Here is a 209604-nt window from a genome sequence, read left to right as displayed (position 1 = left end):
CTGGCGAACCTTCATCGACTGGCATATGCAATACGAAATCGATCAAGCTCACCCAAATCGAAACCTGATTCAGCACTACACTCCACCAAAGCTCGCATGTTGACCGGCGCAACGCCGGTTACACCCAATTTTGAAGGGATGCGTCTGATTAAGGACTGGTATGACGCCGGCCTGACTGGCGAGGTCAAAGAGGTCCATGCCTGGACATTCCGGTTTACACGATGGGTCTCGGTTATCCATCGGCGGTCTACATGCATGACTCCTTGGACTTTCGCAGCGAATTTGACGAGAAGAAGCCGAGTAGCGACGCCGCAATTTATATCTATGAATTTCCCGCCAGCGACAACAGACCTGCACTGAAGATCTATTGGTATGAAGGAGGCCGGATGCCAAAACTTCCCGAAGGTGTTCTTTCTGACTCTGCGGGAATGAAGTCGGAATTGGCCAAAGGCGGTTGCATGATGGTCGGAGACAAGAACACGATGGTTTCGCCAGGCATGAGACCCAATAACCCGAGGCTTGTTGACCATTGGGAGGAGATTAGCTGCAGTCCATTGGAACCAACGACGCCAAGGGCCGTTGGGAATCCTGTGCAGGAGATTATGGCTGCAATCCGTGGAGACATCCCGAAGTGTGGCTCCAATTTCGATTGCGCAGCACCTTTGACTGAGATGGTCTTGCTGGGAACGATTGCCATCCGCTCCGGAAAAAGGGTAATCTATGATCCTGCCTCGATGACTTTCTCGGTCAGTTCTCTTAACGCTTATGTCAAAGAGCCTGTTCGAAAAGGTTGGGAGTATGGCGAGGAGCTTGCCTAGAAATTCAAAGAAACTCCGAGAAGCACAATCAAAGCGGCAACGGTTACGTGCTTCCGCTGCCGTACTTGCCAAAAGTGTAATGCGCACCGCATGACCCGGAACTCCGAAAGGTCCCTCATGATATCCAGATCAATACTCTTTTCCGTTTACTGTTTTGCTTTCGCTTGCCCTGCCTTGATCAGCCAGGCGGTCGAACCTTCAAAATCCGCTCTTCCCGCGCCGTTTGAGCAGAACGACCTACTCTGGGAGTTAACGTTGGCATCCCGCCAGTACACTACCCCTGTCCTAGATAATGGCCAGCTCTTTCTCGGCATGAACGATTATTTCCTTGAGCACCCTGCACAAAAAACGACCGGCGGCGGTCTTTTGCAATGTCGGAATCCGGAAACAGGGGCTCTCGATTGGCAGATGGTGATTCCGCGGTTTGAAGAAGGTGATATTGCCCCGTCGCATTTCAATCGCTGGACTTGCGGCCTTTGTTCGCGTCCGGCACTCGACGAAAGCCGGCTCTACATTGTCAGCCCCCGCGGAGACATCTTATGCCTCGATCGCAAAGGACAGGCCGACGGAAACGACGGCCCGTTCAAAGAAGAAGCCGCCTACATGGAGCTTCCGGACGAAACAAAGATCCAAACCACCGACGGAGATATTATCTGGGCCCACAATATGCTCGAAGAGAACAAGGTCGTTCCGCACGATGTCTGCGGAAGCTCCCCGCTGCTCGTCGGCAACTACCTCTATGCCTGCACTTCCAACGGACAGGACAACAAGCACCAATTCATCGTGAATCCGAAAGCTCCGGCCCTGATCGTACTCAATAAAGATACCGGCCAGCTTGCTGCGGTTGAAAACGAGGGGATCAGCAGTCGAACGTTCCACTGCAATTGGTCTTCTCCGGTCGCAGCCGAAGTGAATGGAGAAACACTGGTGCTGTTCGGCGGCGGAGACGGGATCCTTTATGCCTTCGAACCGGTCACCGCAACAACGGGCCAGCCGCAGACCTTGAAAAAACGCTGGCAGTATGACTGCTGTCCCGAACGGTACCGCATCAAAGACGGCCAGTTGCAAACCTATTCCAATCACTCCAAACGCAGCCAGGAAGGGCCCAGCGAAATCATCGCCATTCCTACCGTCGTGGACGGACGCGTCTACGTTCCGATCGGGCAAAGTCCCAACCACGGCCCCGGACAGGGCATGCTATCCTGTGTTGATGTAGCCACCGGGAAAATGATCTGGGAATCCGATAAAGTTGCTCGCACCACGGCACAGCCCTGCGTGAAGGACGGGCTCGTCTATATCAGCGACTATTCCGGAAACCTCAGTTGCCTTGACGCCGACAGCGGTGAACTGTACTGGCAGCACGACATGGAATCCGGTGCCTGGTGCGCCTCCCCCGTCGTGATTGGGGAAAACGTCTACATCAGCACCGAAAAGCGAGTGATGTGGATTCTCAAGACGGGAACAAAGAAAGAAGTGCTGCATCGCGCACGCTTTCGATTATCCCCCATCACTCCAATGGCGCAGGATGGGACCATCTACATCCCCACGCAGAGACACCTGTTCGCACTGAAAGCCTCTTTTTGACCAGGAGTATTGTAATGCCCTTGATCAATCATAGGGTAAATCGGGAGGGTACTCCTCGATCTGGCAGGGCCGCTGCCAAACCCAAGCACTTATCGGGACGAATCGAATTTGAATGGCATCCCATCCTGCCATCGCCTTTAGGCGAGTGTTAGCCGTTGCGACTGCCTCGCTCGTTGCGTGGGCCACGGAATCGGATCACAATACAATTGCCGCTGACAGCCTCAATCATACGATTTAAGAGAAAACACAATGCAAAACCAAGCGAAAAGTCGACGTCATTTCCTGAAGACTTCACTTGCCGGGTCGGCCGCGGCTAGCGTTCCCTATTTCTTTTCGCGCACGCGGACGCTCGCCCAGGAAACGAAGTCGAAGAACGATCGCATGACCGTTGGCGTGATCGGTGCCGGTGGGATCGCTGGCTTGGCCCGGCACCCAAGGTGGACTATCGCTACATGAGCGGCGGCAAGAACGGAAAGTCGAACTGCCACTATGAATTCCGGTGGTGGTACGAGTACAGCGGCGGCAAACTGACCGACTGGGGGGCACACCATGTTGACATTTGCAACTGGGCATTAAAGCTAAACGGGCAAGCCGAAGGCCCCACGTCGATCGGTGGGTCCGCGAGCCATCCGGTCGAATTCAAAGGTGGTTTTCCAGTTCAAACCGATCGCTACAACACAGCGACTGAGTTTCAGTTCAAGGTCGAGTATCCGAGCGGTGCGGAGATGATCATAAGGAACGATACGGATAATGGCGTGCTGATCACCGGCGAAAAAGGACGCATCTTCGTGAATCGAAAGAAGGTCGTGGGCAAGCCGGTTGAGGATCTTCAGCATGATCCCTTGCCCGAGGACGCGATGGCCAAGGTCTACAAGGGACTTCCGTTGGAAACTGGCAGCAGTCGCACTGCCCACTGGGGCAACTTTCTTCATTGCGTTCGCGAACAAGAAACGCCGATTTCCGACGTCCACACTCACATGGAGATGTTGAACGTTTGCCACCTGGCCGGCATCTCGGCGCGATTGGGCCGTGACCTGAAATGGGACGATGTACAGCAACAAATCCTTGGGGATGACGAAGCCAACAGCTTCCTGAAGCGTTCGTACCGCAGCGGCTACGAGATTGAGATGTGAGCCTTGCTGGTCTGTCACACCTTGATGTGTGGCTTCGCGCGAATTTGTGGAGCGGACTTCCCGTCCGTTATTTGCTGACCGAAATGATGGACGGGAAGTCCGTCATACCCCGAGGCTGGACTGCAAAAAAAGGGCATTGCGTTTTGTGCAAGTGATGCGCTCAAGGCGTTCGATTCCAAGACTTAGGGTCGCTGCACCGCCTCGCGCCCCTTTTCTCGCGCTTCGCGATCGTTTTCAACCTTCCTTCGCGGTGTCGCAAATCAATAAGCCCATGTCGCATTTTGCCCTCGATTCGACGTCAAATACTGTTAGACTTCGAGGGGAAGTAGACGCAAATGCGTTGGTCTAAAGGATGCATCCCCGTGCCAGTCCATGACCTGGCCCACACCCAACGTTGAACTCAAACGACAATCCAATGAACCAAGACGAAACCCGCTCCGAACTGCTTTCCCTTTCCCATTTCCTTGGCGAAGAGCATCGGCATCTTGCCATTCTTGGGGAAGGCAACACGTCGGCGAAGATCGACGACAAGACGTTCCTGGTCAAAGCCAGCGGAAGTTGCCTTCAAACGCTCGGCGAAGACGATGTCGTCGCGTGCCGGTTCGACAAACTGCTTCCGATGCTCGACCAAGACGACCTCAGCGATCAAGACATCGAAGATCACCTACTCGGTTGCCGGGTTGATTCCGCTTCAAAGAAACCGTCGGTAGAAACTCTCTTCCACGCATATTTCTTGACGTTGCCGGAGATCAACTTCGTCGGTCACACGCACAGCATTCCCGTCAATCAAGTTTTGTGTTCACCGCTAGCCGAGAAGTTTGCGACCCAAAAACTCTTTCCGGATGAAATCGTATGCTGCGGTGCTGAGTCGGTGTTGGTTCCCTACACCGATCCTGGCCTGAAACTGTCGCAAACGATTCGTGACAAGACGAAAGCGTTCATCGAAAAGAGGGGCGCGCCGCCGCGAGTCATCTTGCTAGCCAATCACGGCATCATCACGCTGGGCAAGACGCCTGGTGCCGTCAAAGTCGCAATGCTGATGGCACACAAGTCGGCGGAAATTTTTGTCGGTGCCGCAGCCATGGGAGGTCCCGTCTTCATGTCAGCGGAAGATGTTGACCGCATTGCCAATCGTATCGACGAACACTATCGACAGCGCGCCTTGAAACTCTAAAGACTCATTACGACGTCGCTTGTCCTCACCATGGAAAATGCCACTCCGTTGACCAATTTGAACCGCGAGGAATCGTAGCCAGCGACTTGTCCCGGCGACTCCTCCGCGTGCCATGAGTGGTGCTAGCCTACGAAAAAACAAGGGACGCTACTTAAGGTAACACCATGAAACCGTTGTCGATTCTCTTCTACCTGTGTCTCGCGACGACTGCATTCGCGAGGGGCGCGGACCGCCCCAATATTCTGTTCATTATCGCGGACGATCAGTCGCCCTTCGATCTGAAGGTCTATGATCCGAAATCGGCCTTGGATACCCCGACCCTTGATCGACTGGCTGCCGCGGGGATGGTGTTCGATGGTGCCTATCAGATGGGGGCTTGGTGTGGCGGTGTCTGCACTCCATCTCGTCACATGATTATGTCGGGACGCACGCTCTGGCACATTCCAGACAAAACGAAACCCGGACGAAATCCGTTGTCGGCGGATCCAAAGTTCGTCCCGACAGAGCTAGCCAGCCATACGATGGCCGCAGTCTTCAACGAAGCGGGCTACGACACGATGCGAACTTGCAAGCGTGGCAACAGCTACGCGGCAGCAAACCGTCAATTTACGACCGTGCGTGACGCGACCAAACGCGGTGAAACCGACGAAACCGGTAGTGCCTGGCACGCTGCACAAGTCCTCGAGTATTTGCAGCAACGCGAGGCGTCCGATGACCGTGATCCGTTCTTGATCTACTTCGGATTCTCGCACCCGCACGACACCCGGATGGGAAAACCGGAACTGTTGGCCAAGTACGGTGCAGTCAACCACGGAGACAAGAACCGGCTGCCGCCTGCGAACGCAAAGCAGCCGCCTTTGCCAGTCAATTACTTACCCGCTCACCCGTTCGACAATACAGACATGAACGTCCGAGACGAGGTGAACGTCAGCGGGGTCTGGAAGAACCGGGATGAGCGCACGATCCGCAACGAATTGGGACGTGAGTACGCATGTAGCGAGAACATCGACATCCAAATCAGCAAGGTGTTAGAAAAACTCGAAGCGATGGGTGAGTTGGACAACACCTACATTATCTACACCGCCGATCACGGCATGGCGATTGGTCGTCACGGTCTGCAGGGAAAACAGAATCTCTACCAGCATACGTGGCGAGTTCCGTTCATAGCCAAAGGCCCTGGCATCAAGCCCGGGTCGCGAGTTGACGGTAATATCTATCTGCTGGATGTGTTGGCCACACTCTGCGCTCTCGCGGGAGTCGAACGACCGGAAACGTGCGAAGGCAACAGCTTCAAGCCTGTCCTGATGGGAGAGAAGAACGTTGTCCGCAATGTCCTTTATGGCGGCTACTGCGGTGGAAAAAAGCCAGGGATGCGATGTGTGAAGCAAGGCGACTGGAAGCTGATTCGATACGAATCGGCTGACGAAGGAGTGAGTCAGACGCAGCTGTTTAACCTTGCCGAAAACCCGAACGAGTTATTGATCCAGCATCACGACCCAAAGGTCACCGCGATGACGGGAACGAACCCCGGTCCGCACCAAGTTAACTTGGCCGACGATCCGAAACACGCTCGTAAGCTCGAAGAGATGGAGCAGCAACTGCTGACTCAGATGCGACTCCATGACGATCCTTATCGGTTCACTGGCCAACCCATGGACGCTCCCGAGCCAGAGGAGTGACGATCTGCATCGTGGTGCCAAAATCGATTCAGACGAAGTGGCCTGACAGGGCGAAAATCGATTTCCTAAGCATCGTGCGAGAGAAAACGGTTGGATGTCCAAGGGTGAGCGGCAAGGCGTTAGCCGCCGGTGTGGCGATAGAAAAGAAGAAGCGGATCCAGGAACTTGAATCTTCGTGACCCGATCTTGTTCCGTCACTCCGCCTTTGGAAACACGCGGCCGAAAACGAAACAACACACCGATTCCCTATGATCAAACCCTTTGCGACGGATACTCTATGAGCAAAATACCTCTCGTGATTTTCATCGCGACAATCGTTTCGTCAACTTCAATCATCGTCACCTGTTCGGCAGATGATCGTCCTCGCAAGCCCAACATCGTGCTGCTATTGACGGATGACCTTGGTTGGCAGGATGTGAAGTGCTACGACATCGACGAACCGTCGCCGATGGAAACACCGAACATCGACGCCCTAGCGAAGAAGGGTGTCATGTTTTGGCAAGGCTATTCGCCGACGCCAGTTTGTGCCTCATCGCGGTGTGCCATCATGAGTGGCATCCACGCGGCGCGGGCTCAAAAAACAAGTGTCCGTGGCGGTACACCACCGGTTCCGCTGAATCAGGCGTCCCGGGTGATTGCTCCCTGGCAGCGTTTTGGTCTTCCACCCGATGAACTGACGCTGCCGAAACTGCTGCAGCAGAATGGTTATGTGACCGGTCACTCGGGTAAATGGCATATGTCCAAAGGAGGCGAACGAGCAGATGCCAACCGCGTGCCCTTTGGCTTTGACTACACCCGATGTGACCGGGGATCGCGTCATGCGATGTCCGACCGCTTGAGCGGATTTGCGACGGATGCTGCTGACGATCCCTACCGACTCGACGCCAAGGGGTATCCTTATCACCAGACCAACGAAGACGCGCTGACGTTTTTGAAGCAGAACAAAGACAAACCTTTCTTCCTCTACTATGCTACCTGGTTGGTGCATGCGCCAATCCATACACGATCCGAAGCACACCTGCAGAAGTACGTGAACTTGCTGGGAACCGATCCGACCAACACACCCAAAAAGGAAACACCGGGTCAGCTGAATCCCTTCTATGCCGCAATGGTCCAGGAATTGGATTACTACGTCGGTCAAGTATTCGATTACCTGGATCAAACCGAAGACCCACGCTGGCCAGGGCACAATCTGAGCGAAAACACCTACCTGATTTTCTCATCCGATAACGGTGGGATGGAAGGATCACCGGCTGAACGTTTCACCGACAATCGGCCACTGCTTCGTGGCAAGATTTCGGCGATGGAAGGAGGCACGCGAGTGCCGCTCATTATCACTGGCCCCGGTATTCCTGCGGGTGTCCAGACCGATGTGATGGCAAACGGCCTCGATTTCTATCCCACCATTTTGTCCATGGTAGGCGTCGAAAAGCCAAGCCACAAACGTTTTGACGGCTGCGATCTGACTCCCCTGTTGCTGAGCGACCCAACCGATCCTTCACGGGTGACCGAGGCAGACGGCTCGGTACGCGACACCATGGTCTGGCACTTCCCCGTTGGCGTAGCCCTCGAGAGCACGATCCGCAGCGGCGACTACAAGCTGGTCCGCAACTACGACCATGTCAACAATCCGGAGACCCCTGAACTCGAACTGTATCGCCTTTACGAGACGGTCGACGGGGTTTCGAAGCGGGCCGATATCGAAGAGTCCAAGAACCTCGCGGAATCGATGCCGGAAAAAACGCAGCAGTTGGCTCAGAAGTTGACTGATATTCTCGATGGGATGAACACGACCTACCCCTACTACAATCCGGATTGTTCCGGACCGTTGCCTCACCAGCAAAACGTCCCGACCGTGCTGTCACTGACCCGCAGCGGCAAGACAGCGGAGTTGACCTACAAAGAGAATGGGGCGAAGGTTGTCCGCGCCGACCTGATCTATACGACCCATGGCGGCGACCGCGACGAAGAGTGGCTTCGCACTTTGGCGAGTGTGAGTTCGCAGGGCACCGTCACCGCGACATTGCCGGAAGGGACGACTCATTACTTCATCAATCTGATCGATGAAAACAACTTTCTGGTCAGCTATCCGAAAGTAGCTGGCGACAAACCATCCTACGCAGCCGATGCGATGGAGTCGGGGGCGATAGGCACAAGTGTGCAGTCGACGGAAACAAACGAACCACGCTCGGCCGCGGAATCCGAAAAGTTCAGTCAGGTCGACACCAACGCCGATGGAAAAATCAGTATCGAGGAGTACCTGGCACCCTTCTACACGGGGTTTGAACGTAAGGACAGAAACAGCGACGGCGTGCTAACGCCCGATGAGCATGCGCACGCCTCATTCGAAGGGGCTGACAAAGACAAGAATGGGCATCTCACCCGCGAGGAGTACCTGGCGATCCATCGTCGGCACTTCGCAAACTTCGATAAAAACGGAGATGGCTACATCACGCCAGACGAAAGGGTGTCGGCAAAAAGACGCTAGTGGACCGTCAGCATTAAATGAGGCTCTTCCACGGAATTGGTGGGTGATCCTATCCAGGCTGGCGGTTTTCTTAGGCATGGCATGGCAGGGCAGAAAGAATGTCCAGCGAGGATGATACACATTGGATGTCTCTCCTCCGATAGAATCGGCATGAAGATGGCAGACCGCTACCCACCAATTCCGTGGGGGAGGCAACAAAGGGGGACTCGTACTAGGATGGGAAACTCGACGATCGAGCACGAGCACGAGCACGAACGACAAGGCCGCGACTTGCGATCGGTGAAAGTCATCGTGGCGGCGTTCCGTTAGGTCCGAACCGTTCTGCAATGAAACCGCATCAAACCTGCATGACGAACAAATGAAATGATCACTCTAAAAGTCACTGTGCAATTTATGACCTACGGATTTGTCCTGCTGGCCTTCGCTGGTTCCGTGTCTGCGGAATCACTTAGCGGTTCACGCCCGAATGTTATCCTCGTGATGACGGACGATCAGGGGTACGGCGATCTGGGCTGTCATGGAAATCCGATACTGAAGACGCCCAATCTTGATCAGCTCAGTCGAGAAGCGATCCGCTTCACCGATTTCCATGTCAGCCCGTTCTGCACGCCGACGCGTGCGGCACTCATGACCGGCAACCACCCGGGATACTCGGGCGCCTACCGCACCAGTTCGGGACGCACGATGCTGCACCGGGACGAAAAGACCCTTGCAAATCTTTTCGGCGACAACGGATACGCCACCGGCATGGTTGGTAAGTGGCACCTCGGTGACAACGCCCCGCACCGACCCCAGGACCGAGGTTTTCAGGATGTCGTTTGGCATCGTTGCGGTGGAATTGGTCAAGCTTCTGACCACTGGGGGAACGACTACTTCGATGACACTTACGAACGGAATGGAAAGTTTGAGAAGTTCGAGGGCTATTGCACGGATGTCTGGTTTCGGGAGGGGATCCGTTTTGTGGAACAGAACCAAGACAAGCCGTTCTTTCTCTACCTGGCGCTCAACGCGCCGCATGGCCCGTACCGTGTGCCGGAACAATGGGCAAAGCCCTATCTGGGAAACAAAGCGGTAGCGAACCCAAACTTCTACGGCATGATCGCGAACATCGATCACAACTTGGGGATTTTGCGACGACGAATCAGCGAACTTGGGCTGGCCGAGAATACGATCCTGATTTTCATGACGGACAATGGGACGGCCGCAGGCGGGAAATTCCAGGGCTTGGATTCGAAACCACTCGTCGGCTTTAACGCCGGCATGCGAGGCAAGAAGTCGTCGGTCTTTGATGGCGGCCATCGCGTGCCGTTCTTCATGTATTGGCCGCAGGGTGGCTTAAGGGGTGGCAAAGAGATCGAGACACTCGCAGCCCACATCGACGTGCTGCCAACCCTGGCGGATCTCTGCGATATTCCGGTCCCAGAAGCTTACCAACCGGACGGCGTCTCTTTGAAACCGCTGCTGCAACCCTCGGGCCAGCCGTGGATGCGGGATCATCACGTGTTGCAGTTTCATGGCGGTGCGGGGGCCAAAACGCTGCCTTCCAAACCGTTCGCGTATTCGGTCGTCATGACGCAGCGCTGGCGACTGGTGAATTCCGATGGGGAAGGGTTGTATGATATCCAGGCTGATCCCGCCCAAAGCAACGACGTCGCGAAAGAGCATCCTGAGGTCATGACCAAGTTGCGTGCTCATTATGCCCCGTTTTGGGAAAAGGTATCGCCTCGGTTGACTGCGGTTCGGATCGATGTTGGAAGTCCCGCAGAGAATCCGACCGTCCTCTGTTCGCAGGATTGGTACCTGCCCAGCGGAAACCCTCCGTGGAATTTCCAGGCGATCAGCAAGCTGCCGCGAGTCACAGGCCCGTGGATGCTCGAAGTCAAACAGGCGGGCCGTTACCGGCTCACGCTTCGACAATATCCCAAACAAGCCAACCAACCTGTGATCGCCGTCAATGCGAAAATCGAAGTCGCCGGACAGACGCAAACGTTGCCGGTGGAACCTAACAGCAAAGGCGTCGTTTTTGAAGTCGATCTTCCCGCCGGTCCTACGGAATTGGTGACCTGGCTCTATGACAAGCATGGAAAAGCGGGTGGAGCCTATTTCACGGAAGTCGAGGCGATTCATTGATGCGAAGGGGTGCTGCGGATCGACCAGCTCGTCAACTTTCATGAAGTCAACATCGTGGACGGCATTCATCGCATCATGAATGGCTAACCCGGGTTATTCATCAGTCCAAACATATTCCCCGTAACCCTTTGTATACAATCAGCTTACATCGATTGAGTAAAAAACAGACTGCGCATGTTGGAGTCGTAGGCTTTAGCCGATTGCGCAAGGATCCTCGGGGATGATGGAGTGGAGTGTGGGAAGAACTTCCAGGCCAGAGATTCCAGGCAGATTCAGGTCGAGCAGAATCAAATCGGGCATGTCGCTCTGCTTACTTTGCCGCAGGACGGCCAGTGCGCGCTCCGAGGAACCAACCTGGGCGATCAGTTCAAGATCACGTTCATCCTCGAGGGCGAGCTGGATGACTTCGCGGTATTCAGGGTGGTCTTCCACCAGCATCACTTGGATGGTTGCTTGCATGGATTTGCCTATTTTTGACGCCACGCTTTTCGTATTCGCAATTGGAGCTTGACACAGGCCCCACCCCGTTCGGGATGCGTAACGGTGACCTGGGCTCCGATCAATCTCGCCCGACGCATCAGTGACGGAGGAACACCGTCGCCGGGTGAATCGACTAAGCCGTGCCCGTTATCGCAGACGATCAGAGTGAGATCATTTGGTTTGGCTTCCAGGTGTGCGGAGAACTGTGTCGCCTCGCTGTGGCGGCTAATGTTGACCAAGCATTCCTTATAGAACAGGAACAGGTCGGCCCGCGTTCGAGGTTTCAGCCGTCGCAACGATTCTTCGTTTCCTCGAAAACGCAACTCGCCTTCCTGGTCGGCCATGATTCGCTGAGTGGTTCGTTGCATGTCCGCCAGCAACTCCGTGTAGAGCCCCTTGGCATCCAGCGTGTTGGTGCAGAACTGGACCGCAGTGCCGGATCGCTCCGTCATCACGCGGATCCTCTGAAGCAGCCGTTTGAGCTTTTCTGGGGAATCCACGGCGTCTTGCGCGAGATCCCCCAGCAGACCAATCACATGCAAGTTCGCTCCCAGTTCATCGTGAAGGTCCGCGGCAAAACGTTCCTTTATTTTCGCCAACTGACGGCTGCGGATGATGAAGTCGATAAAAATCGTCAGGCCGATCCCGACGATGGCCAACGCGGCCAACCAGGTCATGCGCGTTAGGTGCGACGCTTGGCGCGAATAGTGACGATTCAATTCCGCAATGACGAGGGGGCGATCGGTCTCCAACTTATGACGCGCTGCCAAGTCATTGATCCAATCGCGCGTTGGCAAAATCGCACCATGGAAATTTCGACCATCGGTGATTGCCGATAACGGTCGATTGGGATTGTCATCCATCTCGCCTTGCTTTCGAAATGCGATGCTCTTTTCCCCTTCTTTGGCGTCCATCAGATAGGGAACGAATCCATCGACAAGAAATCTTTTGTGCCGCGTTTCACCTTCGAAACGCATGCCGGATGAAGCGACGACGTTCTGATTCAGCGCAACATTCTCCTGACCGCTGAAAACCAGCACCTCCGACAATTGAAGCACATACTGATCATCCCAAAGGCGTGGTGACAATCGAAGGGCTTCAACCCGCACCCAGGAAGCAACGATGGATGGGCAAGGCACGACAAGCGGTGCGATACGCGGCAGCAAACCATCCTTCTCGGTGTAACGGGCAACGACCGTTCCGGTGGAATCTCCTTTGCTGCCAACAACGATTCGGAACTCCAAGGGAAAGCCATCGGCTCGGAGTCCGGCTCTCGTATCACGCCAAATCGTTGGCACCAGTACGATCTGGTCGATTGGAGACGCACCGTCCAGCTCGATCTGAAACCACTCGGACCTCCACGCCTCGGGACCGACTGCGGTTCGACTGCCGACCGCGCCAACCCCACTGCGCAAACTGATCGGGCACAAACGCTGAAGCTGCTCGTCAATCTCTGCCAGGCGATACTCCAATTGCGACCGGGTCAGTCCGCCGAGACGCGATATCCCTTCGTCCAACTGTATCGACTTGGTTTGAATCGGCCCTGTCGCAATCGGACCTGTCTGGTCCACTTCCGCCTGTGCATTGAGCCCACCTGGGTAACAGGGAATCACAAACAAGAAGAGACACATTCGTCGCATGCAGGATCGGACCATCACGCGATTGTACCCGTAAAGAATCCAGCCGTGTCATCTAAACGGAGGACAGACTGCGCATGGAGCAGGTATTAGACTCACCTTCCAAGCTTCTAAGGTGCCGCATCCTTGCGTTCCGGTTCTTCACCACGTCTCAGAGGGGACGGGACCAAGCACGGAGGGGACGGGCGGTCGTCCAGCAGGTGGAAAAAACGGATCGACAACAAACGAAAGACAGCGACAGAGTTTTGGCGATTTCCTTGTATGTCGCAAATCGTTAGCCTCATGTCGCATTTCATCCTCGACAAGCCAGGATGGACAGCCAAAGCTTAGAGATGACTTTTTCATCGTTCGGGTCCCCACGCTCTCCGATGAGTCCGGTGGTTGCCCGGCATGGCGGAAGACACGGCAAGACGAAAACGTAATACAGCGGTTGACCACCCACGTATTCGGTTCGTTAATTAACTTTTTACTTCTTTCTTTTCTCTTCTCGGAGGCATTTTTATGAGCCACCCAAAGCTTCGTCGCGGGTTCACCTTGGTTGAACTTCTCGTCGTGATCGCAATCATCGGGGTCCTGGTCGGTCTCTTGCTACCAGCAGTCCAAGCCGCCCGCGAAGCGGCTCGGCGAATGAGTTGTAGCAACAATGTCAAGCAGCTCGGGCTTGCGATTCACAACTACCACTCGGCCTTCTCGCAGGTGCCGACTCATGGGACCGGAACTCAGCCAGGAACTCCCGACCAGTATTACCGTCCATCGGCACTGGGAAATCGTTATCGCTTGAGCACGCTCGTGCCAATTATGCCTTTTATCGAGCAGCAAGCACTTTGGGAGACGATTTCCAACCCAAATACGCAGCGAACCGATGGCGCCCTGCAGGATCCCCCGTGGCCATCGATGGGCCCAACCCCGGATGACATTCAATACATCCCATGGACGACCGAGGTCGCTGCCCTTCGCTGCCCAAGTGATCCCGGGTTTGGGCTTCCTGCACTGGGCCGAACCAACTACGCGGCTTGCGTCGGAGATTCCTCATGGCGAGTCTATCTTGGGCCCTGGAATAACCAGCGAACCGCGAAGACAACTGCCGCCGCAAATCACGCAAATGCAGCGCACCGTGGCTTCTACAAACCGATTGATATGACACGATTCCGCGATTGCGTCGACGGATTGTCCAACACGATTGCGATGGGCGAAATCGCAACCGATCTTGGAGATAACGACAATCGAACCATCACCACGGAATCGGCCGTCAACCAAAGTGCTCCCGGCGCCGGGCTGACGGGTATTCGCAACAACCCATCCGCCTGCAAACCCTTGATTGATTCCGAGAGACCACGGTATTGGGATCCTCAATACTTTATGGTCTCGCGCAAACTCTTCGGTCGTGGTTATCGCTGGGCGGACCATGGACCTTTATTCTCGGGTTGCATGACGATCTTAGCTCCGAACAGTGAGGTTTGCGGACCCTACAACACCCTTGGCACCACGCTGATTGCGACCATGTCCAGTCGCCATCAAGGCGGATGCCATGTTTTGATGGGGGATGGAGCTGTCAAGTTCATCACCGATTCCATCGAGGCGGGGAATTCGACGGCGGCCTCGATATGGCTAAACAACGTCCCTGGGTCGGAGAGCCCTTACGGGCTTTGGGGAGCGTTGGGTACACGAGCCAGCAAGGAAACGCTGGAAGGCGACTTCTAATCAATTCGATTGACCGATTGATCCCCACCAAGCGGATGGGCTGTACCCAGACGCGCTCGTTTTTCGATCACTCTTTTGACAAAACCTCTACGAATCGAGACACCCCGATGAAAGTAATGACCTTCTTGTCGTTTGTTTTTTTAGTCGCACTTGTTGCCGGTTGTGGCAGCGAGGCAAATCGAACCGTGACCGACGGAGTGGATCAGCAAGCGATTGCGGATTACGAGGCCGAGCTTGCCAAAGTGACCTCCCAGGAGATTGTCGAGGAATAGTCGAGTCTTGAATCCGACTCTGGCCAAAAGAAGCGACCCAAACTCGCGACAGCGTTGTCTACGTTGTTCGCGAGTTTGTTCGTGCAGCTCGTGATCTGTAAACTACGACAAATCGCCCACACAGTGCGTTGTCCAGCTAATCTCTTCGTGCGGGCGGGTGATGCGAAAAGAGCAACTTCAAAACTCCGCTTCGGGTTCGCCAACTTCATCTCTTTTTTGGCTGGACGTACTCGTCGAGATCGTGTCATCGTGAAGACCTGCGAAGGAGTGTAGAATGACTCCGTCAACGGCAAGCCCCAGATGATGCGGCGACAATGCCGTTGGAGCACATTTTGTCAAAGCAAAGGAAACCACGATGAACTGCGACGAGAAGCTTCTCCTTGGCATCGCCCTACTCTCCGTCTGCCTTAGCGTTCCAGAGCTTAAGGCTGCTGATAGGCCAAATATCGTGGTTGTCTTGTGTGATGACCTGGGGTACGGGGATCTTGAATGCTATGGCCATCCTCAGATCAAGACGCCGCACCTCAACCAGTTGGCGAAGGAAGGCATACGCTTCACCAACTTCTACTCTGCTGCACCGGTTTGTTCCCCCTCACGCGTCGGATTGTTGACGGGACGTAGTCCTAATCGGGCCGGTGTCTATGACTTCATTCCCGGAGGGCGCAACATTTACATGCGATCCTCGGAGGTCACCCTCCCTCAGCTGTTGAAGCAGGCGGGGTATGCAACCTGTATGTCGGGTAAATGGCACTGCAACGGAAAGTTCAATTCATCTGAACAACCTCAGCCGGACAGCGCAGGTTTCGATCATTGGTTTGGTACCCAGAATAATGCCAGTCCCTCTCACGAGAATCCAAACAACTTTGCCCGCAACGGAGAGGCTGTCGGCCCGCTCACGGGATTCAGCTGTCAGTTGGTCGTGGATGAGGCTGTCAATTGGCTCAAGGGTCAGCAGGAGAAGGCCCCCCAGCAACCGTTTTTTATGTATGTGGCCTTTCATGAACCTCACGAACCCGTTGCCTCGCCGAACGATCTGGTGGAGCACTACAGCCCAATGGCCAAGAATGAGGATGAGGCCCAGTACTTTGCGAACGTTGCCAATGTCGATGTGGCTGTCGGCCGGTTAATGGCTGCATTGCAGGACTTGAATGTCGACTCGAATACCTTCGTTGTCTTTACCGCCGACAACGGTCCCGAGACACTGAAGCGATACTCCCGAGCACGGCGTTCCTTCGGTAGAGCGACGCCCTTGCGTGGCATGAAGCTGTGGACCACGGATGCAGGTTTTCGGGTGGCTGGTATCATGCGTTGGCCAGAGCGGATCGAGGCCGATCAGGTTGTGAACCATCCGGTTTCTTCGCTGGACTTTTTGCCCACTTTTTGCCAGCTAGCCGGGGCCACGCCACCGGCCGATTTGGTGTTGGACGGAACCAGTTTTCTGCCGGCACTCGAAAACAATGCCCCGTTGCGTCCGAAGCCGTTGCTTTGGATCTATTACAATGCCCTCAACGAGCGCCGGGTGGCGATGCGAGATGGTGATTGGAAAGTTTTGGCCAAGCTCAACATCGGTAAGTTCGTCAATGTGTCTACCGACAACGAAGCGGAGGTCAAGGCGGCGGAGTTGTCTGATTTTCAAATCTTCAGGATCACGGACGATATTGGTGAGAGCAAGGATTTATCCTCATCGATGCCGGAGAAGCTGGCGGAACTCACGCAACGGATGAAGGTGCATTACCGAGAGTTGCTTAGCGGTTCGCATATCTGGGATGGAGATTAGCGGGATGGAAATTGGCCCCAGCTGTCGCATCCCATCGGATCCAGATGGCGAGTTTGACGGGAGCGAGTGAGATTCTCGCATGACCAAGGGTTTGGAGCTCGACGAGCGATGAAAACCACTAACACCATGAAAGCGGAAGTGAAACCATGCAAACGAATCGCATCATGATTGCGATGCTATCTGCAATCGCCTTGTTTAGCTCCAAGCAGGGGAAGACGCAGGAACCGATTCGCATCGAATCACTTCTGCACGAAATGGTCGATCGCGATTCGGTGGCGAGGTATCCGACCTCCGATTTTCGCCTCAAGCAGGACAGCAGCTACAACCGTGAATCGAAAATTCCAGAACCGGCAAGTGCGAATCCCCAAGGCTGGTTCGCCAATGGGGACTTCAACACGGAAAAGCGACAGAGCAACCTGATTCGGATCGAGGACAACGATGGCCGCAAAGAGTGGGTCTTGATGGAGGATACGGGGCCAGGAACGATTGTGCGGTCGTGGATGCCGTGGCGAGGTCAGGCGAACCCCAAAACAACGACGATCATTCGGTTCTACTTGGACGGAGCCAGCGAACCGGTCATCGAAGGGAACCAGTTTGATCTGTTTCAGGGCAAGGGCATGATTCCCTTTCCGCTGGCTCACCCTTCGTTGCGTTCCGCTGTTTCGTTCTTCCCGATCCCGTATGCAAAGAGCTGCAAAGTCACGGTCTCCGAAGCCCCATTCTTCTTCCAATTCACCTATCGCAAGTATCCTCAGGGGACTCCCGTCGAGACCTTTACGATGCAGGCATTCGAGGCGGCCGCGCCGTTGATCAAGGCGACCTGCCAGGAGCTGTTGCATCCGAAAACGGATGAATCAGGCCAATCCGTTTCGTTCAACGGAACGCTCGCACCGGGTGCGGAACGAACCCTTTCTCTGCCCGAGGGAGCTGCGGCCGTTCGCGCATTGTCAGTCAAGCTTGGCAGCTATGAAGTTCCTGCGACAACTCGCTCGGTTGTGTTGAAGATGAACTTTGATGGGAAGGATACCGTTTGGTGTCCTGTGGGCGATTTCTTCGGATGTGGTATCGGATTGCATCCCTTTGAAGGATGGTATCGTCGCGTCGCGGAGGACGGAACGATGTCATCCCGCTGGACCATGCCGTACCAGCGGTCGGGTCGCATTTCGATCGTCAACCTGGGTGATCAACCGGTGGAGGTGCAGCTCCACGCCAACGTCGGCAATTGGAACTGGGACAAGTCGTCCATGTATTTTCATGCCGGGTGGCGCGGCCAATATCCCGTTCCAACGCGTCCATTTTCCGATTGGAACTACATCACGACCCAAGGAAAAGGCGTTTACGTTGGCGACACGCTAACCGTTATGAATCCCGTCGAATTATGGTGGGGCGAAGGTGACGAGAAGATCTTTGTCGACGGTGAGAAGTTCCCATCGATTTTTGGAACCGGCACCGAAGACTATTACGCCTATTCATGGGGTGGACGGAGTACCGACTTCTACGAGCACCCCTTCCATAGCCAGGTGCGATCGCATCGCTACAACAAACTGAATCGCAATCAATCTGACGAACGCAACACGCAGGGCTACAGCACGGAGGGGCGTACCCGAGCGCTCGACACCATGCCTTTCGGCCGTTCCTTGCAATTGGATATGGAAGTCTGGTCCGTCACCGATTGCGACATGGGCTACGGCGTGGGTGTCTATTGGTATGGCTTCGAGGAGACCACATCGAACCGAAAGCCCGACGCCACCGAGGCGCTCAACGTGCCCCCGCTGCCAGAGATGTCAAAAAACACGGTGCCGGCAGCTACGAAAAAGCTTGGCTCTCTGACGCCGACCAAAACGGGTAACCAGCTCTTCCCGAACGCAACCGAGGTGGAGCAATCGGAGATCGCCGCCAAGTCAGAAGGGTTGGCCGCTGCAGCCCAGGATCTGACCAAAATCAAGGGGACTTGGAGCAATTCCAGTCAGTTGTTAGTGCGGGGCCGACAGGCCGGAGACTTTGTCGAACTGCGAATTCCAGCTCAAGGGACGGTTGCCCAGAAGTTGATCCTTCACGCCACGAGGAGTCATGACTTTGGAATCGTTCGTTTCACGGTCAATGAACAGCCGGCGGGCGAGGAGGTGGATTTGTACGCGGCGAAACCCATCCCATCGGGGCCGATCAAGCTGGGCGAGTTCGCCCCGGTCGACAATGCCTATCTGCTCCGTGCGGAAGTCGTTGGTAGGAATCCGAAAAGCAAAGGTTCCTTTTTCGGTCTCGATTGCGTCGTTCTCTTCTTCGCCGTCGGCTCAACACAAATCATCATGATGGAAAACCAATGAACCATGTCATGCGATTCCTGATCATCCTCTTCTGCTCGCAAGGGGTCCAGGCGGCCGAAACGAACAAGCAACCGGCTAGAAAAGCCGCGCCGAACACGAGCTTTGAATACCGCTTTTCCGATGACCTGAAACAGACCGCCGATTCGGAAGCGAGACTGGAAAAATGGTTCTACGATGCCAAGTTCGGCGCGTTCATTCACTTCGGCGTCTACTCGACGTTGGAAGGCGAATACCAGGGTCGCGGGACGGAACACCGCTATTCCGAATGGATTCAGATTTCCGGACAGATTCCGGCCGAGGAATACCATCAGGTGGCCGCAAAGTTTAATCCATCGGAGTTCGACGCGGATCAGTGGGCAAAGGTCTTCAAGGATTCTGGCATCCGCTATGTCGTCATCACGTCGAAGCATCACGTCGAAGCATCACGACGGCTTCGCGTTGTTTGATTCCATGGTCAGCGACTACAACATCGTCGACTACACCCCGTTCAAACGGGACATCATCAAGGAGTTGAGCGAAGCGTGCCACCGACAGGGTTTGAGGTTCGGCGTCTACTACTCGCAGGCACAGGACTGGGACGAACCGGATGCGCCCCTGATTGTTCCAAGCAAGGAAAAGTTTCGATGGGATGTTCATCTTCCTGTGTGTCGCGTGCATGTGTGTACGCGGATGATCTCGGGGCGCAGTATCGTTTATAAAAGTGGCTCTCCCACGGAATTTGGTGGGTAGCTGTTTCCATCTTCATGCCGATCCCCGGGTTTTTTAAGGCATTTCAGGGCAGACAGAGTATGTTCCGCGTCATTCTATCTCGATGTTCAAATAGAAACCCCGGAAAAACACGCCCGTTCGACCCTTTCCCAGCGAGAAACTCTTCCCGCCCTGCCCCAGTTATCCCTCGGCAGGTTGCTCCGCAGCAGAGCCTGCCTCGATTCGGCCGGTAGGAACCGGCCCTACATCCTACATCCCATGTCAATTTTTGAAATGCTCTAAAAAGTGGAGTCCATTCATTGAAACACTCGGCCCATCCTCAAATCAAAGAAACCTTCATGCTTGCCATAAAGCGAACCGTGGTTGCTCTGTTGCTTGCGATCCTCTCTCCGCTTTGCGTCGGGGCTGCGGACAGGCCGAACATCATCTTTATCTTTGCGGATGACTGGGGATATGGAGATCTGAGTAGCCATGGCAGCACGTTTTGCCAAACCCCACATCTAGACCAGATGGCAAAAGAGGGAATCGACTTTGCGAACTTCACAGTCAACAGTCCGGTTTGTTCCCCGAGTCGGGTTGCCGTGATGACAGGACAATTTCCAGCACGGCAAAGCATCCACCAACACTTCGCTGGGGTGACCTCGAATCGGAAACGCGGCATGCCCGATTGGCTTGATCCGCTGGGACCGTCGCTTCCGCGGATGATGCAAGATGCAGGTTACAAAACGGGACACTTTGGAAAGTGGCATCTGGGCGGCGGAGCGGGTATGCCGACGGAAGATCAATACGGCTACGATGCTTACGCTACGTTCAATGGCTCCAAGACCAACGATATCAAGAAAGATGGTTTAGCTTCGGTCGATCATGCAGTCGCTTTCATCAAGCAGAACAAGGACCAGCCCTTCTTTGTCAATTTGTGGCTCCATGAGGTGCATCTCGCGCACTACCCTTTGGAAAAATACCTGAAGCAGTTCCATGACCTCGATGAACAACAAAGGGTCTATGCATCCGTGATCGCGGAAGGCGATGAAGGGGTCGGCCGCGTGTTGGCGCTGTTGAAGGAATTGGCCATCGATGAAAAGACGCTCGTTGTTTTCTCCACGGACAACGGTCCGGAAGTCACTCGCGGTGAAGAGGCAAAAATACACCACAAGGGCGACCCCGGCTTGGGCGGCTACTATTCGGTGGGAGAGACGGGTGGATTGAAGGGACGAAAACGCTCTCTCTTTGCGGGCGGGATCCGAGTGCCATTGATCGTACGTTGGCCGGGAGTCGTGCCAGCTGGTCAAACGGACAAGACATCCGTGCTGACTGCGGTGGATCTGCTTCCCACCTTCCTGGAAATCGCGGATGGAGAGCTGCCCGATGGGTTTGTTCCCGATGGAGAAAACGTGTTCTCCGCTTTCCAAGGCGAACCGCTGCAACGCAGCAAGCCAATCTTTTGGGAATGGAAGGGCGGTGCAACGCAGGATGAAAACTGGCCGTCCCTGGGTGTCCGCGATGGCCGCTGGAAACTGATCCTGAACAAGGAGCTTGGCAAGAGGGAGTTGTACGATATGGAAAAGGATTGGGCCGAAAAGGTGGATGTCTCCCAACAGAATCCCGAGATCGTCCAAAAATTGGTCCAGCAGCTCGACGTCTGGAAGAAGTCGCTCCCTCAGGCACCTGACCCACGTTGTTGCGTGAATCCGAAACAGACAGATCTCAAGAAATTCAAAAAGTAGTAAAACAGATGCGTGACAGGAAAAATTGTTTGACCATTGCGTTGGTACTAAGTCTCGGCAGCCTAACTGCACAGCGCAATTTAATGAGCGGCAAGGCGCTAGCCGCCGGTAATGACCAGGAAATAACGGCAGCTAGCGTCTTGCCGTTCAGTCCGAGATTGATTCGGCAAATGACGGCAAATCGCCCACAAAGTGGCGCTGTCCAGCTATGCAGCGTCTTTGCAGAGCCGGCACGTCCGGCGGCCGACTTCTATGTATCGCCCGATGGCTCCGACAATTGGTCGGGGACCTTGGCCGATCCCAGTCGGGGAGAAAACGATGGCCCGTTCGCCACGCTGGCCCGAGCTCGCGATGCGGTTCGGCAATTGAAAAAGAGCAAATCGACGGACATCGTTGTTTGTCTTCGTGAAGGAACGTATGTGTTGAGCGAAACCGTCGTGTTTGGCTTGGAGGATTCCGGGCAAGACGGGGCAACGATCACCTATGCGGCCTATCCTGGTGAGACACCTGCATTGAGTTCCGGCAGCCAGATCAAGGAGTGGCAGCAAGTCAAGGGAACGCTTCCAGGCTTGCCACAGACGGCACAAGGCAAAGTCTTCGAAGCCAGTATTGCCAGTAGCTTTAAGTCTCTCTTTGATGAACAGGGGATGCTACCACGAGCTCGCTCAGCTGGCTTCATTCCGCTGCAAGGCGGCAGTCGTAATGAACTCCATTTTCCAAAGGGAAAACTGAGCAATTTTTCGAATCTGAAAGATGTTGAGATCGTCGTGCGTCCGCATCACGCCTGGATTGTGAATGTTCTGCCCTTGAAGTCGGTCGATGAAAAAAGGCAGATCGCACAAACGACCATCGACGCGACCTATGCGATGAACAAGCTCCACTTTCTGCCAGAAACCGAATCCTGTTGGGTGGAGAACGCTTTGCAAGAACTCGATCAGCCAGGCGAGTGGGTGCTCGATACCAAGGTGGGAAAACTCTATTTGTGGCCGCGGAACGAGGGGGACGTCTTTGCACCGAAGCTACAGGAATTGATCCGAGTGGAAGGGGCGGTCGACAAAGCAGGTCCGAAAGACGTGCCGGTGCGCAATCTGCATTTTGAAGGTCTCACGTTCCTACATGGCGATCGCTATACCTTGACCGAGGATGACGCGGGGCTGCAACACGATTGGGAGATGCACGATAAGGGAACCGCCATGCTGCGCTTGCGTGGAACGGAGAATTGCGTCATCGAGAGATGCCATTTTGCTCACAGTGGCGGCGGTGCGATCCGGGTGGATCTGCACGGGATGAACAACAAAATTTCAAACAACCATATCGAGCACCTTGGAGGTTCTGGCATATTGCTCTGTGGCTATGGACCTGGCACAAAAGACGTGAATTCAAGCAACCTGATCTTCAATAACCACATTCACCATACAGGCAGAATCTATTCGCACTCGCCCGGCATCATGGTCTGGCAGAGCGGAGAAAACCGCGTGGCAAACAATCTGATTCACCACACGCCCTACACAGGAGTGATCCTTTCCGGTTGCATGACCGACTTTTTCGCGAGATCGGGGCGGGAACTCACACGGACCATCCGGTGGCATGAAATCGGTGGCGCAAGTTCGAGGAAAACACTCGATGAAGTGCGTCCTTTCCTACACACACATGACAATCGGATTGAGTACAACGAGATCCATCACGTCATGGAAGAACTGGGCGACGGCAATGCAATCTACATCCGTGGAGCGGGCGCGGGGAATGTCCTCCGCCGCAACTACGTCCATCATCTGGTTGCACCCATGATCATGCAGTGTGCAATCCGAACCGATGGCGGGCAACGGGACACGCTGATCGCCGAAAACTTGATCTACAAATGCACTTCGCAAGGCATCATGCTCAAGCTGAATACTCGCGTTGAAAATAATATAGTTGCAGACATCATTGCGCCGCCCCGCGGTTACTATCTGGCCGTTCGAGAAGGCCCGCTGACGGGGGCAAGTATCAAGCGGAACATCTTCTATTCCTCCAATCCAGAAAGCACCTTCATCGATGAACTGCCGCCAGGCAGAGGAGGACAAAACGAGGATCGAAGAGGCCGGACGCTGGCTCGTTCCAAGCAAGCCAACACCGACTACAATATCTATTATTGCACGGCGGATCCTACGTTGGGCAAAGCGATGTTGGAGAAGCAACAAAGCGACGACGTGGATGCTCATAGCCAAGCAGTCGACCCACTTTTTGTGGATCCCGAGAACGGGGATTTCCGGTTGAAGCCGAATTCTCCCGCTTTGAAGATGGGCATCGTCCCCATCGACCTCTCAGAAATAGGACTGCGAAATTGAGGATCGGATGTGCAGCATGCTGTTGAGTCGGTTGAGCGTCGGCTTGCTGGATCGTGATGCGAAAGGGACCCAATCGTGAAGGGATCAAGAATGCAGATCAAAGCAATGTTGCTGTTGACATTTTGCGTTTTAGGCAACCGCGATTCCGCTGCGGCTAGCCCATGGGATATCGAACGCTTGTTTCAGGTACCCCAATGGGAAAAGACCGACGTTGCGGCCAAGGACGGGATGACGGGGCTGCTGTTTGATGCGATCCCTGTTCGTGGTAAGCGGGTGCAGGCCTTTGCCTACTACGGTGCTCCGGAGGGACCGACTCCTGAGGGTGGTTGGCCGGCGGTGGTGTGTGTGCATGGCGGCGGAGGTACTGCGTTTGACACGTGGGTTCAAAAGTGGAATGACCATGGATATGCAGCAATCAGCATGGATTTGGAAGGCCATTACCCAAAGGGCACACCGACGCGCATGGAGAACCCGGGTTTAAAACGTTTAGGCATTTTTCAGAACTATCAGGATCCGATTGAGGAGCAGTGGTATTACCATGCGGTGGCGCAGGTGATCTTGGCTCACTCGCTGATCCGTTCCTTCCCCGAAGTGAATTCAGAAAAAATTGGCATCACTGGGATCAGTTGGGGAGGTACCCTCACCAGCACCGTGATGGGCGTGGACCCTCGTTTTAAGTTTGCCATTCCGGTCTATGGTTGTGGTTACTTGCCCGATTCCGACGGAAACCAAGGGCTTGCCATCACACCCGGGGCCTACAGCGATTTTGTGAATCAGTATTACGATGGATCGGCATATTTCGAGAATGTGACGATTCCAAGCCTGTGGGTGAATGGTACCAATGACACGCACTTTCCCATGCCAGCGACGCAGCAATCCGCGCAAGCCGTCCAAGGACCCGCGACGCTGCGATTTGAACTAAGAATGAAGCATGGACACGGCCCGGGATGGAACCCGAAAGAGATCTATGCTTTTGCCGACAGCATTGTGAAAGACGGTCTTCCGCTGGCCAAGCTTTCACGACCGGAAATTGTAGGGGATCAAGTCACGGTGTCGTTCTCGTGCGCCTCGAAAGTCACCCAATCGGAGCTTTTGTACACACGGGATGATGGGGCTTGGCCGGAGCGAAAATGGGAAACCCTGCCGGTAGAGCATTCTGGCTCTACGATGGATGCGACGGTCCCGCAGGGTGCGTCGATTGTGTTTTTCAATCTCACCGATGAACGCGGTCTGATGGTCAGTTCCGAATTCGTTCCGGTTCCCTAGACGGACAGCGCCACTTTATGAGCGGCAAATTACGGTAAATCGCCCACAAAGTGGCGCTGTCCAGCTAGATGGGCTGAATGAAAACAAGACTTTTTCCAAAATTCGAGTTAGATGTCCGACTCAAATCCGCAAGTAGTTCCGTAGCGGAAGGTCTTTGGAGCGACGACAGATGCGAGAATTGAGGAATTCATGACCCACGAACCCAATCAAATCGATAGGGAAGCGGACACGCGACGGTGCCCTCAGTGCGGATCATCCGTGCCTGTCGAAACGCTGGGTGGACTGTGTCCGCGTTGCATGATGTTTCAGGCGGCCGGGGAGACGGAAGATGGCGAAACATCGACACCAGGGCAAACGCCACCGAACATTGAGGATGTCCGTTCAGCCTTTCCGCAACTCGAGGTGATCGAGCTTATCGGGCAGGGTGGTATGGGGGCCGTCTACAAAGCGAGACAGAAGTCGCTCAATCGCTTGATCGCCATCAAACTGCTGACCCGCCAATCGGATGGAACGAACGACTTCGAGGCACGCTTCACTCGCGAAGCCCGGGCATTGGCGGAACTGAATCATCCGAACATTGTGACGATTCACGATTTTGGTCAGGCCGGTGGCTATTACTTCCTGATGATGGAATATGTGGATGGCGTGAACTTGCGGCAAGCGATGGCCGCAGGCAGATTGGCACCCGAGCAAGCGTTATCGATTGTCCCACCGGTTTGCGAAGCATTAACGTTTGCTCATCGCCGAGGAATCGTACACCGCGACATCAAGCCGGAAAACTTGTTGTTGGACCGTGCGGGCAACGTAAAAATAGCCGATTTCGGTATCGCACGGATCGTTCGCTTGTCGGCAGATGAGTCGACGTCAAGTGTTAATGCCAATTCGGATCTCGCGACGCAGGACATGCAGCTCACCGGCGCTGGGGTCTTAGGAACTCCCAACTACATGGCTCCTGAGCAAACGCAAAATCCCGCCGCAGTTGATCAACGTGCGGATGTTTATTCGCTAGGCGTTGTTTTGTATGAGATGCTGACTGGCGAAGTGCCTCGCGGCCGGTTTGACGTTCCCTCTCGCAAAGTTGCGGTCGATGTTCGGCTGGATGAAATCGTACTGCGAGCCCTCGATCGCGACCCCGAATTACGATGGCCAACCACGGCGGCCCTCAAATCTCAATTGGAATCACTTTCACTGGACCAACCGGAAAGCGATTCGATGGCGGATCCCTTTCAAAGCAGTCCGTTTGTCAGGGGCCTGACTTTCGCCGCAACCAGCATCGTGCTGTTCCTGTTGGCTGCTGTTTTTCTGATCCTTTTCTGTTCGCTACTCGGGATCAACGAGCGGTACATGGCCGCAGCGATGCTGCTGTTTGGTCCTCTCTCGCTGATCGCGAGCTACTTCATCTTGCGATGGAATGATTCCCTCGCAGCACGTCAACGAAGGTCAACAGCAGAGCGGCAACCGCGGCCGCTACTCTGGCTGGCGTGGCTGAGCGCGCTGCTTGCATTGCCGGTTGGGCTGTTCGGGATATTCTTTTTCCAAGCATTTCTTGATGACCCGCAATGGAATCCAATTCTCGCAGAAGCAATCATCGTCATTCTGTCTTGGTTCGGTACGATCACGCTGCCTGTCTCTTCGTGGTGGCTGTTCCGCAATGGCGGCCCTTTCTTCGATGGCCATTTGTCTTCGAGAAAAGCGTCGAGCCACCGTCAAGGCATGACCGCTGCCGGGACCGTCTGCCTGCTTTTTGCGATCGCATTGCCAATCGCCGGATTCCGCATGCATGACACCGAGCAAACACGACAACTCATCGAACAAAGCCAGGCGTTCTATCACCTGAACCAACAGCTCCATGCTTTAGAATCCGTGAAGAATCGCTTAAAGGAAACACAGGACGCGGCGATGAGTGATGGCAAATCGGAACCTTCCGAGATGCACAAGAGGGTCGCCGCCAAAACTCGTGAAGAATTGGCGCGAGCTAATGCACAAATAGCATTGCTGCGACAGGAACTTGAGCTTCAGACAGAGCAACCCCTATTGGGTATGCGGGACACCGCGATCACACTCTCCCTGGTTGGCGTCCTGCTGGGAATCTGCGGTGTCGTGGTATTGATCGCCGTTTATGTGACTCGGTGGAAGTGGAAAGTGATTCTCGTTACGCTTGGCGTCTTAGGTGTCCTTGCAATTGGGGGCACCGCAATCCGCTCGCTTACTATTGCCCGGCTAGTTGTCCTTGACGGCGCTGCTTCGGAACCGACGGAATTTCTTCCATTGAAGTAGGATCGTGGCCAACCATGACGCAATCGGCTCGCTTCGACGACGCTCGGCAACAGCGGTTCACGACGACCCAGTGGACGTTGGTGGTTGCAGCTCGCGGGGATTCCGCTGAAGCACGCAAAGCACTTGGCATGCTCTGCACGGCCTATTACCGACCAGTGGAAGCCTTCATACAAAAGTCTTGTCGTTCGCCGCAGGACGCTCATGACTTGACCCAGGATTTCTTTGCTCGGGTTCTCGATGGCAAGGGCTTTGAGCGAGCGGAGCCGAGTCGAGGAAGGTTTCGGTCTTACATGCTCGGGTGTGTTAAGCATTTTCTCTCCGACGCAAATGACCAACGCATGGCGGCGAAGCGTGGTGCGGGTAAGAAGCCTCTCTCGATTCACGCGCCGGGCTCCGCGGATCGTGAGTCCTGTGATATGCCGCTGATTGACTCCGCGGGTTTCCCACCTGATGCTTTCTTTGATCGTCATTGGGCCGTGGAGTTGCTTGAACGTGTGCTGGCGGCACTCTCCCTGCAGCATGAACAGGCAGGCAAACTCGAAGAGTTTGAGCGTCTCAAGCCGTGTTTGACGGGTGATGCCGCAATGCCGACATCCGCCGAACTTGCGAAGCAACTTAACCTCTCGCCGGAGGCCGCTGCGATGGCGGTGCACCGTTTGCGGAAACGGTTCCGTGCTGCGGTCAAAGCAGAAATCTCGGAAACGGTCGGGAGTGAAGAGGAGGTCCGATCAGAATTGGATTACTTGATCCAAGCGCTGTCACTTGCAGGGGAAGCCGATAGCACGCCCGAGTTGGAGTGAACTTGCAGCGATCACTTCGCCGGATATCCTGGATCCCTTCTCCCCTGATTTTCGGAGGTCGTCCGGTTTTTAAGTTGTGACGAACACAGTGTTTCGGTATCCAACCACCCCTGCCCGCGCAGCGCTCGTTGTACCCCACATCCTAATCCGGTGAAATTTTTTTGGCTCCTGGTCCGAATGTGTTCCATGCGTTGGACAGGTCGTGGCAGCGTTGCATTCCGATCCACAAGGTCCTTGTCGGTATCGATCGGTAAGGTGGTCACCAGCATCCAGCAAATCGGATCCTCCCCTTCGGGTACATTGACCTCTTCGCACAGCACCACGTTGACGCGGACGCTCGGGGGAAGATCCTTCGAGCCAACGAGTACTTTCCTTCTCGGAGATGGGGGGGCTGCGTCGCTTGTCCGATTTTTGCGAAGGTGTAAGCTTGCTGAGGCTCTTGCGCACATAGGTTTTTCGGCTCATCCGGCGGAAGGGTGCGCAGGAGGTTTTCGAGGCATCTCTCCGGTGTCCCATCATTGCTGGCAGGAGCTATTTTCACTTGTTATCGTGCAGTTGCCGGTAGAAACGGAGTCGAGCTCTGCAGAGGTGCAACTTGACAAGGGATATCCCGGTCGACGGTGCGCCAAGGGTGCTACCGGTTCCCTGCGGACGACCGACCGTCGGGGACTCTTTTCTAAGAGATCATTGGACACCGGAGCCATACCTCCAAAAAACCTTGAGTCTGGGTTCCGCGCGCTTCGGTCGGATGAGCCGGTTTTTTAACCGAGGAGTCCGAGAGCCACCGCACCCATGAACCGCACCTCCGTGCAACAGGCTTTCCCATGTTCGCAGCACCAGCGCGGACCGTAAGGCAACAATCATTCGCAGCGGTTTGTCGAAAGACCAGAGCGAAATCTCGTCACCTACCCCGCAGATGTATTAGACACCACCCGAGATGCGCGGTACAACGAGCCGCGCAGCGGGAGGGGTCGAGCGCAGCGAGGGGGAGGGCCGGTACAGAAACCGTGCTGGAATTTCAGGTTGTCATCGCAGCCTGTCTTCCCTCTCCCTCGCTTAGGCTCGACCTCTCCCAAAGGAGAGGTAACCATACCGTAACTCCTCGATAAAGAACGGCTTAAAAACGGCACGACCTCTATGACACCGGGTGAACGAAACTGAGATGGAGCGCGGCATGGCGACAGCAGAGTTGCAGGTTTTCTTCCTTTGTGAGCTTGCCAAAAAACGGATGCTTTTCCAGCGGCCCCTTACTTTGGTAGTAGTCCACGGATTCCTTGAAGGCTTGCATCGCTGTCGGAACGTCGATCTCCTTGTCCGGCCAAAAAAACGCTTCTCCGCTCGCTGGTAGCTTAATCCCAGGTTTCAGCGGTTTCGTACCAATCACCATCCGTCTCATTAACGGCATCATCAACCGCATGAAGAAGGGAGGTGCCGGAGCAGCGAGACGACCCGTTGATACGTCGTGACTCAACGCCAAGTGATTCAGAATCTGCCCGAAGGAATGATTCCCAGACGTGCGAACTTCTCCTGAGGCGAGTCGTTCTACTTCCGTAACAACCTCATCAAGCTTCTGGAAGGTCAATTCACGTCGTTGCGGATTTTCTGGCATGGAATCACGTACCCAGGAAAAGCGGAAAAGAGTGGTAGCGATTGTAGCGTACCAAAATGAAATCGGCCAGCAGCGAACGATTTCCCAGGGCAAATCACTTTTGTTCGCTGCGTGATTTGGTCGTGGCAGTGGCTTCCAACCGCAGTCAGGAATGACTTGCTTCGGCTGGAAGCCTCAGCTGTTGGAAAGCTACGCAAATTCAAAATGGAATTGCCCAGCGATTTTCGGCAGCAGTTGCCATTTCGAGTCGATCTGGGTTGGGTTCAGCGCGTCGGCGTGGAGGCTTTAAAAAGCACGGTGGGCTCCGCGCCAGCGTCCAACGTGTAACTCAGAGTCTGGGGGGCGAGAAGAATCTCGCCCGCTTTGAGCTGCAACGATTGGTCACCGCTGAGTGCCGACAAGGATCCTTTCATGACGATCAGGATCTCAGGGCCGTTTCGAACACCGCTGTGATAGGCTTGATGCCCCGCGAGTTCAATTCGGCTAAGCTCAAACTCCTCGGCGGGAGTCGGAAAAGTGGTTTCGAGGTCGGATACCGATTGGCCTCGTAGCTTCTCTGCAGATCCGTCGTTGAAACAGAGGACACTCATCAACTCTGCGACGTCGACGTGCTTGGGAGTGAGGCCGCCACGCATCACATTGTCCGAATTCGCCATCAGTTCGACGTTCACCCCCTCAAGATACGCGTGCAGTGTGCCGGCGGGTTGGTAGGTGGCTTCACCGGGTTTCAATCGCACAAGGTTGAGCAGGTAGATCGAAAAGATACCGCGATCACGGTGACCATCGGGTAACGGAAACTCCCGTGCCGCCCGCGCTGCCCAAAAGTTCGGATCGTCCTTGTCCGAGACGTGATCCAAACGCTGCAGCAGCGGGTCCAGGATCCGATCCACTTCGCTTTGCGGCATCGTCATGGTTTGTTCGTAAAGTGTCCGAAGCAGCGCAGCGCGTGCCTCCGGGTCGTCGCCCGCCGCGACAAGCTGTTCCCGAAAATCTGGCATCAAGACTTGTAACTCGGGTACCGAGTCGAGCGTGTCGGCGATTTCCTCAAGCGGACGAAATCCGTGCAACATCCAGAAATCGGTCAGCGCAACGTGCACTTCTGGCTTGTGGTTGCGGTCCTTGTAGTTTCGATTCGGGCTGGTGATTGACACGCCCGCTAATTCTTCTTTCTCGAATCCTTCGGCTGCCTGCGATAGAGAGGGATGAGCCTGGATCGAGAGCATCTTTCGAGCGTCGAGCACTTTGAACAGATAGGGCAACCGGTTCGCGAATCGCTCCGCCACACGTTCGCCCAACACCTGACGGGGCGAACGAGCAATCAACTCAGGCAGTGGGAGGGTCGCGTCGTCGATTTGGACAACCGAAGGACCATTGGCATGGCTTCCCATCCACAACTCGGCGCAGGGTTTGGCCGATAGCTCGGGTTGGCCCAGCAGATGGGGGATAAAATCGAAGCCACCCCAGTCGTAGTGTTGGACGACGCCACGTATTTTGAGCAGTCCGAGAGGTTTCATTGGTTGTCGCAAGATTTTGGGTTGAGAAGCCCAGCGTTGAAGGCCAGGGTGATCGCCGCGATCGCCCCAAGTGAATTGACTTCGCCGGCGTGAATCGAGGCTTGCAGTTCATCCGGTGCAAGCCACACCAATTCCATCTCTTCGAGATCGCCTGAGGCAGGCTCTGCCACCGGATGGGCATCTTCGGCCATGAAGAAGTGCCCGCGGCAGACGCCCTGATTTGCATCGGTAACGTAACTGCCCAGGCTATGCCAGCGGGCGGCAGTATAACCCGTTTCCTCAAGGAGTTCGCGTTGGACCGCCGTCAACGGAGATTCACCCTTGTCCAGATGCCCTCCCGGTGGATGCAGACCGATCGCGCCGATGCCGTGTTTGTACGACCGAAGCAGCAGGATCCGACCGTCGCGACAGCGAGGTACGACGAGGGCATAGTCGGGCTTCTCAATGCGATGAAAATTCTCGACCACGTGTCCATCGGGCAGACGAACACGATCGACGCTGAGGGCGAGAAACGGCGGCGCGCTGTAGACTTCGCGGCGTTCCAGAACTTCCCATTCCGCTAACTTAGAGCCACTGGGGTCCATATTTCTCGCCAACGAGTTGATGGAGTTGCTTGATCTCTTCGGCTTGGTCGGCGCGACACACCAGCGTCGCATCCGGCGTATGAATGATGATCAAATCCTCACATCCAATCGTCGTGATCAAGTGCTCCGGATCGCTCGATGCCACCAACGTACGTCGGGTATCAAGCAGCATGCTGCGTCCGGAACCCAGCGAATTGCCGTCGCCGTCATTTTCGCAGGTTTCGGCGAACATCGGCCAGGATCCGACATCCAACCACTGGAGCGGCATGGGGACCGCCGCGACGCGCACTCGAAGGTCACGTGAGGCCGGTTCCATGACCGCAAAATCGACACTGATCTTTTTCAAGGTCGGAAACACCTTTGCCAGCACCGAGTCCCGCTGGGGTGTTGTCCATGCGGCTCCGATTTGATCAATGCCTTTAGAGATCTCCGGTTCGTAGCGGCGAACGCACTCGAGCAGTGTCGAAGCTTTCCAAACGAACATCCCGCTGTTCCACAGATAACGCTGCGGCCCCGCAGCAAAGTACTCGCCCGCCGTCTCTTGATCTGGCTTTTCGCGGAACTCCTTGACAACCCTCGCCGAATCATCAATCACATCGCCAAGTTCAAGGTACCCGTAACCCGTAGCCGCGACCGTGGGTGCGATTCCAAAGGTAACCAGGGTATCGGCGTCCTGCTCGGCGAGCCGGAAACCGTGATCGACAATTTTCAGGAACTCGTCGATGGGTTCGATAATGTGGTCGGCCGTAAAGACCGCGATCACCGCGTCGGGGTCTTGCGCAGCGATCGCCGCCGCGCTGAAAGCGACCGCGTTGAGCGTGTCCCGTCCAATCGGTTCGCCGAGAAACTGCTCGCCAGAGAAACCGACGAGCGAATCCGCGATCACCTCGGCATGGCCTTGGCCCGCACAAACATAGCGGTTTGATGCGGGAACGAGTCCTTCGAGGCGGTCAAAGGCGAGTTGAAGCAAGCTTTTTCCGCCGATAAACGGAATCAGCTGCTTCGGCAAGTTGGCTCGGCTCATCGGCCAAAGTCGAGTGCCGGAACCACCAGCAATGATGAGTGCATGTCTCATAGCAATGAATCTAAAACCCTCGTAAATCGGTACTGGATCGCGGGGTCAGCCCCGGCTTTGGCGTACGCTCGAGCACAACATACTCGATGCCGTGCTGCTTGCAAAACTCGCGTTTCTCCGGTTTGTCACCGTCTTGGTTCACCGCATATTGGTCCGGTTTGATGGTCTCGATCTCCGGCTCGGCATCCATCCACCCCGTTCCGGATGAAACCAACGCCTGCGTGACGTAGCGAAGAGAACCGGCAAGGTAACGGCGTTCATCCTCTTTGAACATCGGATGCCCGTCGCCCTTCAGCAGCCGGATATTCTCATCGTGCCCGACCACCACGTAGAGGTCGCCCAACTCAGAAACCTCTTCGAAAAATCGAACGTGCCCGGTGTGAAACCAATCGTAGCACCCGGTGACGACAACCTTCTTTTTCCCAGAGGCAGGAAGCGGCGCCGGCACTGGATAGCCAGCGGTCTGCTCTGCGGTCAGAAGAGAGTATTCAATGCCATGGGCGGCGCAGTAGGTTTGCTTCTCGGCTGAGGCACCTTGCTCATCGACACACCACACATCCGGGCGGAACCCTTGAATGTCGGGCAGCGAATCCGGGTCAAGTGCCGCTTCGGAAAAGTGCACCTTCGTGACGTACCGAACCGCCTGCAAGAAGTACTCTCGCTCGGCGAGCGGAAATTTCGGTTCCGCTCCCGTGATGCTGCGGACGGCTTCATCCGACCATAGCAGCACATGCAGCTCTCCGAGTTGAGACGCTTCCTCCAGGAAACGCATATCGCGAGAGCTGAGGTTGTCGAAACTCGACGAAACAATGACGCTTTTCATGAATTCGCAATCCGGACGTTGACGTGAAAGGCACCGGGAACCGGTACTTCGGAAACGACGATAAGATAGCCACCGCCACAACCGGAATACATGGCTCCCGAGTATTCCTGCTGATAAGCTTGCAAGAGCGACATCAGATCTACTCTCAGCAGCGGATGTCGGACGACGTGAGGCAACAGAGTCGCCCAGCATTGCATGGTCAGATTGAGCGACGCACCGAGTGCCTTCGCGTCCATTCGCACGATCGCGTCATAACAATCCTGACCCGATTGGCCCAGCTTTCCGGCCCACTCCGCGTCGAGATGTTTTTCGCCCAACGGGTTGTAGCCATCCGGCCGAGGCTCCACGGGGATCACATGCAAAACCTTCTCGAGCCAACGAGCGACGTCAGCTCGGTTGCACGATTCAACATGGCAGGGGAACACGCCGCCTTGGACTTGAAAGTCATAATCCAAGCGATTCACACCAGGGTAGATCAGTCCGATCATGTCCTGCGAACCACTCGGTTCTGACTTGCCTTCGTTCTCGACCTCGTAGAGTTCACGCACCAGATCCTCGAGCGGAAGATCCGGCAGCTGTCCGTCCCAGATCTTCATCGCGATCGCCCGCGTACCGCTGGCGATACCAGAGCGATCCATCGGCCGAAAATCGGGTTCAATTTGCACCACGACCATCGAGCCGGGCGGGTTCGGGTTGTGCTCAGAAACAAACGGTTGGTCAATCCAACCGCCCGCCAATTGCAGACGGTTGGGTATCGAGCCTAACAGCTTGCCAACCGCGGAGGAGGTGTGCGTGTTCATCAGCCAATCCCTACGCGTTTGCCAGCTTTGCGTGCGTCGTATTGAGTCTTGATCCACTCGTAAGTGGCGGCAAGCCCGCTGTCGAGCGACGTGTTTGGCTCCCAACCGAGAACCTTCTGAATGAAGGTGTTGTCCGAGTTGCGACCGGCCACACCTTGGGGCGCATCCATGTCGTAACTTCGCTCCATCTTCACTCCCGCAATTTTTTCGACCATATCGACCAGCTTATTGATGGAAACCATTTCGCTGGAACCGAGGTTGATCGGGGTGGCGATCAGGTCGTCACAGTGGGTGATCATGTCAATCCCCTTCACACAATCATCGATATACATGAAGCTCCGGGTCTGCTCGCCGCTGCCCCAAATGTTGATGCTAAGGTCGCCCTTGTCGATCCCTTCGATCACCTTGCGACACATCGCTGCGGGCGCCTTTTCACGGCCACCGTCCCAGGTGCCATGAGGGCCATAGACGTTGTGGAAGCGTGCGATCGCGGTTTTCATTCCCCGCTCGTGCCAGTACTCTTCACAGAACTGCTCCGAAATCAACTTCTCCCAACCGTAACCACGTTCGGACATCGCAGGGTACGCGTCCGACTCTTTGAGAGCGCGAACATTCGGATCCTCCTGAAGCGTTGTGTTGTAAGCACACGCCGAACTGGAAAAGAAGTAACGGCGAGCACCGGCATTGTAGGCGGCCTCGACCATATGGGTATTGATCAGAATCGAACGAAGGCACTCGACGCGGAAGCGTTCGATGAATCCCATCCCGCCCATGTCTGCGGCAAGGTTGTAGACCTCTACGGCACCTTCGCAGACGCGACGGCAATTCGTTTCATTGCTCACGTCCAAGCACAAGTTCTCAACGCCAGGAACGTGAAGGTACCATTCGTAGAGCGGCTTCTTATCAACCGCTCGGATGTTTGTGAACCCTTTGTTTTTGAAGTACAGCGCGAGATTGCCACCAATGAAGCCGCCGGCACCCGTGATGACGATCAAGTCCTCCGGTTTCATTGGGGCGTCTTTTTCCACGACTCGTTTGGTTTCGGTGTTCATGAAACGGTTTTCCTTTAGGTTGGGTTTGAGAAGCGGACAGATTGGGTTTCTGTCTTGTCCGACGATGTCAAACTATATTCAATCCAAACTGGCAGGGAATGGCTATACTTAGCTATTGCATGGATATTATTGACCTGATCAGGAATTTGTTCGATGAAACCAAAAACACGCTCTGAGCGAGGGGATTCCCCGGCTCCTGACTTCTTCTCGTCCGACGTGGCCGGAGCGAGACGGTTTTATCTTGATCTGTCCCCATCCGAGGACCGACCACTGGTCGTCGTCTGTGGTGGCTACGAGCACTGCACTCCCAGCTACGCCATTTGTCGCGATACCTTCCCCTTTTTTTCCATCGAGTATGTGACGCGAGGACGCGGCAACGTGATGCTTGACGATCGTTGCGACGCGTTGCAGCCCGGACGATTGTTTTCCTATGGGCCCAACGTTTCCCAGCGGATCAATGGGGACCCCGCCCAGCCAATGGTCAAGTATTTTGTCGACTTTTCGGGCACCCACGCGCTGGCACTGCTGCAATCATGCGGGCTAAAGCCCGGTCGGATTTCGGAGGTTTTTCCTCCCAACGCGCTCCAACCGCTGTTTGACGAGTTGATCGAAGCCGGATCGCAAGCCCATCGCGGCAGTGAGGAGCTCTGCGCCAAATTGCTAGAGTGCCTTGTGCTGCGAATCACCACATCCCGCGCGCCGATCAAGGGATCCGAAACGCTCGCTTTCGAAACCTTTCAGCGATGTCGGCAACATATCCAAGAGCACTGCCTACGCCTGCAGTCGCTCGACCAGATCGCCAGCGAGTGTGACATCAGCAACGCCTACCTGTGCCGCCTGTTTCGTCGATTTGACAACAGTTCCCCCTACCAATACATGCTCCGGCTCAAGATGAACGATGCAGCGGAGCGACTGCAACAACCTGGCGCACTGGTTAAGCAGGTGGCAAAGGACTGCGGCTTTATTGACCCCTTTCATTTTTCTCGAGTGTTTCGATCCGTTTTCGGAATCTCACCCGTTGCTTTTCGCAGACTGAGGTGACCCCGTTCCTGGAACGGACCTTAGTCGTCGAAGGCGGCCACCGCCTTACCCAAGGTCACTGCCTCACCCAAACAGGTGGTGCAGTTCATAAGAGCTCAAGAAATTGGCGTTTACGAACTCTACCCTCCCTCTGTGGCCTTGGTATCTTCAAATCCCACACTGGCTCCGTTCTCCACCGATTTGCAGGTCGTCCGGTTTTTAAGTTGTTGATTGAAAAAGACTTACAAGATTTACCTCTTCGCACAGCACCACGTTGACGCGGACGCTCGGGGGAAGATCCTTCGAGCCAACGAATACTTTCCTTCTCGGAGATGGGGGGACTGCGTCGCCTGTCCGATTTTTGCGAAGGTGTAAGCTTGCTGAGGCTCTTGCGCACATAGGTTTTTTGGCTCATCCGGCGGAAGCGTGCGCAGGAGGTTTTCGAGGCATCTCTCCGGTGTCCCATCATTGCTGGCAGGAGCTATTTTCACTTGTTATCGCGCAGTTGCCGGTAGAAACGGAGTCGAGCTCTGCAGAGGTGCAACTTGACAAGGGATATCCCGGTCGACGGTACGCCAAGGGTGCTACCGGTTCCCGGCGGACGACCGACCGTCGGGGACTCTTTTCTAAGAGATCATTGGACACCGGAGCCATACCTCCAAAAAACCTTGAGTCTGGGTTCCGCGCGCTTCGGTCGAATGAGCCGGTTTTTTGACCGAGGAGTCCGAGAGCCACCGCACCCATGAACCGCACCTCCGTGCAACAGGCTTTCCCATGTTCGCAGCACCAGCGCGAACCGCAAGGCAACAATCATTCGCAGCGGTTTGTCGAAAGTCCAGAGCGAAATCTCGTCACCTACCCCCCCAGATGCATTAGACACCACCCGAGATGCGCGGTACAACGAGCGCTGCGCGGGCAGGGGTGGTTGGATACCGAAACACTGTGTTCGTCACAACTTAAAAACCGGACGACCTCGAAATCGGGGGAGAAGGGCTGGGGATGAGGGGGCTCCGCAGTGCGATCGAACCAAAGAGTCGGTTTGTCTTCTCGAAAGAGGTGGCCATAGCGAATTTGGCGATCGACTGCTCCAAGCCAGACGATATGGCGGGAGTCGGCGATCGCGGGACGGTCGCAGCGAAATCGATTTCGTTTTACAATGAAATTGAAGCGGCATCTCGTCAGATTACACAAAACCAAGGACGGTCCGAGGTGTTAAAAATGATAGGTCCCGAACACCTTTGTCGAACAGCAACTCCATGACCACCGTCGAGTACCTGACCACGGAATGTCCCAATGGCCACCGAGTGCGTGGTGACCTGGGATGGCTCAATCGCGAAGTGCGTTGCCCTCATTGCCAAACGCAATTCGTTTTTTCCCGCCCCATTGATGGCGCGGCGAAGGTCCTTGCTGTGGCACATCAGGAAGAAGAAGAGCGAGACCCATTGAGTGATACCGGCGTGATGAAAATTTTGGACGAGTTTCAAATCCCAGAACGTCCGAAGGCTTCTGGAATTCGACGCTGTGCCGATTGTGGAGCGATTTTTCCCACCGATGTTGAAACTTGCTACAACTGTAACACTCCGCTTGGTGCGATTGAGACACCATCGAAAGGGGGTGATGCCGATCGCGAGTTGTCCGCTGCGGAAACCATTGACTTTCGAGCCGTCAACGGGTTTCCTCTCGAAAACGCTACGTTGCGGGAACTGATGCGGCCCAGAAAGGAAATGATTGCGTTGGACGTCAACGACTCGAGGGCCAAGATGCTCGACCGAGTCCATGCCTCCGGACATGCGAATTATGTTGTATGTGATCGGTCGCTGGATGCCTTCGTTGGCATCGTGTCTGCCGAGTCACTTATTTTTTCGCATGACGACAACTTCGAAATTCGTGCGTTGACAACTCCCGTTCGAACGGTCCCCGATACCATGTTGGCGAGTGAGTTGGCTGATGTCTTCCGTTACGGAGGCGACGCGATCGTGCTGGTGGAAGACGAGCATGACACTATCGTCGGGATGCTGACTCGGAAAGAGTTTTCGCTCAAGCTGCTTGCCTCGATACGTTAACGCCAACATGAATCCTAAGAATCTCGTTCTTTTGCTCCTCTTCGGGTTCGCACTGCCGACGAACGCCCATAATGTAAACGCCGAAGACGAGACGGTCGTTGCCGGCAACGTGAAGATGGAGCAGAGCACCGATCAAGCACACGTTGTGTCCCCGGTGAACAACCCGCCGCTGCCCGAGGATGGATACGATTCTCTTTTTGATGGCAAGACGTTCGTCGGGTGGGAGCATCACGGCAATTGGGTGATCGAGGAGGGGGCCTTTTATCGCCAGACGGCGGGCGGTTCGCTGACTTACACCGCCGCGCCGGTACCCGAGGATTTTGAACTGCGATTTGAATGGAAGGTCTCGAAGGGTTGCAACTCCGGAGTCTATTACCGACCCGGTCAAGTCGAGTATCAGGTACTCGATAACGTGGGCAGCCCGTACGGCGAGAACGCTCGCCAGTCCGCGGCATCGCTCTTTTTCTGTATGGCACCGAGCCAGGACGTGACCCGCCCGGTGGGGTATTGGAACACGGGACGCGTGATCTGCCAGGGCACCGTGATCGAACACTGGCTAAATGGCCATCGCGTTCTCTCGTTCGATTACAGCGAGCCAAAATGGTCCGAATACGTCAAACTGCTCGCGATTCGGGGCGGCGACCTAACCGGCCGCGGAGGCCTTCTTTGGCTTCAGGATCATGGACAGGATGTGTGGTTCCGCAACCTACGCTGGCGTGAGATCCCTAGCAACGAAACCATCACCCCCGATCCCCATTTCCAACCGCTGAGTGTTACCGGTTCCGCTTTGGCGAAAGAGCAATCGCGAGTGAAGAAAATGTTGGAGGCGAATGCAAAGAAGTGACGCAACATCGGATCAAGGGATGACAGAGACCCCTAAGTCAATGAGACGACATCTGGGTTGACGTTGAAAGGGGGGTTTTGGGAATGTCGAGGTTGTTTGATCAGACCAACCGGCATCCTCATTTCACAGCAAAGACATGTTCAAGAAACGGCACCCTAAAGCGGGCTCGCGACCAGGAACACTGGTGATTAGCCCGAATGCCAGCCCAGTGGAAATGCGTGTCACCCATTTGAGCGGCCAAGATCGATCCTCTTTCGTCTGCCCGACCGTCGAGGAGCTTCCAAAGCTCGGCAAAACCGGTTCCCTACTTTGGGTCGACGTCCATGGGCTCGGTGATGGCAGCGTACTGCAAAAACTCGCAAAGCGATTTCGCATTTCGCCTCTAGCAATGGAGGATCTTGTCAATGTTCCACAGCGTCCCAAATCGGAAGTCTTCAAACATCAACATCTCGTTCTTTCTTCCCTCGACGACTTTTCAATTGAGTAACGAAGCATCGTTCGCGGCATCGTCTTAGCATGTCTCTTCAAGATCTTTTCCCGTCGAGGCTGATCGCGTTTTCCCACTTCGCGAAGCATTCATCCGATCGCCTTCTGCCATCGTCACCAGGCACAGCCTGAAAGAAGCCTGGCAAGAACGCAGCCTTATCTTCGCGAGCCAGTTCTCGAATCGCCGAAAGAACTTGCTTTGCTGTCGTCCTAGCGACGTCTCGTTTTCTTGCTTTCTTTTTGGCCACGCTAAGGCTCGATGACGGGCTTGCTTGTGATGCGATAACGCATGAAGTAAGTTGTATCGCGGTTGACGAGAGGACGAAAGACACCGGTGGCGGTCGAAATTTCATGACGTGTGCTGCTCGTGGATCGAATTGGTACAATACGAGTGATAGCCCCCTACCTTCTTGTCAATAAGCAGCTCATGCTCTGGCCCCTTGTCTTACCGTTTAAGATTACGTTTTGGTTGCTCACCGGCTTTGTTGCGATCGCTACGCTAGCAGCGTATGTTTTCAAGAGGAATCTTGGTAAGACTTTCTTGATCTCAAGTGTCTTGGCGTGCCTCGCCTTTATTCCAGTTTGTTCGGGGATCATGTCGTTCATGGACGCTACGCGTTTTGGCGTGTTTTACTATGACGACTTTGCCGAAGTGAAGGATCTCCGGGTTGAGCGGTACTTGCCTCCCGCGGCGCGAGTTATCACGCTCGACAAGTTCGCTATGGGGCACCGAGCGAAATACACGATATCCGAAACCGAGCTGAGAGATTATCTCGATCAATTGTGGCTGGAGACAGATGGGCGCTCTGCTATCCCTCGTGAAGAGCTGGAGGATGGTGACGCTGCGACCTACGATGAGTTCGATTATCGGTTCGAAGGGCTGGATTGGCCGCCGCTTGAAAGAGCTTTCGAGTTCCACAGCCCAGTGCAACGCGACGGCGGCGGAGCGAATTACTTTTTTGACCCAACATCAAACACCGTCTATCAACAAGCCGGGTACTGGTAAGGATCAAACTCGGCCAAGTCCATGAAACGTTGGATATCCAATTCGTTCTGTGAACGTCATCACCATGACTGCGAATCCATACGCTCCACCAATAGCGGTGAAATCGAACAGGCAGACTAACGCGGCAACCTCGCGACTTCGCCGTGGACCTACGCTCTACATTGCCGGAGCTGGGCTTCTCGGTGGATTTGGGTCGATCCCTTTCCTTGCACTTCACAATCCGTTTGGCCTGGCCGCTTCTTACGCCATCAATATGTTTTTGAGTTAACGCATGTCCGACAATTTTTCCGAGAGGCCCGCCGCACCCGCTTCGAAATCAACGGTGGAAATTACCGTTCGCGTTGTTGTGTTGGGTTTGATCCTATCCGTGGTGATGGGAGCCGCCAATGTTTATGTTGGGCTCAAAGCCGGGATGACCGTTTCGGCGTCGATTCCCGCCGCGGTCATGGCGATGCTGCTGTTTCGATTGTTCTTCAAGAACTCAACGATCCTTGAAGCGAACCAGGTTCAAACGTGCGCTTCGGCCGGCGAGTCCTTGGCGGCTGGGATTATCTTCACGATGCCGGCCATGATTCTGATCGGGTATTGGACCGAATTCGATTATTGGACCGTAACGCTCGTCGCCTTCACCGGTGGCTTGTTGGGAATCCTGTTTATGATTCCCATGCGGAAGGTATTTGTGGTCGACAACGAAGAACTGAAATATCCCGAGGGGGTTGCCTGTGCCAAGGTGCTCCACGCCGGAGAAGTGGGCGAAGAGGACGGAGCCGGAAAAGGTCTGATTGTCGGTGGCGTGCTGGGTGGCGTGGTAAAGGTTGTGGGCGGATTTATGGGGCTGATGAGTGGCAGCTTGGAAACGGCGGGCATTGCCAATTCCAGAATCTTCTATTTCGGCGGTGACCTTTCGCCGATGTTGATCGCCGTGGGATACATCGTCCGGCTGAACGTGGCGATCTTGATATTTATCGGTGGCGCGATGGCTTGGTTAATCGGCATACCGCTGCTCGGCGGTGGGTTGGCCGGCGACGGCGCCGACAGCGCCGTCGATCAAGCGTATGGCATCTGGAATAGTCAGCTGCGCTATGTTGGCGTGGGGGCCATGGTGGTTGGCGGTTTCAACGCGTTGATCGCTGTGCGACACGGGTTGGTGGCTGCCATTGCACACCTGTGGCACGGCATGACGGGCGATCAAGATGTCATGCAGGAGGACACCGATCGCGACATCCCTTCGTGGGCTATTCTGATGCTAGGTTTGCTATGCGTCCTGTCGCTTTCGATGATGAACTACTGGTTCACTGGCAACGCGGGGATCACGCTTTTATCGACCATCGTCATGTTAGTCATGGGGTTCTTTTTCACTGCGGTTGCCAGTTACATTGTTGGGTTGGTCGGCAATTCGAACAGCCCTGTTTCTGGCATGACGATCACGGCGGTGCTAGTCGCTGGTGCATTGTTGTATTTAGCGAACTACACAGGCATGGACGGCATGGTCGCGACCCTTGGCATTGCAGCGATCGTGTGCTGTGTAGCCTGCACCAGTGGCGACGTTTGCAATGATCTGAAAACCGGTTCCCTCGTTGGTGCTTCCCCTTTTAGGCAGCAGTTGATGCAGATCGCCGGAGTGTCCGTAGCGGCATTGGTTATGGCACCGGTTTTGACGTTGCTTCATGAACATGGCGGTGGAATCGGAAGCAAGGAGCTCGCGGCTCCCCAAGCCGGCTTGTTCGCGAGCCTAGCCAAAGGTTTTGCAGGCGAGGGCGAACTGCCGTGGAGGAGGATTGGAATCGGTGTCGGATTGGGATTCGCAATCCTATTGATCGATGAAGCCTTGAAACGCAGTGGAGCGAAATTTCGGGCTCACTTGATGCCGATCGCGGTCGGTATGTATTTGCCATTCGGATTGGCGACACCCATTTTGATCGGTGGCTTGACCGCCTATTTCTATTCCAAGGACAAACCGGATAAAGAGCAGGATGCGGTGCTGCATCGCGGCGTCTTGTTTTCATCTGGTGTCATTGCTGGCGAGGCACTCACCGCGGTCGGCATCGCGGGGTTGGCAGCGATCGGAATTCAATCGCTCAAGCTCGGAGTTCCACCTGGAATGGTGACAGGGATCTCTTGCTTGGCAGCGGTATTGATCGTGATCGTTTTCGTTGTTATGTCAAAACCGCTCCCGCAAAACAAAAAATAGAACACGGCGGTATTCCGCTGAGTAACAACACCTTGAACGGCCGATGCGTTCCATGGACCATCGCTATCCAAGATAGGCTCGGGCATCATCCCGTCTTGCTACCCCACATCCTGGTGTGGATGAAGGGCGAGTGGGCGGGGAATTCTAGGGTCGGCTCTTAGTCACGCTGGCGATCTTGTCCTGCATTGACTGTTCTCGGTCCGTGCGAGTTCCAACTTTGATCGTGGTGGTAATTCGTGGCGCTCCGATTGCATGAACACGTTGATGGCACCTTTTTATCGCAGCAAACACATCATCCCAGTCACCCTCGATGTTTGTGCCGTAAGCGTGGAGCTGATGCTCCAATCCAGCTTCCTGCAACACTTTCTGGCACTCAGCGACGTACTTGCTTACGGATACACCAACACCTATCGGGACAACACACAAATCTACAATCACTTTCATCTCCGATAAGCCTCTCGTTTTCCGACTGGGTAAACATTTCTAGAATCAAGTATAGACTTGTGCGCAGAGAAAGGCAGCAGCGTTTGTTCGGAGAAGTCCACGAGGGGCCATCAATTTCAAACTTCGATTTCTGTTGCGATATCGTAAAGCCAAGGTCGCGGATGCAACCAGCGATGCGGGTTCATCGTTTCCGTTCTGGATCCTGGTCGCTTCTGGCTATCTTGAAGCAGGCCGGCCCAGGCGGCATCACGGACGGCAGTCGCTGGAGGACCGAGTTGGCAGTCAACGGTCGTCGTTGCCAAACCGTTGCCGTTTTTGCTGCACAATCGATAGCATTGATGTGGCGTTTCTGGTTTCTCAATCAATAAGGGGTGGGAAAAACCGCTTGATAGCAACCTTCGGAATTGTCGTCCCGTTTTCGTTGCACGGTGAGCGAATCGATGTGAATTCACTCCGTACTCGTATCGAACTGAACTCCGTTCCGCTACAGTTGGGCGTCTCATTGCAATTTAGTGGCCGAGGAAAAAATGGCAAAAGTCGATCAAACAGTCCCGCAGAAAGATGAACCCGTGACGGAATCAGACCATACGGAAACAATCAAATCGCAGATTCTGGAGAAAACTGGCAGGCCACCCCGTCTGCATCGAGTGGAGGTGTGTCAGCACCACAACGGCAACTATCGGGTCAACATCTGGGAGAAGTTGGAGCCGACGGGGGACTCCGCTTACTCAACAGCGGTCCACATTGGGGCGTCCTATTATTTGAAGGTATCGGATTCCGGTGAGATCATTCGCAGCAACCCGCCTCTGACCAAACTCCGTTTCTTGGCGTGAGCGTGCCCACTCATGCCCAGGCAACCGGCATGAATTCAGAGAGTTTTTTCCATTCCGTTGCTCGCACCAATGGCCGACACCGGAGCTGTTCGCAATCAAAATCCGCTCAAAAGGATTGTGGTTGATCCCTTCCTTCGTCTCTGAAGTTCTTTGAGGCTTACTCGTTCTCGGCAGCGAGGACCGCGAGCATATTTTTCACGACGCGCGACAAACCGTGCGTTTGAGCACACGACTCCATTTCATCGACCGATACGAAATTATCGGCTAAGCTTAGCACACCGTTGTCCAGCAGGAACTTTGCCACAATTCTCACACTGCTCAGGTCGAGATATCTTCATGACTACCATTCCCAAGAAAAACAACTCGGTTTCACGGCGTCAATTTGGAAAAGCCGCTGGCGCCTCGTTTGGTGCGGCTGCCGGTTTCTACTTTATTCCTAGTCACGCGTGGGGCCGACTGCAGCGTCCGACACTGGCTGGCATCGGTGCTGGTGGAAAAGGACGCACAGACGTTGAACAATGCGGGAAGGCCGGTTTTGAGGTGGTCGCTCTGGTGGATGTTGTCGACGCAAGAAAGCTAAAGAACGCAGCAGGAAGGCTTGAGAAAATTATCCAAGGTCAGACGGCATACCCCGACGCCGCGTTCTACACCGATTATCGCGAGATGCTCTCCGAAATGGGAGACAAAGTTGACGCGGTGACAGTTTCGACGCCCGATCACCATCATTTCCACGCATCAATCCTGGCAATGCAGGCTGGCAAGCACGTCTATTGTCAGAAGCCGCTTACGCATGGCATCTGGGAAGCCCGCACGATGACCTCCGTTGCCAGGCAGACTGGCGTTAAGACGCAAATGGGCAACCAGGCACACGCAAACGATCATATGCGTCGCTGCGTTGAACTGGTTCGAGCGGGAATCATTGGCAAAGTCAAATCGATTCATGCCTGGACCAATCGCCCCATTTGGCCTCAAGGATTCGCGTCACCTCCGCCACGCCAACCTGTCCCCGAAGGCATCGATTGGAATCAGTGGGTTGGTCCTGCTCCATGGGTCGATTACAACGAATGGATTGCACCGTTTGCGTGGCGTGGTTGGTGGAACTACGGCACCGGTGCCCTCGGCGATATGGCATGCCACATCATGGACCTCGGCTACTGGTCGATGCAGCCCGGATCGCCCCAAAGCGTTATCGCCGAACAAGTGGGTGCGACAGAGTTGTCGCCTCCGATCAATTCCAAGATTACCTGGAAGTTTGGACCGAATGATCTGACCGGTTCCGAAGGCTTTAAGTTTCATTGGTACGATGGCTACATCGACGCAACCTTTGTTCGAGACAATTGGCAATTGAAGAAGCATGGCGACGCCTATAACCATCCAGGCGAGGACGTTCTGGATGGAGAGGATTTCAAAGAATATGGCAGTGTCGTGATCGGCGAAAAAGGCAAACTGTTCTTCAATCGAGCGCGGAAATGGGTCTTGAAGCCGTCCACATTGGCCGACGACTTTGAAATGCCCGAACCTTCGATACCGCGTGCTCGCGAACAGAATAACTACATGGAGTGGTTCGATGCGATCGAGGGCAAGGTCCAGCGAGGGCAATCTGATTTCGATTTGGCGGGTCCAATGACCGAAACCATCCTGCTGGGCGTACTCGCTCAGCGGATGCCCGCACAGCATCTGCAGTGGAATGCGGAAAAGCTCGAGATTGTTGGACAACCCGAGCTTGGGAAATTCATCCGGCGTCCTTACCGCCAGGGCTGGGATTTGGAAGTGTAACCAACGTCTCCACGCAGACCAGCCCAAAGTGAAATCGAAGGCCACCAGGCATCAACGCCATCGGCGACGGCAGTTGCATCCTGGTGTTATTGGCTCTTCAATCATGACGCAAGACACAGTCAAAATTCGCATTGCCACGGAGCAAGATAGCGATGCGATTCTTGCCGTCCACATGGATGCCTTTGGCGTGGGCGAAGGTGAAGTGATCGTCAAACTTGTCGATGAAATGCTCGATGACGCATATGTCGTGAGTACGCCCTTGCTGCACTCTTGAAACCAGCATTCGCGTGCGTTCGAAGGCGATAGGCTGGGTGCGAAAATTTGCCGATCCTATAGAATACGCTCGCGATCTCTGGCAAAACCAGTGAGATACGCTCAAATTTAGTCGCTATCAGTCCGTTTCTGGAATGGGAACAATTAACAATGAAAACCACGTGTTGCTACATCGCACTCCTCATCGGGCTTTGCTCGGTCTTCACGATCACCGTCCGTGCTGCGGAAGCCCCACCCAACGTGCTCTTCATTGCCATCGATGACCTCAACGACTGGCCGAAATTTATGGGCCGATATCCGGATGCGATCACGCCCAACATGGACCGATTGGCGGCGCGGGGACAGGTTTTTACGAATGCGCATTGCAGCTACCCGCTCTGCGGACCGTCGCGCGCCAGTCTCTTTACCGGCCTTAGCATTGGCAGTCTTGGGGGATACAAGGGACAGAAGGCTTTCGAAGACCAAAAGGTCGCCAAGCTGGCCGAGAGCAAGGGCACCTGGCTGCTGCATAGCTACTTTCGCGACCACGACTACAAGACAATGGCAGTCGGTAAACTGCTTCACGAACATGTTCCGAAAGGAAGTGTGGCGATGTCGGGTGGGCGCGGAGGCTGGAACAAGCTTCCGGGAGGCACTAAGTTGAACTGGCCAAGCAAGAAGACGCTCACGGATTGGGGGGCCTACCCGGGGAACGACGAGGAGATGAGTGATCATCAAGCTGCTAGCTGGGCGGTAGAGCGCCTTGAGAGAAAGCGTAAGGAACCGTTCATGCTGATGGTTGGGTTCCTTCGTCCCCATGTTCCCTGGCATGTGCCTCAGAAGTGGCTCGATCTGTATCCTGACCCGAGCAAGCTCACTCGCCCACCCTTCAAGCCCGACGATCTTAAGGACGTGTCGGACGCGGCACGTGACCTCCTCAATGACGGGTATCCGCGCACTGAATGGGCAATGGAGGAAGAGCAGTGGCAGGACATGATTCACAGCTACCTGGCCTGCATTTCGTTCGTCGATGCGCAGGTGGGACGCGTGCTCGATGCGCTGGATGCCAGCCCTTACGCCGACAATACACTGGTGATTTTATGGTCCGACCACGGTTACCACATGGGTGAAAAGAACACCTTCCAAAAACACACGGTCTGGGAACGCTCTTCGCGGACGCCCATGATCATCGCTGGCCCCGGCGTCACGGCGGGACAGCGTTGTGACCGCGTCGTCAGTCTGCTCGACATCTACCCCACGCTGGTCGATCTGTGCTCGCTCCCCGCCAATCCTAAGTGCGAAGGACGAAGCCTGCGGCCACTGATTAAGAACCCATCGGAAGCCTGGCCTTACCCGGCGCTGATCAATTGCAGGGAAGGCCACTACGCGGTGCAAACCGAATCTCATCGCTACATCCGCTACGAGGATGGCAGCGAGGAACTCTACGACCATGGCCAAGATCCAAATGAGTGGAGCAACCTCGTCGCTGATCCTGCGCATGCGGATCGGCGAGCTGCGATGGCGAAGCAATTGAAGGAGCTCCTGCTTCCAAAGTGATGAATGCCACGCTCAGCCATCGCCCAGACCGGGGCGCCCGAGAACTGAAGGCCAAACTGAAACGGATTGCAGCCATGTTGACTCGGATGGCGTTGAAATTTGACGCAATCGCCGAGTCATCGGTAGACGATGCCTTGGCGATCGATTACGTGCACCAGCACCGCGATGCTGCCATGTCACCTTCGCAGTTCAATATCGGCGACATTCTCAAACGGATGCTGGCTTTCGCGGTAGCCTGTGCCGTTGATTAACGAATAATGTATGTGGAGCGCGACTGTGGCAGTAGTTGTCGAATCTAAACGCTTGCGTCTTCTCTTTGCGGTGATCATTGGCCTAGTCCTCATCGCTCCGGCTGTCGACGTTCGAGCGGCAATCGGACAAGAACCCAATTCCGCGAAACAGCATTACGTTCCCTTTGCAATACTTCGATACGAGCGTGCAGAACTCTGTTCTACTGAATCAGAATTGCTACCGACTGGATTTGTGCTCACGCCCATACCTGCCGAGGAGGCAAACAAGGCGAAAATGGTTGTCTCCGCGGCATTCGAAATCGGCACCCCATTATTGCGAAACCTACGACTCGTACTGTCGCATGATGCTGGGTCTAAGACGCCGTCCTGGCGCACGATTCCCAGAGCCAGTGTTTCATCACAGACATTGCTTACGGGGATCCCCTTTGATACGTCGCTCTCGGCCCCACTGAAATGGCGTCCAACGGTCGATCCCGTCAGGGCAAAGCATACTTTTCGAGATCTGATGCGGATGCACGACGAGCTGCAGGAAATCTTGGACGCGGAGAAGTAATGCAGATTCTTGTGTATGCAATTTTCGCATGCATCTTCTTGGTTGGGTGCACTCGCTCGTCTCCAAGCATCTATACCGTCCAGGAAACAGATTGCGAGTTGGGCAACATCATGTACATGGACGGTGAAGATGGTATGTACGATGTTTGGTACACTGGATTGAAATTGAACAACGGGCGTTCAACCATCTTCATTGCACTGGATGGTTCAGAGCCCGACTACGACGAGCTCACTGCCATTAAAGTTGGTCCACCTTGTACGATCGTGCAATAGCGTGTGGCTGAAGACTCGCCAGTCAGTGACCAAGCCAGCTTGTTAGAACTCGAGAGCTGACTCAGCTTTGGTTTTCTGTCGAGGCTCCCGTGCCAGCCGGACTCAAGAAGTGGCCACCCGAACTGATCGGACTTGCTGAGTTTTACGAAACCTCTCGTGACCAGAACGGAGCATACCAAGCCACATGCATGGGTAGCCAGATCATGCAACTTCAGACAGCGGTTTCACTTGGTGGTTGTTCCGATACAATGGCAGCACCGCAGCGAGCCTCCTGTTGATGAAGTTTGTGAATATGGATGAAATCGTCTATTACGACCGATACCGCGACGAAGCGTGCGTTGAAAAAATCTACGGCGACAAAGCCCTGCGTTGGACCTATGGTACGCTGGGCGGGCGAATCTCTCTGAGCGTCCTGGTGAAGCGAGCTTTGTTTTCGCATTGGTATGGATGGAAGATGGATCGTCCTAGCACACGAAAGAAGATCGCGCCTTTTATAAAGAACTATGAGCTCGATGCGTCTGAGTTCGTGCGTGACGTCGATGACTTCGCGAACTTCAACGAGTTCTTTTTTCGGGAGCTCAAACCTGAAGCGAGGCCGATTGATCCGGACGCTTCATCGATCGTGTTCCCCGCAGACGGTCGCCATTTGTGCGTGCCAGACCTCTCGCGGTGCGAAGGACTGTTCGTCAAAGGCGAAATGTTCGACCTGGCCACGTTACTGGATGATAAGCATCTGGCTGACCAATACGCTCAGGGGAGTCTACTTCTTTCGCGATTGTGTCCCGTCGACTACCACCGCTTTCACTTTCCGATTGCGGGTGTGCCAAGCGCGACAAGACTAGTCAATGGCCCCCTGTATTCTGTGAACCCGATCGCGCTCTGTCAGAACATTCATATTCTGACGACAAACAAGCGGTGCCTGACCAAGCTGGAAACGGAATCGTTTGGACAAGTCCTTGTCATGGAAATCGGAGCGACTTGCGTGGGAGGGATTTGTCAAACGTACTCCGAAGGAGCGAAGGTCGCAAAGGGAAACGAGAAAGGTTACTTTCGTTTTGGAGGTTCGTCCACGATCACGATTTTTGAACCTGGCCGTATTCAGTTTGATCAAGACCTTGTCGACAACTCACAACAGAACCGAGAACTGTACGCCAGAGTCGGCGACCACATGGGAACGTCGGTTTAGCCGGGTAAAGCAATACGAGATCAAGAATTCCAGCACGAGTCTCCTGACGGTTGGTAGCACATCCAGTCGACTTTGAAGGCTTTGAGGAGGTGGTCGGCTGGTTCGGGGTGTCGACCGAGGGGGGGTACGTTTGACTGGAATCGACAACAAGATTGATCTTTTTACACAGCAAAGATCACGAATACTATCTTATGCCAAATCCATCCGAGAAATCTCTTACCATTCTCCGTCTGTTCGCCGAACGTTTTCCGAATATCGATTCTGCGATGGCGGAAATTGCGAGGCTCTCGGCCATCCGCACCTTGCCCAAGGGCACGATTCATGTCATCAGCGATATTCATGGCGAAGACCAAAAGCTGCGACATGTGATCAACAATGCTTCCGGATCTTTGCGGCCTTTGGTCGAGAAGTTGTTCGGAGATCACATGGATGCGGACGAGTTTCGCGACTTTCTTACGCTGATTTTTTTATCCCCCTGTCGCCTGGCTCAGAGCACACCTCGGGCATCCGGCACTTATCTGCAACGTGCTGCGCGTGTCCCTGCGTTACCGTCGGATTACGCAGATCGACGAAGGCTACAGCATTCCACTGACCTCGCTTGAACATCTGGCACAAACCGTTTATGGCGATGACCCCGCCGAGCATTTCATGCCCCCGAGAACCGGGGTGCGTCCGATGCAATTGGTTGCACGGATGCAGAAAGCTGCAGCCGTCATGCAGTTCAAACTCGAAGGTCAAATGCTCCAGCGCCGTCCGGAATGGGATATGGATCACCGGCGTTTGTTGCACCTCATCGACTACGACGATGGGTCGATCGAACTCGATGGTGTGCAGTATCCCCTTCGCGACACGCGTTTCCCCACCATCGATCCGGACAAACCCTATCAGCTTTCCCCCGAAGAGGAATTGTTCCTCAAAGGACTTCGGCACTCGTTCGTCAGTAGTCAGAAGCTGGGCGAGCAGATGCGATGGCTTGTCAGTCATGGCGCGATGTACTTTATGACCTGGAGAATTGATCATGGCAATGCTTTCCTTGCGAATGCGAGATGACCTAAAAGCAAAGGCGCAAGAGTTGGCCAGCAAACAGGGCGTTTCGTTAAACAGTTACATCAACGCAACGCTTGCAGCCACGATCGCTCAGACCGAGACGCTCGCGATGATGGGCGACCGGCTAAGCAATGTCGATCGGGAACAGTTGCATGCACGAGTGATGAAGTTCATGTCCAAGACCCAAGCCGGAACCAAGCCGACTCCAGCCGAGATTGAGCGAGCAGTCTCGGGCCAGTAAATGGCTTGAAGTAGTCGGTGCCCGCTCACCACGCGATCCTCCGACTTCATAGCCCGGAAATCGCAGTCCGCTTTCTTCTCCCTTCACTCTTCAAACTTCATTCCGCCTTGTCAGCCGCCTATCCTTCTATATTGAACGATCCGATTTCCGAATCGTCGCTGAGAATTTTCGTTGGGTGAATGGATGATGCGTAAACGAATGGTGTATTTCACGAGTATCGCGGTATTGGTCGCGATTGGGGTGTTTGTGTTCAATAAGTCCACTCGAGCCGGCTATGAATCAGCCGAATACAAGGTCATCGAATCCGACGGCAACTTTGAAGTCCGCGAGTACCCCGACCTGATGCTGGTCGCCACGTCCACCCAGATTGACGCCCAAGGTCGCGACGGAAGTTTCATGAAACTGTTCCGCTACATCAGCGGTGCGAACGAGTCCGAGCAGAAGATCTCGATGACGACGCCAGTGTTCATGGAAAACGACAAAGCGGATTCGGAAGTTCAGATGGGATTCGTGATGCCAAAGGAAGTCGCAGTCGAAGGCGTGCCATCGCCCACTGGTCCCGATGTCGACGTCCGCAAACGAGCTGGCGGACGCTTCGCAGTCCTCCGATTCTCCGGCCGGATTAACAAAAAGCTCGCCAAAGAATCCGAAACGAAGCTCCGAGCTTGGATGGAATCGAAAGGCCTTGCTGCCGACGAGTCGCCTGAAAGTAGCGGCGTCGAATCTGCTTCCTACGATCCACCATTCACACCTGGCCCACTGCGGCGGAACGAAATCCTGATCCGGTTGAAGTAGTTCATGAGCAACCAATTTTTATCCACGGACCATAAGGTCGAGGTCTTCTACGACGGCGAGTGCCCATTGTGCCTGCGTGAAATCAAGCTGCTGAAATGGCTCGATCGCAAGAACCGCATCCAGTTCACCGACATCGCCGCTAAAGATTTCAGCGCCGCAGACTACGGAAAAACCCCCGACCAGTTCATGGATGAAATCCACGGTCGCCTTCCTGACGGCCAATGGATCATTGGCGTCGAAGTCTTCCGCCAGCTCTACGCCGCCGTCGGCCTCGGGCTGCTCGTCTGGCCAACCCGCCTCCCCGGCATCTCGAGTGCCCTCAATTTCGGCTACCAAGCCTTCGCCAAGAACCGCCTCCGGTTAACCGGTCGCTGCACCACCGAAACCTGCGAAGTGAACTAACTTTTCGCATCGCGTCGAATTGGTTTTCCGCGGACGTGTAGTAGGCGTTGCCAAACGTTCCGGTCGCCGCCATTTGGGCGAGCGCGTGCTTCGCTGACATCCGATGACCGTTCGGCTTTACGCGTCAATCAAAGCGTGGGAGCAATCCTTGTCGTGGTTACATTGGCTTGATTGGAAAATCAATGGAATTGAACCGGCATCCTGTTACGTCAGCTTGGACTTCGAGCCTGGCGAGTTCGATTTTGAAGTCCAGATCCAGAAACCGGTTGACCCAGTAAAGCCGCGGAAATCATCTTTGAAACTGGCGGCTTTGGAGGTCACCGTCGAATCATCGGCAAGTGCTTGCGTTTCTTTACGTCCGGAACGAATCAGCCAACCGGTGTAGGTCACAAACGCCAGCAGCATGCACACCGTTTCACCTCGTCCGATCGAACCGTCCCAGGCCGCGAGCCATACAAAGACCGAAACTCCGATCATGATCGGCACGTCCAAACGAATCAGTTGCGACGAGACCGACAGGGGAGCGATCACCGCCGAGATGCCCAGAATCAGCAGCACGTTCAAGATGTTGCTGCCGACTACGTTCCCGAGCGCGATTGCGGAGTCACCCTTGAGACCGGAGATTGTAGAAACCGCCAGTTCAGGGGCACTGGTTCCGAACGCGACCACGGTTAAGCCGACGACCAAAGGCGATATCCTTGCGACCTCTGCCAGCGTTACAGCTCCCCTCACCAAAAACTCAGCGCCTATGACCAGCACGACCAAGCCAAGCACAAGGAAAAGATAGACCATGGAGCGTTAGCGTTAACTTCAGTAAAAGCGGTGAACAGTTTCAATTGAGTGCATTGTAGAGTGCGTTTGAATCTGGGATAGTCAGGCAGCCAAAATAGACGAGTCCGCTATCGTCGAGAATCGTAAACACTAGGACACACCCCCACCGCCTGATTGAAGCAAATAGCGATGCCGCCCGGAGCCGAAAAAAAGGCCAGCGAATCGGCATGCGTAGCTTCTGTCAAAGACGGCAGTTGCATCCTCGTATTATTGGCTCTTTAATGATGACGCAAGAGACAGTCGAGATTCGCGTCGCCACGGAGAAGGACCGAGATGCGATCCTTGCGGTACACATGAACGCCTTTGGCAAGGACGAAGGTCCGGTGATCGTCAAGCTGGTCGATGAGATGCTCGATGACGCTTCCGGCGAGCCGGTGCTATCGCTCGTCGCTGAGACTGATGCCGGATTGGTTGGCCACCTTCTATTTACATCCGTGAGAGTTGAACCGGAGTTGTTAGCGGAGCGGCGCGAGCCGCCCGGTATGTCACCGGAGGGCTCGCGCCCTGCCGCTAAGAAAGTCAGTGCAAGGATTCTCGCACCGCTGGCCGTTGTTCAAGATCGACAATGCCAGGGAATTGGCGGACGTTTGATTCAAGCGGGGTTGAGCCAGTTGGCCGACTCTAGCGTGAACCTCGTCTTCGTCCTCGGCTATCCCGATTACTATTCACGATTCGGGTTCAAGCCAGCCGGTGTTCAGGGTTTGCAAGCAACCTACCCGATCCCACCTCAAAACGCAGATGCGTGGATGGTGGCGGAACTGACGCCCGGAACGATTGAAAACTGCGAGGGAACCGTCCGATGCTCAGGAGCCTTAGACCATCCGAAGTACTGGATCGAGTGAAGCCCGCGTCAAACTTTTTTCTGCAAGCCTTGACTAACTGACATAAAGCTGTAAGATACAGCTAACAGGCTCGTGTAGTTGCTGCTATGCCTTTTAGCGGAAGGGCGTGAGCCCAATACCGCTAAATCGAGATGTGTTTTCGTTAGCGGAGCGGCGCAAGCAGGCTGGTTTTTTAAGGAATTGGCGAGGCCTCGACACCGGACGGCTCGCGCCGTTCCGCTAAGAACGCGAGCCTGATGAACAAACGTGCAATCTCAACTCCCATCAACTGAGTGATATGGCTCCATCTGAAACACGCAGCGTTCGACTTCCACGCCTCGCCTTCGTCGTACGGATACTCTTCGCAATCTTTCTGTTCGGCACCGGGATCATGACGATGGGGTTCGCCACGCGCGGCTATCCTGTGGGTCAGACACCGGATGAAGTTGGTCAATTCATGATTGCGCTCGCGAAGACGGGCTACCTGATTTTCTGGGTGGGATTGTTCAAGACGGTCGCTGGTGGGCTGATGTTCTTTCCTCGGACCGCGCCGTTCGCGATCCTGATGGCGTTGCCCTATGCGTTCAATATCCTGCTGTACGTGATCTTCTTTGCCCATCAATACCTCGTCGTCGGGATTCCCGATTTCGCAGCCTGTGCTCTGCTGATTTACTGCTATTTCGATTGGTATCGCCCAATCTTTGCCGGGCCTACGCCCGTCTCGACTCCGGATTCGCATGGAGGCGAAAATGCACTTTGACTCTGAGTCTTCGCCAGGATTCGCAATCGGCCGCGTCGCTTACCTGATTCGTGCGGGAATGGCCGCGGTGCTGAAGAGTGCCGGTTGGCCGTTCTCGCCGGAGGAAACCCAAACGTTGATAACTCTGTCAGACGCTGGTGAACCGCTTAGCATGAACGAGTTGGCGTCGTTGATGATTCGTGATCCGACGACCGTGAAACGCCAGTTGGATCGACTCGTCGAGCAGAAGTTTGTTGAGCGGAGCGTATCGAGCGAAGACGCTCGCATCGTGATGGTTGGATTGACTCGTCGCGGCGAGCAGAAACTTCAAACCGTCCTCCCACTGTTAGACGACTTGCGAAAAACGACCATAACGGGCATCTCGAAGTCAGAACTGGAAGCGACGCAAAACGTTCTGCGGAAGATGCAGAGGAACCTAACCAAGGAACTAACCAAATAACTTGTAGCGGTAGGGCGCAAGCCCTCCAGTATCGTAGCACCGGACGGCTTGCGCCGTTCCGCTAAAACTTTCTCGAAGGAGTAGTCTCATGAAAAAACTTTTAACTACGCTTTGCCTCTTGGTACTCGGTGCGAGTTCAATCCAAGCCCAGGGAGCGAATGACGCAACGCAGCGGCTAAGAAACCAAAACGCACAATTCACCGAGCAGATCGTCAAGGTTGCTGACCATGTCTACGTCGCGGTTGGCTACAGCGTATCGAACGTCTCGATGATCATTGGCGATGACGGTGTCGTCATCGTTGACACAGGAATGATGGGTGAGGCAGCTAATAGAATTGCAAAGGAATTTCGCGCAATCACCGACAAGCCGGTCAAGGCCATTATCTACACGCACTCGCACAGGGACCACACTGGCGGAGCGCCGGCGTTTCTCGGCGACGAACGGCCACAGATTTGGGCACACATCAACTTTGGCAGTGAAGCCCGACCATGGAAGGCTGGTGGTCTGACGTACCAGAACGTGCGAGGTGCAAGGCAAGCCGGATTCACGCTGCCGCCTGAGCAGAGAATCAACAACGGCGTCGCGCCGGTTCGCTATCCGAAACGGGGCGGTGAAGTTTTCTCGTCCCGCGCGGGAACGAATCCGACCCATTTTCTTGAAAACGACCGACAGACGATCAACATTGCGGGCTTGGAACTTGAACTCGTTGCAGCGCCCGGTGAAACGAACGATGGACTCTTCGTTTGGGATCCGGCAGGCAGAGTTCTGTTCGCCGGCGACAACTTCTACCGATCGTTTCCAAACCTGTATGCCATTCGTGGGACTCCGAATCGCAGCGTTCGTCTGTGGGCCGAGAGTCTCGGAAAGCTTGCCGCCTATGACGCGGAGGCGCTCGTTGGCGGACACACGAATCCGATCAAAGGCGCGGCCGAAGTCAAGCAAGTGCTGACCGACTACCACTCCGCCGTTCAGTTCATTCACGACAAGACGGTCGAAGGAATGAACAAGGGACTCATGCCCGATGAACTCGTCGAGTACGTGCAACTTCCCGAAGACCTCGCCAGCAAGGATTACTTGCAACCGTTCTACGGACATCCGGAGTGGGGAGTGCGCAGCGTCTTCAACGGCTACCTCGGCTGGTTCGACGGCAATCCTTCCAATTTGTTCCGTCTCTCACCGAAGGCTGAAGCTCTGCGTGTTGCGAAGCTGGCCGGAGGAACCGACAAGCTATTGCAATCCGCCCGCGATGCGCTGGCCGCAGACGACAATCAATGGGCAGCACAGCTCGCCGATCACCTGCTTGCCATCAACGCCGACGACAAAGACGCGAAACAAGTCAAAGCGAACGCATTGACCAAGCTCGCCAGCGACATGGTCAACGCAACCGCGCGCAATTATTACCTCACCGTCGCCCGCGAGCTAAGGGAGTGATGTTAGCGGCAGCAAACATCCACTGTTTTAACCCGATTTAGAGGAGATCAAGATATGAAAGTAACTTCAGGGATATTTATCCCACTGGTAGTTGCGGTGCTGGCAGCCGGAGTTGCGAACGGACAAACGCAGGTCGAACCGAAGATCGCATTGAAGATGCTCAATGCGCAACAGCAACAATTCGAGCAGGGGATCGTCAAAGTCGCCGACAACGTCTTCACGGCCGTTGGATTTCACGGAGCCAACACGTCGATGATCGTCGGCACCGACGGTGTGATTATCGTTGACACGCTCATGGGACCGACCAGTGCTGCGAATGCGTTTGAAGCTTTTCGGAAGTACAGCGACAAACCGGTCAAGGCGATCATCTACACCCACAGCCACGGCGACCACATCGGTGGAGCCAGTGCCTTTGTGGGCGGTGAGCGACCAGACATCTACGCCACAGAAAGTTTCGGATCCGCTGAAGGCGTCAACAAGGCGGTGGATCCAGTCAAGATGAAACGCAATGTGCGTCAGTTCGGACGGAAACTGTCGCCGTCAGAAAGCACCAACCGCGGCGTTGCGCCGGCGAATACCTACGATCGCGATCGCGGCAAAGGGCACCTTCCCCCTACCGTGACGGTTCCGCGCAGCGGTCTGAAAACGACGATCGTGGGTGTCGACATCGAGTTTCATATCGGCCCGGGGGAAACCGACGATGCCATGTTCATCTGGCTCCCCAAGCAGAAGGTGTTGCTGGCGGGCGACAACTTCTACAGTTCGTTCCCCAACCTGTATGCGATTCGGGGCACGGCGTATCGCGATGTGCTGAGCTGGTCAGAAAGCGTTGCGAAGATGGCAGAGTTTAGGCCACACGTTTTGGTTCCAGGGCATACGATGCCCATCCGGGGAGAAGCGTCCGCCACCGCCGCGTTGAAAGATTACAGCGAAGCGATTCGCAGCGTGTATGACCAAACGGTTCGCGGCATCAACGCTGGCAAGAGTCCCGACCAGCTCGCGCATGAAGTCAAACTTCCCGATCATCTGAAAGAGAAACCGTACTTGATCCAGTTCTATGGCGCGGTGCCGCATGCGGTAAGAGCAATCTATGCCGGCTTGTTGGGCTGGTACGACGGCAATCCGACGACGTTGAATCCCCTCGAGCCAAAACTCAAGGCGCAAAAAATGGCCGACTTGGCCGGCGGCACAGAGAAACTCACCGAGCAAATGGAATCCGCTCTGGCGAAGCAAGACTACCAGTGGGCGTTGGAGCTCGCAGACCACGTGAAATGGTTGGATGATGGCGACTTGAAACTGGCCCGCAAGGTGAAGATTACGGCTCTGCGACGTTTGGCGGCACGCGAGTTCAATGCTCCGAATCGCAACTACTACCTCAGCTACGCCAATGAGCTTGAATCAGGTCAGTTGAGTGAAGTGTGGTTCTAGAGTTTGACCGTAGCGGAACGCGCGAAGCGTTGCGGTAGTAACACGTATCGGTGGCATCCTGCCGCCTTTTGATCAAGCATTTCACTCAGCGGTGGCTGGAAGCCCCCGATACTATTGAACGCCTATGAACGAAGAGAAAATACCCTTTCGTGGTTTCGATGAGCGAGGCGAAGTCCGCGTGTACTATCACGGAGTTCTTCCCCATTGGCGTCAAGAGAATTGCACCTACTTTGTGACATACCGACTTGCTGACGCGCTCCCAGTCGGTGTCATTCGCGAGTTTGAATACGAACGTGACCAGTGGTTGCTTCATCGAGGAATCGACCCGAAGCCGCTAAGCGCGGAGGGATTCGACTGGAAGAACACCGTTGGGCAATTGCCGAAGAACGATCAGCGTCTTTATGAACGGACCATGGCGACGAAGCTCAACAAGTATCTCGACGCGGGACACGGAAGCTGCGTGTTAAAGCGTCCTGATCTCGCAGAAATCGTCGCGAACTCGCTGACGCATTTTCACGGTGATCGCGTGCTAACCGGTAATTTCGTCGTGATGCCGAATCATGTTCATGTGCTAATGCGACCGATCAATGGCTTCGAGTTGGAAGACATCTTGCAGGCTGTGAAGAGTTTCACTGCGAACGCGATCAATCGAAAGTTGGGGGTGGAGGGACCATTTTGGATGCGAGAGAGTTATGACCACATCGTGCGAGACCCCGAACAATTGGAAGCGTTCCAGAACTACATTCGCGCAAATCCGGAGAAGGCGAAGTTGACGTCGCACGAATACATATTGCAAGACGCCACTTACCGTCTCGAATAGTATCGGTGGCATCCTGCCGCCGCGAGTGCTGGCCGGTGGCATCCTGCCGCCGTCCCCTGTATCGGTGGCAGGATGCCACCGATACGTGTTGCTACCTAATTATTGGAGAGTTGCCTTGGTGAAAAACAGTCGAGCCAGATTCTTTGAGTTCCTAAAGCGATGGGGTAGTCGACTATTGTTCGTTCCGCCGTTGCTGGTGGGCGTGGTGGTCGCTGTATGGATCGTAGGAAATCGCCCACAGCCGGAGCTTGAGGTCGCCGACGAAGCATCGCGGATGCTGCGTGTCATCGAGGTTCCCGTTGTCGATGTGCTGCCGAAATTGGTTGGTTACGGAACGGCCACACCCGGACAAACGTGGCAGGCCGTCGCGCAGGTCGATGGTCGAATTGTCGAGGTTCATCCGGAACTTGAATCGGGTTCGTTCGTTAGCAAAGACCAAGTGCTACTGAAGATCGATCCGACGGAATACCAGTATGCAGTCGCTCAATTGGAGGCGGAGATCGGGCAGGCAAAGGCCCTCATCGAGGAACTAACGCGGACCGAAGAAAACCTGCAGGCGTCCTTAAAGATTGAGCGAGATGCGCTAAATGTGACTCAGCGAGAGATGAAACGCATTGAACAACTTGTTGCACGAAACGCCACGGCGCAATCCGAAGTCGACGCTCAACAGCGATCCGTCTTGACGCAGCAGCAGCGACTTCAGGAGCAAAGGAGCGCGTTGAACCTTCTGCCGGCTCGAAAGCAAAGCCAGCAAGCCAATCTCGAACTCAAACAGGCCCAATTGGCTCAGGCGCAATTGGACCTGAAGCACACGGAAATTCGTGCGCCGTTCGATTGCCGGTTGGGCACGGTTACGCTGGATGTCGACCAGTACGTCGCAGCGGGACAGTCGCTGTTTGAAGCTTACAGCAATGACCTCGTCGAAGTGGAAGCCCAAGCACCGATGCGCGAAGTGCGGCGGCTGATTCACAATCCGAACGGCGCGGCTGCGTTTGAGGAAATCTCGATGCAGCGGGTGCGCGATATCTTCAACGTGCAAGCGATCGTCGAGATGGCTTCGGGGGATTTACCGGCTCGTTGGTCGGCGAGATTCATGCGAGTGCGCGAGTCGCTCGATCCACAAACTCGTAGTTTAAGCTTGGTCGTGGGCGTCGACGATCCCTATCAGCAAGTGGTTCCCGGCGCGCGTCCGCCATTGCTGCAAGGCACGTACTGCCGCGTGACGTTGATCGGGCAACCTCGGCGTGACCAGGTGATCGTTCCGCGACATGCGCTTCACGTCGGACACGTTTATGTGCTCGACGGCGAGCAGCGTCTGCGACGGCAGGCAGTGGAGGTCGTGTTCCAGCAGGATGAATTCGCCGTCATTGGTAGCGGGCTTGTCGGCGGAGAAACGCTGGTTGTCTCCGATCCCACGCCGGCCATCGAAGGCATGCTAGTCGAACCGCTCAAGGATAACCCACTGCGTGAGCGACTGATTGCTGACGCCCGTGGCGTAGATGCTGGTTCGTCGCCGCCATCGCAATCGCTAGAAAAGCAGCCCGCGGAAGTTGGGGGCCAGCGATGATTGATCGATTCGCGCGGCATCCGACACTGGCCAACCTGTTGATGCTGCTATTTATCGTTGCAGGCCTGTTTGCACTGCCGAAGCTGGAACGGGAAACGTTTCCGGAGTTTTCAGCGACGGAAATCCAAATCCGCATCCTCTATCTCGGTGCGACGGCCGAGGAAGTCGAAGAGACTGTCTGCAGGCGAGTCGAAGACGCAGTCGACGGTGTGGAAAACGTCAAAGAAGTACGCTCCGAGGCGCAGGAGGGCGTTGCAGTGATCACCGTCGAAATGCGTGACGGCGCCGATATCTCTTTGTTCCAGGACGACATCGAGTCGGAGGTCGAAGCGATCACCGAGTTTCCCGACAATGTCGAAGATCCCGTGATCACGCAGATCGGACGAACCGAAGCCGTCATGGTTTTGCTCGTCTCCGGCCCGTTGCCGACGGGAGATCTGAAGATCTACTGCGAGGACTTGAAGGATCGTCTGCAACAGGTGCCTCAAGTCTCGCTGGTCGAACTGGAAGGGTTTTCCGACCGTCAGCTTCGCGTTGAACTGTCTGATGAAGCGCTGCGGCGTTACGGACTGACTGCCGCCGATGTCGCCCGTATCATTGCACGGCAGGGGATCGATCTGCCAGCCGGCTCGCTGGAAACGCGCGAGAACGAAGTGCTGCTGCGCTTCGTCGAACAACGTCGCACACCGGAGGAGCTGGAGGATCTGATCATCAAGGGCACCAGGGGTGGAGCAGAGATTCGTCTGCGCGATCTCGGCCAGGTTGTCGACGTGTTCGAGGATGAAGAGGTCAAGAGCCTGCTGGGAAATGAACGGGCTGGGGTGCTGCGGATTAAAAAGACGAAAGCGCAGGACGCCATCCGAGTGACCACCGCGGTGCACGAGTTTCTTGAGCTCGAGCGTCAGCGTCAGCCGCTCTTGAGCCTGGTTGTGGTCAACGACATGTCGACCTTGATCCGCGATCGATTGCAATTGGTCCTCAAGAATGCCGTGCAAGGTGTCATCTTGGTGTTCTGTACATTGTGGCTGTTCTTTAACCTGCGAATGTCGTTCTGGGTTGTCATGAGCTTGCCGGTGTCCTTCCTCGGCGCGCTGTTTCTGATGCCGATGCTAGGTTTGACGATCAACATGATCACCTTGGTGGCTATGCTGTTGGCAACAGGCATTCTGATGGACGATGGGATCGTTATCTCGGAGAACATCGCCCGTCATCTGAGCCTCGGCAAGTCGGCCATGCAAGCTGCGATTGACGGCGTTAAGGAAGTCTCGGGCGGCGTGGTTTCCTCGTTCCTGACGACGATCTGTGTCCTGGGGCCCTTGGCGTCACTGTCAGGATTCATCGGCAAGGTGCTGGAAGTCATTCCGATGGTTTTGATCCTGGTGCTGGCCGTTAGCCTGATTGAAGCGTTCATCATCCTGCCGGCTCACCTTGGTCACTCGCTCGCACACACGGGCCTGGATCGTCCCGGCCGACTCCGCGGCGGAATCGATCGCGTTCTCGACTGGCTGCGCGAATCGGTCACCGGCACGTGCGTCGATGCCGCAATCCGCTGGCGTTACCTGTTTCTGGGCAGCCTTGCCGCCCTGTTTGTGGTTTCGCTGGCACTGGTTGTCAGCGGTATTGTCCCATTTCAAGGCTTTCCCACTACAGAAGGCGAGATCGTTGAAGCACGAATCCTGCTGCCGCAGGGCACACCGGTGGACCGCACCGAACAGATTGTGCAGCGAATTTCGGCCGGTCTGGAAGAAGTCAATCGACGCTTTACGCCCGACCAGCCAGAGGGCAGGGAATTGGTCGAAACCGTGCAGGTCCAGTTTGGAACCAACGCGGATGCGTTTGAGTCCGGTTCGCATGTGGCGACCGTGACGGCGGACCTGTTAAGTCCCGAGAATCGTGCAACTCGGATCGATGCCGTCGTTCAGGCATGGCGGGAGGCGGTCGGACGACTCCCTGACGTGATTAGCGTGACGTACGGCGAAGCGAGCTTTGGTCCTGCCGGACGTCCGATTGAAATTCGATTTCAGAGTGACGATATCAGCGCTGCCAAGCAGGCAGCACAGCAGGCGCTCACGTTTTTCGATCAGTACAAGGGCGTGTACAACCTGACGGATGACCTGCGGCCTGGAAAACAAGAATACCGCATTCGCCTCGATGAGGGCGCGGTCGGGCTTGGTCTGGACGCGACGACGATCGCCGATCAGGTGCGCGCCGCGTTCCAGGGCACCATCGCGGACGAGATTCAAGTTGGTTCCGAAGCATACGAAATCGTCGCTCGTTTGAAATCGGCGGATCGCGACTCTCTGGCGGACTTCAGTGATTTCCACGTTGTTTTGGCTGGTGGCAGTCGTGTGCCGCTTTCAGCCGTTGCCAAAGTTGAAGTCGCCACGGGATGGTCGCGAATTGCCCGCCTCGACGGTCGACGCACGGTGACCTTGATCGGCGAAGTCGACACGCGCGTCGCGAATACGGCTAGTCTGATGGGCCTGTTTCGACGAGAGGCCGTCGGGGAAATTCAAAAACAACATCCGAACGTTGACATTCAGATCGAAGGTGAGTCTCAGGAATCCGCCGAAACCGGAAACTCGATGATGCAGGCATTCGTGTTGGGGCTGATCGGCGTGTTCGTCATCCTCAGCTACCAGTTTGAGAGTTGGACCGAGCCGCTGATTGTCATGGCGGCCATTCCGTTGGCTTTGATCGGCGTCATTTGGGGTCACCTGATCACGGGCAACTCGCTTTCGATTCCCAGTGTCCTTGGATTCGTCTCCTTGGCCGGCGTGGTCGTGAACGATTCGATTCTGTTGGTGCTGTTTTTGAAGCAGGAGCGTACCACTGGAACCAACGTTGTGGACTCCGCGCGTCGCGCCAGTCGGCTGCGTTTCCGGGCCATCCTGCTCACCTCGGCTACCACCATCGCCGGCTTAACACCGTTGCTATTTGAAACCAGCCGCCAGGCTCAGGTCCTCATTCCCCTCGCCGTCAGCGTTTGCTTCGGTCTGCTCAGCTCGACCGTGCTCGTGCTAGTCGCGATCCCCGCCGCCTACGTCGTCCTTGCCGATTTCGGGTTGATAGCCAAGACAAAACAGAGAACAGAGAATCAAATGTAGAACATATGTCCCAAATGTTCATCCGTGTGGGCCGGCTTCGCCGGCGAAACAATTGGGACAATTGTTCTACACTGGCCGGCTTCGCCGCCTGGAAAGTGCGAAAGCCGAACTAAGATTGCGACCTAAACTCCCTGACCTGTATTCTGAGCTTCATGATGCCTGTTGATCTTGAACCAACGACTGATCTCGACCCAAACAATCCAACTCAAGCGTTGGCCGAGACCAACGTCCTTGCGAATCCGATGGACCAATCGCGTATCCGAGTCGATTCGCAAAGTCGTTCCGGCGATCGGGTGGCCGACCTCTTCGATGAATCCACGCGGCTGCTGCTGCGCGAACGCCTGATGATCGCGATGGTGATCATCGCCACGATGATGCTTGTCGCGCAAGTCATGAATTTCATTATGGGAACGGTGTCCGTCGCGTCGCTAACATCTCGAATGACTGCTGCTGCAGCCCTGTTTGGCTCCGCGACGTTACTTTGGCGGCGACCGGGCATCACGCTCTCGCATCTCCGAAGGATCGAGATCGTTGTTATTGTCGTTCCGCTGGTCGAAGTGATGATGATGCAGTATTTGGAAACGACCCGATTGATTGAAATCGGTAAACCATACCGTTTTCCCGCTCTGGTGGCGGGCAGCGGGAGTGTCGTCGGATTGTTCATCGCAACGTACGCCATGTTCATTCCCTCGAACTGGCGTCGCACCGCTATCGTGGGATTCACGTATGCAATCGTTGCCACGGCCATGAGCGCCGTTCAACTTGCGACCACCAACGGTCTTGAGGGGATAGAACCACCTCGCTTTACCACGACATTTGTTTTGTTTGCAACCGCCGTCATTGCGACTTTTGCCGCACACTTTGTTCGTTCGATCCGCCATGACGTGGAGTCCGCACGCCAATACGGCCAGTATCATCTGACCACCGAGATCGGACGCGGCGGAATGGGGGTTGTCTACCGATCCGATTGGAATCGGCAGCCAACTAAGCCTGATTCTAGCAATTGGGGCCGAGTTCGGGTGTTCGCTGTTGATCATTGTCGGGTTTGCGACGCGGCTCTCAGCGATTCCACTGGCTTTCACGATGATCGTCGCCTTGTTCATCGTTCACGGCGGCGATCCGTGGCAAAAGAAGGAGCTTGCTGCCTGCTATCTCGCGGTTTATGCAACACTCATGCTAACAGGAGCAGGACGATTCTCGGTGGATCAGTGCGTGTGGGGCAAGAAAACCGAGGCAACCGCCAACTCGTCAGAAAAGGAAAACGAATCATGACATTCAACACCCTGCTCGTCGAGAAAACTGGCGAAGCCAGAGTTTCCGCTGCCGTGCAGAGGGTGACGGAAGGCCGTTTGCCGACCGGTAACGTCACTGCTCGCCGCCACCACAGCGATGGCTTAGTAGGACAGCACCACTTAAGTATCGGTGGCATCCTGCCGCCGGAATCAGGACCGTTAAACAACATGTCGGCGGCAGGATGCCACCGTTACGAGCTAAGTGGCGCTGTTCTATTAGGACGCAGGTGCAGCGTTTCGCTTGCTTTGAAAAGATGGTCATTCACGACTTTCGGAGACATTTTCCAAACAACTCATCAACCTCAGCGGAGGCAGATTGCATGTTCAAAGGCGTCTTAATCGTGAAAGACTACGCGGGCTTCCGCGTTTCAGTGACAGACATCGACGAGGGGCAATTGCCCCAGGGGGATGTGACCGTGCGAGTGAGCCATTCGACGCTCAACTACAAGGACGCATTGGCCATCACGAACAAGGGGCCGGTGGTGCGCAAGTTTCCGATGGTGCCCGGCGTTGACCTGGTCGGCGCAGTGGAGCACTCGACACATCCCGATTACAAAGCAGGCGACCCCGTGATTCTCAATGGATGGGGAGTCGGAGAATCGCATTGGGGCGGACTTGCCCAGAAGGCACGCCTGAATGGAAACTGGCTGGTCCCTCTGCCGGAGCAGTTCACACCGCAGCAGGCGATGGCTATTGGAACCGCAGGCTACACCGCGATGCTCTGCGTACTGGCGCTGGAGCGGCACGGCCTCACACCCGCCGACGGAGAAATTCTGGTGACCGGCGCGGCAGGCGGTGTGGGCAGCGTAGCGACGGCCGTCCTGACCCGGCTTGGTTTCACCGTCGTCGCCGTGAGCGGCAGAGCATCGGAAGCCGACTATCTTAAGAGTTTGGGTGCGGTGGAGGTCCTGGATCGTGCCGTATTTGAGAAGCACGGCAAGCCCTTGGGCAAAGAACGCTGGGCTGGTGCGGTGGATGTTGTCGGCAGCCGCACACTGGCGAATGTCTGCGCGTCGATTAAATACCGAGGGGTCGTCACAGCCTGCGGATTGGCGGGTGGCATGGATTTCCCGGCCACCGTCGCGCCATTCATATTGCGAGGCGTTACTCTGGCAGGCATTGACAGCGTGATGTGTCCCCGACCTGAACGACTCGAAGCATGGCGTCGCCTGGGCAAGGATCTCGATGCGTCGAAGCTCGCCACGATCAGCAGGGAGGTAGGCTTGGCAGAGGTGCTACCACTCTCATCGAAACTACTCGGCGGCCAAGTAAGAGGACGAATAGTCGTCGATGTGAACCGTTGACTTGCAAGGCAGCAAATCGGAATAGAGGAGAAGCCGAACAATCGCATGGAGAGCAACGGCTTCCCCGCTCCGAATTCAAATGATTTTCCGTCATTCCAACACCTGTCCCGAATCGAGCGAGCGCGCCCGGCCAGCATGAGTCACGAATGGTATCGGCCAGAAGTCCATCTGTTACTCCCCCATGAGGCATCTCAGGGCCGACGGGTCCGGGGTTGATGCCATCGTTTCGACAACGCTTTTTGCGCCGGCACACATCGGCGACAAGGTGTACTACCAGCATTTTGCGCCGGCCGAAGGCCGCCATGCCTCGAAAAACCAGATCGGCAGCAAACCCGCCATCGACGGCGCGCTGATTGACGCCCTGAAAGCCAAAGCTGCCGGCTACACCCTCCTGCTGGGCTCGCATGGCATCGGAAAAGCGGGTATTGAAGACCTGGAATTCCAGATCAACTATCTGGAAACCCTGCGGCAGATTGCGGCGAAGGCAAACACCGCGGACGAACTCGTTGCTGAAATGAAAGCCGCATACCCGGACTGCAGCGGCGAAGAGGATCTCCAGGGCATCGCGGCCAAGCTCTACCCGGCGGTTTCCGCGGACAGGAGCGAGGCCAACAAAAAGGCAGCGCTGGTTTTTTTTCCAGCTCGTGATGGGCGACCGCGACTACGAAGCCGCCGGGAAATATGCCGGAAAATATATCCAGCACGATCCACGTATTGGCGATGGATTTGACGCGCTGGTTGAATCGCTCGAAACCAATCCGATTTGGAGAGATCATCCGAAATCAAAAGTCGCTTTCAAACTGGTGGCCGCGGACGGCGACCTCGTTTATCTGCAAACCCACAGAGAGATCAAGGCGGCGGACGACGGCTCGCCCGCCCGCCGGATCGTTGTTCACGTTTTCCGTTTCAATGACGCTGGAAAGATCGACGAGCACTGGACCATCGTCCAGTCCGTAAAACTGAAGGACAGCGTAAGCAAACATCCGCTATTTTAAACCAATTGGCGAAGGAAATAGACAAGATGAAAACCATCCTGCGAGTTTTAGCCGTGAAGTGGTAACGGAGGGGCTGACATATTTTTGTAGAACAGTTGTCCTCAACTGTTCACGCTGGCTACGCCAGCATGATGGGTAAACAATTGGGACAATTGTTCTACATCTTCGCATTCGCGGAGTCCAACTCCGTGCTACAACCCTTTGATGGAGAGTTGACTTGGTGAAAAACGGTCGAGCGAGATTCATTGAGTTCCTAAAGCGATGGGGGAGCCTGTCGCAGTTCCGGCGTTGGCCGTGCGTTTTACTCTCACATTCAGTTTTGGGCGAAGAATGCCGATCTGCTATCGATCGCGGCCGAGATGGATGTCGATCCGCCGAATACCGACTCATTGAACTTTCATCAAATGGCAGGATTCGTGCAAATCGGAACACGGACGCTAGACAGCGGTAAACTCGTATCGATGCAGATACGGTGCCTTTAACGACCTTTATACGTTAGAAAGACGAATGACATTCAAAGCTCTTGTTGTTGAACAATCCGGTGAAGCCGAAGTCTCCGCTGCCGTGCAGCATTTGACCGAAGACCGGTTGCCTGAAGGTAGCGTCGCGATCGCCGTCGAATATACCACCGTCAACTACAGATATTGAATGGCAAAATCCGGGGTCGCATCGTCGTCGATGTGAATCATTAGACCGCAGCACAACAAAGGAATTTCCGATGACCCGATTCACTCTTTCGCTGATCGTTTCACTGCTCGTCGCCACCACAACGATGGCTCAGGATGCGGACAACGCGACCGGGCGGCCCAACAGGCAAGCAGATGCACGTCCTCGACAGCGGCAGCAATCTACAACAATCGCATCAATCGGTGATGCGGTGATGAAAAAAATTGATCTGGCTTTGCCTGACGAGCTGTACCTAGGCTACCTGTTTTGGCACCAGGCGGATGAACTCGCCACCGATGTTGTTAATTACGCAATGCTTCTCGATGCTGAGGGAAAGGTAGTTCATCGCTGGGATACCGATCTAACGGGAGGGGGACATACCTCGTACTTACTGGAATCCGGTGGCCTGCTGCGCATGGGCATTAGGGATCGAAAATATGTTGCGGGGCAGCCAGTGGCCGTCACCGACACGCTTCAGATCACAGACACAACTGGACAAGCAGTCTGGGAGTTGAGTGCAAAGAACATTCATTTTAACGGGAACAAAATCACCTTTCACCACGATATGTTGCCCATGCCCAACGGCAATATTCTGGTTTTAATTTACGAAGAAATCAGCCCGAAAGAAGCGGCGGCGGCTGGTTGGTCGGCCGGCAAAGGGAAAACGGTTTGGTCCGATGGAGTGTTGGAGATCAAACCCAACCTGGAAAAGGATTCCCATGAAATCGTCTGGTATTGGCGTTTTATTGACCACATGATTCAGGATCAAGATGCCAAAGCGGCCAACTACGGTGTCATCGCCGATCATCCGGAAAAGATCGATGGCCACTTCCCCAGAAGCTATGCGCCAATGAATGCTGTGCGGCAGCATTTGAATGCGCTCGACTATCACCCGGGCATGGATCAGATCGTTGTCAGCTCCTTTATCTACAGCGAAATCTGGTTGATCGACCACAGCACGACCACCGAACAAGCCGCGAGCTCCACAGGCGGTCGAAGGGGCAAGGGAGGAGACCTGCTGTTCCGATACGGCAATCCCGCTGCCTACGCGAGGGGCACGGAGAAAGAACGGCTCTTCCAAAATCAACACGACGCCAACTGGGTTGACGAAGGTCTTCCTGGAGCCGGCAATCTCTTGGTGTTCAATAACAATACAGGCACGAGCAGCATAGCCAGAGTCGGCACTGGTGGAGCGGCTGCCGCGCTCGCCCAGGAACAGTTAAAGGGAATTAGCAACGTCCATGAAATTAGTCCCACTGTTGATAACGGGCGTTACGTCATCGAGAAAGCTGGAGCGTTTGAGGCGAAGCAAATTTGGTTCTGGGAACACAAAGACTTTTTCGCTCCCTTTCAAGGTGGAGCTCGCCGCTTGCCCAATGGGAACACACTTCTAACCGATACGGTGGGCAGACGGGTCTGGGAAGTTGCGTCTGATGGGGATGTCATCGTTCGCTACAAAGGTCCTGCTCCTGCCTTCAAAGCGTTCAAGTACTCCGCCGAGCAAGTAGCGAATTTGTTTGAGTAAGGAACGGTATCACTATTAGTGGCGCAGTCGGTAGTGGACGAGGCAACTCGTCCCGTGCTGAAGGACTCGTTGCCTCGTCCACTACGAAGTGTGCTGATCAAGAAAGGAAACCCTATGCCCCCTATCACGAAAAAGAAATTTGGCCCGAAGGGATGGACGCCAGAGCGTCTGGGTTCGCTCGACGGCAAGACCTATGTCGTTACTGGTGCCAACGCAGGTGCAGGATTTGAAGCGGCACGCGTGTTCCTCTCCAAGGGCGCATCAGTGGTGATGATGAACCGCAGCGCCGACAAGTCAGCCGCCGCCATCACGACCTTGAAACAAGAATTTGGCAGTGATGCCGACGTGACTTTCGTGCCAATGGACCTGGCGGTGCTTGATTCCGTGCGGGAAGCGGCAGCGAAGATATTGGAGATCGTTCCCCGCATCGACGCGCTCATCTGCAACGCAGCCATCGCCCAAGTAGCCAAACAAGAGATCACCGTCGACGGTTTCGAGAGCCAGCTTGGTGTAAACCACTTCGGTCACTTCCTGCTGTGCGGCTTGCTCTTCGCTTCAGTCGAGCAGTCGGCGGGACGGATCGTGGTCGTCGGCAGCAACGCCTACAAAATGGGACTGAAAAGAATTCAGTTTGAGGATCTGAACTTCGACAAGAACTACACCGCCTGGAATTCCTACGCCCAAAGCAAACTGGCACAGATGATGTTCGCCTATGAATTACAGCGCCGGGTCGAAGCTGCGGGTAAGAACGTGACTGTCCAGGTCTGCCATCCCGGCGCGTCACGAACCAATTTGTTGAAGGACACAGCGAGTACATTCAACAAGATTCTCTGGTCCATCCTTTCTCGCATCATCGCACAGTCCGCCGAAAAGGGATCGTGGCCCGAAGTGATGTGCGCGACCGAAGCGAATGTGGAGTCCGGAAAACTTTATGGCCCCACAAAACGTTCACAAACGGCCGGTCCCATCGACGAATGCCCGTTGAATGAGTGTGCCCTGGATCGGGAAGCCGCTGCCAAACTCTGGGCTCTGTCTGAGCAGAAAACGTCCCTAAGCTGGTCGCCGTAGTGGCAAGCCCCTTTTTGTAGATGGGGATGAAATGCTCGCTGCAGAGTAAAACCAAGTGATATCTAACTTCCCCTGATTTCACTCGGAGCAACGAGCAATGTCGAAAATAACCTATCACGTCGGACTGGACTATCACCAACACAGCATCCAGGTGTGTGTCATGGACAAACAAGGCAACATTATTCAAAACGCCACACGACCTAACGATTGGCGGGCGGTCGCCGAGGTCGTTCCTGAAGGCGGCACGGTTTTCGCCGCCATCGAGGCCTGCTGTGGCGCCGCCGACTTCGCCGAAGAACTCATCAACCATACCGGCTGGTCAGTCAACTTGGCACACCCCGGCTACGTCGCCCGCATCAAGCAAAGCCCCGACAAAACCGACTGGGCCGACGCCAAACTGCTCGCTGACTTGCAGCGCGTCGGTTACCTGCCCAAGGTTTGGTTGGCACCGGAGAACATCCGTGAACTCAGACGTCTGGTGCGTTACCGGCAACAACAAGTCAATCATCGTCGAAACGTCAAACTTCGTGTTCGAGCACTCTTGCGTGATCAGCGTGCCAAGTCTCCCGCCGGATTTACTGCCAAGATTCATAGTCACGGTTCCCTTCGTGCCGTAGTCATCAAAGGTCAAGCCAGCTACCTATCACATGAGGATTCCGAAGGCAAAGTGATGTCACCCGGCAGCTACTTCCATTCGCAGGGTGAAAGTACGCACCACGTTTCGACCGATGGCAATTCTGACTGCATCATCTACGTGCGCAGCGAAGGCAAGTTCGACGTGATTCCATAGCGGAAGGGCGAGAGCCCTCTGGTTCGCACCGTAAGGTTTGTGCCGCTCCGCTAACCAGGCTTGCTCGATGCTTTGCTGAATCGCTTGACGACTTTCGCGTCGACATCATCGAGGCTCTGGTACGTCAGGTGCCGGCGGAATTTCCCGCTTCCCTCAAGTAACTCTTCGGGATCGTCGAGCAAAGTACCTTGGGCGAACGACAACTGCACGTGTGCTTTGTACGGGAACACGCCGCAGAACTGGCCTTCTTTCTCGTCGGGCCTCAACGTGTATAGCGTCCCGCCGTACTTCGCGACCTTTGTCGATTTCGGTACCGCCACCATCACAAGCGAATCGAGCAATTCAATGAGTTTCTGTTTTTCTGCGTCAGTCATGATGTATCTCGTTACGCAAGCTTTGCACCGTTGGAAGCATGACTTGGGCCAGTCTACTTGCGGACGGGTTCGGCCTGTTCTGGTGGCGTCAAAGCTTCGGCGCGTGTTGAGCCAAATTGTTCGCCTGGCCCTGCCAGCTTGTCCGCAGTTGTCCATCCGCTGCGAAGATTAAGGTCGCGTTGCGGGAAGGCGATCTCGATGCCAGCCTCCGCGAACCGCTTGTCAATCTCGGTGTGCAGTTCGGCAATCGCTTTTAGACGATCGTCAACATTGGGAAGATAGGCCCGCAACGTGAGCGTCAGCGAGCTGTCAGCAAACGCCTCGAAAGTCGTCCTCGGTGGTGGGTCGTCAATGACTTGTAAGTTATCCGCCGCCACATCGAACAGGATCTGTCGGGCTGCTTCGCTGTCACTTCCGTAGGCCACGCCCACCGGAATGATGACGCGATTCACTGAGGCGCTGAGCGTCCAGTTCAGGATGGTACCGGTAATCAGGTTCTTGTTTGGCACTACAAGATCTGTTTCAATCGTTGGCAAGTTTTTCTAATAACCTAAAGGGCAGGAAGAGTCGCATGGGGTAGCCAGGGAGTTCGGAGAAATCGAAGTGCTGGTAGAACTCTTTTGAAGGGGCGTCGACGCAGTCGAGTATGACGGCGATGAACGCGAAGGTTTCGGCTGCGTCGTAGCAATCCTTTAACGCAGTCGCGAGTAAACGCTTTCCGATGCCTCGGCCTTGAAACGATTGGTCGATGCCGAGCCACGCTAATACTGCGACGGGTAACTGCCGATTGGGAAGCGACTTGGCAACTTCGACGGGTAGGTCCGAGAAGTCGACTTGAGATGTTGCCAGCGTGTAGAAGCCAACGATGTGACTTTCGGAGTCGAGCAAAACCTTGGTCGAACTAAGATGCTTTTTTTGACTCTGAAACGCCGTTTTCTTCAGCCACGCATCGACTTCTTCCTGGCCGGATTGGAACCGTGTCCGGTTGTGCGACTTAGCCAGTAGCTCGACTCGCCAGCCGTCAGGATAGCGCACGCCGCTCACGCATCGCCCCGCATGATCGACCCGAGTCCTTTTTGCGCCTTGGTCAACTTGGGTGGCTTGGCGAGCGCATTCCAAAACTCCAGTTGTTCCGTTGGCGTCATCGCAATCGTGTGTGACTGGGCCGCTGCCAATTCACGTTCGGCCTGACCCATGACAACACTGCGAACGTAATCACTCACACTCACCCGTCGCAGTTCGGCGGCAGCACTGAGCAATGCCTTCGATTCTTCATCGAGCCGCACCATCAATGAACTATTCTTTTGCATCGCGTGCTAAACTCTTTCACTCATTCGTCGACATGTTTCACCGGCACTCATTGTACTGCACAACGCTATACACGGCAAGTTCTTGTGGATAGTCCTCTTAACACGACAAACGAGAACCATTTAAGCTCCGACGCCGGACCGGAGATGGCCCGAGCGGCGGCAGTCTATGTTCGTCAATCTCGAACCAGGGGACTCACTTATAGTTCCTGTCAAAACCAAGCCGAATTGTGCCAATCGCTTGCTTTGCAGAGGGGATCGGCTGGCAGAACCACGCCGCGAACACCAATTGTTCGCGGGATAACGCGGGCCAGCCCGATTGGACTCAGTCAAATAGGACGCAGGTTTTCCTGGTGCTTGTCACAATGACAGCAAGTCTTGTCGGCTGCGGTGATCGAGCAGCGACGCCGGTCGCAACTGAACCTGATCTATCGACGAAGATCGAGCCGGGCAAATATTCACTCAAGTCAGAACAAAGACCCAGTCGGATCACGAACCGTTTCGGCAGGCTGCCTTTGGGGATGGAACCTATCGGACTATTGATTGGTACTTCAACAGTGGTTACCCCGGTGAGTGGAGGGACGTTTTTTATTACGCCGAAGCGTTGTCCAAATTTGACGCTCAATTTGACGATCGTCTACCAACCTTGCAAGAACTAACTTTTGCCTGTAAGGATGGCTATGATCAAACGTGCCCTGACTTTGTCAGAAGCTATCTACTGGTTTGAGGTTTGGTTCTGGGACGGCGTTAAACGTGGGCTCTGACCGCTCGATTTAATTTAGTGGTACCGTCCCGTTGCAGCACCAATTTTTCGCCTTTGCGTTGCATGGTCGACTGAACTGACTTTGACGTTTGGCCTACCAGTCGGATCGGATCGCTATCCGCATTTCTTTGTTCTTGAAAGCGACGGCACATTCCTACAGTCGCAAGGCACTGGCGAATTGGAAAAAGGCAAAGGCTACAACGAAGCGAACTTCATCGGTTTTCTCAATGCGTGGACGTCGGAGAAATAGGAAATAATCCGCGTGAAGATACTTCTTTCGCACGTCATACCTTCGATTTCTGGCGTTGGACCAGATGCTTTGACTTGCACCGGGGAAACAACTCCGCATTTCGTGTTCTAACACCACTGATGTATTAAAGAAGGACAAGCGTGCCCAACAAACAACCAACAAACACGCCACCCGCGTCGCCTGCTCCGCCGGCAATACCGAATCCTGCATTCCGCCTCCCCTCCAAAAGGAACCAAACTCACCCAGCCGAACTGAACGACTCCTCTCAGGGTTACTTATGCAAACGGCGCGAGTGGATTCCCAAAAAATGGCGTCAGAGGCCCGATCGCCGGCCAATTTGTTTACCCGACAGCGTCCTGCAGTTCTCGATCACCTGGCGTAATTGGTAGTGGACGAGGCTACAAGTCCCGTCGATGACTGACCCAGAGATCTACACCCTCAGTCCGTCGGGAGCATCACCCACAGTTCCGGTCGACCAACGTTGCAGTGCACCGCTCGCACTAGCATCCCCATGCAGGCCCAGGAGACGAACAACGTCATACGAGCCGCATGCCAAGCGATGGGAAACGTGCTTGCGGATTCGCGCTGCCCGTTGTCGTCATGCTCAACCACGATGACCGGGCGTAGCTTCCATCCCCATTGCGAAGCCTGATCGAGCGCGGCACCAATAACGGCCTTCGCCTCAGCCTGCTCATCGACTCTATCGGGCAACGATGCCGTGAGCCGAGCGATCCGGAGTTGAAACGCGACCTGGACGACACCAAACCACTTTGAAGTCCGACATCGCAATGTCGATGTCGAGCCGCGAGAGTTGGCGGGCGGCGACTTGCTTCAATTTGTCCGTCGCGACGACAACGTCGGCTTCCGCCTTCTCAATCCGGGCTTTCAAGTCCTCGACTCGGATATCGTTCAGGTTCTCGAACACTTCGTGCTTCAGTATTCGTTGAACCTCCTCCGTGTCCCGGTTGATTTGAGCTTTTAACTGAGCCAGGAGCGTTTCAACTTCAGCCTGCTCCTTATCAAGCAACGTCTTAGAGCCTTGGAACACGGCGTCACGCAAGCCCTCGTCATCAACAATGACTCGGAGTTCATCGACGACCGCGGCCTCGATCATCGCGGCTGAAACCGACCCCATCTCGCAGGCATCGGCCCCACTCTTAGCATCGCGTGAACAACAAGTGACGACTTTGGTAGTGGACGAGGCCACGAGTCCCGTGTTGCAGGACTCGTGGCCTCGTCCACTACGTTCGTTATTGATCCCGCGATGCTTAACCGTCGTTTGGCAAGCGTAATACCGATACACGCTCGACTTTCTCTTTGTCGTACGGTGAACCATTCGGCAGTCGCAGTACGGACAAACAAGAATCCCCTTCAACAGTGCCGAGTACTTGTTGACCAGTCGCTGTGCTCTCCCCTTCCGGTGCGCCTTCAGCATCTTGCCGACCGCGTCAAAGGTTTCTTGGTCGATGATTGCGTCGTGCTCACCTTCGTAGATGTGCTCCTTGTAGGCGATTTTTTCCCACATACAAGGGGCGGGTGAGCAGTGAGTGAACTGCCGGCTTGTCGAAAACTCGTCCGCCACGCGTCCGCCCGGTACGAGTACGCCAGATCTTGTTCGGCCAGCCGAATTCTTGGAGGCGTTTCACCACCGGCAGTAGCGAACCGAACAAAACGGTCCCGCCCTCAGGGTTATGTAGGAGAGAACTCGATAGGGTTAACCAGAAACTGCGAAGCAACCCGCCACCGGTGGGCTCTTTTGGAGGATGATTAAGAGCACAATGAAAACCGTAGTTCAAATCGCATCCGGGACAATGTTGGCGACAACCATTGGATTGTTGGCCATGCTATTGGTCGGGCTGATGTCATGGCCACTGGCGAGAGGCGTGAGCGGAATCGCGATCGGCTTGATCGCATCGACCATGTTTGCATTGCTGTTGCGTAAGAAGCTTGGCCAGCCGATTTCGATCGTCGCCAGCGGAATCGGAGCGATCGTCGCGTGCTTCTTCGCGATTTCAACCGCAGAGATCCTTCCGCCAGGAAGCTTGCAGTGGTTTTTCCAAGGCGGCCTCTACGGCGCTGCCTTCGGTGTCCCCGTTGCCACGATACTGTCGCCGCTGGCATTGATCGAACGTCGCCGCGTCAATGACGATTCAGTTTCAAACTGAAGTGTGAACGTTCACTGGAGAAGGCGACTGCATACCAATGGTCGCTTCGTCGCTCGTTCGAGTGTCTGACAGTGCGATGGCTAGGCTTGCGGTCCCGGTGGCTGAACCACGTTGAGCATTACGAACTTCTCCAATGGCGATTGATCTCGGAGAAAATGGAGTCTGCACTTTGATCGACGCAGTTAAGTTCGACGACAAGCAGCTTCGACCAGTGGTAGCGTCCGCCTGGTCGCGAGTGGCGATTCCATTCTCTTAGCAGCTTGGATGTCGCTCGCTTATGGATCAAAAGACGGTTTCCTGACCTGCGTACGTGCGAGACATCACACCACCTGAATGACCTGCGAAGCCACGCGTGGTAGCCTTGAACGCCTTCATCAGTGATCACAATTGCCGTGGGATCGAGAGCCAGCCTGATTGTATTGAGCAACGCCTCTACCAGACACATGCCGAGCAACGCGAGAAAAATGTAACTCATGACACTTCTCTCCCATGGTCCTGGAGTGGTAGCTCCCTTTCCAAGTGGAAAGTTGAACCAAACTGCATCGGTTTGAATGGCGATCAACGGGATTCCGAATAGCAGCAGCAGGGGCGCATGCGTGCGAAACAGCACCCATCCGCTCGATACAACCGAGGCGACGAATGGACGTTCTTTGGCATGGCGATCGAAAGGATCGGTAGCAGGAAGATGTAATTCTTCTTGAGACATGGCGAATGGTTTCTCAGGACGATGGTGTTTAAATCTCGGCTTGAATGCGTTGCAGCCGATCGCGGATTTGGGTCTTGGTCCGGTTGATCTGCTGCTGGCTTGAATGGGGAAAGAACGGTAAATCATCGAGGGAGACTCCCATCCTTGCCAGAGTCAATCGCCACGCTTGCACATCATTGAAACCAGACGTGATCGGTGACGGACGCTGCAAAACCAGAGTGCTGATCCTCGTGGCATCCTGCTTTGCGGCCGGCCCGAGTGACGCGTAAGCGTCTCGAATTCCTTCAACCATCGCACGTCGTTGGCTCCAGTTGTCTTTGGTCGAAACGTGATCGAGTGCGTCGCGCAGAATGGGCATTGCTCGCTCAGCACCGAGGTCAGCAAGCCTTGAAAGAAAATGCCCAGCCTGTTCGTAGAGTTCGGGCCGAGTCCAAATGGCGAGGTGAGCTGGATCGGGTTTGACGAACGTGCCCGGTGGCATCAAAGATAGGGCTTTCGCTAACTGCGATCGTTCCTTTTCGGTCGCATCATCGAACCCAATCCGTCGTGCGTAGGCGGTTCTGAGTTCGATCGGCGTTTCGCCCTTAGAAAAAACGTTCTCGATCGGACCGGCAATGTCTTTGACTCGCTGGTCACCGACAACGCGGGCGATCAATTGATGGTCGTCGAGGCCTGCGTCGAAGAAAAAGAGCGAAAGCCAGCGTCTCGCTAATTCCAGCCTAGCTGGACTCGCGTCGGGATCGTCGATCGCGCGTTTGACTTCCAAACGCAATCGTTCGCGGGTGTCATCAAGCTCCGCAAGAAGCGGCACCTCGATGGCTTCCAACAACGTCGGCTCCAAATCAATCCGTTGGTCCGACGACTTCCAATCACTTCCGCCAATCCCAAAGGATGCACCCGAGATTGTTCCGACAGCCATCTGAAGATCAAAGTCGAAGTAGAAGACGTTGCCAGGAACAAAGTGTCGAACTTCACTCCTGCGAAATTGAACGTCATTGCCGGTGCGGGAAATCTCCACTCGTTCGACTCGTGGAATTTCTTTATTGTGGGTCGAAACCAAACGCACGACCCAATCCGCTTCTTCGGCGGGTGTTGGCTCAACCTCAACAATTCGTTCCACACCGGCAAGACGTAGCGCCCAATCGGCTTCGAGCGATTTCTCAACCTGCCGCAACTCGTTGCCTTTCACTCGCCGCATGAGTCCCGGATGTTTGCGAATCAATTGACCAGGGTTGGACGGGAACACGCCTGGTTTTGCATTTTCACCAGTGCGGACCAAAGCGAACGCCGCAACCGAAGGATCGCGTTTGCGGCCAGCTGGGCCGGTGCTTTCAACAGTGACACTTTCGACGCCCGGTAAATCTAGAAGCATTGTGCATAAGTAGTCACATTCGGGAGACCGGTAGAGTTCGCCGTTCTCGACGTACACGTTTCCGGTCAAGATGATCGGTTTACCAGGGAGAATGTCGGGTGAGACTTCCGCGTGAAACTCCGATATCGCTGACGAGCGAATGGGTTGCATGACCAACCAGCCCAGTCCGAGCGCAAGTAAGGTCGCGATCGGAAACGCGGCCCAACCGATCTTGGTTGGTAATATTCGCTGAATACCGAGCGTCGTCGCAAGATAGACAAACACGGTGGGAGCAACGAGAAGAACCAAGCCCGGAACGATGAGTGCAACGAAGCCAAGCACGACCAGCATCGGGCAACAGAGCGCCATCGCGGCGGTGACGCCTGTGAGGGTTAAAACAATGTTGCCAAATTTACGCATAATGGATTCGATACCGTGACGATCGGCGCACACCTTCCGCGGCAACGACCGCAGGTCGATGAAGTCTAGGTCACGATCTGAACCCGCTAAAACCCATTGTTGACGGTGACTTGATCGAGCGTCAGTTGCCCAGGCTTCGGCCAAGCTTCTTTAGTGCCTTTGCCGATCGCAACCATTGGTCCCATGACGTGGTCGTCGGGGAGGTTGATCAGCTTGGCGACGGCTTCGATGTCGAATCCGATCATGGGGCATGACTGGTAGCCCATGCCTTGCGCGGCGAGCATCATGGTTTGCATGGCGATGCCAATTGAGCGTTGGGCTTCGTCGCGTTGCAGCCACTCGCGGCCTTCGTGGAATGGCCCCATCCAGCCCACCAACATTTCAGCGACTTCCTTCGGCGCATTCGCAAGCGTCAAAGCAGACAAGCATCTGCTCGATGAAGGAGACGGTTACCACGGCAAAAGCAAAACGTTTGATCGCACTCACGCAAGGCAATGTGGCTCTTGAATCTCAAGCTGTCTCGCGGGGTGCGGCTCTAGTTATCGTCAAAAGTTGCAAACAACACTTTCGGTTGTGAGTAACCTTCGATTGGCTTTCAGCTACTCTTCTTCTGCGTCGCGTGCGCGTACTCGAATCGAGGCTACTCTTGCACTCTTGAAGTCAAAATAGAAAGCTGGATTTCGGTACATCGCGGCTTGATTATCGAGCTTTGTGGTCGGCTCGCCGTATGCCCCGATGACTTCGTCCCAGGAGCTGCCGATGCCGATCCCCTCCTGTGTTGCCCCCAAGAACTTCCGGGCTCTTGGCCCCATGGCATTGGTGTCGAAGCAATGGATAGACGTCAAACCATCCTTCGACGAAACCCTCAGTCGAAAACCACGCGAGTCGTACTGCAATTCGTCGATCGTGTACTTGGGATCCGCTGGTTCCCATCGAACGTTGCCACCCGGCCTCAGATCCGGGACAAAATTTGGGTCGTTGCCGTTAATAGCCAACTTCGTCCCTTCTCGCGTCACGATTTTGTCTGGTTCTCCGAACATGGCGATGACTTCTGGCTTTGACGCGCCGAATTTTGCCGGGCCAAGACCACTTTCATCAGAAATTGCATACGCTTTGGTGCTTGTGTCTGGCGGCAAGGCATCGGTAGCTTCCACCACGTATCCTGCAGGGGCGGAGATTGCGAACAATGAAGCATCGATCGTCTCGTCGAACGAGAATTGATCGATCACTTCGATGACTGAGTTGAGATTCGCGTCTTTCCCGCGGTCGACCGAAATGCGGATAGGAAGATGGGTTTCGGCGTCGACAATGACGTTTGCAGTCGCGCCGTCGAAAGACGTTGAGAACTCAAGTACTTTTTGGCCGTCAAGCACCTTTTCCGCAACTTCCATTTCGGCTTGGGCCTCGAGTTGGAGTAGTTGACCATACGCGCCCAAGACTCGCCGCGAGACTGACGGGAGATCGTAAATGGGGTAGATTTCTGCTCTTTTCTGCGAATGAAACAGGTCCATGACCTTCGACGCTTCGTTGTTCAGCACGTGGACATCGTCGGCTCCCTCTGCCCTTACATAATCGGGAGAGACAAACGAAATGTCGTACGAAGCCGTCTTCGCGTTGTTAGCAAAGGTCTCTAATCGAAAGGTCACTGAGTTCAATTTGCGGATCGCATCTTGAACTTGGGCGAACGCCTGATTTCCAGGACCGTTCCACGGAATCCAAAAGCCGCCGACCGCCAGCGCAAACGTCGCGGCAACCGCTGCAAGCTGGAACCGACGGCTCGTTGTTTTAGCAAAGACCGGAGAGGAACGCGGAACCTTCTCTTCCGACGTTGGCCAAACAATGTCTGGATCCGGGAAGGCGGGTGTTTGTTGCTCCCGCAGCGCGAGACAAACTCGATCCAACGTTTCGTCGGGGTGGGAACCCATGACTGATCTTGACATTGCGTTTTCCTTTTCCAAAACTTGAATCGAAGTTAGTTACGAATGGAGGATGGCTTGATGTCATCGAGCGAGAGCCGAAGTTTCTCCCGGGCTCGAAAAACAAGCACGCCAACGTGCGACTTATCTGTTTGCAAATGTGCGGCGGCCTCGATGTAGCTCTGCTGCTCGATGCAACAAAGCCAAAACGCTTGGGCTTGGTTGGCAGGCATCTTTGAGAGTTCAATGCGAACGCGATCCATCAACTCTTCCAGCTCGAGCGCATCACCGGCCTCGTTTTGTTCCGCCGCTCTCTCTTGCGGTTCGTCAAAAATCCGTCCATCACCTTCGCGTTTGTTTGCTCGCAACAAGTCAAGCGATCGCCGGACGGCAAGCCATTTGAGCAGTCCAGGCAAATTGTGAATCTGGCTATTTTGGTCTTTTTGAAAAGCTTCGATCATCACGTCTTGAAAGCAATCCAAAGCATCAGCGTGCTGCGACACAATTCGGCTGATGGTGGCCCAGACCATCGGTCCAAACTCCGTTTTCGCCTGCTCCCAATCGCGCATCGCTTCTTACTCCCACAAGCCAAGTCATTCCAAGAACTACAATAATGGCGCCGGCAAGCAGACAGAAATTACAGGTTTAAAAGAAGATTGCGGATGTTTCTTCCATGCGGCACGTCTCCGCGAATGCCGTCGTAATGCCCCGCTAGGTCTGACAGGCGATTTCTGAACCAACTAGTCTCTTGATTTCACTGCCACACATCTAGCATCTACAGTGTCTTGCTCCGGTCATCACCGATGTCAGGCTGCAGCAATCGACTGACTTTCTGTCACAGAATTCGTCGATGCTGAACTGCAAGATTGGTCGCTTTGGTGTACTTTCGCAAGAAAGTTTACCTGTCAGTCGCTTCCTGGAATTCTGGTTTGCGAGGGCGATATGAAATTGGCACGGACCATTCGCTGTCATGAGGCAGAGGAGATGGAAAACCATCGGATCCATTCCATATCAACGTCAACTGCATGAGCGTCTTGTCGCCCGAGAGCTTGATGGCGGGGCGAGATCCCAAAACCACGCCGATCACCAATACGGTGTCGCCTCCGGATTTGCGAAAGACAACGAAGAATTCTTTCTGATCCTCAGCCCTTGCGATCCCATATCGTCTCGGTTGAACTGTACCGGTCACAACCGGCGTCAGTTCGGAATCGGCATAGTGGTCCGAGTAGAACTTCACGATTTCATTTGCCTTCGCGTCGACTGGTAGTGATGTCCAGAGCAACTTGTCTACAGAAAAATGGATGTCAGCCCCTGGGCTTGACGTCAATAGTTCTTGATCGATGTGGGGAACTGAATCGGCGACGGGTGTCCACGTCCCTGCCAACTTTAGGAACCGCAAATCCTCGTTCAAATTGCGAATCGAAACCACAGCCAGCAATATCTTCGTAGGATCATCCGAGTAAGCGAGGACGCTTGATGGTGAATCAAGAAGCTCCCGAATTCTGCGCGATTCAATACTGCCCGCCGGACTCTGAAAGAGGGCAATCGTGACCCTATCGTGCGCTTCGAGGAAATCCAGGTCTTCATCGCTGATACGAAACTCCATTCCTTCCCGACTCAGCGTTTCAGTTTCGACAAAGTCGATCGCCACATTCACGTTCAGCACCGTTGCAGGGCTTTTCTCGCCCTTTCCGTCAGAAATTGACAGCCTCAGGTTAAACGGACCAGACACCGGAGCCACGAACCGTACGACCTTGGCGTCCAGACGATGCTCCTTTCCGTCGCCGGATCGTTTGGCGGGTGCCACAGGGCGGTCGATGTAATGGATGTTGAACGCCCGATCGCACGAAATTCCAACCTGACAGTTCGCGTCGTCACTCTCGCTCGTACCATTTCCCGCTGACGATAAACGCTTCGCAACAAACTTCAAATACTCTTCTATCCTTGAAATTGCAGCGCGAAGGCGAGATGCCTCCGATCGATTGTCTTTGGCTTGTTGATACTCCTGATCTGCAAGAGCGAGTTGTAATTGTAAATCAGCAATTCTCGTCGCCAAAACTTTGGCCTTTTCATCGATTCCTGCGCTCGCGGTACCAACCTTTTCATCGGAGAGCGACACGTCCGAACCGATGATCGCTCGAATCCTAGGACTCAACGTGCGTTCGAGTCGCACCCGTTCCTCATTATAGAAGGCCGACTCGTTCTGATTGATCGACGGAGATTCGAGCTTCTCCAAGACTTCGGCAAGACGCTGACTCGGTTCCGAACTCTGCAGCATCTTCAGCCGCATTTTTTGGACCGTGAACTTGTTCAATTCGACTTCGAGCTTGACGATCTCAGTCGGAACGGTGTCGCGAAACGCTTGATTTTGACGCTCGTCAAAATCTGATTTCTCTAGTCGCCCCATCCGTTCTCGCGCCTGCAGTAAATGCTTTGCCAAGACCGTCCGTGTTTGGGAGAGCTTCTCACGCATCTCGGGGTCAAGAGTGGTCTCTGGACCGGGAATGAGCTCGAAGTAGGTGCGAGCCTTGGACCCACTCTCTTGATTCGCTGTGACGGAGTAGACAACCAAGTTCGACGCAAGTCTTGCAGAGTCTTCTCGCAAGAACTTCGCCACATCCTCGACATCATTGATTTGGCGTGTCTCACTGCCCGTTCTTTCGCCTGGGTTCTCTAGGTTGACCAAAAGAAACTTCAATTGCACAAGGTGACGTAACTCGTTCACCGGCTCTTCTTCACCTTCAATCTTGCTTCGGCGATAGAACACGATTCGACCGTCAGCGTCACGAGCCAGCTCCAGTCCGAAATAGCGTTTGAATCTTTCTAATTCTGGATGCTTTTCGGTCTGCTGGTCGATCAGGTTTTGCGGTGTGTTCGCGGGTGGCTCGACTTGTGATGGGCTGGTGATCGCTGGCTTCAATAAAGACTCGTCGATGCGGAACAACAACGCATCGACACGACGTTCAATGATGGACTTGGCAGAGTCCTCGCGACGGTCGAGTCGCTTACGTGTCGCTGTCAAGCGTTCTTCTGCATCAGCGAGTTGCTTGCGCTGGAGCGAGAGTCGCAGTTCAAAGGCTTTCGCTACGAGTCTTTCGAGCTGCTCTCGCTGCTCCTTGCCCACGCCAATGTCAGCTCTTTCTGGATCAAGCCCACCGCGAACCTCGACAGCAAACTCCGCGGCCTGGTTTTCCGCACTGATGTAGCCTCGCTTCAATTGCTCGATTACAGACACCGACTCTTGGATGCGTTTATCAAAGGCACCCGGCGGTTCTTCCCACAATTCCGTTTCCCCTCGCCCGTCGTCAACCAGTCTCCGGTTCTCGTCGTACCGAAGCCCCAACATTTCAAGCGCACGGGTCGCATCGCGTTGGTCTGAGACGTCACGATCATCAGGGGTGTGATCCGGGTCACTGAACCTCTGAAGCAACTCAATCACCTTCGGTAAGTGACGTCCCGATTTTTCCAAGCTTGCACGGCTATAGCGCACCACCAATACCGTCTCCGCGGAAAATCCCATTTTCCTATAAACGCTTGCTCCAGATCGAAGGATCGCGATTGCCAGGCGTTTTCGTTGGCCCTCCTCGTAATCGTCCGCCAAAGGCAACCGCCAGTTGAGTCTCGTTTCAGGCTGCTCGACGATCAGTGTTCCGACGCCCGTCAGCTCCGCAGAAATATCGCTGACTCTGCCGGCCACGTACTCATAAGTGTACGCTGGCGGCAGTGCCCGCTTTCCGGCACTGTCATTTGGGGTGTCCAAGTGTTTCGCAGCTTTGTCATTGTTCGGAATTTGGGGCTCTGCCGCCGCCCCCGCATGACTTGCGATGACGAGAATGATGCAAGCAATTGTTCGATTCATCTTTGGGCCTTCGATTCGTTGGTGGGTGGCAGCAGGGGCAGGTCGGCGAACGGGCGACGTGATTCAGTTTCCAGCATCATCGCGTCACGGTGGAGAAGTTCGGCGTCAAGTAGCGCTTCGTCGTTCCAGTCTGTCGCGTCGATCGAATCCGCGGCTTTCGATTGGTCTGTCGGAACTGCCTGACGGGTTTCCGCGGCATGACTGCGATGCTCAATCCCGTCGCCAATGGATTCGTCGACGTGGATCTTCCGAGGCACGTGAAAGGTCGGTGCTCTAGAAACGGCAAGCCAACCGCAGGCGATGATGAGCAGTGATGATGTGAGGGAGATCCAAACGAGCTTCGTTCGTGTCGGCCAACTCGCTGTTTCGTTTTCTCGCAGCTCTTGGGGAAGCTTTGACTGCGTAGGCTGTTCCACGTGTGCGATGCACTGAGTCAGCAAGGACTCCAATTGCTTCGCATCGCAAATTCGTTCATCGGCGTTCTTGCAATGCAACCTCTCGACAAGGCGACAGAGCCAACTCGGGACGTTGGGGTTGATATCGAGAATCGACCGAGGTTGGTCTTGCACGATCCGATGCAGTACTCCGTAGCTCGTTTCTGCTCGAAAAGGAGATCTGCCCGTGCACATGGCATAGATCACGCTACCGAGCGAAAACAGATCGCTTCGCGCACCGATGGACTCACCTTTTGCTTGCTCAGGAGACATGTATTGCGGCGTTCCTGCGATGACCCCGCTGCGGGTCATCGTGGCATCATCAACAGCTCGAGCAAGTCCAAAGTCAGTAATCGCCACGCGTTCGACGCCATCCTCGAGCAGAATATTCGCTGGCTTGATGTCACGATGCACGAGGCCCTGTTCATGCGCCGCTGACAATCCTGATGCGATCTGCGATGCGATGCGAAGAATGTCAATCACGGGCAATGGACCTTCTCGGTCGATGCGCTTCTGAAGCGACTCGCCGCGGACGTATGGCATTACCAGATACGGAAGCGATTCATCGTTCGAAACCCCATGAATCGCAACGACGTTCGGATGAAGCACGGCCGCGGCAGCCTTGGCCTCGCGGGCGAAACGTCGACGAGCTGAACCGCTGCTTGCCAAGTGGGGTGCCAAGACCTTGATTGCGATAATGCGATCCAGTGAACAATCCAGTGCCTTCAAGACGACACCCATTCCGCCGCTTCCGATCACGCCAGATACCTCATATCCACCCAATCGCCCAAGCATGTTGGGGTCGTCTGTTGGCGTTAAAGCTCTGAGCACATTCTCTATGCTATGCGAAGAACTTCGAGAACCGCATTTTCGATCTCCAATCGAGTTTCGGTAAGGATCAAATCCCAGAAATTGAGTTGCTTCACTCCAAGATTCTGGCTCAGCGGCACATTCCTTCAAGCGACCACGGCAAGTAGCACATTGTTCGAGGTGGTTTTCCCACGCAGACTCCTCTTCGGAGCTAAGCTTGCCCTCAAGCAACTCCAGGTTGCGGTCGGTCATCCCGCATGCGGATGGCGTCGCTTTCATGATTGATTCTCCAGGATTCTTACGATTTGACGCAATCGAAACATCACACGATTTCGAGCCGAGTAGATTGCACCGCGTGATTTCCCAAGGTGTTTAGCAACGTCATCCACCGGCAATCCCTGGACGACCGACATGTCGAATGCTTCCCAGGTTTCAGTCTCGACTTCGACCTTCACACGATCTGCTGCGGCCAAATAAAGCTCGCGCCGATATTCCAAATCGATTAGCTCTTCAGTGACCTGGTCGCTGTAGGCACAATCGTCTAGCTCGATTTGGGCCGATGATCCGCCGGTTGCTCGATCCCGTGGCTGTCTTGTCAATGAATTCACGATGGCATTCTTGATGACACGGTTCAGCCAATGACGGAACCGTGTTCCTGCTTCGGACTTCTCCCACCGCCCAATTGCCGAGACGACTGAGACGAGTACCTGCTGGGCCAAGTCGTGTGCGTCGGCGTCTTGCAGGCCCCGTCGCATGGCGATTCGGAAGATCACCGGACGATATAGCTGCGCAAATTGCTGCCACGCCTCCCGGTTGGCCGGGTCCTTCACCTGCACTAACAGGCTTTCTCGAGTTTCAGGGAATTCATGCACAACGAGGGTCTCCTACCAGTTAAACACGGCTCAACTCGCGATCTTTTGCGGAATTCAAAACATTTTCTGCGATTACCTCAGCATAAATGAAACCTCACCTTCTGTGGCACTCGCAGCCATCCGGGTGATCAAGCCAGCTCACTCGGCGCTCTCTGAAGACCACAGATCAGCTTGACGTCGCAAGATTGCCTACATATCGTATTGCGATATATCGCAACTTGCAAATAAGCAATTTCGAGCGAGTACATGAAATGCGAACCGTTGATTTTCACATCCTGTTGAGTCTCCTGGATCACCAGCGGCACGGTTACGGAATCATCAAAGAGGTTGAGGCGATGACCAGCGGCGACGTCCGAATGGGACCAGGCACTCTGTATGGTTCCATCAAGCGGTTGATCAATCTTGGACTGATCATCGAATCCAAGAAACGACCGTCGGCAAAAGACGATGACGAACGTCGCCGATGTTACTATCGAGTGACCGCTGCTGGAATCAAAGCGACACGTGCGGAATGCGAACGTCTGCAATCTCTCTTGGAAATCGCTCGTGTCAAAAAGGGGCCAGAGTTCACAAGCATGGTGGGGGTTGGTTAGATGAAAGAGGTACCGCAACTGCATCAGAGAACCGCAAAACTCTGTTATCAGTATGTTCTCTGGCTCTACCCTGCTTCGTTTCGTCGGCAGTTTGCAACTCAAATGTCGGAGACCTTTGCTGAACTGGTACAAGATGACTTCGCGGTAGGTGCTTGGCATGGGATTGCGTCGTCATGCAGAATGATCGGCCACGAACTTCTTGTTTGCGTGCCGTCGCAACACTTGCGTTGTATTTGCGAAGTGGTGCGAGCCGGCCAATTGCGGCGATATTGGAGAAGCGTCGTCATTGGATCCATTGTCGTGGGCGTGGTACTAACGCCAGCGGACCTGGTAAGCACCCTGTTGGTTGCGGCGGTCTTGGTAATTGTTTTTTGGATACTAGCGTCCGTCTTCCGAGATGACCGATCCGCCACAACTGTAGAGGTAGAGTTATGAATCGATTATCAAAGACAGTACTTGCGTCGATTGTCGTTCCATACCTCATGATTCATTCGTCGATCGCGATTGGACAAGTACCATCGATCAGCCCACCGACCGACAACACAGCGGACAAAGGTGGAACCAAGGTCTTTCCGGTGCGAATTGAAAACGGCGATATGGCTAAGCCCATCGAAATCAGTCAATGGTCCGATGGCGACCGACATTCGCTCAACGATCTCAAGGGAAAAACAGTCGTGCTCCATTTCTGGGGCACGTGGTGCGGTCCCTGCATCGCGACGATTCCGGTTTGGAAGCGGCTTGAGGAGAAGTATTCCAGGGAGGAAGTCGTCTTTATTGGAATTCACACGGCGGGTACTGGGATGGACGATGTGCGAGCGTTTATGAAGAAGCACAACTGGGAGCACCTGACCGGGATCGATGAAGGTGTCGCGATCGCGGATAGCGTCACCTTTCGACGCTACGGCATTTCTGCGGTCAATCAAATTGTTGTCGTAAACGCAGAAGGAGCTGTGACCTACAACGGAGGCAAGCCGACACAATCGGCTGGGCCAGTCGAGATTGCACGACAATTGGGCGTCAAAGGTCCGGGGGAGGAATCCACTGAACAAGAGGCCCAAGACGGTGGAATCGCGATCATGACGCACATGTATGACAAGGAAATCGAAGCCGCACTGCGATCCGCAAAGATTGGAAACTGATTGCGCGGTTTTGTTTTCGATTCACAAAATCGTTTCGATTCGATTCCGCTAATCAATTGTGATCACTTGATTTCGGCCATGGCGAGGGCGGTTTTCCAACTCCCAAATGTTCGGCGGATCGCCATCGCTTTGTCTCGATTTTCGAGACACACTTCGGTGTAGATCAATGACCTCACCGGCGGCTTGGCGGTTGCGGAGCCACAGGATCATCGTCTCGCGGTCGAAATTGTCCGGCCGACGGCGGGAGACGTTGGCAAGGTTGATGCCGGCGGCGGTCAGGGCGGCTCGCCAGCTGCCGTAGTGACGGAGCGCGGCTTCGTAGAGCGGGCGATCGCGGGATCGGGTGACCATCAACATCGGCAGGTCGCGAACGTCGGGGTGATCGCTGCTGAGAGATTTGCCCGCATCGTGTCTTTGCCGGATCATGTGGAGAATCTCTTTTTTGGTATAGAAGCGACTCTCCGGTTCCAGGTCCGCGGCGATGACGGCTTCGTTCCACGTTCCAAAGTGCGTTCGCGCCGCATGGAAATCGCTCCCGAGACGCCATGAGGCAGCAGCAGCCACCACGGAATGATGTTTCGATTCCAAGCGTTGACGATTACGTCGACGTCTTGATCGAGGAGGTCGCCCTTCACTATTTCGATTTTGCCCAAGAGTGAGTTACCTCGGAAAATTGATGACGCCGCCCGCCGCAAATCACCAGTCACGAAAACGAGTGGAGGTTTGGGGAAGCCAGGAAAATGGTTCTTGTCGCAGTTCTCCGTCTAGGAGTACGCGGAAAACGTTGACCACTTTTTTCCGATAGCACTCTGGGACTTCATAACCTTGAGGTCAAATAGTACAGAGACAAGAGAGACCTTTGGCCGAGATCGGCCCAGAGACCGTTTCGCCGGCGGCCGGATAGTACTTTTCCAGAGACACTCGGAGAGATCTCTGCAGATCGGTCGTTGACGTAAGTCCTTACCAGACAAGCGGTAAAACACGAAAAAAGCCGGCGTCAGTCCATGGGACCGACGTCGGCTTGTTCGATAACCCGACGGTCGGAGTAAACCGAAGGGTCTCATTCAAGTTGAGCAAACCACACCTCCCTCAAACCAACTCTTTCCCACTCTACTGAGGGGTGCGCGATTGTGCGAGTATAGGCGGGGCCAGTATCGGGACGTTTTTGTTCCCTCTTGAGTAGTATCGCGTTTTTGTCGTCTTTTGCAGGGTCTATCGTCGCTGCCAAGCAAATAGTCAGTTGACTTTTGTAGCACGTATGCAACAATTCAAGCGTGGCCGATGAGCTGCGGTTTTCTGCCCGATTTGCAAATCAGCCCCTCCATATAACCCGGACGTGTCGCCATGCCCCTTCCCGAAATAGTTGCCCGCATCCAAGAACGAAAACGAGAGCTCGATATCTCTGTTTCGGATCTTGCGCGCCGCAGCGGCGTTTCGCGGGCCACGGTCATTCGGATTCTCGGCGGTGAGGACCACGAATTCTCGTTCGCAAATTTGCAGGCCATTCTGCTCGCCTTGGGTATCTCACTCGATCTAACAGAGATTCCCGCCGAGCAATTCCGAGATCAGATTGCCACTGCAAAAGCCAAACGTTTGATTGCACTTACGCAGGGCAATGTGGCTCTCGAGTCTCAAGCTGTCTCTCGGGCGTCCACTCAATCGCATCTCGAAGAAGCGAAAACTCGTATTGCATCGTCCAGTCGAAAACTGTGGGCCTCATGAACATGGGTCGTGGCACGGGCACGGGGCTTGGTTCTAGCGGGAAAGATGACGATACGCCGTTTGATGGATCGGGCCTCAAGCTCAAGACGATCAAGACCCGGCGCGAGCTCAACGAGGTCGAGTTTGCTTCGATCCTTCACGTGACAGAGAAATACCTGCTCTCGAAACCATCCCGGAAGATCGCTCCGTTCAATTTCGATTGGCTTCTCGGACTCCACCGTGAAATGCTTGGTTCGATCTGGAGCTGGGCAGGAGAGATCCGATCGACTGAAAAGAACATCGGAGTGAACCCCAACATCATCGCTGCGGAACTCGGGGTGATTGCGATGGAGGCCGACAAGCGACATAACGAAACGGGCGCACTTGTGATCGCAACCGCTGCTGAGTTTCATCACCGCGCGGTTTGGGTTCATCCCTTTGAAGATGGGAATGGTCGATGGGCTCGACTAATGGCGAATGTGTGGCTTATGCAACATGACCAGCCAGCAACACTCTGGCCCGCCAATGATTTGCGAAACACAGAGAGTCCGATTCGCGATGAATACATTGCAGCCATCAAAGCAGCTGACTCGCTAAACTATGGACCGCTGATTGACCTGCACCAGAGGTTTAGCGAGTGACACCACAACCCTAAGGAGCCAAAGAATAACGATGCCCAGTTTCACTCCCACTCAAGGTCGCTACCTATCGTTCATACTGGCCTACACCGAGGGATTCGATCTGCCGCCCGCCGAATCAGAAATCGCGGGCGCGTTGAAAGTCTCACCACCATCAGTCAACCAAATGATGAAAATGCTGGAGAAGAAAGGCCTAATCCAGCGGCAAGCTGGTGTTGCGCGTTCGATCGAGATCCTGATCGATCGGAGTGAGATTCCCAAGTGGACGGGAAAGCGAATAACGCGCACCGTCACTGGTTGGGTTTCAACGAATACTCCCATGAAAAAAACGGAGCTTGTCCAGCAATCGAGATCAGGTCAAACGGTCTATCAGTTCAAGATATCTCTCCGCGGTATCAAGCCGCCAATCTGGAGACGCATTGAAACCCTAGACGTCACACTCGCCAAGTTTCATGAAGCCATCCAAACTGCGATGGGCTGGACCAATTCTCATCTACACGCATTCGAGGTTGGCCGAGTCCGCTACACCGATCCGAGAATGCTGGACGATGTGTTTCCCGACCCATCCGAGAAGTCGTACGGAAAGATGAAGATCAGTGACCTAATCAAGAAACACGGGCCGAAGCTGAGACTCATCTATTTGTACGATTTCGGCGACGGATGGGAGCACAGTGTATTGCTCGAGAAAACGACAACTCGCCAACCGGCAATACCCTATCCACGCTGCCTTTCCGGAAAACGAAATTGTCCACCCGAGGATGTTGGTGGGATCTACGGTTACGAACACTTCCTCGACGCGATTGGTAATCCCGAACACGAGGAGCACGACGACTTCATGGAATGGGCTGGCGAATTCGACGCCGAGGCGTTCGATCTCGATGAGACCAACGAAGCGATGCGTGTTGGGCTCCCATCGTGGTGACACCAACTTTCAACTCGAAGCATCCACACTCGATCAATCAATGTCTCTGCGACCCTCGGCTTAAGTGGTCACGCCGTCTCTGCGACTTTCGTTTGACACGATAGAAGACGGGCTTTGTGAAGCAAATCAAATAACCCAGCCCAGCCGCCGGTTTGAGAAGGGGGCAACTAGTCCGAAAAAACAGTCTCTAAGCCATTACCCGGGTTAAGTAGCGACTATGCAAAAACGCCGTTTTTTACCGTTCCAAATGCGTCTGGAACGGCTTTTGCTTGACGCCAAAGTTCGTGAGATTGGCGGAATGAGCAACCCGGACTTGGATCCAACCGCTCTGGAGATCCGGTCGATGTTCGCGGTATTGCTGTAAGTGATTGCCAGGAAACATGTTACGGCAGGGCCAGTTTCGAGAGGGTGCTCTGAAATCAAATAAGCCAGCCTTCGCCGGGGCGTTGGACCTGGGAAAGTGAGCTGTGTTCGGGTTATGAAGTAGAGATACTCGGCCCACCAACGCCGATCGTGCGAACCCGACTGAATGAACGCCGGTCAATTCGGTTGCGACTGGTGTGTAGGTAGGGAAGTGGCGACGCCCATTGAATTCGCTACGCTATTCGAATTGGAGAATTAATCATGGCAACACTCTCGTTGCGCATGCGTGATGACCTGAAGGCAAAGGCTCAGCAACTTGCCAGCCAACAGGGCGTATCGCTCAATAGCTATATTAACGCAACGCTCGCGGCGACTGTCGCACAGGCCGAAACTCTTGCGATGATGGGAGACCGATTGAGCAACGTCGATCGCGAAAAACTTCACGCGCGGGTTATGAATTTCATGTCCAAAACTCAAACCGGACCGGAACCAAGTCCGGAGGAGATCGAGCGAGCGATTGGAAAACGATAACGCAATGCAATCCATCACTTCCGAGCAGCTTGCAATCTTGCTTCACAAATCTCAGACGGAGACACGCCAAGACCAAAAGCTCTACCTGGAGAGCTTAGGAGGCAACGGTTCCGCGCGAGAACTGGATCTTACGCTCTCGGTTGCTCGCCATGACTCATCAGCCTTGGCTGAAAGCGAACGCTTGACCCAACGATGGAATGCTGAGCGTTTTCCAGACACACTCGCGGTAGATCGGAGTGTCTCTCAAGCAGTGAACTTCTTTCTGGCCTCGCTGATTTCGGGAGATTTTGGTCCAGATGACAGTCGCGACGGACGCAGTTCAGCTTTTCTGAAAGATCCCAACATCGTAGCCAGAACCACCGGGATTTTCATTGAGCGACTCCGAACAAACCATCAAGGCGAAGTCATGAATCACGATGAAGCCGAGGCCCATGCGATCGATTACCTTCGAGATTATCTCTGGTAATTGACATCGTACCGACTGCCAACGGCGACAAACCTTTCTATGGATAATGTTCTTCGCAGCCGCGTTCTTCTCCATCGATGGAAGCTTGCCGTAGCTCGAGCTCATGAAGAGCTTCATAGTCGCCAGCGATGTAGGCGAGGAGCGGATCGGTGTACGGGTGCCATTGCTGATCGGCATCGGCTTCCTGCTTCTGCTTTCGTTCATTTCGCCTTCGCGATTGCTCGGCCTCCGTTCGCTCACGCTGAGATAGATAGGCTGGATCAAGCTTAATGCCCAGCATTTTTAATTCGGCCGCGGCACACCGCCAATCAACAGCGAAATGCACGCAGTAACCTCGAAGAATATTTTTGCCAGAATAGCTTGCCATCCAAGTCTTCGCCGAAGCAAGACGAGCAGGTCGCTGCATCCGTTTTACTTTTGGCCGCAATGGCTTCTTTTTCCTTCCCACGGCCCTATTCCTTCCACCCACCGAAGGCGGCGAAGCAACTGTTTTTGTGCAGCAGTTCGACGTGGGCGAATCCAACGCGGCGAAGCAGGTCGATCTGATACGTCACCGGTCGTGGCGAATCTTCGCGGTCGATGTATTCAAAGACTTTTTGGCGGTACTCGACGCCGCCGAGTCCCTCGAGGTAATCGCCGTAGCGCGACCACATCAATTCGTGGACGGGCGCGGTTTCTTGAACGACCAGATCGGTGATCCAGAACGATCCGCCGGGACGCAACACCGAGATGATCTTTTCAAAGGCGGCTCGCCAATCCTCGTCGTCACGCAAGTGATGCAGCACGGCGGCGGCGAGCACGACGTCGTAGCTTTCCTTTGGTAGCTCGGCATCGCGGAGATCCGAACGCCAAGTCGTGACCGCCTCGATACCGGCCTCGTTCACCCGCTGCTTGGCCCGCGCGAGCATCGTGGCGCTTAGGTCGAGCAAGTCGCTGGCAAACAGTTTTCCGTAGACTTGCCGAAGCTTCAACGTGTTGTTGCCGGCTCCACAACCAATGTCCAACACCCGCTCGATGTTCGGTGTCAGCCGCACCGCAGCCTCGGTGATCAATTGCATTGAAAGGGGAGCGTCGATCGTTGCGGACTGGCCGGTTTCCAAGTTGCTGAAACGCTCGACGTCGCCATCGAAACGCGCGGTAATAACGTCCGTGCTCGACTTCGCTGAAAAGTCTTTCACCTTGTACCTGAGTTCCGCGGATCGCTCGCGGCGTAACGTTAGCTCATCGGATTCTAATCGTCCGAGCTGACGAAGCTGCTCCATTTCTTCTTCCGTGCAAGGACGGTCGAAGCTTTCTTCAGGCTTGAAATCGCCACGTTCCAGCCGTGCAATTTCTTCCGCGTCGGTGATCTCCGTGTCCTCATGGAAATTCAGAAAATGATTGCGACTCATCTCCAGCGGCGTTCGATACTCTGAATTCCCTGGCGGAATGGTCCCACAACCGATCTGCTTGCGACGAGGGTCGCAGTCGTGGGGGCTAAAGTGATACGACCCGTCCGGCCGGAAGCACCAATGATCACCCTGGTGGCCAACGACACCTTGGCAGCGATCATTACAGAGAATCTCCTCCTGGCATTGGACGCCCCACACCCGCTTCAGCCACCTCCCCTTACCGTCGGAATAAAGCGTCACCTCTGGTTGTGAAGCATCATAGGTATCATCGTCCATCATTCAGCTCCTGCTGGTTGCCAATACAAACCGTTGCCAATACGAACCCGATCCTACAACAATGGTTCGCCAGGCTCGACCGGCCTAGCGGTTCGTCGTTTTGGTAGAAAGCCTGCTGCACCACGATCATTGTGAGGAAAACCAAATGGCATGGCGACCCGAGCGACTTTTTCAAACCGACGGACTTGGCCACTTAATGGATCGCTCGGCAATGCGGCCGTGGTTGAGAAAAAGACAAGTTTATCGAGGCCGCCATTTCCGCAGTCGCAATCATCGTCACCTATAACGTTCGCGATTTCGCACATAGGGATCTCGTCAAGCATGGATGGGACGTGATGACGCCGCTTGAATTCACAACACTTTACGACTTGGAGAATTGATGATGGCAACGCTTTCCTTGCGAATGCGAGATGACCTGAAAGCAAAGGCCCAAGAGTTGGCCAGCAAACAGGGCGTTTCGTTAAACAGCTACATCAACGCAACGCTTGCAGCCACGATCGCTCAGAGCGAGACGCTCGCGATGATGGGCGACCGGCTAGCCAATGTCGATCGTGAACAGTTGCATGCACGAGTGCTGAAGTTCATGTCCAAGACTCAAAGCGGAATCGAGCCGACTCCAGCCGAGATCGAGCGAGCCATCTCGGGGCAGTAACGAAGTATTCTATCTGATCAATCAGAATGCTCCGACACCCCAAATCTCCGCCCGGTCCTAAGACCGAGTGCAGGCCCAACAAAGAACCACGCCAGTTCGTTCATCCAGGTGTCAGAAAAGCGCAGTTCACCAGGACTACGCACTAATCAATCTTGCGATAGCTCCAGCCGTATGGAAGCGGATCGCCTCCATTGACGCTCAGCTTAGATTTGTAACGCACCTTCTCTCCGTCCAGCGAAAAGACACCATGAAAACTGATCTTGTCTCCGTTCCCGGTGGTGCTGGTTCCATCGACGGTTGTGCCGTCAGGGGTTACCGAGATCTCGTTGACACTACCATCTGATTGGAATTGCCACCATCTTCCTTGTTGGCCCTCTGGGTTCGCCACAAATATCACCACAGTTCCAAATGCTGCCTGATCTTCGTTGATCGTGGCCCCTGTCAGAATCAAACACTTCCCAGCGAGAATCCATTTAACGACTGTGTTTCCGTGAAAAGTCTTTTTGGTAGGTAAGACTCCTTCGATAAATCGCTTTCCAACAAGATGTGCAGCAATGGAGCATGATCCGGGAATTTCTGCCGGTGGATCAGCTTCAATCCAAGAAGTGTCTGCTTCCTCTTTCGAACGTTTCCAGGTTTCTTTCTCCGCGGGTTTCCCATTCAGTAACTTGTCATTTTCGGCAGGTTCAACGGTCAACTCGTCTTCGTTGTGCCAAACAACTTTGGCTGCCCCGTTCGAATCCAGAACATCGCCTGCATTGGATCGAAAGTTCTTCAAGCTGTCTTCGGTTTCATTAACCCTGTCAACGTCGTACGAGACGACGAACACCTCTCCCTGATCGGAAAAACTCCACCCTGTTTGACGCTGGGATACAGGATCGACACCAACAATCGTCAACGAATTGGGTCCTCCTTCTGTCCATTCATGTCGCAACAGAAATTTGTGGCCAACTGCCCAGCAGTAGGTGTGAACCTGAGCGGGACCGTTCTCAGTTTGCAGGTGCCATGACCCGCCAACGACACGGTTTCCATAAAGCCGAAGTTGATGGTAGGGATCCAACTGTTCTGAGTTCGCGTTCGCAGTGAAAAGAGACAAGGCGAATGCGGCCAATAGAGATACTCGAATCATTGATTGCTCCAATCAGAAAAGTGTTGTGTTGCACCCAAAACTGGCCTGAGCAGCGAAAACCATTCGCCTCAGGTCAAACGAATTAAGACGCGAGCAGAAAGTGGCCTCCACGAAACAAGGAACCGTCTCCAACGACACCGACGGCATTGTTTTTCCATTGCCGGCGCCAGTTGAAGGTCGATTCTCTATGTCTGGTGCGAGACAACAAGTCCGATCCCATCAAGAATTTCCGCTTTTCACAAAGACAATCGTGGCCCGCTCTGGAAGGGGGATGCATGGCACCTTATTATATCGCGACGCCCGTTAAGAAAGTGGCTCGAACCAAATGAGAACCCTGGGTGTGACATCATGCCACGCCGCTTCGAGCCCCTGGATTACGCGTCGCGAGCCAACCATTTCGCTGGAGAACAAATATGACGAGAATCCATATGGCGACGTTTCATCACATTAAAGTAGTCCTTGCTATTCTTCTGTTTAGTTTGGCAACTTCGCCTATTGCGGTCGGTCAATCAAACAATGGAACGACCGTAAATCGTGAAAATTGGGAGTCCAACCAAAAGAAACTGCGGTGGGCAATGCGGCACATGCGGGAACTTTTTCCGACGCAAGCTGTAAGGCCGGGCGATGCGAAGGTTTGGACGCTTCCCGAATCGCTGATCGACGAGTCGTCGTTTCAGTTTCATACCAAAGCAAACGAGGCGATGAGCCTCGGGCAGTCACTTCAGCATCTCGAGGCTGACGCATTCATTGTGTTGCACGATGGCAAAATCGTCGTTGAGCGGTACTTTGAAGGAATGCGGTCGGACACACCGCACTTCCTAGCCTCGATCAATAAGTCGATCGTCGCATCCGTAGTTTCGAGTCTCATTGATGAAGGAACGCTTAAGGAGAATGCACAAATTGACAGTGATGGTTACGTACCCGAGCTTGCGTTATCAGCCTATGCCGGTGCAACCGTTCGACAAATACTCGACATGCTCAGCGCAGTTGATTACACCTATGTTGATGACGACGCTGTTGGTCGTGAAGCCTCTCTGGCGGCGCATTCAAGGTCGATTCAACCAGATGCGAAACACCTTGGTGGCCCCATTGGCGTGCGAGAATTTCTGCTAACCCTAAAACCTTGGCAGGGCCATAAGCATGGTGGCGATATGCTCTACAAGGAAAGCGATCCTGCTGTCTTGGTTTGGGCAGCAGAGAAGGTCACTGGAAAGCGTTTCGCTGAAATTGCCAGCGAACGCATGTGGCAAAAGATTGGTGCAGAACACCCGATGGAGGTTGTGTGCGATCCTAGAGGTCGTTGGACCTATCACATATCAGTCACCGCTCGCGATTTAGCAAGGTGGGGACAGATGTTGCTCAATGACGGCAAAGCCCGTGAAGAGCAAGTGGTCCCCAAACGATTCATTGAAGACATTCGCCACAGCGGCAATGTGCAGCAACTTCAGGAATCTCCATTGACTGGCGAGCTTTTCCCAGAGGGTGTTGGGTACCGCAGCTTCTTTTATCGCGACACAAAAGGCAAAGACGCGATTGCCGCTGTGGGCGCTTACGGACAGATGGTGTACGTCAGTCCGGAAGCCAAGACCGTGATCGTTTTGTTCTCCTCGACCAAATCCTGGCTTGAGCGAGAGAATGCCGGGATGAGCTTCGAAAAGATCTTCGAACAAGACGTTGAGATGGAGAAATTCCGCTGGAACTTGTGCCGGGCACTTTGTGAGTTCTTCGCTGCAGCCAAGTAGCGTAAAAAATAGCATGTGTTCGGCTGGATGTATCTGCCGAGCGAGCTAGGCATTTTGCAGATGAGTCACTGACAGTTTGACCAGTTTTTTTGCCGGACTACGACAATTCCGATCATATTACTACACTTTACGGTCCAATGACAGGCAACACCGTTGCAACGGAAGAAGGCAATCGCAGAGTCGCTCAATAATCAAAGTGAAAGACTCTGCCATTTGTTGTTCCAACGACGATTCTATCTTGGCCATCCATGAATCTCACGCGTCGCACGGGATGTTCGATTCGGAAAGTACCGATTTCTTGCCCATTTTCATGATCAATAAACGTGATTTCACCACTGGGAGAAGCTGCGACTAGGCATTCGTCACCTGGTGATATATCCAACGACATTGCTGTCACGCTTGGCGCCACGACATCAGAAATACTCTCGTTAGCTCCATCCCTCCAGATCTTGATCTTGTTGAGATCAAGATATGCGATGAATTTCCCATCGGATGAAAAACAAGCATCAAGCGTTGCCCTGTTTCCAAAGGAAAAATCCAGGGCTGTTTCCTTTGCCCCATCAAGATTCCATAACGTGGCATCTAGTTTCTTGCTCTCCAAATCGCTCCAGACGCACCCTCCGACGAAAAGACGTTCTCCTTCTGGAGAAAAGACGCAACATTGAGAAACACTCGGGGATATGGAGCGAGTTTTATCCGTTTTCAGATTCCAAAGAAACGTATTGCCCATTGTCGACACTAAGAGCTCGTCCTTCGATCGACAAGAAAATTCCAACGTCCAGCAAAACCCATCGATCGCACGCTCTTCGACAAGCACGTTCTCATGAATATCCCACACCTGAACGCAATCACTGGAGGGATTTGCATCGCCGTCAAGCTGTTCGTTACGACACCCCATTGCAACTCTTCTTCCATCATCACTAAGTGAAATGGCAGTGATGTGATTGATCGTTCCCGTAGGTGAAACGAACCAGGTTTTCCCGGAAACAACATCAAAAATCTGGACGCTTTGGTGGCTTACAGGGAAAGCAACAAGGGAGTTTGCAGTGTCCAGCGGCGCATACCACCACCCATCTGAATCGAGCGATTGAGAGATCTTTTTTCCAAGATCAAAAACATTAATTGCTGACCAGTCAACACACCTTAATTGCCCATCAACAAGCTGGAAGCTCGCGGGAGCATCGCGGAAGTCTCCGCAGCTAAACTTTGCAACTAGTTCAAAGGTTTTTCCATCGAAAACTTTCAATGGAGATCCATCCCCATGCGAAATAGCTAAGTACTTGCCTTCATCGATGTATGTACCACCTCCTGATCGCTGCCAATTGACTCGTTGACGTCGAACAGGTGCATCTTTTTCGATGTCCCAAATCTCAGTTCCTGAATTACCACAAATGAGGAGACTGTTGTCACAGGGAGAAGCACACAGGTTCCTGATTCTACCGTTTTGTGGAATCGTACAAGTCTTGGAAAAATCATCTGTTCTGAAGACGTGTACATCACCAAAATCCTCCCAGGCGAATGCAGCCAAGTATTTTTTGTCTCTTGTAAAACAAACACCTCCATATCTCTGTACTTCCACCCCTGCATTGGTCGACGCTTTCACAGCCATTTCCGTGTCGGCAGAAACCATTACCAAATCTCCATCGCCTTCAAGTACAGCGATTTGTCTTTGCAATAGGTCAATATCCGCAGACTTGATCGGTGATGGGGAGGAAAGAGTGCCCACATGTTTCGTTGTGATCTGCCCTCCCTCTCGCAAAATGTCGAAGAGGTGCAACTCACCGGTATCGTCTGACAAAGTGCAGGGAAGCAACATTTTGGAACCATCACTTGAAATCTTTATTTGATTGACTTCTTTAACCGTAGCCGATTCCCGCTTAGTAAAATCGGCTAGATCAATGGTTTTCTCCACAGAGCCCATAGATAGGCCAACCACATCACCTTCATTCCAAAACACCTCAAATTCACCGAGTGGGTCAAACGAAAAGGCATTCATCTTGCCTTCGTGCAAAAGCTCGCGGTCTCCAAGCTGTTCCTGGCAACGTTTAGTTAGAAAACGCCAAGCGATTGACCTCGAATCGCCAATTGGTGGTTGAAACGTGTCTAACAGTGTTTGTGCTTTTGTCGCATTTCCGCTGTTAAAAGCATCGAATGCCAGGGCAATTGTTCGTGTGTTCCCGAGATCTCGTAATGATTCATTCGCTTGTCTAGCGTCTTCTTTTAGCTTCTCCGCTCTTTGCTTAGCAATAATTGCAATTTGTTTCTCGCTATTTGCATGCAGCAATGCGGCGCCTATTGCCGCGATACCCATGATAAGTAGTCCGAATACGGCCATTCCCGTAAGCACCGGGACTCGGTGACGTTGTATGGTTTTCCTGAGCAGATAAGTGGTTGACGGCGGACACGCACTGACGGGTTCATTGCCGAGAAATCGTTCGATATCCTGCGCCAACTCTCGGGCACTGTCGTAGCGCCGGTTTCGTTCTTTCTCCAAAGATTTCATCACGATCCAATCCAATTCACCGCTTACCAATTTGTTGAGCGAGATTGGATCTGCTGCACGTGCTGCTGCTATCTTTACAGTTTGTTCGCCTAGCGTGCTCAGCCTACGGGATGGCTTGGGAGGCTCTTCCTCGCAAATCAGTCGTTGAAGCTCGGCGTAGGCCGTTTGCCGTAGGCGAGCTGGATCGAGTGGGGTTGTTCCCGTCAGCAGTTCGTAAAGCAGAACACCTAGTGAATAGATGTCGCTACGCGTATCAATATCAAGTCCGCTCATCTCGGCCTGTTCAGGGCTCATGTACTGAACCGTACCGACCATTTGGCCATAGGCGGTGAAGAGCGTTTTCTGTGTCAGCGGCTGCGAAATCGCTTTTGACACGCCAAAATCGATTACTTTCGGCACCGGTTGACCGTCGTGCAGCGTCACCAACACATTCGATGGCTTGATGTCCCGATGAATAACGCCTTTCTGATGAGCGTGTTGGATGGCGTTGCATATGGATTGAAAGAGCTTCAACCGAACTTGCGTCGAAAGCTTGTTCTCATCGCAGAACGTGGTCAGGGGCACACCTTTGACCAATTCCATCACGAAGTAAGGGTGCCCCGATTCGGTTTCGCCACCGTCATGGACCTTGGCGATATTGGGATGGTCCATCATCGCTAAGGCCTGACTCTCGGCTTCGAAGCGGGCGACGACTTCCTTGGTATCCATCCCCGGTTTAATGATCTTGAGGGCAACCTTCCGTCGGACCGGTCGCATTTGCTCCGCCATATAGACAACGCCGAACCCACCTTCACCGATTTGCTGAAGGATTTTGAACGGGCCGATCATCTGGCCTATGTGTGAGTCCGCTGGCGGATCGAGTTTCGTATCAGGTAGTTCGAAAAGACTGTCCTTGTCGCGATGCGCATTCAGCAACGCTTCAACCTGACGGAAAAGTTCTGGATTCTCCCGACAAGCTCCCTTGAGGAACGCATCCCATTCTTCCGGAGGATGATTTTCGATGGCTTCGAGAAACAGTTGTTTGGCTTGTTCGGTCGATTCCGTCATGGTCCTCTCTCCGCGAAATTGGGCGTTCGATTAACAATGCGAGATTATGGAGCCGTTTGTCTCAAAATTCCGAAAAAACTCGTCGTCTAAGATCCTTCTTCAGCGATCTTGGTTTTCAGCCAAGCCCGAGCGAACGACCATTGTCGGTATGCAGTTGCCCGAGACATTCCCATCAATTGGGCGGCTTCGTTGACGGAAAAACCGGCAAAGACACATAGCTTCACCAACTCTGCCGCCTCCTCGTCCTGTACTGAAAGCAGATCGAGTGCGTCATTGAGTGCTACAATCTCGTCGGGTTTGTCTCTTGCCAGCAGGTGATGATCCGCAAATTCAATCCGTTCTAACTTCCCCCCATGCTTTTCCGCTTTTCGGCGTCTCGCTCGCTCCACCAGAATCCGGCGCATGGACTCGGCGGCAGCCGAGAAGAAATGTCCGCGGCCATCCCACTGCTGAGCTGACGTTTGATCAACCATTCGAAGGTACGCCTCGTGCACCAGCGCCGTAGCTTGCAGTGTTTGCCCGGGCTGTTCGTTCGCCAGCTTAGCGGCAGCCAGTTTACGGAGTTCGCCATAAACCAGCGGCAACAACTGCTCAGCCGCGAGGGGATCACCTTGTTCAATCGCGGAGAGTATCTGCGTAACTTCGGTCATGACCGGAACCTTCATCGATGCGTGCGAGGACAATGATTGTACACATATCGTTATCTGGGTGCTCCATCGCCAGCGCTACACCGGGAAACGTTGTGGCGATTTCTCGCTGTGTAGCTAACTCACCGGCCGTTTGTCGATACCCGCTGCTATGAGCGAGTTTTTCCAGCTCTTGAACGTCCGTTTGACGGCCAACGCGATGTCTCGGTTTTCTAAGCACACATTCGAGAATGTCATGCGCTGCCCAGCCGCATGTCGCACCTGGATCCAGTGCAAAATTTTGTTGCGATCCATGTGCGGTGGACGCCGACCGAAGCACACTGTGAACTTCCTCCCCAACCCTCAAGTTTTCACATCTCACGTCCGCCGAAGGTGGTTTGAGTCAGCTAATTGCCATTGGAATCCTCATTCACTTGGTTTGTACCGCGAGGATTATTACAGTAAAATTGGCCGCTTATGGTCCCTTTGCCAGCGGCGAATCGTGTAGCCACGCGTCCTCCAACGTGATTCGCCGCGTTTGAAACTCGAGATTTCTTCACAGGATGTGCCGAGAATGAGTAAACGCCGTCGTCACGTTTTTGTATTGTGTGCCCTAAGCATTATTCTGGGGAGCGGAACGAACGCGCGGGTGCTGGCTGCTGACAGGCCAAACACGGTGAACAGCGATGCGCATGCTACGGGTATCATCCCGTCACCGGAACCTGATTGGCCGTCTTTTCGTGGACGCTACCGTGACGGCATTACGGACGAAACTGGCTTGCTTGAGAAATGGCCTGGGGGCGGTCCAAGACTCGTTTGGAGTGTTGACAACCTCGGACATGGTTGGTCATCGCCGATTATTGTTGGTCCACGAATCTACGTTACAGGCGACGTTGACGATAAGTTGGTCGTGTATGCACTCGATCGTGAGGGCAACCTGCAATGGGAGACGACCAACGGCGATTCTTGGGACGGGCCCTATCCCGGATCGCGGGCATCATGCACCTACTCCGATGGCAAACTCTATCTGCTGAACGCTCACGGTCGACTTGCTTGCCTTGACGCTTCGTCTGGCAAGGAGTTATGGGCTGAGCAAATGCTCCAGCGTTTTGGAGCAGCGAATATCCGCTGGGCTTTGAGCGAAAGTGTTGTCGTCGACGGCGACAACGTCATCGTGACCGTCGGCGGTCCACGGACATTGGTTGTAGCTTTAAACAAACACACGGGTGATGTTACCTGGCAGAGCAAACCGATTGGCGACGAAGCGACCTCTTATTGTTCGCCGCTGTTTTTCACCTGGCGCGGTAAGCGTCTCATCGCCGGTTGCTCTGCTGCGCACGCCTTTGGCGTTGATGTGGACTCCGGACAGATCGTGTGGACTGTCCCCATGCCCAATCCGTATGGGGTCAACACAGCGACGCCGGTTTACCACGATGATCGGATTTACTGTGTTAATGCCCGTGCCGATGACGGACGGCAATTCGATTTGACGCAACGGAGCGCCGATGGAACTCCCTCGCTGACGTGGTCAGTTCCACTCGACACGGTTACTGGATGCAACGTTCTTGTCGACGGGGTGCTCTACGGTGCTGGCTACGCCAAACACAAATGGCTCTTTGCAGTCGACTGGGAATCGGGCAAGGTGCTACATGAACGAAAGGATGTGATCACCAGTGCGTCGGTCTACGCTGAAGGCAAGCTGTTTACATGGGAAATCGATGGCACAGTGACTCTGCTAAAACTAACGCCTGATGGCCCCGAGATCACGGGACGAGTGAAGCTTGTTGAGAAACGGGTTATGGATGCGTGGACTCATCCGGTCCTGCTGGACGGTCACCTGTACCTGCGATATCACGATCAGTTGTGGTGCTATGACGTGCGAGCCCATTGCGACTCTTAAGAAATCGCGACGCTTGATTGCGAGTGGTTGCTGGCCCATGAGTGGTCTCCGCCTGAAAGAAAGTTAACGAATCAACGACAGGTGGTTATGACAATGTGACTTCGTATTCTACCACTCAGCAGGATACGAAACAAATACTGAATCCGTCGGGTCAAAATACTCAGCCGAACACGATACACCATCGAAAGCATGCTTTCAAATTATTCATCGACACCTCTCAGCCGGGCTGGATGCTTTGTCGGCGTCAGCCAACTAAGCAACTGGACTGATCAATAAAATTGGTTTGGAAACTGCTGCGCTCTCAGGTGTTTTCATCGCAGTATTGCAATGCTTTTCTTCAAAAATGTGTCGATCTCGACCGAGAACTGGAATCAAGACGCGATCCGAACTCGTGTTTCATCGGCCAAAGTGCTCATTTCAGTTTTTGAGCACTCGGGCCGAACGCATGGAACTTGGTGATTTGTCAACGCGACACCCGGTCAGAAACACAAAACGGAATGTAAAGTGTTAGACTTGGGCTGCAAACGTGGGCGATCAGCCATGGCCGATTAAACGGCAAGAGAGAGAGTTCGGGGAGACCATTGAACGAGAACGAATCGTGAGAAACCACAGACCGAAAGTCATGAACGATAACGACAAGCAAACAGACAGACGCAATTTTATTCAACAGTCCTTTCTCGGTACGGCGGGAGCGGGACTTGCGATCACTTCGACAACCGATGTTATGATTGCCGCCGAACCCGGCGTGACTGATGTTAATGTTACGAATGAAGTGGACGTGTTGGTGGTCGGCGGCGGCACTGCGGGAACGGTGGCGGCGATTCAGTCGGGGCGGGCCGGCGCGAAAACGATGCTCCTGGAACGCAACCACCAACTTGGTGGTACCACGACGACCGGTGGTGTCGCTTTCCCGGGCCTTTTTGATGCCTGGGGCAAGCAGATCATTGCGGGAATTGGCTGGGAGTTAGTCAAGGATAGCGTTGAACTCGACGGCGGGACGTTTCCCAACTTTGCGAAGGTCCCGGAGCGTCACTGGCATAATCAGATACACGTCAATCAGTTCCTCTACGCCATACTTGCGGAGGAGAAGTGCGAGCAGGCAGGCGTCCGGATTGCGTATCACGAGTTTCCGCTGGCGATTGGAAAGACAGCCGCTGGCTGGCTAGTCGACTGCGTGGGATTCGGCACCCGGCGACGGGTGCTCTGCAAGCAGCTCATTGACTGCACCGGTGGAGCAGAGGTGGTCGGTATGCTCAAGTTGCCACGGCTTCGTGAAGAGGAAACCCAGCCGGGCTCTATGCTGTTGCAACTGGGAGAGGCTAACAATCCCGGACGCGATCGGCTGGATGCGATCTACATTCATGGCGCCGATTCGTCGAACTCCCGCACAGTTACGGAAGCCTGTCTGACCGGTCGGAAGGCCGTCCTTGCAAAGGTCCGCAATGATAAGAAACGACTGATGCATCTGCAGCCGGAACCTGGCTTTCGCGAGAGTTACCGCATCGAAGGCGAGACCGTGATCACTGTGAACGACTACACATCTGGGCGGCTTTTTGAGGATGCCGTTTCTAACGCCTTCTATCCAGTCGACCTTCATTCTAAAAGCGGTGTTCAACCTAAACCGCTCAAACCCAGCACCGTGCCCACGATCCCGTTACGCGCGCTGGTCCCGAAAGGTAGCCGCAACATCATCGTTGCAGGACGTTGTGTTAGCAGTGATCGACTGGCCAATTCCGGACTCAGGGTGCAGGCTTCTTGCATGGGCATGGGGCAGGCTGCTGGCGTGGCCGCCTCGCTTGCTGCAAAGAGCGGAACGACGCCTCTGGAAGTACCGATCGCCGAAATTCACAAGCTGCTTCGCGAACACAGTGCCATCGTTCCGAGTCAGGCGTAGACGGCATCCACGGACTCCAATCGCTTGCAACTAGCGATCTCGATATTTGGGTGCAATCTGACTCCGCATTTGCAACCTAAGTACGCTTTTGCCGCTGTAATTCTCTGAAGCCTTCCATTCAAAAAACTCTGCCGCGCATTAGACACTGCGAAAACCGGTCATTCAAGCTATCGAGATCGTTGTATCTCGGCCGAACTAACGTCTGCAATTGGGGCGGCAGTCTTTCCGAAACCGTTCTTCGAATGCAAATACGTCAGTCACTCTACGTTGGCCGCTACGATTGCTGCTTTCCAACTTCCAAAGGTGCGTTTGATCGCCAACGCGACGTCCCGATTTTCTAAGCAAACACTCGAGAATGTCATGCTCTGCCCAGCCGCATGACGCTCTTTGATCCAGTGCAAAATTTTGTTGCGATCCATGTGCGGCGGACGGCGGCGGGAGACGTTCGTTAGGTTGATGCCGGATGCCGTGAGAGCCTTTCGCCAGGTGCCGTGGTAGCGGAGGGCCGCTTCATAGAGCGCGCGGTCCCGACTTCGGTTCACCATGGCCCCGAGGTCGTAGCCTGTCGTACACAGTCGGCGGAGTTGTTGTTCTACACGGGCTTGCGTGAGGTCGCGACGTGGGCCAACGTGGTGTATGCTGACGCCGGCGTAGGTGAGTGCCGTTGTCCACGCACCGAACTCGTCACACGCAGCGGCGTGGAGCAGTTCATCGTCGCGGAGGACGTCGTCTTCGAGCAAACTCTCTCTGGCGAGGTCACGCTTGACGATGTTGCGGATGATGGTTTCGCGGATCATCGCGGCTTCCTCGACTTTCCGGACTTGGACTGCACGCCGGCGGCAATTTTGGCTCGTGACCACGAACCAAAGTGGCGACGCGCTGCTTGTACGAGGTTGACGTTGGTCGGATGGCTGCTGTTGAGCGAGTGACCGACCGAGTGTCGTTGTTTGATGTCCGCAATGACTTCTTGCCGTGTCCAAACACGATTTTCGATTTCAAAGCCGGCTGTCTCAACGGCGTTTCGCCATCTACCAAAATGATGCTTGGCGGCGTTGACAAGTCCAGTGTTATCCATCCAGATATCTTTGAACGATTTACCGTCAGCTCGCCACTTCCTGATCGCCCGAATCACACCGCTCGCCGTCCATTGTTTCGGCGGTTTGTAAACCTCGATGCAATCAGCAAACCCCGCTGCCGCAACTGCCTTGTCCCAACTTCCAAACCAACGCTTTGCGGCTCTCGCAAGACGATCGTCGCCGAAGCCAGCGTCTCGAATTGAACTCCCTATAGCGTAGTGTGATTGAATCGTCCTGATAATTCGTTTCTCGGTCCAACGTCGTCGTGGCGGCTCAATGCCGGCGGCTTGCATCGCTTTTTCGAGCGAACCAAATCGTCTTTCCGCGGGGCCGACCACGCAGGGATCCAGCTGACGAATGTTCCCACCCGGATACGTTTCAACAAGCTCTTTCAGTCGCTCAATCACACGGCATTTATCCCATCGTTGTCGCGATTGCATCTCAATTCCAGCCGCCTGCATCGCGCGGGGCCAATTTCCGAAATGCTTTCTCGCGGCACGAAATAGCGACGGGTCTTCCTCGTAAGTCTTGAACAAACGATGCCCTTCCGCACGCCGCACCCGGATCGCTTCAATCACTTGGGGACGAGTCCATGATTTACGCAGCTCACTCGCTAACCCGAGTGACTCGACCGCGCGTCGCCAACCACCAAAGTGTTTCCTTGCCGAACGACGCAGCTTTTCGTCGCCATGCGAACTAAACGTGATCGGCTTCTCTCGCTCATACAGCTCAATGATTCTCAGTTGCACTTCATCGGCTGTATAGAATTTACGTATGGGTTTCGGGAAACCAGCCGCTTCACGGGCCGCCGTCCACCTTCCAAACCAGTGTTTGCCGGCCTCGTACAGAGCGCGATCGTCACGATTGGTTCGCAACAAACACTGGCCACGGCGATGACGATCACGAATCGCGTGGACAACCGCTTGCTTCGACCATTGACGCCGGTAAATGCTTCCGGTGTCCGAACCCATTGCTCCGGCGGGTTTGGATGCTTTGGCGTTTTCAGTTTTCCGGAGGTTTGGTTGTAAACCATCGTGCCGGCGTACTTCTCTTTTCGCAGTCGAGCGATCACGCTCCCAGCTCCCCATCGCCCGCCGCTCGGCGAAGGAATCCCGTCGTTGTTGAGTCCCTCGGCAATCTTGTATTCCGAGTGCCCCCTATCGACGAATTCGTCAAAGATCCGGCGAATCACCGCGACCTCTTCCGGCGTTCCTTCGACCAACGTCACCCGTTGGTTTTGGATGCCCTTGTGTTGACCAGCCTCCAGCACATGCAGCGGTTCGCGCTTCTCATCGAGCAATAGCCGCGACAAACCGTATGGCGGCGGACCGCCGGCAAGGTAACCTTGCTCGGCTATTTTTACGCAGCCGCGCCAAACCTTGTCACTCAATTCGCGACTGTACTGAGCAGCGCGGAACCGCTCGAACTGGACGTAAACCGGATAGAGCGGATCGTTCTCTTTCGGCTTGCCAATCGTCGTGTAGATAACCTGCTTACCGTTCTTCTTGCAGATCGCCGAGAACTGGGCTGACAAGTCAATGTCTTGAAAACGCCCCCAACGACTAACGTCTAAACACAGGACATATTCAAAGTCATCGCGTTTAGCGATCCACTCCTCCATCATCTCCGTGAACGCCGGTCGTCCTTCGGAGTTCAGCCCCGATCGTCCCGCGTCACAGAACTCACGGATGATTTCGACGCCATGTTCTAGCGCCCACGCTCGAACCTGATCCTGTTGAATCGGTATCGAGTTTTCCTGTCGGTCTTGTGCCGAGTGCCGGTAATACGCCACCGCTCGAACGAGCGCAGGCGCATCCGGATCGGGCACACCGATTTCCCACCAGTTATCCAAAATGAATGCTCCAACTGTAAAAGTCTCTGCCGTAACCGCGAATCCAACGTTCGTGGTACCAACAAGACAGTTACGAGAAGCACCCCACATACCTCAAGCGGCTAAGTCTCACCTGTCGCCCAGATTTCGGAGACTTTGTCACACGTTGCGGAAGACCGCCCCAACATCAGCGTTCAGGTCTTCACGTCGTACTGATCCGGAACACGAAAGATCCGCCAGTAAGGATGCACGGCTTTGGTTGGCTGTTTGTCGGGTGACTCAAGCGGCAGCCCATCGCGGCACCAACCCAGAATACTGTCACGATAGTTCGTCGCATCGACGCCGGCGGCAACAAGTTTCCGAGCATACAGATAACTGCGTCCGCCTACCGTGCAGTACGTGACAACATGCCGACCCGCTAGCGATTCCGCCTCTTTCTCGTATTCCTGTTGCGTGATGGCACCGGGAATTCGAGACACCGCCACCTCTGAATCGCTGCGAACATCAACCAGCACCGGAGGCGTGCGATCAGAATTCATCGCAGAATGAAGATCCGACGTCGTGATCGTCCTAACCTCTGGCCTCCCAAGACATCGGTGAACCACCTCAATCGCCCCAAAACCAGCGTTACAAAGCCCGATGATCAATTTGCCAAGTGACATCACGATTCAGGTCGCTATCCACGACCACCTTCGCAACAAGTCTCGAAAATTCGGTGACACATCGAACACTGCAACTTGCCACGGATGTCGATGAGTTTCCCTCCGCAGACAGGGCACGCGGGATCGAATGTCGCTGGTGGATCTTGGTTTGGCAGACACTGTCCGGAATCGTTCTGCATGTTGCGTATTCTCCCGTTGGCTAAATAGTTAATCGTGTTGTCCCAGAGCGCCAGGCTTCCGAAAAGACGTCGCGAAATGGCCCCAAGCATCTTCGTTCGTCGGACCAATCGGTAACAGCAAAGATGACACGAGTAAAGGATCCAGCAAAGTTATTTGCAAGTGCATTTCGAAAGTCTTTGGCCGTCTGTAGTGCGTCATTGCCAAAGGCACCGCATCCCCACGCTCCAAGCACGAGCGTTTCGTAGCCATACGCCTGAGCGATCGCAAGGACACGATGAATTCGCAACCGCAGCAGTGTCGCCGACTCCATTTGGCCAATCCCCGGCGCATACGGCGCTGCACAGGTAAGAAAGCTGAGCAGCCATGGCTCAACCAGCTCCACCCCCGCATCATCACGAAACACCGGTACGTTGGGAGAGAGGATCGCCCAGTCGCTTGAAGCAGCCGGATCATTGTCGCGGTGAAAGTCGTACATCGGATCATCACGCAACGTTGCGAACAAAGCACTACTTCGACACAACGCCTCTTCTTGAGCGGTCGCGCCCCATAGAAAACCACCGCCAGGCTGCACTCCGTTTGCGAAATTGAGAGCCAAGGGGCGGTGTCCTTCTGCAACCAGAGCATGGGCTGCGGCGAGAGTCGTTTCGTTGGCGACCGTCACCAAAGTCTCAGCGTGCCTGTCGTCTTGAGACCGCTGGGTCGCATCTGGCAGACTGGCATCGGGTGGAATGGACACCTTCGCCGCTTCGGCCGCCTTGATTTCCGCAGACCAATCGACCATCCAGTCATCGGCCAGATATTCGCCATGGTCAATTGCCTCAAGTGCAGATCGCCCAAGCGACTCCGCGATCTCATAACGTATTTCAAGAACACGTCGATGACGCTGAGCCAATTCAGGAGAATCAACACATTCTGTGAAACGCAACTTAGTCATGGCAGAATCTCTCCGGCAGGCGTTTTTTCGTTCGCACTATCATCACCCATCACGTCTCCTCACCATTGCCTCGATCGCCCGGATTCCATTTTCCATCTTCGTCCTTGCTGACACATTGGCCGAATGCACCATCATCGTCGGCGGAACAAAGCCGTGCAACGCGACCTGTTCTTCGATCCAAAGGACGACATCGTATCCCGTGCCACGCTTATCATCCCCGAGGTCGTGATCCAGGCTGATGTCGGTGACCGCCCCGGTTTTCAATAACTCGATTGCCTCATCCGGCCAATAAACACGGACCCAGCCATCGGGTGTTTGACGTTCGTCATCAAGATAGACTTTCATTACCCGCATCCTTAGGCAATTGTGCTTAATGCCATCTTGCCACTCCAATTCATCACCTGATCCGCCAACAGCCCGGATGCTTCGCATCGACGAGACAGATCCGAATTGACTGTTCTTGCATTCCCCTTCGCCAATTCCTTGCCCAGCAATCATATAGGCCAAATCCTAACGCATCCAGCGACGCAACGCCTCATCAAGAAAGCATCGGTTCCAATGGACCTGGGGCGAAATGTTCGATAAATTGAAGAGAGCATTCAATTGTCGCACATCGGTGGTGCCATTTCTTCGGCGACCAATTTGAAAAAACATGGCGGATTCTCCCTTTCTTGATATCGATGCGAAAAACTGGATTGCATCCAATTCCGAATCGTTCGCCTTCTTTGATCGATTTCCAGTGTCCGCAGGCCACACGCTGATTGTCACACGGCGAGTGGTTCCAACTTGGTTCGATGCGACTGCATCGGAGCAAGCGTCGATGATAGAACTTGTTAGCACCGTCAAAGAAATCCTTGATCAATCACTCCAGCTTAAGCCAGACGGCTATAACGTCGGCTTTAACTCAGGAGATGCCGCAGGGCAAACGGTTCCCCACGTACACGTGCATGTGATTCCTCGATACACAGGCGATGTTGAAGATCCAACGGGCGGTGTCCGTTTTGTAATACCGAGCAAAGCAAACTACTTAATGGATTCTCACTATCCTACTCCGTCAACGAAACCGCTAGCTGGCCCATTTCTAACGACCGGACACCCCCACTCTTCTTTATGGGACCAGTTGTCGTGGCGAATCGCAGGTGCAAAGACGATTGACGTTTTGGTGTCGTTCGTCCAATCTTCAGGGCTGGATGTAATACAACAGCGATTGTTCGACGCCATTCGCAACGATGCTCGTGCCCGGATACTGGTTAGCGATTACCTCTACATTTCAGACCCTCGCGCAATTCGTCGACTGTTGGCTTGGTGTGAGCTGGCGACGGAAGAGTTTGGCTCCGAACGGTTATTGGTTCGATTGATCGAAACGGCAAAGCTACCATCGAAGCCAGCATCGTTTCATCCGAAAGCGTGGCGGATTGCAGAGGACCAACGCGACTTTATTTCCGTCGGTAGTAGCAATCTCTCAAAACCAGCTTTGCAAACGGGCATTGAATGGAACCTGCTTTCGGAAGTGGGCGTTGCGGATACGTCTCACTCCCAAGTTGCCACTGAGTTCGAATCTCTTTGGAAGGTCGGAACGCCTTTGACGGTTGATGTGGTCAATCAGTATGCCGATCGAGCGGCAGAGTATCGTGAGGCGAATTTCGAGCCTGAATCGATCGATGAACAGGAAACTCCATCGCCGCGACCTTGGCAGATCGACGCACTCGCCTCATTAAAGCGTATTCGAGAAGCTGGACACTCGCGAGCATTGGTAGCCGTGGCCACCGGGATGGGCAAGACTTGGCTCGCGGCATTCGACGCCTGCCAGTTCGGCGAAACGATCAAACGACGCCCACGTGTTCTCGTCATTGCCCACCGCGCGCACATTCTTTCGCAAGCCGAATCCGCTATCTCACGGATGCTTGACGACCGTTTCGCTCCTGGTTCTACGGCGTGGTACATCGGCAACCGAAGCGAGTTGGTGGGCGACCTGGTGATTGCTTCGATACAGAAGCTGTCACGCCCTGAAGGGCTGCGGCGTCTAACGGCAGATCATTTCGATTATGTCGTCATGGACGAAGTGCATCACGCGGAAGCACCAAGTTACCGCCGTGTCTTAGCCAAGCTCCAATGCGACTTCACTCTTGGCTTGACGGCCACGCCCGAACGGACCGATGGAGTCGATGTTGCGACGATCTTTGATGACAACTTGGCTCATCAAGCAACCATCGGCGACGGCATCGCGGAAGAGTCGCTTGTTCCGTTCCACTATGTCGGCATCAAAGACACCGTTGACTTTCGACAGATCCCTTGGCGAAACGGACGGTTCGACATTGCCGAACTGGAAGACCGTGTTGCTCGCAGCGAGCGAATGGATTGTCTTTGGTCCGCAATGGAACAACACCCGGCTGACCGAACACTCCTGTTTTGCTGCTCACGACGACATGCGGTCTTTGCCAGAGATTGGCTTCGATCGCGAGGACTCTCTTCCGCAGCGGTCTTCTCAGGCGAAGGAAGCGACAGCTATGGCGATTCGCTTCAACGATTGCGCAGTGGAGAGTTGCAAACGCTTTGCGTCGTCGACATGTTTAACGAGGGCCTCGACATTCCCGCCGTCGATCGCATCGTGATGCTACGGCCGACAGAATCCAAGATCATTTTCCTTCAACAACTTGGTCGCGGTTTGCGTGCGTCGGAAGGGAAGACGCGACTACTCGTCATTGACTTTGTCGGCAACCACCGTGTGTTTGCACAAAGAATCATTCACCTACTTTCGCTTCGCGGACCAATCGATCAGTGGAAGACATTGAAACGCTGGCTCGACGGTAAGCCAGTTGAGCTTCCCGACGGGTGCTTGCTCGATGTCGAACTCGATGCGAAGGACATGCTGAAGCAGTTTTTACCGCAAGGCCGAGCTGCTGGCATCGAAGGCTATCGAGCGATCCGCGATGATCTTGGACGACGCCCTACTGCACTCGAAGTGTTCAGTAAGGGCTTCCTTCCGAAAGCGATCTCGGCCGGTGCCGGCGGTTGGTTCACGTTCACACACAAGGAGGGTGATCTGACGCAGCCGGAAGCCAACGTTGCGGAGAAGTATGGCGAATGGCTCAAAACGGTTGAAACAACCAGCCTCAATAAGTCTTACAAAATGGTCGTTCTGCGAGTACTGCTAGACAACGAAGGGCTCTTCTCGAGCGTTGACCTTTACGACTTTTCGAAGCAGTGCCGACGATTCATGCTAAATCATGAAGTATTGTGTCGCGATCTTGTGGGCGAAAACCATGCGGTTGATCACAAAGACGCCAGCGACCAAGAGTGGGCCGATTGGTGGATCAGGTGGCCAATCAGCCGATGGTTGGCCACCCAAAACGGAAAAGTGTGGTTCAAACGAGAAGGCGATCAGTTTCATTGTAGAATTGATTGTTCTAACCATTTGAAGTCGACACTCGAAGCAATGACGGCGGAGCTAGTCGATTGGCGATTGGCTGCCTATTCCAAGAATCGACGGCTTGTTGAACCTGAGCAAAGCCAAAACAGTTTTGACGGAAAGGTCTCACACTCAAGCGGCAAACCAATTCTATTCATTCCTGAAAAAGCCAGGATGCCCGGTCGCCCAGTTGGCCCAACCAGAGTGCGATTGCCTGGCGGCGACGAGTGGGAATTCAAGTTTATGAGAGTTGCGTGCAATGTTGCGAAACCGAAATGCGAGAAAAAGAATCAACTTGGCAAGCTATTGAAGGATTGGTTCGGCCCAAATGCTGGTTTGCCCGGGACCGACTTCCATGTTCGTTTCGAATCGCAAGATGGCGTTTGGCAAGTTTCGCCCATAGGAATCGAAACCGACCGTACGACAGCGCCAAAACCCGAAGCGACGGAACTTGAGATTACCGAAGATAGTGAGCTCATCATTGAAATCAGCGTACCAAAGTCGGCTCAATATTCAACGCACGTCCCGGTCTACGAGCTAACGGCAGCCGCCGGCGATTGGGGGCCGCAAAGCATTCCTGAGGATATCGGATGGATCTCCGTGTCTAATCAACGGTTGTCCGAAGGCATGTTCGCAGCGCAGGTTGTAGGACATTCAATGGAACCCAAGATCCCATCCGGGTCCTATTGTCTCTTCCGACCCTGCCCCGCTGGAACGCGAGAAGGCCGCATGTTGCTGGTCCAAGCCAACACGCTAGCCGACCCTGAAGACGGAGGACGGTACACCGTCAAGCGGTATCACTCCACCAAACAAGTCACCGAAGAGGGCTGGCGACAGAATACGATCGAGCTACAACCACTCAACAGCGATTATCAGCCAATTCAAATCACGGAAGAAAACGCCGATGAAGTCCGAATCATCGGTGAATTCGTCTGTTTGGTTGCAAACCACGATCATAGTTAGGATCTCCTCATGCGAGACTCTCTCCGCCCAAACTCTCGCGAGACGCACGAGCTGTAGGTGATTTTTTCCAAAACAACTTGCGTCAAATCGCGTCCTTCACGCTCTCCATTTGAGTCCAAAACACCAGTGTCTGCCCCTGTTTAGCAGGCACTGACTGTTAAGCAGCAGCATTTTTGCTATGAGTACAAAATCGGGCATAGCCCGATAGCTAACGCTTCCGTCTGTCTATGCCGGCTCGCATGTTAGACCGCTATCTGTCGGGCCATCGTGCGAAGCAAACGCGTTGGAACTGGATATTCGAGTTCCCAGATAATGCTGATGGGGCGACTACCTGTGTGACTCAAGTAACGGCACGGTCCAAGGAAGTGGTATGGCGACGAAAGCCCAGACGGCAGATTCTTCGACTCGCGTACGAATAGCAACGGCGTGTAGCCCTTTTCACGGTGACGGATGTAGCGTTGGCCAGTCGGTGATTGCTCGGACGTATTGCTCTGTGACTGCCAATGAAATTGATTGTGCGAGATCAGATAGTCTTCATACATCGTCGTTGGCGAATACTCATCCTCGGTTTTCTGCAGCGTCACAAAGAAGACATCGTGTTGACGATCCTTCAGATGCAACACACCCTCACGCTGACTTGGCCGGTCATTGAAATTCCAGTGCCCGAGCGCCACCAAGATTTCGTCCCGCGTGTAGGCAGCGTGAATGGCCAAAGGCTCGAACGCCGTTGCGCTTCGATTTGCAATCAATGGTGAGTGCTTCAATCGGTATTCCAACACGCACCGCAGGTCATCGACAACGACCGAATTGTCTCGCAGTCTTTTGTCCGCCTCGGCGAGTGACATTCCCGCATGCTGCGTCCCCCACATAGGCACTGCTGAAGCCGGTCTTGCGGTGGAACAGATAGGCTTTTGCGTGCAGCCGGGTTCGTTTCGTGTCGTAGCTGACTCGCACCTCCGTCCTTGGAAGCTCACTCAGTGCTGCAACCGCTTTCGGATCCGTTGCCCCCATGTAGCTGGTGGTGATCACACGGACAGCCAGTTCGTCATTGCGTTCGACGAGTTCGCGAAGATTTGGTTCATTTCTGACACTCACAACGAGCATCTTGGATTGCAGGTTCCTGAAGTGGACTTGGTGATTCATTGCGGGGACGAGTCAACGCATGGCAATGCCTGGATGAATGAACCCGAGGCGAGACGGTTCTTTGATTGGTACTCGGCGTTAGGCATCGCAACCAAGGTGTTTGTGCCGGGGAATCACTCGACCGCCGTGGAACAGGGACTGATCCGCGCTGAGGAGTATCCCGGTGTTCGGTTCCTGGTCCATGAGTCAATGCAGTGGAACGGGCTGAAGTTGTTCGGTTCGCCCTACACGCCTCGCTTTCACGATTGGGCGTACATGAAGAAGCGAGGGCAACTTGATCTCGCTTGGCAATCAGTTCCCGACGATGTGGACATCCTGATCACGCACGGTCCTCCAAAGGGCGTCTTGGATATCACGCACGACATCGAGTCGAAGGAACTCGTTCAGGTCGGCTGCTGCCCTACGCAGACACGTTGAAGCACGGATCAAGCCGAAGATACATGCCTTCGGTCATTTGCACGACGAGAAAGGTGTCAGCAACTACGGGATGTTCACTCGCGGTGCAACGCAGTACATCAACTGTTCATGCTGCAATCTCGCAGCGAAGTTGAAGAACAATGGATTTGTCGTTGAGGTTTGAAATGAGCAAGCAGATGAATTACGTAATCGAGCCTGAGCTTCCGCCAACGGAGTTTATTGACGTCCTTCGCCGGTCGACGTTGGCGGAGCGACGGCCGGTGGATGATTCGGCGCGGATTGCGAAGATGCTGGCGGGGGCGGACTTGGTCGTGACAGCGCGGGATGCTGACGGAACGCTGGTCGGCGTGTCGCGAGCGATCACGGACTTTGCTTATTGCACCTATCTGTCGGACCTGGCCGTTGATGTGGCTCACCAGGGGCACGGGATTGGACGCAAGCTCATTCATGTGACGCATGAGCATGCAGGGCTGGAGACTCGGCTGATCTTGTTAGCGGCTCCCGCAGCGGCGAGCTACTATCCGCACATCGAGATGGAGCAACACGATTCGTGTTGGATGATTCCTCCGCAGTAGTTTGTCGGGCGAGATTTTTTAGACGGATCGGCTTTGCGTCTACTTTTCCATATCGCTCAGTTGCAGATTCAACGCGCCGATCGACATGCGAATCTCAATCAGTGAAATGGTCAACGATCCGACCATCAGAACGAGACTGATCGCGAACACGACTTTACCAAAGAAAGCCATTCCTGCAAACAGCAACCCCATGCACACCGTGCATGACAGCAGGCTAGCGACACCAAGAGTCTGCATGTCGCGAATCAAGTTCACCCGCCGTCGTAGGTTTGCGATTTGTGCGGCAGCCACTGGATCTGGTGTCTTCTGGTACTCTCGGTGCAACGTGCGGATAACGGTTGCCAAGGCGAGAAACCGGTTGGTGTAGGCAAGCAAGAGCAATGATATTGTTGAGAAAAGCAACGCGGGAGTGGTGAGGTCGATGTTCATGTTTTACCTTTCCAGGACGATTATACGTATCCAATAGGAAATAGCGATATCTGACGCTGATCCGGCCCAAATTAACGAACGCCCGCGAAGGATTGGTCCTCCGCGGGCGTTTCGCGATGAGGGATCTTTGGCAAGATCCACTACGTTACAGTTCGACTGCCTCCACTTCGCGGACGAAGCGGGATGCGTCAATGAAGTTTGAAGGGTGACGGGCGAAGTGCGAAAACATGCTATTGCGGTGACGTCCACTACCCGTCAGTCTGGTTCAGTGGGATTGGATGTCGATTCCGGCAATCATTCTTCGTCTGATCCAGCGGCATTGCGCACAAGTTCACGAAACGTGGGTCGGAGCGATTTGTGTAAGAAGCGAGCGAACGATCCATCGAGGTGGCGGATTGCGATCAGTTCCACCACGTCGGCGAAGTCCTTGTGAGTGCGACGCAGATTGCTCATGCCGCAGGCGATCTTCATTTCGATTAGTCGAGAGAGCCGAACGACGGATAACCCTTCGATCTGCTCGACGTTCAGATCGCCAATCGGCTCTGATACCGCGACTTCGCTTCCCTTGCCAGCTTTGTGACCAGCAATCAGAAACTGAATGGCGATGCCGTTTTGGGTGCGGAACTCAGCTTTCTCTGAATCCCAAACAAATCCAGCCTCCGTCAAGACGTGTCGGACCGAATCGCTGTCTTCGGATCGAATGACTATATCCAAGTCCGTCGTATTTCGTTGGTATCCGTGAAGGCAAACAGCGACGCCTCCGCAAACGGAATAGGCGATTCCCGCATTAGTGAGCAATTCATGGCAGCGCGCAGCAACATCCCAAAGTGATTCGTTGCCGAGCATCGTGTAGACCTTTTGAGCAGTATTCATCATTTGCCTCGCCCCCGATTATACCTGCACGGCGCAGAAGCGAAATAGAGATCAAACAAGGGCGGGTGTAGAGCAGAAATAGAAAACGCCCGCGGGGGATTGTTCCTCCGCGGGCGTTTCGTTGTGGGTTAGGCTTCTAGCCTGACGAATTTGACAAGCAGGATGCTTATCCCACGTTACAGTTCGACGGACTCCACTTCGCGGACGAAGCGGGATGCTTCGTTTTCTAGGAACGATGAGACTACGTTGAACACGGCGTCACTGAAGCCGCCGATGTTCAAGATGTCGTCTCGCTCCGGTGCCTGACTCGATCCGTATGGCTGGATGTCGATGCAAACTAGCTTTGGATCGGCGATGCCGTGTCCACGCTGCGTCTTCTTAAACTTCTCCCACTGGGTCATCACGCCGGTTGAGCCGTTTTGGCCGTAGCCGTATCGGCGTCCCGAGGTGATCCAGCTTTCGTTGTCGCTGACCAGCACGATGCCGGCGAAGGCTTGCTTCGCGTAGCGTGTGTTGGCTTCGACAAATGGCAAAGAGCAATCCGTTCCTCCGCCTCCGTACTTCGACAAGCGTGCTGACAGTGACAAGATCGAATCGCTTGGATCGACCTTGACCTTGTAGGCTTGCGTATCGAACGGGATCACGACGCTGTCTGGGTTGCGACGCAGGATCGCTGCTGCGAACAGTGCCGCAACATCGACGCATCGCATCTTCGACGTTCCGCCGCGGCCTCGGTTTCCCGTGACTGGGCAGCCCATCGAACCAGACGTGTCGAGTCCGATGATGACTGGTCCAGGCAGCGTTGGTACGTTCCCGCATGCGATCTCCGCCGCGTCATGCAACGCCGTCTTGATCTTGCTTGGAACCTCGTCCGATGCGTTCATGTATGCCGCCAGAAACTGGTACGGGAACTGACGGCTGCGAGCGATCGCGTCGCGGTCAGCCAGTTGGCCGGCCACATAGTCGATCATCGCGTTGTCGGTTCCTGCGAATCCAAGGATACTGAGTGCTCCGGTCGCCTTGGGCTTCTTGAACACGTCGTGACGCAATAGCGTGTTGAGGTTCATTCGCAGTGCTTGCGGTCCCATTTGTCGGGCAATCGCCTTCCAAACGAGCGGTCCCTTGGCTGCGTCGGCTAGCAAGTCCCATCGAACTTTACTGAGAGAGTCGCCGGCGATCAGCGTTTGGGCTTCAGCCGTGTCGGCTGCTCGGTAGGCAACGAGTGACTGCACCGTCGATGGCAGGTGGTCAGCCGTAGCTGATGCCCACCTCTCGACTGGCTTGTCGGTCAACCATCCGAACAGTGCTCGACGTGCGTCATCCTTCGGCGTCGGACGTGCCATTCGCAAGATGTCTCGCAGGCTCGGATCGTTTCCGATCGAAGCTGAGAGCAACTTGCCAACAGACGCGTCGTTGAGCCAACGTTGGAACGCACGCTGCAGCGAAGACGACAGGCCCTTGCGACCGAATTGTCCTGAACGAGTCATTTGGAAAACGGTGCGCAGTACGCGGCCGTTGTCCGCGACTCGATCGAAGACTTGGTGCATGAGCTTGGTGTCTCGCGTTGACAGCACGACGAGCAATGCCGCTGGCATGTCCTTCATGTAAGCACGCTCACGTGAGTAGACGGCAAGCTTGGCCAGGAACTCGTTGTCGTCGATCTCGTCGATCAGCTTTCGCATCGCGTCGAGTTGGTTTTGCGCGGACGCGAAGTAGACGTTGCCGAACGTGCCGGTCGCCGCCATTTGGGCGAGCTCGTGCTTCGCTGACATCTTGTACGCTGGGCCGCCTGCTTCGTTGACGACAGTCGCTCGTGGCAGGACGCTGGTGATGCTTTGGAATAGAGACTTGTTGGCCATGACGAAGTTTGAAGAGTGAGGGGTGAAGTGTGAAAGGAAAGGGTGTTACGATGTAAGGCCCTGACACTCGCGTTTGATTTGTTGTTTATGAAGACAGACTTGCCCGAACGAACGTTCGCGTTTGCAAAGCGAATTGTGAAACTCTGCCAGACTCTGGAAGAGCATAGTGGTGTTGCGGAAACACTGAGCCGCCAATTGATTCGTTCTGGAACTTCGATCGGTGCGAACGTTGAAGAGGGGCAAGCAAGCCAAAGCCGCAAAGACTTCCGCTTGAAGTACAACATCGCCTGCAAGGAAGCACGCGAAACGCTGTACTGGCTTCGGCTGCTAGCAGAAACTGAAATCGTTCCACAGGATCGACTCCAGCCGATGATGGATGAATGCAACGAACTAGTCGCAATCCTGACGTCCATCGTCAAGAAACTCCGCGACTAACTTTCACCATTCACTCTTCACCCTTCAAATTTCATTCGCAACCGCGTGGAAACGCCCCGAACGAAGTGGGGCCGCCAGCGCAACACGATGGATTTGTGTTGTTAAATCGAAAAGCACTCGGCGAAGTGTTGGCCAGAGAACCCGTCCGTCTATTTACAAGCGGACGGGGCGGGACTTGAACCCGCTAGACCTTGCGGTCATTTGCCATGTACTCCGAACCGGCAGCCGAGTGTGTTTCGATGTTCTGTGTTGTTTGATGAAGTAGTGATGCAAAGAAACGCGATCGACGAAGTTGTGACCAGAGGGTTTTACGGTGCTCTACCACTGAGCTACGGCGCTGCTTTCTTGCGAATGGCAGTTGCGCCGGTGGGGCTCGAACCCACGACACCCGGCTCCTGAAGCATGTACTCCGAATCGGCAGTCGATCATGTGCGCTTTCTATTTCGTTTTCTTCTTGGTGGTCTTTCCCAATTGTTTCCAAAGGGAACGGCCGTTGGCTCGGTCCAGCCGGACGAGTTGTTGCTGTCGTGTGTCGAAAGCGATCAGGTTTCCCTTGGGTCGCTTCGCGTAAACGAAAGGCAAGCAAACGGCGACGACTCTGTGCGGTTCGCCGGCTGCGCGTGGCAAGTAGCGAAGTCGAACGAGTTCGTCGATGGGTTGCGAGATTCCCGAGCGGTCCCATAAGTAGGACGGAAGCTCGGTGATCTCGCTGAGGATGGTGACATAGTCACCTTTGGCGATGTCTTCGCCAGCGATCCTGGCCGCGACGGTCGTCACGGTTTTGGATCGGCTTTCGGTTGTGGTTTTCATGTTTCCGTAATCGTTGAAAGACTGAATTGTGCATGTGTGTTCTCTGTTGAACCGCGAGCTTGGATTTACTCGCGGCCGGTCGTAATGGCGAAACAGGAATGTAAAACACGCATAGTTCGATCTCTCGAGACGATTGGGAAAACGCGACTAACGAAGTGGTTGCTCAGAGAAAATGTTCTGCCAATTAAACTACGAGCGAGCCGATGCTTGCTCGGTGGGAATCGAACCCACACCTTTCGATTAAGAGTCGATGTACTCCGATGCGGCAGTTAGTCGTGTACGGGTGCTAAGTTGAAGGGGGCGACGAAGTTTGTGGCCAGAGGTTTTTTCCTGAGCTATCGGCATTCCTTGCAGATACCGAGCGGGGCTTGAACCCGCGACCTCGTCGCTCTCGCGACGCGCTCTAACCTATGTACTCCGAACCGGCAGTCGCCTTGTTCTGTGGTTGTTGTGTAAAAACGATTGACGAAGTTTGTTAATCAGACAATTCGATGCTCTACCAACTGAGCTACGAAGCGAACACAAGGTTCACTTCGGTGGGACTCGAACCCACGACAGTCGAGGTGATGTAGTCCAATCAGGCAGTCAGTCGTGTTTTGTAAATGGCGACGAGGTAATGACTCAGATCACTAACGCATAGGAATCGAACCTACCGATCGTGTTGCCACGATCCCCAGACTCACTGGACGCAATCATTGGTGGATGGATTCCAAGCCGGCAGTCGCCATGTTTTGTAAAAGTCCAACGAAGTTGTTGTTGAGAGGGTAAGAACGTCCGTTTCAGCGGTTGCTGATCGTTGACTGGCCCCTTCGTCTACAAGAGACTCCGGCGCCATTCACTAGCCGGTCGCCCGACATCGCTACCTTAGGCTCCTCATGTATTCCCAGCAGGCAGTTGAACTTTGTGTTGTGATCGGCCAGCGAAGGTTTTAAATCAGACGGTTCTTTAGCAAAGATGTATTCCGATTCGTCAGTTGGTCGATCAAGAAACGCTGGTGGGAGTCGAACCCACTTAAACCGGGTTGCAGCCGGCCGCCTAGCCATCTGGCTCCAGCGTTTTGTTGCTCGCGGGGTTGCCGCGAGCGTGTTTCATTCAGTCGTCGTCTCTAAAAGTAGTCGTCGCGATTGACGCCATCACAGACGCCCCGATCGTAGGCAACAACTTTTGAACCGCTGACCGCTGCCGCATGGGCACAGGTCGTTTCGGCCGAGTTTCTCCTCGAGCTGCTTGCCTTGGATGATTCGGACTCCGCGTTTGACTTTCGTTTCCGACGGGTAGCCCTTACGACGTTTGCTCATCGGCTCGAAAGCAGAGGGCGTTGTCGTCGTCATACTGATGTTCGTATCGCATCGTTCTGCTCCGGTTTGAGTGTGAAAACGTTTAACTGTGCAAAGACCAATCGGCGAAGGTACAACTCAGATGGTTCACATTTTCAAGATGTAATCCGAGTCTGCAGTCGATCAGTCAGTGCTCTCGCCAGGAATCGAACCTGGTCTACGACCTTCGCAAAGTCGCGTGCTATTCCGGCACACTCCGAGAACATTTTGAGTAACCCGCCCAGGAATCGAACCTGGTCCGACAGTTTCGAAGACTGTCATGCTATCCAGCACACCCGCGAGTCATTTGATTGCTTTGTTCGTTCATAGTCACAAGAGCCGACGACTGGGTTCGCACCAGCATGAGCCGCTTTACAAGAGCGGTGCCTTTCTGCATCGAGCCACGTCGGCTTGGGAAATGGCCCCGCACCGAAGTGCGGGACCGAAATTCAGTCGATAAATGCAACATGTCGCATTGCGATCGACTCGTTTTCAGTGTTCATCAAGACTTGGTGCCAACCGTTCAAGATGATCGTCTTGTGATCCGGATGGCGCACTCGTCCGCGAACAAACACGCTGGGGTTTCGACGTTGAGCGACCCAGTGCAGATGACGAAGTTCAGGCTTGCGACTTATCAATCGCATTCGCTGTCCCTCGGTCAACCCGTTCGGGTGCTGGTTACTGATGTAAACCAGTTGTCCGCCCTGTCGAACCACTTCTTCGCAGACGTGCGGCTTTCCACCACCACGTGCGATCGGTTCGTTCCGCAGAACTAGACGCTCATCGACCAACGCGGGGTTTTCGACCGGGACGAAGAACCACTCTCCCTGACGGATGAACGCTTCATTGCGTCGACGATTCCGCTTTCGCGGCTTCACTCCAAGACGGTTCTCAAGTGCTCGCACCGCAACCGGCTTGAGCGCGTCGAAAGCTGTCTTCACAGATGAAACGGCTGCCCGTTCAGGAACAGCAGCAACGAACCAATGTCGCTCGTGGTGTCCGCACAAAAACTTGTGCTTTCCGTCGTCTTGTCGCGACATCAGCAGCAGGTGCCGCATTGAAGGCTGAACGTCGATCACCTGCGTTTCGGCCAACTGTGGTGGCTGAATCGAGATGTCGAAGAACTCGCCCTCGGCGTCGTTGCCGATGTCGATCGAAACTTTTTCACGGAGAGCCGTTCCCCAGCGTCGAACGATCGGCGGATGAACGTTTGCTCGAGCACCAATCCGCGTGAATTGACGCTCAATCTGACGCATGCTCATGACATTGCCTTTCAAAAGTGTCAAACAAGCGAATGGATGCCGGCAGCCAACGTGACTGCGAATATCGGCAGTAGCCCGACCAGGAATCGAACCCGGAACTTCTGGTTAGAAGCCAGAGATGATGTCCGTTTCACCATCGAGCCATTTTAAACAAGCGGAAGGCGAGGGAGTCGAACCCTCATCACCCGAAGGTGGCACGCGTTAGCAGTGCGGCCCGGCAAACCGTATCCGGCTGCCTTCCGTAAATCATCTCGAGTGGACCGGAAGGGAATCGAACCCTTCTCACCGATCTTGCAAGGATCAGTCGCCCCCTTGGAACATGCCAGCCCATGAATGAAGTGTGAAGTTAGAAGAGTGAAGTGTGAAATGGGTTCGCGTCTTTTCAAACTTCACCCTTCACTCTTCAAACTTCCTCAAGTGATCACGGATGGAATCGAACCATCGGTCTCCTGCTTGTCACGCAGGCGTCTTAGCCGCTGGACCACGCGATCGTGTTGTGAGTAGTCGAGACAGGAGTCGAACCTGCAAAATCACAAGCCTCTCATGCTTGCCGCTTTGCCCGTTTGCGTACTCGACCGGTTTTGAAAGTAGCGGATCCGGGGGTCGCACCCGGCGGTCCTGGCTTATGAGGCCTGGCTGAGCTCTGGCCCATCCGCATTGTTCTCGCATCGAAAGTAGCGGGTTCGGGGGTCGCACCCGACAGTCCAGGCTTATGAGGCCCGGATGAGCCTGGCTCACCCGCATCGTTGTTACACTACTGAAAGTGATAGTAGCCAAGGCGAGAGTTGAACTCGCACGCCGCTGTGGGCACGACATTCTGAGTGTCGCGTGTCTACCGGTTCCACCACTTGGCTGTTTGAATCGAAGTACTGCGGGAGGGAGTCGAACCCTCAGACACGAACGTTTGAAATTCGCCGCTTTGCCGGTTTGCGTACCACAGCATGTTGAATCAGTACTGAGGGCGGGAGTCGAACCCGCAAGCACTTGTTCCTAAGACAAGCGGCTCGCAGTTGGCCTACCTCAGCGTTAGGAAAAGTGGAGCACCGGGGAATCGAACCCCGATTTTCTGCGTGCAAAACAGACGTCTTCCCGTTGGACGAGCGCCCCATGTTGTTCTTCGTTTCAGTGCCCAGAGCAGGAGTCGAACCTGCAAACACTCGGGTTTAAGTCGAGCCGCTCGGCCGGTTGGCGTATCTAGGCATTGTTGCTTGGTGCCTTCCGGAAGGACGCGACCGACCGCGCCCTTCCCTTGGCTGCCAACGTGTTATGCATGAAGTCGCGGAGCACTGTCGCCCGTTGACTTGCGATGGTTTTTGATCGCTTTGTGCGAGTCAGGGATCTGGTCGCCTTCGACAATCGAATCGCCAACACACTCGACCACCCAGCCGTCGACCCAACCAACGTTGTCGTCTTTGAGCCTCAGCACCCGGCCGACCTTCGCAAACTCTTGCGGAATGTACGATGTCGTTCGCACTGATCCGCCGGCGATGTTGCGTCTCATCGCACATTGCACGTACTTCACATTTCTGGACATCGTCGTTCTCCTTGGTAAGTTGCGGGCCAGTGTCACCGAGACACCGGCAGTAGTCCCGGATGGAATCGAACCATCGTTTCCTGCGTGTAAAACAGGTGTCGTCGCCGTTGGACCACAGGACCGAAGAGCACGTCCCCAAGGATTTGAACCCTGACTAACTGGTTTGGAATCAGCAGTGCTACCGTTACACCAGAGACGTGTGACAATCTAAAGTGGGAACGCAAGGAATCGCACCTCTCGCCGACTACCACACAATTAAAGGCAGAAGGGTTACAACCTCCCGTGTGGAAACGCTCCCAAGATTTCAACAAAAAAGCGGAGGCCGTGGGACTCGAACCCACAACGGTGATTAGCCGCAGCTGTTTTCAAGACAGTGTCCTCATCCGGCCGGGTGACTTCCGTAATGCGTCATTGAACGCAGTGACGTGAGCGGGAATCGAACCCGCGGACTCCTGGATGAGAACCAGACGATTCTGCCATCAGAATCTACCACGCCGTTTTTGTTGGCCAGCTTCGTCGCCAACCGAGTACCGCATAGGAGTTTCGATCTCCTTCCTGCTGTTAGAAAGACAGCCGACCTAGCCAGTAGTCGAATGCGGCGTTGTTGAAAGCGATGGCAACGGGAGTCGAACCCGCAGCAACTTGATAGACAATCAAGCTTCCTTCCCAGAGGAACTTGCCACCGAAAATGTTTGCACGAGGGTGACCAACCGGAATTGAACCGGCGACAAACTCATTCACAGTGAGTCTCTGGAAACCAACACCAGATCTGGCCACAGTCGGGTATCAGTGAGTCGCACACTGTCCATGCGTGGCCCCAAACCACACCGCTTACTCCAAGCTATACCAGAAAACATCAACAGCACCGGAGACTGGAATCGAACCAATGAACTCCTCGTTCAGAGCGAGGTGCAGCGACCAACAACTGCTACTCCGGCGTAACTAAAACTTGCAAAGCACTCCGTCCGGGAATTGAACCCGACCTGCGAGCTTCAAAGGCTCACGTCGCGACTACGCGCCGGAGAGAGTTTTTCAAACAATTCAAAAGAGTGTCCTGCGGGAGTCGAACCCACCTAGCCGGATTGGAAGTCCGGAACCTTTGCCGCTCGGCCAAGGACACTGAATATGCGGAAGTTTGAAGGGCGAGGTGTGAAACGAAGCGAGCTATCTCACACTTCTCGCTTCACCCTTCAAACTTCGCGAAGCTCCGGCGGATGGACTCGAACCATCACTCGTCTCCTTAACAGGGAGCCGCCTTACCATTGGGCCACACCGGATTGTGCAAAGCGCCCAGTGGGAGTCGAACCCACACTTCCGCCATGGCAAGGCAGCAGGCTACCGCTACATCATGGGCGCAAAAAATGCATCACTACCAAATTGTCAAAGATCAATACGCCGAAGCGTTCAAGAGCACCGAGCCGGAATCGAACCCGCATCACCTCGTTACGACGGAGGAGTCTTGCCGTTAGACCATCAGTGCTTGTTTCAAACTGTTTCAAGTGGGATCGGTGAGAATCGAACTCACATCGCTCGGATTAAGAGTCCGATGCATTACCTTGTCTGCCACAATCCCATGTGTCGTCGTTGTTTCGTTTCAGTCGGCGTGGCGGGAATTGAACCCGCGACCGTCGCCTTATAAGGACGCCGCTCTCACCCCTGAGCTACACGCCGATGCGTAGCCAATGGGGCCGAAGGGAGTTGAACCCTCACCGAACGCCCTTAACAGACGTCACAGCAAAGTCCGTCATGCTGCCAGTTACACCACAGCCCCGATGTTCAGTCGCGGCTATGCGTTTCAAAAATGTCTGCATGATTCGTTTACCTGATGCTTGTGACCTGAAACCTGTTACCTACTTCAAGTGGTAGCCCCGAGGATCGAACTCAGCGCGACCCGCGTATCAGGCGGATTTGGGCGACCAGCCCTCGACTACCATGTTGTCGTTTCAAAAAGTCGGACACCTCGGAGTCGAACCGCCCGTGGCGGAGCCACCCATGAATGAAAACAGTCTCCTGGTCCCAAACCAGGCGTGCTTCCATCTGCACCTGTATCCGATGTTGTTTTGCTTCCATCGCCGCAGCAGTTGCCGTCGGCGCATATCTTCCTTGTCAGTGGGCCGGGAGGCGCTCGAATCCTCGTCTGCGGTTCTTCAGACCGCCGCTAGACCGTCTCAGCTACCAGCCCAAATTGGGTTCGTTGTTGGGTTTGCCCGTTCGATGCGGACACGAAAAAAGGCTCGATGCCTGTGTGACACCGAGCCTTCATGAAGAAGTCGTTCGCTTATGAAAGCGAGTGTCACATCAGACGTGGATACGCCGGGGCATTATCTGTATTCAACGGTTGCCCGCCGAAGAGACTGCCTTCGTGTATCTGTTCGAGTCGACTGGATTGAATATTCGTTAACATCAGAAAGCTCGTTACTCGCTTGTCTATGAATGTGACTTGTGTGTTCGGAGAGATAGACTCTCTCGCGGCCAGATGGTTCGCCAAAAATGTCAGCTTGTGCGAAAAACATTCTTGGCCGATGCTGCCTCACACGAACATGAAACACCGCTCAGACTCGAAAGTACTCATAGGACGCGAAAAAAGATCAATCGCGGGGTGCAAGGAAACGCAAGTGATGTGCGGCATGGGCAGAATGAATTTGCTCAATTCGCTCACGTGGCAGTCGCCCAAACGCTGGATGCGGAGCATGGTCACCAACGTGAGCGTAGAACCGAGACACGCTCGCAGCAAAAGCTTCAACCTCACGAGCGTCATCCAGATCGGCCGGCGGAACGAACATCGACGCTGTGCGAATTCCACGAGGTGAATCGCCGCTGAGAACTTTCGGCAAAAGGATCCGTCGCATCACAGGACGCAAGAACGCGAAGAACGACATCCACTTCGGATAGCCATCAACACTCGGATCTTGCACCAGTACCAGATGGCGGCAGATTTGCCCCAGCGTCCAACTGCCATTCCGCTTGTATCCGCTCTGCAGTAGCGATCGTGCCTCTCGGGCCGCCGCGTTCAGATCGTCGAAGTGTAGTTCCCGCAGTTGTTCCATGCGGTTAGTTTAACGCGATAGCACATTGTTGAAACCGTAGTGCAAGCTTTGTCGATGCAGAGCCAACCCTCGTTACGAAACTCGCTATGAACTCAATCGAAAACTTTCTAGCCGCAAAAACTTATGCAGTCGCCGGTGCATCCAACCGTCAGCACAAATACGGCAACAAAGTCTTCCGTGCACTGCTCGCCGCCAGCCGCGAGACCTACCCGCTCAATCCTGCTCAAGACGAAATCGAAGGCCACCAAGCGTACCCGTCGATCGCCGACCTACCGCTCGTTCCCGAAGCGCTCTCCATCATCACGCCGCCAGAGGTCACTCGCAAAGTCGTGGCCGATGCGATCGCGGCCGGAGTGAAACACATCTGGATGCAGCCCGGAGCCGAAGACGAGCAAGCCAGCGAAACCGCACGCGATGCCGGCATCACCGTCATCGACGACGGCAGTTGTATCCTTGTTTTATTGGCTCTTCAATGATGTCGCAACAGACAGTCAAGATTCGCGGCGCCACGGAGAAGGACCGAGATGCGATTCTCGAAGTCCACATGAATGCCTTTGGCAAGGACGAAGGTCCGGTGATCGTCAAGCTAGTCGATGAGATGCTTGATGATGCTTCTGGCAAACCATTGCTTTCACTCGTTGCTGACACAGATGACGGGTTGATTGGCCACCTACTTTTCACGTCCGTGAGAATCGAGCCGGACGATAGCACGGTCAGTGCACGGATTCTCGCGCCGCTGGCCGTTGTTCATGATCGACAGCGTCAGGGAATTGGGGGGCGGATGATTCAAGCGGGCTTACTTCAGTTGACCGACTCTGGTGTCGACCTCGTCTTTGTCCTCGGCTATCCCGACTACTACTCTCGCTTCGGGTTCAAGCCCGCGGGTGTTCAAGGTCTCCAAGCAACCTACCCAATCCCACCGCAGAACGCAGACGCTTGGATGGTGGCGGAACTGACGCCCGGAACGATTGAGAATTGCAAGGGAACCGTTCGCTGCTCAAAAGCCTTAGACCATCCAAAGTATTGGATCGAGTGAACTGCGAGAAAAGAGTGTATCCCGCAAATGCCGAGACGGGCTACTCGACCTTGATCCAGTCGATCAGGATCTCGAACGGCCCTGGCTTCTTGTCACCGAGCAAGATACCAACGGACTGAACTTGGCTGGGCGTCAGCTTCGCGTTGGGGATCGGTCGGCCGAACGAATGAGCGACGAACTTGTCGACGGAAAGCTTGACTTCGGTCCATTGGCCGGCTTTCGTATCGAACTCCATCTGGTACGAGAACGCGGTGCGTCGATCGGGTGTGTAAAGGTTGAACGTGTAACGTCGTCCATCGCCTTTGACTCGCAATACGATTGTCTCGCCGGGATCGAGGCCGAGTGAGCCGCTGAGCCGCGACCGCACCGAGGCAAACCCGCCGTTGTTCTCGAGCGAAAGGTTGCCGGCGAACCGCATCACACTGGTTTCACCTTTCAATTCGCCGTCAGCGTCCAAGCTCACGATCGACGCTTGGCTACTCGATCGACCGCCCATGACGCCGTCGTTGACGATCTGCCACATGGCCGCGTCACTGGACTGAGCGAACTCGAACAGGCTGGTCATGGTTTGTGCAGGAATCGAGGTGGATAGCGTTACGACGATGACGATGAAGCTACAGAGGCGGACGATTGGGTTCATGGTTTTGGCTCGGTTTGCGAGGACGGAGGTTCGAAGGAACTGTAGTCGGATAGCAATCGCGGATACCAATCGTTCGCAGATCGCCAGTCCGATCATTGCTGCTGCGATTGTTCTTGCTGTTTCCATTCGTCTGTCAAGTAGACCAGCGTCTCGGTGATCTTGACGTCAAAGTTTTAGGGATAGTCACTCATGCTAAATTCGCTAATACCATCTTCAAGTAAGTTGTGGTGATAGTGTAACCTTCTTAATCTTCCACATTCAGCCCCTCGTTGTTTCCAGTCGTTTCAGAAGCCCAGCTCAGTTCACTATGGCAAAGAAGAAGACTAAAACGGTAGGCAAGCTTGCTGCGGTCGATTCGCCAGATGGAAAACCGGTTATTGCGTTTTCAACGCCCGGGATGTTCGATCGGTGGCTCAGCAAGCATCACACTGAGCACGGAGGCCTGTGGATCCAGTTCTGTAAGAAGGACAGCGACCACAAGAGTATCACCTATGCACAGGCACTCGATATCGCGCTGTGTCACGGTTGGATCGACGGCCCAGTCCGGAAAGGCAACGCAGCCTCGTGGATTCATAAGTTCACTCCGCGTGGCAAGCGGAGCGTTTGGTCCCAGGTCAACAAAGCTCACATCGAGCGACTCACGCGTGAAGGTCGCATGAAGCCCGCTGGTCACGCTGCCGTCGAACTTGCCAAGGCCGATGGACGCTGGGAAGCTGCTTATGCGTCGAGTTCAACGTTTGAAGAGTCCCCCGAGTTTCTTGCTGCCCTAAAGAAGTCGAAGCAGGCCAGCAAGTTTTACGCCACGCTCACGAAGGCGAAGCGTTTCGCATTTTACTGCCGACTTCACAACGCGAAGAAGCCCGAGACGAAGGCAAGGAAGATCGTCGAGTTTGTTGAAATGCTGGAACGAGGCGAAATGCTTCACTGATCGTTTGCCGTCCGGAAGATACTCGGCTGTCGTGAACCAAGATGGGTTACGATTACTCCCTTTACTGGTAACATTTGAAACGGTCCGATCGGCGAATCCACAATGAGTACCGAATGAGTTCCACAACAGGCATTCCGATCTGGCAAGTCGACGCGTTTGCCGACCGGCCTTTTGGGGGCAATCCCGCGGCCGTGTGCATTCTCGAACGCTATCCAGGCGACCAGTGGATGCAGAGGGTTGCTTCCGAGATAAACCTATCCGAAACCGCGTTCGTGGTTCCAACGGATGAGGCGAACAACTTGCACTTGCGTTGGTTCACTCCGGCAACCGAAGTTGACCTATGCGGTCACGCGACGCTCGCTGCCGCACATACTCTGATCGAGCAGAAACGTGTCGACACCAGCTTGCCGATTCGGTTTCAAACTCGCAGCGGAGAGTTGCGATGCACACGGTCCGGATCGCGGATCACGCTCGACTTCCCCGCGACGCCGGCGAGAAACGATGTGGAAGCTTCGACTGCAACGACGCTGCTCGCCGCACTTGGTATTGCCGAAGGTACTGTACTACAGTCCAGACTGGACCTTCTCGTTGTGGTGGACGAAGGCCAGATCGTCCAGTCGCTGCGACCGGATTTCAACGCACTCGAGCGAGTCGAAAAGCGAGGCGTGATGGTGACGGCTCCCGGCCAGACCGCGGATGTCGACTTCATCTCGCGCTACTTCGCACCACGCTGCGGCATCAACGAGGACCCTGTCACTGGATCGGCGCACTGTTGCCTTGCTCCGTACTGGTCGGAGGAACTCGGCAAGACATCGCTCGTCGGCTATCAGGCATCTGCACGAGGCGGAGCGGTTCGCTGCGAAGTCGCTGGCGACCGCGTTTTGCTGACGGGCACCGCAGTCACTGTCCTGGAAGGTCGCTTGTTGGTCGATCCCGAATGAACCCGGCATTTCAACTTCGTGAATTCGTGTTGGCTGATGGTGATTCTTGTCGCCAACTGTTTTGTGATACCGTGCGACGAGTCAATTGCCGTGATTACTCTCCGATGCAAATTGAGGCGTGGGCCGGAGCGGAACTGGATCCCGAACCTTGGATTCGACGCTTCGACGACAACTGTGCATATGTTATCGAGCACAATCGAGCGATAGTCGGATTCGCTGACATGACGCCCGACGGTTACCTCGACCGTTTGTTCGTATCCGCCGATCACGAGCGGCAAGGTATCGCGACGATCTTGATGAACGCGATCGAATTAGCCGCAAAGACTAACGGCTTACCTCGCATCCACACTCAAGCAAGCATCACAGCAAAGCCGTTCTTCCTGGCGCGAGGTTTCGTGGTCGTGAATGAACAAACGATCGAGTGTCGCGGCGTTCGGATGAACAACTATGTGCTGACAAAAGATTTCACGAAGCAAACATGATTCCGTCTGCGAACGCACCAGCGAAACATGCCCCGATAACCCGAAAAATCGGAATCTTTTGCCTCATGAAACTGGACCGACGGAGCCGATACTGAGGGGGCTTTTCTGGCTGGCGTCGTAACGGAGCTTCGTAGTGAGAATCGAAAGTCAACAAACCGAAGTGATGACGCATTATCAAACTCGGGTGGTCAATGACAGGAACATGCAAAGCGTGTTCAGTGAAGTTCTTCGTGAAGCTGGGCGGCAGGGTTACGCATCCGCTGGAGTGGTTGAATCGGCCGAGCCACTGCAACAGCGAATCCAGGACACGTGGGACCAGTGGTATCGGACGGAGAGAATCGGCGGCCAGTATGCCAGTGCTGAAGCTCCCACGGATCTCGGTGGAGCATTCGGCAGTGTTTTAATGAAAGCGTACGAGCAAGGTGCCTACGTTGCTCCCAAGCCGTTTTTGAGAGGTCTGAGCGAGGCCGAGCTAAAGAGCGTCCAGAACGCACACTGGCTGGCTGAGCCGATCAACGTCGATTCGTTGACAGAAGAAGGTGCGCTCAACCTGTTGATTCCGCGAGCTGCGCAAGTCGATTTGAACGGCGATGGTTTCACGCGTTCAGGAGCGGCCTATGGAATGAAATTTCCTGACAGTACGACTTCACGTGAAGTGACATACGACTTCACGTGAAGTGACAATGGCCTGGGATGCAGCGACGGCAGACGTGCCTGAAAAGGATCGAATCACGTACGAACTTCAAATGATGGTCCCGGTGTTGCTTGCCAACGCGGTAAACGCTCCTGATGGATCATTCTCGCACTTCCGCTCGTTCGATGACCCCAGTTGGGTAAATCCACTCACAGCGGACGGATACTCCTTTGTGAAGGAAACTCAAGATCGAATCGCTAGCCTTGATTACTTCAAGAACCAGATGGACCCGGTACGCTATTTAGCAGATCGCAGCTTTTGGAGTTCGTTCCAAGACAATCTCCGCGAAGCTGGTGTTGCCTAAACATCCACGTCGCCCTCCCAAAAGTAGAAATCATGCGACCTCACGAACGAGCCATCGTTGGATCAGCGTGCATGAACGGGATCTTATGGTCGGGGCACAAACCGCATTGGAGGATTTCTTCGGTGGCGAAGAAGTGCCGGAGTTCGGCGTCGGTTGCGGTGGGCGGGATTGCTTTGTAGTCGCGGAAGAGTTGCCAGGCGGGAATGTCTTGGAGTTTAAGTTTGCGTTCCAACTGGCTAAAGTACGCTAGGGCCGGGCATTTCCAAATCATGGTTTTGTGCAATTGCGAGCAACGCTTCTGGATGCAGGCTTTCCAGCCGTCGCGCGGGTTTGAGAGGATCGGCAGTGCCTTGCCGTCGGCCATGTTGTACTGGCGTCGCCAACCGGAATGGGATTGGCGAATCCCGATTCGTAAACTTGGATGATCGCGTCGCCATTTTGCGATTGTTTCTTGAACCGCTGCAAACTTCTCCAGGTAGGCCGGTGACGTGCCATGCTGCGAGATCTCCAGCTTGTAGCCTTGATTGATCAGCACTTTTGGTAGTCCTGGATGCCGATGGAGGAAGAACCCGTTGGAAACGAGCAACCTGTGCGAGCGCCGAAACTTCCAGCGTCCCATGACGAGGATTCGGCATAGGTTCGGATTCAACGTTGGCTCGCCACCAAGAATCGTGAACCGCTTTGGCTGAATGCGTTTGCACCAAGCATCGAAATTCTCTCGGGCTTCTTCGACGGTCACAATGCCGCCACGAAGGAAGTTTGAATAGTGCGAACACTGTTGGCACGAGAGATTACAACCATGGACGACATGAAATTCAAGGGATCGACAATGGATCATGTTGCGTCCTTTCGTTCGTCGAGCATCCGCCTCTTGGCGTCATACACAACAACTCCGTCGGGTGGGCCTTCCCACTTGAAACCACGTAGCTTGTGCCGTTTGAGTGCGATCTGCCGAAAATGGCTGCGGCGTCGCATTGGATCGTAGTTTTTGTTGCTGACGTGCAGATGATCGATGCCGTGGTCTTTTGCCAACGCGACTTGCGTGCCCGAGTACATGGCTCGCAAGAAGAAGTCCCAGTGTTCACACGTTTTCAAAGCACTGGCCCAGCGGATCCTGCGACAAATGTCGGTTTTCGCGAGGAACGCGTTGATGACAATGTCGCACCAGTAACAGCCCCATGCTCCATTGCCCGCACGCCACTGGGGTGGTGTTGGGACGCGGCGGCCATCGATCGCTGCGAACCGTTGAGGCGTAGGAAATGGCCAAGGCTGGGGCAGTTGCCTCATCCATTCTCGCAAACGATCTTCCCGGCGATCGAGGTTGATGAGAAAACATCGATCGACGATTGCCGGTGGAGACAGGTGACTTGTGGTGATGCTTGATTCGACTTCCGTGATCACGTTTGTTTGCTCCTCATTTCCAACTTGCCTCGGATCGTCGTGATCTCGGCTCCTTGTTCATCTTTCAATTGCACTGACCAGTCGTACTGGCCCGAACGCATGCCATCGGTTTCGACGCGAGGCAGATCAAAAGCAAGAACCCAATGATCTGCTTCTTCGCTCACGGTTCCTTCCACCAAGAAGGAATCCCCCAAGGATTGGTGTCTTGCACCGAATTGGCATGAGGCATCGGCGACGTCAACATTCGGTGGTGGAGTGACACTCCAGCGAAAATGGCGAGCGTGACGTGAGAGATAGTCGTCGCCAATGATGACAGGGCTCGAGATTTCACCGTCACCGACCACTGGCTGCGAGGTAACAACTCGGCCAACCAGTTTCGCGTCGATGCTGCCAATGGCCTCGAGGACGGACGAGTCATCATAGATGGGCGTTAGCCAGGTGATGTCGCCATGGGCGATGATGTCGTTGCGGGCCGCCGTAACGTCCAGGACACTCGCGGTTTCTTCACTGACCAATGACACCGCCACGGCGACATCCGTGTCTGCGACGTTGGGGCTCTTGATTTGGACCGAAACCTCTTCGCCTGCCAGGACGACGAACGATTGGGTTTGCAGGAGGGCACGCGGTTCGCTACCGAGTTCTTGCAGATCCGGGCCACCCAACCATGCATTGTCGTCAATGAAAACAGTGACTTCAAAATCACCACCGTTGCCATCGAGATCCTTGACGCCGTCCCCGAGGCGGATCGAGACGGAGCAGACTCGAGTCTCCGGAACAACGTGCGTCAAGACGGTTGCACCGGCTGCAAGGTCGAGGCTCGTGGATTCGCTATCGAGAATTTCAAACGCCATGGTTTAGCTCCAGGTGTGTCGTTTGGCTCTGGCCAGGTCGCGCCCTGTGAGAGGCAGTTTTGTGGTGAATAGATGAACACCGCCCAGATACACGCGACCTCCGCAAGCGAACTCTTGCCACTACCGCGTGCCATTGCCAACGAGAACAACCCGCCGCGAACGACGGCTTCTTCGATGCGTTCGATTAGCGGTCGGACGGTATCTACGGTCTGCCGACCGCTTTAACGAGGCGTCGCGTGACTTTACCGGAGCGTGCAAATCGCTCCGTAAGCAACTTGGAGCCGAACAGCGGTTCGTCGCTCAAGTTGATTTCAAAAGGTCGACGGCGGGTACGCTCGCGGTTACACACACGCCCTCTCCCAGTGGCGTGAAGTGCTCGATCTTCTCAATGTGCTTCGTTCCCGCGGCATGGTGATCGTCTTGATCGCCCATTCCAAAGTCGAGCGATTCGAGGATCCGGAAAGCTCGCCCTATGACCGATACTCACCGCGGCTTCACAAGCACGCTGCAGCCCTCGTCAAGGAATGGTGCGACGCAGTGCTGTTCGCGACTCGCAAGATGCGAACGCAAAGCGAAGACGGTGGCTTCAACCGCAAACGAACCATCGCTCACGCCATCGGCAAAGACGGCGGCGAACGCGTCATCCGTGCTTACGGTTCGCCGACCTGTGTTGCGAAGAACCGCTACGGCATCGCTGAAGAACTGCCACTTGCGTGGTCGGCGTTCATCAACGCCATGTCAAACAACTGAACTTTCCAACTCCTTTCTATCCCGTTTCAAACCCAAGGAAAACGCAATGGCTGCACTCAATTTTGACGCCAACCAAGTCGAGCCCACCAACTCACTCGAACCGATTCCAGCTGGTAAGTACGTTGCCGTGATCACGGACAGCGAAATGAAGCCCACTAAGGCTGGCACCGGACAAGAAACGGAACTGCGGTACGAACAGCACGAACAGTTTCGGCAGGCTGCCTTTGGGGATGGAACCTATGGGACTATTGATTGGTACTTCAACAGTGGTTACCCCGGTGAGTGGAGGGACGTTTTTTATTACGCCGAAGCTTTGTCCAAATTTGACGCTCAATTTGACTATCGTCTACCAACCTTGCAAGAACTAACTTTTGCCTGTAAGGATGGCTATGATCAAACGTGCCCTGACTTTGTCAGAAGCTATGGACCGGCAAACACAGATGGCGACGCACCCAATAAGTTTGGCGTATTTGGCTTGAACAACGGTAATGTCGAGTGTTGCGATATCCCAGGCCTTTTCTTCGGCCGTCACGGTCGTCCAACGAGTACTCCGCCTCCACCCGACTGCCGTTGCGATTGGTGGACGAAAGGCAACGCGGATGCCGACGATGGCTTGAACGAACTCATCACCGCACGCTTCGTTCTGGTTATGGAAGACTGACGGATGGGGCAAGATGGTCCGCAAAAGACACGATTCACAACCCGAAGATGTGATCCAATGCCTGTTCTGCGAATTCAACTTGCACCAACAAAATCTCAGCGGAATGCGTGGCTGTTTGCGGCGGCTTCATGCGGCTTTCTCGTTTGTCTGCTGTACATGCTGCAGGTTTTGGGAACGCGAGGGCCGGTTCGGGACGACCTCTTCGTAGCGTGGCTTGCTTTACTCCCGACTGGATTGGTCAGCTCGATGGTATCGTTAAGGATCTCGAAGCAGTTTGTGGTCGCTCGCATCGCTTGCGGCATTTCAGTCGCTGTGTATGTCTTCCTGATGGCAAGTGCTGCATTTATGCACTGGCTGTTGAATCTGTCAGGAATCCAAAACCCTGGGCCTGGGTAGCTTACAAATTCATGTCTGACACAAAACGCGATATCGGGTTTGCCGTCTCTGTCCTTGGATTTGGGATCACGCTGTTGCTTGCGTTGTTCTATGTCGCTCGACCGGGTCCTGGGGCCGACCCAACTTTGGACGGTACAGAGCAGTTTGCGGAAGAAATTGGTCACGGGTTTCAAAGCATCTTGATCATCTCCTGCGGAGTCCTGGTGATGCTCGTACTGGGGGCGATTGGCCGATTTCTAGGAAGTCGTGCAGGAAAGGCGATGTTCGCGATGGGTGCCGTTACGGCACTGTGGTTTGTAACCGTGGTCGCGTACAGAGTCTTGTCGCATTGAGGTTGCTCGGGCTACCCACCGGATCGAATGGTTGTCAACTATGAATCGCAAATTCATCGGAGTTCTGGCTGGATTTTCTATCCATCATCTTGCAGGTGCGTCTGCATTCTTTTTAGCGACCGCTGCATTCGGTAATACAATGCCATTCGTTTATTGCTTGCTTTTTGCGTTGCCATTGACTCCCTCAGGCATCTATATCTGTTCAAATCAAATGAACCGTCGCTATCGACTGGCTCCCGAACCCGTATTTCGCACATTCATCCACACGGTTCCGGCATCGGTCTCTGTCACGATTGTCGTTTGCTGCCCCTTGTTTTTCATTATGGGGCTTTACGCGTTTGTTTTGCTTGTTCCATTGACGTTTGCGGCATTCGTTGCAGGAACCGTTCATTTGGCATACACAGAAGTCGTGCGAGACCAGTTTCCGCCGACGGGTGGCCAGCGGTCAGACACCCCCTGAACTATTTTTAAAACTCCCACATCGGATCCTCGTCCGGTTGGTAGCAGAGCCAGTTGCCTTTGAATGCGTGGTTAAGATGCTTGGCCAATGCCGGGTGGGATTTGGCGATGCGGCGAATCGCTCGTTGCATCTCTTGCCGAATGTTCTTGCGTGATTTGCTCTCGTCCGTGGTGACGCGAGACTTTCCGTGCAGGCCCGTCGCTCGCCGGATCCCCGCGATGATCTGCTGTTTCTCCGCATTTAACTTGTCCAGCACACCAACATCGTTGTTCTTTTCCGCTATGGCGATATCTTCGTCCAGTTCCGCGATTCGCTGCTGATACGCGCGACGTGCCTCTTCGTCAAGCATCTCGCCCGTGGGACTATTCGAGGAACGAGTGGTGGTGCCAGTACGGGCGGCTTCAAGCTCCACCGCGTTGACTTGCACAAACGGCTGCGCCAACAATTGTGAGAGATACCACAGGCCCACCGTTTCGCTGAGTGTAATCTCTTGTTTGGCATAACGAATCGACCGTGAATCGCCTGACAATCGAAACGTGTTGGCTTGTGACGCGTCCAAGCATCCGAGGCGGTGACGCAGTTCCTCCATCGCTACGGGATTTGCTGTGATTCTACCATCATGGTGATGAAATAATTCATCGGCTGCAAAGATCGTCACGCCCGTCTGTTCTTCAATCAAATCGACGTTCGTATCGGTACCGAACAACATTGGCACCAACAGAACCACGGGCGTCGATCCACGTATCGACATCGCCGCATCCAGCAACGATGCTCGGCAAGACCGAATGCAAAGATACAACCGCGCAGCGGCAAATCGACTCCGAAGCCGACCGAGACGATAGACCGGCGAACTGACCTCGTGTTGTGCAAAATCGATTCGTCCGCCGAGTTGTTCCAACAGCAGAGTCGCTATCGTGCGAAGATTCAATCGATAAACGATCAAGTCCTGGCGATCAACCTCCGCCGTCTCACCATGCTGTCGGTTGACACAGACGAAACGACCGTCGGCGTGCTTGACGATGTCACACAGCGTCACCCCGTCGCTGGCAAACATCCATGTCGCCAGTTCGGGCGTCGCGATTAGAAATCCGTGGCTTAATTCCCAATCTTCACGCAGTTCTTGTCGCCAAATTTGCTGCGTGGCCTGCAGCGTTGGGATTCGATAAAGCGTTTTCCAAAGTCTTGTTGGGCGCATGAGTTTCCTGCATCGCTAGCTTGATACCAATGGCTGTCATCCAGTCTTCGATCGGACGGCAATCACGATCACGGTTGAACGTAGCGATGTTGCCTGAATAGACCGTTACCGCGACTTCCGAATCATCGAGCATAAGGAATCGGAATGTTGCCGAAACAATGCGAGCGTTCGGTTGCAAACATCGATCTCGAACTTTCAACGCTTCGAATAGCTTTGCCGACTTGTGCTCTGTGATCAATGTTGGCTCGCCTTGCTCGAGCAATGCGATCTTGATCAACGTAATTCGCTCGATCCCATCCACGCCCAGCGGCGATTGAATATCTTCGCCCAGCTCATCGATTCGCTCAAGCGAAAAGTGTTGTGACGAAGGAAAACAGTCTTCGTCGTCGAAAAACAGTCTACCGAAAGTTTTGCAGTAAAAAACTTGCTCCCCCTTGAGCGACGCATGAATCCGCAACTCCGGTATTTTACGGTTGTAGATGACAAGGTCGTAGCCAGCCGGTTGCCACGTTGCAAAAACCCAGTTTCCGCGTTGCAGCACTTCTCCGCGATGCATTGGATCGCCGCGGAGAATCAAAAAAGCAAGGTCGTCTCCGAATTCATAAACCGAAACTCGCGACACGGCAACACGACGCCGAGCAAGATTGAATTCATCAATTTTGGATTGAAGTGTTACAATAAGCTTGTCAGTGATTTTTCGTGGTCGCGACGGCACGATATCGCGGTGTCGATAGTAGTTGAACGACCGAGGTTTCTTGACGATCTGTTCGACATAAGCATCCTTCAACAGACTCGGGCGGATCAACCAAAGATGCAGTGCCAGATCTGCCGGAGTGAATTTCTCGTCTTCTGGCAATTGGATGCGAGCCTTCGACGCAGCCAACAACAACGCCTCCATCCCTTTGCTACAGGCCATCTCGTCGATATGAAATAACGCCTCGGTCAATTCCGTTGGCGTATCGGCATTGGGGGAGTTGAAAACACGAATCAGCTCATGGAACTGCTCCTGTGTAAACGCACCTTCACCTGCGGGGATCGCGAACCCACGTCGCTTGAAATAATCAACGAAATGACGCAAAAACTGATTCAGTCGTTGTGGGTGGATTGAACTAAGCGTGTACGGTTTGGTGACATGGGTTAGCTTAAGTGTGGGCATAACGTACTCTGTGAAAATAGATCATGGATGGACTCGTCCGTGGGCAAAGTTCGGCCGGCTCTGTGGTGCAAGCAAAATCCGTTGGTGATCTATTAATAAAGAGTGCGTGTGACACGTCTGGTCACAGGTGAAGAAAAAAGACAAAAACAACTCGACGACAATCGGTCAGACTTGATCGGACAAATCGCCAAATCCTGCCTGTTTCCAGCGTTTCCGTTGCTCATCCCAGTTCACGAGAGCCGTGATCGGCCGGAGACGTTTTTCCGAAATTTTGGGTTTTCCCCGATGGATACGTGGCAGGAACAACAACGATTCTTGGATGTCGGGGGCTAGTAGAACAAGGCTGAGAATCTGGGAGATCCGAGGCTGAGAGACGTTGCCAATGTCGGCCAAGTGTGCCAAATCGCGAACCTTGCCGGTCCGCAACAGCTCGTCAAAGCGGATTGCTAACGCCATCAGTCGAGTGATCCGCGGCAGCCGACCTGGCATCTCCGCGTCGTCACACACGACTCGTTTGCGGCGCCTCGTCGTGCCGCTTAGGTCGACTTTCGTTTTCACCGTAATCATTCAGTCTCCTCCTCTCCGTTTTGGATCAACGCCGTGATCGCTGTGGGGTGATACGAAATTGCCAGTGTTCCGTCGGACCGATCGTATTGCACGCGCGAAACCAACAGCTCCAGCAATTGAACCCGTTCCCTCGCTTTAAGCATCTTCCACAACCGATCGAAGTCGCCCAGGGCTTCATCGACATCGCTGCGTCCGAAACTTTGTTGCCCCGCGATCGCCAGTGCATCGGTTACCTCTTCGATCTGCGTCCGAGTTCTTTCGATACGCGTTTGCAAGTCATGTCGCCGCGCGTCGTTCAGCTCGCCGGCTACGCCCTCGGTCGCCATGCGGTTGAGTTCGGCTTTATCGCGTGACCGTTGATTGGTCAGTTGCCGAAGTTGCAAATCCAACCTCTCCTGTCGCTGTTGCACCAACGTTTCGGACTGCTTGTAAACTTCTCGCTTCAATCCGTCGTCATCCACGATGCAGCGCAGTGCTTCGACGACCGCCGCCTCAATCGCCGGTGCGGGGATGGAGCCAGTACCGCATTGATCGTGGCCTCGCTTGATGGCCGTTTGACAAACGTAGTAACGATACAACCTGGCCTTCTTCTTTGTCGGACTGTGCGCCATCGCGTATCCGCACGACGGACAATACAGCAAACCTTTCAGCAACGCGTTGTGTCGATTAATCAAACGCTTGCCGCTGCCCTGACCGTGTTCTTTGAGCATCTTTTGCACGGCATCAAAGACATCGGGCTGGATGATCGGTTCGTGAACTCCGTCGTAGACATTCTCTTTGTGCCGGATCTTGCCGACGTACAGGACGTTGGTCAAAAGCGAATGAATCGAACACTTGTCGAACGGCCGACCGCCCTTTTGGCGTCCCTTTCGCGTCAGCCATGTCTTGTTCGCCCATCCGAGCTCTTCGAGCTTCTGAACCACCGGCAACAACGAACGCAGCTTCAAGTAGTAGTCAAAGATCTCGCGAACCTTCGCGGCTTCGTCCGCATTGATGACCAGTTTCGGACTCGTCTCGGACCGATCAACGTCGTACCCGAGAACCGGTTGTCCGCCACACCACAGCCCCTTTTGTCGCTGAGCGGCGATCTTGTCGCGGATTCGTTCGCCGATGATGTCGCGTTCAAATTGCGCGAATGAAAGCAGGATATTCAGCGTCAATCGGCCCATCGAGTGAGTGGTGTTGAACTGTTGTGTCACCGAAACGAACGACACGCCGTTGGCATCAAACGTTTCCATCGCTCTGGCAAAGTCCAGCAACGATCGGCTGAGCCGGTCAACTTTGTAAACGACAACACAGTCGATCTCACCGGCCTCGATGTCATTCATCAATTGCTTGAACGCCGGCCGATCCAGGTTGCCGCCTGTGAAACCACCATCGTCGTACAGTTTGGGCAAGCACACCCAGCCTTCCGATTTCTGGCTGGCGATGAACGCTTCGGCGGCACCGCGCTGTGAATCGAGCGAGTTCAATTGCAAGTCCAATCGCTCGTCGGTCGACTTGCGAGTGTAGATCGCACAGCGAATGCTGGGCTGGCTCGCTTCGGTTTTCTTGCTACTCATTTAGCCTGCCCCAGCTTGAAGAAGTAAAACCCGCTACAGTGGGTTCCGGTGATCGCTCGAGCCACCGCGGTCAGCGACTTGTAATGCTCGCCGTCGTATTCAAACCCTTCGGTCAACACGAGCACGTGCAGCGTCTGGCCCTTGTACTGTCGCTCGATCAGATTTCCTGGTGACGGCAGTCGCGAATCCCATTTCTCGGGAACCTTCGACTCGTCTTTCTTCGATTTGCGTGACTTCGGCGGTGTCAATCGAATCAACGATTCGCCCGCCACGACGGTGGCTCGCAAGATTGCCTGTTCGCTCAATCCGCCTTCGTCGTCGGCTTGCAGCTTCCACGCGATGCGGCGATGAACGTACCGCCGATTTCGAGAGCGACATTTTTCGCCAAATAGCTTTTCGTACTTCGCCGCGAGTTGCCCGATCGTCAAGTCGGACAGCTTCGCTACTTTCAATTTCGTTTCAGGACTCATTGGCAGCCTCCGTCTTGTCGTTCTTCACTGCGTCCGCTGCCGATTTCTGGCTGGCGGTCTTTTCCGCATGCCGCCGGATCGCTTCGGCGATCAGCTCCGCGATTTGCTGTCGTTGTTCTTCGCACAACGCCTGTGTCTCCCGTCTCGTGTCGAGAACCGGTCTCGACCGAGCCCCCAAGTTTCTCTTGAGACCTAGCCCGATCGTTTCGACCAGACACAGAGAGCGAGGAAACCGGACGAGACTCAAGCCGCTGGGGTAGAGAGTCGGAGATAATTTCCGAATTTTTCGCGTTGGCGTCCCGTTCTCGCTGCCACCGCAGAACCGCACGCCCCAACAAACGTGCCACCCTTTTCACCTGATCCGCCGGCAATACCGAATCCTGCATCGCGCCTCCCCTCCAAAAGAAACCAAACTCACCGAGCCGAACTCAACGACTCCTCTCAGGGTTACTTATGCAAACGGCGCGACTGGATTCCCAGAAAATGGCGTCCGAGACCCGATCTCTAAAAAGTCTCTGCGGCGGTGGGATTCAAATAAGCCGAAGGTCGGAGAGACTAGAGAGTGCCGAGAGTTCCGGTCCCGAGGGGTCCAACGGTCGCCCCACCTCCCCCGATGGAGACTCTCCAAACCGAGAGCCAGAGAACCCGGCGAGACACCGCCAAGCAGCGTTTGACACGGCAAAACAGGGCGAAAATATCGAAAAAAAGCCGGCGATCGTTCAAAGAACAATCGCCGGCCAATGTGTTTACCCGACAGTCAACCGAAGTTTGTCGAGAAATCTAGAGTTGCGGGAGCCGGATTCGAACCGACGACCTCGAGGTTATGAGGCTAGACCGAAAATCGCCTAAAACACCGTGTTTACCGAAGATTCTAGATGGTACATCCCTGTTTGTGAATCGTCAAGCTCTCGCGGATTTTCTCGTGTTTTTGCAACTCTTGCAAAAACGCTGTGCGCAAACAGGGAAGTCGCACGGACGTGCGGACAACGAGTTGCAGCGGACAATGGCATTTCGTGAATCCTTCATTGACGCTGAGGTCGATGCAACATCAGCAGCTCGGAGAATTCGCCAAAGCGCCGCCTTATTTCGACGGGACGCCCCCCAAGAAAAGTTGATCTCAAACGTGACATTACTTGAGGGACGTGGTAAGGAATCGGTGTCAAGCAAGAAAGTTGTTCCTTGTCCAAGCCAAATACCGGAAGTTGAGAATGCCATCTCTCGCGTCGACCGGACTCCAGTTCGGTCGACTAGAGAGGCTGGCGGTCTACGAGGTTTTTCAAGTTAAGTCGAATCGTTACGAGAGTCCAAGCCGGCTCGGTCGTTCCATCGGGTATCGCTGAATGCGGTAGTCGGTGGTTCGACCGCGTTGGTTGAACAAAGATTCTTGGCTCCTATCTGGAGAGACTTAGTGATGGCTACTTTGACAAAAGCAAATGAAGAACTGTTTCGACGCACGCCCGATGAGTGTTACGAGTCGTTCGATACCTTGTACGCCGAGTGTTCGCGATCGCGTGAACAATCAGCGGACTTGTGGGAACGGCCGCAAGACATTTCGCTCACGCACGATCTGACGCTCTGCAATGGCGAAGGCTCGGAATACCGGCTGAACGATTGGTCGTTCTCGCAGCTCTGCCGCACGGCGGGCATCAGCAAGGATACGATCAACCGTCTGTCGCGGAAAACGGCCAGCAAGGTGTTCGAGGAAACACTGCCGCAGGCCGACAAGCCGATGCAATTCTTGACGACGAAAAAGCAGATTCGTAGCGTTCATGGTGTCGCTTACACGCGGCTGTGGAATGTCGAACTGCTGGATGTGGTCAACGAGTACGCTTCGTACTTCACGCCACCGCAAAAGGCGATGGATGATGTCAGCACCGGCTTGTATTGCGGCGAGCAGGATATGTTTGCATTCCTGATCGACCCGACTGGCTGGGCAGAGATCAATGGTGAAGCGTTCGCGCCGGGATTCTTCATCTGGAACAGCGAGGTCGGACGCCGTAGTGTCGGTATTCAAACCTTTTGGTTTCAGCGAGTTTGCCAAAACCACATCGTTTGGGATGCGACTGAAGTGATGGAGTTCACTCGCAAACACACCGCCAACGTGCGGGATTCTTTGTCTGAAATCCGCATCATGCTCGATAACTTGGTTACCGTTCGCGATCAACGCAAAGGCTCGTTCGCTGCGATGATCAAGAAGGCTATGACGGAGCGCATGGGCAGCGACGCGGATGAAGTCACCAAAGTCTTGACGGCGGAGAAGATTCCACGGCATCTGATCAAAGATGCGATGGAAATCGCGCGGGCTCAGGGCGGGTTCACTATATTTTCGATAGTCGACGCGCTCACCAAACTGTCACAACGGGTGAACTACGCAGGCGACCGGGCGGCACTCGATGCCAAGATCGGTAGCTTGCTGTCACTGGCGGTTTGAACGATGCCAATATCAAGAAAACACTTCGAGTGTGATGGCTGCGGTGCCTGTTGCCGCAGCAAGTTGGTCGATGTCTACGAGATCGACACACTCAGAAACCCACGGATCGCGGAGCAGATGTATCCGCTGTGCGAACCTGGTCTTGATGGCGAAGTTGGCTACCTAAATTGCATCAGCAACGGCAGGTGTGTGTTTCTTCGCGATGACAATCGGTGCGGTATCTATACGACACGGCCATCGGTCTGCGTGCTCTATCAAGCAGGCAGCGACGATTGTCAACAATGCCGGCTTGAAGCTGGCGTTCCTTTGCTGGAGCCGACACGGCACGCGCAAGTGTGACGCATCGAGTCTCTGTTCTTTGTCCCGTAACGAAAGGAGGAAGCTGCGGCTTCATCATGGATTCACAAACCCTTTGGAGTGGCATGCTGGAAGCATGGTCCCACGAGCATTTCCAGATGGCGGACAGTCTCGCTAGCGAACTGGTCGAAAAGCTTATGAAACAGCATGACGTTCCCAAGACGCTGCCAGAGCTTCCGGTTGGCGATGCTTTGCATCACATGGTTGCTGAGTTCGTCTGTCGCAAGATTCTACTCGCCGTTGGCGCTGTCGCCACGACCGAGGAAGCATCGGAGGAAGACTGATGGACCCACAAGTGACCTGGGATTCGTTGCTCAAAGAGTGGGCTGATCGAAGTTGGCTGGATGTCGTTGAACTTGCCGAAGCATTGCTTCAGTGGCTAGATCGAGACGGCTTTCCACCCAAGACTTCGGACACGCCCGAACTCGGAAGCGAATGGCACGCAGCAGTAGCGAGGGCAGCGGCAACGTACGCCCTGAAGCGTGCCGAAGCAGTTCTGGACGATCCCGATGGCATCCCGGCGCGAGTTGCGTTCACTTTGACTTGTGCTCACTGCAACGTCGAGGGACCGAACACGTTCTACGAGGCGAAGCAAAAAGGCTGGACTCGAATTCACTATATGCCCGACCAGACTTCCGAGAATTTTCTCGGCATTTGCTTCACCTGCAACCGACGTCAGAAATGATAACGAAGAGGACCAGCCGTTCTAACGTCCGTTCGTTTTTAACGGTGAACCTTGGCAGATCGTTCCTCTCAGGTGGCCCCGGTTTGAAGATTTTTAACCTTGGTTTTCAAGACCGCTGGCCACCACCAAATTCAGAGCATGTTCTTTGCCACCGAGAAAAACGAAGATGATACCCCGCACGATCCCAACCGGCGTCCGCCATCACTTGCAAGCGGTGCAGCAATGACACGGTTTTCCTTGCGTTCTCGAACACTCGCACGAGCCTGACTGCCTCCGCAAGCTGCGCGGACACGACGGTTTGACCTGATTTGGCAACAACTTATGACAACCTTGTTTTCGCCTGTCGCCGATGCAACTGCGTTATCTGTTTGCGGAGTGTCGTCCAGGTTCTGTATCTCACCGGGGTGTATCCGTAGTTTCACCTCGAATTCCATCGGAATGGATTCTGGCTTATTGGTAGCCTGTCGATTTGGCTCAGGTTGGGTACAATCACCGTATTCGGGGTCGAAAACGGCCCTCATGCTCCCCATTTTCCATCTGCCGAGTGCCATGCTGTCCGACGAAGATAAAAAGAAAATGACGAATCGCCTCCGCCGGGTCGTCGGCCAAGTGGAGGCTGTGGGGCGGATGATCGAAGCTGATAATGAATGTGTCGATATTCTAATGCAGCTTTCTGCGGCAACGGGGGCATTGGGGAAAATCGGCGAAATAGTGCTGGAAGATCATTTGAAGGCGAGTATCACCAAAACTCTTAATAATCGAGATCCGGCTGATCGCCAGGCGGAAATTGAAGAGCTGATCGCACTTTTGCGTAAGTATGCAGACGTGTAGCTCGGAATTCCTTCCAAGTCTTTGTGAAGAAAGAACTCTGCCGGATCATCTAACCCAATGCCTCTTGCCGTTGGGTTTTGCAAAATGATGGGTACAGAATGATCCGACGCTCGAATCGTTTTCTTGTTTCGAGTCGTGCAATGAGGTTTATCATTGTGTACTCATCGTTCTGTGATTTCTTTCCCTCCGCGACCTCGCACGGCATTGTTACATGTATCGACGACTCGTCCGTTTTTGGCGACGACTTCCGCTAAATCGCCAACTGCTGATTTCGGTCAACTCGTTCTTGCTGGTGATCGTTGGGCTCTACCTGTTCTTGAATTATCAGACGCGGATCTCGCGTGAGATGGCACAAAAGCGAGTATCACTCAGCGAAGAAGCGAAGACGCTGTACGAATCGATTCAGATCGTTGCTGGAAAACCAGAGAATCGCAGCGAACTTCAAGCCGATACAATTCAACGGCTGATTGACAGTGTCTGTGCTCGTATGAATATGGATGAATCGCCTGGTCACCATATCGCGGCCATATGGCAGGGCAAGGCATTCCAGGCGATTTCTCATGGTCATGCGTCGCCTGAAATGCTGTCTGCGATGAAATTTGCGTCCGGTCAGGGCGGTGAAGGTGTGCCTATGGCCGACGAGCTTGTCGTTGGTAGTTTTGGTGGGCCGGATTCAAGCGTGTATGTTTCGGAACAGCGTTCAAGTGTCATCCAAGCTGCACGTGAGACATTGGCGATGCAGTCGTTGGCTGTGCTTGCAGCGGTCGTATTTGCAGCCTTTATCGTCAACCTCGTGCTTCGCAAAGTTGTTTCAAAGCCCGTGAATCGATTGGTCGCAGCACTCAGGCTTGTCGCTGGTGGCAATTTGAGTGTGATCGCGGAAGGGAAGAGTTGCCGTGAACTGAACTATTTGGCAGACCAGATCAATTCGATGACTCGATCGCTGGACAAAGTCGAGCAAGATCGCCGAGTTCACATGGAAACGGCTCGCAAAATTCAAGAACATTTGTTGCCCAGGCACAACGGTTTGAACGGCTTGCAGGTCGCTGAGTTGTTTGAGCCAGCGGAAGCGATTGGCGGTGACTACTATGATGTCGTCCCACTTTCTGAACACCAATACTTACTTTGCTTGGCGGACGTCACTGGTCACGGTGTCCCAGCGGCAATGGCGGCTTCGGTCGTGAAAGCGTTGGTGCTCGAAGCGATTCAGTTCTCCAAAAGCCCTGCCGAGATTCTGACGCGGATCAACCGCCGCTACAACGAGATCATCATGCCAGGTTACATGACGACGATGGTTGTGATCGTTGTCGATACTAGGCAATCGACCGTGAGCTATGCCAATGCTGGGCACGAGCCGCCATTCCTGCAACCACCAAGCGGAGAAATTCGCCGTTTGCTCGAATCTGATTTAGTGCTCGGCGTCGAGAATGACGTGGTCTACGAGGAACAGGTTTTAGACGTGACACCAGGAACAAAGATTGTCGTCGTGTCTGACGGAGTGACAGAGATGTTCGACCCTGATGAGAACCAATTTGGTACCGAGCAAGTTGTAAGGGTGATCGAGAAGACAAGCGGAGAATCTGTCGACCGAGTGATTGCAGCGTTCGCCGAAAGTTTTCAGGAGTTTCGGCAGGGACGCGCACCGTTTGACGATACGACGCTCTTGGTCGCTGAGATTTCTTAGAGCGTGAGTTAACAAAGTGTTGGGTATAGAATGATTCCAACGCGGCATATTTTCAACATATAGGGAACTACGCCGCGATCAGTTTTGGTCGATCACCTTCGTAACGCCCAAGGTAAATGCCCCACGCTGATAAATGACGTGGATAGTACGCGACGCAGAACTTCCCAACACCGAAGAGCATCGATCGCCCTATGGTACGGAATCCCATTCGACGCACACTCCTCAAAGCTCGATGATTCGATGCTTCGGTCGTCATGACGAGTCGTAGGATGCGGCTCCCTGACATCCGACTCGAGATCCCTGACATCATTGCCCCGTAAAGCCGTTTGCCTCGGTACGGTGGCGACACATAAGCATTGAAGATGTACGCTGTGTGCGACGGCAACTTGAATGGCAACTGAGTGTTTGGATTTTCATCGTGATTAAACTCAGCCGGTACGTTGCCGGTTGCCAACCACGAGAAGGCGACGACCTGTTTGTTTTCGAGCACAACATAGCAATGGGCAATACTCTTCTGAATCAAGTCTATTAGATTGTCATCCAATAGTTCAGGGTTCTCCTGAATTATGGACGGCAAACGCGATGGCGTCACTTCTTCAAAGGTAAGCCCTTCAGATAGGGGAGTGACTTCTAGTTTGTCCAATTCGACCGCAAGAAAATGGCAGATATTGGCCGTCGCAATACGACGCATCGCGCGATAGGGTAGATAGCACATTTGCAACAAGGTATTCATCGATAAGCCCGCATGGAATGTTTGAGTAGCGATGAGTTCTTGTCGCCACCTGCAATTCTCTGTTTCAAGATGGTAACTGGAAGCACCAATGCGTTAGAAAAGATCTAGTGGCACGAACTTCCGCCACCACTTCGGCTGCTACCGCCACCACCGCATCCTCCACCGCCACATCCTCCACCGGACGAGCCGCCAGAGTCCGAATAACTCGCCGGCGACGGTTCGGAATAGACTTGCCGTGAAGGCGAGGGACTTCCATAGTCCTCTTCGAGCGTTGTTTCTCTGTTGTATTGAATGTTTTCCAGCTCTTGATTAACAAAACGATCGGCCGAGGCAATCGGCTCATTCTTTGCTCGCCACGGTAACCCAGCACATCCAACACTCGACATGAGCACGGCTGAAACGGCAGTGAAGATCGCAATTCGATTGGTTGTAGGTTTCATTTTGACTTCCTTGTCGGTTGGCGTTGAACGGAATTCATACCGTCGGCTAAGTGGTTATGTTTCTTTTCAACCGGGGACTTGCGTCCCCATTCGGGACAGTGATTATCGGAATGAATTCCGATCTACGGTTAATGGCACGACTGGCCTGAGCTACTTCCGCCTCCGCCACTTGATCGGCTTGCCGTTTTCGGGGCAGAGTAGGTTATCGGTGGGGGCGGTTCATTTTGAATCCTTTCTTGGTAAACCGACGCATATTGATCGACGTATTGCTGAGCACTCATCACTTCCGTGTCTTTCCTCCACCAAGGCAATTGGTTGCAGCCGACACTGGTGCAGAGCATCATGACTCCGGCGACGATTATGGCGATTCGATTGTATTTAGCTTTCACTGTGACATCCTTGTCAGTTGGCATAGAACGGAATCGACTCCGTAGTCTCATCTGAGATGGGTCGGAACAGGTTCGGATCTACTCGGTTGCAAAATGCCGGAATCAAATCCGACGTACAAAAAAAGGCAGGGGCGGCGTGATGCTTCGTCAGAGCCGAGGCACTGATTTGGCGAGGACACCGCCCCCGCGTAGGCACTGATTTGGGAGTTGGGAGTTGGTCTCTTTCACTCCTTCACTCCCAACTTACTTCATCACTGGCGATTGAACTCCTTGCTGGGCGAGAATCGCCAGATACTTTCCTGGCTCAGCTGCAATTTTCTTTGCACATCCAGGGCAGCAAATGTAGATTGCTTGACCATTTGCATTGACCTTGTAAGGGCCGCCCATTGCGTCGAGCGGTTCGTCCATCACGGGACAACGCTTCTGTGCTGCGATGTAAGGTGCGTCTTCAACACTCACCTTAAAAATACCAGGACGTACTTGCTCCGAATTCGCTGATACACTGGTTGGTTCACCCTTTCCTCCGCTGCCCTCGCCATAAACAAGTGCTAAATACTTGGCTGGTTCCGCTTGAACTTTCTTAACGCAGCCCTTACAGCATAAGAAAATCGGCTTGTCACCAACCATCACTTTCACGGGATCACCCATACTGCCGAGTGGTTCGTCCATCACAGGACACTTCGCTTGCTTCGCGATCAATGCTGCATCCGCCTGAGTCGATGTGGTCACCGTAATCTCTGGCCGTCCGCTCGCGTACTTCGCTGGATTGGATTTCACCGCGGCTACGCAACCGGCACAGCAAACGAAAACCTGTTGACCATTCACGTCCACTGCAACGGGATCCCCCATACTACCGAGCGGTTTCCCGCTAACTGGACAAATTTTTTGGCGAGAGATTGCAGCGGTAGCAAGCTGTAGCTCGTTTGCTGGAACCATCGCAATCTCTTGGAATTTCACACCTTGCCCACCGACTGCGGGAATACCTACCAATTGAACGTCGATTTCAATTTGGCGACCTGCGATCACGGAAAGGTTTACTGGAGCAACCAATGCACCTTTGCCGTCAGGCAGTAGATCGTAGCGATACCGTTTCGCATTGCCTTCGACACGAACCGATGCAGCACCACGGCCTTGGTCAACTGAAATGGTCTTGCCTGCTCGATCGTAGAAAAACAATGCAATACCGCCTGTCGCGACAACCGTTTCCAGTTGTACTCCTTCAGCTTGCCGTAGCGATCCTCCGTGTGGGCCACTCAGTGGCTGCGCTCTTTCGACCGCAGTAACTTGACCGGGCATCGTGTGCGAGTGGCCCTGAGCTTCATGCGAAGTCTGTGCAAATGCAAGCGTGGGAAAGATGATCGCGATCAAAGCGGCAATGGTAAATTTGGTTTTCATACTCGTTTCCTTAAAGTTGTAGCAGCGAAATTCATTTCGCCGTTCAGTAGAGGAGGCTAGCACTCTTCGCCCCTCGCGGGACTTCCATGTCGATGTCGGAATGAGTTCCGACCTACAGTTTGTTAGATGCTTTGGAAATTGGTTTCTTCACGGTAAATCAAAAAAGATTAGGCTGCGGTCATCACTTCCTCCTTTTCGCTGGTCGGCACGGCTTCGGTTCCTTCCCACAATGGATCGCTCATTCCAAACCGCATCTTCAATTCCAGATACGCAGAATAGAGCGTAGGAACGATAAACGACGTTAACGGCTCGACCAACATGCCGCCAAAGACCGGTATCGCCATCGCACGAGCCACATCGGCCCCTCGTCCTGTCGCGATCAACACAGGGATCAGTGCGGCCAGTGTTGTGACGGTTGTCATCATGCACGGGCGAATTCGTTTCAGTCCTGCTTCGTAAACCGTGTCGCGGATATCTTGGCCGCTATTGATTTTTCGCTTTTGCAAGAGCTGGTGAATGTAGGTCGCCATCACGACGCCATCGTCCACCGCCAAACCAAACAATGCAATGAAACCAACCCAAACGGCGGTGTTCAATTCGACGCCCATCCAAGCAACCAGGGTCATACCGCCGGCAAACGCTACGGGAATGCCTGAGAACACCGCGATTGCGATCGGTAAATTGCGGAACTCCATGTAGATCAAGAACAAGTTGATCAGAATCACGAACGGAATAATCCACAACAAGCGAAGATTCGCTTCAATCTGATTGCGAAAGCTTCCTACAGCTTCAAGCGAATAGCCTGGCGGTAGATTCAGGTGCAGTGGATTCGATGGCGGAAGAATTTGAGCCTGTCGTAGCTGTTCTTCAATCTTCGCGACCGACTCCAGGTCTCCCGCTGCACCATTAGTCGCAAAAGCAACATGAGCAACCAGTCGAGCGTTCTCACTATTGATCGCCCCTGGCCCCCATGTCGTTTCCAACGTCGCGAGTTCCTCAAGTGGCACAACAGCTCCGCTATGCGTCACGACCGGCAACCGGCTCAATTGGTCGATTCGTTCTCGCAAATCGCGATTGTAGCGAAGACGTACAGGGTATCGCTCACGACCTTCGACCGTCTTAATCAAATTCATGCCACCGAGTGCCGTTTCAATCACTTGGTTCACCATCGAAGCACTCATTCCGTAACGCGATGCTGCTTCACGATTGACGGTGAATTCGATATACGGTTTTCCGAGTACGATGTCCGGATTGACGGTGCCAGCGTTGATAAAGGGCGACTGCTTTAACTGCTTTGCCACGTCGACAGCGGCGTCAGCGAGCGTCTGCAAATCATCGCCATAGACACGAATCGCCATGGGAGCCTTAATGCCACTTTGCAGCATCACGACCCGGCCTTCGATCGGTTGCAGCGGCGATGCTGGCGTGACTCCCGGCAAGGTCGCGACACGGTTGATTTCATCCCAAACATCGCGTGGCGTGACTCCTTCTCGCCACTCGCTTTCGGGCTTGAGCATGATATATGTCTCGACCATCGCCGCCGGTGCCGGATCGAGTGCAGACTCAACTCGCCCGATCTTGCCCAGCACATCCTTGACTTCAGGGATTTGGCCAATCAAAACATCCTGGGTTTGCAGAACCTGCATCGCTTGTGAAAAGCTGGCGGCAGGATAAAACGTCGGCATATAGAACCAACTGCCTTCGTCCAGCGCGATCCAGTCATCACTTTGCAGTCCCGTGAAAACATGTTTCGCGTCGATGTAGCCAGGGAACTCGTTTAAGTCAGCACCGAAAAAGTTAGCTACTTTTTCAACGGGTTTCAGAACCGTTGGCATACCAAAATAGGCTCCGACGCCGAGTACCAACAACATTGCTGGAAAAGACAAAGCAAATGCTTTGTTGTTGAGTGCATGACGTAAACGTGCAGCGTAGATCCAGCGAACGAATCGGCTCGAAGGTATTTCCTCAATCGGTCGAATGCGTTCCTGCAGCAATTGCCATCCAGTGATAAATCCTCCGATGGCAGCGGTTGCAGTAATGATCCACTGTGACACGGAGAACATTTCGGCAAATCGGTCAGCCCAAAGATAATGAGCGGTTGCACCAAACAAAGCAGCCACTGCGATACCGCCCATCAAAGCGGTTCGTTTGCGATAGTTAGCACTTCGCAGCATCAGCCGGCTTAGAGCGGGAACGATTGTCACCGCAGTGATCATCGCCGCTGCAATTGCGAACGTCTTGGTGTACGCCAAAGGTGAAAACAGGCGATAATCGCGGCCCGTCAGGAAAAACACCGGCAGGAAGCTAACAATGGTCGTCGCAACTGCCGTCACGACTGCCGGAGCAACTTCGATCGTTGCTTCGTAAACGACTTCGGTCCGATTCCTGTTCTCGATCCTCTGTGTGTTACGCCCCGCTCCCACCTCATCTTCTTCCTCTTTCTCCCAATCAGCCAAATGCTGATAGATGTTCTCCGAAACAATAATTCCCATGTCGACCATCGTTCCAATCGCGATTGCGATCCCGGCCAACGACATGATGTTTGCCCCAACACCGACAAAGTGCATCGCAATGAACGACATCAACACGGCAGCGGGCAAACAAATCGCAACAACGAAGCTGCTGCGGATGTGCATTAGAAACAATAGAATGATGATTGCCGTAATGATAATTTCATCACGAAGTGCGTGTGTCAGCGTTGCGACTGTCTCGTCAATCAGGCCACTGCGATCATAAACGCCGTGAATTTTGACGCCTTTCAAAGCAGGCTCGATTTGAGCAATCTTTTCTTTCACGCGATCGATCACCACTCGCGGATTTTCGCCGAAACGCATCACCACCACGCCGCCAACGGCTTCCGTGCCGTTGTAATCGAGTGCCCCACGACGAAAGTCGGGACCGAGTTGTACGCGAGCGATATCACGGACATGCACTGGCACGCCATTACGCTGCAGGATGACTGTTTCTTCGATGTCCTTAATGACCTTTTCTTTTTCTCCATCGGTACCCAAGAATCCCTTGCCACGGACGATGTATTCCATCCCCGTTGATTCCACGGTTTTCGCACCCACATCTAAGTTGGATCCCTTGATCGCCATCGCCAACTGATCGAGCGGTATGTCGTGAAAGCGTAGTTTGTCAGGATCAACTTCAATTTGATATTGTCGAACGTAGCCTCCGATGGACGCCACTTCGCTGACACCTTCAACCGCTTGCAGTTCAAACTTCACGACGAAGTCTTGCAAGCTACGAAGCTCGGCCAGACTCATGCCGTCTTCAGGTGGCTGTAGGGTGTAATAGTAAACCTGCCCCAATCCGGTCGCATCGGGACCGAGTTGTGGCACCACGCCGTCAGGCAACTGAGAAGCCGCCGTACCAAGTTGCTCCGAGACACGGCTGCGAGCCCAGTAAAAGTCGATTTCATCCTTGAAGGTAACCTGGACAAAGCTGTAGCCGAACAAACTCTTGCCGCGAACCGACTCCGCACCTGGGACTGCCAAGAGTGAGACACTCAGTGGATAAGTGACTTGATCCTCGATGTCTTTCGGTGAACGTCCAGGCCACGGTGTGAGTACGATGACTTGATTTTCGCCGACATTGGGAATCGCATCGATGGGGACGGCTTGATAGGCGAACCAGCCACCGATCGATAGGACGATCGTCAGCAGTACAACTAGCCAAGGCTCTTTCACGCAAAAACGAATGACCATATTAAGCATTTTGCTTCTCCTAGTTTTGCGTACGTGCGATGGTGGGAACAGAATTGGAGGATGTGGCTAAGTCGCGGACAACCTCGCCACAACGGAGCATTTCTTCGCCCCAGTACGGATTTGCGAGTTCGCCACCTGGTTGCATCCAGTCACCCCCGCCACCAGGAACCATGGGGCAGTAAAAATGAGTTAGAGCCGTTGATGTTTTTGGACCTCGTGCCATGGTTGCTGTCTTCAGTAGTGCATGACTGACACCTCGAAACGCCTCGCGAGCCGTTTCCAAGGAACCATCCATACGAGTGGAAGCCAGACGAGCTACTCCAATCTGCTTTTGTGCCTCGTCGGGCACATCAGTTGACATCTCTAGCCGCGAAAGTCCATCGAGCATTGTGTTAAGCGCCACGGGTGGTGGGCTCATGTCAGCAGCCATGGCACATTGAATCTCAAAGTACGCGGCATAAGTTCGATCAAATTGTTCGGCCGCCGATCCCGCAAGCATCACAGGACTACGCTTGGGAAGTTCAAGCGGTCCAGGGGAAAAACTTGGGGCCTTCGACGGGTCCATCAGTGACGGGTTTCCGGCGAGCTGCATTTGCGAATCAATTAAGAAGTTGCCTGCCGTGGCAACCGTTTCTCCAGGAGCCAACCCCTCAATAATGACAGCGTCGGTATCGTTCATCGAGCCAACCGAGACACGGCGGATTTCAAATCGCCCAGGTTCCGTCTCGACGTAAATGACTCCGTTTTCACCCGTTAGCAGCACTGCATCGCGAGGCACCGTTACCACTCGTTGATCTGGCTGCGGCTTCGGTGCATAACCGAGCTCTCGTGTCGGTACCAAATCAAACCCACAAAGCGGACATTTTCCAGGCTCGTCCCGGATTACTTGTGGATGCATGGGGCTGATATACTTGCCCGAAAGCGCAGGATCGTAGACGTAGTCCGTTGGAATCGATGGAACTGTGATCCGGGCAGTCGCATAGTCGCCCGGACGTAACTTGCCGTCAAAATTCATTACCTCGACACGCACACGTACCGTTCGTGTTTTTGAGTCAACCGTCGGATCAATGAAAGCCACTCGCCCCGTAAAGACTTCACCTGGCATCGACTGAATTTCTGCTTCAACTTGTTGCCCAAAACGGACAAGGGAGGCATCGTCAGGGTACAAGTCCAACATCATCCAAACGGAACTAAGATCCGCAATTCGATAGATCTTTTGCCCCGTTTTCACGTAATCTCCTTCGACTGCGGTCTTTTCAATCACGGTTCCACTTTGTGGTGACTTGATGCGGATTCGTGACTGCGGCTTACCGGACTTTTTGAGCTGCGCGACTTGATCATCGGTCATCCCGAGTTCACTTAGGTTCTCACGAGCCATCGCACTTAGATCCAAATCGCCGACGCTGAATCGACCAACACTTGCGCTACTATCCAAACTGGATACGAATTCGGTTTGAGCCGTATAGAGCTGCGGGCTATAGATCATGGCCAGATCGCTTCCCTTTTCGACACGAACGCCAACATAGTCGGCGTACAGTTTTTCTAAACGACCGTCGATGTAAGCGGAGATCGTCGAGAGTCGACTCTCATCAAAATCGATTGAACCAATGGTACGAATCGTTCGCGTTGCACTGCCCATTTTTGACATGGCCGTTTGAATGCCAATCAATCGACGAGCTGACGCTTCAATCGTGACCGAGATACCATCACCACCACCGCCGCCGGTTGCCTCGACAAGCTCCATGGCACAAACCGGGCATCGCCCCGGCTCGGTGGACGGTGGCGTACACATCATGGGACAGATGTATCGTTTTGGTTCGCCAGCTTCGCTGGCTTCTCCGCTATGTGCGGCTGCGTCGTCACCACCGGCGCTAAATCCACCTGCCGTAATCCAATCGGTACGCTGAGCAACTCCGAGCATGACCAAGGCGACCGCAATCACAGCGATCACTGCTGCGGATTGAATCGCGACGCGAAGGAGCCAGCCGACGCCGCCAAGTTTTGATCCCGCCTCGGTCGGTACCGATGACGAGGTTTCCTGTGGTTCGGAGGCCTCGGTTACCGAAACGTCCTCCGCGCTGACAGCGTCTTGAAGCGGTTCATTCTCGACTGTTTCAACGACCTTCCTTGGCGTCTGCTTTGCAGAAGGCTGATCCACACCACCACTTGGGTCGATTGGCTTCGGAGCGGTGGGGCTCGGGTTGATTGGTTGTTTTGTCTCGTCAGGCGTATTTGAGTTTTCGTTGGGTTTCATCGTTTACTCTTTCAAACGTAGCAGCGGGAATAGATGCGCCGATCGAATGCGAAATTCTGATTGATTGTGATTTGATAAACACAGTGATTGAAGAAAGTGACAAGGTCGGCGATGGCTTGGGGAGTCGCATCGCCGACCCGTCACTTGCCTCCAGGCTGTGGTTCTTTTAGTGGGTCCTAGAACGGAGTTCATCCGTTACCTTGAAGTCCTGATAGGGACGGCAGCGCAATGCTGGTGGCGAGACATTCACATAGTGGTGGTTTCTTGCCGCCAATAACTGAATGTTTGCAACCGCACCTACGGAGCTACATGACGATTTGCTTTCAGCTGGCGACTGACGTCCCCGGGCAGAGAGCTATCGTCCCTATCGGGACTAATTTCTTTTGCAATCCACGTCAAGCAGATGCCCAAAAGCGCGCAGCGTGCGCGCAGAGAAACGACGTCGTTAGAGACGCCAGATACAGAGCTGACGTTGAGAGAATCGTGGCGGAACCAACTCACCTGCAAGGCGATGAGCGATAGCCAGGGAAAGACGCTCACTGGTATCGAATGCATCGGTGCATACGAACGCAATCGCAACACTATTGCGAACTTGCGTGTCTGGGCGGCTCGGAGCCGTACTGCCCAATGGCGGCGACTCCTGCCCACATAAACAACGCGAACGAAGCTCGGGAGCTATCGCAACTTCTTTCGTTTTCGCTTGTTCGCCGTCGATGGCGTCAGCTTCTTCAATTGACGCAGTCGAGATCACGATCACCTCGACGGTGACAGCCAGATCGCAATCACTAGGCTGCTGGTCCGTTATCTCATTCGATTGGGATTGACAACAACCGCCTTCGCCGTCCCCACCACAGCAACCACAAAGACCACCAGGCTCAGTGACGCGACAACAGTCACATCCGGCACATTGGTAAGTCTTCTCCCCAGCCGCACAGCATACCGAACCGGAAGAACAGTTGCCCTCAGCAGCTAGCGCAACCATCGGCTGAACCGTCAAAGCGACGATCAGCGAAAGATTAACGACGATGCGAATTAGAGGGAAGTTAAACACGTTATGTTTCCGATGTTGTGTATACCCAGGGCTGGTATGCTTGGTATATCGGTGATCCGGCGAAAAAGTTCAAGCCTAATATGCCACCTAACCCGAATTTCTTCTGCAGTATAGCTTAACGGAGTGAGAGCATCATGCGACCGGCTCAATCAAAAAAACGTCAAAATCAACTGAAACGGCACCTTTTAGCAGCATCGTTAGTTGCCGCATCTTCCGTTGGCTGCTCAATGCCAGCAAGGCAGCGATCACCCTTGGCGGTAAATCGCGACGCCAGCCCCACGGAGCAGGCTCCACTGAGTATCGCCGCCGATGCTGTTGCTCCAGGCGTCGTTGATTCGCCGGTATCCGTCGGAAATCAAGAGGTGCAGCCGGTCGTCTACAATGATAACGTAGTTTTGGCGGCCCCAACCTTCTCTGCGCTGTTGGCTGCAGTCGACGAGGAGGAGACGGGAGAAGACAAGGACGACGACGAGAATAACAAAAAGAGCGATTCAAAATCGGATGATGCCCAATCCGATGAAGCTGCTGCGACTGTTCCGCCACCAGTCGTCGGGGCTCAGCAACCCGTTGAGTACTTTCTCTCGATCGCGTTAACCCAGCATCCACAAATTGCGGCTGCCCGTCAAAGAGTTGCGGCAGCGACGTACGTGATCCCCCAGGTTACCGCTTTACCAGATCCTGTTTTTACGAACCAATTCTGGCCAATCCAAGATCAAGCCCTGCAAACCGCCGGCGGTCGAGTTGGCCACCAAATGGCATTGTCGCAGGGTGTCCCTTGGCCCGAAAAACTGCGGACCAAAGGAGCGATCGCCAGCCGAGAAGTTCAAATGGCGCAAGCCGAAGTCGACCGGATCGAACGAGAGATCACCGAGTCGGTGCGGTTGGCATACTACGAAGTTTGGTTTGCCGATCGAGCAATCGAGATCATCGAGGAAACACGAGACTTGATCGAGGATCTGACCAAGGTTGCGGAAGCAAGATACCGAAGTGGCGGTACGCAGCAGGACGTTTTGCGAGCACAGCTCGAATCGGACCGGCTTGACGATCAATTGGTCGTCCTAACAAGACAGAAAGAAGTAGCCCAAGCGAACCTCGCCACTCTACTTCAGCAACCGATATCACTTCTGCCACAAGCGACAAAGGAATTGGGCTTGACGAATGTGCCCGAACAACTCGATGCACTTGTCAACTTAGCTGAGCAATGCAACCCTGAGCTTCGCGGACTGACCTGGGAAATCCAACGTGATCGCCAAAAAGAGAAATTGGCTTGCTTACAGAAGTATCCTGATCTTCAAGTTGGACTTAACTATTCGATCATTAACGATAACGTCAACGTAATTAGTCCTGTGGCCAATGGCCACGACAACATCAGTTTTACCGTAGGAACAACACTTCCAATTTGGCGAGACAAGATCAACGCTGGCATTCGTGAAGCAGCTTTTCGGCGCAGCAGTACGACTGAACGGCTGGAAGCACAGCGGGATTCCATCTATGGTCGGTTGCGAGGTTTGCTAGCCGAAGCGGACGCCTTGGTTGAGCAAACGGAAATCTACGAAGACCGAATTGTGCCTCGCACCGAAGACACCTTAAAGCTTGCGATCGCGGACTACCGAGGAAAACGAACTGACTTCTTCACCTTGATCGAAACATATCGGCAACTTCTGGCGTACGAAACCCAACTCGCACGATTCAAGGCATCGTTAGCCGGAACGGTAGCGAAAATAGACCGAACCGTTGGATGCCCTTAGGAAAGTGAAGGAGTTTGGGAGTGAAGGAGTCTGGGAGAATCATCAGACTCCTTCACTCCCAACCAAGTTTCAACAACTCCTCTCGGAGCTCCTTTCTGGCGCGATTCAACCTTGAGCCCACTGTTCCTTCGGGGATTTCTAATGCGTGGGCAATCTCGTTGTACGAAAGACCTTGCTCTTCCTTCAGCGATAGAATCGCTCGCAACTCGGGATCGAGCCGAGATAGCCCCATCTCTAACATCTCAATATCTTCGGATTTCAGACGACGGTCCGGGGCGGTGGAAACTGGCTCTGACACGATCGGCTCAAGCGTTTGTCGTTTCCTCTTTCGGATGAACTGTAACGCTTCGTTAGTCGCTAAACGGTACAGCCAAGTCTCCAATTTCGATTCGCCGCTGAATTGGTCCAGCTTGCGAAACATCTGCATAAAGACCTGTTGAGTTACGTCGTCCGCATCTTGTTGCCCCACCATCCGAACCATCAACGAATAGACACGGTCGCTGCACAACTCGTAAATCTCTTGCATCGCAGCACGATCACCCGCCGCGCAACCACGAATCAACTCACTGGTGACAGCGGCATCAGGAAGCCCGAAACGATCTGGTTTCGAGCCGTCGTCTTCGCGAGGGTTTAAGTTGTTCATAATGCGGCCCGTTAGATTATCATACCCATCGCGGGTATCAAGTGGGCACTGTCTTGACTCGGCGTCCATCACGCTACCTCCGTGGCAGGTTGCCCCAATCGGTTCCCATCAAGCCCCGCGTAGCTACCGTCGTCTGGCGATGGAATATCACGCAGATTCGGTGCAGTAAAACGAAGGGTGCGTGTTTGATCGTTCACCAATCGCGTTTCTATTATCTCGCTTAATTCGCCTACATCATCACCATAGTCAAGTAGCCATCCGAGTTCCAAGAATTTTGCCATCGCACGATCACGAGCATCGCAAAATGGCTTGTAGATCCAAACGCAGCAGGTCCGGTCGGTCAGTTGTAGCTTCTTGGTCATCAGCCATCCACTCTGGTCCGGCAGTGTTGCATTGGCAATCAGCAGCGAGGGAGCCTGCATGAGAGCTGCATTCACAGCACTCCATCCAGTCTTCGCTCGAATGACTCGATAACCACTCTTGATCAAGCTAGTTGCAATTTGGAAATAGATCGCATCCGATGGCTCGACGATTAAGGCAGTACGATCGTAGTCGCTGGCGGGCGTAGTGTTTTGTTGGATCATATTGATTCCCTTCCATGAAAACCGCTGCGTGCGGGTTGGTTTGTAAGCGTTGTGGCAAAGAGTCAAGCTAAACACGTCGGTCGGAATTCGCTGCGAAACGCAGTTTGCGACACAGATATCGGATACGACTACGAGTGACGCAGTGAATCCGTCCTACAAAGAGATAGCCCGTATAGAATTCGGGCCAGTTTTAGAAGCGACTACAACCGGAAACGGCACAGTCGGACGCAGCGTTGTGCACTGCTAATGACATCAAGACCGACATCACTTTTCAGGATGATTGGGCACGCAGGCTTAATGGCGAATAGAAAAGGGACTTCAACGACTGCGATGACGCCCCCATCATCGGACGGCAAACTGCCAACCACTGGCTCCAACGCTGGCGGAACCTTTTGTTGACTGCATCCACAAGGACATTTGCAAGGTTTTGATGTGGATTTCGAGTTGGGGAATGTTTTTAAACAACATGAACCCACCGAATTGTTGTCGCCAGCACAGCAGCTTGCCTCAGCCTGTGAACAGCAGCAACAAAACTGCCCAGCCCGAGTCTGTGACGTTTGACTTCCAACATCGTGCCCCGACCGACAGCAGCAAGGAGCCGCCAACGATGGTTGCGCGACGAGCAATAGCATTGCCAGTAGTGCAAGGGGTTTCGATAAATGGAGATACAAACTCGTCATGACTCAGCAATGGCCAAAAATGGAACCAGTCCGCCAAAGGGCAAAATCGCTATCGGCTCAATGATAAGCAGAAATCCAAAGTGATGCCAACCCCGTTGGGAATTGACAACACTCTTCCACACTTCAGAACACGCGATCCATGTTCACTGCCAACCTCTTAGCGATAGCTACGCTCACCAGAGTGTGGCCGTTCAGAATCCACCGTCTTGGCGACTGTCGTTTCGTCGCTGAGACAATCGCTAAGCGGTCGCCCGATCGCGCATCGAATAGTTTACGGGAATCGGGCGGTGTCGCGCAAAACCTGAGCCATCCACTCCTGAATCGCATCCGCCCGTTCGTCGCATCGTTGCGGTCGCTACCACTGCGTCTTGAAACCCAACTGCGTGTTCGTTCAAACGTTCAACAATCATATGCGACAGGCCAAGCAAGTCGCCGTCATAGCGGATCAGCGTTTCCACATGCAAGTAGCGAGCGATCGATTGATCGTAGTCCGTTGCGTGTGAATCGTACAACCAAATTCGGACGTTGGAATCGACCAGCGCAAGTTTACAGGCCAACAACCAACCGTTTTGGTCAGGCAAATTTGCACTAGCGACGACAAGCGTCGGTTCGAAATGGCCACATGCTTTCAGTGCATCGATTGTTGACTTTGCCCGAATGACGCGGTAGCCAGCTTCCGCGACGTCGGTCGCAATCCTGGCAAAGATCTCATCCCGATGCTCAACCACAAATGTCACCGGTTGACACTCCGGCGAAGGCTCTCGTTCAGGTTGAGTCGCTGTTGGGGTGCTGAAACGTTGGTTGTCAACGCGAAGTTGCCTTTCGTATCCACTGGTTGAATCCGACTTGACTGCCATCCATCCGTGAGATGATTCTTCCACAACGAAGTGACCGCAGCAATGAGCACAGGCGAGTTCTTCGTCGATAAACTGAGGTTGAACCTTTGCTGGACGTCCGCAAACGGGGCAGTTAACGATCATCTTTGAGTCCTGTAAAAGCATTGTGTCATTCTCTCCTTCCATGCACGTCGTTTTCATAATTCCTGACGTGGGAAAATGTTGCCAATTGAATGGGCAATGGAAAAGCAAGGTAGCCATAAATCAGCCCTGATATTCCTTGAAAAGAAGCAACTTCCTGTCGTTTCCATACTGAACAAAAGCACTGGACAATCGCAGTGATCTGTCGCCGTTTGCCGCACGTGATGGTTAGATGCAGCGGTTATTCGCTTTCTTCACGGTCTTTTCAGAATTTTCTACACCCGTCATTTTGTTCACTACTCGACTTCACGCTTTCAAGTGAAGACCCGTGAAGAAATTGACTTGGTAAAGCATCAAAAGAATCAATTGCACAACGCAATCGAATCAGAAATCTCCTTGGACCCTACGATGCCCAATCATTTAAAAACCTTGTTCGCTCGACTTTCCGTTTTTTTACTGGTTATGACGTTGACCAGTGCGATGGCAATCGCACAATCGCCGAGCACTTCAAACAACGATCTGGCCGCCGAGCTAGAGCAGTTACGAGCCAAAGTGTCGCAACTGGAGTCTGCCCTGGCGGCTCAGCATCAAGCTCGTTATGGGGCGACTGCTGACACACCGCAAGGGTCGATGAACAACATGTCAATGTCCACTGATGCTGCGGATCCATCCCAGGATGCAATGCAAATGGGTGACAAGAAGCAAATGAGCGGCATGGGTGACAAGAAAATGGGCATGGGCATGATGTCTGGCGGAATGGGAATGGGAAAAATGTCGAATGACTACAGCGGCATGGGAATGCTGAAGGGTATGGGAATGATGGGCCGCAATCCCGCGATGAATTCATTCATGGGCGGCATGACCATGTCTTCCGCTCTGCCTGGCTTCGCAGGTGCCTCGCATCTGTACCACATTGGCCAGACAGGGTTCTTTCTAGACCATCCAAAGCATATCACCCTGACGGATGACCAGCAGCTAAAGCTCAATCAGATTAAGGAAGCCGCGTTGTTGGCGACATCCACCGCAGAACGCAAGATTGACGAAGCGGAACAAGAGCTTTGGACGTTGACAGCTGAAGCACAGCCCGAAATCAACAAGATCGAAGCCAAAGCGAATGAGATCGGAAAACTGCGAGCCGAGAATCGTGTCGCCTTTATCCGTTCCGTTGGCGAGGCTGCAAACGTATTGAATGAACAACAGCGTCAAACGCTCGTTGGAATGGCTGCGTCATCCGATGCCGCTACAGAGGATTGAAATAAGTAACTACCTGGGGCGTGACGATGCCACCGGACGCGGTGCATACTACTGCATCAAAGAACTGGAACGCTTGAAAAAGTGGGAACCTCGCCAAATGCGGGTCGCAGTCCAAGGTTTTGGCAACGCGGGTCAACATGTGGCTCGCTTGCTACATGGCGATGGTTATCGAATCGTCGCAATCAGCGACTCTCGTGGCGGCATCTTCCGTGAGCAAGGATTGGATATCTTGCGGGCAATCGAACTGAAACAACAACGGCAATCGTTGTCCGATGTCTACGCGGTGAGAAGTGTTTGTGATTGTCCGGAATGTGGTTGTGTCGAGTGTCACTGCAAACCAGATGACGCTGGCACGGGAAGCGTCATCACGAATGAAGAGCTATTGGAACTCGATGTAGATATTCTGATTCCCGCCGCGTTGGAAGACCAGATCACATCGGAGAACGCGGCACGCATTGTTGCGCCCGTGGTCATTGAAGTTGCCAATGGTCCAACGACAAGCGAAGCGGATGAAATTCTCATCGCAAACGGGACATTGGTTGTCCCCGACATTCTGGCCAATGCCGGCGGCGTGACAGTAAGCTATTTCGAGTGGACACAAAATCGAGCCGGATACTATTGGGCCTTAGACGAAGTACACGAACGCCTGCGGCAGATCATGACTCGCGAATTCAATGCGATCTATGACTTAATGGCGTCCAAGCAAACTGACATGCGAACCGCCGCTTATGCGATTGCCCTGACCCGAATCGGTGAAGCGATCGAGTCATTGGGGACGAGCGACTATTTTGTCGGCAAACGCGAGACGGCGTAGATTGCAATACGCTCGTGAGGGCATGGTTGAGCGTAATCACGGTTCTCGCAATACATGATGCGAAAACGCAAAAAGATGTTGGCATGATGGGCTAGCAACCCCAGGGTGGATCGACGGCGCAAACGTAAACGGCAGGTTTGCATGGTTTGCGCCCCCCAGCGGAACTTGTACGGTTCGTCACCACGTAAGAAGTCGAATTTCGTTTTCCCTCTCTCAATAGCAGTACGGATTCTCACCATCGCTGATAGCGATCCCGCACTGTGCTGCAAACCGGTTTCCGAGATGCCAGCTTGATAAGCGTAAACCGTTGTGGGGCCGATCAATTCAAATTCAACCGCAACAATTTCTCCGTCTAATTTGATGGCTGATATTTCAGCCATCTTTAATTGCGACAGTCTCGCAAACGCTAACGACAAGAATGCCCGAAACCGATCACATCCGAAGACCCCCGAGTCAATCGAGTTGCCGCGAGAAGGGCGAAAGCGACTGAACCCCTCCATCTCCACATCCGAACCGGCCGGAATATTGGGCTCAGCAGACTTGCTCCCAATCGGCGGCGGAGCGTCGGGATCGGTCGGTAGCGGTGGCGCAGCGGACGCTTTGCCTGAAAAAAAAACCCGCTGCCAATCCGCCCGCTTGGTATTTTGAGTGTAATTAGCGAACGTGCAGTTTCAATAAATAAACGCAGACGCAGCCACCGGAGTGACTGCGCTTCACCCATGCCGAAAGTCATCCCGCCATGCAATTCAAAACATCATTTTGGAGAACAATGTTAGTGCTGGTACCGACGCGGGTCGGTTTTTTGGTACTGCCAAGGCCGTTTCACCGACTTGCTCGATGACTGACTTGGAACCGCCGGTTGATAAGAGTATCGTCGGTAACTTTGAGGTTGCGACAGGCCGTAACTAGGATACACCGAAGGAGCAGCTTGGATCGTTGAACTGACATTCATCGGAACCGAAGAGACGATCGGAGCCGAAGGAACTGTGGCGATCGACGCCATAGGTTCAGCAGTCGCCGATGGCAAATACGAATATCGTTGGTAGGACTGTACCGGCGAAACAACCGTGTTGTTGGAATTGACAGGTGATGAACTCTCGTAAGTCGGCACAACCGACTGCACGGTTGGCGACGTAACCGTGCCAGCTCCGCATCCGCACTGGGCGACTGCCTCCGTAGCGGGAAGACCTAACATACCAGCAGCAGCAATACTCATCAAAGCTTGTTTTAACATTCTAAAAACCTTCCTGGGGACTGGCCCCAAAACGTGGCATCACGGACAGATGGGGTAAACCATCGCGGCGTTGTCCGCCCTTTGCCGCGATGATACTTCGATGCTCCTAGAGAAGTTTTTCTTCACAGAATTGTTTGCAAATTTTACGCTAGTCTGATGCAAACGAAATGGAACCGCTAGCGAGTCTGCTTAAACCGTCAGCACCCGGCTGCTTACGTCACAGGCATCCGGCAATTAGCCCCGTTGACAGTCACGATCAAACTCAAATTCGTAAACTCTTTCTCAGAAAAAACTTACGACGCGACTTTGGCTTCGGCGTCAAGGGGAATCGCTGAGCGGCACGTGATTTGAATTTAAGCGATGTCAAGAAAACATTGCCTCCAAAAAAACAGGGAAGGCCATGAAGGTCTGATTCGCTTTTGTTCAAACGGGAGGAATATCTTGTCACGTCTGCTGGCTATCGCTGTTGTATTATGTTTCTGGTTACCCACTGAGGTTTATGGCCAAAAATGGGCTAGCGTGACGGGCGATAATTTCGTCGTCCATTCGGCAGTCGCTGATCTGCCACCTGATCGAGTTTTATCGCTCTGCCGAAGTCTCCGCCGCAGCCTGACGGTCGCCTGGTGCGGCAGCGAATCCACGACGCTGTGGCAACCCAAATGCGAAATAGTTGTTCACGATTCACTCACCAGTTACCTGCGGGTAGTCGGCTCTGGCGCGGCTCAAACGATGGGAACCAGTTTGATCGAGTTGGATTCTCAGTGTGTCGTTTCCCGACGCATCGATTTAATCGTCGGTCCCCAGGGTAACCTGCCAGCGCTACCGCATGAACTGACCCACGTAGTTCTTGCTGATCGCTTTCAAGGTCGCCAACCGCCACATTGGTTTGACGAAGGCGCGGCCATGCTCGCCGACACCGACGAAAAACAGGCTTTGCATGAAAGAGATTGCCGCTATGCGCTACAAACCGGAACCGTTTTGCCGCTCCATCAATTACTTCATCTGGATCAGTTCACGTCAGCAGAACAAATGCCAGCGTTCTATGGACAGAGTGCCTCACTATTGCGTTTCCTGTGCGACCGAGGCGAGATCACAAAAGCGACTCAGTTCAGCCTTGACGCGACAGCGCGAGGATACGAACACGCGTTGCAAACTCACTATGCAATTGCGAGCGTCGGCGAACTAGAGAAGCAATGGAAACAGTTCGCGTATCAACAGGATGCAAAGCTCACTACGTTGCAGGTAAGATTTACTCCCTAAAAGTAGAATGGAATTTATTCCGTTAAGCGCGAATGGAAAACGGAAAAAGTTCCGTTCTCCGTAACGTGGCGCTGTCCAGCTAGCGTCTTCGTACAATCCGCATGGGACCGACGACGTAGCCAGGGTTTTGACGTTGGGCAGCGATTGCCGCCTTTTGGCTGTCGTTGGCGGGCACCACGACACTCAGTGGGGTGCCGAAGTTGCCTGCTTGCGGATACATCGCGACTTCCCATAAATCGAACAATCCTGCATCATAGGCTTGCAAGTTGAGCTGAAGCTGCTGAACTTGACGCATCTGCTGTTGCTGTTTCTCATACGCCTCGGCTTGCGCTTGCAACAAGAACGATTCCTGTTCCTTTTCCTCGTAATTCTCTTTCGCAGCTAGCCAGCGGTCCCACCCCGGTTTCAACGTCGCATAGGTTTCGTCTGAAAACAGAAAGAAGGGAAAGCAATAAAGATTGTCATCTTCTAATTCGATTAAAACCCCAGAGCACTTAAACTTGCGTGGTTCGCCTTTCTGCTCCCTTGCCCATTCTTCAAGTCCCTTCTCACCATCGAGCTTTTCGGATGTAAAGTACTCGACGATCTTCGGGACCGTTTCCCGGTATACTGCCGGCAGGTTTTCAAAACGCGCGTTGTTGACATAAACACGGCCCAATTTTCGTTGAACGACGACGTCATGTTCGTGGTAGCCAATGATCCGTCCAGGAAGTGTTAGTCCTGACTTCAGGGTCCAAGTTTGAGCCGATCTCGATTGGTTGGTCGCTGGCGCGGTAGCCTGTGACTTGACAAATGCACGATCAGGTCCGGAAAGTTGCTTGATTGGAACAGAGACGAGATTGTCGTCCTCCTTTTTCAGAACGACCGTGGTGTCGCTATACGCAATCAAGTCAGCCGAAACGGTGTAGTTGCCGGTCTCGTCCGACCAGTCACGACCAAAGCTGGTTGACGTGAGACTTACGGCGACCAATAGAAACAAGAGTCGTGTTTTGTGCATTGGGATTTCTCCAAGTGGGTCGAGAAAATGGTAAGGTTTGCCAGACAGTGGACTCGACAACCGTCATGCGACGAGGCTACCGGTTTGCCCACTGTCTAGCGATAGAGTTAAGACGCGGATAACGGAATGAATTCCGTTCTACGTTTGTTCCAAGACGACGACGCTTCGTGGGTTGACTCGGTACGCTCCCTTTTCAAAATCAGGGTCCGAATCGGGGCATGCAATGTCCAATGGACTGGGTAGCGATGTATCGATCACGCGGCTCCAATCCCGTGCTGGTTCAGCATGAATCGTGAAGCTTCGCGCGTCATCCGATCCATTAATCATCACATACAAATCACGATCGGAAGTTTCAATGCCTTTTAAGCAATACGCTAATGCTTGCGAGTCAGGGGACATGTCAACTTCCGCTTTCTCGGCACCGAACCAGCTTATGTCGTCGCGCCAGAACGTGGATCGTCCGAGCGAAGGATGGGCTTTTCGAAATGCGATCATCTGCTTGAAGAACCGGAACACATCGGGGAACTTCTCAAGTCGTCGCCAGTCGAGCCAGGTTGTTTCGTTATCTTGGTTGTAAGGGTTGTTGTTGCCGTACTGAGTCTGCATGAATTCATCGCCCATGCGGAACATCGGTGTGCCTGCGGATAGCATCAGCAAACAGCAAAAGTTTTTCATCTGCCGTTTTCGCAAATTCATCACATCGTGTGGCGTGTTCAGATCACCTTCGTAACCACCATTGCCGCTAAACTCGTTCGGCCCATCCGAATTATCGTGTCCATTTGCTTCATTGTGCTTGTGGTCGAACGACACCAAGTCATACATCGTGAACCCGTCATGGGACGCGATGAAATTCACACTTTGAAACGGGCGATTCGCGTGAAACGTATCATCGGGAAAGAGATGACTACTGCCGTAAACTCGTGTCATCAAGTCGCTGACCAATCCCCGATCCCCTCTGACAAAACGCTGAAGGCAATCACGAAATCGTCCGTTCCACTGCATCCACGTCCTGCCAGGAAAAGAAGCTCCGAGTTGGTAAAGCCCCGATGCGTCCCATGGCTCGGCAATTAAACGAATGTTCGCTAGCTCAGGGTCACTGTCGATTTGGTCAAAGAGCGGAGGCCCATGCAAATCGACACTGCCATCCGATGCACGCGAAAACACCGATGCCAAGTCAAAGCGAAAACCATCGACGTGCATTTCCTTCACCCAGAACCGCAGACTGTCCAATATCAAGCGACGAACCGTCGGGTTGGCCGTGTTGAGTGTGTTGCCTGTCCCGCTAAAGTTCGCATACGGTGATCCGGGGTCACCCGACGCGATGTAATAAGCTGCATTGTCGATGCCTCGGTAACTGTAGGTTGGACCTCGTGTGTCACCTTCGCAGGTATGGTTGAAAACCACATCCAAGATGACTTCGATTCCTGCGGTATGAAGCTCTCGCACCATTTTGCGAAACTGGCTTCGTTGATTGCACGACGACGGATCGGTCGAGTAGCGGTGATGCGGTGCAAAGAAACTCAGCGGCATGTAGCCCCAGTAATTCCCGTCGGCTGGATCGAACTGGAATACGGGCATCAATTCCACAACGGTAATTCCAAGTTCTTTCAAATAGGGGATCTTTTCAACGACGCCCGCGAACGTACCACGAGTTGCTTTGTCCACTCCTGAACTGGCGTCTTGGGTAAAACCGCGCACGTGCATTTCGTAGATCACCAGATCGCTGCCGTGGTAGATGCGCTGCTCATCACCCCAATCAAACGGGCAACGACAAATATCGAGTCGCCCCAACGGTGCGACACATGCGTTGGAGCCAGGCGTCCGCGAAGCGTCGCGGTCGAAAGAATCCGGGAAATAGACGCTTCGCGCGTAGGGATCAAGCAGGATCTTTTCAGGATCGAACGCATGCCAGTTCCCGCCAGCTTGCTCGGCCGGTCCATCGACTCGGTAAACATAGTAGATCGCGTCGCCCGCCTCTTCAATCGGTACACGACAATGCCAAACCGAGCCTGACTTGTTGCCAGCAGGGTCAAGTGGTACCGAGTGCCAAGGGACGCGAATCTCATCCTCCATGTACATCAGTAGTGTGACGTGCGAGGCGTTGGGGGCATCGATCGCAAAGTTATATGCTTGCTGCGATTCGAGCCAAGTCGCACCCAGCGGGAGCGGCGTCCCCTCGTTCGTTTCCCATCGGGGACGTTGAACTCGTTCACCTGCCGTCAGTTCGCTAACGACAGTCATGCCGCAGTGACGACAAAGACTCTGGATATTGGTGTGTGACATGGAAAAACTTTTGATAGTAGCTCGGAATTTATTCCGGCAAGCTCGTATCTCTTAGTATAGATAGGGACGGCCGCAACGGAATAAATTCCGTTCTACGGACTCGTTGCGAGCTAATGCCCTGAGCGTACCCGTTCAAACTCGACGGTTAACTTCAATAGCTCCGAACGCAGCCGATCAACCTGCCACTGTAGATGACTCGTCGGATCTTCAGTGATCTCCGGTTGCTCGGCTCGCTCCAAAGCTAAACGCGCAAGCTCGACGGCGAGCTTCAAACGCTTCACGTCCGTGGTACTGACTACGCCGGCGTATTTCTGATTCGCCTCCTTGGACCAACGATACTGCTGCTCCGCTAATGCCAAATCGTTTTTCAGGTTTTGCAGGTGGGTCGAGTGCAAATCATGCTCGCCATGATTTGTCGCGTGATCGAGCAGTTTTTTCGAATACTCCACTTGGTTTTGCAGTCGCAGCAAGGTCAGCTTGGAATTGAGATTGGGAATATCGCGATTGGCGTCCAATGCCGCTTCCAAATCATGCTGAGCAAGCTCGAGTTTCTTTTGGAAGTAGCGGACGTCAACGTCGCTCTTTTTGTCACTGCTGTCCTGTGAGACAGCAAGACCAGCAGGTGACAATGTCAAAGCAAGCATCAGCACGCTACGGGCGGTCAGGGTTCGTAAATTAGGCATCGAGTCATCTCCTCGTTCGAGTATCAGGGTTTCCTATTTATCGGTCGCCTATTCTGTTAGATGCTCCACTACCGTGATTTCTTCATTCAACGGCTGCCTTTGTTACGACAACGTTTCCACGATCTTGTTCAGTTCGTCGGTATTGTGGAGGCCGACAACCGTGACCATTCGGTCGCCAATACTCCAAGTTGCTGCAAATTGGGTTCCTGTTTCGACAATTCGGCAAGATCGCCCCGCGCAGTCAATGCTGCGGCTTGGTTGATTCCCGAACCACGGTTCGCTCGTTTTCTTATGTTCAAAGATCGCGATGCACGAACCATCGGCGCGCCGCCAGTTCGCTTGGATACACTTGCAACAGGGCATATCGAGCACATACAAGCTGTCTTGCGTAAAGCCACTGGGCGGCGTTTGGATATTCGCACCGTGATAGCCAACGAGTTGGACCGCCTCGTCAGCGGTAACTTTGCGCCCCGAATATGCCTCAGTCAATTCCCGTTGAGCGAGCGTCGGACTGGATGTGAATTGTTGAACATACTTTTCCAACGGCTCGTGGTCGGCGGACGAATGCCAATCGCTGTGCCAGGCAACGCCAAGCCCGAAAAGCAAGGTTGCTGCCGTGACCCAGCTAACCGAAACAATGAATCCACGTCGATTCCAAGGAAACTTTTCCGATCGCTCCTTGCGTTTTACTTTCTGCTTGGGGTCGATGTGATTCATCGACTGCTTTGTCATTTTTGCGTCGAGCACATTTTCGATTCGGTTCCAGATATCGTCTGACGCACTTGGTTGTGGCAACCTATGAACCGCAGCCGTGAGTTCCCCCATCCATCGCAGGTCGGTTGAACATAGAGAGCACTCTTTGGAGTGCAGTTCGACCTGAACACGAACGGTCTGATCGAGTTCGTCATCGTAGAAAGCGGAGAGTAACGTTTGTGATTCCGTGCAATTCATGATTGTTGACCCCTGACGAGCAAGTGAGCAATGTGGTTTTTCGCGGCTCAAAGTCGCTTCATCCTCTTTGATGCACCGACGCAAGGTTTTCTTCACTCGGTTGTGCGTAGAACGAGATTTATTCCGTTGGCTTAGCGTCAAGGTTCGCGATATCGGAGTAATTTCCGATCTACGGTGAAAAATCTCGTGAAGAAGTCGCTCGCATCAATCATCAAAAGAACAGACAAGCAAGAGCAGCACGCGTTGTGAGGCTTTGCTTAAGAAATGCTTGTTCAACCCCAACGTACATGAAGGAGAGAGTCATGTTATTGAAATCAATTGGTGTCGGCGTTCTCGCCCTTGGCCTTCTGGGCAGTGCTTCATTTGGTATTTCCAATTCGGAAAGCCCAATGGTGCAAAGCGATCAGGCGGTCGCAACGCAAGAGTTCGCTGGAAACACCTGCTGCATCAAACAAGCCTACTGCTGCAAGGTACAGCGATCTTGTTGTGGCGGTATCACAGCAACCCCATCGCAGTAAGTCGATGGTCCGATGGATACTGATGACACACGGCCCGACGAACCCGAACGCTGCATCGCTGAGATAGCGAGGCAGCGTTTGCATGTGCGGGGTTACTCGTTGGCCCGGCTGGTTCGGTGTGACGAGCAAAATGGCGTTATCGTTCTTAACGGAACCGTGCCAAGTTACTTCCTGAAACAGATGGCTCAGGAGACTGTTCGCTCGATCCAGGGCGTCAGCCGGATTGTCAGCAAGATTGAAGTTGAGAAACAATGAATCAGAAGAATGGATCAACGGTTGCCTATTTCTCAATGGAGATCGCTCTCGATCCCAAAATCCCAACTTACAGTGGCGGTTTGGGGATATTGGCGGGCGATACTATTCGCTCGGCTGCGGATTTGCGTGTTCCAATGGTCGCGGTAACATTGCTGCACCGAAAAGGCTACTTTGCCCAAGCCATCGATTCTGACGGTTGGCAACATGAAGCCGAAATGCCGTGGGAGGTCGAGAAGCATTGCGAAGAACTTCCAGCATGCGTTGAGATTTATGTTGATGGTCGGCCCGTGTTTGTCAAAGCCTGGCGATACATGGTTTCCGGAGCAACCGGTGATTCGATAGCTGTACTGTTGCTGGATACCGATTTGCCGGAAAACTCTTCGTGGGACCGTACTTTGACGGACCATCTGTATGGCGGTGACAGTGATTATCGATTGTGCCAAGAAGTCGTTTTGGGAATCGGTGGCGTTCGCATTCTTCGTGCTCTCGGTTTCGACAACCTAGCACGCTTTCATATGAACGAAGGGCACGCCGCACTGCTGGGTTTGGAACTGCTAGATGAGAGTGCCAGATTCGCCGGCAGGTCATCGTTTAATGGTGAAGACGTCCAACTCGTCCAACAAAAGTGCGTCTTCACAACCCATACCCCAGTCCCAGCTGGGCACGACCGATTTCCGTTTGATCAAGTCCGACGCATTCTCGGACGCGATGACATTTTGGAAAACCATCAAGTGTTCTGCTGTGCTGGTGAGTTGAACATGACCTATCTGGCACTCAATCTGAGCCATTATGTCAACGGAGTTGCGAAAAAGCACGGTGAGGTTTCTCGCAAGATGCTGGTTCCGAAAGATTCCGAGCACCATTACTCGATCGACCATATCACTAACGGAGTTCACCTAGGAACATGGGCGGCGAGGCCAATCGCGACTCTATTTGACCGCTACGTTCCCGGCTGGCGTGAAGACAACGCCAGTCTCCGCGGAGCGTTGGCGATTCCAGCAGCAGAAGCGTGGAAGGCACACCAAGCAGCGAAGCAACGATTGGTTGATGAGATTACCGTTCGCGCGATGGCCAGCTTCGACGTGAACACTTTCACGATCGGATTTGCGCGACGAGCGACCGCTTACAAACGATCCGGTTTGCTTCTGCACGACTCCGAACGCTTACGAGAAATCGCAAGGAAAGCGGGACCAATCCAGGTTGTATTTGCTGGAAAAGCACATCCTGATGATGAGCAAGGAAAGCAGTTGATTCGGCAAATTGTCGAACGAAAAGAAACGATGCTGCCCGAAGTGAAAATTGTCTTCTTGGAAAACTATGATTGGGACCTTGGACGGGTTCTGACCGCAGGCGTTGACGTTTGGCTCAATACACCTCAGCCACCGATGGAGGCGTCAGGAACCAGTGGAATGAAAGCGGCTCTCAACGGTGTGCCGAGTTTGAGCAGCCTGGACGGATGGTGGATCGAAGGTTGTGTGGAAGATACGACGGGCTGGGCGATTGGCAACCTCGATTCGACTTTGTCAGACGATTCTGACCGCGACAGTCATGACGCATCCTCGATGTACCAAACTCTGGAAAACTCGGTGATTCCGAAGTATTACGAGCAGCGAAAAGAATGGACGCGGATCATGTTACACGCGATTTCGCTGAATGCTTCCTATTTCAATACGCAACGAATGGTGCAGCAGTACGTGTTGAAAGCCTATTACGCTTAGGTCTTCAATCCTCAGTTCAGCCGTCTCGACACAAAATCCGACCTTCCAATCCTTGATCACGGCGTGAAAGCCCCGTGTAAAACAACGGCCAACGACCACGTTTGCAAGGATCGGGGGACACGTACATGCTCCATAACATCAGGTCATCCGAGCTGCCGGGATGGCCAATAAACAGAGCATTATCGACGCGGCGCCAATTCAGCCCGTTGTCACTGTTCGCGTGGGCAACCTAGTCATGGTTGGGCAAGACCAGATGAAACACGTGATAGAGACCTTCGTGAAAAAGGACACCAACATCACCGATCGTCTTGCGACTCCAAGCTGATTCAGAAAACATTCAGGTATCAACCCGCTAAGGTTTCCCATTTTCAACATTAACCTCGGTAACGCCCGGCACCGTTTTCGTCGCTGCGACTACAAGTGCACGTTCGTTTGCGCTCTTGTTACTCCATACAAGTGTAATCCGCCCACCGCCGTGATGAATCACTTGAATATCGTTGCACTCCAACCTTTGAAGTCCGCGGATGATTCTTTTTTCGATTGACATCTGGTAATGGTTCCTTAAGGCTGCGAAGCCGCAAAATCGTAGCGAAAGTCGCCAAGACTTTCGCTCCCCCAGCGGAAACTCTTGGCGAGTTTTGCTACAGAATTCACTGCAAGATAACACCAAACGCGGGGATTACTTGGATGCTTGCTTGCTCGCCATCCTTCACGGATTCTGCCGGAATCGCCAAAACACTGCGGTCGAGCAGCGAAGCCGAGTCAAATTGTTTTTTTGCAGAAAAATACTCACAATCGTGAAGAAACCTGACTGGGCGTGCATCTAATCACTTACGTCGCTATTCTGCATTGATATTCGGCTAGCGAAGGAACTCGCCGCGAAAGTAACTACCAAACCAAATCAACCTGATGGAAATGGGTTAGGATCATCGAGCATGTGCTGCAAAACGATTGAAGAACAACTGTCTGACTACTTCGATGGCGAACTTTCGGAGACGGTGTCCGAAGAGATACGCTCGCATCTGCAGCGATGTGAGTCTTGCCGATCGGTGATAGCGGACTTTGAGCGAATTCGCGGCTTGGCTTGGAATGTCCGCTCGGGGGACTCAAAAGCACCTCCGTGGTCCGTGATGGAGACTCGCTTGCAAGAGGCTCAGTCCCCCGTCACCCCGACTGATCCTTCGCGTCATGCCAATCGTAAATCCTCGCGAGCTCGAGATCTGGTCGTGATTGCCGCTTCGATCGCAGCTTCGGTCCTGATCCTTGCCTGGGTCCGGCGACCGGCCGAGCATTCGTCGCTGATGGCTCATTCGGGGCAATCACATTCTCACTCACACCAGGGTGGCGACGCGGCGAGCGCCTCGGAAATCAACTTCCAGGACACCGTTTCACTACAGCGTCAGGACACGCTCGTGGCGATGCAGTCGCTGTCGAAGACCTATCACGGTAAGGAAGCTTCGCTTGAGCAAGTGGAATTCGACATGGGCAACAAACCGATTGTTGAGTCGTCGTTGGCTGGTGGGGCGAGACTCGTGTCGACACAGCTTTTGCAAATGCCGCAGTGCAATTGCGTCGACGGTGAATGCACTTGCGGACCAGGCCAGTGCAATTGCGTCGCTTGCGTTTGTGAGCGGCCCGATGGATCGACGTTCCTGGTTGTCGAACAATGCCGTGGCCAGAAGGTTAACTTTGGCGATCTGCCCGTACAACTTGTTCGTCGTGGCGAGCATGAGTTGCAGGTCAGCGAAAGCGACAAGGGATTCGCAGTCACGTGGAAGGCAACTCGAGGCCGGATGACGGCGTTCGGATTGCGTGATCTGAATGAAGTGGACCAATTGCTGCTGGCGGCCAACTAAGTCGTTTGCATCGTCTTGAGGCAGCTTACAGAACGAGGTATTCCTGCAAGCTTCCCCGTGCGACGGCCAGTGTGACCATCGTAGCCTCCACCACCGCCCGATGATGCACAACCCACATCACAAACACTGACAAACATCAATGCCGCCAAAGTGTGGCCGGGAGAAGCGTTGCAATCCTGGATTCTGACTTCTTCGCGAGATTTGATAGGCATAAGTCAGTGGTTTGCGTGAAGGATTCGCGTCAAACTCGCATCTAAACACTACAGAACCTGACGGCGTCGTTGGACCGAGAGGATCGATATGTTGAAGTAAACCGTTGATTGTCGCCAGCAAGAGTCGCTGTCGTTTCTTCATGATTCGGTGCCGGAACACATTCTGGGCTACAGCTTTGCGGCTCTTAATCGCAGCGCATTTCCGATTACCGACACGCTGCTGAAACTCATCGCCGCTGCCGCAATCATGGGACTCAACAGAACACCAAACAGCGGATACAACAAACCAGCCGCGACGGGAATTCCCAATGCATTGTAGATGAACGCGAAGAATAGATTTTGGCGGATGTTCCTCATCGTCTTGCGGCTCAAGTTCCCAGCCGCCGCGACGCCACGCAAATCGCCGCCGACCAATGTTACGCCGGCCGACTCGATCGCGACTCCCGTCCCTGTTCCCATCGCTATCCCGACATTCGCCTCGGCTAACGCGGGTGCATCATTGATGCCGTCACCCGCCATCGCCACGATGTGCCCTTCCTTCTTCAGCTTCGCTACAAACTCGTGTTTTTCTTGCGGCGACACGCCTGCATGAAATTCATCAATGCCAAGCTTGGTTGCAACCGCTTGCGCCGTAGCCTGAGCATCACCCGTCAGCATCACCACTTTGAGCCCAAGCTCATGCAGCGTTTTTAGTGCCGCAGGCGTACTCTCTTTAATTGGATCGGCAATGGCAAAAACTGCGGCCACGTTTCCATCGACTGCGATAAAGATCGCGGTACTGCCCGACTCCTGATGCTCCACCGCACGAGCTTTCGCCTGCTCGACTCCTTCCACCCCTTCTTGGGCAAGCAAATCCGCTTTTCCGATCAGCAAGTTGTGCTGGTCAACTTTCGCCTTCACTCCGCCACCCGTGATACTTTCGAAGTCATGCGACGGCGGTACCGTCAAGCCGTCTGCCTTCGCACGACGCACCACTGCTTGTGCCAATGGATGCTCGCTTTGACCCTCGACCGCCGCAGCAAGCGTCAAAACGTCGGCCTGCTGCCAATCGGAGAAAGTTTCAATCGAGGTGACTTCGGGACGTCCTTGCGTCAGTGTTCCTGTTTTGTCCACGACGATCGTATCGACCTTCTCCATTACTTCGAGGACTTCAGCGTTCTTAATCAAAACGCCTTCCTTCGCTCCACGCCCGACGCCGACCATCACCGACATGGGAGTTGCTAAACCGAGAGCACACGGGCACGCGATAATCAACACGGCGACCGCTGCGACGAATGCGTGTGCAAGTTTTGGCTCTGGACCAAAAACGGCCCAACCGATAAACGCTAGAATCGAACACGCGATCACTGCCGGGACAAAGTAGCGAGCAACCACATCGACCAATTTTTGGATCGGAGCGCGACTGCGTTGTGCATCCGCAACCATTTGCACGATTCGGCTGAGTACCGATTCGTTGCCTACGCTCACTGCTTCGACCACCAACGCACCGGTTTGGTTCAGCGTACCGCCAGTGACTTCATCACCTTCTTCCTTCGCCACCGGCACCGGCTCGCCAGTCAACATCGATTCATCCACACGGCTTGATCCACTCAGCACTCGCCCATCCACTGGCACCTTTTCACCAGGGCGCACCCGTAACCGGTCTCCCTTGACAACCGCATCGAGCGAAACGTCTTCTTCCCCATCATCAGTGATGCGATGAGCGATGTCGGGAGCCAATTGCATCAGCTCTCGAATGGCACCACTGGTCTGTTGGCGTGCCCGTAGTTCTAGCACTTGTCCCAACAAAACCAGCGTGATAATGGCTGCGGCCGCTTCAAAGTACAGTGGTGGTTTGCCGTTCTCGAAGAACGCCTCGGGGATCAGCGATGGGAACAGAACCACCACCAAGCTGAAGCCAAACGCGGCGAGCGTACCGAGAGCGATCAACGAGAACATGTTCAAGTTCATCGAGCGAAACGATTTTGCTCCGCGAACGAGCAATGGCCATCCGCACCAGAACACCACCGGAGTTGCTAACGCAAGTTGCAACCAACCGAAGACGCTGTCTGACATCAATTCAGCCAACCGCAATCCTACCATCGGCCCCATCGCTAAAATGAGCAGCGGCACTGACAAGACAACGCCGACCCAGAACCGGCGTTTCATATCCGCATACTGCTCACCGTCCTCCTCGGCTGCCATGTCAACAACCTTAGGCTCCAAGTCCATGCCGCAGATCGGACAATCCCCCGGCCCAACCTGCTCAATCTCAGGGTGCATTGGACAGGTGTAGATAGATTGGGAGTCAGAAAGAGGGGGAGTCTGGGAGAGGGGGAGTCCGGGAGTTTGAGAGTTAGGAGAACAGCAGCTTGAGGGTTCAGCAGTCGCTTTGTTCGACGATCCACCACAACATGAATGCTCCCCGTCTCCCTTACTCCCCTTCTCCTCTTCTTTCTTCGCTCGCGCAGCGATCACGCCAGCCGGATCGGCCTCGAACTTCTCTTGACAACTCTCGCTGCAAAAATAGTAGTGCTTTCCCTCGTGCGAACTTTGCAGAGCCTCACCAGGTGTGACTTGCATTCCGCACGCGGGATCGGTGGCGGTATTTTGGGTTGTAGGCATGCGACTTGAACTCCTCAGGCTGTGTGATTTCATAACTGAAAGCTGGGCACAATTGGGAATGCAGCCATCCTAACAGTTTCTTTGATACCTCATATTGGTACGCAATTTGCGTTCCAAAACCGAACGAGCGGTATCGGATTGCCGGTTTACGTTGAGCTCGCGCGCTCTGGCGGCCGTGGCTGCTTGCTACGCGACAAGTGAAGGCCGTTTTCGTGCCGCCTTGTCGCGTCGATTGTCGAATAGTGGTTGCAATGTCGCTGATAGAGCAGAAAGATCATTGCTGTATTCGATCAACCGTTCGATTCCTAGGAAATCTGCCATTGCATAGTGATGCACCGCGATATCGTGACCATAGAGTAGTAAGCGTGTGCCGCTGTCGTGTAGCGCCAGCGTCGATGCCAATTGCCATGCCGTTTGGTTCGGTAGTGAAAGGTTGGCGAGAATTAGCTCGGGACCAAACTTACTACACAACGTCATCGCTTCGTTCACGGAAGAAACACGACCCGCACGATAACCCGCTCGGGTGAGGTCAGCAGTCAAATGTGCTGAAATCGCATTGGATGGTTCCACGACAAATGCGATCGCACCTAATGAACTGTGTTTTGGATTATCCATCTTGAATCACCTTCCTTGCTTTGGGAATTGAACAGTCGCTATCCTCGCTAGACGGCAGAATCCACGCTCCGTTGAGCGTTGCTACGGGAGCGATTGGCCGAAATGGAGTTCAGGCAGTTGCAAGTTTAGATGCACCAACCCGCACGCTTCTTCACATGCCAGGAAAAGTTTTTTCCAAAACGGATTTTGCAAAGTTGGTACGCAGGGTGCCTTCGCCCGTATTATTCCCAGCTTTCCATGAAGAATCGATCACTTGGTTGCATCTAAGTCCCTGCTGAAGACACGGTCTGAATCCACGCGTTGGCTGGGCGTAGCTACAAGCGTCCTGTTGGCTACACGAATCCGCTGAACAAAGAGCAAGAACCGAAAATGCAAATGTTTCGACTCCTTCACTTGATCATTCTTGCGACAGCGTTATCGGTGTCTCCGCTGCATGCACAAATCAGTCCTGAGGAACACGCTAGCCATCACCCTGACCAAGCTGCGGGTAACGCTGGTAGCTCGACATCCGCCATGGGAGGCCCGCCAGAGGGCGTCGGCGGTGGGCCGCCTGATGGTGCTGGCGGCATGATGGGCGGCGGTGGTGGTATGGGCGGGATGATGGAGAAAATGGGCGCGCCCAAGCCGAAAGACTTGTATCCATCGCTGATGGAATTGCCCGATTTGCCGATCGAACGTAAAGCGGAACTGGAGCAAGAAGCCCACCAGAGAATGATGTCGGGGACAAGGGTACTGAGCGAAGCTTTTGACGAACTATCCCGTTCTGCCAGTGGCAACGATTTTGCTGCAATGCAGCAGGCGACCGAAAAAATTCGTGAAGGACTCGGCGACTTTGAGAGCGGATTGGCAGCTCATCGTGCGCTGCGAGAAGGCCTGGCTCCTCGCGATGTTGCACTTCAGTGGTTCAAACGAGAATTGAACCTTCCCAACGCCGCTAACATCCGCCCGTCTCACGCTTTGCTTTGGGGAATGACGCCGTTTCACACCAGTGTCATGGCTGTGCTAGTCCTCTTTACCGCAGCAATGATTTGGATGTACTTCTTCAAGATGCGGCGAGCTGCGTCGCTACTTGAGAAGTTGTCCGTTGCCGGGAGTGGGGGAGTTGGGAGTGAAGAAATGGGGAGATCGGGAGAGGGGGAGTCACTGTTAGCGGACTCCGTTTCTCCCAACTCCCCTACTCCAAACGCGGATTGCTGCGACGGTGACGACGCCTGTCCTACCGAAGAGGCAAACGCTGATGGAGAAACATTTTCTACTGGGCTGATTCCGGTGGCAAACAAGAAGCTTTGCCGTTTGCGAGTTGCGAACATCTCTCAACAGACCGAAGATGTCAAAACGTTGCGCCTAGTCTCCTGCCACAGCGGATGCATTCCGTTCAGCTATTTGCCAGGGCAGTTCCTAACATTCACGTTGCCAGTCGGTGAGAAGCCAATCCGTCGAAGCTACACCATCTCGTCTTCTCCGACGCAAGCGTACTACTGTGAAGTGTCGATCAAGCGTGAAGAGAACGGAGCAGGGTCACGCTATCTCAGTGACCAAGTCAAGGTCGGTGATACTTTAGAAGTGAAAGCACCAAGCGGTCGCTTCATTTTCACTGGCAAAGAGGCGGACAGCGTCGTACTGATTTCGGGTGGTGTTGGCATCACGCCGATGATGAGCGTGACCCGAGCGTTGACTGACATGTGCTGGCCGGGAGAGATCGACTTTATCGCAGCCTGTCGCGACCCTGAACACTTTATCTTCAGGTCAGAACTCGAACTTCTGGCCGAGCGGTTTGACAATCTGCATCTGTTCGCTGCCCTCAGCCGGATCGACAACGGCATGGGAAGCTACCGCAAAGGTCGCTTGAGCAAAGAGATGCTGAGTGAATGGGTACCCGATATTGCTGGGAAACGCATCCATATTTGTGGCGCGCCGGCGATGATGGAAGCGACCAAGGAGATGCTCGCTGAACTGAAGGTTCCACCCGAGAACATTCACACCGAGAGCTTTGGATCCACCCAGAAACCCAAAGCCAAGGTTGCCGAAAAGCAAGAGTCGCACGAAGAAAAAGCAACGGGCGCGAAGGTAACGTTTACCGCGTCGAGTAAGTCGACGCAACTTCAAGCGGACGAAACGATCTTAGAGGCATCCGAACGCATCGACGTCGATATCGACTACTCCTGTCGCGTTGGGACATGCGGCGAGTGTATTGCGAAATTACTTTCGGGTCAGGTGACGATGGAAGTCGACGATGGTTTGGAACCGGAACAGAAGGAAGCGGGAATGATTTTGGCTTGCCAAGCGAAGTCGAAAGAGAACGTGAGCGTGGAGGCATGAAAGAACGTGAAAAGATAGTCGTCACGGGCTTAGTCCTCCTCATGCTGCTTGCATGGCTTGGATTTCCGCTACACCATTCCCATCGTTTTGCCGGCAGTCTACTGGGTGGACTCTTGGGCGTTACCGGATCGCTGCTAATGTTGGTGCCGCTTGCGTACTTGGTCGTAAAACGCAACATGAAACTCAAAAAAGCCGTCACGAAGCGAGTCTCGATGCGAACGCTACTGGCTTGGCATATCTACGCAGGTGTTCTCGGTCCGATCCTGGTCATCGTACACAGCGGCCACAAATACAATAGCCCGCTGGCGATCTCGCTCACTGCAATGACACTTCTGGTTGTCGTCAGCGGTTTCATCGGTCGCTATTTGATGTCAGGTTTCGCGAAAGAAGCGAAAGCTAAAAAGGCGATGCTCGCGGAGTTACAAACCGCCTATGACCGAGCGATCATCGATGTCGGGTCTAATCCCGCAGCGGCAAACCAATTGAAACCGTTCTCTGGATTCTTGACTCGTCTGGCAGCGGGATTGTTCTTGAAGGACTCCGAGCCCGAAGCGACCACGCCAACCACCGATGCAATCACGCTCGTCCGATTGGCAGAATCCATCGCGGATGTCGAGTATTCGATCCGAACCCATGAGAATTTCAAACTATGGTTTGGCAAGTGGTTGAAGTTCCACATTGTGATCTCGTTTGTGCTTTATGGTTTGTTGGCGATCCATGTTTTCTACGCCGTCTATTTCGGCCTGAGATGGTTTGAGTGAAAGGCATATTGATGAACCGCAAACTATTGATCGCCGTAATCGTGATCGTGGGACTGGTTGTCGCCTATGCAACCGGTGCGATCTCACCGAGCACGACCGAGACCATTTCGCATACCTTACATCGCTCGGTGAACCCCGACTCACTTTCAGCGGCACATGCCAATCTTACTGGTAATTGTCAAGCGTGTCACACTCCTGTGGTTGGTGTCGATACGGCCAAGTGCATTCTGTGCCATGCCAACGATGAGTCGATTCTACAGCGCCAACCGACCTCGTTTCACGCCAGTATCGGAACGTGCAAGGAATGTCATCGAGAGCACCAAGGACTCGCTGCAAAATTATCTAAAATGGATCACTCCTTGCTAGCCACCATTGGCATGAACTCGCTAGCGAAGGCGGACTTTGGGACTCAGAGGCAGTCAACCAGTACGATGATCCGTGACAAACTTCGCATCGGGATGCCACCGCACAACCGGATCACGCTTGAAGAAGCCACATTGGATTGTGCGTCGTGCCATTCGAATGATGACCAGCATCAAAGTTTGTTCGGCACCGACTGTGCTCAGTGTCATGCAACTGACCGTTGGACGATTCCTGAGTACAAGCATCCATCGCCAAGTTCGACGAACTGCAACCAATGTCATCAAGCACCGCCGAGTCACTACATGATGCACTTTAAGATGATTTCAGCGACCGTTGCAGGTAAACCACACGCAAGGGTCGAACAGTGCAATCAGTGTCACCAAACGACCAGTTGGAACGACATCAAGAATGTCGGTTGGTACAAACATCATTGAGGGAAGAGAAGAAGTTAGGAGGTGATTTCAGCCGACTCCCATACTCCCAGACGCATTCCCACAGCCACAGTACGTAGCAAACCCACTTACGTCCACGCTCGCTGCGAGCGTGGCTACGCTTGCCAAAGCGTGGCTGAAAAAGAAGCCATCGTCGGGTGACGATGGCTAAAGTATCGGAATGGTTTCCGTTTTTGCGTTAGTGTTGGTGTCCTGCGTGCGGGTCACTTGCGACAGGTGCCGTGCTTGGACTTGGAACCGTTTGCGACGGTGATGTCATTGATGGCCCCGAACGCATGGACTGGGACGTGATCGACGGGGTGAACGGGTTCGAACCGTGATTCATCGCCTGCATCGCTGGTGCCGCCGATCCACCTGATTGACAGCAACTTGCAGTTCCCGATTGGCAACATGCCGAACCGCCAGACTGGCAACAACTTGGCAAACTCGAAGCGAACGGTGACGCAGCGTTTAAACTGCTGGATACTGGATTGCCAGTGGTTGAGAGTGACATCAACGGCTTCATTGACATCATCGAATCGGATGGAATCGCGCGAGCCGATGGAGCGACGGCATCGGAGTGAATCATCCCAGGGGTATGGATCATCATCGGTGTGGAAGCCGTTGGTCCATTGAATGCGTACGGAGAAGCCTGCATCGGACCGTACTGACTCGGACCGTATACCGGTGTCATTGCACCTCGTGACATCATTGGCTGGGACTGAAATTGCCCAGGTGCGTATTGGGCGGGTGCCCCATAAGGAGCCGGAGCGCGGGAAGCTGCAGGAGCTGAGCAACCACATCCAGCTTGTGCGTCAGCGGGCAAGCCAAGGAAACCGGCAAGAGCGGTGACAGCAAAAATCATCTTCATTTCTAAGACCTTCGAGAGGGGGGTAATCGTAATCTTCGAGACACCGGCATTAGATGCAACTTCCTTCGCGGTTCTTCACGGAAATTCTGATTTTGCGACGATGGTTAGTCGAAAGTGCATCGCGGCCTTCAGGGCAATGCTAGCTACGTCCGCTTCTGGCAGAACTGAATATTTCTCGTTCATTTTCCGAACGTTTTATCGTATTTTTCCACAAATGCAGAAAAATCCTCCGATGGCGTGAAGAACACTTTGGGCTTGTGCATCTAATACAGCAACGTCACTAACGGATTGCATGAGACGACGTGTGGACTTTCCCGCATAGCGTGACGCAATTTGAAAACTCACTCCCCCCTTTGAAGGATTTTCCGAATGACGATGGTACGTTTTCCACTCATGGTAGCCATGGCAATTGCAGTTTCCGTCAGTGGATTCAACTCCACTTCTGCACGTGCAGACGATGGCCACACACACGCCGCTGGTCACGATCATGAAGCGATGATGAAGGCCGAGAAAAAGATTGAACAGTCGCTTTCCTCCTTGTCCGCCGACGACCAGAAGCTTGTAAAAGCACAGCGGTTCTGTCCGGTTATGACTTACGATCGACTCGGAGCAATGGGAACGCCACTGAAGCTCGTGATCGAAGGCAAGCCAGTATTCGTGTGCTGCAAAGCCTGTGTCGATGAAGCAAATGCCGGTGTTGCAAAGACGGTCAAGACGGTTGAGAAACTGCGTGACTCGACCGAAACACTTGCCAAGTTACCGATGGGCGATCGAGCAGCGATCGAGGCACAGAAATACTGTGCCGTTGCAAACACGAGTTTCCTTGGATCAATGGGCGTTCCAATCAAACTCGATATCGACGGCAAACCAGTCTACTTGTGTTGCGGCGGTTGCACAAAGAAAGCACAAGCGAATCCAGCCGCAACGCTTGCCAAAGCTGAAGAACTAAAGAAAGCCGGGACGATTGAAGGTCACGACCACGCGGACCATAGCGGTCATCAGCACTAAGAAACGCGTAGCTTGAGGTTCGTTCCAAAACCGAAACGAACGCAGGTCGGAATTCATTCCGACACTTCGATCTACGATAGGTCGGAACAGCATAAGGCACGTCGCACTGCCGTCCCCCCGCTGTTCCGGCCTATTTCTTTGCGCAGCCATCGACGCTCTGTCGAGCGTACTGAATTCTCCCATTCGATACGAGATGGTCGACTTTGGAATCGAGGGTATGGATTTCAAACTGTCTATGGTCAGCAACCGAACGATCGTCATTACTCGCGTTTCAAACTGATTCTCCGAGTATCGAATGAATAGTAGAGTGCTCAGTGACGGCAACAAATGACCTCGCCATCACGTGGCTACGCTCAGGCGAGCGTAGCTTCACCAGATGTTGACTAAGCATCATTCGACAAGGAATTTGAAACATGAACAAACTAGCTCCGCTACGATTCGGCCTTGGCTTAGGAACGGCTTGGTCCGTTTTCTACGTCCTTTGCATTTTGACGATGCGCCTGCTGCCGCACGAAACAACCGTTTGGTTGTTCAATCTCTTCTTTCACGGCTTGGACGTAGCATCGATCATGCGCTGGGATATCCCCTGGTGGGAATCCGCCCTCAGTGTTCTGGTCAGCTTCGCAGCCGGTTGGCTTTGCGGTGTTGCGCTGGCGGTCGTCTACAACGTCACTTTGAAGAAAGAACCAACCCACATCCAATGAAATCAAAGCAATACGAAGAAAACAGTTTATCATTGACCGGTTCCGTCGCGATGGGCACGGGAGTCATGATCGGTGCGGGGATCTTTGCCCTCACTGGTCAGGTTGCCGAACAAGCAGGTGGGCTATTTCCTCTTGCGTTTCTGGCTGCTGGCATCGTAGCGGGGTTCAGTGCTTACTCGTACGTGAAGATGGCGGCACAGTACCCGTCGGCGGGCGGCATCGCCACGTTCCTGATGAAAGCCTATGGTAAAGGAACTGTCACGGCTGGCATGGCCCTGATGATGTACTTCTCAATGGTCATCAACGAAAGTCTGGTCGCGAGAACCTTCGGTGCCTACTCACTACAGTTAGTCGACGTACAAGATACACAGTTCTGGGTACCGGCTCTCGGTGTTGGGTTGCTAGTCGCCGCATTCATCATCAACATTCTTGGCAACCGTTTCATCGGCACGTTTTCCACGGTGACCGCCGTCATCAAGATCTCGGGGATAGTCATCTTTGCTGCGGCAGGATTGTGGGTCTCGGGCTTGACGTTTGACAGCGTCGGCGTCACCGAGCGAACGTCGGCTGGCAGTTTCCTTTCAGCCACTGCTCTCGCGCTGCTCGCTTACAAAGGTTTCACGACGATCACCAACAGCGGTTCCGAGATCACCGAACCGAAGAAGAACATCGGTCGTTCGATCATCATTTCGTTATTGGTATGTGTGATCGTCTACGTTCTGGTCGGCTTGGCGGTTGCAGGAAATTTGACAGTTGATGAGATTATCGAGCATCGTGATTACGCACTCGCCGAGGCCGCTCGTCCGACATTTGGCCAATGGGGAACCTACTTCACCGTTGGGCTGGCGATTGTCGCGACCATTTCGGGATTGATCGCAAGCACGTTCGCGGTTTCACGCATGTTAGCGATGCTAACGGAGATGAAGCTTGTGCCGCATCGTCACTTTGGCATGCCCGGCGATATCCAAAAACACACGCTTGTTTACACCGTAGTGATCGCAATCACGCTGACGATCCTATTTGACTTGTCGCGAATTGCGTCGCTTGGTGCAATTTTCTACATCATCATGGACTTGGCCGTTCACTGGGCAGTGCTGAAGCACTTACGAGAAGAAGTCAGTGCAAGACCTTGGGTGCCAGTCATCGCGATCGCATTGGACCTCGCCATTCTCGGCGCGTTCGTATGGATGAAAGTGAATAGCGACATGCTAGTGATTTGGGTCGCACTGGGCGGCATTCTCTTCGTCTTCGCTGGTGAAAAGTTGTTCCTGTCGTGGAAAGAAGACGACGACGACGAATCAGAACATGCGGACGTTCATTCCGCTTAGTTGTTTTGGCGGCAAGGGAAAACCAAACGAGCACTCGGCAATTTTGCGGTGAAAAGCTACTTTCTGGGATTCACATACGTCGCGTGTGGCGAAAAGGTCGCCAAGACACCAAGTAGCGGATGCAAGCGAAGAGGCGATGAAGGTGAGGAGGAGAAAGCGAGTACGTCTGCATAAATTTCTCTTTTCTTGAATGATTTTGTGAAGATACTGGAGAGTTGGTGCATCAAACAGGCAAATCGACAACGAAGTTGGTTGCTTGACGCCAAAGCATGGTGAGGACACATTGAGCGAATGCGCGGAGTACAAACAACCAAGGAATCCTCCAATTTCAAGGAATGAAAAGAATGTTGTGTCTATCCCGCAAGTCTGGTGAATCGATCGTTCTGCCAAATCAAGATATCACGATCACGATCCAGAAAATTTCTGGCAATCGAGTCTGTATCAGCTTCGATGCTCCCCGCGAAGTGGCGATTCGGCGATCTGAACTTCTGCCGCATTGTGCCCAAGCGACCGAAAGCGTTGACACGGATGAACTTTACAGAATGATGGGTACAGAATGAATATCAGCTAGAAAGTTATCTCGTAGGTCGGAATTCATTCCGACACAACCAACTCGATAGAGAAAGAGCATTGGAATGAATTCCAATCTACATGTCGTGATCCTGGGCGGCGGTTTCGCTGGCTTGCAAGCCGCCAAGTCTCTTCGCCGCGCCGATGTTGACATCACTCTTATCGACCGACGCAACTTCCATCTGTTCCAACCCTTGCTCTATCAAGTGGCAACAGGCGAACTCTCGCCGGCGAACATTTCTGCACCTTTGCGTGCGTTGCTTCGGAAGCAGCAGAATGCTCGCGTACTGCTGGGCGAAGTGCAGGATATTGACTTGGAAAGACAGGTTGTGCGTTTGACGGATCGAGAGCTTGCGTATGATTTTCTCGTCGTAGCATTGGGATCGGTGCATCATTACTTTGGGCACGACGATTGGGAGAAGATCGCACCGGGGCTAAAAACGATCGAAAATGCGACCGAAATTCGCCGCCAACTGCTGGGAGCGTTCGAGGCTGCGGAACGAAGTCTCGATCCTGAGGAGATACGGGATTTGTTGACGTTTGCTATCGTTGGTGCTGGACCAACGGGTTGCGAACTGGCAGGAACGATTGCTGAGATTGCTCGCCATACTTTGAAGAACGATTTTCGCAACATCAACCCTGCGGACGCCCGTATCGTATTGATCGAACCAAGCGAGTATCCGCTGGACGTTTATTCGCAGCCGCTGCCATCAAAAGCTGCAAAAGCACTGCAAAGACTCGGGGTCGAGCTGGTCACTTGCACGCGGGTCACCGACATCCATCAAACCCATGTTGAACTGCTAACGGTTGGGAACGAGCAACCATGGCGGATCAATACGCGAACGGTTTTGTGGGCCGCAGGCGTGAAGGCGTCTCCGATTGCATCAAGTTTGCTGAGACAAACAGGGATGGCTTCTGCTCGCGGTGGTCGCATTCCGGTTCAGAGCGATACGTCACTCAAATCGCACCCGAACGTCTTTGTTGTTGGTGACTTGGCTTCGTTCAATCATGACGAGAAAGGCGACTTGCCTGGCCTCGCTCCTGTTGCGACTCAGATGGGAGCTCACGCAGCAAAATGCATCGTTGCAGACCTAAACGACAAGTCTCGGACGGGTTTTCGATATCGCGATCGAGGCAGCATGGCTGTTATTGGACGCTACAGTGCTGTTGGAGTGATCGGTGGTTGGAAGTTCCACGGCTTCGTTGCCTGGTTCCTCTGGCTGGCCGTACATTTGATGTACATCACGATGTTTCGCAATCGCATTTTGGTGTTGGTTCAGTGGGGCTGGACGTTTTTGACGCACGACCGATCGGCGCGATTGATCCTCGATGGGCCGACCACCAGTATTCCGCAACTCGCCGAGGCTACTGGCTGGGACAACGATTCCGCGATGCCGCATGTTGAATCGACTGCTCAGGAGACTGAATCGTAACAAAGAAAGCCAGCAAACTGAAGACTTTGCTGGCCTGCTGGTCTTCGATCCGTGACGCCTGACAATATCCGGTATTCGTCGGCACGCTTGCGGAAAATGGTCGCACGTTCTTCGCAGTGGTCAATGTCATGCTCCTCACAGTCTTTCCGATATGCCTCGCATACCGCGACAAGTAGTTGACACGCCTGCAGGCTGAACTGAGGATTTCCGAATTGATTTCGATTCACTCTTTCAAAAGGTGCCATCACTTCTTCGTTTTTAGACGTTACAATGAATGTTCCTGGTTTATTGTCGCTGTAAAAGAAAATGGGATTGGCGATTATGTGGCTTGGTATTTCGGCGACTATTATCTACGCCCTCTCAGCGTTATCGATTGTGATAGGAATTGTACTTCAACTCGCCCACAAGGAAACGAAGCTGGCCGGTGCATTCCTGACCAAGCATGGGGCGATCGGTATGTTGGTTTTTCTGGCATTCATCATCGCGACCATGATCTCAGTCCAGCTGTCGAAATTGGCACTGCCCACCCCGGTTCAAGTCTTATTGGATATTGCGACGGTCTTGCTTTGTTTGCTCGCGGTCTTCCTGTCTCCGACTGGCTGGATCCTGAAGTCCAGAAATGGAACATCGGAATGACTTCTGGAGCGGGTTCTGCAACCCCTTCTTTGACAAGTCGTTGGTTTCATCTTTTTGGTACGTCCCCGTATCGCCGTTCATTATTCAGATCGACCTGACTTTTTCGATTGTTCCGGTCATGCCGGTTATGCTTATTGCCGATTTAGAACGTGGGGAGTCTACGTTAGGTTAGTTTTGTTTTCCAGGCTGTGGCTGTCGTGAAACACGACGCACGAGCTGGTCTTTGCGCCAAATGCGCATTGCCCAGTCAAAGCCACACTGGAATCCATTGCTGCCAAACGGGGACATCTCGAGTGATTTGGAAACGAATACGCGATCGCTTTACCTCAAACGTCCAAACCAAGAACGTCAAACGACGTGTGATGCTGCCCGAGCGTTTGGAGCCGCGTCAACTTCTTGCTGCCGATCCCATTCGCGTCGGCGTGGTCTATATCGAGACCGATTATCTGGAGTCCGACCTCGATGTCGGAGGCGACTCGCGAGGCGACCGCTTTATCTTGTCGTTCACCGGCGGCGCTCCCGATACGCAGCTTACCGAACTCCGCATTCGCACCGATAAGGACAATGATGGCATCAGCGTCGGGGACTCGATCTTCGATACCAAACTTGGTGGTCGAGGAAAAAGTGGAGCACACGACTTCAAGGTCGTTCGTGTCCAAGCCGCAGACAATGCAAACGTAACGGTCGATGCATTGGTTGATGATGGTGGCCAGGCGTTAGTACTACGATTATCTGGCTTTCGGTCGGGCGACCGCTTGGAATTCTCAATCGACGTTGACGAAGTCCTTCGTAATTCGGCAGATCTTGATGTTTTTAATAGTCGGCTAGACGTCATCACGTCTGGGCAAGAGTTCCAAGATTCAATCCTTGAGGCAACCTTCGAAGCACCTCACTACGAATCCAGTGCTGCGGATGCAGTCTTCTTGAACGACTACGGCGATCCCGCAGCCTCGCAGGGTCTGAACCTGCCGCCTGATGATGGCCCGGCGGTCGATAGTCGCCCCAACCGCTCGGCTGCAGCGGTCGCGACGACAAGCCAGATTCCCAAGCCAATCTCGATCTCAGGGCAAGTTTGGTTGGACAACAATTTGGACAAAATCCATGATGCCAACGAGATGAATCTGCCCGGTGTCGAAATCGCCCTTTGGAAATGGAACGGTGAAGCGGACCTTTACGAAGACACCGGACTGCGAACTGTCACCGACGTGCAAGGCAACTATACGTTTTCCCGATCACTAGGACTTTCACCGGGACGTTATCGAATCATTGAATCTCAGCCAGATGGGTTGTATAGCGTCGCCGCGATACCGGGGACTGTCGATGGCGTTGCCAGTGGTCAAGCAGAATCGATGGATAGCATTGGCGACATTGACGTTGCTCTGGGCGACACCGACGCGGTGCGATATGACTTTGCCGAAGCCGAACCAGCATCGTTGTCCGGTTACGTCTATCGCGACGACAGCAATGATGGTCGTCGAGACGCTGGCGAGCCTGGAATCGAAGGTGTCCGTGTTCAATTGGTGCCGATCAATACCCTCGCACCGCAACCGGCGGTCACATTAAGGACCGCTGCTGACGGTTCGTACAAATTTGTCGGTCTTGTTCCAGGAACTTATGAAGTCATCCAGCTTGATCAGCCAGAGAACTTGAACGACGGGCTTGATCGTGCAGGGACCATCAACGGTCGTGTCGTTGGAATCGCAGAGAACCCAGGCGATGCGATTCGCAATATCTTACTTACTGGAGCCGACGACGGTATCGAATACAACTTTGGCGAGACGGCTTTCGGCTCCCTATCGGGTTCCGTCTTTCTCGTTGCACCCAGCGAAGAATGCGATGGGGCGTATGATGCACCCGGCAATCAACCGCTGGTCGATGTTCGTGTTGAGTTGCGTGATGCGTCCGGGGTGATGATCGCGACGACGAAAACCGATTCGGCAGGAAACTACTCGTTCGCAGAGACTCCGATTGGCAAGTACCAGATCATCGAGTTCACGCCCTCTGGATTGTTGGATGGAGATTCCCACGTCGGCCAAATCGACGGTGCGAAATCGGGTGAAGCAGTCAGCGGTGGTCTGATCCAAGAAATTACGATGACAGCCGCAGGCGTCGGAGTCGAGTACAACTTTTGCGAAACTTCGCCCGCGACGCTCAGTGGCTACGTCTACCATGATCGATCGGATGACGGGGCACGAGATGAAGACGAAGACGGGATTCCAGCAACGACGGTTTCACTTGTCGATAGCGATGGAAATGTAATTGTAACCACTAAAACGGATGCGCGTGGTCGTTATGAGTTTGTCAATATCGTGCCGGGTATCTACCGTCTTGTTGAAACGCAACCAACGAATTATTTCGACGGAAAAGATTCGATTGGTACTGTTCGAGGGGAACGGGTTGGCCGACTTGGGGACGAATCCGATTCACTGGTCTTCATCGATTTGAAACAAGGCGACAACGGTATCGAGTACAACTTTGGCGAGCTTGTCGGTGCGTCATTATCGGGTCGCGTGCACGTCGACTTGGACAGTGACTCGCAGTACGATCCTGGCGAACCACTGCTAGCGAACGTCGCGATTCGATTGCTTGACAGCAGCGGTAACGAGATTGCGACGACGAGGACTTCCAACGAGGGAACCTATCAGTTTACGAACCTCCGGCCCGGTGAGTATAGGGTTGCCGAAGGATTGGTTGACGGCTATTTCGAGGGCAATGCCAGAGTTGGATCGGAGGGCGGCACAGTAATACCACCAAACCAAATTCGTGATATTGTGCTCGGCTCTGCGGACGTGGCGATTGACTATGACTTCTTTGAGCGACCGCCGGCTGAGATTCGTGGAGTTGTGTTCAATGACCGTGATCTCGATGGGTTGCAAGACAAAGACGATGCCGGTATCGGCAATGTCATCATGGTACTCTACGACGAAGGTGATAACCGAATCGCTTCGACGCGAACTGATGCAATGGGACAATATCGATTCAGCCAATTGCCAGCGGGCACTTACACAGTGCGAGAAACTCAGCCTGCGGGATGGCTGCAGGGTGGACAATCTGTGGGCAGTCACGGAGGTGATGCGTCTAATCCTGACATGATCACAACGATCCCCGTCGGTTGGGGCGATCAATTGACGGAGTACGACTTTTTCGAGATTGAACCGGGATCGATTAGCGGCGTCGTCTATGTCGACAACAACGCTGATTCTCAACTTAGCCCCAGTGAGCCACCGATTGCTGAAGTCACGATTCAGTTGCGAGACAGTAGTGGCAAGACAATTGCGGAGACAAAGACGGATACTCAGGGGAATTATCGCTTTGACGAACTTGCGCCTGGTGTGTATCAGATTTTCGAGCAGCAACCCGACGGATATTTTCAAGGCGGTCAAACGGTTGGCACGGGCGGCGGCGAAGTGCTCGATCGTGACTTGCTCGGAATGACACTCAAAGCAGGACGCGATGAAACGCAATACAACTTTGGTGAACTGCCACCGGGATCGATTAGCGGCGTCGTCTATGTCGACAGCAACAATGATTCTCAACTCGGCCCCAGTGAGCCACGAATCGTTGGCGTCACGATTCAGTTGCGAGATAGTGGCGGCAATTCGATTGCGGAGACGAAGACGGATACTCAGGGGAATTATCGCTTTGACAAACTTGCGTCTGGCACGTATCAGGTTTTCGAGCAGCAACCGGACGGCTATTTCCAAGGTGGTCAAACGGTTGGTACGGGCGGCGGCGAAGTGCTTGATCGTGACTTGCTAGGGATGACACTCAAAGCAGGAAGTGATGAGACGCAGTACAACTTTGGTGAACTGCCGCCGGGATCGATTAGCGGCGTCGTCTACGTCGACTCCAATGGTGACTGTAATTGTGCCTCAGACGAGAGACCGCTTCACGGCGTGGTCGTTGAACTGCGTGATGACGACGGTAAACAAATCTCTCTAACGACAACGGATGCAGAGGGCAGATACCGATTCGGAAACCTGCCTCCGGGCCGTTATCACATTCTCGAAGAGCAACCTGAAGGGTACTTTCAGGGCTCTCAGAAAGTCGGCAGTGGCGGAGGAGAAGTCGTTGACATCGATCACCTCGCGCTCAACTTGCTTGCTGGCAATGATGTGGTCGACTATGACTTTTGTGAACGAGAGCCCTCGTCGATCGCCGGTTCCGTCTGGCAAGAAACCGATCTGGACAAAACCTTCAATTCAGGCGATCTGCCGATTCCCGATGTACTGATCGAGCTATTGAACGAAAACGATGCCGTCCTCGAACAAACTCGCACCGATGCGCGTGGGGATTACCTGTTTTCTAACCTTGCTCCTGGCGTCTATTCGATTCGAGAGATTCAGCCCACTGGATTCTTTCAAGGAGGTCAGATTGTTGGTTCAGTTGGTGGGCAGATCGCTGCCGATGACTTGCTGATCGGAATCGTGCTGACCAGTGGGACGGATGCGATCGATTACAATTTCCCTGAAGTTCCACCGGCGACGATATCTGGATATGTGTTCCAAGATGGTGTTGCAATCTCGCTTTCCAAGCCACCGCGACCCGAGAGTTTGCGTGATTATCGAGACGGGGTCTTCTCTGAAGATGATACGCTGATTGGCAATGTCACACTCCAACTTCGCAACGTCCTTGGACAACCTTTCACGTCGGATCGCGCGTTACCGGGATTCTACGCAGACGGAGATATCCGCGTCACGACCGATGAGAACGGCTACTACGAGTTCACAGGTTTGCGTCCCGGCACTTACCATGTTTACCAAGTCCAACCTGAAAATTTCATTGATGGTCTTGAGACTCCTGGTTCGACCGGTGGATTGGCCGTGAACAAGGCTGACATGGTGGAGGATGCGGATCGAATTGTGATTCAAACCCTTGCACTCAGTGAAGCAACTGATCCGAAGGACGATGCAATACTCAATATCGCACTTAGCGCGGGCGGCGTTAGTCGAAACAACAACTTTAGCGAGATTACAATCTCAGAGCCACAGATCCCTCGACTGATTGAGACTACCAAAGAAGACCTTCAGGTACTCGCACCGATTGAGACTTTTGAAAGTGCCGATCGAGTGGTCTCTTTCGGCGAATTCGAATCGATACGCCCGCCGATGCTTGCAGACGATGAGTGGGCTGTTTCGTGGCACTTGAGTATTATCAACGGTGGCTTTCCTCGCGGCAGCGAACCGAATGATGGATTGTTTCGAGCGGTGAGCACTCAAGCGATGCAAGTGAATTGGACCGAGGGCGAGCACACTACTGGCCGTTGGATTATCGTCAACTCGGAAGGCCGTTTGATGGAAGTTTCCGATCGGATGACGATGGGTGATGACGATGCACTTGCTCTAACAGGTGACTTCGACGGCAACGGTACTGATGAATCCGTACTCTTCGTAGGTGGCAATTGGTTTGTTGACCTCAATGGCAATGGCCGCTGGGACAAAGGAGATCTTTGGATCAAGCTCGGAACTGAACTGGACAAACCCGTGGTCGGCGACTGGGATGGAGATGGCAAAGACGACATTGCTATCTTCGGTCGTAGTTGGCAGCGAGACCAACAAAGAATCAAGCGAGATCCAGGGCTTCCCGATCCCGAAAACACGCGGCGGCGTCAATTGTCGGCTGAAGATCTAATGCGACATGTGGAAGATCGTGGTGAAGATCGCGAGCGATTCCTGCGTCGTGGAAACCAGGGATCATTGCGTGCTGACGCAGTGGACCATGTGTTTCAATTCGGCGAACTCGTTGATACACCCTTAGCTGGTGATTGGAATGGCGACGGGATTGACCAGATCGCAGTGTTCCGTGGCGGTCATTGGCTGCTAGACACCGATGGCGATGGTCGTTGGACGCAGCAAGATGCACGAGCCGAGTTTGGACGACCGGGAGATGAGCCGATCGTTGGCGATTTCAATGGCGATGGAATCGACGAGATCGGAGTCGTTCGCGGTGAGATGTGGATTATCGATACAGACGGCGACCGCAAGATCACCGGTAACGACACTCACATACGCATACCACGAACGAGAGAAAACAGCCAACCTGTCGTTGGCGATTGGGACGGCGATGGGAAAGATGAATTGGGCTACTACGACGACGCCGCATGACCGCAAACCGTTACGAACCGATCGAGAGGCGTTTCGCTCAATGACTCAGCCAGAATTGAGAATTTGCCCGGTTTCGGAAAAGGGCCTTCCTCGAACAACTTGGGTGCAAAGTCCTACTGTCAATTTACGTTTTGAAGAGGGCGTAGACATAGGGACGCGGATCGCCCGCTGGGTTGATATAAGTATAGTCCTCATGTTCAACAAGCACGAATTCTGGACACATGCGTCTTGACAATTCATCAACGCAGTAGCGATGGAGTTCAAGTCCGGCACATTTGGGGGCACCTGCAAGCGAAAACTCTGCCAGCAATGCGTATCCTCCCAATCGGATGGCTGATTTCAAATTGGAAAAGTACGTTTGGATATCGTCTTCATCAAGCAAGAAATGGAGAACAGCCCGATCAATCCAAAGGTCTATTGGGGAAATCCCGTCCGGCAGCGTTTTTGAAATGTCGTGATGAAGGTACGTTAATTTGTCGTTCGTGCCGACTCTGTGTCGAAGCTTGTTCAGGGCTTCGTCGCTGATATCATTCAGAATAAGCTCATGCCCTCGGTTCAGCAGTTCCTCGACAAGTGAAGAAGTTCCTGCGCCGGGTAGAAAAACCCGTCTGGACTCGCCTGGCGGAATTTGAGCGAGAAATTTCAATGTCTGTGTGACGTCGCCTTCATACCAACCAAGTTGGGGATCGGCTTTGGTGCAGAAAATATTGTTCCAGTGTTCACTTGATGAGGACATGCTGTTTCTCTGATTCACGAATTGCAATGCAATGATTGGACACTATTTGTTAGGATTGCTTCGGGGATGCCCGCTAATCTATCAGAATTCGTAATTGTGGTTTGCCTGCGAGCGAATGCCGAAGGATCGGGCAAAGATGAGGGGAAACAGCAAGATCTTTCAAAATCCTTGCCATGGTGGTGTGTGTCTCACCCAGGGGCACAACGAAACCGAGGATAATATGTTTGAATTCCATTGGATTATTCCTTGTCCGATGTTGGTGATTGATAGGCGAGAAGTCGCAGGGCGTTGAAAACAACGACGAGGGTGCTGCCTTCGTGCAACGCGACGGCGGGGCCTATATTAAGACCGAAGATGGTTGCCGGTACGAGGAATGCGACCATGCCGAGACTCATCCATAAGTTTTGGCGGATGATGCGGCGGGTGGCTCGGCTGAGGCCGATGGCGAGCGGGAGGTGGTCGAGGTTATCGGCCATCAGGGCAACGTCGGCGGTTTCGAGAGCGACGTCGCTTCCGGCGGCTCCCATGGCGATGCCGACCGAAGCAGATGCCATCGCGGGGGCGTCGTTGACTCCGTCACCAACCATCGCCACTCCGCCTTCACTTTGCAGCTTCTTGATTTCGGTGACCTTATCTTCAGGCATCAGGTCGCCGCGGGCTTCGTCGAGGCCAACTTCTTTGGCAACCGCGTCGGCAACTTGTTGATTGTCACCCGAGATCATGATCATCCGCTGGATGCCGAGTTCACGCAGCTTTTTAATCGTTCGCTTGGACGCTTCACGCGGAGTGTCCATCAGCCCGATGACGCCGAGGTATCGGTCGCCGCGACGAACGATCATGGTGGTACGTCCGTTCTGTTCGAGCGACTCGACAATGGTACGGACGCTTTCGGGAAGTGGTGGGCCATCGACCTCTGAAAACAAATAATCCTTCCCAACATGAACCAACTCCCCTTCTACCATCGCCTGAATCCCACGCCCAGTAATACTCTTCATATCGGTCGCTTCAGGTAGTTGAAAGTTTAGTGTTGAGAGTTGAGAGTCCGTCTTCGCATCCTGACTCAGCTCGGCCAGTCCCACATTTCCCTCTCCCTGGCTCTCTTTCTCCCCCTCTGCCAATTTCTTCTTCCCATCGCGAACGACAGCTTTTGCGAGTGGGTGTTTACTAAGGTCTTCGACGGCAATGGCAATCCGCAAGAGTTCCGATTCGTCAACGCCTTCGGCGGTCCGAACGTCGGTGACTTTGGGTTCGCCTTCTGTCAGTGTTCCTGTTTTGTCGAATGCGATTGCATCGAGACTGCCGAGGCTTTCCAGTGGCCCGCCGCCTTTGACCAGGATTCCGCCGCGAGCTGCTCGGGCGACACCGCTTAGAACTGCGCTGGGCGTTGCGATCGCCAAGGCGCATGGGCTTGCCGCGACTAGGACTGCCATCGCCCGGTAGAATGAATCGCTGAAGCCCTCGTCGATGACCAATGGTGCGAACATCAGAAGCACAACGCCAGTGATAACAGACGGAACAAAGTAGCGTTCAAACTTTTTGGTGAACTTTTGCGTCGGCGAAACCCGCGTTTCTGCTTCGCTGACCATCGTGACAACGCGGGCGAGCGTGTTCTCCGCCGCCGTCTTGGTGACTTGGATCTCGATGGAACCGGACTGATTGATCGTTCCAGCGAAGGCACGATATTCAGCGGAAAGTGATTCAGGATCAGCCGCTGCGGCATCGTGATCGTCGACCGGGCGTTTATCAACGGGAACACTCTCGCCCGTAATCGGTGCTTGGTTGATGCTGGATTCGCCAGCGATCACGAAACCGTCGGCGGGAACTCGTTCATCGGGTTTGATGATGACGATATCTCCAACGACCAACACTTCAACCGGGACTTCCGTTTCAGTTCCATCGCGACGCACGCGAGCTGTTCGTGGTGCGAGTTCGGACAAGGCTTCGATGGCACGTTTGGCTTTGCCCATCGCGTAGCCTTCCAGAGCGTGACCGATGCTGAAAAGGAACAGCAGCAACGCTCCTTCGGCCCAAGCACCGAGTAACGCTGCGCCGGCGGCGGCGACGATCATTAAGAAGTCGATCTCAAACTTGCCAGCTCGAATTTTTTCGATCGCTTCGGTGACGGTGTAGTAACCGCCGAAGACATAGGCCGCAATGTAACAACCCAGTGGAACCCATTCGTTGACTATTGCAAAGGTCTCAATCAGCCATCCGACCAGCAAGAACGCGCCACAGAGAATTGCGAAGATCAGTTCTGACTTTGGACCGAAGATGCCGCCGTGAGCGTGGTCGTGTCCCGAGTGATCGCGGTCGGCCTCGTGACCTTCATCGTCATGCTCATGACCGGCGTGGTGGTCGGCGACCTCTGCTGCTTTGCCAGTCCATTCGTTCAGAGCGTATGCGATTGCGGATTCGTTGGTGGTCTGCTTGTCGTACTCGACGCGAACAGCACCGTCGGTTGACACCACCGCTTCGAGGACTCCGTCCATGCGTCCTAATCGCGACTCAATCGCGGAAGCACGGCGGGCGTGTGTCGATCGCGACTTGCTGAGCCAATGACCATAACGCTGATCCAATTCGACGCCCGCACGTTTTGCTAGTTCTCGTACTTCGCCCGTCGAGACGACGCTCGGATCATAGTGAACGCAAATTAGATCGGGCGTTTCGGTATCCCTGTTGATCGCGTGAACCGAATCAATACCTAATTTTGTTTGCAGCAATTCCGCCAGTCTTTCGACGCAGGCATCGTCGGTCGATTCGACGGACGGCAGCAACAGGCCCAGTTCGATTTTTTCCCTATTCATTGCTTTCCTTCTCGTTATTTCCGATCATGACTAACTACTTTCTTTGATTCGATTGCACCAGCATCAACAATTTGTTTTTGGAGTCGGATCGCTCGCGAACTCGTTCATAGTCATCAAGTCCGCAAATCGCGTGCTCATTGCTTTGATGTAACAGATCTCCCCCTCGCTTAACCGATTGTTGCACTTGTTTTGCAATGACTTGATTGACGGGTTTCAAGGGTCGCCGCGTTGTCTCAATCGTGAAACAGCTGAGTCAGTGTGACGACACTGATTCGTTCTGAAACCCCGTATTTTTGGGGGATTGGCGTTCTGGCACGGTGGATGCATCTCAAGCAGGTATTGGCAGACCTTACTGCTGATACTTTCACCTCCCAATGGATACTGAACATGAAACGTCTTTTCGCTATTGCTGCGATTGCTGCCGGAATAACCCTCTTCAGCTTCAACACTCAAGCTTCCGCTTATGACCACTACGGTGGGCATCACGGTGGAAACCATGGCAGTGCTTACAACAATTTCGGGCATGGAGGCTACGGGCACGGCAATGCTCATGCCTACAGACCGAACTACGGACACGGATCGCATTATGGCGGCGCGGTCTATGGTTCGGGGTACGGTTACCAACCGAGTTATCGCGGTGGGTATATTCAGAATCGTGGTTCGTATGGTCACGGCGGAAATTACGGACACGGCGGTGGACTGCACCTTGATGTCGGACGCTTGCACCTCGGTATTGGTGGCCACCACTAGTTCTTGTAAAAACGATGGCGTAAATCGGTTCACAATGGCTCCGCGAGTTCGCTCGCGGAGCCATTTATTCTTTAGGGTTTGGCAACCCTGAGTTGGTTCTTGACGCTGGTGACGCCTGGCGTCGTCGAGGCTATCGACGCGACGAACGCACGATCGTCGGACGTTGCGACAGAACCAATTAGTTCGGCGACACCCTGCGAATCGACGGCGACCTGCAGGTGTGGAAAGCCAAACCGTACGAGGGTCTTTATCAGTCGCTGTTCGATCGTGTTTTCGTTCACAACTGTTCCAGCCGTGAAAGCATCATTTCGCTGCCTTTAACAAGATTGCTTCATACCTTGCCCAACGTCGGAAGTTTCGTTTCATGATCCTCGCAACGAAGTAGAGAGCAACACCCGTTGCCAAGATGTAATACCACGCCATTTCAACAGCAATCGTGCCCTCTTGCATCCGGTGCATCAAGAATTCCAAACCAGGAAACGCAATCGCGATGACAGCGAATGCGGTCGATTCAGCACGAATGACCTTGGGCCAATTCATCAGTAGTTCGGCTTTCCGCCATCGTCTAAGCCGAGGCAGGACGGCGGGCGTCTTCGCTGCCCAGCGAACAAAATCCGGCCCGAACTTCCTCCTCAGGAACGCTTCTTCCGCAAACATGATTCGCTCGTAGTACAACGCAAATAATGCGATGAACAATGCAACGAGCCAAGGGGAACACGAATGCAAGACGATCCCGAAAGCGATCAAAAAGTTGCCTAGGTACAAAGGATGACGCAGCACCGAGTAGAAGCCTGATGTATTGAGTGTCTCAGCAATTTGCTCTTTGGTATTCCGTCCCGACGTTCCCTGCCCCGCATGTCCCACGGTATGGCATCGGACGAACAAACCTAGTAAGGAAAAGCAGAGGCTGATCATTCCCCAGGCGAAATGTAAACTCGGATTCGTTTCAATCGCCGGATAACGGATTGCTGCGACCACGACTAATGGTAGGAACACGAATGGCAGATAACTTCGCCATCGAAACAGCGAAGCACCGGAGCGTTCAAATTCTTCAATCAAAGGCATGACAGAATTTCCTGAAACTTGCAAGAAATATGAAAAGCAACCTCCGGCAATTGCGCGGTGGGCGACGCACCCGGAGACCTCGCCGCTCGCTACGATGCGCAACAAGCGAAGGGAGACTATCGCGGATCGAATTTCGATCCACCGTAAGGTAATCATGGCAAAAGCCGCCATGACTATTGTTACCAGGCCGAAACGCTTGGCGTTTTTCCGCTACAAGATGAGCCTATGCTAGTGATCGTGACCGGCGTGATCATGATCGTGCGCCAATTCGCCACGATAGGGCGTGCCGTTGATTGTCACCATCAGTTTCGGTGCCGCCGATTCATCGTCGATATGTCCGACCAACTCAGCGTCCAAAATCGTGAAGCGAGACGATTTGCCACTGGGGTCACCGGCGTCAGCAGACGCCGCGAGCTTGAATTGCTCGGGGGTTCCATCGTCCAACAGGTTGATTGTGACTTCCTTCGCATCGATTGGCACTGCTTCGGTTGCGGGGCCGTTCAAAATATAAATCGTTACGGATTTATCATCGTGAACGAGTTCTGCGTGGTATTCCTCGTTACCAAGTTCGATCAAAGAGCCATGATGTGGGCCTTCGGTTGGGTGAACGTGAACGTCGACCGTTGTTGGCGGAGGAGCGTCCATCGTGATTGATGAATCGTCCGTGCCAGCAGACGTCGTTTCGGATGTCTTGTCACCGCAACCTGACACGAAGACCGTGATTACAGCAGCGAAGAGAGTGTAGTGATAGGAACGCATTTGTTTTTCTCTTTGTAAAAAAAGTTGGGAGTCTGGGAGTTGGGCAATCTCCAATTTGCAATCTACAGTCATCAATTCCTTAGTGCTCGTGTTGGGTTTCAAAGCCATTCTGCTTCAGCCAACCCATCCACTGATCGGCGGTATTGTGATCGGCGACGTGGATGTCTCGCCATGTTGGTGCGCGAAAGCGAATGTCGCTGTGGTTACCGTGATTCTCGACGACAACCTCAACACCAATCTTCTTAAGCTGGTCCAACATCTGAGCCTCTTCAGCCGATCCGTTACCGTGCAACTGCTTCCACTTCACCATACGGAACTCGACCGCTTCGGGGCCTTCCGCGAAAGTGGGGTCCGCGTGCGAATGAGAAACGTCAAAGCCGGATGCCTTTAACCAACCTGACCACTGCTCCGCCATCTTGTGATCTTTCACCGCAAGTGTTTTCCACTGGGCACAGCGATAACTCACATCACTATGTCCCGCGTGAGAGCCTTGCTTGACCTCGCAGCCCATTTTCTTAACCGTCGCTGCATGTTGAGCTGCTTTGTTTGCATCATCAAAGTGCATCGCCTTCCACTCGGGCAAGTAATAGGCGAGTGACTCGCCACCGTGGTCGTGGTCACCATGTTCATCATGATCGTGGCCTGCATGATCGTGGCCCGCATGATCACCATCCGCATGATCGTGGTCATGTGCTTGGCCAAAGGCTTGACCACCAACGGTCGCCATTGCACCACACACCAAAATAGCCGCAAAACGTTTTACTATCTTCTTCATACTTCTTCTCCAAAGGGAAAGGAAAACTAAACTTCTTCTAACTCGATTTCACTGGACGACTCGCTCACAACGCTCGCCGCCGACTTCATTCCAAATAGCCAGAACAGCGCAGGATGAACAAAGAAGTCCAACATCGTTGAACTAATCAGGCCACCCAAAATCACTGTCGCCACTGGGTACAGGATTTCCTTGCCCGCTTCGCCAGCGGACATGACTAACGGAACTAGACCGATGCCGGACGTCAACGCTGTCATTAACACAGGCGCAAGTCGCTCTAGCCCAGCACGAATGATCATCGAAGTCGTGAATTGTTCACCTTCGTGCTCAACCAAATGCAAATAGTGTTGTAACAACAGAATGCCGTTTCGAGACGCGATGCCGGCCAATGAAATGAAGCCAACCATCGCTGCAATCGTCAATGTCTGGCCGGTCAATACCAATGCGGCTACCGAGCCAATGAACGCCATCGGTAACGCCGCCATCACTTGGAATGCTAAGTTGATTGAACGAAACAGAGTGTAGAGGACCATGAACACGCCAATCATCGACATGGCGAACAGTATCGAGATAATCCGACTGGCTGTTTTTTGGCTTTGAAATTGGCCTCCATACTCGACAAAATATCCGGTTGGCAAAGTCGCGACGATCGGCTTAATCATCTTCTGGATGTCAGTGACCACATCGACAACACCTCGCTCTGACACATTGCACTGGATCACTACACGCCGTCGCACGTTCTCACGATTGACGACGTTGGGACCACCCGATTCATAGATCTTCGCCAGACTCGTCAGCGGCACCATTCCGCCTTCGGGAACCTGGACCGACAACCGCTTTAGTTCATCAAGGTCTTCGCGATAATTCTCTTTCATGCGAACCAATAAATCGAAGGTGCGCATTCCATCAAGCACTTCGGAAACGACCTTTCCGTTCATGGCGGTTTGAATGTACTCGTTCACTTGAGCCGTCGTCAGTCCGTACTCCAGTAGCCGATCGCGGTCGAGCTCGATGCGCAATTGTGGGATGATCACTTGCGGTTCTACTAACGCATCGGTCACGCCGGGGACCAATTCCATTTCCGCCTTAATGATTTCTGCTTTCTGGCGCAGCAGGTCCAAGTCGTCACCATAGATTTTGATACCGACTTGTGCTTTGACGCCGGAAATCATGTGCGAGATCAGGTGAGCGATTGGTTGTTCGACCGCAGTCACGATACCGGGAATGTCCTCCATTGACTCGCGAATCTCTGTCAATTGCTCTTCACGCGACCTTGGCGAGTTCGGGTCCATTTCAATCAGCATTTCTGACATGTTCACGCCTTCGGCATGTTCGTCCAACTCCGCTCGCCCCGTCCTCCGAGCAAACCGCTGCACATCGTCGATCTGCATCAGTGCATCCTCGACCGTCTTGCCGATCGCGTTTGATGCTGCGAGTGACGTTCCAGGAGGCAGGACCACGTTCAACTGGATCGTTCCTTCATTGAAGGGTGGCAGAAAGTCTTTCTCCAATCGCGATGCGAATATGCCTGCAATCGCAACCATCAACAGTGTGACCAGCAAATTGAAACGCGGAAACGCTAAGCTGAATCGAATGACTTTGTCGGCCACCCATTTGAGACCTCGCAGAACAAATCCATCTTTGTCATGTTCGGTGCCTTTGCTGAGCCCCAATAGCCAATAAGACAACACCGGTGTGACGGTTAACGACACGATAAGAGACGACAAAATCGAGACGATATAGGCAACACCTAGTGGTGCGAACAGTTTTCCTTCCATGCCGCCAAGGGCGAACAGCGGAATGAACACTAGGATCACGATCATCGTGCCAAATACGATCGACCGACGAACCTCGGTACTGGCCCGGAACACGACCAGCAGGGGATTAAGCGGAGACCCGGCGGCGCGGTTTTCTTTCAGTCTTCTGAAGATATTCTCCACATCGACAATCGCATCGTCCACCAGTTCGCCCATTGCGACTGCGATGCCGCCCAGTGTCATGGTGTTGATCGACAAGCCGAAGATCGCGAAAACGATCGATGTCATCATCAGTGACAGCGGGATGGCAGTGAGTGTGATGAACGTGGTGCGCAGGTTGAGCAGGAAGAGGAACAGAACAATGACGACCAGAATTCCGCCGTCACGGAGTGCTTCGATAACGTTCTCGATCGCACGATCAATAAACGCTTTTTGCGAATAGACCGTCGACAATTGTGTTCCATGGGGAAGCGTCGGCTTGAGTTCCTCGATCGCCTTCATCACCTCGTTCGTGACCTCTCGTGTATCCGCACCGGGTTGCTTGTTGATCGTAAGCACGACCGCAGGACCACCGGACCAATTGGCGGCTGGGGATTGCTGATCGCCGATTGGAGATTGTGAATCGGAGCTTTCCAAATCTGCATTCTGCAATCTCAAATCTTCAATCCTAACGAAGGCGGAGCTGTCGCCTCGTTTGACTTGTGCTCCTTCGACGACGGCTGCGACTTGGGATAGTAAAACTGGGCGACGGTCTCGAATTTTGACGGGGACTTTCTTCAAGTCCTCGATCGTTTTGATCCGTCCGAGCGATCGGACTAGTAGTTCACTTGGGCCTTGTTGGTCTAGGTAGCCGCCGGTGCCGTTTTCGTTACTACTCGCGACCGCCGCTTCGATTTCTTGCAGAGTTACCCCGAGCCGCAACATCGCGTCAGGATCAACAAGCACTTGGAACTGTTTACGCTGGCCACCCATCGTGAAGACTTGCGAGACACCGGGAATCGTGAGCAAGCGTTGCCGAACGACCCAATCGGCGGTGGTTCTTAGTTCCATCGTGTCTACATTCGGATCGTCACTCCACATCCCAAGCATCAAGATCTGGCCCATGATTGACGAGACGGGGGCCAGTTGTGGAGCGATTCCGGCGGGCAGCCGATCTTGGATCATCTGCATTCGTTCGGCAACAATTTGCCGGTCGGTGTAGACATCGGTTCCATAAGCAAACTCGACATAGATAACTGAGATTCCCACGCCGGATGAACTGCGAACCGCTTCGACGCCATTCGCCCCGTTCATCGTCGTTTCGATCGGAAACGTAATCAGCGACTCCACTTCCTCCGGTGCAAGCCCTGGTGCTTCGGTCATGATGACCACTCGTGGGCGATTCAAGTCTGGAAAGACATCGATTGGCATAACCATCGTTTGCCAAGTTCCATACCCAATAAGGAATAGAGCGATTGCGATGACAAGCAGACGTTGGCGAAGTGCGAAGCGAATAACAGCGTTTAGCATTGGAGATAATTGATTGGAGATTGTTATTGGGTATCTTTATGGCTGGCAGTCTTGCGGGATGCGATCATCAATGGTTGTGCCCCGCGTGGGGATCAGCACCGCCTCCGGACTTGTTCTTCACGGCCATCTGCATCTGATGTGCGGATTTCAGTGCGATCACGTCGCCAGGATAGACCGATCCATCATTGGCGATCACTGCGGAGTTCTGGTCGCGATGCTTGACATGGACAGCAATGCGATCGAACCGATTGCCGTTTTGCTGGAACACAAACCAGTCCGCTCCGTCTTTCACAACGGCATCAACTGGAACCACAATCTCGTTCTCCCACTGTTCAACTGGTATTTGCAATTCAAGCCGTTGACCTAATCGATATTTCCAATCGAGATAGCGTTGCCCCTGGGCCGTCGTCTCATCACGGATAATTTCATTCGGCAACTCAACGAACACCGATAGCGTGCGAGAACTTGGATCAATCGCGTTAGCAACAAACGCTAGTTTCAACCCGCCAACCACTTCCGTTCCCGTGGCGTTGTTGAACACCGCATCAATCGGCCAGCCGCGTTTGACAGCTTCATTGATCGCTGCGATATCGTTCTCAAACGCCTTGCCCTCGATAAATAATTCGCTGTAGTCAGAAAGCGAGCAGAGCTTGTCGCCCGCAACCACCGCTTGGCCCTTGTGTACTCGCAGATCCTCAACCACCAAAGGACGATGTTCGTGACTGCCGGACGGCACAGTTGCTGGCGGTGCTGCGTTTTGGCTCGCGGGCATCGCAAACGCGACCGGACGCACAGGAACTTGGCTCAATCGTAACTCTCGGTCTTCTTCGACGTCATGATCATGGCGATCGATGTCAGGCACCACTACTTTCAACTCTTGCAGCAACCTGGCGTTGTTGCCGATCTGCTCAATCTGGCGATCCGATAAACCGTGCAT

The 209604-nt window shown here is 53.9% G+C and carries 198 protein-coding genes, 27 tRNA genes and 1 pseudogene (1 of these 226 only partly in view); 111 read left to right on the top strand and 115 right to left on the bottom strand.

Annotated elements, in window-relative coordinates; genetic code table 11:
• Window positions 1-251: 251 nt before the first annotated feature.
• From Poly41_RS11640 to Poly41_RS11605, 8 genes are all read left to right on the top strand, one after another.
• Window positions 252-818 carry a hypothetical protein gene (locus Poly41_RS11640; protein ID WP_146526332.1) on the top strand — a complete coding sequence of 189 codons (567 nt, stop codon included), beginning with the start codon at window positions 252-254 and terminating at the stop codon, window positions 816-818.
• Between the two features lie 117 nt (window positions 819-935).
• Window positions 936-2402: a PQQ-binding-like beta-propeller repeat protein gene (locus Poly41_RS11635; protein ID WP_197231235.1), complete on the top strand. Its 1467-nt coding sequence runs from the start codon at window positions 936-938 to the stop codon at window positions 2400-2402.
• A 249-nt stretch (window positions 2403-2651) separates the two neighbouring features.
• Window positions 2652-2858, top strand: coding sequence for a twin-arginine translocation signal domain-containing protein (locus tag Poly41_RS11630; protein ID WP_146526330.1), 207 nt, complete (start codon window positions 2652-2654; stop codon window positions 2856-2858).
• Window positions 2840-3535, top strand: a complete 696-nt coding sequence (locus Poly41_RS11625; protein WP_231615604.1) for a Gfo/Idh/MocA family oxidoreductase — start codon at window positions 2840-2842, stop codon at window positions 3533-3535. The genes Poly41_RS11630 and Poly41_RS11625 overlap by 19 nt, the downstream gene beginning before the upstream one ends.
• 415 nt (window positions 3536-3950) lie before the next feature.
• Complete coding sequence (locus Poly41_RS11620) at window positions 3951-4709, top strand: class II aldolase/adducin family protein (RefSeq protein WP_146526329.1); 759 nt, start codon at window positions 3951-3953, stop codon at window positions 4707-4709.
• A gap of 164 nt (window positions 4710-4873) precedes the next feature.
• The gene (locus Poly41_RS11615; RefSeq protein ID WP_146526328.1) at window positions 4874-6388 is read left to right on the top strand and encodes a sulfatase-like hydrolase/transferase; all 1515 of its coding nucleotides are present in this window, start codon (window positions 4874-4876) and stop codon (window positions 6386-6388) included.
• Window positions 6389-6665: 277 nt separating this feature from the next.
• On the top strand, window positions 6666-8876 hold the full coding sequence (locus Poly41_RS11610) for a sulfatase-like hydrolase/transferase (protein ID WP_146526327.1): 2211 nt from the start codon (window positions 6666-6668) through the stop codon (window positions 8874-8876).
• A 363-nt stretch (window positions 8877-9239) separates the two neighbouring features.
• The gene (locus Poly41_RS11605; protein WP_146526326.1) at window positions 9240-11006 is read left to right on the top strand and encodes an arylsulfatase; all 1767 of its coding nucleotides are present in this window, start codon (window positions 9240-9242) and stop codon (window positions 11004-11006) included.
• A 192-nt stretch (window positions 11007-11198) separates the two neighbouring features.
• Here Poly41_RS11605 and Poly41_RS11600 read toward each other — a convergent pair whose 3' ends face one another.
• Complete coding sequence (locus tag Poly41_RS11600; RefSeq protein WP_146526325.1) at window positions 11199-11465, bottom strand: response regulator; 267 nt, start codon at window positions 11463-11465, stop codon at window positions 11199-11201.
• Window positions 11466-11473: 8 nt separating this feature from the next.
• Entirely contained in the window at window positions 11474-13126 is a 1653-nt protein-coding gene (locus tag Poly41_RS11595; RefSeq protein ID WP_146526324.1) for a sensor histidine kinase, read from the bottom strand.
• A 498-nt stretch (window positions 13127-13624) separates the two neighbouring features.
• Here Poly41_RS11595 and Poly41_RS11590 point away from each other — a divergent pair, with 498 nt between their 5' ends.
• The 11 genes from Poly41_RS11590 to Poly41_RS11550 all read left to right on the top strand — a co-directional run bounded on the left by Poly41_RS11590 (window position 13625) and on the right by Poly41_RS11550 (window position 28299).
• Window positions 13625-14824 carry a DUF1559 domain-containing protein gene (locus tag Poly41_RS11590; RefSeq protein WP_146526323.1) on the top strand — a complete coding sequence of 400 codons (1200 nt, stop codon included), beginning with the start codon at window positions 13625-13627 and terminating at the stop codon, window positions 14822-14824.
• Window positions 14825-14931: 107 nt separating this feature from the next.
• Entirely contained in the window at window positions 14932-15096 is a 165-nt protein-coding gene (locus Poly41_RS34035) for a hypothetical protein (RefSeq protein ID WP_197231234.1), read from the top strand.
• A 355-nt stretch (window positions 15097-15451) separates the two neighbouring features.
• Window positions 15452-16873 carry a sulfatase family protein gene (locus tag Poly41_RS11585; RefSeq protein WP_146526322.1) on the top strand — a complete coding sequence of 474 codons (1422 nt, stop codon included), beginning with the start codon at window positions 15452-15454 and terminating at the stop codon, window positions 16871-16873.
• A 146-nt stretch (window positions 16874-17019) separates the two neighbouring features.
• Window positions 17020-19197: a glycoside hydrolase family 172 protein gene (locus tag Poly41_RS11580; RefSeq protein WP_231615603.1), complete on the top strand. Its 2178-nt coding sequence runs from the start codon at window positions 17020-17022 to the stop codon at window positions 19195-19197.
• Window positions 19194-19643, top strand: coding sequence for an alpha-L-fucosidase (locus Poly41_RS34870; protein ID WP_231615602.1), 450 nt, complete (start codon window positions 19194-19196; stop codon window positions 19641-19643). The genes Poly41_RS11580 and Poly41_RS34870 overlap by 4 nt, the downstream gene beginning before the upstream one ends.
• Window positions 19636-19926: an alpha-L-fucosidase gene (locus tag Poly41_RS34865; RefSeq protein ID WP_231615601.1), complete on the top strand. Its 291-nt coding sequence runs from the start codon at window positions 19636-19638 to the stop codon at window positions 19924-19926. The genes Poly41_RS34870 and Poly41_RS34865 overlap by 8 nt, the downstream gene beginning before the upstream one ends.
• Window positions 19927-20243: 317 nt before the next feature.
• Entirely contained in the window at window positions 20244-21629 is a 1386-nt protein-coding gene (locus Poly41_RS11570; RefSeq protein ID WP_146526528.1) for a sulfatase family protein, read from the top strand.
• Between the two features lie 170 nt (window positions 21630-21799).
• Window positions 21800-23956: a right-handed parallel beta-helix repeat-containing protein gene (locus Poly41_RS11565; protein ID WP_146526527.1), complete on the top strand. Its 2157-nt coding sequence runs from the start codon at window positions 21800-21802 to the stop codon at window positions 23954-23956.
• Window positions 23957-24046: 90 nt separating this feature from the next.
• On the top strand, window positions 24047-25222 hold the full coding sequence (locus Poly41_RS11560) for an alpha/beta hydrolase family protein (protein ID WP_146526321.1): 1176 nt from the start codon (window positions 24047-24049) through the stop codon (window positions 25220-25222).
• Window positions 25223-25411: 189 nt separating this feature from the next.
• A complete protein-coding gene (locus Poly41_RS11555) occupies window positions 25412-27499 on the top strand; it encodes a serine/threonine-protein kinase (RefSeq protein WP_146526320.1) in 2088 nt (695 codons plus the stop codon).
• A gap of 14 nt (window positions 27500-27513) precedes the next feature.
• Window positions 27514-28299, top strand: coding sequence for an RNA polymerase sigma factor (locus Poly41_RS11550; RefSeq protein ID WP_146526319.1), 786 nt, complete (start codon window positions 27514-27516; stop codon window positions 28297-28299).
• Window positions 28300-29434: 1135 nt separating this feature from the next.
• Here Poly41_RS11550 and Poly41_RS11545 read toward each other — a convergent pair.
• The 7 genes from Poly41_RS11545 to Poly41_RS11520 all read right to left on the bottom strand — a co-directional run bounded on the left by Poly41_RS11545 (window position 29435) and on the right by Poly41_RS11520 (window position 35756).
• Window positions 29435-29908 carry a DUF1569 domain-containing protein gene (locus tag Poly41_RS11545; protein ID WP_146526318.1) on the bottom strand — a complete coding sequence of 158 codons (474 nt, stop codon included), beginning with the start codon at window positions 29906-29908 and terminating at the stop codon, window positions 29435-29437.
• A 263-nt stretch (window positions 29909-30171) separates the two neighbouring features.
• A complete protein-coding gene (manA, locus tag Poly41_RS11540) occupies window positions 30172-31422 on the bottom strand; it encodes a mannose-6-phosphate isomerase, class I (RefSeq protein ID WP_146526317.1) in 1251 nt (416 codons plus the stop codon).
• Window positions 31419-32006, bottom strand: coding sequence for an NUDIX hydrolase (locus Poly41_RS11535; RefSeq protein ID WP_197231233.1), 588 nt, complete (start codon window positions 32004-32006; stop codon window positions 31419-31421). The genes manA and Poly41_RS11535 overlap by 4 nt, the downstream gene beginning before the upstream one ends.
• Window positions 31987-33081 carry a mannose-1-phosphate guanylyltransferase gene (locus tag Poly41_RS11530; protein WP_146526315.1) on the bottom strand — a complete coding sequence of 365 codons (1095 nt, stop codon included), beginning with the start codon at window positions 33079-33081 and terminating at the stop codon, window positions 31987-31989. Before Poly41_RS11530 ends, Poly41_RS11535 begins: the two co-directional genes overlap by 20 nt.
• Window positions 33082-33091: 10 nt before the next feature.
• On the bottom strand, window positions 33092-33904 hold the full coding sequence (locus tag Poly41_RS11525) for an adenylyltransferase/cytidyltransferase family protein (protein ID WP_197231232.1): 813 nt from the start codon (window positions 33902-33904) through the stop codon (window positions 33092-33094).
• Window positions 33901-34704, bottom strand: coding sequence for a hypothetical protein (locus tag Poly41_RS34030; RefSeq protein WP_197231231.1), 804 nt, complete (start codon window positions 34702-34704; stop codon window positions 33901-33903). The genes Poly41_RS11525 and Poly41_RS34030 overlap by 4 nt, the downstream gene beginning before the upstream one ends.
• Window positions 34704-35756, bottom strand: coding sequence for an NAD-dependent epimerase/dehydratase family protein (locus Poly41_RS11520; protein WP_197231230.1), 1053 nt, complete (start codon window positions 35754-35756; stop codon window positions 34704-34706). Before Poly41_RS11520 ends, Poly41_RS34030 begins: the two co-directional genes overlap by 1 nt.
• A gap of 153 nt (window positions 35757-35909) precedes the next feature.
• On the opposite strand from Poly41_RS11520, the gene Poly41_RS11515 reads away from it, so the two are divergent.
• The 4 genes from Poly41_RS11515 (at window position 35910) to Poly41_RS34025 (ending at window position 40170) form a co-directional block, all read left to right on the top strand.
• Complete coding sequence (locus Poly41_RS11515) at window positions 35910-36797, top strand: helix-turn-helix transcriptional regulator (RefSeq protein ID WP_146526313.1); 888 nt, start codon at window positions 35910-35912, stop codon at window positions 36795-36797.
• Window positions 36798-38032: 1235 nt separating this feature from the next.
• Window positions 38033-38839, top strand: a complete 807-nt coding sequence (locus Poly41_RS11510) for a CBS domain-containing protein (RefSeq protein ID WP_146526312.1) — start codon at window positions 38033-38035, stop codon at window positions 38837-38839.
• A 7-nt stretch (window positions 38840-38846) separates the two neighbouring features.
• Window positions 38847-39683 carry a 3-keto-disaccharide hydrolase gene (locus Poly41_RS11505; RefSeq protein ID WP_231615600.1) on the top strand — a complete coding sequence of 279 codons (837 nt, stop codon included), beginning with the start codon at window positions 38847-38849 and terminating at the stop codon, window positions 39681-39683.
• Between the two features lie 184 nt (window positions 39684-39867).
• Window positions 39868-40170: a hypothetical protein gene (locus tag Poly41_RS34025; protein ID WP_197231279.1), complete on the top strand. Its 303-nt coding sequence runs from the start codon at window positions 39868-39870 to the stop codon at window positions 40168-40170.
• Here the strand turns inward: Poly41_RS34025 and Poly41_RS35660 are convergent.
• Window positions 40125-40259 carry a DNA alkylation repair protein gene (locus Poly41_RS35660; protein WP_146526311.1) on the bottom strand — a complete coding sequence of 45 codons (135 nt, stop codon included), beginning with the start codon at window positions 40257-40259 and terminating at the stop codon, window positions 40125-40127. The two genes, Poly41_RS34025 and Poly41_RS35660, sit on opposite strands and share 46 nt — an antisense overlap.
• 337 nt (window positions 40260-40596) lie before the next feature.
• Here Poly41_RS35660 and Poly41_RS11495 point away from each other — a divergent pair, with 337 nt between their 5' ends.
• Window positions 40597-41175 (top strand): hypothetical protein, encoded by a 579-nt coding sequence (locus Poly41_RS11495; protein WP_146526310.1) that lies wholly within the window; start codon window positions 40597-40599, stop codon window positions 41173-41175.
• A gap of 271 nt (window positions 41176-41446) precedes the next feature.
• On the top strand, window positions 41447-43366 hold the full coding sequence (locus Poly41_RS11490) for an OPT family oligopeptide transporter (RefSeq protein WP_146526309.1): 1920 nt from the start codon (window positions 41447-41449) through the stop codon (window positions 43364-43366).
• A 144-nt stretch (window positions 43367-43510) separates the two neighbouring features.
• Here Poly41_RS11490 and Poly41_RS11485 read toward each other — a convergent pair whose 3' ends face one another.
• Window positions 43511-43810 (bottom strand): MTH1187 family thiamine-binding protein, encoded by a 300-nt coding sequence (locus tag Poly41_RS11485; protein ID WP_146526308.1) that lies wholly within the window; start codon window positions 43808-43810, stop codon window positions 43511-43513.
• A 116-nt stretch (window positions 43811-43926) separates the two neighbouring features.
• Window positions 43927-44262 (bottom strand): hypothetical protein, encoded by a 336-nt coding sequence (locus tag Poly41_RS11480; RefSeq protein ID WP_146526307.1) that lies wholly within the window; start codon window positions 44260-44262, stop codon window positions 43927-43929.
• Between the two features lie 117 nt (window positions 44263-44379).
• Here Poly41_RS11480 and Poly41_RS11475 point away from each other — a divergent pair, with 117 nt between their 5' ends.
• Entirely contained in the window at window positions 44380-44643 is a 264-nt protein-coding gene (locus Poly41_RS11475) for a hypothetical protein (RefSeq protein WP_231615599.1), read from the top strand.
• 157 nt (window positions 44644-44800) lie between these two features.
• Here the strand turns inward: Poly41_RS11475 and Poly41_RS34020 are convergent, their stop codons facing one another.
• Window positions 44801-44947, bottom strand: coding sequence for a hypothetical protein (locus Poly41_RS34020; RefSeq protein ID WP_197231229.1), 147 nt, complete (start codon window positions 44945-44947; stop codon window positions 44801-44803).
• Between the two features lie 32 nt (window positions 44948-44979).
• Here Poly41_RS34020 and Poly41_RS11470 point away from each other — a divergent pair, with 32 nt between their 5' ends.
• The 11 genes from Poly41_RS11470 to Poly41_RS11425 all read left to right on the top strand — a co-directional run bounded on the left by Poly41_RS11470 (window position 44980) and on the right by Poly41_RS11425 (window position 52975).
• Complete coding sequence (locus tag Poly41_RS11470; protein WP_146526305.1) at window positions 44980-46419, top strand: Gfo/Idh/MocA family protein; 1440 nt, start codon at window positions 44980-44982, stop codon at window positions 46417-46419.
• A gap of 103 nt (window positions 46420-46522) precedes the next feature.
• Complete coding sequence (locus Poly41_RS11465) at window positions 46523-46693, top strand: hypothetical protein (protein WP_231615598.1); 171 nt, start codon at window positions 46523-46525, stop codon at window positions 46691-46693.
• A 149-nt stretch (window positions 46694-46842) separates the two neighbouring features.
• Window positions 46843-48228 carry a sulfatase gene (locus tag Poly41_RS11460; protein ID WP_146526304.1) on the top strand — a complete coding sequence of 462 codons (1386 nt, stop codon included), beginning with the start codon at window positions 46843-46845 and terminating at the stop codon, window positions 48226-48228.
• The gene (locus tag Poly41_RS11455; protein WP_146526303.1) at window positions 48228-48479 is read left to right on the top strand and encodes a hypothetical protein; all 252 of its coding nucleotides are present in this window, start codon (window positions 48228-48230) and stop codon (window positions 48477-48479) included. The genes Poly41_RS11460 and Poly41_RS11455 overlap by 1 nt, the downstream gene beginning before the upstream one ends.
• Window positions 48480-49031: 552 nt before the next feature.
• Window positions 49032-49304 carry a hypothetical protein gene (locus tag Poly41_RS11450; RefSeq protein ID WP_146526302.1) on the top strand — a complete coding sequence of 91 codons (273 nt, stop codon included), beginning with the start codon at window positions 49032-49034 and terminating at the stop codon, window positions 49302-49304.
• A gap of 292 nt (window positions 49305-49596) precedes the next feature.
• Window positions 49597-50490: a phosphatidylserine decarboxylase gene (locus Poly41_RS11445; protein WP_146526524.1), complete on the top strand. Its 894-nt coding sequence runs from the start codon at window positions 49597-49599 to the stop codon at window positions 50488-50490.
• 191 nt (window positions 50491-50681) lie between these two features.
• Window positions 50682-51092 (top strand): fructose-bisphosphatase class III, encoded by a 411-nt coding sequence (locus tag Poly41_RS34015; protein WP_197231228.1) that lies wholly within the window; start codon window positions 50682-50684, stop codon window positions 51090-51092.
• Entirely contained in the window at window positions 51025-51540 is a 516-nt protein-coding gene (locus Poly41_RS34010; protein ID WP_231615597.1) for a fructose-bisphosphatase class III, read from the top strand. Before Poly41_RS34015 ends, Poly41_RS34010 begins: the two co-directional genes overlap by 68 nt.
• Entirely contained in the window at window positions 51509-51778 is a 270-nt protein-coding gene (locus tag Poly41_RS11435) for a toxin-antitoxin system HicB family antitoxin (RefSeq protein ID WP_146526301.1), read from the top strand. The genes Poly41_RS34010 and Poly41_RS11435 overlap by 32 nt, the downstream gene beginning before the upstream one ends.
• Window positions 51779-51964: 186 nt before the next feature.
• On the top strand, window positions 51965-52573 hold the full coding sequence (locus tag Poly41_RS11430; protein ID WP_390621421.1) for an SOUL family heme-binding protein: 609 nt from the start codon (window positions 51965-51967) through the stop codon (window positions 52571-52573).
• Between the two features lie 3 nt (window positions 52574-52576).
• Window positions 52577-52975: a thiol-disulfide oxidoreductase DCC family protein gene (locus Poly41_RS11425; protein WP_146526299.1), complete on the top strand. Its 399-nt coding sequence runs from the start codon at window positions 52577-52579 to the stop codon at window positions 52973-52975.
• A 204-nt stretch (window positions 52976-53179) separates the two neighbouring features.
• Here Poly41_RS11425 and Poly41_RS11420 read toward each other — a convergent pair whose 3' ends face one another.
• Window positions 53180-53767, bottom strand: a complete 588-nt coding sequence (locus tag Poly41_RS11420; RefSeq protein WP_146526298.1) for a sodium:calcium antiporter — start codon at window positions 53765-53767, stop codon at window positions 53180-53182.
• 260 nt (window positions 53768-54027) lie between these two features.
• Here Poly41_RS11420 and Poly41_RS34005 point away from each other — a divergent pair, with 260 nt between their 5' ends.
• The 17 genes from Poly41_RS34005 (at window position 54028) to Poly41_RS34860 (ending at window position 71820) form a co-directional block, all read left to right on the top strand.
• Complete coding sequence (locus Poly41_RS34005; RefSeq protein ID WP_197231227.1) at window positions 54028-54648, top strand: GNAT family N-acetyltransferase; 621 nt, start codon at window positions 54028-54030, stop codon at window positions 54646-54648.
• A gap of 277 nt (window positions 54649-54925) precedes the next feature.
• Window positions 54926-55387, top strand: a complete 462-nt coding sequence (locus Poly41_RS11410) for a hypothetical protein (RefSeq protein WP_146526297.1) — start codon at window positions 54926-54928, stop codon at window positions 55385-55387.
• On the top strand, window positions 55377-55826 hold the full coding sequence (locus Poly41_RS11405) for a MarR family winged helix-turn-helix transcriptional regulator (protein WP_146526296.1): 450 nt from the start codon (window positions 55377-55379) through the stop codon (window positions 55824-55826). The genes Poly41_RS11410 and Poly41_RS11405 overlap by 11 nt, the downstream gene beginning before the upstream one ends.
• 88 nt (window positions 55827-55914) lie before the next feature.
• Entirely contained in the window at window positions 55915-57258 is a 1344-nt protein-coding gene (locus tag Poly41_RS11400) for an alkyl/aryl-sulfatase (RefSeq protein WP_146526295.1), read from the top strand.
• 54 nt (window positions 57259-57312) lie between these two features.
• Window positions 57313-58686 (top strand): alkyl/aryl-sulfatase, encoded by a 1374-nt coding sequence (locus tag Poly41_RS11395; protein ID WP_146526294.1) that lies wholly within the window; start codon window positions 57313-57315, stop codon window positions 58684-58686.
• A 124-nt stretch (window positions 58687-58810) separates the two neighbouring features.
• Entirely contained in the window at window positions 58811-59506 is a 696-nt protein-coding gene (locus tag Poly41_RS11390) for a transposase (RefSeq protein WP_146526293.1), read from the top strand.
• A gap of 118 nt (window positions 59507-59624) precedes the next feature.
• Complete coding sequence (locus Poly41_RS11385) at window positions 59625-61073, top strand: efflux RND transporter periplasmic adaptor subunit (RefSeq protein ID WP_231615596.1); 1449 nt, start codon at window positions 59625-59627, stop codon at window positions 61071-61073.
• Window positions 61070-64180 (top strand): efflux RND transporter permease subunit, encoded by a 3111-nt coding sequence (locus tag Poly41_RS11380; RefSeq protein ID WP_146526292.1) that lies wholly within the window; start codon window positions 61070-61072, stop codon window positions 64178-64180. The genes Poly41_RS11385 and Poly41_RS11380 overlap by 4 nt, the downstream gene beginning before the upstream one ends.
• A gap of 152 nt (window positions 64181-64332) precedes the next feature.
• Window positions 64333-65811, top strand: coding sequence for a hypothetical protein (locus tag Poly41_RS35930; protein WP_456237820.1), 1479 nt, complete (start codon window positions 64333-64335; stop codon window positions 65809-65811).
• On the top strand, window positions 65793-66776 hold the full coding sequence (gene acuI / locus Poly41_RS11360; RefSeq protein ID WP_146526288.1) for an acrylyl-CoA reductase (NADPH): 984 nt from the start codon (window positions 65793-65795) through the stop codon (window positions 66774-66776). The genes Poly41_RS35930 and acuI overlap by 19 nt, the downstream gene beginning before the upstream one ends.
• Window positions 66777-66957: 181 nt before the next feature.
• The gene (locus tag Poly41_RS11355; protein ID WP_146526287.1) at window positions 66958-67506 is read left to right on the top strand and encodes a hypothetical protein; all 549 of its coding nucleotides are present in this window, start codon (window positions 66958-66960) and stop codon (window positions 67504-67506) included.
• Entirely contained in the window at window positions 67424-67771 is a 348-nt protein-coding gene (locus Poly41_RS11350) for a nuclear transport factor 2 family protein (protein WP_146526286.1), read from the top strand. The genes Poly41_RS11355 and Poly41_RS11350 overlap by 83 nt, the downstream gene beginning before the upstream one ends.
• Before the next feature lie 95 nt (window positions 67772-67866).
• Window positions 67867-67995: a hypothetical protein gene (locus Poly41_RS35415; RefSeq protein ID WP_261344892.1), complete on the top strand. Its 129-nt coding sequence runs from the start codon at window positions 67867-67869 to the stop codon at window positions 67993-67995.
• Between the two features lie 283 nt (window positions 67996-68278).
• The gene (locus Poly41_RS34000) at window positions 68279-68419 is read left to right on the top strand and encodes a hypothetical protein (RefSeq protein ID WP_197231226.1); all 141 of its coding nucleotides are present in this window, start codon (window positions 68279-68281) and stop codon (window positions 68417-68419) included.
• Window positions 68420-68543: 124 nt separating this feature from the next.
• Entirely contained in the window at window positions 68544-69962 is a 1419-nt protein-coding gene (locus Poly41_RS11345) for an aryl-sulfate sulfotransferase (RefSeq protein ID WP_231615595.1), read from the top strand.
• A 114-nt stretch (window positions 69963-70076) separates the two neighbouring features.
• Window positions 70077-71030, top strand: a complete 954-nt coding sequence (locus tag Poly41_RS11340) for an SDR family oxidoreductase (protein WP_146526285.1) — start codon at window positions 70077-70079, stop codon at window positions 71028-71030.
• Window positions 71031-71127: 97 nt separating this feature from the next.
• Window positions 71128-71820, top strand: coding sequence for an IS110 family transposase (locus Poly41_RS34860; RefSeq protein WP_231615594.1), 693 nt, complete (start codon window positions 71128-71130; stop codon window positions 71818-71820).
• Window positions 71821-71870: 50 nt separating this feature from the next.
• Here Poly41_RS34860 and Poly41_RS11330 read toward each other — a convergent pair whose 3' ends face one another.
• The 4 genes from Poly41_RS11330 to Poly41_RS11315 are packed head-to-tail and all read right to left on the bottom strand — an operon-like array spanning window position 71871 to window position 73504.
• Entirely contained in the window at window positions 71871-72194 is a 324-nt protein-coding gene (locus Poly41_RS11330; RefSeq protein ID WP_197231225.1) for a DUF1801 domain-containing protein, read from the bottom strand.
• Between the two features lie 53 nt (window positions 72195-72247).
• Window positions 72248-72703 (bottom strand): mechanosensitive ion channel family protein, encoded by a 456-nt coding sequence (locus Poly41_RS11325; protein ID WP_197231224.1) that lies wholly within the window; start codon window positions 72701-72703, stop codon window positions 72248-72250.
• A 13-nt stretch (window positions 72704-72716) separates the two neighbouring features.
• The gene (locus Poly41_RS11320; protein ID WP_231615593.1) at window positions 72717-73229 is read right to left on the bottom strand and encodes a GNAT family N-acetyltransferase; all 513 of its coding nucleotides are present in this window, start codon (window positions 73227-73229) and stop codon (window positions 72717-72719) included.
• Between the two features lie 5 nt (window positions 73230-73234).
• Window positions 73235-73504, bottom strand: a complete 270-nt coding sequence (locus tag Poly41_RS11315; RefSeq protein WP_146526281.1) for a type II toxin -antitoxin system TacA 1-like antitoxin — start codon at window positions 73502-73504, stop codon at window positions 73235-73237.
• A gap of 842 nt (window positions 73505-74346) precedes the next feature.
• Between Poly41_RS11315 and Poly41_RS33995 the strand changes: the two genes are divergently transcribed.
• Window positions 74347-74514 (top strand): hypothetical protein, encoded by a 168-nt coding sequence (locus tag Poly41_RS33995; protein WP_197231223.1) that lies wholly within the window; start codon window positions 74347-74349, stop codon window positions 74512-74514.
• A 438-nt stretch (window positions 74515-74952) separates the two neighbouring features.
• Here the strand turns inward: Poly41_RS33995 and Poly41_RS11310 are convergent, their stop codons facing one another.
• Window positions 74953-75225 (bottom strand): hypothetical protein, encoded by a 273-nt coding sequence (locus tag Poly41_RS11310; protein WP_146526280.1) that lies wholly within the window; start codon window positions 75223-75225, stop codon window positions 74953-74955.
• On the bottom strand, window positions 75215-76039 hold the full coding sequence (locus Poly41_RS11305; protein ID WP_146526279.1) for a zinc ribbon domain-containing protein: 825 nt from the start codon (window positions 76037-76039) through the stop codon (window positions 75215-75217). Before Poly41_RS11305 ends, Poly41_RS11310 begins: the two co-directional genes overlap by 11 nt.
• Window positions 76040-76292: 253 nt before the next feature.
• Here Poly41_RS11305 and Poly41_RS11300 point away from each other — a divergent pair, with 253 nt between their 5' ends.
• The gene (locus tag Poly41_RS11300; RefSeq protein ID WP_231615592.1) at window positions 76293-76679 is read left to right on the top strand and encodes a hypothetical protein; all 387 of its coding nucleotides are present in this window, start codon (window positions 76293-76295) and stop codon (window positions 76677-76679) included.
• A 118-nt stretch (window positions 76680-76797) separates the two neighbouring features.
• On the opposite strand, the gene Poly41_RS11295 is transcribed toward Poly41_RS11300, so the two are convergent.
• From Poly41_RS11295 to Poly41_RS11260, 8 genes are all read right to left on the bottom strand, one after another.
• The gene (locus Poly41_RS11295) at window positions 76798-77385 is read right to left on the bottom strand and encodes a hypothetical protein (RefSeq protein WP_146526278.1); all 588 of its coding nucleotides are present in this window, start codon (window positions 77383-77385) and stop codon (window positions 76798-76800) included.
• 28 nt (window positions 77386-77413) lie between these two features.
• Window positions 77414-79156: a hypothetical protein gene (locus Poly41_RS11290; RefSeq protein ID WP_231615591.1), complete on the bottom strand. Its 1743-nt coding sequence runs from the start codon at window positions 79154-79156 to the stop codon at window positions 77414-77416.
• 86 nt (window positions 79157-79242) lie between these two features.
• Window positions 79243-79581 carry a nitroreductase family protein gene (locus Poly41_RS11285; protein ID WP_231615590.1) on the bottom strand — a complete coding sequence of 113 codons (339 nt, stop codon included), beginning with the start codon at window positions 79579-79581 and terminating at the stop codon, window positions 79243-79245.
• A 174-nt stretch (window positions 79582-79755) separates the two neighbouring features.
• Entirely contained in the window at window positions 79756-81096 is a 1341-nt protein-coding gene (locus Poly41_RS11280) for a hypothetical protein (RefSeq protein WP_146526276.1), read from the bottom strand.
• Between the two features lie 32 nt (window positions 81097-81128).
• Entirely contained in the window at window positions 81129-81641 is a 513-nt protein-coding gene (locus Poly41_RS11275; RefSeq protein ID WP_146526275.1) for an RNA polymerase sigma factor, read from the bottom strand.
• A gap of 329 nt (window positions 81642-81970) precedes the next feature.
• Window positions 81971-84931, bottom strand: coding sequence for a hypothetical protein (locus Poly41_RS11270; protein ID WP_146526274.1), 2961 nt, complete (start codon window positions 84929-84931; stop codon window positions 81971-81973).
• Window positions 84928-86454, bottom strand: coding sequence for a serine/threonine-protein kinase (locus tag Poly41_RS11265; RefSeq protein WP_146526273.1), 1527 nt, complete (start codon window positions 86452-86454; stop codon window positions 84928-84930). Before Poly41_RS11265 ends, Poly41_RS11270 begins: the two co-directional genes overlap by 4 nt.
• The gene (locus tag Poly41_RS11260) at window positions 86451-87047 is read right to left on the bottom strand and encodes a sigma-70 family RNA polymerase sigma factor (RefSeq protein WP_146526272.1); all 597 of its coding nucleotides are present in this window, start codon (window positions 87045-87047) and stop codon (window positions 86451-86453) included. The genes Poly41_RS11265 and Poly41_RS11260 overlap by 4 nt, the downstream gene beginning before the upstream one ends.
• Before the next feature lie 251 nt (window positions 87048-87298).
• Between Poly41_RS11260 and Poly41_RS11255 the strand changes: the two genes are divergently transcribed.
• Genes Poly41_RS11255 through Poly41_RS11245 form a run of 3 tightly spaced genes read left to right on the top strand, consistent with a single transcriptional unit; the run spans window position 87299 to window position 88779 of the window.
• Window positions 87299-87640, top strand: a complete 342-nt coding sequence (locus tag Poly41_RS11255) for a PadR family transcriptional regulator (RefSeq protein WP_146526271.1) — start codon at window positions 87299-87301, stop codon at window positions 87638-87640.
• On the top strand, window positions 87641-88075 hold the full coding sequence (locus tag Poly41_RS35655) for a twin-arginine translocase subunit TatC (protein ID WP_146526270.1): 435 nt from the start codon (window positions 87641-87643) through the stop codon (window positions 88073-88075).
• Window positions 88072-88779 carry a TlpA disulfide reductase family protein gene (locus tag Poly41_RS11245; RefSeq protein WP_146526269.1) on the top strand — a complete coding sequence of 236 codons (708 nt, stop codon included), beginning with the start codon at window positions 88072-88074 and terminating at the stop codon, window positions 88777-88779. Before Poly41_RS35655 ends, Poly41_RS11245 begins: the two co-directional genes overlap by 4 nt.
• A 48-nt stretch (window positions 88780-88827) precedes the next feature.
• Here the strand turns inward: Poly41_RS11245 and Poly41_RS11240 are convergent, their stop codons facing one another.
• Window positions 88828-89367: a hypothetical protein gene (locus Poly41_RS11240; protein ID WP_231615589.1), complete on the bottom strand. Its 540-nt coding sequence runs from the start codon at window positions 89365-89367 to the stop codon at window positions 88828-88830.
• A 756-nt stretch (window positions 89368-90123) separates the two neighbouring features.
• On the opposite strand from Poly41_RS11240, the gene Poly41_RS11230 reads away from it, so the two are divergent.
• The 6 genes from Poly41_RS11230 (at window position 90124) to Poly41_RS11210 (ending at window position 93400) form a co-directional block, all read left to right on the top strand.
• Window positions 90124-90501, top strand: a complete 378-nt coding sequence (locus Poly41_RS11230) for a helix-turn-helix domain-containing protein (RefSeq protein ID WP_146526267.1) — start codon at window positions 90124-90126, stop codon at window positions 90499-90501.
• The gene (locus Poly41_RS11225) at window positions 90498-91121 is read left to right on the top strand and encodes a mobile mystery protein B (RefSeq protein ID WP_146526266.1); all 624 of its coding nucleotides are present in this window, start codon (window positions 90498-90500) and stop codon (window positions 91119-91121) included. Before Poly41_RS11230 ends, Poly41_RS11225 begins: the two co-directional genes overlap by 4 nt.
• Window positions 91122-91152: 31 nt before the next feature.
• The gene (locus Poly41_RS11220; RefSeq protein ID WP_146526265.1) at window positions 91153-92040 is read left to right on the top strand and encodes an IS1096 element passenger TnpR family protein; all 888 of its coding nucleotides are present in this window, start codon (window positions 91153-91155) and stop codon (window positions 92038-92040) included.
• Between the two features lie 217 nt (window positions 92041-92257).
• The gene (locus Poly41_RS33990; RefSeq protein ID WP_197231221.1) at window positions 92258-92404 is read left to right on the top strand and encodes a hypothetical protein; all 147 of its coding nucleotides are present in this window, start codon (window positions 92258-92260) and stop codon (window positions 92402-92404) included.
• A 260-nt stretch (window positions 92405-92664) separates the two neighbouring features.
• Window positions 92665-92934: a toxin-antitoxin system HicB family antitoxin gene (locus tag Poly41_RS11215; protein ID WP_146526264.1), complete on the top strand. Its 270-nt coding sequence runs from the start codon at window positions 92665-92667 to the stop codon at window positions 92932-92934.
• A gap of 4 nt (window positions 92935-92938) precedes the next feature.
• A complete protein-coding gene (locus Poly41_RS11210; RefSeq protein WP_146526263.1) occupies window positions 92939-93400 on the top strand; it encodes a hypothetical protein in 462 nt (153 codons plus the stop codon).
• Window positions 93401-93437: 37 nt separating this feature from the next.
• On the opposite strand, the gene Poly41_RS11205 is transcribed toward Poly41_RS11210, so the two are convergent.
• Window positions 93438-93806, bottom strand: a complete 369-nt coding sequence (locus Poly41_RS11205; RefSeq protein WP_231615588.1) for a hypothetical protein — start codon at window positions 93804-93806, stop codon at window positions 93438-93440.
• Between the two features lie 46 nt (window positions 93807-93852).
• A complete protein-coding gene (locus tag Poly41_RS34855) occupies window positions 93853-95070 on the bottom strand; it encodes a class I SAM-dependent methyltransferase (RefSeq protein ID WP_231615587.1) in 1218 nt (405 codons plus the stop codon).
• Window positions 95071-95446: 376 nt separating this feature from the next.
• Here Poly41_RS34855 and Poly41_RS11195 point away from each other — a divergent pair, with 376 nt between their 5' ends.
• Window positions 95447-95719 carry a toxin-antitoxin system HicB family antitoxin gene (locus Poly41_RS11195; RefSeq protein ID WP_146526261.1) on the top strand — a complete coding sequence of 91 codons (273 nt, stop codon included), beginning with the start codon at window positions 95447-95449 and terminating at the stop codon, window positions 95717-95719.
• Between the two features lie 142 nt (window positions 95720-95861).
• On the opposite strand, the gene Poly41_RS11190 is transcribed toward Poly41_RS11195, so the two are convergent.
• Window positions 95862-96848, bottom strand: a complete 987-nt coding sequence (locus Poly41_RS11190) for a hypothetical protein (RefSeq protein WP_146526260.1) — start codon at window positions 96846-96848, stop codon at window positions 95862-95864.
• Between the two features lie 413 nt (window positions 96849-97261).
• On the opposite strand from Poly41_RS11190, the gene Poly41_RS11185 reads away from it, so the two are divergent.
• Window positions 97262-98590 carry a serine hydrolase domain-containing protein gene (locus tag Poly41_RS11185; RefSeq protein ID WP_146526259.1) on the top strand — a complete coding sequence of 443 codons (1329 nt, stop codon included), beginning with the start codon at window positions 97262-97264 and terminating at the stop codon, window positions 98588-98590.
• A 184-nt stretch (window positions 98591-98774) separates the two neighbouring features.
• Here the strand turns inward: Poly41_RS11185 and Poly41_RS11180 are convergent, their stop codons facing one another.
• The gene (locus Poly41_RS11180) at window positions 98775-102140 is read right to left on the bottom strand and encodes a WD40 repeat domain-containing serine/threonine protein kinase (protein ID WP_146526258.1); all 3366 of its coding nucleotides are present in this window, start codon (window positions 102138-102140) and stop codon (window positions 98775-98777) included.
• Window positions 102141-102226: 86 nt separating this feature from the next.
• A complete protein-coding gene (locus Poly41_RS11175) occupies window positions 102227-102790 on the bottom strand; it encodes an ECF-type sigma factor (protein ID WP_146526257.1) in 564 nt (187 codons plus the stop codon).
• A gap of 550 nt (window positions 102791-103340) precedes the next feature.
• On the opposite strand from Poly41_RS11175, the gene Poly41_RS11170 reads away from it, so the two are divergent.
• A complete protein-coding gene (locus Poly41_RS11170) occupies window positions 103341-104666 on the top strand; it encodes a PQQ-binding-like beta-propeller repeat protein (RefSeq protein WP_146526256.1) in 1326 nt (441 codons plus the stop codon).
• A gap of 622 nt (window positions 104667-105288) precedes the next feature.
• The gene (locus tag Poly41_RS11165; RefSeq protein ID WP_197231220.1) at window positions 105289-106560 is read left to right on the top strand and encodes an FAD-dependent oxidoreductase; all 1272 of its coding nucleotides are present in this window, start codon (window positions 105289-105291) and stop codon (window positions 106558-106560) included.
• A 257-nt stretch (window positions 106561-106817) separates the two neighbouring features.
• Here the strand turns inward: Poly41_RS11165 and Poly41_RS11160 are convergent, their stop codons facing one another.
• From Poly41_RS11160 to Poly41_RS11145, 4 genes are all read right to left on the bottom strand, one after another.
• Window positions 106818-107357: a hypothetical protein gene (locus tag Poly41_RS11160; protein WP_146526255.1), complete on the bottom strand. Its 540-nt coding sequence runs from the start codon at window positions 107355-107357 to the stop codon at window positions 106818-106820.
• Window positions 107354-108385, bottom strand: a complete 1032-nt coding sequence (locus Poly41_RS11155; RefSeq protein WP_146526254.1) for a hypothetical protein — start codon at window positions 108383-108385, stop codon at window positions 107354-107356. Before Poly41_RS11155 ends, Poly41_RS11160 begins: the two co-directional genes overlap by 4 nt.
• Window positions 108376-109488 carry a recombinase family protein gene (locus Poly41_RS11150; protein ID WP_197231219.1) on the bottom strand — a complete coding sequence of 371 codons (1113 nt, stop codon included), beginning with the start codon at window positions 109486-109488 and terminating at the stop codon, window positions 108376-108378. Before Poly41_RS11150 ends, Poly41_RS11155 begins: the two co-directional genes overlap by 10 nt.
• Window positions 109489-109661: 173 nt before the next feature.
• Window positions 109662-110129: a rhodanese-like domain-containing protein gene (locus tag Poly41_RS11145; protein WP_146526252.1), complete on the bottom strand. Its 468-nt coding sequence runs from the start codon at window positions 110127-110129 to the stop codon at window positions 109662-109664.
• A gap of 53 nt (window positions 110130-110182) precedes the next feature.
• Here Poly41_RS11145 and Poly41_RS33985 point away from each other — a divergent pair, with 53 nt between their 5' ends.
• The gene (locus Poly41_RS33985; RefSeq protein WP_197231217.1) at window positions 110183-110332 is read left to right on the top strand and encodes a hypothetical protein; all 150 of its coding nucleotides are present in this window, start codon (window positions 110183-110185) and stop codon (window positions 110330-110332) included.
• Here Poly41_RS33985 and Poly41_RS11140 read toward each other — a convergent pair.
• Genes Poly41_RS11140 through Poly41_RS33980 form a run of 3 tightly spaced genes read right to left on the bottom strand, consistent with a single transcriptional unit; the run spans window position 110329 to window position 111897 of the window.
• Window positions 110329-111243: a TIGR02452 family protein gene (locus Poly41_RS11140; RefSeq protein ID WP_146526251.1), complete on the bottom strand. Its 915-nt coding sequence runs from the start codon at window positions 111241-111243 to the stop codon at window positions 110329-110331. The two genes, Poly41_RS33985 and Poly41_RS11140, sit on opposite strands and share 4 nt — an antisense overlap.
• A 42-nt stretch (window positions 111244-111285) precedes the next feature.
• On the bottom strand, window positions 111286-111741 hold the full coding sequence (locus Poly41_RS34850) for a cyclic-phosphate processing receiver domain-containing protein (protein WP_231615586.1): 456 nt from the start codon (window positions 111739-111741) through the stop codon (window positions 111286-111288).
• Window positions 111742-111753: 12 nt separating this feature from the next.
• Window positions 111754-111897 carry a hypothetical protein gene (locus Poly41_RS33980; RefSeq protein ID WP_197231216.1) on the bottom strand — a complete coding sequence of 48 codons (144 nt, stop codon included), beginning with the start codon at window positions 111895-111897 and terminating at the stop codon, window positions 111754-111756.
• Here Poly41_RS33980 and Poly41_RS11130 point away from each other — a divergent pair.
• A complete protein-coding gene (locus tag Poly41_RS11130; protein ID WP_146526250.1) occupies window positions 111896-115615 on the top strand; it encodes a DEAD/DEAH box helicase family protein in 3720 nt (1239 codons plus the stop codon). The genes Poly41_RS33980 and Poly41_RS11130 overlap by 2 nt on opposite strands.
• Before the next feature lie 242 nt (window positions 115616-115857).
• Here Poly41_RS11130 and Poly41_RS11125 read toward each other — a convergent pair whose 3' ends face one another.
• Entirely contained in the window at window positions 115858-116460 is a 603-nt protein-coding gene (locus Poly41_RS11125; protein WP_231615585.1) for a DUF3427 domain-containing protein, read from the bottom strand.
• Complete coding sequence (locus tag Poly41_RS34845) at window positions 116405-116710, bottom strand: phospholipase D-like domain-containing protein (RefSeq protein WP_231615625.1); 306 nt, start codon at window positions 116708-116710, stop codon at window positions 116405-116407. Before Poly41_RS34845 ends, Poly41_RS11125 begins: the two co-directional genes overlap by 56 nt.
• Before the next feature lie 15 nt (window positions 116711-116725).
• On the opposite strand from Poly41_RS34845, the gene Poly41_RS11120 reads away from it, so the two are divergent.
• Window positions 116726-117175, top strand: a complete 450-nt coding sequence (locus Poly41_RS11120; protein WP_390621415.1) for a metallophosphoesterase family protein — start codon at window positions 116726-116728, stop codon at window positions 117173-117175.
• Between the two features lie 176 nt (window positions 117176-117351).
• Window positions 117352-117750, top strand: a complete 399-nt coding sequence (locus Poly41_RS11115) for a GNAT family N-acetyltransferase (protein WP_146526248.1) — start codon at window positions 117352-117354, stop codon at window positions 117748-117750.
• 39 nt (window positions 117751-117789) lie between these two features.
• Here the strand turns inward: Poly41_RS11115 and Poly41_RS11110 are convergent, their stop codons facing one another.
• From Poly41_RS11110 to Poly41_RS11100, 3 genes are all read right to left on the bottom strand, one after another.
• On the bottom strand, window positions 117790-118179 hold the full coding sequence (locus tag Poly41_RS11110; RefSeq protein ID WP_146526247.1) for a DUF2721 domain-containing protein: 390 nt from the start codon (window positions 118177-118179) through the stop codon (window positions 117790-117792).
• Window positions 118180-118473: 294 nt separating this feature from the next.
• Window positions 118474-119055, bottom strand: a complete 582-nt coding sequence (locus Poly41_RS11105; RefSeq protein ID WP_146526246.1) for a nucleotidyltransferase domain-containing protein — start codon at window positions 119053-119055, stop codon at window positions 118474-118476.
• 173 nt (window positions 119056-119228) lie between these two features.
• Window positions 119229-120911 (bottom strand): TROVE domain-containing protein, encoded by a 1683-nt coding sequence (locus Poly41_RS11100; RefSeq protein WP_146526245.1) that lies wholly within the window; start codon window positions 120909-120911, stop codon window positions 119229-119231.
• A gap of 42 nt (window positions 120912-120953) precedes the next feature.
• On the opposite strand from Poly41_RS11100, the gene Poly41_RS11095 reads away from it, so the two are divergent.
• Complete coding sequence (locus tag Poly41_RS11095; protein ID WP_197231214.1) at window positions 120954-121346, top strand: four helix bundle protein; 393 nt, start codon at window positions 120954-120956, stop codon at window positions 121344-121346.
• Window positions 121347-121784: 438 nt separating this feature from the next.
• Here Poly41_RS11095 and Poly41_RS11090 read toward each other — a convergent pair whose 3' ends face one another.
• From Poly41_RS11090 to Poly41_RS10960, 32 genes are all read right to left on the bottom strand, one after another.
• Window positions 121785-122156 carry a hypothetical protein gene (locus Poly41_RS11090; protein ID WP_146526244.1) on the bottom strand — a complete coding sequence of 124 codons (372 nt, stop codon included), beginning with the start codon at window positions 122154-122156 and terminating at the stop codon, window positions 121785-121787.
• A gap of 986 nt (window positions 122157-123142) precedes the next feature.
• Window positions 123143-123213, bottom strand: a tRNA-Cys gene (locus Poly41_RS33975).
• Between the two features lie 76 nt (window positions 123214-123289).
• Window positions 123290-123454 (bottom strand): SEC-C metal-binding domain-containing protein, encoded by a 165-nt coding sequence (locus tag Poly41_RS11085; protein WP_197231271.1) that lies wholly within the window; start codon window positions 123452-123454, stop codon window positions 123290-123292.
• A gap of 170 nt (window positions 123455-123624) precedes the next feature.
• Window positions 123625-123697: transfer RNA gene (locus tag Poly41_RS33970), tRNA-Arg, on the bottom strand.
• 8 nt (window positions 123698-123705) lie between these two features.
• Window positions 123706-123777: transfer RNA gene (locus Poly41_RS33965), tRNA-Arg, on the bottom strand.
• Between the two features lie 32 nt (window positions 123778-123809).
• A tRNA-Thr gene (locus Poly41_RS11080) sits at window positions 123810-123883 on the bottom strand.
• A gap of 38 nt (window positions 123884-123921) precedes the next feature.
• Entirely contained in the window at window positions 123922-124734 is an 813-nt protein-coding gene (locus Poly41_RS11075) for a hypothetical protein (protein ID WP_146526242.1), read from the bottom strand.
• A 71-nt stretch (window positions 124735-124805) separates the two neighbouring features.
• Window positions 124806-124877: transfer RNA gene (locus tag Poly41_RS11070), tRNA-Arg, on the bottom strand.
• A gap of 12 nt (window positions 124878-124889) precedes the next feature.
• A tRNA-Ser gene (locus Poly41_RS33960) sits at window positions 124890-124975 on the bottom strand.
• 177 nt (window positions 124976-125152) lie between these two features.
• Window positions 125153-125225, bottom strand: a tRNA-Val gene (locus Poly41_RS11065).
• Window positions 125226-125235: 10 nt separating this feature from the next.
• A tRNA-Leu gene (locus Poly41_RS11060) sits at window positions 125236-125311 on the bottom strand.
• A gap of 193 nt (window positions 125312-125504) precedes the next feature.
• Window positions 125505-125588 (bottom strand) — tRNA-Leu (locus tag Poly41_RS11055).
• A gap of 13 nt (window positions 125589-125601) precedes the next feature.
• Window positions 125602-125675, bottom strand: a tRNA-Leu gene (locus Poly41_RS11050).
• Window positions 125676-125687: 12 nt separating this feature from the next.
• Window positions 125688-125759 (bottom strand) — tRNA-Leu (locus Poly41_RS11045).
• A gap of 11 nt (window positions 125760-125770) precedes the next feature.
• A tRNA-Ala gene (locus tag Poly41_RS11040) sits at window positions 125771-125841 on the bottom strand.
• 19 nt (window positions 125842-125860) lie between these two features.
• A tRNA-Leu gene (locus Poly41_RS11035) sits at window positions 125861-125934 on the bottom strand.
• A 64-nt stretch (window positions 125935-125998) separates the two neighbouring features.
• On the bottom strand, window positions 125999-126268 hold the full coding sequence (locus Poly41_RS11030) for a hypothetical protein (RefSeq protein WP_231615584.1): 270 nt from the start codon (window positions 126266-126268) through the stop codon (window positions 125999-126001).
• A 50-nt stretch (window positions 126269-126318) separates the two neighbouring features.
• A tRNA-Val gene (locus tag Poly41_RS11025) sits at window positions 126319-126390 on the bottom strand.
• 6 nt (window positions 126391-126396) lie between these two features.
• A tRNA-Trp gene (locus Poly41_RS11020) sits at window positions 126397-126467 on the bottom strand.
• A gap of 117 nt (window positions 126468-126584) precedes the next feature.
• A tRNA-Ser gene (locus tag Poly41_RS33955) sits at window positions 126585-126668 on the bottom strand.
• Between the two features lie 21 nt (window positions 126669-126689).
• Window positions 126690-126764 (bottom strand) — tRNA-Glu (locus tag Poly41_RS11015).
• Between the two features lie 115 nt (window positions 126765-126879).
• Window positions 126880-126952, bottom strand: a tRNA-Asp gene (locus Poly41_RS33950).
• A 17-nt stretch (window positions 126953-126969) separates the two neighbouring features.
• Window positions 126970-127045: transfer RNA gene (locus Poly41_RS33945), tRNA-His, on the bottom strand.
• A gap of 86 nt (window positions 127046-127131) precedes the next feature.
• Window positions 127132-127206, bottom strand: a tRNA-Gln gene (locus Poly41_RS11005).
• A gap of 110 nt (window positions 127207-127316) precedes the next feature.
• Window positions 127317-127388, bottom strand: a tRNA-Gly gene (locus tag Poly41_RS11000).
• Between the two features lie 85 nt (window positions 127389-127473).
• A tRNA-Asn gene (locus Poly41_RS10995) sits at window positions 127474-127545 on the bottom strand.
• Window positions 127546-127553: 8 nt separating this feature from the next.
• Window positions 127554-127624, bottom strand: a tRNA-Gly gene (locus tag Poly41_RS10990).
• A gap of 53 nt (window positions 127625-127677) precedes the next feature.
• Window positions 127678-127748, bottom strand: a tRNA-Thr gene (locus Poly41_RS10985).
• Between the two features lie 20 nt (window positions 127749-127768).
• Window positions 127769-127841: transfer RNA gene (locus tag Poly41_RS10980), tRNA-Lys, on the bottom strand.
• A 25-nt stretch (window positions 127842-127866) separates the two neighbouring features.
• Window positions 127867-127939, bottom strand: a tRNA-Ile gene (locus Poly41_RS10975).
• A gap of 439 nt (window positions 127940-128378) precedes the next feature.
• Window positions 128379-128450: transfer RNA gene (locus Poly41_RS10965), tRNA-Phe, on the bottom strand.
• Between the two features lie 406 nt (window positions 128451-128856).
• Window positions 128857-129315, bottom strand: a complete 459-nt coding sequence (locus tag Poly41_RS10960) for a DUF1569 domain-containing protein (protein ID WP_146526240.1) — start codon at window positions 129313-129315, stop codon at window positions 128857-128859.
• 86 nt (window positions 129316-129401) lie between these two features.
• Here Poly41_RS10960 and Poly41_RS10955 point away from each other — a divergent pair, with 86 nt between their 5' ends.
• Window positions 129402-129791, top strand: a complete 390-nt coding sequence (locus tag Poly41_RS10955) for a CoA-binding protein (protein ID WP_146526239.1) — start codon at window positions 129402-129404, stop codon at window positions 129789-129791.
• On the top strand, window positions 129788-130351 hold the full coding sequence (locus tag Poly41_RS10950) for a GNAT family N-acetyltransferase (RefSeq protein WP_146526238.1): 564 nt from the start codon (window positions 129788-129790) through the stop codon (window positions 130349-130351). The genes Poly41_RS10955 and Poly41_RS10950 overlap by 4 nt, the downstream gene beginning before the upstream one ends.
• A 40-nt stretch (window positions 130352-130391) precedes the next feature.
• Here the strand turns inward: Poly41_RS10950 and Poly41_RS10945 are convergent, their stop codons facing one another.
• Window positions 130392-130991, bottom strand: coding sequence for a CIA30 family protein (locus Poly41_RS10945; RefSeq protein ID WP_146526237.1), 600 nt, complete (start codon window positions 130989-130991; stop codon window positions 130392-130394).
• 307 nt (window positions 130992-131298) lie between these two features.
• Between Poly41_RS10945 and Poly41_RS10940 the strand changes: the two genes are divergently transcribed.
• The 5 genes from Poly41_RS10940 (at window position 131299) to Poly41_RS34835 (ending at window position 134340) form a co-directional block, all read left to right on the top strand.
• Window positions 131299-131919 carry a YdeI/OmpD-associated family protein gene (locus tag Poly41_RS10940; RefSeq protein WP_146526236.1) on the top strand — a complete coding sequence of 207 codons (621 nt, stop codon included), beginning with the start codon at window positions 131299-131301 and terminating at the stop codon, window positions 131917-131919.
• Between the two features lie 113 nt (window positions 131920-132032).
• Window positions 132033-132860 (top strand): PhzF family phenazine biosynthesis protein, encoded by an 828-nt coding sequence (locus Poly41_RS10935; protein ID WP_146526235.1) that lies wholly within the window; start codon window positions 132033-132035, stop codon window positions 132858-132860.
• Window positions 132857-133342, top strand: a complete 486-nt coding sequence (locus Poly41_RS10930; RefSeq protein WP_146526234.1) for a GNAT family N-acetyltransferase — start codon at window positions 132857-132859, stop codon at window positions 133340-133342. The genes Poly41_RS10935 and Poly41_RS10930 overlap by 4 nt, the downstream gene beginning before the upstream one ends.
• Window positions 133343-133475: 133 nt before the next feature.
• On the top strand, window positions 133476-134018 hold the full coding sequence (locus Poly41_RS34840) for a hypothetical protein (protein WP_231615583.1): 543 nt from the start codon (window positions 133476-133478) through the stop codon (window positions 134016-134018).
• A gap of 7 nt (window positions 134019-134025) precedes the next feature.
• Window positions 134026-134340 carry a hypothetical protein gene (locus Poly41_RS34835; RefSeq protein ID WP_231615582.1) on the top strand — a complete coding sequence of 105 codons (315 nt, stop codon included), beginning with the start codon at window positions 134026-134028 and terminating at the stop codon, window positions 134338-134340.
• 40 nt (window positions 134341-134380) lie between these two features.
• Here the strand turns inward: Poly41_RS34835 and Poly41_RS10920 are convergent, their stop codons facing one another.
• The 3 genes from Poly41_RS10920 to Poly41_RS10910 are packed head-to-tail and all read right to left on the bottom strand — an operon-like array spanning window position 134381 to window position 136592.
• Window positions 134381-135178 (bottom strand): radical SAM protein, encoded by a 798-nt coding sequence (locus tag Poly41_RS10920; protein ID WP_146526233.1) that lies wholly within the window; start codon window positions 135176-135178, stop codon window positions 134381-134383.
• Window positions 135175-135741 (bottom strand): hypothetical protein, encoded by a 567-nt coding sequence (locus tag Poly41_RS34830; RefSeq protein ID WP_231615581.1) that lies wholly within the window; start codon window positions 135739-135741, stop codon window positions 135175-135177. The genes Poly41_RS10920 and Poly41_RS34830 overlap by 4 nt, the downstream gene beginning before the upstream one ends.
• Complete coding sequence (locus Poly41_RS10910) at window positions 135738-136592, bottom strand: hypothetical protein (protein WP_146526232.1); 855 nt, start codon at window positions 136590-136592, stop codon at window positions 135738-135740. Before Poly41_RS10910 ends, Poly41_RS34830 begins: the two co-directional genes overlap by 4 nt.
• Before the next feature lie 327 nt (window positions 136593-136919).
• Between Poly41_RS10910 and Poly41_RS10905 the strand changes: the two are divergent.
• From Poly41_RS10905 to Poly41_RS10885, 5 genes and pseudogenes are all read left to right on the top strand, one after another.
• A pseudogene (locus Poly41_RS10905) lies at window positions 136920-137342 on the top strand (AAA family ATPase); the annotation flags it as partial.
• 46 nt (window positions 137343-137388) lie between these two features.
• Window positions 137389-138003, top strand: a complete 615-nt coding sequence (locus Poly41_RS10900; protein WP_146526230.1) for a DUF669 domain-containing protein — start codon at window positions 137389-137391, stop codon at window positions 138001-138003.
• 57 nt (window positions 138004-138060) lie between these two features.
• On the top strand, window positions 138061-138399 hold the full coding sequence (locus Poly41_RS10895) for a hypothetical protein (RefSeq protein ID WP_146526229.1): 339 nt from the start codon (window positions 138061-138063) through the stop codon (window positions 138397-138399).
• Window positions 138400-138410: 11 nt separating this feature from the next.
• Window positions 138411-138731, top strand: coding sequence for a hypothetical protein (locus Poly41_RS10890; protein ID WP_146526228.1), 321 nt, complete (start codon window positions 138411-138413; stop codon window positions 138729-138731).
• A gap of 40 nt (window positions 138732-138771) precedes the next feature.
• The gene (locus Poly41_RS10885) at window positions 138772-139191 is read left to right on the top strand and encodes a hypothetical protein (protein ID WP_146526227.1); all 420 of its coding nucleotides are present in this window, start codon (window positions 138772-138774) and stop codon (window positions 139189-139191) included.
• A 7-nt stretch (window positions 139192-139198) separates the two neighbouring features.
• Here Poly41_RS10885 and Poly41_RS10880 read toward each other — a convergent pair whose 3' ends face one another.
• From Poly41_RS10880 to Poly41_RS33940, 6 genes are all read right to left on the bottom strand, one after another.
• Window positions 139199-140386, bottom strand: a complete 1188-nt coding sequence (locus Poly41_RS10880; RefSeq protein ID WP_146526226.1) for a hypothetical protein — start codon at window positions 140384-140386, stop codon at window positions 139199-139201.
• Entirely contained in the window at window positions 140301-141542 is a 1242-nt protein-coding gene (locus tag Poly41_RS10875) for a hypothetical protein (RefSeq protein ID WP_146526225.1), read from the bottom strand. Before Poly41_RS10875 ends, Poly41_RS10880 begins: the two co-directional genes overlap by 86 nt.
• Window positions 141543-141707: 165 nt before the next feature.
• Window positions 141708-142109 carry a hypothetical protein gene (locus Poly41_RS10870; protein ID WP_146526224.1) on the bottom strand — a complete coding sequence of 134 codons (402 nt, stop codon included), beginning with the start codon at window positions 142107-142109 and terminating at the stop codon, window positions 141708-141710.
• On the bottom strand, window positions 142106-143671 hold the full coding sequence (locus Poly41_RS10865) for a recombinase family protein (protein ID WP_146526223.1): 1566 nt from the start codon (window positions 143669-143671) through the stop codon (window positions 142106-142108). Before Poly41_RS10865 ends, Poly41_RS10870 begins: the two co-directional genes overlap by 4 nt.
• A complete protein-coding gene (locus tag Poly41_RS10860; protein ID WP_146526222.1) occupies window positions 143668-144141 on the bottom strand; it encodes a DUF2924 domain-containing protein in 474 nt (157 codons plus the stop codon). The genes Poly41_RS10865 and Poly41_RS10860 overlap by 4 nt, the downstream gene beginning before the upstream one ends.
• Window positions 144131-144268 carry a hypothetical protein gene (locus Poly41_RS33940; protein WP_197231213.1) on the bottom strand — a complete coding sequence of 46 codons (138 nt, stop codon included), beginning with the start codon at window positions 144266-144268 and terminating at the stop codon, window positions 144131-144133. The genes Poly41_RS10860 and Poly41_RS33940 overlap by 11 nt, the downstream gene beginning before the upstream one ends.
• A 1284-nt stretch (window positions 144269-145552) precedes the next feature.
• On the opposite strand from Poly41_RS33940, the gene Poly41_RS10855 reads away from it, so the two are divergent.
• The 6 genes from Poly41_RS10855 (at window position 145553) to Poly41_RS10830 (ending at window position 150129) form a co-directional block, all read left to right on the top strand.
• Window positions 145553-146572 (top strand): DUF932 domain-containing protein, encoded by a 1020-nt coding sequence (locus tag Poly41_RS10855; protein WP_146526221.1) that lies wholly within the window; start codon window positions 145553-145555, stop codon window positions 146570-146572.
• A gap of 3 nt (window positions 146573-146575) precedes the next feature.
• Window positions 146576-146911 (top strand): YkgJ family cysteine cluster protein, encoded by a 336-nt coding sequence (locus tag Poly41_RS10850; protein WP_146526220.1) that lies wholly within the window; start codon window positions 146576-146578, stop codon window positions 146909-146911.
• Window positions 146912-146967: 56 nt separating this feature from the next.
• A complete protein-coding gene (locus Poly41_RS10845; protein ID WP_146526219.1) occupies window positions 146968-147213 on the top strand; it encodes a hypothetical protein in 246 nt (81 codons plus the stop codon).
• Window positions 147213-147614, top strand: coding sequence for a hypothetical protein (locus tag Poly41_RS10840; RefSeq protein ID WP_146526218.1), 402 nt, complete (start codon window positions 147213-147215; stop codon window positions 147612-147614). The genes Poly41_RS10845 and Poly41_RS10840 overlap by 1 nt, the downstream gene beginning before the upstream one ends.
• A gap of 438 nt (window positions 147615-148052) precedes the next feature.
• A complete protein-coding gene (locus Poly41_RS10835; protein ID WP_231615580.1) occupies window positions 148053-148445 on the top strand; it encodes a metal-sensitive transcriptional regulator in 393 nt (130 codons plus the stop codon).
• A gap of 211 nt (window positions 148446-148656) precedes the next feature.
• Entirely contained in the window at window positions 148657-150129 is a 1473-nt protein-coding gene (locus tag Poly41_RS10830; protein WP_146526217.1) for a PP2C family protein-serine/threonine phosphatase, read from the top strand.
• 67 nt (window positions 150130-150196) lie between these two features.
• On the opposite strand, the gene Poly41_RS10825 is transcribed toward Poly41_RS10830, so the two are convergent.
• From Poly41_RS10825 to Poly41_RS10795, 7 genes are all read right to left on the bottom strand, one after another.
• A complete protein-coding gene (locus Poly41_RS10825; protein ID WP_146526216.1) occupies window positions 150197-150862 on the bottom strand; it encodes a GNAT family N-acetyltransferase in 666 nt (221 codons plus the stop codon).
• A gap of 104 nt (window positions 150863-150966) precedes the next feature.
• Window positions 150967-151302 carry a hypothetical protein gene (locus tag Poly41_RS33935; RefSeq protein ID WP_197231212.1) on the bottom strand — a complete coding sequence of 112 codons (336 nt, stop codon included), beginning with the start codon at window positions 151300-151302 and terminating at the stop codon, window positions 150967-150969.
• Window positions 151303-151430: 128 nt separating this feature from the next.
• Complete coding sequence (locus Poly41_RS10815) at window positions 151431-151691, bottom strand: hypothetical protein (RefSeq protein WP_146526215.1); 261 nt, start codon at window positions 151689-151691, stop codon at window positions 151431-151433.
• 243 nt (window positions 151692-151934) lie between these two features.
• Window positions 151935-153086 (bottom strand): hypothetical protein, encoded by a 1152-nt coding sequence (locus Poly41_RS34825; RefSeq protein WP_231615579.1) that lies wholly within the window; start codon window positions 153084-153086, stop codon window positions 151935-151937.
• A 167-nt stretch (window positions 153087-153253) separates the two neighbouring features.
• Complete coding sequence (locus Poly41_RS10805; protein ID WP_146526214.1) at window positions 153254-156805, bottom strand: efflux RND transporter permease subunit; 3552 nt, start codon at window positions 156803-156805, stop codon at window positions 153254-153256.
• A gap of 10 nt (window positions 156806-156815) precedes the next feature.
• Window positions 156816-158717, bottom strand: coding sequence for an efflux RND transporter periplasmic adaptor subunit (locus Poly41_RS10800; RefSeq protein ID WP_390621420.1), 1902 nt, complete (start codon window positions 158715-158717; stop codon window positions 156816-156818).
• Between the two features lie 778 nt (window positions 158718-159495).
• Window positions 159496-160101 carry a membrane or secreted protein gene (locus Poly41_RS10795; protein ID WP_146526212.1) on the bottom strand — a complete coding sequence of 202 codons (606 nt, stop codon included), beginning with the start codon at window positions 160099-160101 and terminating at the stop codon, window positions 159496-159498.
• Window positions 160102-160328: 227 nt separating this feature from the next.
• Between Poly41_RS10795 and Poly41_RS10790 the strand changes: the two genes are divergently transcribed.
• Window positions 160329-161849, top strand: coding sequence for a TolC family protein (locus tag Poly41_RS10790; RefSeq protein ID WP_231615578.1), 1521 nt, complete (start codon window positions 160329-160331; stop codon window positions 161847-161849).
• A 52-nt stretch (window positions 161850-161901) separates the two neighbouring features.
• Here the strand turns inward: Poly41_RS10790 and Poly41_RS10785 are convergent, their stop codons facing one another.
• The 3 genes from Poly41_RS10785 to Poly41_RS10775 all read right to left on the bottom strand — a co-directional run bounded on the left by Poly41_RS10785 (window position 161902) and on the right by Poly41_RS10775 (window position 164736).
• On the bottom strand, window positions 161902-162492 hold the full coding sequence (locus Poly41_RS10785; protein WP_146526210.1) for an RNA polymerase sigma factor: 591 nt from the start codon (window positions 162490-162492) through the stop codon (window positions 161902-161904).
• Window positions 162493-162560: 68 nt separating this feature from the next.
• A complete protein-coding gene (locus tag Poly41_RS10780) occupies window positions 162561-163076 on the bottom strand; it encodes a response regulator transcription factor (protein ID WP_146526209.1) in 516 nt (171 codons plus the stop codon).
• Window positions 163077-163995: 919 nt separating this feature from the next.
• Entirely contained in the window at window positions 163996-164736 is a 741-nt protein-coding gene (locus tag Poly41_RS10775) for a response regulator (protein ID WP_146526208.1), read from the bottom strand.
• 405 nt (window positions 164737-165141) lie between these two features.
• Between Poly41_RS10775 and Poly41_RS10770 the strand changes: the two genes are divergently transcribed.
• Both Poly41_RS10770 and Poly41_RS10765 read left to right on the top strand, forming a co-directional pair.
• Window positions 165142-165987: a Spy/CpxP family protein refolding chaperone gene (locus Poly41_RS10770; RefSeq protein ID WP_231615577.1), complete on the top strand. Its 846-nt coding sequence runs from the start codon at window positions 165142-165144 to the stop codon at window positions 165985-165987.
• A complete protein-coding gene (locus Poly41_RS10765) occupies window positions 165923-166801 on the top strand; it encodes a Glu/Leu/Phe/Val family dehydrogenase (RefSeq protein ID WP_231615576.1) in 879 nt (292 codons plus the stop codon). The genes Poly41_RS10770 and Poly41_RS10765 overlap by 65 nt, the downstream gene beginning before the upstream one ends.
• On the opposite strand, the gene Poly41_RS10760 is transcribed toward Poly41_RS10765, so the two are convergent.
• Complete coding sequence (locus Poly41_RS10760) at window positions 166771-167301, bottom strand: GNAT family N-acetyltransferase (RefSeq protein WP_146526515.1); 531 nt, start codon at window positions 167299-167301, stop codon at window positions 166771-166773. The two genes, Poly41_RS10765 and Poly41_RS10760, sit on opposite strands and share 31 nt — an antisense overlap.
• Window positions 167302-167573: 272 nt before the next feature.
• On the bottom strand, window positions 167574-168035 hold the full coding sequence (locus Poly41_RS10755) for a hypothetical protein (RefSeq protein WP_146526207.1): 462 nt from the start codon (window positions 168033-168035) through the stop codon (window positions 167574-167576).
• Between the two features lie 441 nt (window positions 168036-168476).
• Between Poly41_RS10755 and Poly41_RS10750 the strand changes: the two genes are divergently transcribed.
• Window positions 168477-169295, top strand: a complete 819-nt coding sequence (locus tag Poly41_RS10750) for a hypothetical protein (RefSeq protein WP_146526206.1) — start codon at window positions 168477-168479, stop codon at window positions 169293-169295.
• Window positions 169296-169374: 79 nt separating this feature from the next.
• Here Poly41_RS10750 and Poly41_RS10745 read toward each other — a convergent pair whose 3' ends face one another.
• The 4 genes from Poly41_RS10745 to Poly41_RS10730 form a co-directional block, all read right to left on the bottom strand.
• Window positions 169375-170292: an SHD1 domain-containing protein gene (locus Poly41_RS10745; RefSeq protein ID WP_231615575.1), complete on the bottom strand. Its 918-nt coding sequence runs from the start codon at window positions 170290-170292 to the stop codon at window positions 169375-169377.
• Between the two features lie 138 nt (window positions 170293-170430).
• Entirely contained in the window at window positions 170431-172575 is a 2145-nt protein-coding gene (locus Poly41_RS10740) for a glycogen debranching protein (protein WP_390621414.1), read from the bottom strand.
• A gap of 110 nt (window positions 172576-172685) precedes the next feature.
• Window positions 172686-173258 carry a hypothetical protein gene (locus Poly41_RS10735; protein ID WP_146526205.1) on the bottom strand — a complete coding sequence of 191 codons (573 nt, stop codon included), beginning with the start codon at window positions 173256-173258 and terminating at the stop codon, window positions 172686-172688.
• Between the two features lie 102 nt (window positions 173259-173360).
• Complete coding sequence (locus Poly41_RS10730; RefSeq protein WP_146526204.1) at window positions 173361-174209, bottom strand: zf-HC2 domain-containing protein; 849 nt, start codon at window positions 174207-174209, stop codon at window positions 173361-173363.
• Window positions 174210-174511: 302 nt separating this feature from the next.
• Here Poly41_RS10730 and Poly41_RS10725 point away from each other — a divergent pair, with 302 nt between their 5' ends.
• The 4 genes from Poly41_RS10725 to Poly41_RS10705 all read left to right on the top strand — a co-directional run bounded on the left by Poly41_RS10725 (window position 174512) and on the right by Poly41_RS10705 (window position 178556).
• Window positions 174512-174727, top strand: a complete 216-nt coding sequence (locus tag Poly41_RS10725) for a hypothetical protein (protein ID WP_146526203.1) — start codon at window positions 174512-174514, stop codon at window positions 174725-174727.
• A gap of 12 nt (window positions 174728-174739) precedes the next feature.
• The gene (locus Poly41_RS10720) at window positions 174740-174982 is read left to right on the top strand and encodes a BON domain-containing protein (protein WP_146526202.1); all 243 of its coding nucleotides are present in this window, start codon (window positions 174740-174742) and stop codon (window positions 174980-174982) included.
• On the top strand, window positions 174979-176700 hold the full coding sequence (gene glgP / locus Poly41_RS10715) for an alpha-glucan family phosphorylase (RefSeq protein ID WP_146526201.1): 1722 nt from the start codon (window positions 174979-174981) through the stop codon (window positions 176698-176700). The genes Poly41_RS10720 and glgP overlap by 4 nt, the downstream gene beginning before the upstream one ends.
• A gap of 935 nt (window positions 176701-177635) precedes the next feature.
• The gene (locus tag Poly41_RS10705) at window positions 177636-178556 is read left to right on the top strand and encodes an anti-sigma factor family protein (protein WP_146526200.1); all 921 of its coding nucleotides are present in this window, start codon (window positions 177636-177638) and stop codon (window positions 178554-178556) included.
• 380 nt (window positions 178557-178936) lie between these two features.
• Here the strand turns inward: Poly41_RS10705 and Poly41_RS10700 are convergent, their stop codons facing one another.
• Together Poly41_RS10700 and Poly41_RS10695 are read right to left on the bottom strand one after the other, a co-directional pair.
• Window positions 178937-181372: a heavy metal translocating P-type ATPase gene (locus tag Poly41_RS10700; protein WP_197231211.1), complete on the bottom strand. Its 2436-nt coding sequence runs from the start codon at window positions 181370-181372 to the stop codon at window positions 178937-178939.
• Between the two features lie 186 nt (window positions 181373-181558).
• Window positions 181559-181987 (bottom strand): response regulator, encoded by a 429-nt coding sequence (locus tag Poly41_RS10695; protein WP_146526198.1) that lies wholly within the window; start codon window positions 181985-181987, stop codon window positions 181559-181561.
• A gap of 375 nt (window positions 181988-182362) precedes the next feature.
• On the opposite strand from Poly41_RS10695, the gene Poly41_RS10690 reads away from it, so the two are divergent.
• The 3 genes from Poly41_RS10690 to Poly41_RS10680 are packed head-to-tail and all read left to right on the top strand — an operon-like array spanning window position 182363 to window position 185864.
• A complete protein-coding gene (locus tag Poly41_RS10690; RefSeq protein WP_146526197.1) occupies window positions 182363-184306 on the top strand; it encodes an FAD-binding oxidoreductase in 1944 nt (647 codons plus the stop codon).
• Window positions 184303-185067: a hypothetical protein gene (locus tag Poly41_RS10685; protein ID WP_146526196.1), complete on the top strand. Its 765-nt coding sequence runs from the start codon at window positions 184303-184305 to the stop codon at window positions 185065-185067. The genes Poly41_RS10690 and Poly41_RS10685 overlap by 4 nt, the downstream gene beginning before the upstream one ends.
• 11 nt (window positions 185068-185078) lie before the next feature.
• A complete protein-coding gene (locus tag Poly41_RS10680) occupies window positions 185079-185864 on the top strand; it encodes a multiheme c-type cytochrome (RefSeq protein ID WP_146526195.1) in 786 nt (261 codons plus the stop codon).
• 196 nt (window positions 185865-186060) lie between these two features.
• Here the strand turns inward: Poly41_RS10680 and Poly41_RS10675 are convergent, their stop codons facing one another.
• The gene (locus Poly41_RS10675) at window positions 186061-186732 is read right to left on the bottom strand and encodes a hypothetical protein (RefSeq protein ID WP_146526194.1); all 672 of its coding nucleotides are present in this window, start codon (window positions 186730-186732) and stop codon (window positions 186061-186063) included.
• Window positions 186733-187101: 369 nt separating this feature from the next.
• Here Poly41_RS10675 and Poly41_RS10670 point away from each other — a divergent pair, with 369 nt between their 5' ends.
• The 7 genes from Poly41_RS10670 to Poly41_RS10640 all read left to right on the top strand — a co-directional run bounded on the left by Poly41_RS10670 (window position 187102) and on the right by Poly41_RS10640 (window position 198515).
• Window positions 187102-187740: a hypothetical protein gene (locus Poly41_RS10670; RefSeq protein ID WP_231615574.1), complete on the top strand. Its 639-nt coding sequence runs from the start codon at window positions 187102-187104 to the stop codon at window positions 187738-187740.
• Between the two features lie 413 nt (window positions 187741-188153).
• Window positions 188154-188444 carry a DUF5676 family membrane protein gene (locus Poly41_RS10665; protein WP_146526193.1) on the top strand — a complete coding sequence of 97 codons (291 nt, stop codon included), beginning with the start codon at window positions 188154-188156 and terminating at the stop codon, window positions 188442-188444.
• Window positions 188441-189772: an APC family permease gene (locus Poly41_RS10660; protein ID WP_146526192.1), complete on the top strand. Its 1332-nt coding sequence runs from the start codon at window positions 188441-188443 to the stop codon at window positions 189770-189772. Before Poly41_RS10665 ends, Poly41_RS10660 begins: the two co-directional genes overlap by 4 nt.
• 344 nt (window positions 189773-190116) lie before the next feature.
• Window positions 190117-190332, top strand: coding sequence for a carbon storage regulator (locus Poly41_RS10655; protein WP_197231210.1), 216 nt, complete (start codon window positions 190117-190119; stop codon window positions 190330-190332).
• Window positions 190333-190407: 75 nt separating this feature from the next.
• Window positions 190408-191775 carry an NAD(P)/FAD-dependent oxidoreductase gene (locus Poly41_RS10650; protein ID WP_231615573.1) on the top strand — a complete coding sequence of 456 codons (1368 nt, stop codon included), beginning with the start codon at window positions 190408-190410 and terminating at the stop codon, window positions 191773-191775.
• Window positions 191776-192087: 312 nt separating this feature from the next.
• Window positions 192088-192411 (top strand): hypothetical protein, encoded by a 324-nt coding sequence (locus Poly41_RS10645; protein ID WP_231615572.1) that lies wholly within the window; start codon window positions 192088-192090, stop codon window positions 192409-192411.
• A 362-nt stretch (window positions 192412-192773) separates the two neighbouring features.
• Window positions 192774-198515 (top strand): SdrD B-like domain-containing protein, encoded by a 5742-nt coding sequence (locus Poly41_RS10640; protein WP_390621419.1) that lies wholly within the window; start codon window positions 192774-192776, stop codon window positions 198513-198515.
• A gap of 124 nt (window positions 198516-198639) precedes the next feature.
• Here the strand turns inward: Poly41_RS10640 and Poly41_RS10635 are convergent, their stop codons facing one another.
• Both Poly41_RS10635 and Poly41_RS10630 read right to left on the bottom strand, forming a co-directional pair.
• Complete coding sequence (locus Poly41_RS10635) at window positions 198640-199269, bottom strand: class I SAM-dependent methyltransferase (RefSeq protein WP_197231209.1); 630 nt, start codon at window positions 199267-199269, stop codon at window positions 198640-198642.
• Window positions 199270-199490: 221 nt separating this feature from the next.
• A complete protein-coding gene (locus Poly41_RS10630; RefSeq protein ID WP_146526188.1) occupies window positions 199491-202055 on the bottom strand; it encodes a heavy metal translocating P-type ATPase in 2565 nt (854 codons plus the stop codon).
• A gap of 387 nt (window positions 202056-202442) precedes the next feature.
• Here Poly41_RS10630 and Poly41_RS10625 point away from each other — a divergent pair, with 387 nt between their 5' ends.
• Window positions 202443-202805 (top strand): hypothetical protein, encoded by a 363-nt coding sequence (locus Poly41_RS10625; RefSeq protein WP_146526187.1) that lies wholly within the window; start codon window positions 202443-202445, stop codon window positions 202803-202805.
• 71 nt (window positions 202806-202876) lie between these two features.
• Here the strand turns inward: Poly41_RS10625 and Poly41_RS10620 are convergent, their stop codons facing one another.
• The 6 genes from Poly41_RS10620 to Poly41_RS10595 all read right to left on the bottom strand — a co-directional run.
• Window positions 202877-203086, bottom strand: coding sequence for a BON domain-containing protein (locus Poly41_RS10620; RefSeq protein WP_146526186.1), 210 nt, complete (start codon window positions 203084-203086; stop codon window positions 202877-202879).
• A gap of 22 nt (window positions 203087-203108) precedes the next feature.
• Complete coding sequence (locus Poly41_RS10615; RefSeq protein WP_146526185.1) at window positions 203109-203870, bottom strand: methyltransferase family protein; 762 nt, start codon at window positions 203868-203870, stop codon at window positions 203109-203111.
• A gap of 228 nt (window positions 203871-204098) precedes the next feature.
• Complete coding sequence (locus Poly41_RS10610) at window positions 204099-204629, bottom strand: hypothetical protein (protein ID WP_146526184.1); 531 nt, start codon at window positions 204627-204629, stop codon at window positions 204099-204101.
• Window positions 204630-204708: 79 nt separating this feature from the next.
• On the bottom strand, window positions 204709-205404 hold the full coding sequence (locus tag Poly41_RS10605; protein WP_231615571.1) for a hypothetical protein: 696 nt from the start codon (window positions 205402-205404) through the stop codon (window positions 204709-204711).
• A gap of 26 nt (window positions 205405-205430) precedes the next feature.
• On the bottom strand, window positions 205431-208667 hold the full coding sequence (locus Poly41_RS10600; RefSeq protein WP_146526183.1) for an efflux RND transporter permease subunit: 3237 nt from the start codon (window positions 208665-208667) through the stop codon (window positions 205431-205433).
• A gap of 67 nt (window positions 208668-208734) precedes the next feature.
• Window positions 208735-209604: the 3' portion of an efflux RND transporter periplasmic adaptor subunit gene (locus Poly41_RS10595; protein ID WP_146526182.1), read on the bottom strand. 645 nt of this gene lie beyond the right edge of the window; the window shows 870 of its 1515 coding nt (coding positions 646-1515); the start codon falls outside the window, past its right edge; it ends in the stop codon at window positions 208735-208737.

It is taken from the genome of Novipirellula artificiosorum, assembly GCF_007860135.1.
Lineage (GTDB): Bacteria > Planctomycetota > Planctomycetia > Pirellulales > Pirellulaceae > Novipirellula_A > Novipirellula_A artificiosorum.
Note: the sequence above shows the minus strand (reverse complement) of the source record. Positions and strands in the feature narration are given on the sequence as shown.

Excerpts from the sequence above, each read along its gene's own strand:
- Poly41_RS11640 (WP_146526332.1), top strand. The coding sequence starts at position 252 with ATGCATGACTCCTTGGACTTTCGCAGCGAATTTGACGAGAAGAAGCCG.
- Poly41_RS11635 (WP_197231235.1), top strand. The coding sequence starts at position 936 with ATGATATCCAGATCAATACTCTTTTCCGTTTACTGTTTTGCTTTCGCT.
- Poly41_RS11630 (WP_146526330.1), top strand. The coding sequence starts at position 2,652 with ATGCAAAACCAAGCGAAAAGTCGACGTCATTTCCTGAAGACTTCACTT.
- Poly41_RS11620 (WP_146526329.1), top strand. The coding sequence starts at position 3,951 with ATGAACCAAGACGAAACCCGCTCCGAACTGCTTTCCCTTTCCCATTTC.
- Poly41_RS11615 (WP_146526328.1), top strand. The coding sequence starts at position 4,874 with ATGAAACCGTTGTCGATTCTCTTCTACCTGTGTCTCGCGACGACTGCA.
- Poly41_RS11610 (WP_146526327.1), top strand. The coding sequence starts at position 6,666 with ATGAGCAAAATACCTCTCGTGATTTTCATCGCGACAATCGTTTCGTCA.
- Poly41_RS11605 (WP_146526326.1), top strand. The coding sequence starts at position 9,240 with ATGATCACTCTAAAAGTCACTGTGCAATTTATGACCTACGGATTTGTC.
- Poly41_RS11600 (WP_146526325.1), bottom strand. The coding sequence starts at position 11,465 with ATGCAAGCAACCATCCAAGTGATGCTGGTGGAAGACCACCCTGAATAC.
- Poly41_RS11595 (WP_146526324.1), bottom strand. The coding sequence starts at position 13,126 with ATGCGACGAATGTGTCTCTTCTTGTTTGTGATTCCCTGTTACCCAGGT.
- Poly41_RS11590 (WP_146526323.1), top strand. The coding sequence starts at position 13,625 with ATGAGCCACCCAAAGCTTCGTCGCGGGTTCACCTTGGTTGAACTTCTC.
- Poly41_RS34035 (WP_197231234.1), top strand. The coding sequence starts at position 14,932 with ATGAAAGTAATGACCTTCTTGTCGTTTGTTTTTTTAGTCGCACTTGTT.
- Poly41_RS11585 (WP_146526322.1), top strand. The coding sequence starts at position 15,452 with ATGAACTGCGACGAGAAGCTTCTCCTTGGCATCGCCCTACTCTCCGTC.
- Poly41_RS11580 (WP_231615603.1), top strand. The coding sequence starts at position 17,020 with ATGCAAACGAATCGCATCATGATTGCGATGCTATCTGCAATCGCCTTG.
- Poly41_RS34870 (WP_231615602.1), top strand. The coding sequence starts at position 19,194 with ATGAACCATGTCATGCGATTCCTGATCATCCTCTTCTGCTCGCAAGGG.
- Poly41_RS11570 (WP_146526528.1), top strand. The coding sequence starts at position 20,244 with ATGCTTGCCATAAAGCGAACCGTGGTTGCTCTGTTGCTTGCGATCCTC.
- Poly41_RS11565 (WP_146526527.1), top strand. The coding sequence starts at position 21,800 with ATGACGGCAAATCGCCCACAAAGTGGCGCTGTCCAGCTATGCAGCGTC.
- Poly41_RS11560 (WP_146526321.1), top strand. The coding sequence starts at position 24,047 with ATGCAGATCAAAGCAATGTTGCTGTTGACATTTTGCGTTTTAGGCAAC.
- Poly41_RS11555 (WP_146526320.1), top strand. The coding sequence starts at position 25,412 with ATGACCCACGAACCCAATCAAATCGATAGGGAAGCGGACACGCGACGG.
- Poly41_RS11550 (WP_146526319.1), top strand. The coding sequence starts at position 27,514 with ATGACGCAATCGGCTCGCTTCGACGACGCTCGGCAACAGCGGTTCACG.
- Poly41_RS11545 (WP_146526318.1), bottom strand. The coding sequence starts at position 29,908 with ATGCCAGAAAATCCGCAACGACGTGAATTGACCTTCCAGAAGCTTGAT.
- manA (WP_146526317.1), bottom strand. The coding sequence starts at position 31,422 with ATGAAACCTCTCGGACTGCTCAAAATACGTGGCGTCGTCCAACACTAC.
- Poly41_RS11535 (WP_197231233.1), bottom strand. The coding sequence starts at position 32,006 with ATGGACCCCAGTGGCTCTAAGTTAGCGGAATGGGAAGTTCTGGAACGC.
- Poly41_RS11530 (WP_146526315.1), bottom strand. The coding sequence starts at position 33,081 with ATGAGACATGCACTCATCATTGCTGGTGGTTCCGGCACTCGACTTTGG.
- Poly41_RS11525 (WP_197231232.1), bottom strand. The coding sequence starts at position 33,904 with ATGAAAAGCGTCATTGTTTCGTCGAGTTTCGACAACCTCAGCTCTCGC.
- Poly41_RS34030 (WP_197231231.1), bottom strand. The coding sequence starts at position 34,704 with ATGAACACGCACACCTCCTCCGCGGTTGGCAAGCTGTTAGGCTCGATA.
- Poly41_RS11520 (WP_197231230.1), bottom strand. The coding sequence starts at position 35,756 with ATGAACACCGAAACCAAACGAGTCGTGGAAAAAGACGCCCCAATGAAA.
- Poly41_RS11515 (WP_146526313.1), top strand. The coding sequence starts at position 35,910 with ATGAAACCAAAAACACGCTCTGAGCGAGGGGATTCCCCGGCTCCTGAC.
- Poly41_RS11510 (WP_146526312.1), top strand. The coding sequence starts at position 38,033 with ATGACCACCGTCGAGTACCTGACCACGGAATGTCCCAATGGCCACCGA.
- Poly41_RS11505 (WP_231615600.1), top strand. The coding sequence starts at position 38,847 with ATGAATCCTAAGAATCTCGTTCTTTTGCTCCTCTTCGGGTTCGCACTG.
- Poly41_RS35660 (WP_146526311.1), bottom strand. The coding sequence starts at position 40,259 with ATGCTTCGCGAAGTGGGAAAACGCGATCAGCCTCGACGGGAAAAGATC.
- Poly41_RS11495 (WP_146526310.1), top strand. The coding sequence starts at position 40,597 with ATGCTCTGGCCCCTTGTCTTACCGTTTAAGATTACGTTTTGGTTGCTC.
- Poly41_RS11490 (WP_146526309.1), top strand. The coding sequence starts at position 41,447 with ATGTCCGACAATTTTTCCGAGAGGCCCGCCGCACCCGCTTCGAAATCA.
- Poly41_RS11485 (WP_146526308.1), bottom strand. The coding sequence starts at position 43,810 with ATGAAAGTGATTGTAGATTTGTGTGTTGTCCCGATAGGTGTTGGTGTA.
- Poly41_RS11470 (WP_146526305.1), top strand. The coding sequence starts at position 44,980 with ATGACTACCATTCCCAAGAAAAACAACTCGGTTTCACGGCGTCAATTT.
- Poly41_RS11465 (WP_231615598.1), top strand. The coding sequence starts at position 46,523 with ATGACGCAAGACACAGTCAAAATTCGCATTGCCACGGAGCAAGATAGC.
- Poly41_RS11460 (WP_146526304.1), top strand. The coding sequence starts at position 46,843 with ATGAAAACCACGTGTTGCTACATCGCACTCCTCATCGGGCTTTGCTCG.
- Poly41_RS11455 (WP_146526303.1), top strand. The coding sequence starts at position 48,228 with ATGAATGCCACGCTCAGCCATCGCCCAGACCGGGGCGCCCGAGAACTG.
- Poly41_RS11450 (WP_146526302.1), top strand. The coding sequence starts at position 49,032 with ATGCAGATTCTTGTGTATGCAATTTTCGCATGCATCTTCTTGGTTGGG.
- Poly41_RS11445 (WP_146526524.1), top strand. The coding sequence starts at position 49,597 with ATGGATGAAATCGTCTATTACGACCGATACCGCGACGAAGCGTGCGTT.
- Poly41_RS34015 (WP_197231228.1), top strand. The coding sequence starts at position 50,682 with ATGCCAAATCCATCCGAGAAATCTCTTACCATTCTCCGTCTGTTCGCC.
- Poly41_RS11435 (WP_146526301.1), top strand. The coding sequence starts at position 51,509 with ATGGCAATGCTTTCCTTGCGAATGCGAGATGACCTAAAAGCAAAGGCG.
- Poly41_RS11430 (WP_390621421.1), top strand. The coding sequence starts at position 51,965 with ATGCGTAAACGAATGGTGTATTTCACGAGTATCGCGGTATTGGTCGCG.
- Poly41_RS11425 (WP_146526299.1), top strand. The coding sequence starts at position 52,577 with ATGAGCAACCAATTTTTATCCACGGACCATAAGGTCGAGGTCTTCTAC.
- Poly41_RS11420 (WP_146526298.1), bottom strand. The coding sequence starts at position 53,767 with ATGGTCTATCTTTTCCTTGTGCTTGGCTTGGTCGTGCTGGTCATAGGC.
- Poly41_RS34005 (WP_197231227.1), top strand. The coding sequence starts at position 54,028 with ATGATGACGCAAGAGACAGTCGAGATTCGCGTCGCCACGGAGAAGGAC.
- Poly41_RS11410 (WP_146526297.1), top strand. The coding sequence starts at position 54,926 with ATGGCTCCATCTGAAACACGCAGCGTTCGACTTCCACGCCTCGCCTTC.
- Poly41_RS11405 (WP_146526296.1), top strand. The coding sequence starts at position 55,377 with ATGCACTTTGACTCTGAGTCTTCGCCAGGATTCGCAATCGGCCGCGTC.
- Poly41_RS11400 (WP_146526295.1), top strand. The coding sequence starts at position 55,915 with ATGAAAAAACTTTTAACTACGCTTTGCCTCTTGGTACTCGGTGCGAGT.
- Poly41_RS11395 (WP_146526294.1), top strand. The coding sequence starts at position 57,313 with ATGAAAGTAACTTCAGGGATATTTATCCCACTGGTAGTTGCGGTGCTG.
- Poly41_RS11390 (WP_146526293.1), top strand. The coding sequence starts at position 58,811 with ATGAACGAAGAGAAAATACCCTTTCGTGGTTTCGATGAGCGAGGCGAA.
- Poly41_RS11380 (WP_146526292.1), top strand. The coding sequence starts at position 61,070 with ATGATTGATCGATTCGCGCGGCATCCGACACTGGCCAACCTGTTGATG.
- Poly41_RS35930 (WP_456237820.1), top strand. The coding sequence starts at position 64,333 with ATGATGCCTGTTGATCTTGAACCAACGACTGATCTCGACCCAAACAAT.
- acuI (WP_146526288.1), top strand. The coding sequence starts at position 65,793 with ATGTTCAAAGGCGTCTTAATCGTGAAAGACTACGCGGGCTTCCGCGTT.
- Poly41_RS11355 (WP_146526287.1), top strand. The coding sequence starts at position 66,958 with ATGAGGCATCTCAGGGCCGACGGGTCCGGGGTTGATGCCATCGTTTCG.
- Poly41_RS11350 (WP_146526286.1), top strand. The coding sequence starts at position 67,424 with ATGGGCGACCGCGACTACGAAGCCGCCGGGAAATATGCCGGAAAATAT.
- Poly41_RS34000 (WP_197231226.1), top strand. The coding sequence starts at position 68,279 with ATGACATTCAAAGCTCTTGTTGTTGAACAATCCGGTGAAGCCGAAGTC.
- Poly41_RS11345 (WP_231615595.1), top strand. The coding sequence starts at position 68,544 with ATGGCTCAGGATGCGGACAACGCGACCGGGCGGCCCAACAGGCAAGCA.
- Poly41_RS11340 (WP_146526285.1), top strand. The coding sequence starts at position 70,077 with ATGCCCCCTATCACGAAAAAGAAATTTGGCCCGAAGGGATGGACGCCA.
- Poly41_RS34860 (WP_231615594.1), top strand. The coding sequence starts at position 71,128 with ATGTCGAAAATAACCTATCACGTCGGACTGGACTATCACCAACACAGC.
- Poly41_RS11330 (WP_197231225.1), bottom strand. The coding sequence starts at position 72,194 with ATGACTGACGCAGAAAAACAGAAACTCATTGAATTGCTCGATTCGCTT.
- Poly41_RS11315 (WP_146526281.1), bottom strand. The coding sequence starts at position 73,504 with ATGCAAAAGAATAGTTCATTGATGGTGCGGCTCGATGAAGAATCGAAG.
- Poly41_RS11305 (WP_146526279.1), bottom strand. The coding sequence starts at position 76,039 with ATGTGGGAAAAAATCGCCTACAAGGAGCACATCTACGAAGGTGAGCAC.
- Poly41_RS11300 (WP_231615592.1), top strand. The coding sequence starts at position 76,293 with ATGAAAACCGTAGTTCAAATCGCATCCGGGACAATGTTGGCGACAACC.
- Poly41_RS11295 (WP_146526278.1), bottom strand. The coding sequence starts at position 77,385 with ATGTCTCAAGAAGAATTACATCTTCCTGCTACCGATCCTTTCGATCGC.
- Poly41_RS11290 (WP_231615591.1), bottom strand. The coding sequence starts at position 79,156 with ATGCGTAAATTTGGCAACATTGTTTTAACCCTCACAGGCGTCACCGCC.
- Poly41_RS11280 (WP_146526276.1), bottom strand. The coding sequence starts at position 81,096 with ATGTCAAGATCAGTCATGGGTTCCCACCCCGACGAAACGTTGGATCGA.
- Poly41_RS11275 (WP_146526275.1), bottom strand. The coding sequence starts at position 81,641 with ATGCGCGATTGGGAGCAGGCGAAAACGGAGTTTGGACCGATGGTCTGG.
- Poly41_RS11270 (WP_146526274.1), bottom strand. The coding sequence starts at position 84,931 with ATGAATCGAACAATTGCTTGCATCATTCTCGTCATCGCAAGTCATGCG.
- Poly41_RS11265 (WP_146526273.1), bottom strand. The coding sequence starts at position 86,454 with ATGAAAGCGACGCCATCCGCATGCGGGATGACCGACCGCAACCTGGAG.
- Poly41_RS11255 (WP_146526271.1), top strand. The coding sequence starts at position 87,299 with ATGCGAACCGTTGATTTTCACATCCTGTTGAGTCTCCTGGATCACCAG.
- Poly41_RS35655 (WP_146526270.1), top strand. The coding sequence starts at position 87,641 with ATGAAAGAGGTACCGCAACTGCATCAGAGAACCGCAAAACTCTGTTAT.
- Poly41_RS11245 (WP_146526269.1), top strand. The coding sequence starts at position 88,072 with ATGAATCGATTATCAAAGACAGTACTTGCGTCGATTGTCGTTCCATAC.
- Poly41_RS11230 (WP_146526267.1), top strand. The coding sequence starts at position 90,124 with ATGCCCCTTCCCGAAATAGTTGCCCGCATCCAAGAACGAAAACGAGAG.
- Poly41_RS11225 (WP_146526266.1), top strand. The coding sequence starts at position 90,498 with ATGAACATGGGTCGTGGCACGGGCACGGGGCTTGGTTCTAGCGGGAAA.
- Poly41_RS11220 (WP_146526265.1), top strand. The coding sequence starts at position 91,153 with ATGCCCAGTTTCACTCCCACTCAAGGTCGCTACCTATCGTTCATACTG.
- Poly41_RS33990 (WP_197231221.1), top strand. The coding sequence starts at position 92,258 with ATGCAAAAACGCCGTTTTTTACCGTTCCAAATGCGTCTGGAACGGCTT.
- Poly41_RS11215 (WP_146526264.1), top strand. The coding sequence starts at position 92,665 with ATGGCAACACTCTCGTTGCGCATGCGTGATGACCTGAAGGCAAAGGCT.
- Poly41_RS11210 (WP_146526263.1), top strand. The coding sequence starts at position 92,939 with ATGCAATCCATCACTTCCGAGCAGCTTGCAATCTTGCTTCACAAATCT.
- Poly41_RS11205 (WP_231615588.1), bottom strand. The coding sequence starts at position 93,806 with ATGCAGCGACCTGCTCGTCTTGCTTCGGCGAAGACTTGGATGGCAAGC.
- Poly41_RS34855 (WP_231615587.1), bottom strand. The coding sequence starts at position 95,070 with ATGATGGACGATGATACCTATGATGCTTCACAACCAGAGGTGACGCTT.
- Poly41_RS11195 (WP_146526261.1), top strand. The coding sequence starts at position 95,447 with ATGATGGCAACGCTTTCCTTGCGAATGCGAGATGACCTGAAAGCAAAG.
- Poly41_RS11190 (WP_146526260.1), bottom strand. The coding sequence starts at position 96,848 with ATGATTCGAGTATCTCTATTGGCCGCATTCGCCTTGTCTCTTTTCACT.
- Poly41_RS11185 (WP_146526259.1), top strand. The coding sequence starts at position 97,262 with ATGACGAGAATCCATATGGCGACGTTTCATCACATTAAAGTAGTCCTT.
- Poly41_RS11180 (WP_146526258.1), bottom strand. The coding sequence starts at position 102,140 with ATGACGGAATCGACCGAACAAGCCAAACAACTGTTTCTCGAAGCCATC.
- Poly41_RS11175 (WP_146526257.1), bottom strand. The coding sequence starts at position 102,790 with ATGACCGAAGTTACGCAGATACTCTCCGCGATTGAACAAGGTGATCCC.
- Poly41_RS11170 (WP_146526256.1), top strand. The coding sequence starts at position 103,341 with ATGAGTAAACGCCGTCGTCACGTTTTTGTATTGTGTGCCCTAAGCATT.
- Poly41_RS11165 (WP_197231220.1), top strand. The coding sequence starts at position 105,289 with ATGAACGATAACGACAAGCAAACAGACAGACGCAATTTTATTCAACAG.
- Poly41_RS11160 (WP_146526255.1), bottom strand. The coding sequence starts at position 107,357 with ATGATCCGCGAAACCATCATCCGCAACATCGTCAAGCGTGACCTCGCC.
- Poly41_RS11145 (WP_146526252.1), bottom strand. The coding sequence starts at position 110,129 with ATGTCACTTGGCAAATTGATCATCGGGCTTTGTAACGCTGGTTTTGGG.
- Poly41_RS11140 (WP_146526251.1), bottom strand. The coding sequence starts at position 111,243 with ATGACTAAGTTGCGTTTCACAGAATGTGTTGATTCTCCTGAATTGGCT.
- Poly41_RS34850 (WP_231615586.1), bottom strand. The coding sequence starts at position 111,741 with ATGATTGCTGGGCAAGGAATTGGCGAAGGGGAATGCAAGAACAGTCAA.
- Poly41_RS11130 (WP_146526250.1), top strand. The coding sequence starts at position 111,896 with ATGGCGGATTCTCCCTTTCTTGATATCGATGCGAAAAACTGGATTGCA.
- Poly41_RS33980 (WP_197231216.1), bottom strand. The coding sequence starts at position 111,897 with ATGTTTTTTCAAATTGGTCGCCGAAGAAATGGCACCACCGATGTGCGA.
- Poly41_RS11125 (WP_231615585.1), bottom strand. The coding sequence starts at position 116,460 with ATGTCACTCGCCGAGGCGGACAAAAGACTGCGAGACAATTCGGTCGTT.
- Poly41_RS11115 (WP_146526248.1), top strand. The coding sequence starts at position 117,352 with ATGAATTACGTAATCGAGCCTGAGCTTCCGCCAACGGAGTTTATTGAC.
- Poly41_RS11110 (WP_146526247.1), bottom strand. The coding sequence starts at position 118,179 with ATGAACATCGACCTCACCACTCCCGCGTTGCTTTTCTCAACAATATCA.
- Poly41_RS11105 (WP_146526246.1), bottom strand. The coding sequence starts at position 119,055 with ATGATGAATACTGCTCAAAAGGTCTACACGATGCTCGGCAACGAATCA.
- Poly41_RS11100 (WP_146526245.1), bottom strand. The coding sequence starts at position 120,911 with ATGGCCAACAAGTCTCTATTCCAAAGCATCACCAGCGTCCTGCCACGA.
- Poly41_RS11090 (WP_146526244.1), bottom strand. The coding sequence starts at position 122,156 with ATGAAAACCACAACCGAAAGCCGATCCAAAACCGTGACGACCGTCGCG.
- Poly41_RS11085 (WP_197231271.1), bottom strand. The coding sequence starts at position 123,454 with ATGAGCAAACGTCGTAAGGGCTACCCGTCGGAAACGAAAGTCAAACGC.
- Poly41_RS11075 (WP_146526242.1), bottom strand. The coding sequence starts at position 124,734 with ATGAGCATGCGTCAGATTGAGCGTCAATTCACGCGGATTGGTGCTCGA.
- Poly41_RS11030 (WP_231615584.1), bottom strand. The coding sequence starts at position 126,268 with ATGTCCAGAAATGTGAAGTACGTGCAATGTGCGATGAGACGCAACATC.
- Poly41_RS10960 (WP_146526240.1), bottom strand. The coding sequence starts at position 129,315 with ATGGAACAACTGCGGGAACTACACTTCGACGATCTGAACGCGGCGGCC.
- Poly41_RS10955 (WP_146526239.1), top strand. The coding sequence starts at position 129,402 with ATGAACTCAATCGAAAACTTTCTAGCCGCAAAAACTTATGCAGTCGCC.
- Poly41_RS10950 (WP_146526238.1), top strand. The coding sequence starts at position 129,788 with ATGATGTCGCAACAGACAGTCAAGATTCGCGGCGCCACGGAGAAGGAC.
- Poly41_RS10945 (WP_146526237.1), bottom strand. The coding sequence starts at position 130,991 with ATGAACCCAATCGTCCGCCTCTGTAGCTTCATCGTCATCGTCGTAACG.
- Poly41_RS10940 (WP_146526236.1), top strand. The coding sequence starts at position 131,299 with ATGGCAAAGAAGAAGACTAAAACGGTAGGCAAGCTTGCTGCGGTCGAT.
- Poly41_RS10935 (WP_146526235.1), top strand. The coding sequence starts at position 132,033 with ATGAGTTCCACAACAGGCATTCCGATCTGGCAAGTCGACGCGTTTGCC.
- Poly41_RS10930 (WP_146526234.1), top strand. The coding sequence starts at position 132,857 with ATGAACCCGGCATTTCAACTTCGTGAATTCGTGTTGGCTGATGGTGAT.
- Poly41_RS34835 (WP_231615582.1), top strand. The coding sequence starts at position 134,026 with ATGGCCTGGGATGCAGCGACGGCAGACGTGCCTGAAAAGGATCGAATC.
- Poly41_RS10920 (WP_146526233.1), bottom strand. The coding sequence starts at position 135,178 with ATGATCCATTGTCGATCCCTTGAATTTCATGTCGTCCATGGTTGTAAT.
- Poly41_RS10910 (WP_146526232.1), bottom strand. The coding sequence starts at position 136,592 with ATGGCGTTTGAAATTCTCGATAGCGAATCCACGAGCCTCGACCTTGCA.
- Poly41_RS10900 (WP_146526230.1), top strand. The coding sequence starts at position 137,389 with ATGGCTGCACTCAATTTTGACGCCAACCAAGTCGAGCCCACCAACTCA.
- Poly41_RS10895 (WP_146526229.1), top strand. The coding sequence starts at position 138,061 with ATGCCTGTTCTGCGAATTCAACTTGCACCAACAAAATCTCAGCGGAAT.
- Poly41_RS10890 (WP_146526228.1), top strand. The coding sequence starts at position 138,411 with ATGTCTGACACAAAACGCGATATCGGGTTTGCCGTCTCTGTCCTTGGA.
- Poly41_RS10885 (WP_146526227.1), top strand. The coding sequence starts at position 138,772 with ATGAATCGCAAATTCATCGGAGTTCTGGCTGGATTTTCTATCCATCAT.
- Poly41_RS10880 (WP_146526226.1), bottom strand. The coding sequence starts at position 140,386 with ATGCGCCCAACAAGACTTTGGAAAACGCTTTATCGAATCCCAACGCTG.
- Poly41_RS10875 (WP_146526225.1), bottom strand. The coding sequence starts at position 141,542 with ATGCCCACACTTAAGCTAACCCATGTCACCAAACCGTACACGCTTAGT.
- Poly41_RS10870 (WP_146526224.1), bottom strand. The coding sequence starts at position 142,109 with ATGATTACGGTGAAAACGAAAGTCGACCTAAGCGGCACGACGAGGCGC.
- Poly41_RS10865 (WP_146526223.1), bottom strand. The coding sequence starts at position 143,671 with ATGAGTAGCAAGAAAACCGAAGCGAGCCAGCCCAGCATTCGCTGTGCG.
- Poly41_RS10860 (WP_146526222.1), bottom strand. The coding sequence starts at position 144,141 with ATGAGTCCTGAAACGAAATTGAAAGTAGCGAAGCTGTCCGACTTGACG.
- Poly41_RS10855 (WP_146526221.1), top strand. The coding sequence starts at position 145,553 with ATGGCTACTTTGACAAAAGCAAATGAAGAACTGTTTCGACGCACGCCC.
- Poly41_RS10850 (WP_146526220.1), top strand. The coding sequence starts at position 146,576 with ATGCCAATATCAAGAAAACACTTCGAGTGTGATGGCTGCGGTGCCTGT.
- Poly41_RS10845 (WP_146526219.1), top strand. The coding sequence starts at position 146,968 with ATGGATTCACAAACCCTTTGGAGTGGCATGCTGGAAGCATGGTCCCAC.
- Poly41_RS10840 (WP_146526218.1), top strand. The coding sequence starts at position 147,213 with ATGGACCCACAAGTGACCTGGGATTCGTTGCTCAAAGAGTGGGCTGAT.
- Poly41_RS10835 (WP_231615580.1), top strand. The coding sequence starts at position 148,053 with ATGGATTCTGGCTTATTGGTAGCCTGTCGATTTGGCTCAGGTTGGGTA.
- Poly41_RS10830 (WP_146526217.1), top strand. The coding sequence starts at position 148,657 with ATGTATCGACGACTCGTCCGTTTTTGGCGACGACTTCCGCTAAATCGC.
- Poly41_RS10825 (WP_146526216.1), bottom strand. The coding sequence starts at position 150,862 with ATGAATACCTTGTTGCAAATGTGCTATCTACCCTATCGCGCGATGCGT.
- Poly41_RS33935 (WP_197231212.1), bottom strand. The coding sequence starts at position 151,302 with ATGAAACCTACAACCAATCGAATTGCGATCTTCACTGCCGTTTCAGCC.
- Poly41_RS34825 (WP_231615579.1), bottom strand. The coding sequence starts at position 153,086 with ATGAAAACCAAATTTACCATTGCCGCTTTGATCGCGATCATCTTTCCC.
- Poly41_RS10805 (WP_146526214.1), bottom strand. The coding sequence starts at position 156,805 with ATGCTTAATATGGTCATTCGTTTTTGCGTGAAAGAGCCTTGGCTAGTT.
- Poly41_RS10800 (WP_390621420.1), bottom strand. The coding sequence starts at position 158,717 with ATGCTCGGAGTTGCTCAGCGTACCGATTGGATTACGGCAGGTGGATTT.
- Poly41_RS10790 (WP_231615578.1), top strand. The coding sequence starts at position 160,329 with ATGCCAGCAAGGCAGCGATCACCCTTGGCGGTAAATCGCGACGCCAGC.
- Poly41_RS10785 (WP_146526210.1), bottom strand. The coding sequence starts at position 162,492 with ATGAACAACTTAAACCCTCGCGAAGACGACGGCTCGAAACCAGATCGT.
- Poly41_RS10780 (WP_146526209.1), bottom strand. The coding sequence starts at position 163,076 with ATGATCCAACAAAACACTACGCCCGCCAGCGACTACGATCGTACTGCC.
- Poly41_RS10775 (WP_146526208.1), bottom strand. The coding sequence starts at position 164,736 with ATGATCGTTAACTGCCCCGTTTGCGGACGTCCAGCAAAGGTTCAACCT.
- Poly41_RS10770 (WP_231615577.1), top strand. The coding sequence starts at position 165,142 with ATGCCCAATCATTTAAAAACCTTGTTCGCTCGACTTTCCGTTTTTTTA.
- Poly41_RS10765 (WP_231615576.1), top strand. The coding sequence starts at position 165,923 with ATGAACAACAGCGTCAAACGCTCGTTGGAATGGCTGCGTCATCCGATG.
- Poly41_RS10760 (WP_146526515.1), bottom strand. The coding sequence starts at position 167,301 with ATGGAGGGGTTCAGTCGCTTTCGCCCTTCTCGCGGCAACTCGATTGAC.
- Poly41_RS10755 (WP_146526207.1), bottom strand. The coding sequence starts at position 168,035 with ATGTTAAAACAAGCTTTGATGAGTATTGCTGCTGCTGGTATGTTAGGT.
- Poly41_RS10745 (WP_231615575.1), bottom strand. The coding sequence starts at position 170,292 with ATGCACAAAACACGACTCTTGTTTCTATTGGTCGCCGTAAGTCTCACG.
- Poly41_RS10740 (WP_390621414.1), bottom strand. The coding sequence starts at position 172,575 with ATGTCACACACCAATATCCAGAGTCTTTGTCGTCACTGCGGCATGACT.
- Poly41_RS10735 (WP_146526205.1), bottom strand. The coding sequence starts at position 173,258 with ATGCCTAATTTACGAACCCTGACCGCCCGTAGCGTGCTGATGCTTGCT.
- Poly41_RS10730 (WP_146526204.1), bottom strand. The coding sequence starts at position 174,209 with ATGAATTGCACGGAATCACAAACGTTACTCTCCGCTTTCTACGATGAC.
- Poly41_RS10725 (WP_146526203.1), top strand. The coding sequence starts at position 174,512 with ATGTTATTGAAATCAATTGGTGTCGGCGTTCTCGCCCTTGGCCTTCTG.
- Poly41_RS10720 (WP_146526202.1), top strand. The coding sequence starts at position 174,740 with ATGGATACTGATGACACACGGCCCGACGAACCCGAACGCTGCATCGCT.
- glgP (WP_146526201.1), top strand. The coding sequence starts at position 174,979 with ATGAATCAGAAGAATGGATCAACGGTTGCCTATTTCTCAATGGAGATC.
- Poly41_RS10705 (WP_146526200.1), top strand. The coding sequence starts at position 177,636 with ATGTGCTGCAAAACGATTGAAGAACAACTGTCTGACTACTTCGATGGC.
- Poly41_RS10700 (WP_197231211.1), bottom strand. The coding sequence starts at position 181,372 with ATGCCTACAACCCAAAATACCGCCACCGATCCCGCGTGCGGAATGCAA.
- Poly41_RS10695 (WP_146526198.1), bottom strand. The coding sequence starts at position 181,987 with ATGGATAATCCAAAACACAGTTCATTAGGTGCGATCGCATTTGTCGTG.
- Poly41_RS10690 (WP_146526197.1), top strand. The coding sequence starts at position 182,363 with ATGTTTCGACTCCTTCACTTGATCATTCTTGCGACAGCGTTATCGGTG.
- Poly41_RS10685 (WP_146526196.1), top strand. The coding sequence starts at position 184,303 with ATGAAAGAACGTGAAAAGATAGTCGTCACGGGCTTAGTCCTCCTCATG.
- Poly41_RS10680 (WP_146526195.1), top strand. The coding sequence starts at position 185,079 with ATGAACCGCAAACTATTGATCGCCGTAATCGTGATCGTGGGACTGGTT.
- Poly41_RS10675 (WP_146526194.1), bottom strand. The coding sequence starts at position 186,732 with ATGAAGATGATTTTTGCTGTCACCGCTCTTGCCGGTTTCCTTGGCTTG.
- Poly41_RS10670 (WP_231615574.1), top strand. The coding sequence starts at position 187,102 with ATGACGATGGTACGTTTTCCACTCATGGTAGCCATGGCAATTGCAGTT.
- Poly41_RS10665 (WP_146526193.1), top strand. The coding sequence starts at position 188,154 with ATGAACAAACTAGCTCCGCTACGATTCGGCCTTGGCTTAGGAACGGCT.
- Poly41_RS10660 (WP_146526192.1), top strand. The coding sequence starts at position 188,441 with ATGAAATCAAAGCAATACGAAGAAAACAGTTTATCATTGACCGGTTCC.
- Poly41_RS10655 (WP_197231210.1), top strand. The coding sequence starts at position 190,117 with ATGTTGTGTCTATCCCGCAAGTCTGGTGAATCGATCGTTCTGCCAAAT.
- Poly41_RS10650 (WP_231615573.1), top strand. The coding sequence starts at position 190,408 with ATGAATTCCAATCTACATGTCGTGATCCTGGGCGGCGGTTTCGCTGGC.
- Poly41_RS10640 (WP_390621419.1), top strand. The coding sequence starts at position 192,774 with ATGCTGCCCGAGCGTTTGGAGCCGCGTCAACTTCTTGCTGCCGATCCC.
- Poly41_RS10630 (WP_146526188.1), bottom strand. The coding sequence starts at position 202,055 with ATGAATAGGGAAAAAATCGAACTGGGCCTGTTGCTGCCGTCCGTCGAA.
- Poly41_RS10625 (WP_146526187.1), top strand. The coding sequence starts at position 202,443 with ATGAAACGTCTTTTCGCTATTGCTGCGATTGCTGCCGGAATAACCCTC.
- Poly41_RS10615 (WP_146526185.1), bottom strand. The coding sequence starts at position 203,870 with ATGCCTTTGATTGAAGAATTTGAACGCTCCGGTGCTTCGCTGTTTCGA.
- Poly41_RS10610 (WP_146526184.1), bottom strand. The coding sequence starts at position 204,629 with ATGCGTTCCTATCACTACACTCTCTTCGCTGCTGTAATCACGGTCTTC.
- Poly41_RS10605 (WP_231615571.1), bottom strand. The coding sequence starts at position 205,404 with ATGAAGAAGATAGTAAAACGTTTTGCGGCTATTTTGGTGTGTGGTGCA.
- Poly41_RS10600 (WP_146526183.1), bottom strand. The coding sequence starts at position 208,667 with ATGCTAAACGCTGTTATTCGCTTCGCACTTCGCCAACGTCTGCTTGTC.